Source organism: Vibrio gazogenes (assembly GCF_002196515.1).
GTDB lineage: Bacteria > Pseudomonadota > Gammaproteobacteria > Enterobacterales > Vibrionaceae > Vibrio > Vibrio gazogenes_A.
Genome location: NZ_CP018836.1, coordinates 865,073 through 1,095,758, shown reverse-complemented (window position 1 = coordinate 1,095,758; position 230,686 = coordinate 865,073). Strand labels below are relative to the sequence as shown.

Below are 230,686 nucleotides of genomic sequence, written 5' to 3'. Positions count from 1 at the left end.
GTTGGCCGATTACAGACCCCCTTTTTCGCATTAAGTGATGTCCTTGATGTCGGTTATGCCTATCCTTGGATTTCTGCACCGCAGCAAATCTATAAAAGTTGGCTGTTCCCGACATATCACGGGGTTGATTTGACATGGGGCCATGCTAGCGACAATGTCGACGCGTCTCTCGAAACTTATTTAGGGCGTTACTCCGGTACACACGACACCAATTTCGGAACAACTGAATACGATGTCAAAGTCTTTGGTGGCGTGATTGCACATCTTGATATCGATGACCTGACACTCCGGATTTCTCACCACCACGGGCAGGTGAACCTGAATAAAGCAGAGCTGAATCAGTTGCATGCAGCACTAGAAAACGGTGGTTATACAAAAACCGCTGAGGCTTTGGAGCAGAAGCACTGGATCGACCTTGAAGAGGTAGCGATAACCTATGAAACCATCGATTACTTTTTACGTGCTGAGTGGAGCATGATTAATCCTCGGCAAGGATATTTAATTAAAGATATTCACAGTTATTATCTTTCCGCCGGCTACAGCATTCACCCATTAACATTTTATGCCACCTTTGCGCAAAGCCGTGTCAAATATCAATCATATGCCAATGAAGTCCCCATATCTGACAGTGAACTCTATCAAGCCGTCAGTGCACTGAAATCCAGAACTCAGGATAATTTAACCACATGGACTTTTGGCACTCGCTGGGATGCCCACCCCCAAATCGCACTCAAAGCAGAAGTCACTTTGTTAGATGGCAAACCCGGCGAAACCGCTTTTTTTGATTCGATTCAGAATGACTTCAGCAGAAATGCCAATCTCTACAAAATCAGCCTAGAGTGGGTGTTCTGATGAGAAATACAGCGCAACGACATCGCTTTTATCACATATTTAGTCTTTGGCTGATGCTGAACTTAGTGATTTCATCTCCACTCGGTTATGCCAAATCACAGCCGAGCATTCTTGTCATCGCCAATGCTGCGTCACACCTACCCGCATTAACCCATCATGAAGTCAGACAAATATATTTGGGTGGGACACTCAGCCGCAAATATCAAGCAGTTACTTTAACAGTTGGCAACCCCGTTCGAATACTGTTCAATACCAATGTGATAGGTTTAACCGAAAGTCGGATTCAATCCTACTGGGCACAATTGCTATTTACGGGACGAAGTCACCCGCCAATCGAACTTTCGTCCGTGAAGGAATTGCTGAACTATGTCGCCAAAACGGATAACGCGATCGGCTATGTACCGACACATGTGGCACTTCCCAATAATGTGATTGTGGTTTATCAAAAATGACAATTGGCTAGCATACAACCAAAGGCAGGATTAACTTGATGTTAATAGGGATTCATAGAAAACTGGGTATCCGCGGAAAATTTCTATTCATCAGTACACTGTCGATTGCACTTTGTGCACTCTCGGTTTTTATGGTTTCTCTTAAAGAATACGAAACGATTTACATTCATTCTGTAAAAAACAACCTTCAGGCCTTAACCGCCAATGTTGCCGATGATCTGCTCTTCAGTTTTTCCGAGGAGCCGGAAAATTTTATTCTGAAAAATAAACTCCTCTCTTTCGAAAGATATGATCACATTCTCTATGCCGATGTTTATGACGCAAACTGGAATCTACTAGAACGCTACTCTAAAACCTCAGCCAAACCAATTCATATCATTGACAATCCACAGTATCAGTCTCTCATTGCCCAGAAAAAACCATTCCCAGTGACACACATTGATGATTTTCTGGTCAGTATGGACGCCATTGGCGGCTCGAATTTTCCGGTTGGCTATTTGGAAGTCGTTCACGATTTCAACCAGCCAATTGCCAATAGCCGACGCGATCTCCTCATCAAGGCCGTTCCTCTGGTATTGCTGATTCTCGTCATGTCTCTGGTCATTTCTTGGTATATGTTTCAGCGCATTGTCACACCTTTGATCCGTCTCTCCGCGTTCACCAGACAAGTCAAACACTCCAGGAATTACACGCTCCGACATGCTGCTGAAGGCGTCACTGAGGTGTGGCATCTTAGTCAAGATATCAATTCAATGCTGGAGACGATCAATCAAGAACATCAGTTGAATCAGGAGCAAAATAAAAAGTTGCGCCAACAACAAGTCTCCATGTTTCATCTCGCCAATTACGATCATCTCACCGATTTGCCCAACCGGCGCTATGTGATGGAAACACTGAAACAGTATCTACTCAGCGCGCAACAACACCACACCGATATGGCGATTTTTTTCCTCAACGTAGACCGTTTTAAAGATATTAACGATTTGATGGGACACACAGCCGGTGATGACTTGTTACGTCATCTGAGTCAGCTCATTGCGAGAAGTCTACGGTCAAATGACACGCTTGCCCGACTCGGTGGTGATGACTTTCTGGTGGTATTGCCTGATCTGCCGGACTCAAGTACCGCCGAGCAGGTTGCCCAAACAATTATCGACCAGCTGAAAACCCCGATGACCATCGGCCAGTGGGAAATCGAGACCAGTGTCAGTATTGGCATTGCCATGGCCAAAGCGTCCGATTTTGACATCGATACCTTGATTTCTAACGCTGATATTGCAATGTCTCACAGTAAAAACATTGGCAAAGGATCATATCGGCTGTTCAAGCCTCAAATGTTACATCAGAAACGGCGAATGTTGCAGATCATCAACCGCATATCAACGGCCATTGATCATCATGAATTCTTTTTGGTTTATCAGCCTAAAGTGTCTCGCCAAGGTGCAGTGATTGGATTTGAGGCGCTCATCCGTTGGAACAACCCCGATCTGGGTATGATTGCTCCTTCTGAGTTTATTCCTATTGCAGAAAATGGTGGCAAAATCAGCGAAATCACGAGCTGGATGCTCTGTCAGGCCATTCAGGATTTAGATGAAATTCAGTCAATCTGTACCCATCCCGTCGTCGTCTCTGTCAATATTTCATCGAAAGATTTAGTGACAACCCAGTTGGAAAGAGTCCTACATCAGGCTTTAGCAACCCATGATCAAGATATTACCCGACTTCAGTTTGAGATTACCGAATCCAGTTATCTGGAAAAATTTGATTTAGCGAACCAGTTCTTCTCTCGTATCAGGGCGCAAGGTAGTTCAATTGCGCTCGACGATTTCGGAACCGGCTATTCATCACTGAGCTATCTGAACCGCATTGATATCGATACCTTAAAAATCGACCGTCAGTTTGTCGTTAACTCATTTAACAGTGATAAAGATGCTTCGGTTCTCAATGCCATTCTGGCACTTGCCCAACAACTCGGATTACACAGCTGTTGTGAAGGTGTAGAAACAGAAAAACACGCCCGTTACCTGATAGAAAAAGGTTGCGATAGTCTGCAAGGGTACTACTTCTCAGCGCCTGTACCGCTAGAAAATTTAGCCCAGGCAGTCCATTCATCGATACAAAATTACTCTCGGTTATCCACCGCTTTGGGACCACACGATCACGACTGATCACCGACAGGCCATAACCATGCAGCCCCGCGGACGCCACTTGAATCGCCATGGACGGCTTGTCGTATCGGTGTCTGACACTCTCCGCCAAAAATAAATTCAGGCAGTATTTGCGGGACATTGTGATAGAGACGCTGAATATTGCTCACACCACCAGCAAAGACCACCACATCCGGGTCAAGAATGTTGATGTATGCCGCCAGTGATTTTGCCAACCGACGTTCATAATCACATAGAACCTGTTGGGCGAGCGCGTCTCCCTGTGCAGCCAGCTCATCGATCTGGCTGCCGGTCAAGGCCACACCACTGCGGCTCTGATAGTCATCACACAACCCAGTACCGGAAACATACTGTTCAATACATCCCTTTCGACCACAATAACAAGGTCGCTCAGCCACCAAACGACGCTCCGCTTCATCGGGCCAGGGAAGCGCATTGTGTCCCCATTCTCCCCCAATACCATTGCCGCCGATATGCGGTTTGCCATCGATGGTGATCCCGGAACCACACCCCGTCCCCAAAATTAACGCCAATACAATCCGCTCACCGGCTCCGGCCCCATCGACGGCTTCAGACACCGTCATACAGTTTGCATCATTCGCAATTCTGACTTCTCGCTGTAATCGCTTGCCAAGGTCATCCTGCAATGGCTGATCGTTTAACCACACTGAGTTCGCATTTTTCACCCGGCCGGTATAAGGGGAAATCGTCCCCGGAATCCCCATACCAACCGTACCGCTCATCCCAGTCTTCGCTTCTGCGGTATGAACCAAATCCACAATCGTTTGCAATGTCCGCGAGTATGACCCCCGTGGGGTTGATACCCGTTGCCGAAATAACGTTTCGCCATCATCGGCTAATGCGATCACTTCTGTTTTTGTACCGCCTAAATCAATGCCAATACGCATGATATTTCCTCTGCTCTTGAAAAGGTGACATCTCTTTTATCGTTCTTAAGTAAATCTTAAGGCTTGCTCATTACGATGATCCCAATGTTTCAACCACATGTCAGATTTTTTACGACCTGATTCATATGAGGATGTTATGAAAACAAGTCACCAAGGGCTCAAGCGGGTCTATTTCGCCACCATTTATTCGATGAAAGGCCTCCGCTCGGTCTGGCTCCATGAAGCCGCCTTTCGTCAGGAGGTGATGGTCTCTATCCCCCTGATCACGCTTACTTTCTGGCTCAACGTCACATCAGGTGACCAGATGATCATGATTGCATCGTTGTTCCTAATTTTAATCGCTGAACTGTTTAACTCTGCCGTTGAAGCTGTGGTTGACCGGATCAGCGATGAGTTTCACGAATTAAGCGGCAGAGCCAAAGACATCGGCTCTGCGGCTGTCTTTATCACCATTTTACTGACTGCCTTTATCTGGACGTGGATTTTAGTATGAAAATCAATCGCACCATAACGTTTTACCCGTTCTCATATACCATCATGACGCTGATCCTCTCAGCTTACTTTGCCACATTTCTCAATCTGCCGATTTACGCAGATTTGAAGACCATTTTCAGCAAACTTGAGACCGTTGATACCGGTTTTATCATCTCGATTCCGCTATTTTTCTTCTGCGCCTTAAATATTATCTTTGCGCTGTTTACTTGGCCGAAAATCACCAAAGTCTTCTTTTCTATTCTGATCATCACCTCAAGCATCGTCTGTTATGCGAGTTACAATTACGGTGTTATCTTTGACATCGATATGATCCGGAATATCGTCGAAACCAATACGGGTGAAGCAACCTCATATCTGAGTATGAACTCGATCTTGTGGGTCACGATTCTGGGGATCATTCCAACCATTTCACTATGGTTATCTCCGATCCGTCCAGAACGCAGCGTCCTGCGCTTAGTCGGTAAAAAGCTCCTGACAATCAGTGTATCGCTATTGGGGATCATCATGATTGCCATGTTCTACTATCAGGACTACGCCTCCGTCGGCAGAAACAACAGCTATTTGCGTAAGCTGATCATTCCGACCTATTACGTACACAGTCTCGACCGCTTTATCCGAGAAAACTATCTGACGGCTCCGATGGATTATAAACAGATCGGTCTGGACGCCTATCAACCCACGCCAACCGCCAGTAATGGTAAACCGACACTATTTGTTTTTGTGTTAGGGGAAACCGCCAGAAGTCAAAACTATCAGCTCAATGGTTATCCGAGAGAAACCAATCCATATACCAGCAAGTCGGATGTGATTGCTTTTCAACACGTCTCGTCATGCGGAACCGCAACTGCGGTGTCTGTCCCTTGTATGTTCTCGCGGCTGAACAAGTCTGACTACAATGAGAGAGTGGCACTCCATCAGGACAATGTACTGGATATTCTCAACCGGGCGGGTGTCGATGTTCTCTGGCGCGAAAATGACGGCGCAGACAAGCATGTACCAGCACGCCTTCGGGAAGAAAACCTGTCCCGGAGCAGCAGTCACCCACTCTGTAATGGCACCAGTTGTCTCGACATCAAACTGCTTGAAGATTTTCAGGAAAAAGTCGCCTCAATGAAAGGGAATCGGATCATTGTCCTGCACCTGATCGGCAGCCACGGCCCCACATATTATCAGCGCTATCCGAAAGAATTTGCCGCGTTCCAGCCAGACTGCCCGAGAGCGGATATTGAAAACTGTACTCAGGAACAGTTAATCAATACCTATGATAATACGATCCGCTATACCGATTACGTTGTCAGTCAAACCATTGACCAATTGAAATCACTGGAAGATCGCTACAATACTGCTTTGATTTATATGTCTGATCACGGTGAATCGTTAGGTGAAGACGGGGTTTATCTGCACGGCCTGCCTTACAGCATCGCACCGAAATATCAGACGCATGTACCGCTGCTGCTATGGATGTCACAGGGATTTAAACAAACCAAATCCGTCAATGAAACTTGTCTGAAAACGGAGGCGCAACAAGCCCGGATCTCTCACGATTATCTCTTCGATACATTGTTGGGCGCGCTGGATGTCACAACCCAAGCTTATCGTCCACAACAAGATGTGTTTGCCAAATGCCGTTCATCCAATCCGGCCATGGCGATAGCACAGCTATCGAAAAAATGATCCACTCACCCTGAGCAACATGTCTCTGCTGATACTCCGTGATCACAACCGAATCGCGGTACAGAGAGTCACCAATAAAAAAGAGCAGCGAATGCTGCTCTGGTTGGTTGTGTTACATATCAGATCAAATGTGTTATTGCAGATGGATCTGATGTTCGGCAATCAGCATACTTAATTGTTCATCGGCACGCTGCTGTGCATCCTGAAACGCTTCTTCTGCGGCAATATCAGTCGCCAGCTCGTAATAACATTTAAGTTTCGGCTCCGTACCGGAAGGGCGGACAATCACTCTGGCACCGCCATCCAATTGATACACCAACACATCACTCACCGGTAAATCAATCGATTCAGTCTGTCCGTCAGCCAAATGACGTTGCGATGTCTTATAATCTTCCGTCACCATCACTTGTCGTCCGGCAATCGTCTGCGGCGGATCGGCTCGCAATGCATCTCCGATTGGTGGCGTCTCTGGTGATAAAGCGATACTTTTCTGGGCCGTCACATACAGACCGTGCCGACGATAAATCGCTTCAAGCCGATCCCAGACCGTTTGTCCATCACGTTTGAGTGCCGTACACATCTGTACAAATGCCAGCAGTGTTGATAATCCGTCTTTATCCCACACTTGTGTACCGATGGTGTAACCCAGCGCTTCTTCATACGCAAATAAGAACGGCAGGTCTTCACGCTGTTGCTGCATGGCAACATTTGTCAGCCATTTAAATCCCGTCAGGGTTTTGAAATAAGTGGCACCATAATGATCAGCGATCTTCTCCAGTAAACTGGAAGAAACAATGGTATTACCGACCAGTGCTTGTTGCGTGTGTCCTTTCTCTAACAAATAATCGCCTAACAAGCTACCGACCTGATCTCCGGTCAACATCCGAAATTCACCTGAAGCCTGACGCGCTGCAACCGCAAAACGATCTGCATCCGGGTCATTGGCACAAGCCAGATCGGCCCCGACTTGCTCTGCCAATCCAATCACAAGATCCATTGCCCCCGGTTCTTCGGGATTCGGAAACTTCACCGTCGGGAAGCGACCATCGGGTTCACGCTGCTGGGCAACACTATGAACCTGTGTGAATCCGGCCTCCTGTAGCAATGCTTCAGCATAAGGCGCGCCAACACCATGCATCGCGGTATAGGCAATGGCAATGTCATTGCCACTGTTTTCCTGAGCACCCGATTGTAATAATGGATGCTGATGGACCGCCAGCCGATAGGCCTCATAGTAGTCATCACTCAACCATACGAGCCGCTGCTCTGCTTCAGCTTCGGTCAGACACATCGTGTTCAGTGGCTGCTGAGACGCCTGCTCAATTGCCTGTGCGATCCCTTGATCATGTGGGGGAATAATTTGTGCACCGTTTTCCCAGTACACTTTAAATCCATTATATTCCGGCGGGTTATGACTGGCGGTCACCACCACTCCGGCGGCCGTATTCAGTTGACGAATGCCATAAGCAACCACCGGTGTCGGAGCGACTTGATCAGTGAGGTATACTTTAATCCCCAATGCGGTGAGCACTGATGCAGTATCGTATGCAAAATCTCTCGAATCCAAACGACCGTCATGCCCAATGACGACGCCTCGTTCTTTGGCCTGATCGACCTGCTGAATCAGATAGTTGCCTAATCCGGTTGCCGTCTCCTGAATGACCAGGCGGTTCATCCGGTTGGGGCCACAGCCTACTTTGCCACGCAGACCGGCCGTCCCAAACGCTAAACGACCGTTAAACCGATCTTGCAGTTCTTCCTGATTCCCGGCATCAATCAATGCTTGTAATTCATCTTGTGTTGTCCGATCTGGGTCTCTTGCCAGCCAACGAGAAAATTGTTCATTCATGGGAGATACCTTTGCACTATTTCGTGATCTACATGTTTTCGTGATCCATAGTGTATGATAGATCACGGATTATTTGTGAGTACGCAATCGATAAATAATAGAAACCCTTCATCGCATTTCAGTCACAATGAGAGATTGGATACAATTTATACCTTTCTACGACACCCCTTCAAACGCAAGTGTACACTATTTTTTACAATAAACATTTAATGTAAAGATAGGTTTAATATTGCATTTATATAAAAAAAATGATTGCAACATAATATTGAACCCGATACCTTACGTAAGTTAAAACATCTGAGGGCGCCGCCCCCTTGATAGATGTGTCGTGATAAGAGAGGAAGAAGAACCGAATGTTTCAGACTGATGATGTAAAAATAAAACGAATTAAAGAATTACTCCCGCCGGTAGCCATTCTTGAGAAATTTCCGGCAACTGACGTTGCTTCTTCAACAACATTTAATGCGCGTAAAGCCATTCATAATATTCTGAATGACAAAGATGACCGTCTCCTTGTGATTATCGGGCCATGCTCTATCCATGATCCTGAGGCCGCAATTGAATATGGCAAGCAACTGAAAAAAATGCGTGATGAGTTAAGTGACAATCTGGAAATTGTCATGCGCGTCTACTTTGAAAAACCACGGACAACCGTTGGCTGGAAAGGTCTCATCAATGACCCGTACATGAATGATACCTATAAGATCAATGAAGGTCTGAAAATCGGACGTAAACTGTTGCTAGAGCTGACCAATCTGGGCATGCCGACTGCCAGTGAGTTTTTGGACATGATCACCCCACAATATATCGCTGATCTGATCAGCTGGGGCGCAATCGGGGCGAGAACCACAGAATCACAGGTTCACCGTGAGTTAGCCTCTGGTCTATCGTGCCCGGTCGGGTTTAAAAACGGCACCGATGGTAACATCAAAATTGCAGCGGATGCGATTCGCTCGGCACGTGCATCTCACCACTTCCTTTCTGTGACTAAATTTGGTCATTCCGCGATTGTTGAAACCGCCGGAAACCCAGATTGCCACATCATTTTACGTGGTGGTAAAGAGCCGAATTACAGTGCCAAACATATTCAGGACGTCAAAGATAAACTGACCGAAACCGATCTGCCGCAAAAGGTCATGGTTGACTTCAGCCATGCGAATAGCAGTAAGCAGTATCAGCGCCAAATGGTGGTGGCTGAAGACGTTTCAGCACAACTTGCCAATGGCGAAGATCAAATCTTCGGTGTGATGATTGAATCGCATCTGGTTGAAGGACGCCAAGATTTAGTCGATGGACAAGCCCTGACTTATGGTCAGTCGATTACTGATGCATGTATCGGCTGGCAGGATACGGAGCAAGTGCTACGTCAACTCTCAGCTGCGGTTGAAGCGCGTCGCAAAGCAAAAGCGGATCGCGCTTAAGGCAGTCAGCGTTTATCCCCTCCCGGCTTGATTCAAGCATAACGCTGTGAATAAAAATCCCGCTTGTAAGCGGGATTTTTATGATCATTGCGAACCATTGCATCGCGAATCGTCAATCTTAGCCAAAAAGACCTCAGTCAGACGAGACCGTTTGTTCGATCTGCCGTATCGTTCTCCGATAGATCAACCAAGCACACAGACCCGCCAAGATGTTACCGATCATCGAACCGAGATAGATCCCTTTCAGTTCCGCTATCTGCGCACCGATCCACAAACAAGGAAGGAAGAAGACAAATAGCCGCAACGCAGAGATCACCAACGCGGTGTATGATTTTGCCAATGCATTTTGGATCGATACCATCAACATACAAATTCCCAGCGGGCCAAGACTGATCGGAACAAAGATCAGATGCCACCGGAGTAATTGTTGGATCATCGTAACATCAGCCATCCACATCACAATCGAACTCGCCAGAAAAAAGACCAATACCGCAAATACCGTCTGAAAAATCAGCACGAACCTCACCGCGATACCGACCAGATGGCGAATCTCAGTAATTTTTCGCTCACCAAGCATTCTGGCAACCATTGGCGGCATTGCCATCGTAAGCGCCAATACAGCCACCAGCGAGAAAAACTCAAACCGTGACCCCACCGCCCACGCAGCAACGGGTTCGTTGCCGAATGACGCCAGAATGTGGGTTGCCATCATCGAAGAAACAGGCGGAAGTAGCTGACTCACGGTTGCTGGCCCCATCACCTGCAAAATCGACTTCACACTGGCCCGGATATCCAACCCTTCCCATTGAAACGACATCCAATGGCGGGACAAGACTTTCACCGCAACCACCGCAATACCAATCCCAAACGCACAGATTGTTGCCAACGCTGCACCATTGATCCCCAAATCGAACGAGAAAATAAAAATCGGATCCAGAATCAAGTTGACCAAACTGGTCACCATCATCATTGTCCCGGGGAGGATCGTATTACCATTGGCACGACAGATACTATACAAGAAGTACAACGTTGCACCGGTCCAGGCACTGATCAGCCAGACAATCCAATATTGGTCGATAATGGGAAATACTTCCGGTGTCGCGCCCAGTAATGCCAGAATCGGATGGCGGAGCAGATAGATCAGCACCGTCAACACTGCCACACTGATACTACCAATTGTCAGGATCAGGCCACCCAGCTGTTTTGCATCCTGCAACTTGCCGGCCCCGAGAACGCGGGCAATCACAGATGTGGTCGCGATACCCAGCCCGACCTGCAAACCAATGATGACCATTTGCATCGGCAATGTGAACCCTTGGGCAGCCAGTGGCAACACACCCAGTTGCGCGATAAAAATACTGTCAACCAACTGGAATCCCATCAGAGAAAGTACGCCAAAGACCATAGGCCAGGTCATTTTGAAAAGCTGGCGACCCAGCGATTGCGGAACATTTACAGTTTTCTGCATAAAAATAAAAACTCTTCTCTCGTCAGAAAAAATCAAACATCATCGACACATTGCACCCGACTATCAGCATGGGACATCAGCATAAAACAAAAATGGCATTCGGCCTGGCGAATTACGCTCATCTTTATACTGTCGGGCGAAAAGGAACGCTAGTCTACTGACTCTATGCTGATTATCAAAGCACTCTTTCCCGGTCACCATAATTTCATGATTCAGTTACATTTCATCATAAACTGCTGCTTATTTGTCCAATCAGATACTAATCAGCGCTAAGTCACTAAAAATGCAAACAATTACATCTACACTGAATAAAAAAAGGAAAGGCGTGAGGGAATCATGGCAATCGAACGACTACAAACACATCAGCTTTATCATGTTGCCAAGCTGGAAAATCTGTCCAGTAAGTCCACAAAAGATTTACCCCCTATAGATGAGATCGTCGGGCAAGAACGGGCACAAAAAGCAGTTGAATTCGCCATGTCGATCAAGGAGAAAGGATACAATATTTACGCCATCGGCAGAAACGGACTCGGTAAACGCACGATGGTGCTACGCTATCTGAATCGCCATCAACACGACCCGGATGCCCTGTTTGATTGGTGCTACGTAGCCAATTTTACCGAAAGTCGGACGCCAAAAGTTTTAAAACTGCCACTCGGGCTTGGCAATCAGTTGCGTCAGGATATCGAAAAGTTGCTCGAAAAACTGGTGGGTGCGATTCCACTGGCATTCGATAACGAGTTGTATATCGGCCGTGCGGAACAGCTCAAAAACCAGCTCGCCGCCAAGCAACAAACCGAGTTAGAGCAAATTACCAACGATGCGAAGGAAAAAGGCGTCAGCCTGATCATCACGCCACAAGGTGATTATCAGTTTATCGCCATGAATGGCGATGAGATGCATACCGAATCCACATTTGAGGCATTAACCAAAGAGGAACAGACTTATTTCGGAGAAACCATTGACGCACTGGAAGTCAAACTGCGAAATATGGTTCGCCAACTCTCTGAGTGGGAAGAAAGCTACAACGAAAAAATTAAAAAACTCAATGATGAAGTCACCGGCGAAGTGCTCAATCACTTTATCAAAAAACTTAAAAAGGATTATTCCGGTTACCCGGAAATCAAAACCCATCTTGAAGATCTGCGCAAAGATATTATCGACAATGTCGATATCTTTCTGGAAGAAAGTGGCGAACAGGGTGAGATCTCGGCAGCCGCGTTGGACAAAAAATTACCACGTCGCTACAAAGTCAATGTGTTGGTCAGCCACCCGAAAGACTGCTTTCCAATCGTGGTTGAAGAAAATCCGAATTATCACTCGCTGTTCGGCTATATCGAAAACGCCACCTACAAAGGGACTGTATTCACCGATTTTTCACTGATTCGCTCAGGGAGTTTACACCGTGCCAATGGCGGGGTTCTGCTTATGGATGCGATTAAGGTGTTGGAACGGCCCTACGTCTGGGATGGTCTGAAACGCGCGCTGCGTTCACGTCAGATCAGCATGACGTCGCTGGAGAGAGAAGTCACGTTAAGTGGTGCGATTTCACTGGATCCCGAACCCATTCCACTGAATGTAAAAATCATTCTGTTCGGGGATTACCGGACTTACCAACTACTGACGAATTATGATCCTGAGTTCGGTGAACTCTTCCGGGTCACCGCTGATTTTGAGGATGAGATGCCTCGCAACGCAGACTCAGAACTACAATATGCACGATTTATCTCCAGCTTCGTGCACGACAACAACCTACTCCATTGTGATCGCAAAGCGATGGGGCGCATCATTGAACACAGCTCCCGCATCGCCGGAGATCAAAATAAACTGTCACTACACTCAGCACATATCGCAAATCTACTCCGCGAATCAAACTATGTGGCCAAGCAAGCCAACTCGAATATGATTCGTCAGGGGCATGTTGATGCGGCACTGCACAATCAGGAACTACGGGTTAATCGTATCCAGCATAATGTGATGGAAGGATTTCTCAACGGCACCACGTTGATGCAGACGGAAGGACATGCGATCGGCCAGGTGAACGCGCTGTCGGTACTCAGCACCACCGATCATATGTTTGGCGTGCCGAATCGCATTACGGCAACCACCTGTTACGGTGATGGCGACATCATTGATATCGAACGGAGTGTTGATCTCGGTGGCAGTATTCACTCAAAAGGCGTGATGATCCTCACCGCATACCTCCATTCGGTTCTGGGTAAGAATGCTAAACTTCCGCTCACCACAACACTGACGTTTGAACAATCCTATGGCGGTGTTGATGGTGACAGTGCCAGTATGGCGGAGTTCTGCGCCATCCTTTCGGCTTTTTCAAAACAACCCAACCGGCAAGATATTGCGATTACCGGCTCAATGAATCAGTTTGGCGAATCGCAGCCGATTGGCGGAGTGAATGAGAAAATTGAAGGATTCTTCGATGTATGTGCGATCAAAGGCCGTCACCCGCAACAGGGGGTCATCATTCCCCGCTCCAATGTACATAACCTGATGTTACGCAATGATATTGTCAATGCCATTGAGAAGCAGGAGTTCCATATCTGGGCGATAGACCATGTCACCGAAGCGATCGAAATCTTCACTGGCAAACCCGCCGGCACTGCAACTGAAGACGGTAGTTATCCGATCAATTCGATCTTTGGGATTGCCCAAGCCAAACTCAACGCAATGCGTAAGTAAGCAGCATATGAGTCGGGGTAAATTGCGCTTTACCCCGCTCCCTTTCTCGTGCTGTCTCAACCAACCCGTAGCCCATCAAAAAATGCATGCTTTATCCCAAATAAATCAGTAGGATATCAATCTAGTTCCAAATAGACCGATCACAAATTCATACGGCAGAACTGCAAATAAAGTCGTCTATATCGCTCGTTATATGTTAGGAGTTATGGTCATGATCAGAGAAATCACAAAATCGGAGTTTGAGTCGTTTTGGCCAACATTTTCTTCGGTAATTCAGGCGCAGGAAACTTACGCATTCGATCCGAATATGACGTTAGCAGAAGCATTCGTGCTCTGGTGTGAAACCCCACTGCAAGCCTATGCTTACATTGAAAACGATGTTGTGCTGGGGACTTATTACATCAAGCCCAATGCATTAGGGCCGAGTCGTCACATTTGTAACTGCGGTTATATGGTCTCAAGTGCAGCCAGAGGTAAGGGGATCGCGCGTCAAATGTGTGAACATTCACAACAGAAAGCGCTTGAATTTGGCTTTAACGCCATGCAGTTCAACAGTGTCGTGTCAACCAATGAAATCGCGGTCAGGCTATGGCAGAAGCTCGGTTTTACGATCATAGGAACCATTCCGAAAGCCTATCAGCACGCTCAATTAGGATTTGTTGATAGCTACATCATGTACAAATGGCTGCGGACATAATCGATTGTTCAAGTGGGGTTAGTCATCGTTTGAAGTGATGACTCGCGTCGGTTTTCAATTCAATGTGACTCATTTTGGCCAAAAGGGCAAACCCCGTCATTTACGATATAATTTAGGCTTTATACATTGATCATTTTATAGCCCTGATATAGTGTTTAACGGTGTCGATAAATAAATGTAAAATGGAAAAGCATGAAAGCTGAGAAAAGAAAAGTCACTCAAAAGATGATCTATCGTTCTGTTGCGAGTTCGACTGCGATTGAAACTGGCGACTCCATAAAAACCATTGAGCGAAAGCTTAAATCTAATAAGAAAAAGCACGCACATTTAACACTCGCTAGCTAAAACTCCTTTGACTAACCTTGCTGTATATTGGTAATCGCCACTCAATCCTGCCTGTATAGAAGCGATATAGAAGTCTTTATTTTGATCCCATAAGCTGTAGTCAAGGAGTCCATATCCCGCTTCTTGACTCATATAATCGATAAGCAATCGGCTAATTCTACCATTACCTTCTCTGAAGGGGTGAATCAGGATAAATTCGACGTGACTTTCCGCAATAAATGCAATGAGTTCTTCTGTCGTCATTTTATCAACATATTGTATTTGCGATAGATATTTTGACTCAAAATCATCAATCATTGGGCTAATTTGGCGTGGTACCGTAAACTCGAAGTCATCCTTCCACATTCTAACATTTCTGATTTTTCCAGCCCAAGAGTACACATTACCAAGCCATTGTCGATGCCAATTCATGATAGTTTGGAAACTGAATTCATCATCAATCACTGTTTTTGAGAATAGTTTTTCGTATAGTTTAACGAGAAGATAGGTCTCAACCTCATTCATCTCCTCAGCATCTACAATTCCCAGCTTGTTTAAAAGAACTGAGTTTCCAGACCCCGGCTGATATTGCGTTTCTTCAATATCGACATCATATCTTGACATTGGTACTGCATCTTAGTTAAACCTTTTGTGTAGTGTAGGAGTGCATAAAAAATAATTCAATGCAACGGACTATTCACTCTTGGATACAAAATATTTTTGTGAGCAAGTCTACTATTTTTTACAATCATTATTCTCCATAACAAATTGAATTGATTAATGAAAGAAACGATAAAAATACAAACCTACTCACCAGAATGGGCCCGAGAGATTGCTGACTTGTTTTATCAGTCGGTACATGCCATTGACCCTTCGGTGTATACACCCGAACAAAAGGAAGCTTGGGCTCCAACACCGATTAACTATCAGTTGTGGGCTGAGCGGCTCAGTCACAAGCAGCCATTCGTGGCAATCATCGACAACCGAGTTGCCGGTTTTATCGAGCTTGATAGTGATGGCCATATTGATTGCACCTATACACATCCAGATTTTCAGGGAATCGGGGTTGCCACTTCACTTTATGAACACTTGCTTGCAAAAGCGACAGAAGCCGGTATCGAACGCTTATACGTTGAGGCATCGCTTATCGCTAAACCTTTCTTCGACCGTCGTGGCTTTGCTGTGGTCAAGAAGAATGAAGTACAACGCAACGGCGAGTCCCTCATCAATTTCTCAATGGAAAAATATCTTCACCCAAATCACCGGATACCCTCGTCAGACGTGAGTTGGCATGAGTAAGTCACATTTGAATGGCATGCTTATTTGACCACGTTTCTGACGATGTTTGCTGAGGCCAATGAAAGTGAGAGCGCATACACATCGTTGTTGTGCAATCACTGATATTTTAAAGTCATGTAAGTAAGACACACATACTAAAATGGTAATGAGAATATGAGTGAATTTGAGAAAATGGGCTTAGGTTTGGAATTTGACGCAACCAGTTCCGAGTTTGCTGAGTTGAGAAATGCAGCATTTGAGTTACTGAAAGAAATCAATTCACGTCAATTTGAAGCGGCCAAACCTTACGTTGTCCAATTATTCAAGCATGTGGGAAACAATACGGTCGTATGTCCGCCATTCCTCTGTGAATATGGAAAAAGCATTTCTATCGGTAACAATACCTACATCAACATGGGTGTCACCATGCTAGATAATGCACCGATCACTATCGGCAATGATGTTCTAATTGGCCCAAGTGTCCAATTTTATACACCGGCCCATTCATTGGATTATCGAAAACGCAAGAATTGGGAATTTCAGTGTTTACCAATCGTCGTCGAAGATGATGTCTGGATCGGGGGAAATGCCGTGATTTGCCAAGGTGTCACCATCGGTGCACGCTCGGTTGTCGCAGCAGGCGCAGTGGTGACCAAAGATGTGGCACCGGACACCTTAGTGGGTGGCATACCGGCTAAACTTATCAAAACGCTGGATAGCGAGTAGCAAACACATCACTCAACGCACGACGCTTTTTTTAGCTTAAAATAATGATTGGCTTCAACTTCGCTTGAGGTTTTATATAGACAAGCTATGGACAAGAGATGGGTTTAACCGTTGGGCAATATAACGAGGAAAAGGTATGACGGCTATAGATTTATATACAACATCTTACTGGGGTATTTTTACGATGCTTATCACATGGCTGATTCAAAGTCTTGTGGCATCTGTATCGAAAGGCTCTCAGCCAGGAGCTGTTCCCGGGAAAATTGACGAATCACTCAGTCACGACTCATTTGTGTTCAGATCCCACCGTACTTTTATGAACTCGCTGGAAAATCTCCCAATCATGTTGGGGACATCATTTTTAGCCATTCTCATGGGAACAAATGTATTTTGGACCGGGATTTTTATCTGGGTTTTTGCCGGAGCAAGAATTGTACATATGGTGCTCTATTATGCGATTGCTACAGAAACCAACCCGAGTCCGCGTTCCTATTTCTTCTTACTCGGTCTATTGTCCAATATCTGTTTACTGGTTTTGTGTGGGCTCACCCTTACCTCATGAGCTCAGGTGATCATCAAGCTCACACCTTAAAAACACGTGAGAGAACAAAATAAGCCAATAAACAAGCTCCCGTCATCATGAAATGAACCTTGAGCCACCATTTTGTTCAAGATGGTACTCAAGGTTCATTTGAAAGGTAAAAGGTGAAGGGGGATTCACCTTTACCGACATCAATTACTCAGAAACAAATGTCATCACTGACCAAGGGTCTGCGTAAGCCGTAAAGCGATTGTTACTCACTGCGTATTTGCCGCCATAACTGACGTTCTTAGACGCTGATGTCACATATTTTGTCATTGAACCAACAGTGCCGTTTTGCAGCGTAAATTTCAGTTCCTTATGAGAGTTGCTTCGGTTGACAACTGCAACAACCAGTTTGCCGGAGCGGTTTTTATAAGCCGTCACATAGACATTACTCTCTGGGACTTCAGTTGCTGCAATACGGACATCACCCGGACGAATGAATTTTGAGTATTGTGACATCACATAACCACGTTTACTGATGTTACCATTCTCACTTAACAAGCCATAACTACGGCGAACATACCACCAGATATAAGCGCTATAATTCGCAACCATACTTTGATGCAGCTCTAAACCAACATCCATGGCTTTATTCCAGTTATTTCCATCTTCATTATCGGTATAGTGCTCTGTCATCCAAAGTTTTTTACCTTTTTGCAATGCAAGCGGATAATTTTTGGGTTTCACACCATACAAGTGACCGCCGATAATATCGACATGGCTACTAGCTACAGAATTATTTAAAATTGGATCAGAAAGGGCAGGATTAAAACCTAATGATTCAGGCGCTAAGATTTTAAGCGAAGAGTCCAGACGCCATCCTTGATCATTCAAATAATTGACAAAATCTGCACCGGACCAGTCACAAGACTCATAATCTGGGTGCCAGTCTGGTTCATTTTGGATAGATAACGCATAAATTGGTGCATTTTTACCGGCCATATAATGGGTAAAATCCATTAAATGGTTGGTATATCCCCAATAATGTTCTTTCTTCAGTTTACCGCCATTATTGACGTTGTTATTGGTCTTCATATAAGCCGGTGGAGACCAAGGTGTTGCCAATAGTTTGGCACCATAAGAATGAGCAATTTGAGCGGTCGGTACTTGTCTGTACCATTGGTTTGAATCAGGATCGATTCGCATACGCATGATGGATAAACCCATTTGACCATCGCCATTCCCAAATGCAGCGGTCGCTTGTGCTGATGTTAAATCATTAATCCACCCGGGGGCATTCATGCCGCCAAATCCATCAATTTCTTGATATTCGGCATTAAAATTCACATATACAGAACCAGCAACGGCATTTAAGCTCATCGAACTAAGCAAAAAAGCCGCTGAAATCCCAATTATTTTTTTCATCTCCATATTTTTCCAACCTTGTTAGTTAGTGTTAAATATTGTATGACAGAGGTAACTGTCAATTGATTTACTCACGCATACATAGATGTCTGACTTCGCAAAACTAAATGAGAACAACTGAATAACAGAAACCACTTAAAAATTATACGCCAACATTTTTATATTAAGCGATTTTGTTAACTATGCCACGCCATGAAATATATGTAACCCACAAAAATTAGAATATATGACTAGTGCCAAGTAATTACATACTAATTAAATACATTTAATTCAATAAATAGCTTATTTAATGTGATATAAAACGTATCAGATTAAATGCTATAAAAACAAATAATCTCACTTGGCGTAGTGACGATATAAATTATATTTAACCTTAACCTTCCATAAGGAACGCATGTTGAATATTACCTATTGATATATAAATAAAAAAATATATCATAAAATTCAAAACTTAATTTCTATAAAATATACGCTATTTGTCCTTTGTGTACACACGAAACAGCACGCCAGATAGAATATACAACTCTGAACATGAATGATTCGATCATGACGATTCAACAAAAAACACAAGAGAGCCACCCCAGTTGCAGTGCTCTCTTTGATACTTTCCCTTCCCTATGATTTATTGTTCATTCACAGGGAGTAATGGGGGGATTTCTGGCAATAGCAGTGCGTTATCGATATCTGCCTGCGTCATTTTAAACGCATCAGGAAAATGCTCGCGGCTTATCCGTCGAAGCGGTTCTGTTGAACGCCAAGTATAGAGGCATTGTTGGCATTGATAGACCGTCCATACATCAGGAACTGGCGACAGAGCAAGTGTCATTATCTCTTTATGGGCACAGCGTGGACAAATCATTGTTTACCTTCCTTTGCTTCATCAATCATACGAGTTAATTTAGATACCCATTCTTTCGTCTCAGGCAGATCTTTGACAGGCATACCGTAGTTTCCTCGATTATCCGGAGCGACCGGTGTTGTCGCATCGATAATCAATTTATCCGTCATCCCTGCCGGTGATGAGCCGGGATCCAGTTCAAGGACCGACATGTTATTCAGTTGAACCAAGTCACCTGCCGGATTCACTTTCGATGACATCGCCCACATCACTTGTTTTAAATCGAAAGGATCCACATCTTCATCGACCATAATGACCATTTTGACGTAGCCAAGACCATGCGGTGTGGTCATGGCACGCATCCCGACCGCTCTGGCAAAACCTCCGAAACGTTTCTTCGTCGAGATAATCACCAGTAAACCATGTGTGTACATGGCATTGACCGCTTGGACTTCAGGAAACTCAGCTTTGAGTTGCTGATACAAGGGGACACAAGTTGCAGGCCCAATCAAATAATCAACCTCTGTCCACGGCATTCCGAGATATAAACATTCGAAAATGGGATTGGTCCGGTAAGAAACCTTATCAATTCTGACAACGGCCATTCTCCGACCACCGGAATAATGTCCGGTAAACTCACCGAATGGCCCTTCAATCTCACGGACACCACACTCAATAACCCCTTCGAGCACGACTTCAGATCCCCAAGGCACATCAAATCCGGTCAACGGTGCTTTTACAATCGGATACGGTGCTTCTCTGAGCGCCCCTGCCATATCGTATTCAGACTGATCATATTTAAGTGGTGTTGCCCCCATCAGTGTGATGATTGGATCATTACCGAGCACAATCGCCACTGGCAGATCCTCGCCCCTCTCCTCTGCTTTATGCAGATGAATCGCAATGTCATGCATCGGAATCGGCTGCAAACCCAACTTTCTTTTACCTTTGACTTCCAGCCGATAAACTCCGACATTCTGCTTGTCAAAGTTGTCTGGATCCGTCGGATCCCGAGAAACTGTACACGCCTTATCGAGATAGAATCCGCCATCCCCATCGTTGAGCCGGAAAAGCGGCAGAATATCAAACAGATTGATCGCTTCACCATCAACCGTATTTTCAGCCCAAGGCGGGTTGTCCCGATACACAGGCGCCACCGGGAAATTATCCCAACGGCGAATAAATTCATCGATCTGTTTTTTCACCGGTGTATTGGATGGTAACCCAATTGATATCGCGTGATTTGGCCACGATCCAACCGTATTCATCGCCACTCTGGCGTCGGTAAATCCCTCGATATTATCAAACCAAAGTGCCGGAGCACCGTCACCAATTCTTCCGGCTGCATTGGCCGCAGCGCCAATATCTGGTTCCGCCTTCACCTGCTCGGTAATTCTCAACAACTGGCCTTGCTCTTCTAACGCATTTAAATAACTTCTTAAATCATCAAAAATCATTCACGATTCCTCATCATGTCTATTGGTTGTTTGAGAAAGACCTTGCCAGCGTTTCGCAAACGGTGCATCCAGACCAAACTGGTCCAGCACTCTCGTGACAATATGCTGTTTAATATCTTCGACAGACTCAGGTCGGTTGTACCACGCAGGCATGGGGGGCACCATCGAGACGCCCATTCTGGCAAGCGCGAGCATATTCTCTAAGTGGATCGGATTGAGCGGCATTTCACGGGGCACAAGCACCAATCGACGTTGTTCTTTTAAGATCACATCAGCAGCCCGTCCAATTAAACCCTCAGCATATCCGGTTCGGATACCAGCCAAGGTCTTCATGCTACAAGGAATAATGATCATACCGTCTGTTCGGAATGATCCGGATGAAATCGCCGCCGCCTGATCCGCAGAATGGTACGTGGCGTCGGCCAGAAGACTAACGTCTCTGGCTGTCATCGACGTTTCGAGTTCAATCGTCGTTTTTGCCCAACGCGACATCACAAAATGTGTTTCTACATCCGGAATTTGCTGTAAAGCTTGCAACAGCGTGACAGCCAAAGGTGCCCCGGTAGCACCTGTCATTCCAACAATTAGCCTCATACACCCTCAGAATTTTAGTTTAACCACATTGTTCGTACACGAACAATGTGGTTAAACTAAATCTTATATACATAAAAAGCAATATTAAAATTTCAAATCAGTGATACCTCAGTTCCCTTGCAGCAACTTGGGTATATAATTAACAAAATACGTAATGAATGGATATTTTGCATGACCATATTTTGTGTCACATTGCGCCCCTCTTTCATTAAGACCAAGGATAACCTGAACAAATGACTCAACCATTAGATTCAGCTGTATTTCACTTAATGCGGAAACTATTTCAAGAACATACATCCTATTGGCAAGAAGCATTACCCCATGTGACAAAACCACAGTTTTCGGTTTTGCATGCGATTGCCCAATCTCCGGGAATTGAGCAGGTTGATCTGGTGGAGGCCGCCATTACCACCAAAGCAACACTGGCAGAACTATTGGGCAGAATGGAAAAACGGGGGCTGATTAACCGACAGCATGGTACGCAAGATAAAAGACGCCGCTTTGTCTATTTAACGACCGAAGGTGAACAGCTTTACCATGATTCCATGGCAGTCGTTCAATCACTTGATATGCAGTTTCTGGGTCGGATCTCAGCAGCGGATCATCAACAATTGTTGCGTATTCTGAATACATTATCCGTCAGCCGTTAAACACTCCCCCAAACGTCAAAAGCACCGACGATTTGTCAGTGCTTTTGTATGATCGCATTGTGAAAAAAGTATCAGCCGCGAGCAACCCACTGACGCTTGGTTTTGATACTGGAAATCAGCATATAGAAGCAAGTACTGAGTGAAATCACAAATAAATAGCCCAGCAGCCCCTGATTGCCTTGTATAAACCAGTTCGCCATGAGCGGTCCCAATACCGAACCCACACTGTAACTAAACAGCATCACCTGTGTTGCTGACACAATGTAGGTCGCGTCTAACTTGTCACATCCGAGATTGATCGCAATCGGATAGAGCGCAAACGTTGCAACACCGAGCAGGAATAACCCAAGTACCAACGTACCCATTCCAGAATAAAGAACCGGTAAAACCGATGCACCTGCACCAACCAGACAAAACATGGCCATCAAGAGTTTACGCCCCAGAAATTTTGACAACCAGGGAATGATCGGTTGCACGGCCATTGCACCGAGGATAACCAATGCGAGTAAGCTACCAAGATGGGTCGTCGGAATACCGCGATTCGCAAGCTCAACCGGCATCAAACCATAAATGGCCCCCAGCATCAGGCCAGACACCAGACACCCGATCAATGCGGCGTGGCTAAGCTTGGTCATCTGTTTCCAGGATAAACTTGTCGCTTGTTGTACGGGCGGCTGATCCATGTCGCCATAAATCAAAACCACAGAAGCCAGTATCAACAACACAATAATGACCGTAAATGGGATCACACCAGAGACCCCCAAACCAATGCCGAACTGACCAATTGCAGTGCCACCGTATAAGGCCACCATGTAAATGCCTAAACGCTTTGCACGTCGAGACGCATCACCATGTAACAGCCAGGATTCAACCACTACAAAGACACCGGCAACCGCAACCCCGGCCACAAAACGTGCGGCAAGCCAGATCGCGGTATAAGGCAGTAATGGCAATACCACAATAGAAAGTAGCAAAATCACCAAACACCAGATAAATGCCAGCCGATGCCCGCAACGGTTTACAAAAGGTTCCATCATCACCGCGCCTAGCAAGAGACCGGCATAAAAAACACTGGCAAGCCAGCTCGCAAGCGATGCATCAAGCTCATAATAAGTCAAAACAAGTGGAATCAGGCTCATAAGGTAACCGGACGCAATCGCATATAGCGCCAAAGCGATCACAGGCACCGCAATGCGCTGAGTAGCAATAGGGGAAGTCTCCAACTGAATAGCCTCGAAATCAGATAGAACAACAGGAATCGGAATTTTTCGCGGCGAATATCGCGCTAACTCATCAAAAGATAAAATGAAAAATCATAGTCTTAACGATTAATAATTTTTATCAAACGGGGAAACAGGCATTTTTCATTAATAAAACGGAGAGAGGCAGTTAAAAACACTAACTAAATAATTTTATACGGTGTTTACTAGCATAAAAGCCATCGCAATAAAAATTATCTTTTATAAAAATCGACCAATCAATTGTTTTTCAATCAGACTCGCAAACGATCAATCAGTTGATGGACCAAGGTATCCACCATGTCAGCAATCTGCGTGAGATGCGCTGACTTGGCCTGATCGATATGAATCCCACAACTGACCGAAACAACACAATTAAGTGCAGAAGCAATCATCTGGGCTGTACGGTGTGCAAGCAGATCTTCTTTGTGGCCTAACACACACAGCACCGACGTCGAGGCACTCACCTTTGATGCATCTTGCAAGCTTGCCCGCGGTTGCGCCAGTGCCACAGCACCAATATGTGCGGCATCACCACCGTGGATGGTCACCAGCAAATCCCGCCCCACGATAACCGCGACTAACTCAATCACGATCCCCGTAGATTCGAGCGCTAACTGTACAATGTGATCGGATGGATATGGCGTCATACTATGTCTTCCTATTTTGTTTTCCTACTTTCAGTGATTGGCTATCGTTGCCCAGAGCTTTTATCACCGACCGAGTCCCACAAGCGAATCATGTCTAATCAAGCGCAAATGATCAGTATTGTTCATACGACTGCATCGTAGTGACATGCGCACAATGTGTAAAGTCTCATCGTTTGTTAGCACGGGAGTTTGTATGGACTTTCGTATAAGTTCAAGGAAGGCAGACGCCAGAAGTGATGAAAAGTAAACCACAATTCTGCAGGAAGAGTGTTTGTTTTTGTTGTGAAGATGTTACCCTGACAATCCACATATACACCTGATCAATTCAGATTGTTTCAGTCAGCTCAATCAATGCACAATGGAGGCATAGTGACGAATACAACAAAGGCAAAACTGGACATCAATATCGGTGGCGAACATCTGGTCATTCAGCAACGTTATGAGGCATTGAGTGCCTTCAATGATCTACTCATTGCGATCTGGTTTCTGATCGGCAGTTTCTTCTTCTTAAACGATTCATTAGTTGAAAGCGGGACTTGGCTATTTATCGCCGGCAGTGCTCAGCTCTTGATCAAACCATTAATCAAACTAACCAGTCTGGTGCACCTTTATCGCATTCAGAATCGCTATAATAGTTAGCCACAACACTAAAATGCCATCGGCTCCCACGTATACACGCAGGAGCCGATGGCAGGATTAACAACCGGTCAGACGTTGTTATTTATCTTGATGTTGATGACTACCGGCATCAGGTGTATCGCCGACCACACCCTGACTCATTTCAGGCGCTTCTCCCATCATCTCTTGATCCGTTTTCGGTGCGTTTTGATCATGTGTGCCATGACCATCATTATCCATTGTCTGAACACCGTCCATTGTCGCTGGATCAACAGGTACTTGACCCGCATCCATCGTTGCAGAATCTGTTTGCTCACTGCCCATCGTGGTTTTTTCAGTGGCTGCGTTATCGTCGTTACATGCCGTCAGACCAAAAGCAATTGCAGTTGTCAGTAGCATCATGGCAATCGGGTTTGATAGTTTAGACATAACTTCTCTCCTGTTTTTTGAACGACTGAGCGTTCACACATTAAATTCAGTGAGGCCAGTGTAATAAATCACATGGAAAAGATTTCAAATTTCAGGTCAATAGTTCGTACTAATTGTGTAAGAAATCAAACATTTCCCTGACCTGAAAAATAAACTGTGCAACAAACAACAGATCAAGACATCGAAAAGCCGCTATATTGATCGTTCATGAATCCCATTATAAAAAGTCAAATAGGTAGCATCATGCAATGTCAGTCCTCAGAAATTTCTGCGCCGTACCAACAGCTCATAACTCGTTTATCCTCTCAGCTTGCGCCTGAATGTATTATCACGCAGTCGGAACAACGCTTAGCCTACGGCACTGATGCCAGTTTTTACCGTTTAATTCCACAAGTTGTACTCCGGCTGAAAGATGTCGATGAAGTCAAATTCACCCTGCGCATTTGCTATGAACTCAATATTCATCTGACATTTCGGGCGGCCGGTACCAGCCTGTCCGGACAGGCTGTTTCAGACTCAGTGCTGGTTACCCTGACCGATGACTGGCGCAACTATCAGATTTCAGAGCAGGGCCATAAGATCAAGTTACAACCCGGTGTGATTGGTGCAGATGCAAATCGCTATCTGGCCCCCTACCAACGAAAAATCGGGCCGGATCCGGCATCAATCAACGCATGTAAGATCGGGGGCATCGCAGCCAACAATGCCAGCGGTATGTGCTGCGGCACCGCACAGAACTCGTATCAGACCATTGCTGACATGCATATCATTTTTGCTGACGGGAGTGAGCTCAATACCGCGAACCCTGAGAGTATTCAAATCTTCAAACAGCAGAATCCAACATTGATCAGCGGGATTCAAACCCTCTGCGAACAAACACGGCAAAATCACCAGCTCACCGATTTGATTCGACACAAATACCGCCTGAAAAATACCACCGGTTATGCGCTCAACGCGCTGATTGACTATACCGACCCGATTGACGTGATTAAGCATTTGATGATCGGTTCCGAGGGAACGCTGGGATTCATTGCTGAAATCACCTATCACACCGTGGCAGAACATCCGTTTAAAGCTTCAGCACTATTGGTCTTTCCCGATATCGAGCAAGCCAGTCAGGCCGTCACAACACTCAAAACAACGCCTGTGGCTGCTGTGGAAATGATGGATGGCCGCTCACTTCGGGCAATCGCGGATAAACCGGGAATGCCGGATTTTATCGCCACGCTGGATCAACATGCGACCGCACTACTCATTGAGTCTCATAGCCACAATGAAGAGCAACTCACGACCCAATGTGAACAGATTATGCAACAGCTCGCGACTTATGCGATTCTGGAATCCGTGCCATTTACCTCGGATCAACAGACAGTCACAACGCTGTGGGGCATTCGGAAAGGACTTTTCCCGGCGGTTGGTGCGGTGCGGGAAACCGGCACCACAGTCATTATTGAAGATGTTGCCTTTCCGATTGAATATCTGGCCGATGGTGTCCGTGAGTTGCAATCGCTTTTTAATAAACATCATTATCATGAAGCGATTATTTTCGGTCATGCACTGGAAGGCAACTTACATTTTGTCTTTACACAGGGGTTTGACCAAGCGGAAGAAATTGCACGGTATAGCGCGTTTATGGATGATGTCGCGCAACTGGTCGCGGTGAAATACGGTGGCTCACTGAAAGCGGAACATGGTACCGGGAGAAACATGGCGCCGTATGTTGAGCTGGAGTGGGGAAAATCAGGTTACGCGCTGATGCAACAGATAAAGAAATTATTTGACCCCGCAGACAGGCTGAACCCCGGAGTAATTATCAATGCGGATCCGCAGGCACATGTCCAACATCTCAAACCCATGCCACCAGCCAACCCATTGGTTGATCGCTGCATTGAATGCGGTTTTTGCGAGGCTGTCTGCCCGTCGCGAACACTGACACTTTCCCCGCGGCAACGGATTGTTCTGTACCGGGAATTACAGCACCGCCGAACGCTTGAAGACAGCGCCGAGATTCAGGCGCTAGAACAAACCTTTGAATATCAGGGGATCGATACATGTGCCGCCACAGGCTTATGTGCGACGCGTTGTCCGGTTGGCATTAATACCGGTGATTTGGTGAAGCAGCTGAGAACCGAGAAATACAGCCGCTATGATTCAATTGCCCGGTGGACCACGAACCATTTCACCGCCACAACACAACTTGCCAGAACCGGACTAAAACTGAACGCATCGGCAACACGTCTGCTTGGTGCGAAACGAATGCAGCACTGGAATCAACGATTACGTCACCATGTACCAATACCGAAGTGGTTACCAGAAATCCCGACACCAAATCGTGATGCCATCGCCAAATACCGTGACACGCCAGCGAACAATAAAGTTGTCTATTTCCCGTCCTGTGCCAGTCGAGCGATGGGAACCACGCCACAAGGCGAGGATCAACGCTCTCTCACTGAAGTCACCCGTCGGTTGCTGAATAAAGCAGGATTTGAAATCATCATCCCCGACCATTTAAACGAACAGTGCTGCGGGATGCCCTATGACAGTAAAGGAATGACGCCACACGCCCAACACAAAGCTCATCAGTTAGAGCAGGCTTTACTCGATGCCTCTGAACAGGGTCGCTATCCGGTTTTGATGGACACCAGCCCGTGTGTGCAGCGGCTGAAAACTGAATTGAGTTCTACGATACCACTCTACGAACCGGCTGAGTTTGTCAGTCGCTACCTGTTGGAATTACTGACCATTACCCCAACCGAAGAAACAATTATGCTCCACATCACCTGTAGCGCCCGAAAAATGGGATTGGAAGATGTGATGTTAAAACTGGCTCAGGCCTGTGCCCGTGAGGTCATCGTCCCGGAACATATTCAGTGTTGTGGCTGGGCCGGCGACAAAGGCTTCACCACACCAGAATTGAATCAGGCCGCATTACAACCGTTGAAAAGTCAGATACCGCCGGATTGTAAACGCGGCTTCAGTCATAGCCTGACCTGTGAAATCGGCCTTTCACACCACAGTGGTATTCCTTATCAATCCATTCTTTATCTGGTGGATGAAGTGTCCAGTAAGATCAGCGCTTGATAAACAACAGCCCGATTTACATTGTAAATCGGGCTGTTGACCTTTCGTGGTTGAATTTTGTTCAATCTAAACGGGTATTGATCGCGGCGCGGGGCATGCCGCTTAGTATCCTAAGCAAATGACCCTAGGATTCTAATTTATAATAGACCGTCGCCAATGGCGGAATCCGCAACAACAGTGAGTGCGTCAGCCCCTGACTCTCCACCGGCTCAGTGGTCGCAACGCTGACCACTTCGTACCCACTACCGTAATATTCCTGATCATCTGAGTTCAAAATCAGACGGTAGCTCCCCTGCACCGACATTCCCAAACGGAAAGCATCATGAGGGACCGGGGTAAAATTACTGATGATAAGAATCCGTTCACCGGATTCACTGATGCGTTCATGGGCCAAAAAACTGATCTCTGCCGCATCCGCGAGACGCCACTCGAACCCTTCCGGCACAGAATCACTCTCATATAATGCTTTTTCCTGACGATATAGGGCATTCAAATCCTGAGTCAGTTTCAGTACCCCCTGGTGCCGTTCATATTCCAACAAGAACCATTGAAGCTGGCTTTCATGTTGCCACTCTCCGGTTTGTCCGAATTCTGCCCCCATGAAGTTGAGTTTCTTACCCGGCTGACCATACATGTAACCGAGGTAAGCTCTGAGATTGGCGGTCTGTTGCCATTCGTCTCCCGGCATTTTGTTATGCAGAGATCGCTTGCCATAAACCACTTCATCATGGGAAAGCGACAGAATATAGTTTTCGCTGAATGCATATAACAGTGGGAAGGTCACCACATTATGATGGTATTTTCGGTGTACCGGGTCATGCTGAATATACTCAAGACTATCGTGCATCCAGCCCATATTCCATTTGAAACCAAACCCTAGCCCACCAAGAAATGTCGGCATTGACACCCCGGGAAATGCGGTCGATTCTTCAGCAATGGTCATGGCATTGGGGAAATGTTTATACACTTCCTCATTCATCCATTTTAATGTCGCGATGGCATCATAATTCTCCCGCCCCCCATCAACATTCGGAATCCATTGATCATGGCTGCGCGAATAGTCGAGATAGAGCATGGAAGCCACCGCATCAACCCGAATACCGTCAATGTGGAATCGGTCAAACCAGTACAATGCATTGGAAACCAGAAAACGGCGCACATGTTCACGCCCCATATCGTAGATATAAGAGTTCCAGTCCTGATGCCAGCCACGACGTGGGTCCGGATCGTGATAGAGCGGCGTCCCGTCAAAATTGTTCAGCCCATGCCCGTCAGCCGGGAAGTGTGCCGGTACCCAATCAAGTACCACACCAATATTCGCTTGATGACACTGATCGACAAAATACTTGAAGTCATCCGGAGAACCATAACGACTGGTTGGTGCAAACAAGCCTATCGGCTGATAGCCCCATGATCCGTAAAAAGGATGCTCGGCTACCGGCATCAGCTCAACATGGGTATACCCCATATCAATCAAGTAAGGCACTAACAGATCTGCCAGTTCCCGATAGTTAAGAAATTGCCCATCAGGACCAAGTTTCCATGAACCGACATGCAATTCATAAAATGACAATGCTTCTTTGCGTTTTTCCGTGATTGGTCGGTTTTGCCAAGCTTCATCCTGCCAGACATAACGCGCATGATCATAAGTCACAGAAGACAATGACGGAAACTGTTCAGCGTAAAATCCCCATGGATCAGCTTTATGGGGTAATCCTTCACCATTCGGGCCTTTGAGCTCAAATTTGTATTGTGTACCTTCCGTCATTTCCGGGATAAAGATGCCCCAGATGCCATAATCAAGCCGCTGCATCGGATGACGCCGTCCATCCCACTGGTTAAAGTTACCGATCAGAGAGCAAGACGAAGCGTGAGGTGCATAGACTAAAAAGCGAATCCCCTCGATCTGCTTACCGCCTCGTTCCAGCGTGACGAACTGCGCACCAAGATGTCGATACATCTCAATTGGGGTATGTAAATCATCATATTCGGCATAGATTGCATGGTACTGGTACGGATCATCAAGGATCTGCTCTCCCCCTTTCCAGCGTACCAACAAACGATAGTGGGTCAAGCGTAACCCCGTTTCCGACTGAAGAATAAAACCACCACCACTCTCTTCCGGCGACATTTCAATCGGGTCTTGTTCATCGAGTAACACGAAAACTTGGAGCGCTCCGGGCATCCATACACGAAGAACCCCTTGCTCGGGAGAGATAAATGGCCCTAAAAAGGCAAATGGATCAGCAAATGAAGCCTGTGCCAGTTTCTGATAAGTCTGCTGCTTTTTTGTCAACTTCTGCTTCTGAACGGTTTTCAATATCCTTACTCCTAGCCTAACGAACCTGTCTGTTTACCCGTAAGCAGACCAATACCCTATCTTGACGTGGTCAAATCTCCGGGTTCTATCGATCTGTGTATCAAATCGCTCTGTTGATAAAATAACCTAGTTTGCAGTTTACAAAACAACCCGAGATGATTGAGTGACAGCAATTCAATTTATCGATGACGCCTGTTACAACCTACCGTTGTTGTGCTCTCATCGCCGAAATTCGTGCTGCCAGCTGTTGTATCGCAGGCTGTGAAAGTAATGTTTCTAACGGTTGACTGAGCTTACGTCGCCAATTGGGATATTCCTCAACCGTTCCCGGAATGTTGACGGGGTTATCCATTTGTAACCAATCTTCCAGCTGCACACTCATCAATGCCGATGCACCGGCAGCCATATGTAAATGCATGGCCTCACACAACGCATCACTCATCGGTACGGTCATCGCATCCCGTCCGACACTTTCAGGCAGCAGACCATGCCAAGCGATCGAATCCAAAATCGCTTGTTTATGATGTAAGCGGACATCCATTCTGAATTTGAATTGCGCCTCATCAGGATAAAGACCGATGTCGTGTCCCATTTTTAGATCAAGACAGTGCCAGAACCCTCGTAACGTCGGCATATCATGAGTACATAATGCAGACATCGACTGAGCGGTATAATGAGCCGGAGAAAAATATCCTCCGTCTTTCGCCGTTTGAAAAAAGAAAATTTTATAGGAATAAATCCCGGCATCCGCTAACAGAGCAATGATTTCTTGCGGGACGGTGCCTAAATCTTCACCAATGATACTGCACTGATGCCGGTGAGATTCGAGCGCTAAAATGGCGAGTAGTTCATGAACGCGATAATACAGATAAGCCCCTTCCGTCGCCTTTTCTGCCCGGGGAATCCACCAAAGTCGCAGCAATCCCAGAATATGGTCGATCCGCAAGGCACCACAAGATTTCATGTTGGCGCGCAGAAGCTGGATAAAGGGTTCATAAGCCTGATGTCTGAGCGTCAGTGGATTGAGTGGGGGCAGTCCCCAGTTCTGTCCTAGCGGTCCCAGTTCATCAGGCGGAGCACCAATACTGACGTCGAGCAATAAATCGCCCTGATCCGCCCAAACTTCAGCGCCGGACTCAGCAACGCCAACCGCAAGATCGCGATAGAGTCCAATCACCATCCCCTGCGCTTCGGCGGCACGTTGGACTGCCTGAATTTGTTCATCAGCGATCCATTGCATGTAGAGATACAAATTGATGCGCTCCTGATTTTCGCGCAAATAATCTTGTACCGCTGCACTATGAAAATGCCGATAATGCTCGGGGAAAACCTGCCATCCCCAAATATTGCTATCTTGCTCACACAGGTCAGCATGAATGGCATCAAAGGCTGCCTGCGATAGTAAGGACTCACCGCCTTGCTCAACAAAATCATGAAATGCCTGTCCGCGTTCAGTCTGTGAATCCAAATGCTGATGTTTGAAGGTTGCATAGAGCAGCGGCAGAATGGCCATTTTCAGCGCAGCCACATCGGTATACTGAACCCACTCACTGGCTCTGACCGCGCTCAGGCGTTGACAGAAATCGGGGCTCGATATCTGTTGCTGTGCCTCTGGACAGTCGCTCAATTCAGGAATCGCATTCACATCAATGTATAAAACATTCATCCACCGGCGAGAAGAAGGACTGTAGGGGCTGGCACTTTCAGGATAAGCCGGGAACAAAGCATGAATAGGGTTTAAGCCGACAAAATTTGCGCCCAGTTCCGCCATTTTGATAACAAGCCGTTTCAAGTCACCGAAATCACCGATCCCCCAGTTCTGCTGTGAACGCAGGGTATACAATTGCACACTGGGGCCCCACAATTTCTTTCCTTGCTGTAATGCGGGTTGTTTGAAACACGCAGGGGGAGCCACAATGATTCGCGCCTGATAAGGGCTCTGACGCCCTTTGCGTAACACAAATAAGGTGTGATACCCCATGGGAAGCACGGTCGATAAAGAAAAAACCAACGGCCCGCCTTCATCACGCGCATCGCTGACAATCTGCGACTGAAGGTAACCTTCGTAACGCTCTCCCTGCTCTGTTTCCAGCGTCCACTGAAAATCACTTTCTCTCGCACTACTGCCAAGATGCAACGGCACTTCGATAACCTGATCGGCCTGACCAAACAAAACCGGCTCCAGAATCGGTTGTTTATGAATCCTCTCCGCCGAATGAAGTAATGCTTCCTGTGACTGCGTTTCATAACCCAATGCATTGAGTAAATATTCAAGCGTCTGACGACTGACAACCGCTTCTTTGCCTAAATTACTGGTATAACGATCGGCAATCCCGGCTTGACGGGCGACCGCCAATAAGCAGTCTTGTTCAATTTCCATGGTTGCTCCCCTGATATGAAGTGATGACATTCTCAGCCACCGTTCGCGTCCGATGATCAGTCGTTCTCAACCACCATCGGCATCCCACGCTATCACCTTAGCGTGGGACCGATTTAAGCTTCCATATATGATCGACATAATCACGAATACTTCGATCTGAACTGAACTTCCCGACCAGGGCTGTATTCAGTATCGCTTTTTTCGCCCACCCTGCCGTGTCGCGATACTGCGCATCAATCTGACCATGTGCCTCGATATAGGAAGCAAAATCAGCAAGCACCAAGTAAGGATCACCGCCATCTAAAAGACTTTCATAGGTGGCCCTGAGTTTTCTCGGCTCTCCGGGAGTAAATTCTTCACCGTTCAGTAAATCAAGCGAGGCTTTGAGTAACGGATCCGCATTGTAATAATCAAATGGGTTGTACCCGCTGACTCTGAGACGATTGATATCCTCAACTTCTAATCCAAAAATATAGATATTCTCATCACCGACTTCTTCACGGATCTCAACGTTTGCCCCGTCCATTGTTCCGATCGTCAATGCGCCATTCAGCGCCATTTTCATATTGCCGGTCCCGGACGCCTCTTTACCTGCTGTTGATATTTGCTCAGACACATCCGCTGCCGGAATAATGATCTCAGCCATACTGACCCGATAATCAGGAATGAATACAATTTTCAATTTGTCATTCACTCGCTCATCACTGTTGATCTTCTCCGCGATCTTATTGATCGCATAGATAATTTCTTTGGCAAGGTAATAACCGGGAGCGGCTTTCGCAGCAAAAATGAACACTCGGGGCACCATGTCAAAATCGGGATGATTGAGCAATCGGTGGTACAGCGAAAGAATATGCAGCATATTCAAATGTTGCCGCTTATATTCATGAAGCCGTTTAATCTGTACATCAAAAATAGCGTCGGTATTGAGCTCAATGTCCATATTGGTTTTGACCCACTTGGCCAGACGCACTTTGTTGTCTTTTTTGACCGCCATAAATGCCTGCTGAAACTCGCTATCATCAGCCCATTGAGTGAGTTGTGCGAGCTCATCCAGCGCAACTGGCCAGTTATCCCCTATTTTTTCGGTGATGAGGTGGGATAGTCCCGGATTGCAATACTGCAACCAGCGCCGGGGAGTAATGCCATTGGTGACATTCTTCAGCCGATCCGGATACAGCTCATTAAATTCGGGAAACAGATCTTGTTTGACCAATGCAGAGTGTAGCGCAGCGACGCCATTGACCGCATAGGATCCAACAACAGAAAGGTTTGCCATTCTCACCATCCGGTGAAAGCCTTCCTGAATAATCGAAAGCTTTTGCTGCTTATCACCATCTCCGGGCCATTTTTCCCGAACTTCCTGTAAAAAGCGGTGATTAATTTCATAAATGATTTCCATATGGCGTGGTAATAAACGCTGAATCAACGATTCATCCCATGTTTCTAACGCCTCAGGCAGCAAGGTATGATTGGTATAGGCAAATGTCTGGCTACAGATGCGCCATGCATCTTCCCAGGACATGTTTTGTTCATCGACGAAAATCCGCATTAGTTCAGGGATAGCAATGGCTGGGTGGGTATCATTGAGCTGGATTGTTTCATACTGGGGCAACTCTGCCAGCTGATGTCCTGCCGCCTGATGACGGCGAAGAATATCCCGGACAGAAGCCGCACTGTGAAAATACTGCTGCATCAAACGCAGTGTCTTCCCTTTTTCATGGTTATCATTCGGATAGAGCACTTTGGTAATGTTGCCGGCATCAATCAAACCGTGTTGTGCCTCAAAGTAGTTACCATTGTTAAAGCTTTCCAGAGAAAATGGCGCAATCGCCCGGCATTCCCATAAACGCAGCGGGTACACGGTCTCACTTTTATATCCGACCACCGGAATATCCCATGGCATTCCCTTGACCGTCATACCCGGAACCCATTTACGTTTTTCTATCCCGTCGACCGTTTCAGTGGTGACATAACCGTAGAAACCGATTTCCTGTGCCAGTTCTGGCCGTGCAACTTCCCACGGATATCCTTCAATCCCACACCAGGCATCCGGAGCTTCTTTCTGATGGCATGCTTCAAACGACTGTTTGAACAAACCATATTCATAATGCAGTCCATAGCCAACGGTCGGAAATTCCTGTGCCGCCAGTGAATCCATAAAACAAGCCGCTAAACGCCCTAAACCACCATTCCCTAACGATGGATCCCGTTCTTCTTCAAGCAGGTCGGTTAGCTCAAGTCCCAGATCAGCGACAGCATCGCTAATGGCCTCATAAACGCCCATATTGAGTAAGTTATTACCGGTCAAACGGCCAACCAGAAATTCCAGAGAAAGATAATTGACACTTTTCGCATTCAGAATCCGTTCATCCTGCTCAGTTTCCAATAGGTCAAATGTAGTGAGTTCTGCTAACGCGCGAGACATGGCCAGATACCAAGAGCGCTTAGTCGCATTTTCGACGGTTGTCGCGTAAGTTGATGTCAGATGACGCTTAACGTTCTCCAGAAATAGCGTCTTATCAAACGACTTCTGCAATACTGCTTTCATCGTAACCCCTCCCAGACAGGTAACGAGCTGACTGAAATCCGTCTCCGCCAGTTCATACGCGAAGATATCTCAGATACGAAGAAACTGTTGCAGTCACTTCCGTTCAGTCATGAAAATCATATGGTATACAGCAGCCTTACCATGTTGAGGTGTGATGTATATCAACTTTTGTGTTGAATACGATTCACAATACCTTTAGATAGTAACCTTAGTCGTTAAATGAACCTCCTTGTGTCTTTTTCAGTGGATAAAGTCTACAGAAAGTGACAAATATCACATATTGATAACATAATATCTAATCAAAATGCCAGTGATATGATCTTTTTTCGCTCATTGATCACCCGAACCAGACAGAGTAATGATACTCCGATGCGCTCACATCGAAATGTAAGTAAATACTTACATTCAGTTAAGCTCCCTTCAGAAATGTATGCAGATAGAGAATTCACAGATTTGTGATTGAAGATGATAAAAATAAAGGCATCTAATGATGCCTTTATAATTCTTATATGAAGATGTGTACGAGTTAGAAACTCAGTGGAATCAGTTCAATACCGAGAACAGCACTGAAGCTCATCACCACAATCAACGAGTGCTTGAACACCATTTTTGACCATGCTTCAAAGTTATCCGGCGTCATGCGACGGAATGTCACTCGGGTCCACATAAAGCAAACCGCCGAGGCAACCACCAAGTATTCGTAACTTGTATTACCGACGAGGTATAACCCCAATGCAACCACATTGAAGGCCACCACATAAGCCATCATATGTTTGCGAGCTTTATCGATACCGGCAACCACTGGCAGTACTGGAATACCAGCCTGACGGTAGTCCTGAAGTCTGAACATCGCAATCGCATAAGAGTGCGGCATCTGCCATAGGCAGAATAAGCTAAACAGCAACACACCTTCGAGACTGATGTAGTTGGTGACTGCCAGATAACCAGCCAATGGTGGCACCGCGCCAGAAATACTCCCAACCAATGTGCCGTAGACAGACGTCCGTTTGTACCACATCGTATAAAAGAATACGTAAAAGACATAACCCAATAGAACCACAACAGCGGTCAGCGGGTTGGTCTGTTGGTACAGCAGCGCTGTTCCGGCAAGTAGCAAGGCAATGGCGTAGATAAATGCATGATCAACATTAATCTCACCACGGACCAACAATCTTTGGCTGGTACGTGCCATTTTGCTATCAATATCACGGTCAAAAATATTATTGATGACACACCCTGACGCGATGATCAAAGCCACACCGGCCAGCGTACAAAGCAGTAACATTGATGTTGCTGATTCAGACTTAGCTGCGAGAAAAAATCCCGCAGCCGTAGAAATCAGGTTGCCAACGATAATGCCCGGTTTGGTGATCGACAGATACCCTTTAATCATCAGTCTTTGCCTACATCATCATATTGATGTTCAGGTTCCACATAATCCAGATAGAACCAGCTATCAGAATCAGAACAACAATCGCGGAAAACACCAATGAAATGAAATTCCAGCGACCTTCACTCGTCTTCGTTTCCATATGTAGGAAATAGACAAAGTGAACAATCACCTGAACAATGGCGCAACCGAACAGAACGGCAAATGTCGTCCCGGTCGATAGGCTTTGTGTCGCAGCATAGTAAAAAGGAATAATCGTTAAGATCAGAGAGGCAACAAAGCCAATCACATATCCCTTCACTCCTGAGTCAGCGTGTTGGTTACTCATGATGTCACCCCAACTAAATAAACGAATGTAAATACACAAATCCAGACGATATCAAGGAAGTGCCAGAACAAACTCAGGCAGCCGAATCGAGTTTCGATCATGTCGGTCAGCCCTTTGGTATTCAATTGCCAGAAACATACGAACAACCAAATCAAACCAAAGGTCACGTGAAGACCGTGGGTTCCAACCAGCGTAAAGAACGCAGACAGGAACGCACTGCGATCAGGTCCGTAGCCTTCAACAATCAAATGATGGAATTCATAGATTTCCATCCCGATAAAGCCGACCCCAAACAGGAAGGTAATCACCATCCACAACTTCAGGGCACCGATCTGTTTGCGTTTCATCGCAATCATGCCAAAGCCAAACGTAATACTACTTAGCAGCAGCAACATGGTTTCGACAAAAACAAATGGTAACTCAAAGATTTCTTTACCGCTGGGACCACCAGCGGTTGCATTAGCCAGCACTGCATAAGTTGCAAACAACGATGCAAACAAAATACAGTCGCTCATCAGATAAATCCAGAAACCGAACAGCTTGTTACCACCGGTATCATGGTGGTGATCATGTGCGTGAGCTGCAACAGAATTAGCCTGCATAGTTCACCTCCATATCATCTTTTGACTGAGATGCCGCCTTTGCTTTCGCAACTTGAGCGCGGTGTTCATCTTCAATCGCTTTGATTTCATCCACCTGAACATAATAATCAACGTCGTCGTTAAAACTATGCCAGATGCTCGTGACAACAATACCGATAAAGCCAATCGCTGCCAGCCACCAGATATACCAGATCATTGCGAAACCAAAGACCAGAGAACATGCAGAAACATACATACCTGTCGGGGTGTTTTTCGGCATATGGATCGGTTCATATTCGACTTCTTTATCAAGCGAATGCTCTCCTTTCTGTTTCTGATACCAGAAAGCATCGACTTCATCCCCTTTCGGGAGCACCGCAAAGTTATAAAACGGTGGTGGAGAAGAAGTAGACCATTCCAGCGTCCGGCCATCCCACGGGTCACCTGTAACATCACGGTTTTGTTCACGATCTCTGATACTCACCACGATCTGAATCACCTGACACAATACACCGAGGGCAACAATCGCTGTCCCGACCGCTGCTGTCGCAAGCAATGGGAAGTAATCAGGGCTGATATCCTGACTCAAACGACGCGTCATCCCCATAAAGCCAAGAGCATACAATGGCAGGAAGGCCATCAAGAAGCCGATCAACCAACACCAGAACGCCCGGCGTCCCCATGCTTCATTTAAAGTGAAACCAGTTGCTTTCGGGAACCAGTAAGTGATTGCAGCAAAGCAACCAAAGACCACACCACCGATAATAACGTTATGGAAATGCGCAACCAAGAATACACTGTTGTGCAGCACGAAATCTGCACCGGGAACAGCCATCAGAACCCCTGTCATCCCACCAATACTGAATGTAATGAGGAATCCGATGGTCCACATCATTGGTGATGTAAACTGAATGCGACCTTTGTACATCGTGAACAACCAGTTAAATATCTTCACCCCTGTCGGGATCGATATGATCATGGTTGCGATACCAAAGAAGGCGTTGACATTCGCACCCGCGCCCATGGTAAAGAAGTGATGCAGCCAGACAATAAAGGCCAGAATCGTGATGGCAATTGTTGCCCACACCAGAGACGTATACCCGAATAGTTTTTTGCGCGAGAAGGTCGCGGTCACTTCAGAGAACACCCCAAAAATAGGCAGAACAAGGATATATACCTCAGGGTGACCCCATGCCCAAATCAGGTTGATATACATCATCATGTTCCCACCCATATCGTTGGTGAAGAAGTGGAAACCCATATAACGGTCTAACGTCAGTAGTGCGATCGAAACAGCAAGAATTGGGAATGAAATAATGATCAGAATGTTGGCACACAATGAAGCCCAAGTGAAAACTGGCATCTTCATCAGTGGCATTCCCGGTGTACGCATCCGCATGATGGTGACAAAGAAGTTCACCCCGGTCAGCGTTGTCCCGACACCCGATATCTGGAGTGCCCAAATCCAGTAGTCAACACCGACTCCCGGACTCGCACCGATACCTGACAGCGGTGGATAAGCCAACCAACCGGTACGGGCAAATTCACCCAAACCCAAAGACAGGTTAGTCAAAATCACACCCACAACAAACAACCAAAAACTCAGGTTATTCAGATACGGGAAAGCAACGTCACGCGCGCCAATCTGTAGCGGCACAACAATGTTCATCAAACCGATAACCAGTGGCATTGCCACAAAGAAAATCATGATGACACCGTGAGCAGTAAAGATCTGGTCATAGTGATGTGGCGGCAGATATCCGGCTTCACCAGCAGCAGAAAGTGCTTGCTGACTTCGCATCATCACCGCATCGGCAAAGCCACGTATGAGCATGACAAATGCGACCGCAATGTACATAAAGCCTAATTTTTTATGGTCTACTGAAGTAAACCATTCATTCCATAGATACTGCCATTTACCAAGACGCGTTACCCAAATCACGACGGCCAAACCGACAACCGCGATTACAGATAGGGTAATCATGATAATGGGCTCATGGTATGGAATGGAGTCCAGTGTTAATCTTCCAAACATAATCTCATCACCCTTCATGCTCAGCCATCGAATGATGACCCATTGGTTTATCCATATCCATATCCATATCCAGTCCATCTCCCATATGCATATTCATACTACCAGGGAACTGGGTTACCACATCGTTGAACAGGCCATCTGGAATATGAGAATAATAAGTGACAGGCACATCGATGCTTGGCTTCGCTAAGGCACGATAATCAGCGAAATCATGAATCTGCTGTTCAGAAGACTTCACTTTCTCAACCCATTGTTCAAAGCTGGCCATATCCGGTGTTGCCGTCGCAGTGAATTTCATATGTGAGAATCCGTCACCACTAAAGCTTGCAGCAATACCTTTGTAATCCCCAGCATGATTGGCAATTAAATGCAGACGAGTCACCATACCGGGCATCGCATAGAGTTGGCTGCCCAATCTCGGGATAAAGAAAGAGTTCATGATGTTGTCTGAAGTCAGCTTGAACTTCACCGGAACATCTTTTGGAAATGCAACATAATTCACCGTTGCAATTTTCTGTTCCGGATAAATGAACAGCCATTTCCAGTCAAGCGACACCACTTCAATTGTCATCGGCTTCACATCACTTGCTAAAGGCCTAGAAGGCTCAAGATGGTGTGTTGAACGCCAAGTGATTGTCGCCAAAATGACGATAATAATGATTGGGATCGTCCAAACAACAAACTCAATCTTTGTTGAATGGGACCATTCTGGTGTGTACTCTGCGTTCGAATTACTTGATCGATATTTATATGAGAAGTAGATCGTCATCAGTATCACAGGGATAACAACGATCAACATCAGGAGCAGAGCTGTAAGGATCAACTCTTTTACCTGAATACCCACCTCTCCTTTGGGATCAAGTAGCGCAAACTTACACCCTGAGAGCATCAGCACTGTGAGTAACAGTCCGAGTCTCGATATGATGCTTTTATATCGTGAGGCTTCCATTTACTTGTACTTTCTCTTTTTGGCAGAGACCCTGATAACCGACACTTCTTTATCAAGACTCCGCGGTTGTTTTTAATAAGAGTATTTGAATCTGCAACAAATTATCCTTACCTGATACAAATCCATTCAACTCTACGAAATTGTGACATTTCACATCCAGCTTATCGAGAAGACAAATATATTTGTTACAAGAAAGAACACTTTGCTACATCCGACACATCATAGTAACAATACGTCGAGGGGCACTATATTAAAGTGCAATCTTAAGTTACGCAAATCTGACGTTCAGAAAAAGTGGATCCGCCACATCTACGAAATCAAAGATATAATTTATTGTTATCTATATACTTTTTAGAACAGATTTCACTTTCTGCCAGACATTCCCAGCATCGGTTTTTTTTTTCGTTATAATTTATGACTCCTATCACGGAATGTACTGCAATTTCTTTTATAAACAGATGAATAATGAGTACATGAAAAATCATGATTTGTGATACCAATCGGATCCGAAAGACATAAAAAAACGCCCCGTGTTATACCAAGGGGCGTTTTGCAATCCATTTTGTCATGAAAAGAATGAGCGTCTACTCAATCTCCGCATTATGATAAACCTGTTGTACGTCATCACTGTCATCCAACAGATCAAGAAACTTCTGAAATTTCTCAGCATCTTCTCCGGCAATTTCAGTCCGGTTTTGTGGCACGAATGTAATCTCTTCCACATCCAACGTGACATCAGGGAAAGCTTCGGTCAACGCAGTCTTTGCTTTGAAGAATTCTGTATGGGGTGCAAATACGGTCATCACACCATCTTCCAGTTCAATATCAGTCACATCAACATCAGCCATGACTAATGCTTCTAAAACCGCTTCTTCATCATCTCCCTGAAACTGGAATACCGCTTGATGATCGAACATATGCGCCACAGTCCCAGGGCTGCCAATTTTTGCCCCCGTCTTCACAAAGCATTGCCGGACATCCTGATAAGTTCGGTTGCCGTTATCCGTTAGACAGTCGACAATCACACTCACACCACCGGGACCAAACCCTTCATAACGAGCTGGCTGGTAATCTTCACCTGATCCTCCCGAGGCTTTATCCAGCGCTTTGTCGATCACATGTCCGGGAACCTGATCTTTTTTCGCTTTAGTGATCAAGTGTCGCAAAGAAAGGTTGGTTTCCGGATCGGCCCCCCCATTTTTTGCACACACATAAATCTCTTTGCCGTATTTGGAATAAACTTTAATCTTTGCGCCTTGAGTCTTCGCCATGGAAGCTTTACGCACTTCAAAACTTCTTCCCATCGGGATATTCTCTCTCATTAATTGAACGCGACGGATTGTAGAAAAAACACAGAACCATTTCAATTTCTGCCAGTTCAGGGAGCGGCTTACATCACGCCCATGACCCTTTTATATTTATCCACTGATTGTTGAAAGCATGTCTGTTCATCGGTTGTTCGCAACGTTTCCTGATGCTGAATGAAGACTTCAGGCCCTGCCTTTCCCTGTTTCAGTTTCCAGACTAAAAAGGCAGCCTGCTTATCCAACTCGATCCGATTCTTCTCTTCAGCATTCAATTCTGCAAGATTAAAAGACATGAAATCACCCGCCATTTGTAAACAAGTTATGCAATATACCACAGGAATCAAGAAAATTAAGCGCTAACTGAGGGCTCACTCCGACCACTCGCATTCAAAAAAAAGGGCAGCGAAGCTGCCCTTTTTTATCCAATATAAAACTTAATGAAGTAAGCCAAGCTCTCTCGCTTCTTCAAGCGTTAAACCACTTTCACGAATTTCTCTCATCACTTCAATCCGGCGTCGGGCTTCGGCTGACTTGAGGGTTTTCGTGGGTTGTTGCAATTCAACTTCGTCCGTGAAGTCCCATTTATTTGCGATATTCGTCATTTCATCATGGTCAATTGAATTGATAGACATAAATCACCTCCGGACAAACCATGTTAGGGACATGTATTCTATAGCGAAGCTGAAAAACCTTGTTAAGCAAAATTATCTAAGAGTGTGATAGTGGCTATAGTTCTGTAAAAATATTGATAGATGTAAAAATAAAATTTTGCGTCTACCCGAACAGCACGGTACTTTTAAAAGATTGCGCTCGATCTTTTGTTTAACCATTCCCCCCGACTTTCCTCAATAATTTTCCTGATTCACATCATATACGGAACAATGATCAAGGATGTAATAGCATTCATGAAGTGATTCGTCATGTTCAATTGATTTGATGACCGGATGGATAATTGATGGGCTCATTTTCTACAGACAAAAAAAAGCGAGCATGGGGTGCTCGCAAAAATGCTAAGTATGAATATAACAACGTGAACCTAACCAATGACATCGGTAGGATATCGGTTGTCTTTCGAGGTAGAGAATAGCGGTCTCAATACTCGCTTCTGTCAGGACGATGTCAGAGCTATGCAAAGACAATCCGGGTTTGTAACCTTGGTTCCATTTTACCGTTCGCCTGCCTTTCAGTGCTCTAGATACCAATCGCCACTTCATCAAGCACTAAAAACACGGACTCGTCCAAATGCCCTTCACTAATCTGTTTACACACTTTGCGTCGAACCGCTAATCCAGAGATTAATCGTTCAATTGACAAATGCTTATTACGACTACGGGAGTTATACAGCTCAATCGTCTTGCTCAGCGTTTCGTAAGGAAGCACTGTTTCACCGACCCTGAGCCAATCGAGCTTATCAATCAGCTCCTGACACTCTTCTCGGATTAATGATGGGGAGTGTCCAGTCATTGCCGATAAAGCGCTTATACTGCGTTCCAGAGCCTCCTGAGAGGTATATTTTGATAAGGTTATCGTAATTTCATCAGCATTGATTTCAACCAAATGTTTCCGCAACTTGACGCGGCGGCCTAGATTCCCTCTGGGAGATGGCGTTTTACGTTGGATCGGTTCAAACTCCCCATCAATAATTGAGGCGAGTTCTTCCAGTTTTTGCTTAGAAACCATCTCATGGCGAAGTGGATTCGGTAACGTCGGAGCCATATTACGTTTACCGGCATTGGTAGTTCTCGCTCTGGAGAAACGCAACACCTCTTCAACATCACATTTAATGTCCACTTCATAATCCGAAAGCTTGCCTTTGGTATGAATGGCACGGATAGAAAGATGATACCCCCACAGATTAACGACAAATAAATCGTCATCCCCTTTTCCTTCAGATAAACGCCGCAACTCACGGATCAGATCCATCGAGAAACGTCGCCATTCAATATTACGGGCTAATTTCTGATTCAGTTCAGATAACAACATGGTTTCATGGTGCCGACGGGACATCCGACTTCGAAAATAAGAATAGAGTTGGAATACCAGTGTATGCTGTTTCAGAATCTCTGGTGGAAATAAGAAAAAGTAATCCCGCGTCAGTAGCTCTTCATAAAATGAAGGCTCCCAAACCAGAATGTAGAGATTAGGTTTGATCTTAATCTCACCATCAGCACCTTCAACTGGTGCTTCTTCAGAAGCGGTGATCGTTCGGGCCAGAAAGCGAAAACGATCACTTTTAAACCCTTCCGGCATATTTTCACTGAGCCAACGTCCGGTGAGTTCGTGGAGCTGAAAGTCCGTAAATTCAATGCGATCAATACTGTCTCGAATTGAGTCTCTCGCAGGCCCGCTATCCTTCTTCCCCCGAAGTGACAAAATATCCGTAATATACAGCGGTGTCTTATTCGGTATTTGTTTCGCGTTCAGATGATATTCTTCACGCTGATGATCATGGTATTGAACGGTTAATGTAAACAGGGCAAACAGCGTCATTAGATCATCAACAGTCATAATATTCTTGGATGATCTTGTTTCGATCACTGCGCGAGTCCCAGAAATTGAAACCATTGATTTCTGGTAATTCTTACGTGTTCTTGGCGGTGCTAATGCTTGGTCGATAATCCCAGCCCAATTGGTGGGTGAGACTACAAATTGATCGGCTTCATCTTTAATCGCTGGCGGTGTATTCAACCCGTATTCATTCAACAAACGTTGATTTACTTGTGTTTGTGCCAGCGCTTTTGAGCGTTTCTGTTTCTCTGACTGTTTCACCGATTCGGTAATCAGGCTGGTGGCTCCCAGCGATGAGATCAGTTGGCTCGGATTAATAAACTTATGCAGCATTGTTTTCCCTGCAAGGCCTTCCTCGAACCGGACAGGAATTTGCTCGAAGAGACCAATACTAACGGCTGCACGCAACCGTTGCTGGATTGCTGCTCTGGTCAACTGTCCATCTGCTGCTTCAATCAGCTCTGTCGTTGAAACTAAGCCATCTTTACTACTCATTCCTTTTAAGGAAACTAAATTCAGTAGTTCAATGATGCTTCTAGTCACCCCTTTAAAGTGCTGATACTGTTCTATCCAATTGATCGATGATTCTGATACTTGAAAGAGATGACCATCTTTATGATTTCTAGGAGCTTTGATTAATATTTTTTCGTGGGTGCTCATTTTCCTGTCCATATCACATTTGATGTAATATTGATATTTTTCCGAGCTTATAGAAAAATATTCTATAAATAAAGAAAAAAATTATGGCTCTTAAAAACTGATCTTTATGATTATTAATGATCTTAAATGTTTATATGATCATATGATCTGGGTAAGAAATTGAACGTAATTAATTGTAATAAAATGATATTTTTATTACGCCGCTGAAAGCATGATCATGGTACGTCAGGAACGATGATCAATTAGATATTGAAAGCATGATCATTAAGTGGCCGAAGCATGATCATTTGTGTTTCGGAATCATGATCATTATCTCCTTTGAAGCATGATCAAGCTGCACACACAACTTATCCACATGCCTGCTCTGCTGGTTATCATTCACCCTGTGACATTTTGCTTTAATTCTGAACAGCTCCGCAAGCATGATCAAGGGAGATTGTTTCTCACCTCCTTTTACCGACGATTTTGCTGACTTTTGGATAATCGAAAAACACACTTTTTGGGAAATAACTCGATATATATCACGTTCAGTCGTTACGTAAGCATGATCAAGGGTAATGATGCCCTACTTTCCCCGGACTCTGTCATTTCAATTTAACGACGCATCCTGATAAATACGGCACATCCCCCAGTTGAATTGACACCTTCCGTAGTTATGGCAAGGAAACTCATGCTTCCGAGATAAATTCTTCTTGATCATTGTTCCGAATATTTGATCATAAGATCATGAATGAATTCACGGAATTTACATTGTCTATATCCCTTGATCATGCTTCTATTTTTTCTTGGAGTCTTGGAAAAATGATCAAGGGGTGATGCCATGATCATTGTTCCAGTCGGTTGTTGGTTATTTGGTTTTCCTGGATGTGTGATGGATATGATGAAATGAGAATTTACGACTGATATTTTTCTTTATTCTGGCATTTGTGTGGTTTTTTTTGACAGAATAAAACCAATTGTTGACGCACTGACGTCCATTTTTAGGGGGTTAGGCTGATCAGGTGTTCGAATTTTAAGCGTTTTAGCGAAAATAAGTGTCGAGAATATTTGTGCTTTATATTGATGAGATTGATTTGAGAAATATCGTATGCAGTTGAAATCACAACTACCGTAAGTATCGCGCTACTTTCAATCGTTCCGGTATCGTGATTCATGTTCATTGATGTGTTTCACAACTCATTGCTTGGGTATCAGACAGAACCTTACCTCGATGAAAAATGCTGCTGATCATTCAATAAATAATTGGTTTGATGGCGAAGATTAAATTTACATTGTAAAATGTGACATTGTAACACTTTCGTGAAATGTTGTTTTTAAGGTAAAGCTGAATCAAATTTTTGATGCTAATTTTCATCTTTTTCATTAAATCGTCTCTTAGTAGACACTTAACTGTGATATTAATCTAAAATTGACCGTACACCTTTTTATTGTCAATAAATAAAATTGCTGTACAATAGCGTCATGTCACTCATTATGGATATTGGCAATGAAGAGAGAACAAACCATAGATAATCTCTACCAACTCGCTGAACAAACCAAACAAGTTCAGGCGGATCGGATTGAAATCGTCCTTGAAGAACGTAAAGACGATCACTTTCCCCCAATGTCTAAGGCATTGATGGAAACGCGTTCCGGCCTCACTCGGCGAAAGCTGGATGAAGCTATTGCAAAAATGGAAGCTGAAGGACATCAGTTTACTAAAAATAACGCCAATCATTATTCTATCTCTCTTGCTGAAGCGCATATGCTGATGGATGCGGCCGGTGTGTCTACCTTCCATCAACGTAAAAAGAATAATGAGAATAAGCCTTGGATTATTAATGTTCAGAATCAAAAAGGTGGTACGGGAAAATCGATGACTGCAGTTCATCTGTCTGCCTGTCTGGCTTTAAATCTGGATAAAAGATATCGCATTTGCTTAATCGATTTAGATCCTCAAGGTTCATTACGTCTATTCCTGAATCCTCAAATTAGTACAGAAGAAAATGAAAGTATTTTCTCTGCGGTGGATATCATGTTAGACAATGTGCCGGATGACACGACGGTGGATCGTTCTTTTTTGAATAAGAACGTATTGATGTCGACCCAGTACCCGAACTTGAAAACCATTTCTGCTTTCCCTGAAGATGCGATGTTTAACGCTGAAGCATGGCAGTATTTATCACAAAATCAGTCACTGGATATTGTCCGTCTTTTGAAAGAGAAGTTGATTGATAAAATTGCTGATGATTTTGATATTATTGTCATCGATACGGGACCGCATGTTGATCCTTTAGTTTGGAATGCAATGTATGCGTCTAACGCGCTTTTGATACCATGTGCAGCAAAGCGTCTGGACTGGGCGTCAACGGTTAACTTCTTCCAGCATTTACCAACCGTTTATGAAATGTTTCCGGAAGATTGGAAGGGACTCGAATTCGTTCGGTTGGTACCGACGATGTTCGAGGATGATAATAAGAAGCAAGTTTCTGTTTTGACGGAGATGAATTATCTGCTCGGAGAGCAGGTGATGATGGCAACGATACCACGGAGTCGGGCATTTGAAACCTGCGCTGATACTTATAGCACGGTGTTTGATTTAACTTCCGGTGATTTTGAAGGCGGGAAGAAAACACTGGCGACAGCGCAAGATGCTGTTCAAAAAAGTGCATTGGAGCTTGAGAGAGTGCTACATACACATTGGCCATCGTTGAATCAGGGGTAAGAGAATATGGCAATGAAAACATCAGAATTAAACGCAAAACTGTTTGGTAAGGCCGATAAGCGCCGGGCAACAACCCCACAAGAGGCGCAAAACGCTGCAAAAGAAAAGGCTCATGTCATCGAATTAGCTGTGGCTGGTAAAGATTTAGTCACCTTTGAATTACAGCGTATACCAGCAGATCGTATTGCGACCCAAACGACCGTTTTTGAACGAAATGCCCGTGAACAGTCGTTTCTGAATGAACATGCATTGTCTGATATTTTGAGTACGCTGCAAGACCGGGGTCAACAGTATCCAGCCGTTGGACGACGTTCAACAGACGGTGTGATTGAAGTGCTTGATGGTAGCCGACGTCGAATGGCATGTATTCTGGCAAACCAGGATTTCCTCGTTTATGTGGCGGATGGCATCAATGAAGAACATGCCAAATTCTTGTCTGACGTGGCGAACGCGCACAAGCCGTTATCTCTTTACGAAAAAGGTAAAGAGATGCAGGCGAAACTGGATAGTGGTGAGGCGGATGATCAAAAAGCTTTAGCGAAGATGTTCCAATGCAGTGAAGCGCTTGTGAGTGGTGCTTTGAAAGCTGCCGCTTTGCCGCTTGAGTTACTTCAGGCTTACCCGAATGTTGTTGAGCTTGGTCGCCCGACGATCGTAAAACTTCATAAACAATATAGTGTGTTAGATGAGGAACAGCGGGCGCAACTCTTAGATAAATGCCGTGCCGATGGAGAATTTGTCTGGCAAAAAAGTGAGGTTCAAGGTGTTGCCCGATTGACCAAAGAAGTGACGGAAACACTGGAACAGTGGATGGCTTCACTTGCACCGAAGCAGAAAGCAGCCTCTCATAAAATCGAGTTAGTCAAAGGACGCGCAAGTTATACTCGTAAAGGTAGCCAGTTAGTGCTGAATCTAAAGCGGGTTGATGACCAGCTCATGGATGAATTATTTGAATTTATCCAGAGTAAGATGAACTAACGTCTCAATTGATGTTTGAAATATGCTTGAAATAAATAAGCCCGGTGATTCACCGGGCTTTTTTGAATCTTGAATTCCGTATAGAAACACTTCCCTTTCCTCAGATGATTTGTATGATGTGATACCAATACTCCTGTTTTTATGGCTTTGCGATGATGTGTGCTTTTTCTGAGGTTCTTTCCCCATTACGGTCTTATTTGGTACAAACCTTCTACCGTGCCGGTATTGTGTTGAGAGGGACACCAGAATGGATTGAAGGCCGATTATTGCAGTTGAAAGGCCATTTTGATGGTCGGCATATACAGCTTGGCGGTTATCCCAGAGAAGGATATGAATGGTTTGATATCAAGTCTGGTCGTCGCTTACTGGGGCAGGAATGTGGGCTGTTATTGGTTGATTTATCGGTTGAATTCGATGCCGACAGTTTTAATGCCGCGCTTGGTACGCTGCAAGGTGGCGGGATTTTGGTGGTGGTTGATGTCCCTGAGTGGCGTGAGAATTTAAATCCGGCCCAACAATGGTTACGGCGTGCTCTGGCGCAACTGATATTGGTGGATGAGCGACAACCGTCTGTTAAAGTCGATTTTCCACCACAACCAGCGACGCGAGTTGATCGGTTTGAGCAACAGGAACAAGCGATTGCGTCAATTATTCATGTCGTCGAAGGGCATCGGAAACGTCCCTTCGTATTGACTGCGGATCGTGGTCGGGGGAAAAGCAGTGCGCTGGGCATCGCTGCATCCGTATTAATGAAGCGTCGTTCATCCATTCATATTCTTGTTACTGCACCTGCTTTTTCGTCGGTTGATCCGATTTTCAGCCATCTGCAGCGAATGCTGCCAGAAGGTCAACTACAAGGAAAAATATTCGTTTATCAGCAAGCCAAACTCCAGTTCATCGCACCGGATGAACTTATTTATGAACGTCCGGGCTGTGATCTCCTGTTGATTGATGAAGCCGCTGCGATACCGATATCGATGCTCACGTCTTTAACCCATCACTATCATCGTCTCGTGTTTTCGACCACGATTCATGGCTACGAAGGATGTGGCAGAGGATTCACGCTCAAATTTTTACCGTGGTTAAAACACAACAGACCCGGTTTAACTCATCAGACTTTATCAACACCGATCCGCTGGGCTGAAGGCGATCCACTAGAAAAGTGGCAGTATCAGACATTTTTGCTTGATGCTGAGTTACCTGCCATTGAGGATGTACAAGAAGGCCCGGTTCAGTATCGTCATCTGACACGTGACGAATTGCTGAATGAGCCGGCGATGTTTGCCAATCTCTTTTCTTTATTAACGCATGCCCATTATCAAACCACACCGAATGATTTAATGGGGATTCTTTCTGATTCGAATATCACCGTCTTTATTGCGCAGAGAGCACATCATCTGGTGGGATGCATTCTTGCAATCCAGGAAGGATCGTTATCGCCAGATGCAGTTGAAAGGATTCAACGTGGGCAACATCGTCCGAAAGGACATCTTGTGCCGATATCTCTGGTAAACCAACTCGGATTATCTGATGCAGCGGGTTTGTCTTGCTGCCGAGTGATGCGTATTGCCATCCATCCGGCTTTGCAAGGTCGAGGATATGGATCGGCACTACTTTCCGAATTGACTCGTCAATGCCCAGCTGACTATATCGCTACCAGCTTTGGTGCGACTTCAGCGCTCCTCCAGTTTTGGGGAAACAATGATTTTCATCCAGTGAAAATCGGTTCGCGTAGAGATCAGGCGAGTGGTAGTTATTCTATCGTGATGATTTTCCGTAATTCGTATTCGTGGTTTGAGTCTGCGAGAAAACAATTTTCATACTATTTTCCACATGCCTTAAAAACAGAACTGACGCGGTTAGAGCCTGATGTTGTTCGGCAGTTGCTAAAGATGAGCGTCAATTTACCGATAACAGATATACCCGTCACATTGATTCGACATTATGCTCAGGGCGGCTCTAATTATGAGAGTGTCGCGGTATGGATATCTCTCTATCTCTCATCTCTTCCATCTGAGTATATCGACATGATTGACGACCTATTGATTGAGAAAATATTACAGAATCAGGCGTGGTCAACGATCACTGCTCATTCTTCTGTTACAGGCAGGAAACAGATTGAGCAGAGAGTCCGAGACAATCTTTCATCGATTATCGCGAGTTTACAGTGTAAATCTGAGTCATAGTCAATCAGTTGAATTTACCTATTTACAGTGTAAATCTGCTAAGTTGGTGACCCAGCACTTAATTTTCAATGGCGCTTATTTAGTTGCTGTCATGAGATGAGTAAAATATAAGCGGATAGAATGGATTGCGATATACATGATAAGGGCACATAGATGTGGAAGAGAATTTTATCTATCACAGAAGATAAAAAATCAGTCATCGCGAATCTGAAACAGATAGACACGCTGAGTAAGAAATTATCCAAAAGCGGAATCATGGAAGCTTTAACAAGTTTAGGCGCTTCTGCGTTCTATTTGGATCAGGAAGTATTGGAACGGTTTATCAATGCTGCTAACGAAGGCAAAGGCGATGCTTATAAGGATACTGTTGTTGCGAAGCGTCTTCATGCACAAGTGAAGGTTGAGTTAGCAGAACAAGACATGCTTGCGAGTATGATTGTGACTGGCGCGTATGGGGGCCGAGGATTGCTCGGTAGTGATTTAGTTCATGCTCTCGCTCAGTCAAGAGTCACCAAAGGTATCAATAAAACAGCACTGAAAAAAGTTTTGATCGTGAGCAAAACGCTCTCCCCCGGAGAGGTGTTTGTCCAACCTATCGCACAAGGGAAAAACCCGGTCAATGGGGTTGATACAAAATTTATTCCCTTAGTTGATGATGTGAACAAACGTGTATTGGCGCCACAGCAGAAGGAAAACTCGTCAAAACTCGATATGAGAAATTTGGGAGAGACCATTACGGTAGGAGAAGGCGACGAAGTGATGCGCCGGATTCCCGCGACAAAAGGGACGCCCGGTTATACGGTTCAAGGGACGATGATTCCGGCAAAACCCGGGAATGATTCTCCCATGAAAGAAGGGAAAGGAACCACTTTTTCTGCGAAAGACCCTAATATTTTAGTCTCGACGATTTCCGGAATGCCGTTGATCAAGGAACGAAGTATCGATGTTGATAATGCATTATGTATGCAAAACATCAATGTGGGGACGGGGCATGTTAAATTTAAAGGGGCCCTAATTGTTGCAGGTAATATTGAATCTGGAATGATTGTTCGTGCCACGGGATCTATCACCGTTGGCGGATTTATTGAATCTGCAGATGTTCAGGCCCAAGGCGATATTCAAGTCGGGAAAGGGATCATTGGTCATACGACTGCCGATGATGAAAAACGCACTTGCACGGTAAAGTCTGGTACGACAATTAAGGCCAATTATGCGCAGTATTCTGAAATTCAGGCCCATGATGATATTCATCTGACCGTGCATAGCATTAGTAACAATATTCGTTGTGGACAGGATCTGTATGTCATCGATGAAAAAGAGAAACAAGGAACATTAAGCGGTGGCATGGCTAAAGTCGGCGGTAAAGTCATCTGTGTCAACCTTGGGGTTGAAGGGGATACCGCAACACGTGTTGAAGCGTTTGGTCGCTATGCAAGTTACAGAGAGCGTCTGGAGCAATATAAAGAACAATACAAACAGACACAGGCTCAAACGATGGACATTGTTCGTCGGGAATTAGAATTTAATAAGAAACCGAAAGAACAGCGAACAGAAGAAGGGCGTGCAGAGATTGAGCGTCTGAAACAAGAAACAAGTGAGCAGATGGTTAAGGAAAAAGAGATGCTCGCAGTCATGGAAGATGAATTTGAAGACATGCTGAGAGAGAATACGATTGAAGTCAAAAGTAAAGTGTTCAGCCATGTGATTATTCAATTCGGCGATGAGCGTATTGTGATCAAGCGAGCTCATGGCCCTAGTATTTTTAATTTCACCCAATACGAAATTAAATGTCGTTCTTTATTAGATGAAAATGATGTTGTCTCTGAAGTTTGATTTCATATCGCGGCAACATCATTTTACTGTCTGCTGATGGGGTGTTAAACGGCTCGGACGTTTCCCTGACGCAGATTGTTTAGCACTTCCTCTTTCGAGCCATCTGCAATCACATAACCTTTTTCCATCACGATAATACGATCGACAATGTCCAGCATTGATGTTTTATGCGTGATGAGAATCAGTGTTTCATTGGGAGTTAACTGCTTCAGTTGATGCTTCACATGCATTTCTGAGCGGTTATCCATAGCACTGGTTGGTTCATCCATTAATAGCACGGGAGGACGACCTAACAAGGCACGGGCAATTGCGACTGCCTGTTTTTGCCCCCCTGAAAGTAATTGCCCACCTTCCCCGACTTGCCGTTCCATTCCGGCCGCGTCTTGTTGAGTAAACATCGTCACACCCGCACGATTTGCTGCATCGAGCACGTCTCGATCATCAACTAATGGTCTTCCTAGTGTAATATTTTCTCGAATCGTCCCGAAAAATAGCAGACTATCTTGTGGCGTACAGCCAATATTTCTACGAATATCAATGTGATGTAATTGAGAAATATTGGTGTCATCAATACGAATGTGGCCTTCTGTGGGTTTATACAGCCCCATGATTAGGCGCTCTAATGTAGTTTTTCCTGAGCCCACTCTACCGATAATTGCGACTTTTTCTCCGGGATTGATGGTGATACTGACATCACGAATCGATGCGGTCGCAGAGCCTGGGTAGTGAAAAGTCACGTTGTCTAACTCGATTTTGCCCTTAAAAATGGGGCGATGAATATAGCGTTTCCCTTCCTCTTGTTCTTCAGGCATCGCCATAATGCCTTCGATTAAGGAGAAAGCGGATTTGGCCTGCGTATATCGAGTCGAGAGTAAAGAGAGCTGAATCATTGGCGCGATTGCTCTGCTGCTGAGCATCGTGGCAGCAATCATGCCCCCCATGGTCAAGTCTCCTTCAGAAATCAAATAAACACCAACAATGATCATCCCGATGTTACTCACCTGTTGGACAAAGCCTGCAGCATTCTGAATACCATTGGTTATTTTTCTGCTTTTAATGTTCCAATTTGCCATGTGTGCAACGGCTTCTTCCCAACGGTATTGGAATTGACTTTGTGCACCGAATAATTTGACGGTTTCTAAACCGGAAAGGCTTTCAATCAGATTGGCGTATTTCTGAGACGCGAGCCGGGAGCCTTCTTCAATTGCGACCTTGAGCTTGGACTGAATCAGGTAAGAGTAACATGCCAATATTACCACTCCGACAATCGGAACGATGACGAGCGGCCCAGACATTAGCCAGATGAGGAAAAGAAATAAGAAGGCAAATGGTAAATCAATCAGTGACGAAATCGTAGCAGACGTGAAAAACTCCCGAATCGACTCGAATTCTTGCAGGTGTCTGGCAAATGCTCCGACAGAAGGGGGACGATTTTCCATACGGATGCCCAGCACCTTGCTGTAGAGTTTTGAAGAAATCAGGATGTCTGATTTTTTCCCTGCGACATCAATGAAATAGCTTCTGAGCATTTTTAAGGTGATATCAAACAGAAAAATACAGATGATACCGCTGGAGAGCACCCAGAGAGTTTCAAATGCTAGATTCGGTACGACTTTGTCATACACTAGGCGGGAAAACATTGGCGCGGCAATCGCGAAAGCATTGATGAGCAGTGACGCGATCAGTACATCACGGTAAATTTTTTTCGATTGCCAAATGGTACTCCAAAACCAGTGGCCTTGATTGGTTTTTAAGACTTCCGGGGATCGCTCATCATAACTGAACTGCTTTTTGACCATAAAATAGCGGCCGATATAGCGTTCTTCCAGATCCTGAAGAGAATAGGAAACGGGCACCATACCGGATGACTCTGTGACAACTTCAGCTTCTTGTTGCTCTTCATGAATGCTGAGTAGTACACATGACTCGCCACCTTTCAGTAAGAGCACTACCGGGAATATCAGTCGGGGTATATCGCTCAATTTCGCGCGATTTTCTTTGGCAACCAACCCCGCCCTTTCTGCTGCCCGGGGGAACAAGAATGGGGTGAGTCTCCCGTCTGATAACGGTAATCCATTCACCAGCGCTTCCGGAGAGTTGGCTAAGCCATAATACCGACTGATATAAATCAGCGAATTGAGTAATGTATCTTGCATTCAAGCTGACCTTTTAATTTTTCTTCCATCACTTATCAACAATAAAGCCTTGGAATACATCAATAAAGTGTTCAGCCAGAAAGTCTAGCTGCTCTTGTGTTTCTATCCTTGACGCTACTGTTGTAATGTCTAGGTTATGCGCGGCTCTTGATATAGACGCAAGTGTATATGTCTGTTTCTCGTCTTTCAGATTATGCGTGAATAAATAGTCCAGTTTCACGTAATGTGGTCTGAATTCATTGAGGTAATCCAGCGTTTGGAAATTTCGACCATAGTGATCAACACCAAAGTCCGCACCTGCATCCCGAATGGCATGACAGAATAGTGCTGTATAGTTAGCATTTTCGATGAAACAGGCTTCCGGAATTTCAAAATGGAATCGTTTCGCGACCGATAGATTCTGTGTCAGTAACTGAGATATCCAGCGAATAAAACTCGGGTCTGAAATACTGTTGCCTGAGATATTGACCGCCATAATATCCTTACCGTTTTCGTCCTGAGCTAATTTGTCGAACATCTGCTGAATCACATACTCATCGAAAATATGGCTGACATTAAGCTGTTCCAGCGCAAACAGATATTGCGTTGCACTGTATCGTTGACCGTCTTTTTCAATTGAGGAGAACACCTCTTTATGTAGTTCCTTCCCATTTTGGTCACATGCAGCCTGAAAGCGGAAACGAATCAACCCCTCTTTCATTGCTTGATCAACCAGTGTTTTCCACTGCTGTTTACCCATCACTAAGCGACTTTCGTCACTGTTGATATAGCCATATGGCTTCGTCCGATCCGCTTTTGCGGATGCCAAAGCATTATCCAGCAATGATAGAATGCTGGAGGTTGTGGTTTTCGATTTATTCAGTACTAATCCGAGATAAGCTTCCGGAGAGACAAGCCCCGTCGGATCCGGTGTCATGTCAGAGACGCAGTTTATAATATCTTCTGCAATGGTCTGAATTTCATCATCCTCAGCATGAGGGAAGAGAAAGGCGAATTCATTACTTGATAAGCGCGCAAGGATCGTTCCCGGCGCATTCACAGACATTTTGAGACGTTCTGCCAGTGTTTTTACTTGCATGTCTCCGCTCTCATAACCCTGAACATCATAGCTTTCTTCGATGAAGGTTGCCTGAAGCATCGCAACAGCACCGTATCCGCCTTCACTTAACCAGTTTTCCAACTGATTCATAAAGTAAGAACGATTACCCAGTTTTGAGACAGGATCGAGATAAGCCCGATCGCGTAGTTGTTGCGCTTCTCTTGCCTGCGCCATGAAAGCCTTTTCAATCTGAGAAGACATCTGGTTGATCCCATCAACGACATGGACGAGGTCTTTGGTCATTGGTGGGGGTAATGGCTTGCCAAACTGGCTACGCGCAACCTGCTCCATTTTTATCACTATCGCATGAAGTGGTCGCAGAGATTGTTTGATAATCAGCGAAATTGCAATCAGTCCGAATAGGAAAACACAGCCGAAAACAATGCTCAGTCGGATAAGGGCATCCCATAGTTGCCGATATGCTTCGCCTGGATGGCTGACAATTTCTACCTTGGCGAGCTGCATCCAGCCACTGGTGACCACACGGCTTTCATTGATTGGTTTAAATAAGCCAAAGTGAGTAAACCATTTCGGGACACCGTTTGGTGTAATGGGATAAGTGCGTACAATTGCTGGCCGATTATCGAAAAAGGTTAATTTGACCAGCGAATATGTGCTGCCATCAAATAGTGCATTGATAACCGACTCGGCTGAAACCGTGTCTTTATCTTCCAAATACGGTGCCAGTGCCAGCCCTACAGTATTGATGGTGTTGCTGACTTCTGAACGTTGCTGTTGTTCAAGATTGCTGCGTGTCGTATTAAATTCAATAATAAATACAGAACTAATCAGCAAAATAAACAGCGCAATCATTCCCATAACGATTTGCTTGTAAAGAGTCATATTTCCCTACCCATCGTAGCTAACTATCGGTTTATTCAAAATGAGTTCCCGTTCCCGATCCCTTAAGTCATTCCACAGACTCAGACGAGATGAGTCTCCCGCTAACTGACTATTTTTCGATTTCATCAGCCATAGATTCCGAGCATTGAAACTGTAGATCGGCAATAAATCGGTTCTGCGCCCTGCTGGCTTGATTTGAGGTATCAGATTATCGAGGATGAGAGGCTCTGCATCTGGTGTTTTGTAATAGGCCAGAACCATGTGAAACTGATTCAGTTTAATGGCTTTAACATAGACTAATCTCAGTTTGCTGTCCGGTACGCCAATTTCTCTGAGAGAGAAATATTTGGCAATCGTAAAATCTTCACAATCACCGGCATTGGCTCCCAGAAATTCCAGCGGTGTTGCCCAGTAATCTTGCTTACCCCATAACTTTATATCGCTGACAAAGTAGAGCTGATTGAAAAAGGCATTCACTTTTTCCAGTTTTTCTTGTGTTGAGAGCGGTTTATATTCGGCCAGAGCATTTCGCCAAGCTGCGACTCGTTTACCAGCACGCTCACCGTAAACTCGGGTGACAGCGTTTACCCACTTCTGTTCCGTGGTATCAAGGGCCTGTAATGACGATACCATCAGTATGAATAGCATTGAGATGACTGTCAGCCAGCGTTTCATAATGCCTCTATTTTTCTGATCGGATTGTTCATGGGCAGATGTCGGCTCCATTATTCTTTCAGTGCGTTTTCCTGTGCACCAAGTATCGGCTGTAAAAGATACTCCATCACGGTTCTTTTCCCGGTGATGATATCTACTGATGCTGTCATTCCCGGGATAATGGGGAGGTCTCCATCATGATGCAATGTGGTGGAAAACGTCCTGACCCGAACAATGTAGAAACTGTTGCCCTCTTCATCCTGAGAGGTATCGGCACTGATATGCTCAAGTGTGCCTTCCAATCCGCCATATTTACTAAAGTTATAGGCACTAAATTTGACGATAGCATGTAAATTCGGACGGAGGAAAGCAATGTCTTGGGGGGCAATTTTTGCTTCAACGAGTAAGGTGTCTTCCGAGGGGACAATTTCAACGATATCCATCCCCGGTTGAATCACACCACCCACGGTATTGACATTGAGCGTTTTGACCGTGCCAGTGACTGGAGAAACAACCACTGTCCGGTTGACTCGGTCTTCCAGCCCGACGGCTGACTCGGTGAGCGCAGATAACTTATCCTGAGCCTGATTTAACTTGTCTTGCTGTTCGGAACGGAAGGTTTGGGCGGTATCGATACGGCTATACATCGCTTCTTTGAGTGCTGCTTTTGCCAGTGGAATTTTTAACTGACCAGATGTCATGTCCCGGCGGATATCATTCACTTGCCGCTGTAATTTTAAGATCTCGATTTCTGGCACCACACCTTCTTTTGCCAGCGGTTCAGTCATCTGTAGTTCTTTTTGAACATACTTATAACTTTGCTCCAAATTCGCGACTCTGGCTTGTAATTCAATCAAATCCTGATTTTTTTGTTTGATTTGCTGATCGACTACCGAAAGCTGGTTTCTCAAATTATCCAGTGACTGTGTGTACTGTGCTTTTTGTCGTTTGACTAATTCGGCCTTTTTTTCGACCAAGGATTGAGGGAATTTCAAATGATTGTAGGTTACGACAACACTTTTCTGCCAGTTGGTTTCGTCGAACTTTTCATTAATTTGCACACTTTTAATCGCTGTGGACAGTTGAACGACGTTTGCTGTTAAGTTGGCAACTTCCTGTTCCCGCTCTCGGTAATCGGATAAGAAGCGGGTTTTATCAAGGAGGATCAGTTGTTGGCCTTTTTCGACGTGCTGACCCTCTTTGACCAGAATTTTTTTGACGAGTCCGCCTTCTAAGTTTTGGATGACTTGAACTTGGGAAGAGGGGATGACTTTCCCACTTCCAACCGTGACTTTATCGATTTCAGCGAAAGATGCCCAAATGATTGCGATAACGAAAAAAGCAGCCATAACCCATAGCATAATCCGAGCACTATTTGGGGTATTCAGCAGAAGTGCCGCAGTTTTATCGTCAACATATTCCAGTTCTTCTGATGAAAGTTCACTGTAGCTGTCTTTACGCATCAAGACATCCTATTCGGTTCGGATTACTCTGTTGATTTTATTACTAGTCTGATGAAATGTTAACAATTGGCATCAGATAGATGCTGAAAATCGCTGAATTCCTCTGTTTTCACTAGAAACTGTACCATACCTTTACGGGATTGCTTGGTTTTTCTGAAATTTATTGCCCTTTTATCGGGGGATCGATGTGATACTTGTCTTATCGATATGAAAGGCGCACAATCACGAAAAAAACGCAGGAGCGCTCATGAAACTCTCAGATATTCGTCGGGAATATATTCAAGGTGGTTTGAGGAAAAAAGATTTGATGCCAAATCCTTTTCATCAATTCGATCATTGGTTACAACAGGCGATTGATGCCAATATTTCTGATCCGACAGCCATGACTGTTGCGACTGTTGCTCCCGATGGTCAACCTTTTCAACGGATTGTGTTGCTGAAAGATTCTGGTGAACATGGGTTTATTTTCTATACCAATTTGGGCAGTCGTAAAGCGCAGCATATTGAACATAATAACCGCGTTAGCCTTCATTTTCCGTGGCATATGTTAGAGCGTCAGGTGCATATCACCGGACGGGCTCAGAAACTCTCAGCGATGGAAAATTTTAAATATTTTTCCTCTCGTCCAAAAGATAGTCAACTGGCTGCCATTGCCAGTCATCAGAGCCAGCGGATCTCTGCCCGAGGCATATTGGAAGGGAAGTTTCTGGAGTTAAAGCAAAAGTTTGCAAATGGAGAGATTCCGGTCCCTAGCTTTTGGGGAGGGTATCGCGTGATTCCTGAAAGTTTCGAATTTTGGCAGGGTGGGGAACACCGTCTGCACGATCGGTTTCTTTACGCTCAACAAGACGCTGGTCAAGGTGACGGACAGTGGGATGTGAACCGATTGGCGCCTTAAACGATTGCGCTTGTTACCCCCTCATAAACAATCAGATGACAACAGATACAAAAAAGGGAAGCGATGGCTTCCCTTTTTGGTTTGATCAGTGAATTACTCTTTTATTTCTCTTACCACTCGAAAACCGATGTAATTCGCAGCGGTTGATGGCTCAGAGAAGAGTTGGCTATAGACCACGGCATTGAGTGGCGAGAAACTCCAGGCTCCGCCTTTAAGGATACCTTGAGGCGCGCTGGTCCATTCCCAGACGTTCCCGATAACGTCATACAGCCCGAGAGGGTTTGCTGGAAATGATTTGACCGGAGATGTGCTTTTGTTTGCCCAAAAAGAACCACTCCAGCCGGTGTTGGCTAAGCCAGTTGCAAAATCATCACCCCACCAATAGTCGGTTTGCGTGCCAGCCCGCGCTGCAATTTCCCATTCATCTTCCGTTGGGAGTCGGTATTCAAACCCTGTTTGTTTTGAGAGCCAGTTTGTAAATGCTTTCGCATCATTTTGGCTGACGCAAACAACCGGAGATTGTGAGGATTGTTTAAATCCTGGATTCCGCCAGTAATGACCAGACAGTGGGGTCATTTGGTTATTGATCATCGCTACACATGTTTTCATTAATTCTGCATCTGAACGGTAATTGGTCTGAGTGACAAATGCTTTGAACAGTCCAACGGTGATCGGGGTTGATGAAATTGCGAAAGCATGATCAAGGAATACTTGAGTCGATGCATGTTCCCCGATGAAAAACTTGCCTGGTGTGATCGTCACCAACTCTGGCCCCGAAAGGCTTGGTGATAACGCGTCTGCAAACGCATAGCCAGTTTTCAACTGATTATGCTCTTCTTTCAAAACAGCCCGAAGTTGGCTGTCTGACTTCAGATTCACTTCTGTTTGATATGAAATATAACCTGTTTTCTCGATCCGAACCTGATGAACACCTTCCGGTAGCGTTAATGTCAGTGGTGTATGGCCATAACGAACATCATCAATAATCACTTGATCATCATATAGATTGGAACGAAGTGTCAGATTAAACCAAGCCACTTCTTGCTGGATGGGTTGTTGGTCGTCAATGGTACAGTACTGGGCATCAATATCTAAAAGTTGGCAAGGTGCAGTATTGTCCGGCCGAGCTCCCAACCGCGCTTCAACAATGGTTTGATAACGGCTGGCATCAGAGAAGCCTGATTGGACGGTCTGATGCTGAAGGACATGAATATTCAGCGACGCCTTCGAAGCATGTTTCACGACTGTTGAAGACTCACTTACACTGTTTAGTAAAGATGTCTGGAACTGTTTGACCGCTTTTTGCAGAGCCAGCTTGATGGTTTGTTGTTCACATGCAGCAATGGTCATTGATGGATGACAGCGGTTGGTGAAGCTGACTTTTTCCACCCCTTCTTTTAACAGTTCGATTCTCAAACGTTTGGCTCGAGCCTTCAATTTATTCCGCTGGAGATCGGCAATGTTCTTTCTGAGAAGAGAAACTTTTGTTTCCTGATCTTTGAGTAACCCTTTCTGTTCTTCCAGTTGGTTATCCGTATCAAACAAACTTTTCTGATTTTGTTTGTATTTTGACCATGCATTCTGGTAGGTAGACTGATAAGCACTGATATCCAGTTTGGGATCCGAGATCATCTTTTGATAGGCGTTTTCCAAATCTTTTTTGGTTTGGTTCAGCTTGGCTGACAGTTCCTTATCTTGTTGACGAAGTCTGTTGAGCTCAGTTTGTTGGTTTGCGACAGTCTGTTGTTTTTCTTGCAAAACTTTCTGGGCTTTTTCCAGCTCAGTATTTTTACTGAAAAGTGCATCGTCAATTTGGTTGACTAAAGGTGCGGCTTTTTCTGGCAATGTCGCATCTTCAGCAAAAGCGCTGAATGATACGAAACCAAGCAGGAGGGTTGATAATAGAGCAGTTATTCCTTGTCGCATGCTTTTGTACTTCAATGTTGGATCGTCAAGTCGTCTGATCGATTGTAAACGAAAACGCCATTCGGCCATAAGTCATATATCAATAACTTACAGACAAAATGGCGTCGTAACCATATCTTTGTGAATCGTACCCAAAAAATAATTCACAAATTGGCATCTAGCTTTGCTTATTCGGACGAAGTTTGACCCATACCGTATCATTACTATTGACAGTAATGACCTGATTATATGTTTCATACCCGTCTTTGGACACGGTAAACTGATGGCGACCATGTGGTAGAACAATCTCAACTGGGGTACTACCATAGCTGACACCGTCAATGGTTACAGAATCCTGATACTGGTCAGAGCGGACGGTTATGTTTGCCCACTGCTTTTCCTTTTTCGGCTTATAATTTTTCTGTCCTTGCAGACAGTATCGCGTAGATACTCCCAACAATTTACATCCGGCAGTTGCACCAGGCCGGGCCTGAAGCTGTGCTTGAATCTTCGTGTAGTAATCGTTGTTACCCTGAAAACCGCTCGACAAAATCTGGCTATCCTGAATTGATACATTCAGATCGACATTTTTAAGATTTTGCTTAGCGATGACAGACTCTGTCAGATTATCGAGTAATTTATCCTGAAACGCAGAGACCGCTTTCTGTTTGGTTAGATAAACACCTTGATTCGCACATTCACCCAACGTCATCGTCGTAGAACACGTTGTTTTATAGTTCGCTTCAATTGTGTTGCTATCCATTAACTCAGCATTAATGCGTTTGACTCGAGCTTCAACCCGAGACTCTTTCAGGTTATCGAGCTCGCTTCTCAGACGGGCTTGCTTCTGTTTGAGCTGAGAAACACGCATTTCACTTTCAGTAATCGTCTGTTCATTATCCAGTCGAGATGCTTGGTTCTGCTTTAACTCGTTCCAGACCTCTTGATACTTTTTCTGAAAGGTTGCTAAATCGATGTCTGGATCTTCAAGAAGTTGGCTATATTGTTTGTCCAGATCGGATTTGGCTCGATTTCTTTTCGTTTCCAGCTTACCGCCTTCGCGTTTTAAACGGTCTTGATCATTTTTCAACTGCTGGAGTTTCGTGATCTCAGTATCGTACTTGGATGAAATAGATTTTATTTCATCTTGTTTTGTATCTATTTTTGCATCAATCGTCGCAACAGGATCAGTCTGTGCGACATTTGCTTCATCAGCATATACAAATGCTGGCCCCAAAAGAGGGATAAGCGCCAATACGAGCGCTGGGATGTGACGTACTATCATAGGTCCCTGCAACAATTTTTAACGTTTAGCCACAGTAACTCTGTGGAGAAGACAATGACTCGACAACTAGAGAAATAACGCAGTAGCTGTCTCATAATTCTTACTCTATTGGAAGCACAAATAATACAAAATTTAACTTAGGTCGCTGATTTTGTATATTTTAAACATGCTACTTCCATTTTGAGCCGAATGAGAAAATATGCAAGTATTTCACCTCAATCTCTGCTCTGGTTTCGCGTTTGAACAAACATTCTCCGTAATTTATGTGCACTTGATCATTGTTCCGGATTTTGCTCAAACGTTCAGCGTCATACTCTTTCGAGATTTATCGACATGCTTAATATACATGAACGGCAATTATTTTCACGGAATTAGTTACAGATTTGGATTCATCACGTCTGATAGTCATCTGTATGCTTATCTGCGTCTTTGTGTTTGAAAAAATAGCGGTTCTAAGGTAAAAATCTACTATTCATATCATTGACACTATATTGCGTATCGCAATCGTCGTACCGGGTTTTGAGGAGGATGTGGGATGTCTATGCAAAAAAAAGCTTCCCTACCGGTGTCCGATCAAACGCCGACGCCGAGACCTGCAGAAGTGATGACGTTGCCGTCGGGGATGGATTGCCATGCTCATTTCTATACACAGATTGTTGTGTGTCTCAATGGCATGACGGAGTTTGAAATCAGCGGATATGGTAACCGAGTTGGCCCGGGGCAGGGGTGTATTGTTCGCGCAGGAGCCAATCACGCTTTCGGTGGGATTGTTGAAAGTGCTGATATCATGGTTCTTAATTTGCCGTTTCCTACCACTGAAGCACCACTGATGGTGCATCAACTCAATGATCTGTCGAATTCAGGCTGTTATTTTTGTCTCGATGAACCGTTTAAAAATCTGATTCGCATTCTGGGGCAGGAGATCGCCATGGCTCCGGAGGATTATCGGTTGAGTCAGGCTTGTCATGATACGTTGGTCTCGATCTTACCCCGTCATATCACCGGTTATGTGCCGCATGTTAAAGAATCCCGCTTTGATATGGATATCATTGATCACTATATCGACCGCAATATAGGTCGACCGATCACGGTCGCCCAACTTGCCGGCAGTGTTTTTCTCGGAGAAAGTCAGTTCCACTCACACTTTAAAGCAACGACTGGCGTCACACCGTATCAGTATGTGTTGGATAAGCGAGTTCAAATGGCAAAACAGCTCATTCAACAGGGTGGATATACGCTGGGACAAATTGCGGATATTACTGGTTTCTCGGGGCAGAGTTCTTTCTCTCATGCATTTATTCGACTCGTTGGTCTTTCCCCGTCAGCTTACAAGAAACGTTATCAAAAATAAGATGTTGTTTCCAAATTAACCCTATCCTAGTGTCTCCTTTCTCATTTATTTCCCACCATGTTGTTGATATGCACTGATCCGTTTGTCTCTGTTTTTCACCGCTCCTAACGTGTTTATTTTTTGCGTTATTCGCTAAAAAAACATGTCGATAGGTTAACTTAATTGATGTGATTGTGTTTTTAATTTGTTAAATATCGGAGCTTTCCACAAAAAAAACGGAGTTTTTGACAAGTAATCCTCAGATGCCCAGAATACACTGCTAGCTATTGTTAAAAGCCCATTTGGGATGACGTTGAGGGAAAACGCATGTTTACTGCAAATGATGTGTTGAAGTCGGAGTTTGTTGAGCAGCCACTGAACAAGCTTTGGGCACTTATCTCGCCACTGTATATGGCTGATGAGTCACAATGGCTACAGGAGTTGTTACCGCTGGCAGCACCGACTGATCAAGAAAAACAAACAATCACAGATAAGACGACTCAGTTGATCAAGGCGATCAGAGCCGATAAAAAGTCTGTGCAAATGATAGATGCATTGCTTCTGGAATATAGTCTGGATACGCAAGAAGGCATTTTACTGATGTGCCTTGCTGAGGCACTGATGCGTATTCCAGATGCTGAAACAGCAGATGCCTTTATTAAAGATCGATTGAGTGTTGCTGACTGGCGTTCTCACTTGAAGAACTCTGACTCGGTTTTTGTCAATGCTTCGACATGGGGGTTGATGATTACTGGCAAAGTGCTTGAGTTATCAGATATTCAGAGCACCAGCCCGATGCAGGCATTAAACCGGTTGGTCAATCGCTTCTCTGAGCCTGTGATTCGTCAAGCGATGAATCAAGCCATGAAAATTATGGGTCGTCAGTTTGTGTTGGGTCAGTCGATCGATGAAGCGCAGAAAAATGGCCAGTCCATGCGTGATAAAGGATACACATATTCTTTCGATATGCTTGGTGAAGCTGCGCTGACCAGTGCTGATGCAAATAAATATTGTCAGGATTATCTGTCAGCCATTGAATCGGTGGGTAAAGCGTCTGAATCGGGAACGCTTCAGTCATCGCATTCTATCTCGATCAAACTGTCTGCATTACACCCTCGCTATGAAGTTGCAAATCAGGAGCGGGTCATGACCGAGCTGCTGGAGACGCTGGTCGTGCTTGTTAAACGGGCGAGAGAGTTTGACATTGGTATCTCGATCGATGCCGAAGAAGCCGATCGGCTGGAACTCTCTCTGGTACTGTTTGAGAAATTATATCGCCACGATGTTAACCGCGGCTGGGGTAAGCTGGGGATTGTGGTTCAAGCCTATTCAAAACGCGCGTTGCCTGTTCTCACTTGGCTAACGGGGTTAGCAAAAGATCAAGGAGATTTAATTCCGGTCCGGTTGGTTAAAGGGGCCTATTGGGATAGTGAAATCAAGTGGTCACAGCAAAAAGGTTACGCAGGGTATCCCGTCTTTACCCGCAAAGAAGCGTCAGATGTTTCTTATCTGGCCTGTGCTCGCTTTTTGTTATCGGAGCATGTCCGAGGCGCTTTGTTTCCCCAGTTTGCCAGCCATAACGCTCAGACAGTGACTGCCGTTGCTGTGATGGCAACACACCGAGATTATGAATTCCAGCGTTTACATGGCATGGGGGATGCACTGTTTCATCAGGTGATGGAAACGTATCGTCCAGCAATCAGAATTTATGCGCCGGTGGGCAATCACAAGGATTTATTGCCTTATCTGGTGCGGCGTTTGTTAGAAAATGGTGCCAATAGTTCTTTCGTTCACCGGCTGGTCGATGCACGCTGTCCGATTGATTTACTGAATCGTCATCCTGTGGAGGCACTACAGTCGTTTGAAACATTGCATAATGCTGCGATTCCGTTGCCACTGGATATCTACCCCGACCGTTGCAATTCCTACGGTGTCAATATTGATATTGAAAGTGAAGCCGCCCCTTTTGAGCATAAAGTCTCTGAGTTTTTACATCAGCACTGGCATGCGGCACCGATCATTCAAGGTGAAGATCAATACGAAAGCATGATCAAGGAAAATGTTGCGTTGACTACGGTCACCGCGCCTTATGACCATCGTATCGAGGTCGGAAACGTGATCATGGCAAATGCGCAGCAGATTACGACAGCGATTGAGATTGCACAGCAAGCGTTTCCGCAATGGCGAGATACTGAACTTGGTGTTAGGTCTGCATATTTGACACATTTTGCTGATCTGTTGGAATCACATTTGCCAGAGTTTGTTGCGTTGTGTCATCAAGAAGCGGGTAAAACGATCCATGACAGTATTGATGAAGTCCGGGAGGCGGTCGATTTCTGTCGTTATTATGCCACTCAAATCATGCAACTGACGCCAACAGCGCAGATCGGCTTCGATGGTGCTGAACGGTATACGCAATATTTGGGACGTGGTGTGTTTGTCTGTATCAGCCCATGGAATTTCCCATTAGCGATCTTTGTCGGACAAGTGGTTGCGGCTTTAGCTGCGGGGAATACGGTGATCGCCAAACCAGCGGAACAGACGTCCCTCATCGCATTTCGTGCAATTCAACTGCTGTTGGAGACTGGCATTCCTGCCAATGTGATCCATTTGTTGCCGTGCAATGGTAAAGAAAGCGGTCACTTACTTACCTCTAACCCCTCGATTGCCGGTGTTGCTTTTACCGGTTCAACAGGAACAGCACAACGAATCAACCAAACATTAGCAGCAAGACCATGTGATCCGGTTCCTTTAATCGCCGAAACGGGCGGGCAAAATGCCATGATTGTTGATAGTACGGCATTACCGGAGCAGGTCGTGAGAGATGTTCTGCGCTCAGCATTCGCATCCGCCGGACAACGTTGTTCAGCGTTACGTGTGTTATTCATTCAAGAGGATGTTGCAGATCGCGTGGTGACATTGATTGAAGGGGCAATGCAGGAGCTTTCCGTCGGTGATCCAACACTTCATCGTACTGACGTCGGGCCGGTGATCGATAAAGCAGCACAGCATCGGTTATTGGCACATATTGAACATATGAAACAGACGCAAACTCTCATTGCAGAACTGACATTGGATGATGAATGTGCGCATGGCATGTTTGTTCCTCCGGCGGCATTTGAAATTAGTGGGATTGAATGTCTGAAAGAAGAACATTTTGGTCCGGTATTACATATTGTTCGTTATCGGGCCAAAGATTTACCACATATTGTTGAACAGATAAATCAGACTGGCTTTGGTTTGACTTTAGGGATTCATAGCCGGAATGAAACAACGTATCGGTGGATTGAAGCACATGCCCGGGTCGGAAACAGTTATATCAACCGTGATCAGGTTGGTGCTGTAGTGGGCGTACAGCCGTTTGGCGGGCAAGGATTGTCAGGGACAGGGCCAAAAGCTGGCGGGCCTCATTATCTCTATCGGTTTACCCGCCCTTTTTATCGTGACATAGCGGTAAAACATAGTGACTCAGCGGTAAAACAAGGAGCGGATCATGGTGAATAAAACAACACATTTCTCTGATGCTGCTGTGGCATGGCAGCAATGGAATCTAACCGATTTTAGTTCGAAAAGTGAGCATTTACTTCGTCTTGCCCAGTCTTTGGAACTCGATGCTGCTGACTTAGCTCAGGTTATCACTTATCACCTCAACAGTGCGAGAACACGGATTGCCGAGGTTCAGCTTTTAGTTGGTCCGACAGGGGAAACAAACGAACTCTATAGTTCAGGGCGCGGGGTTGTCGTGATCCTTCACAAGCGAAGTGGTGCAAATGCTTCACGGGCTGTGCTTGCTCAGTTAGCTGCCGCTTTAATTGCTGGAAACAGCATCTTACTTTGTTCCGATGATACGACGTTGAATGCACGTTTAGCATCAGCTTTGGAAAACAGTTGTTTTCCTGTTCATCTGGTACAAATCGTGGCGGTTGAGGCATTTAATCAGATCATGACGTGCGACGTGCGTCAGGTCGGGATGATCTGTGAGCCGCAAGATGCCCGGCAGGTGAATCAAGAATTGTCCATGCGATCAGGGGTGATTATTAGTCCGGTTATCGAAACGGATTTAGATCAGCTCCCGATGACGCATGATGCCGCACTCGTGTTACGTTTTATTACGGAACGGACACGGACTATAAATATAACAGCGATAGGGGGAAATGCTTCTTTATTGGAAATGGGAAGCTCGAACCACTAAAACCTGCTTTTCCAGCGTCTATCGGTTCTCGGACTGATAGACGTTCGGTGAGGAACAGGGAAGGCGATCAATATATAAAGAGGAATGAATTATGGAAAATAGCTTTGCTATTACAACGACCTTTATCGTCTACCTCGTGATGATGTTAGCGATAGGGGTCTATGCATATTTACGAACGAAAAACTCAACTGACTACTTTCTCGGTGGACGCTCTTTAGGCCCTTGGCCTGCGGCCTTATCGGCCGGTGCATCCGATATGAGTGGTTGGTTGTTGCTGGGGTTGCCCGGCTACGCTTATGCTGCGGGGTTAGAATCCATATGGTTAGCCGGAGGCCTGCTACTTGGAAACTGGCTCAACTGGTTTATCGCAGCAAAACGTCTTCGAACTTACAGTATTACCACCGATGCAATCACAATTCCTGAGTTTTTGTCTCGCCGTTTTAATGATCAGTCGAAGTTGATTCAAACAATTTCTGCATTTTTCGTTTTGTTGTTTTTCCTTTTTTACACCAGTTCAGGTCTTGTCGCTGGTGGGAAACTGTTTGAAACAGTCTTTGGTCTCGATTATGCCACAGCGGTGATTATCGGTACGATTTGTGTGGTGTCATATACACTGTTTGGTGGATTCCTTGCTGTTGCATGGACTGACTTAGTTCAGGGGCTGTTGATGGCGGCAGCATTGCTGATTGTACCAATGGCGATGATGCAAGATGGTTTTTCTGTGTTGGGCGACAACTTAACAGCGATTAACCCAGAGTTACTGACCATTTGGCGTGGGATGAATGGGCAACCATTAGGTGCGATCGCGATTATTTCTTTAGCGGCTTGGGGCCTCGGATATTTTGGTCAGCCACATATTCTGGCTCGTTTTCAGGCCACGCGCTCCAATAAAGATCTCCGGACAGCGCGTCGTATTGCGATCGGCTGGTCTGCGTTAGCAATGTTTGGTGCTGTAATGGTTGGGTTAGTCGGTTTGGTTTATACCACGAATCACCCAACACTGACATTGGAAGATGGTGAGAAGATCTTCATGTTGTTGGTCAATGCAGCTTTCCACCCGGTCATTGCCGGTATTCTATTGGCGGCAATCCTGGCTGCAATTATGAGTACAGCGGATTCTCAGCTGTTAGTTTGTTCATCGGCATTAGCAGAAGATTTCTATAAACAGGTGATTAAAAAAGATGCAACGTCTGAACAGATTGTTCGGGTTGGTCGTCTCTCTGTGATGGCGGTTTCTATATTGGCTTTGGTTCTGGCGATGACACCGGATAGCTCGGTGCTGGGACTTGTTTCTTATGCATGGGCTGGATTTGGTGCGGCATTTGGGCCTGCACTTGTGATCAGTCTATTCTGGTCTCGCATGAACCGTAATGGTGCCCTAGCAGGAATTATTGTCGGTGGTGTGACAATTGTTGTTTGGAAACAATTGACCGGTGGTATTTTTGATATCTATGAAATTGTACCGGGAATGCTCTTCTCGACAGTTGCGATTGTCATTGTCACATTGCTGAGTCGTGAGCCGGAACAAACCGTTCAATCACAACATCAGACATTCTTGAAACAGCTGAAAGAGCTGGATTAAAGAGGAAAATGATATCAGGAACCCCTCTTTTGGAGGGGTTTTTTATCGCTGCGGAATCATGTATCTCATGGTTGAAAATCGTTGTCGATCTGAATGAGTAGAGGTGTTCAGGAATAATCAATAATTTTTTTGGTGATCCATGCCACAATTTTGATGTTGACCTTTGAGAAAATGTTTCTATATGGATAATTATGCTTATTATTAGCAATAAGTAATTTACTTGATGAGGTTTATCATGTCTGAAGCATATTGTCCCGTGTGTCGAAAAGTGACTCCACATAAATCAATTATGCGACGTTGTCAGACTGAACGTTGTGCACGATGGAAAGAAATCCAGCTATTCATTGCTTCACTGATGCGTGGTAACCATTATTATAAAATGGAAAGGCAACACTTTTGCCGCGTATGTAACCACCAGAATGTCAGACCGGTTCTCTCTCTCCCGAACCATGCCCAGAATGAGCCTCGAATTTCTTAGTCTATGGTAAATCGTTTAGGCTAAAACTTTCCTCTGACTCTTTACAGTGTAAATCAGGGCCATGATGTACATGGTTCACCGTTTGTTTTGACAAACGTTATGCTTTGATAAACCTTATTCCTTTACGAACTGTAGAAGACTCCCTCGTATCATGATTTGAAGAGCTTCTCATTTTAGATAATGGGACATTTAAATGATTGTCGTAGCACGACATCTTCCCGCTTGGCGTGCTACGTAGTAAAAGGGCTTTCAACATTGAGCATATTACATATCTCAACAATAGCGAGCGACAGACTTGATTTAATCACTTGTTGCTGGCGGTCCAACTGTAATTGATAAAGTTTTGCATCAATCTCTTCATCGATGAGCGTGGGTGTTAATTGAAAGATTCCCATTTTTTTGAAAGCGCTAATTTTGTGAATCGAATCCAATATATTTGGGTCCGTAAAATGATATTCAGCCCCGTCTTTATTCAATTGGTTTCTTAATCGAATGATTGTCTCAATATCATGATAAACCTCATCCGGTATCACACCTAACCCAAACAACAGTTTGATCCGGACACTTAAATCACCAAGTGGGCCTGAAGATTCCAGCAGTGGATTTATCACCGCTTTGACCGCGAGATAATCACTGCGGAAAATTCGTTGTACCAATGAGTCGATAGATTTTTCAAAGATGTTGACAGCCGCAATGAAAAAACCTCTGACCGATGGGGCTACATTCAACTGTTCAATAATGTCTGCTTCGTTAATTTTCTCTACCATAAAGAAAGCATCATAGTTAAAAAGGAGGAGGGGGCAGGAGCAGCCCCCAGCCTCGCTTATTATTTTTTAGAGGGTGTTATAGATAGCTTCAACTTGCTTAGCTTCTGTCCCGTGTTCATCCAGATTGGCATAGTGAGCTAATGTTGCCAGAACACCATGCTGACTCAGATATGCCTGTAATTCGACGGCCTGAGGATCTGAAGCGTTCGTGTATTTTAATGCAGCTGCAACGCCCTTCAATAGCGCTGTATTTGCAATACCATACGCCATTGTACCACGTAATGGTTTGATTAAACGGTCATTTTCTCCGAGCTTACGGATTGGTTGACGGCCAACCCGTTCAACGTCGTCGATTAAATACGGATTCGCAAATCGGGATAGAATTTTCTCGATATAAGCCGCATGGGCTTGACGATCAAACTGGTAGCGCTGGATTAAAACTTCGCCGCTTTCGGTCATCGCTTGTTTAACGTCAGCATAAATCGCTTCATCTTCAATAGCTTCTTTGACGGTTTGCAGTCCCTTGAGACAACCCAAATAAGCCGTAATACAGTGGCCAGTATTGAGCGTGAAAAGTTTCCGCTCGATATAAGCCATCAGGTTATCGGTTTTTTCCATGCCTGGAATATCAGGGATGTCGCCGACGAATTGCAATTTATCCACGATCCATTCGCTGAAACTTTCAACAGTGGCATCGAGAATATTGTCAGATGCTTCAGCTGGTGGGACGATGCGGTCAACCGCTGAATCAACAAAACCAATCAGTGTATCCGCTTTGTGATGATAGTCTGCCGCCAGATGCAAATAGACTTGCTCTTTTAAATGTGAAGATCCCCGAATCATATTTTCACAAGCAATGATATTCAGGGGAGTGGTGTTGCCGCTATCAATGCGTTGTTGAATACCCGTCGCGATAGTTTTAGCGATAATGTCCAGCACGTTTGGTCCAACCGCTGTCGTGATTAAGTCCACTTGGGTGATGTGCTGATAAATCTCGTCACTGGTTGAATTCACTGCTGTGACATTTTTGACCGTTTGCCACTGACATTCTGACCCGACCACTTTCACTTGATATTGCCCGTCTTGGCGCAGTTTCTGGACGACTTCCTGATTGACGTCGGCAAAAATGACGTGGATTCCCGCATCCGCGAGAAGTTTACCAATAAATCCCCGGCCAATGTTACCGGCACCAAAATGAATTGCCTTTTTCATAGACTTTTACCTACCAATTAAAAAACAAAGAAAGAAAAAGTAGAGGTCATTGACCTCTACTTGTGCACCTTATGCCGTGGTATTTCCCAACACGTCTAAAATGGCGTTCACGTCATCTGTTGATGTGAGTGTTGCGATTGCATCCGGATCATCGAGCGCATTGGTGATCGTTGAAATGACCCCCATATGTTCATCATTCTGTGCTGCGATACCGATGACCAGTTTGGCAATGCCATCTTCGTCATCTGTAAACCGAACACCATCGGGGTATTGGCAAATGACAATCCCGGTTTTCAGAACGTGATTCTTCGCTTCAATCGTACCGTGCGGTACCGCGATGGATTCACCCAGATACGTTGATACCATTTTTTCTCTTTCAAACATGGCATCGATATAGCTGGCGTCTGCATATCCGAGTGCGACGAGTTGTTCTCCGGCATAACGGATGGCTTCTTCTTTGTTACTTGCTTTGAGGTTTAAGTGAATGTTACGGGCTTCTATTTGGAATGCCGGTTGAGCCTCCGCGTCAGCGTTCTGGGGAACGACAGATTGACCGGCATCAGACTTTTTTATCTCACTGACGAGATTGTTATACATCTCATTATCCAGAAAGTTGGTTAAGGAAATGTGGTGTGCCGATGGCGCATGTTTGCGGGCTCGGTCGGTTAAATCTTTATGCGTAATAACGATATCAACATCTTGAGGAAGATTATTAATGGCCAGATTGGTGACTTGAATATCCAATCCCGCTGCTTGTACTTTTTTACGCAGCATACTGGCGCCCATCGCACTGGAACCCATGCCTGCATCACACGCGACAATGATCTTTTTCACATTACCTGTGAATGGCTGAGTGCTTGATGAGCCTTTCGATCCAGCTTTCATTTCTTGCATTTGCGATGTTGCTTTCTCTAGCGAATCTTCATCATCGGTTTCTTGATTTCTTTGTGTTTTCATCAACAGTGACGCAACCGTAAATGAGACAGCTGTCGCGGCGGCGATTGAACAAAGCACGCCAATTAGTGAGCTCTTCGGTGTCATCAGTAATACGGCAAAAATCGAACCGGGTGATGCTGGTGATACTAAACCGGCACCAAATACAGTTAAGACAAAGACCCCTGTCATCCCGCCAGCAATCGCTGCGAGAATCAAGCGAGGATTCATCAGAATGTATGGGAAATAAATCTCGTGGATCCCACCCAAGAAGTGAATGATGGTTGCGCCACCGGCGGTTTGTTTCGCTGTTCCTTTACCAAATACGATATAAGCCAGAAGAATCCCCAATCCAGGTCCTGGGTTCGCTTCAATCAGGAAGAAGATCGATTTACCCGTTTCACTGGCTTGTTGAATTCCCAGTGGAGAGAAAATACCGTGGTTGATGGCGTTGTTCAGAAATAGAATCTTAGCGGGTTCGACAAAAAGTGAAGTCAAAGGGAGTAGGTGTGCTTTCACTAAGACGTCTACCCCTGTTGCAAGGGCAGTAGAGAGGACTTTGACGAATGGGCCAATCAGGAAAAAAGCGATGATCGCGAAGATCATACCAATAATACCGGCCGAGAAGTTGTTGACCAACATTTCGAAGCCACTTTTGACTTTCCCATCGACTTTTTTGTCGAACGTTTTAATTGCCCATCCACCGATTGGACCCGCAATCATTGCGCCCATAAACATTGGGATATCAGCACCGACGATAACGCCCATGGTTGTAATCGCACCCACGACAGCGCCGCGTTCACCACCAACGAGTTTACCCCCGGTATAACCGATCAACAGTGGCAATAAGTAGGTAATCATTGGGCCGACAAGTGCAGCCAGTGTTTCATTGGGTGTCCATCCTGTTGGAATGAACAGTGCTGTAATAAATCCCCATGCGATAAATGCCCCAATGTTCGGCATAACCATGTTGGACAAGAACCGGCCAAAATTCTGTATCTTGACCTTTGCATCTGGTGATATCATATGGATTCCCCGTTCGATGTACTATTTGATGTTATTGTGTTGACGGCTCGGCAAAGCCGTTGAATTGAATCGTTCCAAATCAATCTAGCACACAATTTTTCAATTCAACTGAGAACGGGTTTTTTGTGACTTACGTCAATAAAGTATGGGGTTACAAATGTCTTTTTAGTGATTTAAATCTACTTTTTACGCTGTAATTTAGTTACAAATTTAATTTAAATAAAAAGTCAATTTGTTTTTGGTGCGTGATATCTATTTTTTGATAATTTATTTTTTATATTTATAGTGATATTTGTCACGATTTTGTTAGTTTTATTCTGCGGTTAAAAATTAAGTGTGAGATAAATCTCGTTTTGCTATTTATTTCAATAAGCGAAATAAATTGGTTGAAAAATGTGCGTGAGTTTTGTAAGAAATGTACATTTTTGACGCGGTGTGTTTTATCGTAGGAATCGTATCGCAGGATTAATCGGTTTGTTTATGAAAGGCTCAGATGGTGAGGTTTACTTTAAGGGACGCTGAGTAAAGCCAGCAGAGTCACAATAACACGACTTCACGGCAGACGAAGAAAAGCAAAAGAGATCGCCTCGCAGCCGCCGAGGGCTCGTAAAGACTGAATCACCAAGAGCAGAAGCTGTACTCTACTCTTGGTATGATCGATTGTGTCTGTATGACAGATTGTGCTGGCACTCAGCTTTCTGTCTCGATATCTGAATCATCAACAAATTCGTCGAGCGCATCCGGTTTGTTGCGACCATTCAAGGTATGGAAGCGTTTTCGGCCACGAGCAAGACGGACATATTTCAACCAGACTCGCTCCAGTTTTGTCGAGGCTTTTTCTGGATGGTTGAGCACAAGAAGAAAATGTCTTTCATCGGCATTTACCGGCTCAAGGACTCCAGACTCCAATTGGGACATTGTCTCACCAAACTGAATCAGCAGTTCTTCTTCAGCCAGTGTAAAATCACCCGATTTAGCAAATCCCCGTGGGAATTTTTTGTTGTCGTAAAAACGCTTTTTTCCGTAGCGGAATTCAATCTCAGACATATCAACCTCGCATCAATGCAGCGTTACACTTTTGTATTGAATTACGGCGAAAGTTAGGCGTAATCTAGAGAAAAGAAAAACAAAAATTTTTTATCGTCATCATTGCATTTCATTATGTATATGCATATATCCTAAATAATTTTAAGATGCAGATTCAGTGAGAATAAAGGGTTGCTATGGACGTCAAAGTCTTTCGTACTTTTCTGGAATTGGCTCGGGTGCGCCATTTTGGCCGGGCAGCAGAAAATTTATATTTAACGCAGGCAGCAGTCAGTGCTCGTATTAAGCAACTTGAAAGCTATTTTGATACTCAATTGTTTACCCGAGATCGCAATAATATCAAGTTGACTTCAGCCGGAGAGCGGCTGATTAGTTATGCAGAAGTCATGGTTGCAACTTTACAACAGGCGAAGTTCGAGCTGTCACTGGAAAGTGGTAAAGCGCTCCAGTTAACAATTGGCGGAACGCCAAACATTTGGGATGCTTATTTACAACACTGTCTGAGTAAAGTTACAGACACGTTTACCGGCTACGGGTTTATTGCGGAAGTGATGGGACGGGAGCAGTTGAGCCGAGGATTGCTTGAGCGGACTCTGGACATGGCATTTGTATTTGACCCGATTAAGGCCGAAGAACTACATTGCCAGAAAGTGACGGATCTGACACTGCTCTTTGTTTCAACGCAGCCACAGTCAGTCGATGAGGCTTTCAGGCATCATTATGTTTATGTGGATTGGGGCGCTCGGTTTGCTGCTGAACATGCAGAGCGGCATCCCGGTGTAACAACACCATTTTTACGGACGTCAACAGCCAGAATTGCCCTCGATTTCATTCTTGAAAAGCAAGGAAGTGCTTACTTACCTGCATCGTTGGTTGAACCTTTTCTACGGACTGGTCAGCTACACTGTATTGACGGGGGAGCTGAATGGAGAAGACCTGTTTATCTCAGTTATCGCAAAAACAGCTCATCGGTTGATGCGATCGGGCAGGTTGAACTATTGGTCAAAGATATCGACCCGCTGACGGCTTTCTCATTGCAGCAAGCGGGCGATATCGGCAGGGATTAGCATCACTGGGTTATGATTTGATCGTGCGCAGGATGGCTTGATCGAGACTCAGCTTTCCGGAGCCGGAGACAATGAGTGAGACAGACATTGCGAGGAGTGCAAGCGCATACTCATAACCATTATTAGACAGAAACAGACCGTTGTTGATGTGTACGGAAAAAATCGCGACCACCATCGTAAAAGCGGTGACACATGCCGCTGGTCTGGTCAGTAGCCCGAGTAACAGGAACATACCACCGAAGAATTCTCCGCTACCAGCTAGACCAGCCATGAGCATTCCGGGCTCAATACCGATAGAGGCCATCCATTTGCCTGTCCCTTCGAGACCATACCCACCAAACCAGCCAAAGAGTTTCTGAGCGCCGTGCGCCATCAGAATGATGCCGACCGGAACACGAAGCATCAGTGGCGCATATTGAGCATTAGAACTGAGTAATTTACGTAAAAAGTGCATATCATGATTTCCTTATATCAAAAAAATTGAATTTGTCTTGAAGCTTGTGTTGACTATTAAAAGATGAAATTCATTGTTGATAAATGTGTTATATTGAATAGACTTGTTTTAAAAATTTGAACAACAGAGCGAGATCAACGTTCATGATATGCAAGTCGGGATCATCAATGGTTATACTGTCTATAACCTATGTTCATATAAATCATGAATGATTTGTGAGGTGGTTAGTGCGTTTTTTGTTCAGAAATAGCGTACTCTGATGAAAGGGGAGGAATAGATATGTATCAATTCAAATATGCTGTGAAATCGTATCTGGTCGTTCTATTGTCTTCTCTGTCACTGTATGGATGTTTTCAGGAAGAACTAGAGCATTGGGTGAATCAGGAAACTTATGCGTTTCAGGGAACTTATGAAAATCAGCACAACTCTGATTTAATCGCTTTTCATGAAGCGAAAGCGTCAATCCAGAGTAAAGGGAAATCAATGGTTGTTCCTTTTGAGGTTGATGGCAACTTTATCTACATTCAGGTCAGACAAAGTTCCAAAGAGAAGAGAGAAGACATCGTTATGCGTATTCATGGTGATGGTGAAGTACTGACATGCAGTGCCTGTGCGAAATATCATCTGAGCAATATCTGGGTACGGGCTATCGCTGAAACACCAACGAAATAACATTCATCGTTGCGTGTTGTATGTCGTTTGCAGCCCGTTTTCCCCGTTAGCTTCATTCGTGTATTGCATCATCATCATTGAATTCTCATTTAGGAGAGCTTAAATGATGCCACCTGCTTAGAGAGTTTCTGAATGGATAAGGTGACTTCATTGATGGCATCATTCGCTTCAGATGCGTTTACCGTGACCTCTTTTGAGCTTTCACGCATTTGCTCCATGTTACTATTGACTTGATTGACGACCACGCTTTGTTCTTCGGTTGCGGCTGCAATTTGAACAGAAAAGTCAGTAATACTATTGACCCTTTCGATAATCAGATTCATATCTGCTCCCGCAGAATCGGTATAGCCTGATGTTTCAACGGCTTTTTCGGTACTGGATTTTATCGTATCCACTGCTTTTTTGACGCCGGCATTCAGTTCCGATAGTGTTGCTTGAATACTTTGCGTGGATTCCTGCGTTTTCTGGGCTAAAGCGCGGACTTCATCGGCAACCACTGCAAAGCCTCTTCCGGAATCACCAGCCCGAGCCGCTTCTATGGCGGCATTGAGTGCCAGTAAGTTGGTTTGTTCTGCGATCCCTCGAATCGTATCAACGACGGAGTTGATACTCTGACTGTCTTGCTCTAACTTACTGATGACACTCGCTGCCCCCTCCATCTCTTGAACGAGAGTGGTGATTTGGTGAATTGCGTTTTGAATTCCCTGATGGGAATTGGTGACATCTGCTCTGGCATGATTGGATTCATCAGATGAGCGTTGAGATTGTTGAGCGACTTCAGAGATTGCCGTGTTCAGCTCGGAGATAGAATGGGCAATATCATCGAGGGCCGTATTTTGCTTCGTAGCACTCGTTCCGGTTTTGGATGTCAGGCTTTTTAGCTGATTGGCATGGTTATGGATTCCCGAGACCTCATCTTCAATGGTCAGCAACATCTTGTGCAGATAGATGATGAATTCATTGGTTGCTTTCGCCAGTTGTGACAGCTCATTATTGCCCGTGTCCGGGAGCCTGAGTGTTAAGTCGCCACCGGATTGACTCAGCTCTTTCATCTTGGCGGTTAATGCTTGTAACCGAGTTGAAATTAAGCGTGGAATATAGAATAAGAACCCAAGACCGATCACCATCGAAAAGAGGCTGGCAATCGTCGTATATAATTCTTGCTGCGCCTCTAAATTGTGAATTTCCTGTGCGACGGCTTGACGACGAGACTCCAACTTCTCACCGAATTTGTCGTAGTATAAACGCAGTGTAGCGAACGCTTTTTCCTGATCTTGGGTGAGGATGACATAGGCGGGTTGGTATTGCTCATCATTCACTAAACGGATAATCTTCTCTGACAGGTTTTTCCACTGGTTAAAGGTGTTAATGTAAGTCTGATGCTCCTGAGGAATGAGTTTTATCCCGGCTTTTTCTCCGAGCTCTCTCGATGTTAGCATTCTGTCATAGGCTTGCTGTTGATTGTCATGATATGTATCGATTTGCACTTTGGTTTTTTTCTGTTGTGAGGACAGATACATATAGTCTCGCAATGCAACGGCTGACTGATAGAGATCTCGATCTGCATTTAATACCGTTGCCGTTGCCGGGGAGAGGTAATCTGTCAGCAGATGGGTGTTCTGAGTAATCTGATGGTTCACTTTTAACCCGAGTGCAGACACCGTTAGAATTGCTATCAATAAGAAAGCAATGGGTGTGAAAATCTGATACTTAATTTTCCAACCAGAAAAGTACCCCATACTATGTCCCTTTTATTTGTTGATATAATTATCTTTAAGTGCTTACTTCTATTGTATTTTTAAGCATAGTCATTGTGAGTCTGAGCATTTGCCTTTATTTATCGGCCGACATTCGAGGGCCGAAATTTTCTGACCTATATCACAATCAATCGGGGCAGTTATTGTTTGTCTGAATGAGGGTCGGTATAAACACAGGATAGATTAGATTTTGTTATTTCCTCTGTGCAGGAATAACCTGACGTATACGGAACGAAGATCAGACCGGTGTTTCCAGAGTGTCAGGTTTTTATAACTAAAAATTAGGATTGTTACCGCGTTCGCGGGCAAAACCTGAAAGACATCACTGACCGTATGGTGAGGCTGTTCTTTCGGGTTTTTTTTGGTTCTCAATTTTGTGGTGTTGAATTTCTAATCATGATTTGAGGTTGAGATAACCCTATCGATGGCGATTATCAGAGCACTTGTTGGGATTGGCCTGTTGTTTTGATCAATCGAAGGCAGCAGGAAATGCAGAACAACCTGAATAACAGTGCAACACCAGTGACTGAATCATAGGGTTAACATCAGGATTAAACAGGAGAAAATAAAAGATGAGTTTTAAATTTCCCGATTCGTTTTTATGGGGAGGCGCAACGGCTGCGAACCAGATTGAAGGTTCTTACTTAAGCGACGGTAAAGGTCTATCCACTTCAGATGTATGCCCTTATGGTGCATTTGGCGACATTGTGCCTCGTCAGGCCGGCGATTTTAATATTAAAGATCTGGCGATTGATTTTTATCATCGTTATCCCGAGGATATCGCACTCTTTGCCGAAATGGGATTTACCTGCTTGCGCTTATCGATTGCCTGGAGTCGTATTTTTCCTCATGGAGATGATGCGGAACCCAATGAAGCGGGTTTAGCGTATTACGACAAAATTTTTGCTGAGTTAGCAAAGCATGGTATTCAACCGCTGGTGACACTCTCTCACTACGAGATGCCTCTGAATCTGGCGGAAAAATATCATGGTTGGGCGAGCCGTGATGTGATTGGTTTTTTTGAAAAGTATGCGCGCGTGGTGTTTGAACGTTATGGTCATGCAGTTAAGCTTTGGCTGACATTTAACGAGATTAATGTGACGTTGCATGAACCATTCACGGGTTCAGGTTTGCCGAGAGACTGTGACGAGCAAACGCGTTACCAAGCGATCCATCATCAGTTAGTTGCCAGTGCTAAAGCGGTAAAAGCGTGCCATGAAATGATTCCAGATGCCAAAATCGGCAATATGATTCTGGGTGCGATACAGTACCCATTCACTTGTCACCCGAATGATGTGATGTATACCCTGACGCAAAACAGGGAATGGCTGATGTTCGGTGATGTTCAGGCAAGAGGATATTATCCGACTTATATGACGCGTAAGTTCAAGGAACTGGGCGTTGAAATCAACATCACAGATGATGACCGGGAAGCCCTGAAAGAAACCATCGACTTTGTGTCGTTTAGCTATTATATGAGCGGATGTGCCAGCGCTGACCCGGACGAGCAGTCTAAAACGCAGGGTAACATGCTGAATATGGTGGCAAACCCGTACCTGAAAGCCTCTGAATGGGGCTGGCAGATTGATCCGGTTGGATTGCGTTATCTGCTTAACTTCTTATATGACCGTTATCAGCTACCGCTATTTGTGGTTGAAAATGGCTTTGGTGCGAAAGACGTTGTCAATGAAGCAGGTGAAATTGTCGATGATTATCGGATTGATTATCTGAATGATCACCTTTTCCAAATCGGTGAAGCGATTCAGGATGGTGTTGAACTGATGGGTTACACCAGTTGGGGGCCGATAGATTTAGTCAGTGCCAGTACTGCACAGCTTGCCAAACGTTATGGCTATATTTATGTTGATCGTAATGATGATAATCAGGGAACACTTGATCGGATACGCAAGAAAAGCTTCTACTGGTATCAGGATATTATCCAGTCGCAGGGAGAAAAACTGGCGCCACCGAAAGCGTAAGGTCGTCAAATTGCTGTAGATATGGTTGGTTTTGGTTGCTGAATGTCAGGGCAGAAGTGAGCCTGTCGCGTTTGTCTTTGAACGGATGATTGCAACTCGGCAGCCACAAAATACAGGATTGAGTGTCATCAGACCTCAATCCTTTTTTGTGACTTTACAGTGTAAAACGGTGTATTGGGGGCTCGCCATATTTTTGAACGCGCTATGTTTTTAAAAACACCATGTTTGAACACACGATGTAGCGTCAAGGCAACCCTTGATGCGAGGTCAGTGCCCGTATTTGGTCGCTTCCATGGTATTCAAGAGACGATGGAGAATGTATGTCGCGATCAAAGTGGCAACAATAGCAAATAAGATACTGCTAATTCGATATAACGCATTGAATGTTAAGTCACTGGACGGTGTCAGGTACTGACCGAAGAGAATCCCTAATGTGGTTAATCCGCCAAACCCTACCCCGGAACCGCTTGCTTCTTTGGTGTGCAGATAGCTAAATAACATCGTACCGATCCACAGTAATGGGATGACTAGTATCAATTGGTTTGAGCGGTCATAGAGCAGGATTTGACAGCTCAGGCCAAAAAAAACACCCAAAATTGTTCCCATGGCTCTTTTTCTGGCATAGCCCAAAGCGCCATTCCAGTTCATCGGAAACAGGAGTAACAGGCTGGTGGACTGCGCTGACATTGAATCACTGAGGTTGAAGGTCTGGAACACGAGAAATGATAATGTCGCGACACCAGTTCCTAACAGTGTCTCATGGCGGAAACGGTGAGAGCGTTTGGGCTCTGCCGGTGGTGGCGGTGATTGTCTGGCAGCCACATCAGGAATGAGGTAGTGCATCAGGTATGCAATCCCAATCGCAAGGAAATTCGCTGCCATGTTACAACTGATCATGTCGTTAATATCGGTGGTTGAATAACTGGCGAAATGCAGCATGATACTCAGATTCAGCACACAGTTTGCACCGAACAGGAATAATGGCCCGCGGGCCATACAGGCAAATTTGGAGAGGAACAGTAACAACGCAATGATAGTCATAATGCCCGGATGCCCGCCGAATAGGCCTGCGAGCAGGCCGACTTCCAGTGTACAGATCACCGCTGATGCGATCATTTGTCGGGCGATGTGTCCGTTGAGTACCGGAATCATCCCCAGCAATAGCATCGGAACGACCGTAAAAAAGACCCCAAAATTCCAGCCAAAGTATTTACTAAAAGCAAAACCGAGGGTTGCCCCCGTCGCAATCCGTAAGCACTGCCGGAGATCGTTGTCATTGAGAGGATGAGTCCATAAGCGCATCTTGTTCTCCGGATCAGTAAATGTAGTGCAATAAACTCAGTGCATGAATTTGCATCCGCGCAAACCAAGCAAACACCGGTTGATTGGGGATCAGTTGTACCGTGGCTCTGGCACCGGATGGCAGATTTTCTGGCAGCGGCTGATTGAGCGTCAGATGGAGTCGGATCCGCTGGGCATCTCTGACCCACCGGTTTGAACTTGTCGGAGAGGCAAGAGAGCCGTTCGCATCAAATTGGCCACTACTAACCCCCGCATCGATGGTACTGACTTTAGCGGTATAAAGGCGGCCCGGATCGCGATCAAAAGTAATCAGTGCCGGGGTATTATGGCGAAAATTGCGCAGACTCTTTTCTCTGAAATCCGCAATGATATCCAGTTTTTTATCGACCAGAGCAATCAATGGTGTGCCTTTATTGGCGTAAGTTCCGACCATGAGTTGTAGGTTGGTGATAATGCCGGCATGTTCTGCTTTGATTTGGGTATAAGAGAGATTCAGTGCTGCTTGCTGAAGGCGATTCTGTGCCATCTTCACCGTGACATTCTCATGTGTCGTTGTCCCGCGACGTACTCGTAACTCTTTCAGCCGGGCTTGTGCGGCCATCAGGTTTGCTTTTGCCGCAGTCGCATTACTTAATGCATCATCGCGTTGTTGTTGGGAGACCCCATTACGGGTAAAGAGTTTATCTAAACGTTTGGCTTCCCGAACTTTTTGGTTAAACACAATTTGATTGGCTTCGGCATCTGCTTGTGCAGCTGCAATCGAAGCATCTAATTGTTGATTGTCCTGAATGGCTTTTTCCAAATCTATTTTGGCTTTCTCGACAGCAAGCTGATAGGGCGCAGGATCGATCTCAAACAGGAGATCGCCTTGCTGAACTTGTTGGTTGTTATGGACATACACTTGATTGATTTGTCCGCTGACTCTGGGAGCAATCTTCGTAATGACACGGGTTGCCATCGCCTGTGGCGTCAGTGGCATCACTGTATCTGCCAGTAAAAAATAGGCGAAAAGGACGATGAAAAGCGCACTGGCGTATTTCACCCAGCGTGCAAATTTTTGATCAGGGGTCATCTTGTGAAACTTCCTTCGTTATTATTCTGGTTGGTGCAGGTTGCCCTGAGCATTATGGGCAATTTTTTCTAATGTTTTACTCAGTTGGTTTAGTTCGGCTTCGTCAATATTGATGAGCATACAATGTCTGACGTGCAGTACTCTTTCTTCTATTTGCTTTAAAAGCGCTTTGCCACTATCCGTTAAATGAACAATTCGGGCACGTTTGTCGTATGGACAACAGTGGCGCTCGATAAGGTTTTGCTCTTCAAGCAGCTTTAAGGTTCTCATCAGTGAACCAAGTTCGATTTCAAGTGCGTCAGCCAGTATTTTTTGGCTGATTCTGTCGCCGAGACGCTGGAGCTTCCAAAGGGCAACCCAACGGCTTTGGGTTAATCCGAGTGGTGCAAGTTCCTGATTTGCAAAACTCTTCCACAAACGAGCAGCTCGGGCGAGTTGTTCGGCAAGCGATAAGTTCTTCAAAATAGTCAGATCGTCGACCATGGTGGTGTGTCTCAATTACTAAGCGTGCTCAGTAATATATAGTAGTTAGCAGGCTAAGTAAATATTTTTGACTTGAGTCACAAAAATTAATGCTAAATCTATTGATAGGCAACGCTGTGCAGTGTCGATTTGTTATCCACTTCACAGGGTGAGCGGGAAACGTTTGAGTTAGGAAACATATCTCACTAAATTAGTTTCATATTTGGATTGTTACTGTGGTTGTTCAATAATCTGCGCTTGATGGGGTTATGTGAGAATGATGCAGGCAAAACCTAGCTTTCCTGAAGTGTTACTTCGGGAGCTAGGTTTTTTTATGGATGTCCGGTTTTCATGGAAGCTTGGTTTTTATAGCGATCGCCTTTTACAAAGACTGGTTTCTATAAAGGCAGATTTCTATGAGGACATGTTGCCCGTGTTGTTGGTTGAGATGTCGGCCGCGGTTTTGATTCGAATTGAATCACAGCAATATTGTGACGTGTGATATGAACAGCACGTCGTCTGACTCGGTAAGTTTGTTGGTTGAATGTAGACACCGAGGATGAATTGATATCCAATCGATAAAACGGAGAATACTTCAAATGAAAAAGAACCGCATTTATATGCTGGCACTCGCACTTGTGGGGTTGAGCTGTAATGTGTCTGCACATGAGAATACGATAGTGGAAATCAAAGATGGCCTCATGCAGGGGGTTCACAATGGTTCGGTTATTTCCTACAAGGGTATCCCTTATGCGCAGCCTCCTGTTGGAGACTTGCGCTGGCGAGCGCCACAACCCGTCACGGCTTGGGATGGTGTTTTACAAGCGAAAAATTATGGCAGTGACTGTATGCAAGTCCCTTTCCCGGGCGATGCAGCACCACTCACTGGCACGCTGTCTGAAGATTGCCTCTTTTTGAATGTTTGGCAACCCGCAGAGCCAAGCCGGACATTGCGTCCGGTGATGGTATGGATTCACGGGGGCGGTTTTGTCAACGGTGGCTCTTCTGCTGCAAATTATGACGGGACGTCTTTTGCTCAAAACGGGATAGTGATGGTCAGTATCAACTATCGTTTGGGACGTTTTGGCTTTTTTGCCCATCCGGCTCTGACAGCGGCAAATCAAGATTCTGTACTGGGTAATTACGGTCTCATGGATCAGATTGCGGCATTAAAATGGGTGCAAGATAATATCGCTCATTTTGGCGGCGATCCAAATCAGGTCACGGTTGTTGGTGAATCTGCCGGAGGCTTGTCGATTCATGGACTTTTAACGTCGCCGTTGGCTGAGAACTTATTTGGGCGAGCAATTATTCAATCGGGAGCTGGTCGTCGTAATTTCAGCGACCGCTATCTGAGCCATGAGAATAAATTTGGTCAAGCCTCTGCTGAAACTGCTGGCTTGCTATTTGCACAGAAGTTTCATATCGAGGGGCAAGGACAAAGTGCATTAGACGCTTTGCGGTCGCTATCGGCTGAAGATGTTGTCGGTGATTTGAGCATGATGAGTATGGATAATGCGACATACACTGGCCCGATGATTGATGGCAAATTGATCACTGATCATCCTCAGAATATATACAACGCTGGGCGAGGGCTGTCTATGCCACTCCTGTTGGGGGCGACAACCTCAGAAATTCCCGTTTCATCTCCCTTTACCGAATGGCCTGAAACCGTAGATGAAGCATTATCTATTTTCGGTCCGATGGGGGCTAAAATTGCAAGGTATGCCTATGGTGTCACACCTGATACGTCTGTCACGAAACTGGTTTTGGATATTATCCGCGATGCAGGGATGGTTGAGCCTGCCCGCTTTGCGATGAAAGCAGCTGCCTCGCAAGGGCAATCCGTTTATGGTTATCGCTTTGGTTATATCGCTGACGTCTTGAAACCGACCTCGGAAGGCGCGGACCATGCCAGTGATATTGTTTACGCATTCAATACGTTGCGTGCTCAATATCATGATTCAGTGACTGATGCTGATCAGGCAATGGCTGAGCTGATGCATCAATACTGGGTTAACTTTATTCGCTTTGGCAATCCGAATGCGCCGGGGGTGCCGTATTGGTCTCATTACCGGGGTTGGGCGGACAATCTAATGATGTTCTCCAATGAGGGCGCAGACCAATCCGGTATGGTCTTTGATCCTTGGAAAGTTCGTCTGACGCTGATTGAGTCAATCCAGCCATCATTGTGATGCAGCGATAGCTGTCTTTTTGACTGTCATCCAGTCATGAAAAAAGCGCACCGGAAGGTGCGCTTTTTGTTCAACCCATGAGCATGTTTAACCCATCATTAAAGTTTAAAACGTCCGACAATGTTGATGAGGTTATGGTTAACATTGTTGATGCTTTCCATGCCTGACAGTGACTTCTGCCCATTCTGATTTAACTCATTGACGATATCATTCAGCGCAGACATATTGCGACTAATCTCATGAGTGACGCTGCTCTGTTCTTCTGCCGCAGTAGCGATTTGAGAACTTAAATCATTAATTTTGTAGATGAACTCGGTCATTTTTTCTAGGCTGACTGCTACATTGTCAGAGCCTGTTGAAGTCTCTAGGCAGCGTTCTTTGGTATGACCCATCGACTCGACAATGGTTTCGGTTCCCTTGAGCAGGTGCGACAATGCCTCTTCTATTTCTTCCGTACTTTTCTTCGTTCTGCTGGCCAGATTTCTGACTTCATCTGCAACCACAGCAAACCCGCGTCCCTGTTCTCCGGCCCGAGCTGCTTCTATCGCGGCATTGAGTGCCAGAAGATTCGTTTGTTCTGCAATACTGCCGATCACCGTCAGAATGGAATGGATACTCTGGGTCTCGTTATTCATATTTTGAATATGGGTTGAAGAGTTCTCAACATCATTCATTAATGCCGAGACGGTATGTTGAGCCTGAGTCATGATTTGTCTTGATTCAGTGCTGGTATCATTGGCCTGTTGAGTCAAATTGGCCGTATTGGCAGCATCTGATGCCATCGATTCGGCTGTTGCATTCATCTCTTCAATGGCGGTGACCACTTGTTCCGTTTCGACGACGTGGCTATTGAGGATCTCAGAGTTGTGTTCAGAGAGTTGTTTCATATCTCCGATATTGGTTTGCAGCTGACCGGATGCGTTTTGGATTTCCAGCATCATTTCCTGCAAGCTACCAATGAACTGATTAATTCCCCCGGCAATTTGTCCCAGATCGTCATTGGAGTGAACTTCCAAACGTTGGGTCAGATCGCCATCCCCACGCGAGAGACCGGCAATCATATTTTTAAGTGCAATAATGGGACGATATAAGATTTGAATGACAAAAAAGGCGATGATCAAACTCACGATAGTGGCAATGATGGTCGTCGTAATGGCGGTGTGTTTTGCCGAGATCAGCCCTTCATAAGCAATCGCTTTATTGAGACCAATCATGAAATACCAGCTTTTATTGGCAACTTTAATCCGATGGCTGAATAAAATTTTATCCTGCCCGTTCAGCTTATATTCTTGTACGGTCTGCTCTTGCTGAACAGCTTTGGCAACGACATCTTTAAACCAATCAAAATCAGCGGCTTTGTCTCCGGTTTTGATGGTATTAGAAGATGAAGCCAGCACGGTCGTGTCTTGATTTAAAATGACAGCGACGGCCCCTTCAATGTCATTTGAGTCTTTAACTAACTGACTCAGAAACGCAAGCTGCATATCAACACCGATCACCCCGTCTTTTATTTTCTGGACAAGACTAACCCAGTAAACACCAGGGTTCGAGCTATCAGGATAGGGTTCTGTCATGGACGGATTGACTGCATTCCGGCCATCTTTATAGTAGCCTACGGTGCGGATATCCCCATTGAACTTATGATTGGGCCAGGATTCACTGGCCAGACTCCAATACGCATCACCAGTCGCTTCAAACCCGATGAATGAGCTGCCGGTATTGAGTGTGGTCGCAAACATTTTGGTTTGATTGATATAGTCTTGAGGAGACTGGCCGGGGAGGGAGGTATCTTTATACATATCACCGATACCTTTTATGCTTTGTACTTTCTCGCTGATGAAATTGGCAACCAAATCGGCTTTATTCGCCGCGTAATCTTTCCCGGATGCCGTGATCAATTGAGAAATTGTCTCAGCTTGTTTGATATAAGATATATAGCTGGAAATTGATACAGAGGCACCAACGAGCAACATCACTGAAATCAGTAATACTTGTTTAAGTCCGTACTTTTTCATATCGAATCCTTCCGGATAGTTGTTCTAATAATTTTTTCGGCGTGGTTTATTCAAAGTTTAGTATTATTTCTGATAATTAAGTAATTTGTGTGACATAAACCTGAAGAATATTCTCCTCAGGTTTATGATTATGTGGGATGGACTTGATTAGGCTGATTTCTGATGTTGTTGGAGCAGGTAGATTGCGATGTCCTCAATGGTCAAAACCGGTAAATCATGTTGGTGGCTAAAACGGATAATCTCCGGTGTTTGTGCCATCGTGCCATCTTCATTGGTCACTTCACATAAAATACCCGCGGGTTGTAGCCCTGCCAGTTTCATCAGATCGACCGTTCCTTCGGTATGACCGCGGCGGACTAACACGCCACCATCCCGGGCCCGTAGGGGGAACACATGCCCGGGGCGGGCCAAATCATCGCCTTTTGTATCCGGGTGAACGGCTGTTTTGATCGTTGTCACCCGATCTGCGGCAGAAACGCCGGTGGTTACGCCGACTTTCGCTTCAATACTCACGGTAAAAGCGGTTTGGTTCTGACTGTTGTTTATCTGAACCATTGGCGGCAATTCCAGACGGTCTGCATCTTTTTCTGTTAAGCACAGACAAACAATCCCACTGCACTCACGGATCATGAGTGCCATTTGCGTTGGTGTCAGATGTTCTGCTGAATAGATAAGATCGCCTTCATTCTCCCGATCTTCGTCATCAAGCAGTAAGACGCCTTTTCCTTCTCTTAATGCTTGCAATGCGGTTTCGACGCGATGTATCGGGTCACCGAATTCGGCGAGTAAATTTAACTGATTCATGGTTACCTCTATGTATTTGTTTTACCAGAATCAGGGCAAATGTGAGGGATGATAAATCACAGGCACAACTTTCCCCCAGCCGGAAACCCGTTACAGGAAAGTGTTGTGACCATACTGAATTCTCTCTCATCCGGACTATAACCGTCGGCTCTGGCTTGGAACCAGATCTGCTTGACCCTGATATGAATGCATATCAGGCGCTCGTGGGCTCGTCAGACGCATGTCTGACCTACCACCGGTGGGGAATTCCGCCCCGCCCTGAGAATATTAAAAATACCGTACAGACAATGAATGCTCAGATTCAACCAATACGGCACGCATATCATAAACTTGACTAAGGGAAAAAAGAAGTTCCTTTTGACAATGAATACACGAGTGTGATTTCACGCTGTGTATGACGGATGACTGTCACACGGCTTGTCCCAGTAGGGCAGTTCACCATAGTAGCCACTGATAAAATCAATGAAGTGACGAATCTTACTGGCCAGAAACTGGCGATTTGGATAAACCGCATATAGTCCCATCATCTGGAGAGGAAACTGCTCGAGCACGACCAATTCACCCCGAGCCACAGCATTGTAAGTCAGGAATGTCGGTTGAATCGCAATTCCCTGATGCCGTATGGCAGCGTTGATCAGAATATCACCATTATTGCTGACCAGATGCGTATTCTGCTCACTGAATGGTGAGTGCTCTCCCCATGAGGCAGTAATTTCTCTGCCCTCTGAATAGCTATAGCGAAGATATTTGTGTTGACTCAGATCTTCTGCTGTCTTCGGTTCGCCATACTTGGCCAGATATTGTGGTGAAGCACAGGTGACCATGCGGATCGGTGCAATTTTACGCCCGATCAAAGACGAGTTTTTCAGGTTGCCGATGCGCAGAGCGATATCAACATTGGCTTCGAGTAAATTGACTTTTTGATCGGTCAGAAAAAGCTGAACGTTGACCGACGGATAGCGTGACTGAAATTCAGCAATCGGTTCAGACAGGTGGTGAATCCCGAAAGACATTGGTGCACTGATATTGAGTGTTCCCGTGACCTGATTTTGCAGGTCGGTCAGGGAGTTTTCCATTTCTTCAATATCCAGCAGCACCTGCTGACATCGTTGCAGGTAGATGTGACCGGCTTCCGTAAGATTTATTTTGCGAGTTGTGCGGGTCAGCAATCGGGTTTTCAGATCGGATTCTAGCTGAGAGACATACTTACTGACGAGCTGGGGGGATAGGTTCATCCGCTCAGCGGCTTTATGAAAACTGCCTTCAGTTACGACGGAAGTAAACGCCTTCATCATCAGAAGTTTATTCATAGCATGATATCGCGAATGGTAGTGAATGGCCTGTTTTTACCATAAATCGGTAGGTAAGTATATCTGGGGGAACAGGAACGCTGCTTGGTCAATTAACAACAATATGTTGTTAATCATTCAATAAATAAGGGTTTTATCATAAATAAGTTGATCGGTATATTGAAGGCATCTGATGAAGTAACGGGTTAAGAGAGGTTGTTATGAATAATGTGCTGATGCCGACACTGTTTGTGTCCCATGGTTCACCAATGATGATAGTGGAGCAATCCGAGACAACGGCGTTTTTTAAACGGATAGGTCAGACGATTCCGAAGCCTGAGGCGATTGTCATTTTCTCAGCACATTTCGATGTGGCGGGTCCGGTGATGATTACCAGTGGTCAAACTCTGGGGACGATTCATGATTTTTATGGTTTTCCTCAACCTCTTTATGCGGTTGAATATCCTGCTCACGGAGATCCTGATTTAGCACAAAAGGCCGGTGAACTATTACAGAAGCATGGTTTTTCCGTCGCGCTCGACCAGACCCAAGGATTGGATCATGGGGCATGGGTTCCGCTGCAATATATGTTTCCGCACCGGGATATTCCGGTGATCAGTGTCTCTATTAATAGTCAGGCAAGTGCGCAAACCCACTATGAATTAGGGCAAGCCTTGTCACCGCTGCGACGGGAAGGCGTGCTCTTTATTGGTTCCGGTGGGATCAGTCATAACCTGAGAGCGGTATTTTCTCAAACATCCGATCCGGAAAGTATCCATAAAATGCAAGCGTTCACGGATTGGATCGCAGAGAAAGTGGAACACCGGGATGTTGACGCGATTAATCACTATTTACAAGCCGCACCTCATGCGCTTTTCAATCATCCGACACCGGATCATTTTTTACCGCTTCCCTGTATTTTGGGAACCAGTGCCGCTTCTGAAAATGGCAAAGTGTTACACCGTTCAGTTGACATGGGATTACTGGCGTTGGATGCATACGGGTTTGGCCTGACGGCTTAAAAAATAAAAGATAAAAGGCAGAAAGTCGTATGTACTTTCTGCCTGCCCACCCCCGGATTCACTGCGACTGCTCTTCATGGGCATCGTGATTCAAACAAGTCTGCATCGAGAAATTTGTGGTGAAATGACCGATTGCAGCGCTCGACAAAACCATTTCCTGAGTTTGGCAATTTCATCTTCCAGCTGTTTGATACGTTTAATATCAGATGCTTCCATCCCTCCATATTTGATTTTTCATCGATGTAATGTCTACGCCACCTCACTTTTTATTCATCATTTCACTCGTATTCTCAGTAACATATATAAAAATCTTTACATTCAGATGTGATGTTATACAGAATGATGTAGGTAAGTTATACGACAGGATGCTGTCTAATCACTGTTATGTGGTTTTCTAAGCATCGGGACAAGGAAAGAATTCTATGAGTAATTATTTCGATTCGGTAGCAAGTGCATGGGATGACAATCCTATGAAAATTGAACGTGCAGGAGCGATGGCAGCGAAAGTTAAGGAAATTGATTTCGAATCTTATAATAGTGTTGTTGATTTTGGCAGTGGTACCGGTTTGCTTGGTGTCCAGCTTCGAAATACGTTTGCTACCGTACATTTGGCTGATTCATCAGAAAAAATGTTAGAGGTTGCTAAAACCAAAATTACTACAGCTAACTTAGACAATATTCATACCCACCACATCGAATGTTTATCGGAGTTAAATTCAAAGCATTCAGCCATTGTTACTTTAATGACGCTGCATCATATTCCCGATGTTCAAAGTTTTTTCTCGCGGGCATATCATGCGTTAGACCTCAGAGGGACTTTGGTCATTGCGGATCTTTATAAAGAAAATGGGTCGTTTCATAAAAACCATCCTGAATTTACTGGGCACAATGGGTTTGATGTTTCGGCATTAAAGGAAATTGCCGAGCATTCTGGCTTTCACGTTGAACGAGTGGAGCCATTCTATGAAATTTGGAAAGAAAACGAAGTGGGTGTTGAAGTCTCGTACCCATTGTTTTTTCTGGTCGCCAAAAAATCGGAATAAATCAAACCACATACACATTGCTTAAGCGGCATGCCCCGCGCCGCGATCAATACCCGTTCAGGTTGAACAAAATTCAACCATGAAAAATAAGCAATCACTGGCATATGGAGGAATTATGTCAACGGAACTGAAAGCTTCATCATTGAAAGTACAAGCTTTTTTGTCTCAGCATGGGCAGGATTTTGTTGTTCAGCAAATGCCGAGTTCAACTCGAACAGCGAAAGATGCAGCCGAGGCAATTGGCTGTACGGTTTCCCAAATCGCTAAATCGTTAATTTTTAAACATGGTGAAACGGGTGCGCCGGTTTTGGTTGTCGCATCAGGCACGAATATGGTTTGCACCGACAAGGTTAAAGAAGCAACAGGGATTGCATTGGAAAAAGCAGATGCATCATTTGTACGAGATAAAGTGGGTTACGCTATCGGTGGGGTTCCTCCAGTGGCTCATGATGAGAAGATTCAAACGCTCCTAGATAAAGACCTACACCAATATACAGAAATTTGGGCGGCTGCGGGTACGCCGAACTCTGTGTTTAAACTTAATCCACAATATCTAGGTGAGCTCACGCAAGGTCAGTGGATCGATTTAGCAAGATAAATATAACCGGTGAATCAAGCCGACCAATTTTCCGCTGTTGCTCCAAATTGGCGGCCTATTTGCGGGCACCGCTTAAATGATGGAGTACAACATGAAAACAATTGGAATGTTAGGTGGGATGAGTTGGGAATCAACCGCCAGCTATTATAAGGCAATCAATGAAGGTGTTAAGTCAGAACTTGGTGGTCTACATTCTGCAAAAATTTGCTTATATAGTGTTGATTTCGATGAAATTGAAAAGCTACAACATGAAGGCAAATGGAATGAAACGGCATTGATTTTATCGAATGCAGCAAAGTCAGTTGAAGCCGGTGGTGCTGATTTTTTAATGATTTGCACAAATACAATGCATAAAGTTGTTCCGGAAATTGAGGCTGAAATTTCTATCCCGATTCTTCATATTGCCGATGCAACGGCCGATAAATTGGTTGCTGACGGCGTTAAGAAAGTTGGGTTACTTGGTACTCGCTTCACAATGGAGCAGGATTTCTATAAAAGCCGCTTAGTTGATAAGTTTGGGATTGATGTGATTGTTCCTAATACTCACGATCAGACCGTTGTTCACGACATCATTTATGATCAATTGTGTCGGGGGATTATTTGCACTGAATCAAGAGAACAGTATTTGAATATTGTAAACAGTTTACATGATCAGGGTGCCGAGGCTGTGATACTTGGTTGTACTGAAATCGCGCTACTGATTCAACAAGCACATACACAAGTACCATTGTATGACACGACTGAAATTCATGCTGCAAGGGCTGTTCAACTCGCAATATCGAATGATATGGCAATATAAATCAAGGTGATGCGTTATACTCAGCGGTTTGGGTCGCGAGTTCAGTATGCTTTGCCGGTTCACTGTGACCCATTTTAGTTGCAGAAATTGCAGACGTTATAAAACAAGGAGAGTTGAATGAAAATAACGGTATTGGATGACTATCAGGACGTGGTCAAAACGCTGGATTGTTTCGAATTATTGTCAGCGCATGATGTCACGATCCTCAATGAAACACTCCCGGAGGCAGAGTTAGTCACCAAGCTTATCGATACTGAGGCCCTCGTGTTAATCCGAGAGCGCACCGTCATCACAGAATCACTATTGTCTCAGTTGCCACGGCTACGGGTTATCAGTCAAACCGGTAAAGTCAGCAATCATATTGATGTTCGCTTGTGTGAGAAACACGGCGTGAAAGTACTAGAAGGCCGCGGCTCTCCAATCGCGCCTTCAGAGTTGTGTTGGGCTTTGCTCATGGCAGCCAGTCGTCATATACCAACATATGTTTCTAACCTTCAAAATAACCAATGGCAGGACTCCGGCGCACTTGGCTTAGGTCGCACTTTAAAGGGGTTAAAACTCGGTATTTGGGGTTACGGGAAAATAGGACAACGCATTGCTCAATATGCAAAAGCGTTTGAAATGACAGTTGTCGTTTGGGGGAGTATTGAATCTAGAAATTTAGCGCTTGAGCATGGTTTTGAAGCTGCGGCATCAAAACAAGCGTTCTTCTCTACTTCAGATATAGTGTCATTGCACTTACGTTTAAATCACGCAACGAGAGCATGTGTTTCGGCCGAGGATCTTCGTCTCATGAAACCAGATTCTCTATTTCTCAATACCAGTCGTTCAGAACTTGTCGAAACCTCGGCACTGTATCATGAGCTTGTCTCCGTTCCGACCAAGCGAGCAGCCATCGATGTGTTTGATAATGAGCCTGCATCTTCAAGTAACGAACCCTTGCTTGCATTACCCAACGTAACGGCAACGCCTCATCTTGGATACGTTGAACAAAATAGTTATGAGCTGTACTTCAAAATAGCATTTGAGAATATTTTAGCTTTCGAGCTGGGTGCAGTATAAATCGTTGCATCGCTATGATGTGTCTCATACCTTAAATCGGGTGTTATGTTGCGATTCAAATTCATCGTATAAAAAGGAAGAGAAATGGTTGTACTCAGAGAGATGAGACAAGAAGAATATCCAGCATTCTGTCAGTATTTTATTGATGACTATAGTCAGGAAATTGCTGCGAATTACGGTCATTCAATAGCGTTGGCAATTGAGCTAGCGGAAAAAGATTTGCATCGTCATTTTCCAAATGGTCTGGAAGACACAGAACATTCACTGCTATGTATTGATGCGGAAGTTGAAGGGGAACAATGTTTAGTCGGTTACCTATGGCATTCCGTTAATCACAACGACAGTTCAACGTTTATCTACGATTTCTTTATCGCGCCAGAGCATAGAAGCCGAGGTTTCGGCCGGCAAGCCATATCTGCGTTAGAAAAACAGCTTCAATCAGCCGACATCAATCAAATAAAGTTAAGAGTCGCGTATCATAATGAACGCGCATTAAAGTTGTATAAAGAGGTTGGTTTTGCCGTCACGGGTTTCAATATGTCGAAGACAATATCGAAACAGGGACGAGTCAATAATCAGCATCACTCGTGAAGTGTTGGATGAATAATTGAGGGTGGCTCACCTGCTCACGGATTCACCTTCTCAGCGAATCAAACGGCAAAACGACTCCCACGATGGTGGGTTGCCTAAGGAGTATCATGGAAGCGTTGTCCGGTGGTCGATCATCGGCAATATATCGAGATGGTGATGTTGTTTACAGGCCGAACAATCCTTGGCATCCAACAATTCATCAATTATTACAGCATTTAGCGTGCGTTGTGTAAATAAGTCAATTTAGAGCACATTATATTGTGACCCTTAATTAAATTTTCGGCACCATAAATATTTCAATGTTATTTATTCGGAGGCTGAAATTATTGAAATTCGAATATTGGTGTGCAAAAACTATTACGTTGATTATTGATGATTAAGTTATTTATAAAAGTAAAAGACCCACGTTGGATCTCACTTTTATTTTGCTAGTATTTATGCCGCCATTCATCGAATTAAATTTTATGAATATCTAAATGGCTACCAGTGGCATTGATACCGATTTTTTCAATAAAAAGAGTGGTTTATTTTTCAAATTAAGTCGTGTTGTTTTTACAATTTTTTTATTGTGACACGTGTCTCAATCGTTATTGTGTACTTACTTATTCATGTGTCTTTAATTAGTGCTAGAGTTCAAAGATAATAAAAAACATAATCGATAAACAAATTATGAACATTGCGCTCTCAAAGTTAAATACTACATTTTAGACTGGCGTCAAAAGTCGGCTGTTATTTGACAAAATAGTCAAGGCAACCATTCTAAATTTCTTCAATTAAGTGACATAATTGACCGGTGATTATTGTTTTTCAATCTAGTAACGAATCGAGTGACCTTATTTTAATTAAGTCTCTTAATCGAGAAACATCACAACATCTAATCCGAGCTAATAGGATATTACTTTATAAAAGGAATACACAATGAATATAAAGTGTCTCTCTAAGAAAATGTATGCCAAGACATCGGCAGCCATTGTTCTTGGAGTACTTGCAAGCAGTGTTGCTGTACCTGAAACTGTGCTTGCAGCGAATCCTGTTGTATCACATGTTTATACGGCTGATCCTGCCGCCCGTGTTTTTAATGGGCGAGTCTATGTAGTGACCACGCACGATCAGGATACTCAAACCGATTATAGCCAATTGAAAGATTACTATTTGTTTTCTTCCGATGACATGGTGAACTGGCAAGATCACGGCATTATTTGGAATTCTAAAACGAATACGAACTGGGCCAATTTGGCTTACGCCCCTGATTTTATCGAGCGTAATGGCAAGTACTATTTATATTTTCCAGATGGTGGTGGTTCAATTGGTGTCGCCGTTGCTGATAAACCAGAAGGGCCTTATGTTGATCCGCTCGGTCATCCTCTGGTAGATGGCAGTACACCAAATGGCAGTGTGCAGTGGATCTTTGATCCCGGCGTCTTTATTGATGATGATGGTCAGGCCTATTTGTATTTTGGTGGCGGTGGTGAGGGTAATGCCCGTGTGATCAAATTAAATGATGACATGATTAGTACCAGTGGCAGTGCAATATCCCTCAATGTCCCCAACTTCTTTGAAGCACTTTACATGCATAAGCATAACGGCACTTATTACTTGTCGTATTCTTCCGATACCAGTTCGGGCATGAAAATTAATTACATGACCAGTAATAATCCGACCACAGGATTTACCTACCGAGGTACGATTTTACCCAATCCATGGGAAAATAACTTCAATAACAATCATGCTTCAATTATTGACTATAAAGGTAAAAGTTACATTTTTTATCATAATCGGGCTGTGGCTAACGCACGTGGCGCGAGTACTTTTCAGCGTTCAATCAATGTTGACCTTTTAGAGTACAACGCTGACGGTACCATAAAACAAGTGAACGCCGGACGCGCTGGCGCACCACAACTTAAAACGGTCAATGCATTTAATATCAATCAGGCTGAGATGTTTGATGAAGAAAATGGCATCGAAACTGAGAACGCCTCTGATGGTACCTTGAATATCATGATGGGTACGGGGGATTGGATAAAAGTATCTGGTGTTAATTTTGGCAACGGTGCTCAAGAGTTAAAACTACGAGCAGCAACAGAGAGTGGCTCAAGTTTAGACGTTATTTTGGATAGCCTCAATAATTCTCCAGTTGCCACAATTGATATTGATAAAACTGGTGGCTGGCAAAAGTGGCAAACCCAATCAACGGCATTAAACACCACGATAAGGGGTGTGCATGATGTCTATTTGCGCGCCAATGGATGGCATAACTTAAACTGGTATCAGTTTATCGGCAATGGTGGAAATGCTGGAAGTAGTTCACTGGCGGTCGAATTAGAGTCTTTATCAGGACAAAGTAGCTTTAGTCCACTGACTGTAAAATCAGATAGCGGTGCTTCTAATGGACAATACATTGAATGGCCAAACAACGGTAGTCATCAAGCATTAAGTAGCCCTTCTAATTCTGCCAGCGGACAGGTGGCAATAAAATTCAATCTTTCTCAAACCACGAATGTCGGTTTTGAAATGCTGGCGTCATTGGCTGCCGGTTATGATGATTCATTTTATTATCGTTTAGATTCCGGTAGTTGGATCACTCAAAACAACACCGCAACAAATGGCTGGGGTAAAATTACGCTGCAGACTTTCAATAACGTTGCTGCTGGCGATCATACCCTAAGGATTTTACGACGCGAAGATGGCGCTAAATTAGATAAAGTCACACTCAATGCTGCAAACGGTAATATTCGTCTAGTCGCGGATGATAACAGTGGCAATGGTGGCAATGATGGTGGTTATCAAGTACCGAGTGATAACTTTGCTGATAACGGTGGCGCAGAAGGTAGCTTAATGAATTGGTCTAAAACGGCCGGCTCTCTTAGTTTAAGCTACACACAAAGTCACAGTGGTTCATCAAGTGCATTCATTACTGGGCGCTCTGCAAACTGGCACGGTATGACCTTTAATGTCGGTTCATTAGTGAATGGTAATCAATATGACGTCGCTGTATGGGTTAAATTAGCTGCCGGCTCAGCTGATACACCCATTAAGTTAACTGCAAAACGTCGAGATGACGGTGATAACTCAACGTACAATGAGTATGAACAGGTTGCGACTGCTGTTGCATCGGCGAATCGCTGGACGTTATTACAAGGCTTTTATACCCAAAGCGGTACACCGTTTGAGCATTTCATTATTGAATCTGACAATGAAACCGTGAGCTTTTATGCGGATGATTTTTCAATTGGGGGTGAAGCTGGCAGTGGCAATCAAACGTGTGATCTGAAATCGAGATTCAGCTGGACATCAACCGGTCCGTTAATTTCTCCTCAAAGACGGAATTGGGCGTCAATTAAAGATCCAACGATTGTTCGCTATAACAATAAATATCACGTATTTGCGACGGTATTTGACACGGCTAGAAACACTTGGGGTGGGGTTTACTTCAACTTTAGTGACTGGAGTCAGGCTGGTTCTGCAAATCAAGTCGATATGAATACTACTCGGGCAGGCAATACCGTTGCACCTCAAGTATTCTTTTTCGAACCAGAAAAAAAATGGTACATGATTTACCAATGGGGTGCTAAATATTCGACTAACACTGATATTAGTAATCCAGCGGGTTGGACAACGCCTAAACCATTGTTACGGAATGGCTTGAATAATGGTATCGATTATTGGGTGATCTGTGACGATAACTATTGTCATTTATTCTTCTCTGGTGACGACGGTAAGTTGTATCGCTCAAAAGTCTCGATTGGTAACTTCCCGAACTTTTCCGGTTATGAAGTCGTGATGCAAGATAGCGTTGCGAGACTGTTTGAAGCCTCTAACGTTTACAAAGTGGAAGGAACGAATAAATATCTATTGTTAGTGGAAGCATATTCCCCTCGTTATTTCCGGTCTTGGACATCGACAAGTTTAGATGGTCCTTGGACACCGTTAGCTGATACCAAATCAAATCCTTTTGCAGGGGAGGCAAATGTTTCTTTCCCTGGCGGCAAATGGACGAATGATATTAGTCACGGTGAGATGATCCGTTCCGGATATGATCAAACCCTTAAGATTAGTGCCTGTAATATGCAGTATTTGTATCAAGGGCAAAATCCAAATTCAGGTGTATCGGACTACAATCGCCTACCTTATAGACTTGGTTTAATCAGCGCAAAGTAGTCATGTAGTAAGTTATCGCCACCAAATCATGGGTGGCGATATGAAAAAATAATGATGTGGCGGTGGATGGTTTGAACTGCCACATTCAATCTTACAACACAAAATTAAGATGATGATTATGAAATATATAAAGCATATATATAGCTTAATTGCGCTGACTGCTTTGATGTCGATGTCGGCTATGGCTGCACCTGATCCCAACTTTCATATTTACTTGATGGTCGGGCAATCAAATATGGAAGGTGCATCACCTGTTGAACCTCAAGACCGTATCACGAATCCCAGAGTCATGGTATTACAAGACGAGTCATGTGGGGGCATCGGATATTACGGTCAGTGGCGTGTCGCATCACCACCTCTCGTCCGTTGTTCCGGTGCTTTAGGGCCTGGCGATAATTTTGGCAAAATCATGGCGAACAATTCTGACAGCAAGGTCACGATTGGTTTAGTCGGTGCTGCACATGGCGGTCAAAAAATCGAATATTTTCTGAAAAATTGTCGTGATTTTAACGCATGTAAACCTACTTTTGGTTCGACACCGAACAACCTTTATGGTGGTTATCAATGGCTAATGGATCTGGCACGTAAAGCGCAGCAGAGAGGCGTCATCAAAGGTATTATTTTTCATCAAGGTGAAAGTAATACAGGTGATCCGGCTTGGCCTGGGCGTGTTAAGCAGTTAGTGACAGATATCCGTAACGATTTGGGGATTGGTAATGTGCCTTTCATTGCGGGTGAACTGCCTTATCCGGCATGTTGCTCTAGCCATAACCGTTTAATCGCGCAATTACCGTCACTGATTTCCAACGCGCATGTTGTCAGTGCCGCGGGTTTGAATATTCACGATCAATATCATTTTGATTCTGCGGGCGCACGTGAAATGGGTAAGCGCTATGCAACCAAAATGTTGCAGTTAGTGGATACTGGTGCTGATGATGGCACTGGAAGTAACACGATCGTTGTTCGGTTAAGTGGCGTTGTTGGCGATGAAAGCGTTAACCTGCAAGTCGGCGGGACCACAGTCAAAAACTGGACCGCGAAAAATTATATGGCCGACTATACTGTAAAGACGAATGCGACGGGTGAAATTCGTGTTGGCTTTACCAATGATGGCGGCAATCGCGATGTTCAGGTTGATTACATTGTCGTCAATGGTGCTGTTCGCCAAGCTGAAGATCAATACGATAACACTGGCGTATGGGGCAATGGTACTTGTGGTGGTGGCTCATTTTCAGAGTGGCTTCACTGCAATGGCTCTATAGGCTTTGGTACATTATAAGCTTCGGTGCATTATAAGTAGTAGTGGCGACACCCATATGATGAAAGTTCGGGTTGTCGCCATATCATGAGTCATCGTGTCATCACTGGAACTCTATTTTCAACCTTTCCTGCTACCCTCCGGCACCGAGTTTTGACGCACAATCTTGTTTTTCGATTTCAGAGGCTTCTGAGCTCTGTGCGCCAGTTACTCTTGCCAAGATGCAAGAGTAACCAGAAGATCTTTTTTTGTTTGACAGCGTCGCACGTTGTCCAGAATCTGCTTTTAATATTCCCTCCTCCTAGCCTTTGGCTCTGAAATTTGACGCACAATCTTGTTTTTCGGTTTCAGAGGCTTCTGAGCTCTGTGCGCCAGTTACTCTTGCCGAGATGCAAGAGTAACCAGAAAATCTTTTTTTGTTTGGCTTGGTCGTGCGCTTTCCAGAACCAGCTTTTACGGGCGTCCTGCCCGGAAAAGCTTAATCATTCTTCCATGAATGATTTTCTTGGTTGAGTGGTTGATTTGCGTGCGGTGAAACATTTTTAAACAGTCAATTTGGTCACTGAACTCAGGGTGAAAAATCATGGACGATTTTTCAGGATTGCTTGAGCAGGATGCGAATCAATCCGACCCTGATTACGCGCACTGAACCCAAAAAGATGCTTTTGGTTCCTTTTGACATCTATCAAAAGGAACTGGGGCGCGTTCGAAAATGCTAATGAAATCAATGAATATGATTGCGTCCCAAATACCTACATCACAAGTTTTATTTGCCTAGCCTCCGGCTCCCAAATTTGACGCACAATCTTGTTTTTCGATTTCAGAGGCATCGGTGCTCTGTGCGCCAGTTACTCTTGCCAAGATGCAAGAGTAACCAGAAGATCTTTTTTGTTTGACGGCGTAGCATGTTGTCCAGAACCAGCTTTTACGGGCGTCCTGCTCGGAAAAGCTTAATCATTCTTCCATGAATGGTTTTCTTGGTTGGTTGGTTGATTTGCGTGCGGTGAAACATTTTTAAACAGTCAATTTGGTCACTGAACTCAGGGTGAAAAATCATGGACGATTTTTCAGGATTGCTTGAGCAGGATGCGAATCAATCCGACCCTGATAACGCGCACTGAACCAAAAAAGATGCTTTTGGTTCCTTTTGACATCTATCAAAAGGAACTGGGGCGCATCCGAAAATGCTAATGAAATCAATGAATGTGATTGCGCACCAAACCACAATTTAATCATCTCAAGCGAGCCTCCCTGTTACTCCTATTCCAAAAATAACCTTTCTCTCAAATTTAAACATGACTCATAAACTCTTTTGAGTATAATTATTGATTCATATGAATATAAAATTATCAATAAGCATCCATCGATAAAACAATCACGGCTTAACCAACAACGTTAATGAACGATCAAATCACTCAAATCTACAACCTAATGAGGCATGAATTTGCTCAAGTTGAAGGGGATTTTTCATCCCTGCGCGAATCGGCTATCAAATCCGTGATGCCTGAAGGAATGCGCTTTGCTGATTTTCTCGAACAGCTTCGCAGCGGCCATCAGGTATTACTGACGGATGTACCATCGATTCCGTTACTCATTCGGGATAAAGATGAATGGGGCAATTCATACTGGCGGGTCAATCCCGAGGTTGAGCCTCAGCTCGACTTGTTGGCCTACAAGGCTTATACCGCCAGAGTGGCGCTGGTCAATCATGGTATTGGTTCATCTTACTCTGGCAGCGTCAACGCTTCTGTTTATACCGAGCCTTATGTCGAACGCGAACCAGTGAAACTCACTTTAGCCGCGCGTCTGCACAAGCAACGTCAGGAGCGGTTACGAGAGCTGGATACAATCCCACTGCCTTCATCCGCATGGCAAAACGCATTTAACCAGCCGCCAGCCAAACCCGCCCGTTTCGCCAAATCCGCTCTGGTGCCGAGAGGCTCATGTGACATCGGTACACAGCGAGAGTCACTTTCTTCGCTGGGGGATTATGCGGCTTATACAATTGCCGTCGGGCAAGGGGTAAGTGCAACATCTGGAGAAGCCTTTTTAACGCGCATTGGCGGTGCGGCATTGGCAGAACTGCCGGAACTGGCGATGAAAATCGTCGGGCGAGCCGGAATGCTGGCCGCATTTGTGCCGAACAAATTCGCAGACAGCACGCTCTACAGTGCAGTCGATATGCGCAATAAAGACAGGGTTGAAACCAATATTCGCTTAGGTTTCAATACAGCAGGGCGGATTTACGGCTATCACGTCAATGGCGCGATGATTCCCAAACGTGAGGTCAAACGGGTCGGTGAGCGCTTTGTCATTGCGTTAGAGCCAGATGTCACCATTGAGTGGGTGCCGATTAGCGGCGATTTCGGCGGCAAACCGATTCTGGTTAACCCCATCCCGGAGATGGAAAAGTTCGATATCTGGATCCATCCAGAAGCGGAGCAAGGTCAAGAGTTTGATAACACTTATATCACGCCAATTGCTGATGCGGATCTGCAAGACTATATTCTGACCTTTCCGGCTGAGACTGGGTTACCACCGTTGTATGTGGTTTACAAAGAAAGCGTTCGCAACGAGTCGGGCGTCGTGACCGGCAACGGTGAAGATATCACCGGTCTGTGGTTGGAAGCCGCCGGAAAAGAGTTAGGTGTACCGGTGCCGTCGCAAATTGCGGATCAGCTCAGAGGCCGTGAGTTCAGTAGTTTTGATGGGTTTAGGAAAGCGTTTTGGAAAGCTGTAAGTCAGGATGAAATTCTTTCATCACAGTTTAATGAAGGAAATCAAGAACTGATTCAAAACGGTTTTGCTCCGTTTCCTCGTTTTAAAGAGCAAGTCGGTGGTAGAGAGAAATACGAAATTCACCACGTTGAAGAAATTCAGTATGGTGGCTCGGTGTATGATGTTGATAATATGACAATTACGACACCAAAAAATCATATTCGAATCCATTCAAACAAGGGATAAATTATACAATGGGCATTGAAGAATATACGGAAACTGAATTTCTGAAATTGGTTCAGGATATCATTTCCGTAAAAGCAGGAAATGAAGAAACTCATACAAAAATGGTAAGGATGTTTTGTAAGTTAACAGAGCATCCAGATGGTTCAGACTTAATTTACTATCCAGATGATCCGGCAGATGCAACCCCCGAGCGCATTGTTGAGATTGTCAAACAATGGAGAGCCTCGCAAGGCTTACCATGCTTTAAGGATTGATTCGGTCTTTTATTTTCCACTGAGTCTATCGGGTCAATTGAGTGATGTTTCACGTTATTCAAATCAAGCACTGGGGCGCACAAGACGTCGCTGTCTCAGATTCCAGAGAAAGGCATTATGCGTTACACCTCGAAGCCAAAGCCTGAGACGATCATCGGGGAAAGAAATAAAAACGAACTGCGTCGCATTTTATCCGTCAACAATGCTAAACAGTGTCTTTTCTATTGAAGCCTTTACAAAGCGGGCTGGTGAGGCTTTATATTACAGCCCTACGCCAGACCGATTGCGTTACAATATCGCTTATGCTACACAAGTATTAAAGAGTATCTAATTCCGGTTTTATCATGAAAGCGCAGCATGCATTTGATAGGTTGGTCAGTCGAGACTTTAAAGAGGCATCATCTGAAGATGTTAAGTCAGTTGCGCTTGCTGTTTGGCATGAAAACTTTGTACCTGATGTCAGCCAATTAGACGCCAGATCTGCAAGGGCTGCTAATTATTTGCTCGACAGATTAATGAGATATAACTGCGTTACTCCAGAAGAGCAAAAGAAATTGCTTGATGTTGTGAATCTTTTGTCACGTCAATTTCGCATAGGAAAAACAACGGTCATGCCACATGACCGCAAAGTTGACAAATATGCGAGAAAGTGGGGATTGAAAAGTGATCTCAAGCTGATGCTCAGAGCCATGTTGCCATACCAGACTCGGCACTACAGGCATACATAGACAAAACAACCGCCATTCGGCGGTTTTTAGATTTCCTTCAATATTATAATTTGCGTCACACCTCGAAGCCAAAGCCTGAGACAATCATCGGGGAAAGAAATAAAAACGAACCGCGTCGCATTTTATCCGTCAGCAATGCTAATACTATGATAAACAGTGTTTTTTGCTGAACGCTTCTTTTATGCTATAGCCATGTTATCCACCAAAGCGAAGCACGTTTTATGAAAACCTCCCTCGATCACCTGCCCGAATATAAACAGCAAGAGCTTGCGACGATCTCGACCATTCTGCGCGATACGCTGGACGACTATCTTGAAGGTAAAACGGGGAGTAAAAGCGAGTTTCGCATCCTGAAAATTATTCTGTTCGGTAGTTACGCCAAAGGGAACTGGGTCAGAGATCCGGTTAATGGTTACATCAGCGATTACGATATTCTGGTGATCGTGAATAAATCTGCTTTGGTGGAAGATTATGTGGTCTGGCAGCGGGCGGAAGAGCAAATTGATCGCAAAGTGAAATCCGCACCGCTTGGTTTGATTGTTCATGATTTGCAGGAAGTGAATGAACGATTGCAGCAGGGACACTATTTTTTTAAGGATATCCGTGAAGAAGGAATCGAACTGTTTGCTGCAACACCAAAACCGCTGATCGAGCCGGGGGATTTAACCGAGTCTGAGAAACGGGAAATTGCTCGCAAGCATTATGCGCAGTGGTTTAAAAGCGCGAATGCCTTTATCACTGGTTATCATCACTACTTAAATCAAGAAGAGTTATCCATTGCTGCTTTTGAACTTCATCAATCGACAGAACGTTTTTTGGCCTGTGTATTACTCACATGTACCAACTACTTACCCAAGTCCCACAATATCGAAAAGCTGAGTAAATTGTGCGCGCAAATCGAGCCAGAGTTTAAGATGATTTTCCCCCTCGACAATAAATTCCACCGTCGCAGCTTCCGACGCCTGCAACGGGCCTATATCGAAGCCCGTTATTCAGAGCATTATGAAATCACCGTAGAAGAGCTGGCTTATCTCGAAGGGCGAGTGTTGCAGTTAAAAGCGCTGGTTGAACGGGTTTGTTTGGCGCGGATCGATTGATTTATTCTGCCTGAGGGCAGTCATTGCTATTTTATTCCAGCCTTTGGCATCGAATTTTGACGCACAATCTCGTTTTTCGGTTTCAGAGGCATTGGTGTCTTGTGCGCCAGTTACTCTTGCCGAGATGCAAGAGTAACCAGAAAATCTTTTTTGTTTGGCTGAGTCTCGTACTGTCCGGGCACGGATTTTACGGATGTCCCTATCCGGAAAATCCTGAAAACCTCGTCCTGAGGTTTTCTCCCTAATGATTCAGATTTCATTAATTTTCTTTGCAGAGAGATAGGAAGAGAATTTACTGAACTCAGGGTAAAATTCATGGATGAATTTTAAGCTTTTCGTGAGCAGGAGCGAATAAAAGCGCCCCTGATTATGTACGCTGAACTCAAATCTTAGGCATTTTGGGATACTTTTTCTGCCGTGAAAAAGTATCTGGGGCGCTTTCGGAGATGTTAATGAGATCAAGGAAAGTAATTGAGTCCCAAACACCTACATCACAAGTTTTATTTGCCTAGCCTCCGGCTCCCAAATTTGACGCACAATCTCGTTTTTCGGTTTCAGAGGCATTGGTGTTCTGTGCGCCAGTTACTCTTGCCGAGATGCAAGCGTAACCAGAAAATCTTTTTGTTTGACGGCGTCGCACGTTGTCCAGAACCAGCTTTTACGGGCGTCCTGCCCGGAAAAGCCTAACCATTCTTCCATGAATGGTTTTCTTGGTTGAGTGATTGATTTGAATTGGGTGAAACATTTTTTGAAGCTAAATGAGTCACTGAACTTTGGAACGTTATCGCGCACTAAACCACCGCATCACAATTTCCACTGATTGTTAAAACGCTGCAATTTTGTACAAACCTTATCCATATCAAAAAAATGTCATGTTTATGTCAATTTTTTCTGGCGATTTTCTGCAACTTATTCAATGCTATGTACTGTATTTTGATGCTTATTCGAGAACAAATGGCACTTATCCGAGATGTTCCGAATGGTGGTAGCACTGGTAAATCATTCGTGCGCAGATTAGACAGCACAATGCTATGGTTTCTGATGTAATGATATTTTTTACTGGCATTTTGTCTGTATTTTCATGCGATTAGGACAGGAATTTCATCGAGAGTCAGTAAGTTATACAGAAGTATTCCTGTAGAGTAGTTCTGTATAATAAACTGTTATGCAAAAATAAAGGAATCCAAAATTGTCGTATCAAACTGATGAAAGGCTCAAAAGCTATCTAGACACAAATCAGCTTCATAGAGAACAAATGTGTCGAGCCGTTCTTGCTACTGATAAAAGATTCTCAGATGTAAGGCCCCGTCACCCTAGAGGTGGCCAAGATGGGGGGCGTGACATTCAAGCAGTCTATAGAGATGAACAGACTGCATTTGGTGCAGTTGGTTTCGTTAATCAAGGCAATGACTCTGACGAGCAAAAGAAGACCATAAAGAAAAAGTTTTCAGATGACCTGGAAAGTGCAATTAGTGCAGATAAGAATCTAACCGCATTTATTTTCTTTACGAATATCAATCTTACAATTGGCGAAAAAGACTCCCTAATCGAAAAGGCTAAAAAAAAGGGAGTTATATTTTGCGATATATTAGATAGGGAAAGAATTAGAATTACACTAGATAGCCCAGATGGGTTTTCCATTCGATTTCAATATCTAAATATTACCCTCTCCGAGGAAGAACAGGCTAGCTTCTTTTCTCGTTGGGGGGATGACATTCAATCAGTTATCTCGTCGGGTTTTCAAAAGGTGGAAGGAACTCTTAACAGAGTTCTATTTTTGCAAGAGTCAAATGATCCAATTACCAGCTTAACAGTCTCTCTTGAACTGGACAAAAAGTATAGTGCAGATGAAATAGGTCACTTTCGAGCTTTTTGCTATCTAACGCTCAAAGAGCCAAAGCATAAAATTCTTTCAGTCTTGTTTGGCGCCTCTGACAAATCTAATAGAATGAGGGCTGATAAAGAGACAGACTTCACCGAGCAGTGCTCTGGAATTAAATACGGAATTGGGTCAGGGCAATGGGAGCAACATATCGACTTTGATGAAACCGAAGTTACTTCCGAAGAAACGGATGACGAGAAAGATGAAAAATGGTCAGCTGTTGGTTCAGGATCATCGATCGGGAGAGAAGAAGTTGAATTTCTACCGATAAGTTACAGTAAAAGCAGTTTTATAAGATTTTTCCCTGTTATTAGCTTGAGAGATCTTGATGATGCAATGTTTTTACCATTTCTAAATAAAACATTGGCAGAAAAAGTTAAGTCAATTCACATATATTCAAATGGTTATAAGCTACAGGAAATTAAATCGGATGATTTGTGCATTGACTCGACAAGCATTGAACCTAACTTTCCTGTTGAGTTCTCAAAAGACGAATTAGAGGATCAGTGGGTAAGAATTAGACCTCAAGGCGCCTCCACACACAATATGCGTTTTTTTGAGAACACACCGAAAAGGCTATTCACACCAGGTCAAGTAGAAAATAGCCTTGAAGACAGGACGCGGTAATGCATAACAAGGCGCTGTTGTCGGACAAGTTTTCCGCTGCGCTCCAAACTTGCCGCAAAGCGCAGCGTTAGTTTGAGTTAAGCAGCAACACTTCGAGTTTAAGAAATGATGAAATATGGAATTGGGTTGTTTGTAGCGCTATGTTTATTGGTGATCGGATATTGTATCGGCGTCACTGAACATAAAAATATATTCTCGGACGTGAAGTGGACTGATGTCGGTACGCTCCTTGTAACCTTCTTGGGTTTTGCTTTCGGTTTCTTCACTTATTTTCAATGGCAAAGCAGTAAGCGCAAAGAAGATGCCTACTTGGCTGCTAAAAAGTACATCGCTTCAATAGACGAAATCGAAGAGCACTTACATGAATTACTGTTCCAATACAGTCACATATGCCCAGCTCCCGGAGTAGCAGTCGAGAACAAAGACGTATCACTAAAGCGTATCGAGCATTTAAATAATGTTTGGAATTACTTGTATCAAGCTCGACGAAGGCTATATAAGTCACACCGCGAACTAGAATTTTGGAATGTAAGCCTCGCAGATGGATTTTCTGAAGACTATAAGGCCGTGAACAAGTTATTGGATAACATTAGCGTAGTAAGCTCCGCGCTCAATAATCAGCTATTTCACTTTATTGAAAGCGATATGAAAAATATGGAATCTGTCATTCAGCATAAAGAGCGGTTTGATGAATTATTCAATGGGATACATAAAGTCACTCAAAAGCGAGTGCAGTGTGGCTTTAAAGCAGTTTTTAGGTTTAGTCAGTAATCAAACTAACAAGGACAGACACTGCGACGTCTTTTTCGTTGCGTCTTCCGCCTTCACTACAAAGCCGCGCGTGCTGGCGGCGTTAGCACAAAGTCTCATAGGCATGATTACGTCATTGGTACTGGATAATCGGATTTAACAAATCACAAGGAAATTAAATGAAAATAATTTCGGTATTTAATAATAAGGGAGGGGTAGGAAAAACTACGCTGACTTATCACGTTGCTCAAGCTCTGGCTGAAATGGGAAAAAAAGTCCTCATCATCGATGCTGATCCGCAATGCAATCTGACGATATACTCCTTGAACCAAGAATACATTCATGATTTGTGGGCTACCGAAGACAAGTTTATTGATGAAGGGTATGAATCGTCCAAAAAGAAATGTAGTCAAGACGAATATGAAAAGGTTTTATCGAATCCAAGAAGCTTACATTTCTTGTTAAAGCCGACAGAAGAAGGTACCGGCGAACTTGATAGACTACCTCCACCAGCAAGCCTAACTAAGAACTTAGATATTATCCCAGGTAGATTGACTTTACACTTATATGAGGAAAAGGTTGCAAGCCGCTGGACCGACATCTATAGAGGCGAGCCTTTGGCCATAAGAACGATTACAAAAATTAGAACGTTAGCTGAAAAATACTCAAAACTTTATAATTACGATTATGTCGTGATTGATACATCACCTAGTTTAGGCTCGCTCAATAAAGTAATTATTTCAACCGTTGATGGTTTCTTTGTTCCTGCTTCGCCGGACTTGTTCAGTCTATATGGAATCAAGAATATTGGTAAGGCACTTTCATCATGGAAAGATGAATTCAATATTGTATATAAGCTTATCTCTGATGAAAAAAGACATGTATTTCCAGAAAACTTTGTAACATTTTTGGGATACACGATATACAACGCTAAAAGGTATGCTGGATATAAAAACAAATGGGATCTTGCTCATGCACATCTAAATTATGCGAATCAAATTCCCCAAACTATTGAAGAAAATATTCAAGAAGATATTAGATCTCATTTGACTTCTGAAATGTTAGCTGCACCTATAGGAGAGACATCGGTAATGCATACCCATAATACCTTTCCTTCAATGGCTCAGCATTATAACCAACCAATGTGGAAAGTTCCAGATTTACCAAACTTGGAAAAGGAACATATAAACACTTTAAGAGGTTCAGGAAATAAATATCGAGAAACCAAAGAAAGCTATTTTATTTTTTGCGATGACCTCTTGTCGCGTATTGATTTATTGGGGTGATTGATGAACAAGGATTTAGTTAACAGAATTGTGCAGCCTTACATAGATGAAAAGCACCTATTTAAACGATTTATGAATGGAGTAGTGGATACTTTTGAGCTAGAACCTGATTTGAATAAATACGGAAACCCAATTATTCATACTATAAAAAATCGACTTAAAGATGTTGATCACCTAAAAGATAAAATAGAAAGAAAATGGGATGATGAAGATCCGCTGACCCCTGACAATTTATTCGAACGAGTAACAGACTTGGCAGGTGTTAGGGTATTGCACCTATATCAAGATCAATTCTCGTATATACATACATTGATAATGAAGCAAGTTGATAACGGCGATTGGTTCTTACGTGAAAATCCCATCGCTTATTCGTGGGACCCTGAATCTAGCAGCTACTTCAAAAAATTAGGGCTTGTACCAAAAATTAAAGATTCTTATTACACTAGTATCCATTACGTTGTAATGCCTAAAGAAGCTTCAAATATTTGTTGTGAAATACAGGTTAGGACTTTATTTGAAGAAATATGGGGGGAAATTGATCATACTATAAATTACCCACATCCAACTGAAAAAATTTCCTGTAAAGAGCAGCTTCGAGTTCTGTCAAAATTGGTATCTACAGGTACAAGACTTGCCGATTCTATTTTTAGAGCCCATAACGAGTAGCTGTGTTAACAAGAAGCTATGCCGTCAAAATGGGAAAACATGGAAGTTCGATTTTTAGAGAAAAATTCTGATTATGAGTCAGCCCTAGAGGTAATGTTACAACTTCGCCCAAATTACAACGTAGATACTTTATCTAGTCAGATCGACAAACAGCAATTGAATGGTTACAAAGTCGTTTATGCTAGATCATCTTATGAGTGTCCAGCCCTATAAAAACTATGCTATGTTCAATCATGCTAGCTTCCATGATTTAGTTGTTGACACACTAATTATGGCTCTGGTTTTACACTAATCCACGGAATTGGAGGCTAGCCTCGTGGGGAGTCATTATGTCTATGTTCAAAGGAAAAGGAAGTATATGAATAAGTATGTGGCAATTTTGTCTAAGAAAAATAGACAGTTATTCAGCGATGAACTTTTACGTAAGCATGTAAGCTATCTTAAGGCCCAAGAGAAGTCAGGAGTTTTGGTGCTATGCGGTCCGTTTTCGGACAATGATTCAGCAATTCAAGTAATAATGTCAGATAGTTTAGAGGCAGCTAAGGAAACTGTTCAATCAGATCCATTTGTAAGTCAGGGCTATTATGGTGAGTTGGTGATAAAAGAATTAATAGAAGCAAACGCCATGAATAACTGGCTAGTAGCAGATCCGCAAACAGAAGCTAATCGTACTAGCTCACAAACGTAACAAAAGCAACCATCAGACAAACTGATCGCTTAGGCTTTAGTTTGCTGCTGTTGCTAGCATTAGCCATCAGAGGATACAAGACGCTCAAGCAGACGCATAAATGTTCGGCACATGCGTTTTTAAGTTTTGTTTTGTTGTTAGTTAAGTGAATGCGCGGCTTCGCTCAGCGTTAGGTAAATAGGAAGTTATGAGTCAAAGGATTATTGAAGTCATTGATTATCAGCCGCAGTGGGTTGTCGATTTTGCTAGAGAAAAAGATCTAATTAGTTCTGTTCTAACTGCCGCTAATATTCATGCAATACATCACATAGGCAGTACATCGGTTAAAGGATTATGTGCTAAACCAATTATCGATATCCTTTTGGAAGTAACAAGCCTTGATACATTAGATGATGAATCAGAAAATATGGCTTCTCTGGGATATTTGGTGAAGGGAGAGTTTGGTATCAAAGGTCGCCGTTATTTCCAAAAAGGCGGAATACAACGAACTCATCAAGTTCATGCATTTTTAGCAGATTCGCCAGAAGTTAAAAGACATCTCGCATTTCGAGATTATTTAAGAGCGTTCCCAAATATTGCGTTTAAGTACGGAGAAATAAAAAAGGCGGGTGCAGAAATTTGTAACAATGACATAGATGTTTATATTGATTACAAAAATAGCTTTATAAAAGAATATGAAGCAAAGGCAGTCCGGTGGAAATTTACATAACAAGAAGCTATGCCGTCAAAATGGAGAAAACATGGAAGTTCGATTTTTAGAGAAAAATTCTGATTATGAGTCAGCCCTAGAGGTAATGTTACAACTTCGCCCAAATTACAATGTAGATACTTTATCTCGTCAGATCGACAAACAGCAATTGAATGGTTACAAAGTCGTTTATGTTAAATCATCAGAAGGTGTACTGGCCGTAGCAGGATTTAGTGTCGGTGAGAAGCTAGCTTGGGGTAAGCACATTTACATTGAAGATTTGGTGACTAACTCTCAATTTCGTTCGTGTGGCGTTGGCAAATTCATAATTGATTGGTTTAAAACGTACGCCTTAAAAATTGGCTGTGAGCAAATTCATCTGGATTCTGGTGTTCAGCGTTTTCCCGCACATAAATTCTATTTACGCGAAGGTTTCAATATCGCGAGTCACCACTTTTCAATGGTTGGGGTTCAAGATGGGTAATAAACGAGTATGACGTCAATCGTTAATGTTTCACTATCTTCCCAACACTTAGCATTTTAATCCAATCCCAATAGATCCCTAAACCAAGAAAATCATTCACGGGAGAATGGGTTTCTTGGTTTGGTGCTTGATTTGAATTGAGAGAAACATTTTTTGAAGCTAAATGAGTCACTGAACTCAGGAACATATCGCGCATCAAATCACTGCATCACAATTTCCACTGATTGTTAAAACGCTGCAATTTTGTACAAATCTTATCCATATCAAAAAATGTCATGTTTATGTCAATTTTTTCTGGCGATTTTCTGCAACTTATTCAATGCTATGTACGGTGTTTCGATGCTTATTCGAGAACACATGGCACTTATCCGAGATGTTCCGAATGGTGGTAGCACTGGTGAATCATTCGTGCGCAGATTAGACAGCACAATGCTGTGATTTCTGTTGTAATGATATTTTTTACTGGCATTTTGTCTGTATTTTCATGCGATTAGGACAAAAATTTTATCGAGTGGCAGTAAGTTATACAGAAATATTCCTGTAGAGTGGTTCTGTATAATAAACTGTTAGAGCTAAGGTCAATTTAGAGTTAGGAGTAAACGTTGGATTTGAAGCCGAATTATTATGTAAGGACATTGATAGTTGTTTTGGGGCTATCAATCCTGGGGATGGCCTATACAAGCTTTTTCTTGGCCGAGCCTAAGCATCAAATTACAGCAGGAATAATTACGCTCATTTCAATTGTAGTTATTCTAGCGTTGTCTGAATCATTTAATAAACTTAGTTTAGGGAAAATTCTAAGTTTAAGTCGGGAAATCGAAAAGAAACAGGAAGAAAACTCAACAGTTAAAAATGAAAACAAAGAGCTTAGACAAGAACTTTTCAAAATAGTCTCCAATGTTCAACAGTCGCAGGTAAACAATACTTTTAATACGCCACCGGAAGCATGGCTTAAACTCTTAGGGGTGGTAAAAGCAGAAGCCGATGGAGAAGATGATTCTGAGCCGGAAGAAGAGCCAACGAAGTCTGATGCGCAGACTTCGATTGTCGAAAACCGTTCTCAGGAACAGGCTCGATCCCGGAGCCGCTTGCGTCGATATGCTGTAGATGCAGGATTAAAGAAGTTTGTATCAAAGTTACCTGTATCAGAATCACAATTTGTAGAGCGTGTTGAGTTCTCTTCCGCATTTCATGCAATAGATCCCATTATGGACCGGAGAATAGTTTTTGATGGTTACCTGAAGCAGGGGGAATCTGAGGTTTTTGTGGAAGCTCGACACAAGGATATGAATACATCCATGTTCTTCGACCGACTTTATATAATGCTTTCAAAAATCAACCTGTATAGAGAAGCTAAAAGTACTAAAGCAGAGCTTTTGCTTTTGCTTGTGGAAACGAAGTGGTATGAGAGCGATGATCGGCTAAACATGTACGACCGATTTATAGAATATTTTCAGCCGGCAATTAAAAACGGCCTTCTCAGGATTGAGCACATTGATGTAAGTGAAGAAGAGGTTTGCGACGAAGAGAGCGGACGTCAGAGAAGGCTGCTTTAACAAGGGGCTGCTGTCGGACAAATTTTCCGCTGTGCTCCAAATTTGTTGCAGAGCGCGGCGTTAGCTAGCAATCAACTTTCATGAGCAATTTGATGAAATTAGGTATATTACGTAAATATGTCAAAACTAAAAACTGGATATGTAGAAAAGTGAGTAATTTCATAACTAAATTTATAACGACGTCCTTTAAATGGTTTTTTTCTACACAGCCAGAGGAAAAAGACGAAGATGATCCCGCAAAAAAATTATTAAATAGCATGAGGATAACTGCAAAATGTAGATTTAATGCTTCAGTGAGGTTAATGAGGGCAAGCAAATATTCTTTCTTAACTACTACGATTTTATCGCTAGGTTTAATATTTATCCCTTTGTATCAAAACTCGGGGCTTCCCATTCCGTATAGCACTCAAGTGTTGAGTATGTTACAGATTTTTTTAGCGGTTGCAGTACTTGTTTATTCAGTTGTCAATGCAACCGCTAAGTATGATTTGCGGGCTCAATCTTTAGATAATTGCGGTATCAGTATTAAAAAGTTAATCCGCAAACTTCGGAATGAAATATCTGAATCCAAAGATAGTGGGGTGAGCCTTAACCTAGAAGAGTATCATGAAATATATCATGTCATTTCATCTGAGCCAGAAAACCATACTAGGGTTGATCACCTATTCGCAGTTTTGGATACACCCAGTGACTTTGATATCACCGGAGTAAAAAGATTATTTATATACATTAAATCATATTCAATGTATTTGGCCTCTTATGTAATACCAACAAGCATGATGTTTTTTGAAATTTTGTTTATTTTAGATATGCTAAAAATAACAACCTGTTTTAGTGATGTTTTTTCAATCCCGGCTGGCTAACAAGTTTCTTAAATGTAACTAAAACAGTGGGTTACGTTTCGCTACACATTATAACCCACAATTTTAGTCCGCTTAGTAAGGCGTTAGATTTCATTTGAGCCCATATAAATGGAGATTGTATATTGTTTAACTTAATTATTTCCTATGGCCCTGATACTTGGGATCTCACTCCTTATCAATGTGATCGTAGTAGAGCGATAGTTGAATATACGGCTGATGAAATCAGTGAGCGATACAAGTTCTTCGATCAGAATGCAATTGAAGAGTTAAAAAGTTTTCCCACTTTATTTGTTACCGAGAACGAGTCGGTGGAGTCTAGGATTGGTTACATTACTGGAATTAGGGTGAGAAATAATTCTGTTGTACTCAATTATGAGTTCGATCCGATTTTACCTAGCCTTCCTGTTGGTGCAATTGAAGCGATGCGCGTTGATATTGACCTAGGGCGCTTCGAATTGTCGCGTACACACTGGGCAGTTAAGGATGAGCCAATTTTTGAAATTCTCATGAGGTATGGTTATCTGAATCAAGCCCAAGTAAACGCTGCTATCCAGCGAAGAATGCCGCCTCCGCCTGTATTGAAACCAGATAGCCACGATGATAAAGGATTTAACACTTCACAAGTTTTCATAGTTCATGGACATGATGATATCGCAAAACTAGATGTTGCAAATTTCATTAGTAGTTTAGGTTTGCAACCAATAATTTTACATATGCAAGCTAGTTCTGGAATGACAATCATTGAAAAAATCGAGTATTACTCAAATGTTGGCTTCGGTATTGTACTTTATACTCCTTGTGATACAGGCGCTAAAGTGGGGGCATTAAGTCGTCGATACCGCGCGCGCCAAAATGTTGTTTTCGAACATGGATACCTTATTGGTAAGTTAGGCCGCCGACGTGTCTGTGCAGTTGTAAAGGGGGACATAGAAACACCAAATGATATCAGCGGTGTAGTTTATGTTGGTATGGATGCAAGTCTTGGGTGGCAAGAACAGCTGAAGCTAGAAATGCGAAATGTAGGCTACAACGTATAGAAATCTAACAAGTTGCTTAAGAGTGATTCACGACGCTTGGCATTTTTAGTTAAAATGGGCTTTAGTATTTACGGCACAATGGGTTAAGTTTGGTGGTCGCGTTGTTCACCACTTAACGCGGCTACGTTTGAGGTAATAATGATACAAGTAGAACTGCCTTTAGATGACAATATTGAATTGCTCCTCGAAGCTATTGGCTATGAAAGGCAAGAGCAACTAAATATGGAGTTAGCCGAGTTTCTTCAATATCGTGACAAAGGTTACTTCACTCGTACTAAATATCGCCTCTCAGCTAGTGCGGATATGAATGCGCATATTGAAGTTGCTATCTCCAATAATGACAATCTGGTCCTAGTTTTACAACCTAGAGCAGAATCAGTTAAACCTGCACTAGAGAGAATAATTAGGGCATTCAATGCAGCTAGAGATTGTAACGGTACTGTAGAACCGAAGCAGTTTTCTCAAGGTATATCTGAGGAAGCTGATAGGGGGGTTAGAGAGTATCTGAACAAAAACGTATAACAAGCAAATATCATAAAGCAAAATTTGTTGTTGCAAATAGGAAGTCCACATAAACGAGTATGACGTCAATCGTTAATGTTTCACTATCTTCCCAACACTTGGCATTTTAATCTAATCCCAATAGATCCCTAAACCAAGAAAATCATTCAAGGAAGAATGATTAAGCTTTTCCGGGCAGGACGCCCGTAAAAGCTGGTTCTGGACAGCGTGCGACTCAGCCAAACCAAAAGAATTTTCTGGTTCGTCTTTCATTCTTGAAAGATGAACTGGCGCACAGCGCACCGATGCCTCTGAAGCCGAAAAACGTCACTGTGCGTCATGTATGAGAGCCAAAGGTTTAGAATATAAAACCAGTGCCATCTCGCATCACCACAATACACAACCCAATGCATTCATTTCCCGGCAATTTAACGCCATTTTAGCGATAAATTTAACAATTACTTGAAATGGGAATTAAACTCATTTAGATTTTCATCTCTTTTAATGCACATCTCAATTGAATAAACGGATCAGACCATCTCATGATTCATGCCAAACACAATAATCAAACGCCGACATCTTCTCCTTTAGGTAAAAAAACACCTTTAGCGTTGATGATCGCGCTCAGCTTTTCTGCCGCAGCAGTGGCAAGTGACGACACCAAGACAACTTCTGCCGATGCAACCATGACTGTCCACGGACGGGCACTGTCTCTTTATCGTGCTGAAGAAACCTCTCTGGCGACGAAAACCCCGACCGCGATTGATGATACACCGCAGTCGATTCAGGTGTTGCCCCGCCAGTTGATCGAGGATCAGGCCGCACGGCAGATTACCGATTTGTACCGCTCAATGAGCGGTGTCAGCCAATACAATTATTCTTATGTGACGTTCCGGGGCTTCCGTCAGGACCACGTACTGTATGACGGTGTGCGCGGCGACCCGTTTGAAGGGTTGTCGATTCCACAGTTATTTAATATTGAGCGGGTTGAAGTGCTCAAAGGCCCTGCCGCAGCGGTGATGGGCAGTGGTGAACCGGGCGGCACCATCAACTATACAACTAAAAAGCCAACATACGCGACTAAGCGCCATGTCGCTGTAACCGGTGGCAATCAAGATTTTACCAGTGCTCAGATGGAGTTATCCGGCTCTGCCAATGCCGATCAGTCGCAGCGTTATCGTCTCGGTATTTATCAAGATCATGAAAATCCTTATCGTAAAAATACCGACACCCGTAACCGCATTATCGATTTAGGTTATGAGTGGGATGCCGGAGCCGATACCACGATTGGTCTGCAATATATCAATGTGACTCAGCATATCGGCGGGGGACGAATCCGCGGGATTCCGACCGATGACGACGGTAACTTTTTAGCCGCTGCATCATGGAATGCCAATGACGCCAGTGATTACCATGATCTGGAGGCGCAAGTCTATCAGGTGCGTGTGAATCATAATATCAATGACTGGCTCTCCGGTGATGTGACTTTGCGTTATTTTGAAAATGAAGATACGCAGAAGTATCACGAATCGAGAAGCTTGAAAGATACCAACAGCGACGGTATCAATGATACGGTTACCCGTGAATATCGCGATCAGTTGCGAACTAATAAAGCGGGCTCTGTGACCGCGAATCTGGTGGCGCAGCTGGAACAACATACGCTGCTGTTCGGGGCTGATTATTATCGGCTCGACAATGAATTCAATTACCACCGCGCGAAGCGTAAAGATGGTGTTTCTGACCGGAGTTTGACGCATCCGGATTACACACCGGATGATGTCTCCTCATATAACCTGTCGCTGGCAAAACATACCGACTCTCGTGAAGAGCGGTACGGGGCGTACCTTCAGGATCAATGGCAAATCACCGATGCATGGAATGTGCTGTCGGGGATTCGGCTTGACGGTTACCGCGATAAAGTGGTTGATTTGAAGAAAGAGACGCAAGAACAGTACACCGGAACAGGGTTCTCTTACCGGATCGGCTCTACCTATAAGATCAACGCGCAATTCCACCCTTATGCGGTGATTGCAACCGGTTTTGTCCCTCAGGCCGCGGCATCTCAGGCGTCCGATAATGGCGGGCCGTTCGATCCGGAAGAGAGTTTGATGTATGAGACTGGGGTGAGAACGTACCTGTTTGATAATCGGGTCAATATGAATGTGGCGCTCTACCACATTACCAAGGAACACGTCCTGCAAACCGATCCGAATGACAGTGATAAGCAGGTGGCGTATGGCAAGGTTCGTAGTCAGGGGATCGAAGTGGATATCTTGGCTGACTTAACGGAAAACTGGGTTGCGAACCTGTCTTACGCGTATAACGATACGTTGGTTAAACAGGGATATGGTAAGTTTTCTAACCGGACTGCCGGCAAACGTTTTGCCAACGCACCACATAACCAACTGGGTTTATGGACACGCTATCATTTCCCTGCGATTGATTCCTCCATTGGGTTCGGGGCGGATTATGTCAGTGAACAGCTCACCCAAGCTGCGCAAAAAGTGAAGCCGTTCACGGTGTACGATATGTCATGGCAGACCTTGTGGCATGACTGGAAGTTCCAGCTGAATGTGAAAAACTTGTTTGATAAATCCTATGCGGTCAGTGGTTTCACTGAGGCAACCGGCTCGTTTGTCGGTGAGCGGCGTCGTGTTTATTTACAAGCAGATTATTCATTCTGATATGCATTGGCCCGGTGTTTTTCCGGGCCTTTTTGTATCGTTTTTTTGTATCAGATTGCGCTATCAGATCTTTGTATCAACGGCTTGTCTCAGTCAGACCGAATGTGATTGAGAGACAAACCGTGCCTATTGCTGGTGTTATACCTGCGTTTTTCGTAATATGAACAATTCTCATTTAAATATGACTCAATACTTTGATTTTTGGATGTTTTACAACATGCTGAAGGGCTCTATGCGACGTATTGCTTTGCTACTCTTGTTATTGTGCGGGGTTTCGACATCGGTTCTGGCGGTGACGGTTCAGGATCAACGGGGCACATTTTCAATCGATTATATTCCGAAGCGAATTGTTGTCTTGGAGTTCTCTTTTGCGGATGCACTGGCGGCTGTCCATGTCAGCCCTGTCGGGATTGCCGATGATAAAGATGCTGAGCGTCTGTTACCGGCTGTCCGGGCACAGTTTTCCGACTGGGTTTCGGTGGGAACGCGTTCTCAACCGTCACTGGAGATGATTGCCGCGCTGCAACCGGATCTGATCATTGCTGATGCGGATCGTCATGCGGCTGTGTATGATGATTTGGTGAAAATTGCGCCGACACTGATGCTCCACTCGCGTCGGGAGACCTATGCCGATAATCTGGCTGCCGCTGCTGTCATTGGCACCGTTGTCGGCAAAGCACAGGCAATGCAGCAACGACTCGCTTTACATCAACAACGGATGGCTGAATATCGTCAGCAGTTGCACGCTTTACAGGGTAAAACGTTGTTGTTTGGTGTCGCGCGGGAAAATGCTTTTCATGCCCATGGCAATGATTCATATGCGGGCGGGGTGGCTCAGGCATTAGGATTTAAGTCGCCCCCGGCATTATATAATGATCGTGCCAGTCACCAGATTGGACTGGAACAGCTGTTAGCGATCAATCCGGACTATCTCGTCATCGGTGACTATACCCCGAACAGTATTATCCAGCGGTGGAGAAAGCGGCCTTTGTGGCAGATGTTAGGGGCTGCTCGGGCGCATCATGTGATTTCCGTGAGTGGTAACCTTTGGTCAAGATGTCGGGGAATTCTGGCGGCTGAATATATGGCAAAAGACTTACTTCAGTTGGTGTCGCCATCGTCATGAGTCGTCCCTCGCCAACCACTCGTCCCAGTGCGACGCACACCCGGATGATACGTATCATGCTGCTCTTGTGTCTGAGTGGATTGGTGGTGTTACTCGCATGGTGGGGGTTGTGGGCTTTTTCTGCCATTCCGATGTCGCTCAGTACACCTTATGATGCCTTTTTTTCGTCTCAACCCCCGGGGATTGCCGAAACGGTTATTGTTGAGATCCGTCTGCCCAGAGTGATTGAAGCGATCTTGGTGGGTGCCGGGCTGGCCGTTGCCGGGCTGTTAATGCAGACGCTGACCCGTAATCCGCTCGCATCACCCAGTTTATTTGGCGTCAATGCTGGTGCCGCTTTGGGCGTTGCACTGACATCAACCCTGTTTTTACAACAAGCTTATCTCAGCCAGCCGATTGCCGCGATTGTCGGCGGGGCACTGGCGTGGACCATTGTGGTGGTGCTCGGGGGCGCATGGCGCACCGGAGCCGAGCGTAAACAGCTGGTTTTGGCTGGTATTGCCGTCTCTGCGTTGTGTGCGGCGATGACCAAAGCGCTGGTGATCTTGGTTGAAGATCAGGCCACAGGGGTGATGACGTGGCTTGCCGGTTCTTTTGCCAGTGTGAGCTGGCAACAGGTCGTTTTGAGCTGGCCGCCGTTATTGCTCGCTTTGCTGATGGCATGGGCTTTGGCGCCCAAGTTGAATTTATTTGCTCTGGGTGATGAGCGGGTCCAAAGCCTCGGTGTTCGTTTGACATGGATTCGCGCATTCACCGGACTATTGGTTTTTATCATCGTCGGGGTGTGTGTCAGTGCCGTGGGTTCGATTGCATTTGTCGGCTTGATCGTGCCGCATATGGCGCGGAAATTATTTGGCTATGATCTGCGTTGGTTGGTGCCGGGCACCGCTTTGGTCGGGGCGATGCTGACGTTAAGTGCCGATATGTTTAGTCGCTGGGTGATTTTTCCCTCAGAAACACCGGCGGGTGCCGTGTTGGCACTGATGGGCGCGCCTTGTTTTATCTATCTGGTCAGGAAAGAACGATGAATCATGGATTGAAGATGCCGTTGATCCTGAGTGGGCTGATTGTCGTCAGTTTTTTAGCGAGTCTGAAATACGGGGCGGTTGATCTGAGCTGGACACAGTTATGGCACGGATTACACAATCAAGGCGCCTTTGCTTTTACGATTTATGATTACCGTTTTCCGCGCGCGATTGTGGCAATTCTGGTCGGGGCGATGCTGGCAACGGCCGGTGTCCTGATCCAAGGTGTGATTCGCAATCCGCTCGCATCGCCTGATATTCTGGGTGTCAGTCATGGTGCGGGGTTAGCGGCCGTCGTGATGATGACGCTGTTTCCGACAGTCTCGGTCTTATGGCTGCCGTGGGTTGCGCTGGTCGGAGGAATTGTTTCGGCCTTGATTCTGGCATTGCTGGTACGAGGCAATCTGGCACCGGTGAAACTGGCGATTACCGGTGTGGCACTTGCGGCTTTTTATGGCAGTGCGATTGATTTCATCATGCTGATTCATCCGCTGGATATTAATAACGCCTTACTTTGGCTGACCGGCAGTCTATGGGGACGCAGTTGGGAACAGATTCAGCTCTTGTTGCCGTGGTGTGTACTTCTGCCAGTGGTACTGGGGTTAAGTCATCCACTCAATATTTTGGTATTAGGCGAGCAGCGGGCGACCAGTCTGGGAGTAACCGTCAAGCTGACCCGATTGATTGCGCTGGCAATCGCGGTGGGGTGGACTTCGGCTGCGGTTGCGATTTGCGGGCCGATTAGCTTTTTGGGGTTGATCGCCCCGCATTTGGCGCGTCAACTGGTCGGTGGTAAGCATCAAATCTTGTTGCCGACAGGCATGTTGGTCGGGGCCTTGATCTTACTGGTTGCGGATTTCGTTTCCCGGGTGATTGATCCGCCGATTGAACTGCCGGCCGGGATCCTCACCGCTGCAATCGGGGCGCCTTACTTTTTGTATTTATTAGTCAAAATGAGATAAACATGGGACTGAAGACAGAGAATCTTGATGTCGGATACGGTGAAACACCGATTGTTCAGCAGGTGAACCTACAGATTTTATCAGGGAAAATCACCGCTTTGCTCGGGCCCAATGGTTGCGGGAAATCAACCCTGCTGAAAGCGTTAGTGCGTCTTCTCGCCCCGCAGTCAGGCATGGTTCAGTGGCAGGGCAAAGATATCCGGGATTACTCATCACAGGCGATGGCTCGGGTGCTATCGCTATTGCCTCAGTCTCAGGAAGTGCCAGAGGGGATTCTGGTCCGTGATGTGGTCGGTTATGGCCGGAGCCCTTATACCGGTTTTTGGGGACAGTTAACCCAGACCGATCAGGATCAAGTCGAACTGGCCATGCAATTGACGGGGGTGACGGCATTTGCCGAACGGAAAATCGCGGAGCTGTCCGGCGGTCAGTGTCAACGGGTCTGGCTTGCGATGACGCTGGCGCAGGATACCGACTATGTCTTTCTCGACGAGCCGACCACTTATCTTGATTTGAACCATCAGGTTGAGCTGATGAAACTGATGCGTCGCTTGAATCATGAAGGAAAAACATTAGTGACGGTCTTGCATGATATCAATCAGGCCTGTCGTTATTGTGATCATCTGATTGTGATGAATGGCGGGCGGGTTGTCGCTCAGGGGGCGCCAGAGGAAATACTGACCACACAATTGCTGGCAGATGTCTTTGCGCTGGATGCTGAAGTGCATCGCGATCCGATCGCCGGCACGCCGATGTGTGTGGTGAAGTAGTGCTGCTCGATTCCGTGCGGTAATACCCACTCATGTTGACCCGTCCTGATATGGGTTGACACATTTTAGTAAAACGCTCGATGTACTTCATCGGGCGTTTTGTATTTTAAAGCTGTGTGTGGCCTATATTGATTATAGATTTTTACCGACTCTGCAACCATCTTTCGTGCTTCTTCTAAATTCGCAGGCTTGTTAAGAAGATATTCATTTTTGAGTATTCCATTGACTCGTTCTGCCAACGCATTCTGGTAACAATCATACCCATCTGTCATTGAGCAACTGACGCCATTCTGTTGGTGAAGCGTTTGATACTCTGCCGAACAATACTGTAACCCTCTATCTGAGTGATGAATGAGTGGTTGGTGAGTTCTTCTACTTTTAAGCGCATGAATAAACGCTTGCTTAACGGATTGAGTTTTCATGTTGTCATCAACGTGATAACCAACGATTTTCCGAGAGTAAGCATCCGTGACTAAACTGAGATAAGTTTCTCCCTCACGAGTCGGTAGATAAGTAATATCTGCAACCCACAACTGCTCGGGACGCTCAGGCGCATAACCCGATTTTATGATGTTAGGGTGACAATGAAATCGATGATGGCTGTTCGTCGTGCGATGGTATGCTTGCCTTGTTGGAACAAGAAGTTGGTTCGCTTTAAGAAGAGCAAACAAGTGGTCTCGGCCGATGATTAAACACTTTTGTGACAAAATATATTTTAGTTTTCTGACACCTATTCTAGGTTGTACCAGACGCTCTTTCTTCACAGCAATGAGCACATGAGTCTCATGGGAGACTCGTTCTTTTTCTGCTTCGCAGCGCTTGTAGTATGCTTGGCGTGAAATCCCGATAAACAAGCAAGCTTTTGTCACGGTTAACTTTGAAAGCGTTTTTTCCTCAATAATTCGGCTTTGCGCTTTTTTGAAAGACGGACTCCGAAGTCTCTGTCCATGACTTTTACAACAGCCTCGAAAAAATCGGCTTTTAGCTGAGTTTCTTCTAATTGTTGTTCAAGCTCTTTAATGCGTTGTTCAGGTGTTTGTGGGGAAGATGACTGAGACATAGCGATACCTTTTCCCTTTAATTCAGAGGCGCCTAAAGACCAATCTAGTTGACCATGCTTACGAAGCCAAACTAAAACAGTCGAGCGACCTTGAATACCATACCGCTCTTGAGCCTGTTGATAAGTCATTTCACCTTTTTCAACTTGCTCAACAACCGCCAATTTAAAGGCAAGGGAATAATCTTGCTGTGTACGTTTACCTATTGATTTCATGACATTCTCCAATTTGTGGCTGGAAAAGTGTCAACCTTAGTTAGGACGGGTCATGTTAATAAAAAAGGCGTGTTAATAAAAAAGACGTGCGAATAAAAAACGAATCAATAAACTTGTGCCAATAAAAAAGCACTAAGCCAGATTGACTTAGTGCTTTGCATGATCAATTTTCTGATCGGTGTGGCTGATTACTCTTCGTTATGCATTTCAGCCCAGGTTTGTGCACATTTGACTGCGCGTTTCCAGCCTTTATAACGACGTTGCCGCTTTTCTTCATCATGATGTGGTGAGAAGGTGCGATCAATCTCGGCTTTGTCTTTGAGCTCGTCTAAGCTATCCCAGAAACCGACGGCAAGACCGGCAAGGTAGGCCGCGCCCAAGGCCGTCACTTCGGTGACTTTCGGACGAAGTACCTGCGTATCCAGCACATCAGACTGGAACTGCATCAGGAAGTTATTGGCAACCGCGCCACCATCCACTCTTAGCCCTGCCAGTTGAATACCGGAGTCCGCTTGCATGGCATCCAGCACGTCCCGAGTCTGATAGGCGACACTTTCAAGTGTTGCACGAATGATATGGTTTGAATTGACGCCCCGGGTCAGGCCGACAATGGTACCGCGTGCATAAGCATCCCAATATGGCGCGCCTAAACCGGTAAATGCCGGCACCACGTAAACCCCGTTTGCGGTATCTTCTTTGGTCGCAAAATATTCGGAATCTCTCGCATCGGAGATCAGTTTCAGTTCATCTCTGAGCCACTGAATTGCCGCGCCACCCATAAAGACAGCCCCTTCGAGTGCGTAAGCCGGTTCACCATTCGGGCCACAGGCCAGTGTGGTCAGCAGACCATTACTGGAGGTGACTTTTTCCTGTCCGGTGTTCATCAACAGGAAGCAGCCGGTACCATAGGTATTCTTTGCCTGTCCTGCCTGAACACACATTTGTCCGTACAGCGCGGCTTGCTGGTCTCCGGCAATCCCGGCGATTGGAATACGGGTTCCCCCTTTACCACCAATGTTGGTTTGACCGTAGACTTCTGAAGATTTTTTAACTTCCGGCATCATGGAAAGCGGAATGCCGAATTCTTGCAGAATTTTCTCATCCCATTGCAATGTATTGATGTTGAACAGCATCGTCCGTGAGGCGTTGGTGTAGTCCGTGACATGGACGCGACCTTGTGTCATTTTCCACACCAGCCAAGTATCCACGGTCCCGAACAACAATTTGCCGGCTTCGGCATCTTCACGGGCACCTTCGACATTATCCAGAATCCATTTGATTTTTGTTCCGGAGAAATAAGGGTCTAATAATAGCCCGGTGTTTTCCCGAATGTATGATTCTAGTCCGCGTGCTTTGAGGGTTTCACAGATCTCTGCGGTACGGCGACATTGCCAGACAATGGCATTGTAGACCGGTTTACCGGTTTCTTTATTCCAGACAATCGTTGTTTCACGTTGGTTGGTAATCCCGATTGCTGCCACTTCATCACTACGAATCCCAGCCTTACTAATGGCTTCGATTAATGTTGAACTCTGGGTTGCATAGATTTCCATCGGGTCATGCTCGACCCAACCGGCTTCGGGATAAATCTGAGTAAATTCACGCTGAGATACACTGACGATATTGGCATCATGGTCAAGTACGACGGCCCTTGAGCTTGTTGTCCCTTGATCAAGGGCGACTACGTATTTTTGCTCAGTCATGGTTCATTCCTTCATCTTTATTGTTTCGTGTTTTAGTTGCTGCTTAACTTATTTTTACTTTTATCAACTTGCGATTGGGCGCACTCAAACATGCGCCTCTGTATTGTCTTTGGCATTGGTATCATCACATTGGTTCGGGATGGTGCAACCGACGCCGACGGTCGGCAAATATGTCGCGATGAATTTAGGATAAGCCCAGGCACCGAAGCACGCACCGGCAATCGGTCCGACGATCGGCACAATAAAATAGGGGATATCCTTACCGCCAGTCAAGGCAAAGTCCCAACCAGCCAGATAAGCGAACAGTTTGGGGCCGAAATCCCGGGCGGGGTTCATGGCAAAGCCAGTCAATGGCCCTAATGAGCTCCCGATGACGGCAATGAGTATCCCAATCAACAGCGGGTTCATCGCGTTTCTGTGTGCGCCGTTATTTTCATCACCGAGCGCCAGAATCCCAAACATCAGTACCGCAGTGATGGTAAATTCAACGGCCACGGCACCAAAGAAGGATAATGATGCATTCGGGTAAGTTGAGAAAATACCGGCTGTTGCGAGTGCCGCCTGACTGCTGCGCAGCATGTCATGGGTGACTTCATAGTTGGCGAATAAGTTGCTATACAACGCGTAAATTAATGCCGCAGCGCAAAATGCACCGAGGATTTGTGATGCGATGTAAGGCAGTACTTTTGCTTTGTTAAAACCGTGGAATGCTGCCAGAGCAATCGTTACTGCAGGGTTGATATGTGCACCGGAGACACCTGCCGTGCAATAGATTGCAATCGACACGCCGAGCCCCCAAATGATACTGATTTCCCATTGCCCATATGACGCTCCGGTGAGAACCAGCGCAGCCACACAGCCAACACCAAAAAATATCAGTAACCCTGTTCCGATAAATTCAGCGATGCATTCCCCTAGTAGGGTATGTTGTTTTGTTCGAGCCATAGGTAAGAGTCCTTGTTTTACTCACGTATATGCACGGATGCACGGCTCATTCTGCATAGAATTCTTTGCGCGAAAACAAACAAACATAATTAATGAGTGTTCGAACACAGTTGTGTGTCTTTTATTTCTATTTTTGTTAATTAGAGCATAATTTTACAGGATGACACCCTGTTTAATGGAACAATACGAATGCTGAAATGTCAGTTTTGAGCCAAAAAATCGCCTGTATTTTCATTTGTATTGATAAAAGCATTGACAGTGGTTGTGCTATCCGTTGACGGATGACGACTGTACATCAGTCAATGCAGGGGAAGGGAGGGCGATTCACTCAAGAGTTTGCTTGCCTCTGCCACGTCGTCCCGCACCCATCATGATTGTGATAAACCACGTAATATGACGATCTCTCATTGAACTCTGGATTGATTAAAAATGTTCGTTCGCTCTTTTGTGAGCAATATATCGAACATTTTAGATAATAAATGACACACTATTTATAAGTGCATTGATATCAGAAGGTTCATATACATGGCGGTTGCCCGAAGGTTGGAAACAGATGTCGTTATTATCGGTGGTGGTGCAACAGGCACTGGCATCGTGCGTGACTGTGCGTTACGTGGTATCGACTGTATTTTACTCGAACGGGATGATATAGCTTCCGGGACGACGGGGCGAAATCACGGCTTATTACATTCGGGTGCGCGTTATGCGGTGACCGATCCTGAATCCGCAAAAGAATGTATTCAGGAAAATCAAATCCTCAGGCGGATCGCCAAACACTGTGTCGAACCGACCAACGGTTTGTTTGTCACCTTACCGGAAGACGATTTGGCTTATCAGGATACATTCATCAAGGCTTGTGGCGTTGCCGGCATTGAGACGACGCGTTTAAGTGCCAAAGAAGCGCTGGTTTTAGAGCCGCATGTTAACCCACAGTTGCTTGGTGCCGTCAAAGTGCCTGACGGCACATTAGATCCTTTTCGGTTGTGTAGTGCGAACATTCTGGACGCGAAAGAACATGGTGCGCGTGTATTGAATCGTACATGGGTACAAGGCTTGATTCGTCAGGGGGATACTGTGCTTGGTGTTCGGGCCTGGCGTTCAGATACCCGTGAACATCTTGAAATCTATGCCAAAGAGGTGATCAATGCCGCTGGTATCTGGGGGCAGAATATTTGTGAGTATGCGGATCTGAAAATTCGCATGTTTCCCGCCAAAGGGTCTTTGCTGATTCTGGATTACCGGATTAATAACCTCGTGATTAATCGCTGCCGCAAACCGGCCGATGCCGATATTCTGGTGCCCGGAGATACCATATCTTTAATCGGTACGACCTCTGAACATGTGGATTATGACCAGATCGACAATTTGCAAGTGACTGAACGTGAAGTTGATTTACTGCTCAAAGAAGGGGAAAAGCTCGCTCCGATTATGGCCAATACGCGGGTCCTCCGGGCATATGCCGGTGTCCGGCCGTTAGTTTCTGTTGATGATGATGGTAGCGGCCGTAATATCAGCCGGGGGATCGTTTTACTGGATCATGAAGCGCGGGATGGCCTGAAAGGGCTGACGACGATTACCGGTGGTAAGCTCATGACTTATCGTCTCATGGCGGAATGGGCAACCGATATAGTCGCGCAAAAACTGGGTCATTCCGCACCGTGTGAAACGCATATCAAACCGCTGCCCGGAGCCAACGGTATGCCGAAGCAGGCGAAAAAAACAGCCAGCCTCGCCAAACCCGTTTATGAATCGGCAATTTACCGTCATGGTGAACGCGCGGAACAATTTTTAGCAGATAATCCTGAAAGTCAGGCGGTGATCTGTGAATGTGAAATGGTGACAGCCGGTGAAATCGAATATGCGATTTCACAGTTGGATGTCAAAAACCTGATTGATCTCAGGCGTCGGACCCGTTTAGGAATGGGCCCCTGTCAGGGTGAATTGTGTAGTTATCGGGCTGCGGCACTGTTTTCAGAATACGCTGAGATGGATGGTTGTGAATCTGGTGCTTTGTTGACCGACTTTCTGGAAGAACGCTGGAAAGGCATTAAGCCGATCTTCTGGGGCAATGCATTACGGGAAGCAGAGTTCAGTTACTGGATCTATCAGGGATTGCTTGGCGTGGGAGAGCAACCGGTGATGGACACAGATTCGCAGCAGGAGGAACGCCAATGATGAATTATGATATCGCCGTGATCGGCGGCGGAATTGCCGGCTATTGTGCTGCGATCCGCAGTCAGCAGGCTGGTCGGAAAACCGTGCTAATCAGTCAGGGGCAGAGTGCGCTGCATTTTTCTTCAGGCTCTATTGATGTGTTGGGTCGCCTGCCAACGGGCGAGCCGGTCGTGGATCCTTTCGCGGCCATTTCTCAGTTACAAAACTTCCAATTACAAAGCGCTCAGTTAGACAACGCTCAGTTAGAAAATGGTGGACTGACGTCCGCTGTATCGCAGGAAGCGGCGTTACCGGAAGAGGCCGACTCACGGCAACAGACCATCCGTCAGACGGTGCAACATCCCTATGTGAAAGTTGGCCGGACAGGCGTCAAGCAGAGTTTGTTGTGGTTTAAAGAGATGTTGGCCGCAGAGGTTGCGCTTTCTCATCAGCCGGATCATGCCAACCATTGGCGTATTACACCGTTTGGGACGCTGAAAGCGACTTGGTTATCTCAGCCACATGTCTATCAGCATCGTACGAACGCCCGTTTTCGTGAAATTGTGATTATTGCGCTGGCAGGATACCGCGATTTTCAGCCACAGATCCTGAAGGATAATTTAGCCCGTATTGCTGATTTTTCCGGGTTGCCGATACGGATTGCGACGATTCATCTTCCCAGTGTTGAACATGATCAGCGTCATCCGTGTGAACGACGTTCGCTTGATATTGCTCATTTGCTGCAACAGGCGCCGATTTGGTCGGCATTTTGTGAACAACTGACGGAGATGACCCAGTCCGATGATTTGGTGATTTTGCCCGCGGTCGTTGGTCATGGCGATGGGATGGCAATCTTAGATCGCTTACAGCAGGAAACACAGCGTCATTTTCATGAGGTCCCGACCATGCCCCCGTCGTTGATGGGCATGCGCCTCGAAGCCGCGTTACACCGGATTTTTATTCAGGCGGGGGGCGTTCACCTCAAGGGGGATCAAGTGCTCGGCGGCCACTTTGAAGGACACCGTCTGACAGAAGTGTATACCCGGAATCTGACCGATATCCCGGTTCGGGCCGAGCATTATATCATGGCAACCGGCAGTTATTTCAGTCAGGGGTTACAGGCATCACGACAGGCGATCAAAGAGCCCGTTTTCGGTTTGGACGTCGCGCAAATCACGCCGAGAACACAATGGGGCGGGCATGATTTTGTCGCGCAGCATCAGCCGCATCCGTTTATGACTTTTGGGGTATCAACCAACGATCAGCTGCATCCGAGTTATTGCGGGGAAACGATTACTAACCTTTATTGTTGTGGGGCAATGCTGGCCGGCTATGACCCCGTGTTTGAAGGCAGTGGTGGCGGTGTCGCCATTGCAACTGCGTACCATGCCGTTGAGCAATGCATCACCGATAATGTATGTCCGGCAACTTGTCAGGAGGCTCTCTCATGAATCGTCGTTTTACTCAGCTTGCCCCTCAGAGTACCTCGTTTGAACAGTGTATCAAGTGCACGGTATGTACTGCTTATTGTCCGGTTTCGAAGGCAAACCCTGACTACCCGGGCCCGAAACAGTGCGGTCCGGATGGTGAGCGTTTACGTATCAAGAATCCGGCTTATTACGATGAGGCGTTGAAATATTGTACCAATTGCAAACGGTGTGAAACGGCGTGTCCTTCCGGGGTCAAAATTGGCGATATGATTGCGGTGGCTCGCGGTAAATATGGCAAGGAGCCGCTTAATCCGAAACGCATCCGGGATTATGTCCTCAGCCATACCGATCTGTTCGGTACACTGGCATCACCGTTGGCACCGCTTATCAACGCAACAACCGCTCTACCGATAGTCAAAAAAGCCATGCATCAGGTGATTGGGGTTCACCAGCATAAATCATTACCCAAGTATTCCCACGGCACATTCAGACGGTGGTTTAAACAAAACTGCACCCGTCAGCCGTTATATCAGCATCAGGTGACTTATTTTCACGGCTGTTATGTGAACTACAACCATCCGCAACTGGGCAAAGACTTCATCAAAGTTATGAATGCGATGAACATCGGAGTTCGCTTGTTGGAACGTGAAAAATGTTGTGGTGTGCCTTTGATGGCGAACGGATTTCATCACAAAGCACGTCAGAATGCTGAGGCAAATGTTCAATCAATGATATCGGCTGTGCAAGATTATCAAACCCCGATTCTTGCCACGTCGTCAACCTGCTCTTTTACATTGCAGCAGGAATACCCGCATGTACTCGGGGTCGATAATTCTCAGGTCGCCGACAAAATCGAATATGTGACGCGATTTTTACTGCGATCATTTATGAATGGGCAGCAACCGGCGATGAAACCATTGAATCTGCATGTGGTTTATCACACACCTTGCCATTTGGAACGCAGCGGACTGGCGATTTTTACCATTGAATTACTGAAAATGATTCCGGGAGTCACGGTGACGGTTCTCGATAGTGAATGTTGTGGCCTTTCCGGAACATATGGTTTTAAGACCGAGAACTATCCGGTATCGATGAAGATCGGGGCACACTTGTTTGAATCGATTGATCAATCGGGTGCGGATATGGTGATTACGGATTGTGAAACCTGTAAATGGCAGATCGAAGAGAACACCCGGCTTGAAGCGATTCACCCGATCAGTTTGCTGGCAATGGCGATTGCGTGACAAACGCCATCAATCTGGTATTCATTTACTTTTTAAATATAAAACAGGGGAGCAATGCTCCCCTGTTGTTGCGGTTGGGCTCGAAAGCCCTATGGACAGTATCAATTTGAATTAGTGTTGTACTGAAATAAAGCGATGAGTGACGATTTTTTCACCGTTTGGTTCATTGACACTAATCTTGAAGCTACGGGAATGGTTTTCATTGTTTTCTACAATGACAGTACCGTGCTCAGAAGTCATTAATGTTTGGTGCTGACTGCCACCATCAACTTCAACAGGAACCTGACTAACAGGTTGGCCGTTTTCAGTCACTTTGACAATCGCTTGATCCGGTAGTGTATAGATACTCATGTCATATTGTGATTCAGATGCAAATACATTGGCTGAAAGTAGCGTTGCAATTGCAGTAACGGCAGCTAGTGATAGTTGGTTTTTCATAATCTCACCCATATTCGTTGTTGGTTTATTTATTATTTCGTTATGTCGAGAGTGATTATGAGCCGAAATAACTGTGACTTCGATAACATAATTTCGTTCGTTACTTTCAAATTTTTTGAATCTAGTCACACTTGATATATGTGTGAGAGAAATCATTCTATTGACTTATATCTATTTATCATATAAGGGTTAATTTTGGGTTAAGAGCACGTCAGTGTCATCAATGCATGTTTGTGTGGCTGCGGGGCATCAGCGGGTGCATCGGCATCAGACATGAGCAACGATGGTGGCGGTATACGGATGAGTCATCACAAGTCATGGATTATGAGAGGGGGTGTGTTGATTCCCGCAGTTCCAGTGCGCCGAAATATTCGAAATGCTGCGGCGTACTGGTGATCTTATTGGCCATGTTAATCGCCAGATTGGTTGCATCAATGGTGAGTTGTTCGATAGGCAGAGAGACAGTAGACAGGCTCGGGATAGAATAAAATGCCGCTGGCTCATTATCGATACCCATCACGGAGATATTCTGAGGCACCGAAAGCCCTCGTTCATGTAATGCCCGGATCGCTCCGAGAGCCATGTCGTCATTACAGGAAAAGATGGCGCTGAATGTTTGCCCCTGATCCAACAACTGCATAACGGCGGTGTATCCCCAGATATGAGTGCTTTTCCCTTCGATGATCAAGGCTTCATTCACCGGAATATTGTGTTGAGCGAGGTGATCTCGATAAGCCTGTAAGCGAAGCTGGCCGGTTTGATTGTTCAACGGTGTGGTCAGACAGACAATGTTGCGATGGCCAAGTTGCAATAGGTGTTCTACCGCAAGCGAACCGAGTTGGTATTGATCAAAGCTGAAACTGACCAACTGCTGTGTGGATAGACTGCGGTTTAAGACAACCAGCGGTCGCTGTGTCTGTTCTTGATAGTGGATGAGCTGGGTTTCGCTGAGATAACGGCTGTAGATCATGATGGCATCACAGCGTTGCAGCGCGAGTGTATTCAGCGCTTCAATTTCTCCGGCTTCACTGTTATGACTTTCCATGACAAACAGCTTTTTTTGGGATTTTTGGAGTGTTTGTGCCGTCTGTTTCAAGATTGAACCGAAGTAATAGCTATCAAAGTGAGGCAGGATGAGTCCAATCGTGTTTGAGGTGTTAGTCGCCAAGGCTTGTGCCAGAACGTTTGGCTGAAATCCCAATGACTTCATCGCATCAAGTACGCGTATCCGGGTTTTCTCTTTGACTTGCGGGCTGCCGTTGATCACTCGGGAGACGGTCGCTTTTGATACACCGGCCGCTTTACAGACATCAATGATTGTCGCCATCTATTCCCTTATTTCCTCAATGGATCATTGCCATGCACAAAGTATGATTTTACCGGATTCCCTCGGACGGGGGAATGATATTTTTCCGGCTTCATGAGGCTGGCACCATTTATCTGCAAAAGGAGAAATGATGCCACACACTTGCATTACTGGGCTTGAGATTCAGTCAACCGTGTGATGGTCAGAACGTTCTGATCAATTTGGGCCAGTTCAGACTGAACTTCATTAATATCGTTGATGCTTTCTTCAATGCTGGAAGATGCTTCGTTGGATAGGGTTAACATCTTGCTCATTTCTTGATTCAGGCCGAGTGAAGAGTTATTGACATGTTCCATCAAAGCAACGGTTGTTTCAATGACATCTTTGATGGCATCGATTGAAGAATAAAGATTGTTCACCGTCTCTCCGGTAGAGCTGAGACTTTGTTGAGTACTCTGGGATAGGTTTCTCACTTCATCGGCAACAACGGCAAATCCTCGTCCCTGCTCTCCGGCCCGGGCGGCTTCAATTGCAGCATTGAGTGCCAGTAAGTTGGTTCTTTCTGCAATCCCATCAATGACATCCAGAATATCCTGAATCTTGCTTGAATTGGTTTTCAAAGTTTCAACATACTGCTGAAGTTCCTGACTATGCTCAGCTTGTTTTCTCACTTCACTGGAGAGTCCGGAAAACTGAGTCTGAACATCCTGGAGTACGTCTGACGTATCTCTGGCGTAGGAAGCGACGTTCTGTAAACTTTGGAGCATTCGTCCCAATAGCTCCTTATAGCGGAATAAATCCCGGATCGTGGTCTGTTGCAGTGACGCGACTTTCTTCAGGCTATGCAATTCATTCTGCAAGAAATAGGCTTTGAAGTGGCTGTAGTAAATGGGAAAGTTATTGGTGTATTCGTCGTGAAATGATTCCCCTTCGTGGACTTGATACAGATAAAGCGCGGTAAGCGTCTCATTTTGATGCAGCCCCAAAAATTCACCGAATGTACTGAATCCGGCAACTGCAGGAATATGGTCAAAATTATGCACGGCAGAGAGTGACGGCCCATTATGTAAGCGACGCAGGATACAGTCGTTTGCGAGCATCGCAATGGGCTCACGCGGTTTACCACGCTGAAATGCGGCATAATCACGCTGGATTGATTCTGAGAAGTCTTTTGCTTTCATCAGATATAATTTGTCACCGAATGAAAAGTCGCAGAAGAAATTGATGGTTTCGTCTTCATAGTTAATATTGGCAATTGAGCGGATATACGTTTCGTTGCCAATTTTTACCCCGAAACTATATTGTTCAAGCATGGATTCCAGTTTGGATGGGGGACAGGCAAAATGTCGGCATAACATCGATAGAGGGGACTGGAGCGCCATCGTCGATTCATCAAGGAATGTTTGCACAGTGCGCGTGGCGGCGTTTGTTTCTGCGATCGTAAAGTGGGTTGATGTCACTTCAAAGTTGTGTGTTTTTAAGATGCCATAGCGAATGGCGGGGGCCAGTTTGACAAACACCAAACAGACTTTGTTGGTCAGGATTTTTCCGTCTAAAGCGACATCGGCCTGACCGAAATCCAGTTTGCCACCGGCTGAGCTGCCAATAAAGTAGCAGGGAAAACAATCAGACTGGTAGAGGGCTTGTACAAAGAAATTTTCAGAAGAAGAGAGACCGTCAAAGAATGTCAGTGCCACGGTATCGAGGTAGCTGACGGGAAAATCAAGATTAACTTTTTTGATTTCATTCTGAATCCGTGCGATCCGGTCTTGGCGGCTAAACTTGATTTGACCACTTTTGATATCTTCGCAATAAAGAGGCACTTCGGCGATAGAGATGGCTTGAAATACCCGCTCACTGAAGCTTTGGATGACAATGTTATCCCAGCGTTCCGGCGTTGCATGATAGAGCCCTTTTTTATCTCGCCCGCCTAGCTCTCCTGCACTCATGACCGAGACGACATGTTTTGCAAAAGGCATCGCCTCTTTTAACTTTTTTGAAATCGCTTCGAAAGGAAGGTGTGGTGATATATAGGCGAGAACAAGCGTCGTGGCACTCGCATGGAAACTCATTTCTTCTAATTGATTGACACTAATCTCATGGCTTGAGATTGCTTTCACTTTGACTGGGGGTTCGTCATTCAGGGATTGTTTTTTTGAGGTATTTCGCCAAGATCGATTGAACATAAAGCCACTCCGCCTGTTAGAGTTCCGGAAAAATATGAATTATTTCATGTATATCCGTTCATTTTTTTGTTTGTTTTTATTATGGGTAAATCGTCGAAACATTATCAATATGATGCATAAAAAACAATACAAAAAGTATGGATAAATTCACGGTATAAAAACAAGCTCACCATCACTTATTTCAAAGGTCAGAGGACTGTTCAATCGGTTTACCCGTGTTGTTAGACGCTTATAAAGCGGTCTGCTGATCTGAACGTGTCTTGCTCTCTGTTGCGGGTCATTTGCTTAGGATAGCTAAGCGGCATGCCCCGCGCCGCGATCAATACCCGTTCAGGTTGAACAAAATTCAACCATGAAAGATCAACAGCCCCTAGTATGCGTTACCGTCATACTGATTTTACTGAAGAGCCGTCCAAAATATGTGAAAGTCAAAGAGGTGCTGATATCGATGTGAAACAAATAAATCTATATTCCTGAGTAACTTGCAAGTTTTAATTATTTTATGGGTGGATAAACTTGGCGAGTCGAATGCTCCGAAATATTTATTTTATACATGATGTTATTCATTTTTTATATCAATCGAACGGATATGACCAGTTCATAGATAGAGTGAATATAATTTGAGCATTTCAAATATATCACTGATTAAAAATCTGGAATACCACCTATGAGAATATGGACTTTGGATATTTTTATATGAGTGAAATAAATATTTTATTCATTCATTTTGTATTAAAAATGGAATCGGCATCATATTTTTATGATCTTATCATGGGTGGTATGACTTGTTTTATCTGCCTGACTCAAGAAAAAACGCGAGGTTTTTATAGAAAAACCGAATATTGTACACATTTAGTATCAGAGTGAAAACTTTTTTGTGAAAATATTGTGTGAATTGTTGGTGTTTATCATAAATGTAATCTGACTGACATCTGACCTTGGGCTGTTTTGTGATCTTCTGCGGTAAATGAAAATTTATTAAATAATAAAAATGTTTTTAGATATCCTGCACTAGATTATTTTGTCAATATAAGAGAAAATTATTTCACCAATTAGGCAATATATTGCTTGAGATAGGCAAGATATTGCCCGACTGAATAAAAAACAATCGGCAAGAATAAAAAAATAGATAAATTCTAAGTAGTTGCCGGCAAAATCTGGTGATTGTTCAACTGATTTTGTATTGATTCACACTTTTATCAGCTAACAACAGAGGCATAAAAATGGGAAACGGAATCGTCGTTGGTAATACTGGTTCTGATCATGATGGCTTTCCTCCTACACCTGTTACCGCAGGCTCAGGGACCGTTAAATATGATGGTATTCCTGCGGCTCGGCAAGGTGATCCTCTTGCGCCACATGATAAGCCGAAACATCCACCTCATGGACGCTCTATTGCAGCAGGTTCAGGAACGGTGATGGTTGATGGAAAGCCAGCTGCCCGTGCTGGTGACCCGATCAGTTGTGGTGGCGCTTTACAAGGTGGTAGCAGTGTTAATATCGGTTAAAAACAAGGCATTTTTATTCAGTGCTTTTGTGTTCGGTTCTTGCAGCAATGTTGTCATGGCAGACGAAGTTGTGAATCCTGAGGCAGCGGTGACAATCGATGAAAATCCATATGCCACCGGGCATGACAACTTGACTCGTGACCGGTTTGGTCATGAGCGCTTAGGTGATGAAAGCTCCAGTCATGAAAACATGGGCCATGAAAACATCGATCATGACGACTTGAATCGTGTTTCGATTCAGATGCCGGAATCAGATCAGCAAAAGTACGACTATGATATTAATTTTTTGACCCCAACTCAGGCTTATGAGAAAGGGCGTTTGTTGCGTGCGCAGTTTAAAAATGAAGAAGCTCGGCATTATTTGCAATATGCTGCCGATAAAGGTGACGCGGATGCTGCTTATTTATATGCGATAGAGTTGTCGGAATACAACCCGACCATCCGGACGCCTCGGCTTGTCAGAGAGTATGTTGAGCAGGCGGCGAATCAGGGTAATCTGCACGCGATGAATTACCTCTATCAACATGGCAGTTGGTTACGAACCACGATTCGACAGTCATGGCATAAACGTTACCATGATGGTTTGGTCAGACTCGCAGCGACACAACCTGCAAAGGCAGTGTATTACCTGTCGCTTTACTATGAAAAAACTGACCCGGATCAGTCTGAATACTATTTACAACGCGCGATGGATTACAGCTATCCACTGGCATGGATGGATAACTCCAGAAGATCACTTGATGATATTAATCGGTTATATACGGAAACAAGGTTTTCGACTGGGATCTATACCAATTACCGCAATGCAGCGGAACATCATTTTATCCCGGCCATGAAAGCATGTGTTGAACTATATGAAGGGCGCGGTGATTTTAAGAAAGCGTTTGAATGGCGCCAGCGGGCATTGGATGCTGGTGATCTGACATCTCTGGCGGTTGTCGCGAAAATATATGCAGGTGAAGCATCATCTTATCGGTTTGTCGATGAAGATTTAATTAAAGCCCGTGCTTATTCTGAGCTTTATTTGGATTATGCCGGCAGCGATCGGCTGACAAGCTTACATAAATCAATGGAACAATTTTTTGTTGATATTACTAATGAGATGACACCTCCGGATATTGAGCGTGCTCAAAAGATTACAGACACTTATAAAGAAAAGGTAACCTTTTATAATCACGACACTTATTGGGATTTATAAATAAGGCACGGTGTTTTATTTATTTCCTTAGATAAAATAAGGGGATTTAATAATTGGTTGAATTTAAGTGTAATATCATCGATTTGAAAACATTATTAAATAAGTGGATGTTTTTACTTATTTAATTGATGCGAATGTGATTCGTGTTCTCATGTCTGAGTCAGAATATTATTTCTGCTCTGACACCATTTTGCTGGTGAAATGAATATACGCAAGCAACGACTATTGGCATAGGTATTGGAGACTTGTTATGTCTAAAGAAGGTAGTGTCGCTCCGAAAGAGCGCATTAATATTAAATATGTTCCTGCGACAGGGGATCAACAGGCCGAAATTGAATTACCACTCAAAACATTAGTGGTTGGTGATTTTAAAGGTCACACGGAAGAAACACCGGTTGAGGATCGTCAATCTGTTTCAGTTGACAAGAACAACTTCGAGTCAGTGATGCGTGAGAGTAACCTCTCAATCAGCGCAACTGTAAAAAACAAATTGGGTGATGACCCTGATGCTGAGTTACCAGTCGAGCTGAGCTTTAAGTCGTTGCAAGATTTTGCCCCAGATTCAGTTGCGGCTCAGGTTCCGGAATTGAATAAGCTGATCGAACTTCGTGAAGCCTTGGTTGCTTTAAAAGGTCCTTTAGGAAATATCCCGGCATTCAGAGAGCGTTTACAAGCTTTGATCGCATCTGAAGAGTCTCGTGAAAAGCTCCTTGCTGAACTGGATATTGTCGGCGGGTCTGAAGAAAAAGAACCTCAAGAGTAACGATAGACGCAATACTTTTGGTGTTTTTTAACTTATTGTCATAGGAACTTGATTAATGTCTGCTACAGAAGAAACGGTACTAGAAAGTCCCCAGGCTGGTGAACTTAGCCTGTTAGATGAAATTATGGCTCAAACACGTCTTGCGCCGAATGAAGAAGGTTATGATATCGCGAAAAAAGGTGTTGCCGCGTTTATCGAAAACCTGATTGGTTCGAGCCAAGAATCAGAACCAGTCAATAAATCACTGGTTGACCAAATGCTGGTTGAGCTGGATAAAAAAATCAGTGCGCAAATGGATGAGATCCTTCACCATGAAAAATTCCAGCAAATGGAATCTGCATGGCGTGGACTGAAGCTTTTCGTCGACCGTACCGATTTCAGAGAAAACAACAAAATTGACATCATCCATGTCACCAAAGAAGAACTGTTGGAAGATTTTGAATTTGCACCAGAAATCTCTCAATCAGGTCTGTATAAGCAAGTTTATTCTTCTGGTTACGGTCAGTTTGGTGGTGAACCGACAGGCGCGATGATCGGCAACTATGCGTTCACGCCGTCTACACCAGATATGAAGCTGCTTCAGTACATGGGTGCGCTTGGCGCAATGGCTCATGCACCGTTTATTTCGAGTGTAGGTCCTGAATTCTTTGGTATCGACTCTTTTGAAGAACTTCCTAATATCAAAGATGTGAAATCGATCTTCGAAAGTCCGAAATATACCAAGTGGCGTTCGCTGCGTGAATCTGAAGATGCACGCTATCTGGGTCTGACTGCACCACGTTTCTTGTTGCGTGTACCTTACGATCCAATCGAGAATCCAATCAAAACCTTCAACTATCAAGAAAGTGTCCGTGAATCTCATGAACATTATCTGTGGGGTAACACAGCCTTTGCATTTGCAACGCGTTTGACAGACAGCTTTGCAAAATACAGATGGTGTCCGAACATCATTGGTCCTCAAAGTGGTGGTGCGGTTGAAGATCTACCGGTCCACGTTTTTGAAACAATGGGTGCTTTACAAGCGAAGATTCCAACGGAAGTGTTGATCACCGACCGTAAAGAATTTGAACTTGCAGAAGAAGGTTTCATCGCACTGACGATGCGTAAAGGCAGCGACAATGCGGCATTCTTCTCTGCCAACTCGATTCAGAAGCCAAAAGTCTTCCCGAATACGAAAGAAGGTAAAGAAGCAGAAACCAACTACAAGCTGGGTACTCAGCTCCCTTACATGATGATCATTAACCGTCTTGCGCACTACATCAAAGTATTGCAACGCGAACAGATCGGTTCATGGAAAGAGAGACAAGATCTTGAGCGTGAACTGAATGGTTGGATCAAACAGTATGTTGCTGATCAGGAAAACCCACCGGCAGACGTTCGTAGTCGTCGTCCACTTCGTGCTGCACGCATTGAAGTGTCTGATGTAGAAGGTAACCCAGGCTGGTATCAGGTATCGCTGGCAGTTCGCCCACACTTCAAGTACATGGGTGCGAACTTTGAATTGTCACTCGTTGGCCGTTTAGATCAGTAATATGTCTTATATTGCGCCTGAAGAGGTTGCATTTGGCGTCGGCTTCTTTGAACGCTTAGAAGCCGGCGAAAGACCCCGGTCTTTGACCCAGGGACCAGATGCAAACGATGTGCTTAATTCGATCAAGCGGAACGTTTCCAATGTTCTGAATACCCGGCTGGGGGAAGCGCAGAGCGCACCTGAGCTGGGGCTCGTTGATTTTAACGATGCGACACTGGAAACACTTGATTTGGCTGTCAGAATCCGCATGGCGATTAAGGACTGTTTAAGAAAATATGAGCCACGATTGAAAGACATTGTGGTGACGTCAGAAAGAGACGATTTGAACCCATTATCACTGAGATTTCGGATTACCGCAGAAGTGAACAGTAGTGCTGTTCATGATACGGTCAAACTGAGTCTGTTATTGGATCAAAACCGTCAATATCGAGTGTATTGATACATGGCACAAGATAAGTACTTTCGAGAAGAACTTTCATTTTTGAAAGAGCAGGGGAAGCGTTTCACTGAAATCCATCCCCAGCTTTCTCGTTTTCTTCACGGTCAGGTGACCGACCCGGATGTTGAACGTCTACTGGAAGGTTTTGCATTCCTGACAGCACGCCTGCGTGAAAAAGTTGAAGATGAGTTTCCTGAGCTGACGCATTCGATTATTAACATGCTATGGCCGAACTATCTGCGGCCCGTTCCGAGCATGAGTATTGTTGCGTTCCAACCGGAATCGAAAGTCAGTGAGAAGCAGATTGTCCGCGCAGGTATTCAACTCGATAGCTCAGAAAAAGTTTTAGGCACGGTATGTCACTTCAGAACATGTCGTGACGTTGCTGTTTACCCTTTAGTGCTCGAGGATATTACCTCTCACCATACTCGGGAATCGAGTACCGTCGATATCAATTTAGCGATGAAAGGCGAAATGTCAGTCGGAGAAGCACTGGTTGACAGTTTACGCTTTTATCTTGGCGGTGAGCTGTATAGCGCCCAGATGCTGTACCTGTGGCTTCATCACCATCTGGATAAAATGGTGATTGACGTCAATGGGACTGAATTCAGTATTCCACGGGATGCCCTTCAGTCAGTTGGTTTTGCCGGTGAAGACGCACTGCTGCCGTACCCGAAAAATGTGTATGAAGGATATCGGATTTTACAGGAGTACCTGTCATTTCCGGAGGCTTTCCATTTCTTTGATATTCAGGCACTGGATAAAGTGCTGCCAAAATCAGTGCGTGGCAAAATGACGCTTCGCATTCATTTTTCAAAAACACTGCCGACAGATGTTCGGATTAACCAGAGCAGTTTCCAACTTTACTGTGTGCCGATCATTAACCTGTTCGAACATGATGCAGATCCAATTGACTTGACCGGTAAGCAGTCTGAATACCGCGTCATTCCATCGAGTCGTTATCCGTCTCATTATGAAGTATTCAGTATCGATGGTGTCTATGGCTGGCAGGATAAAACGCAGGATAGTCAGCGGATTCGTGGTGAAAAACGCGTTTACCACCCATTTGAAAGTTTTCAGCATCAGGTGGAAAGAGCCAGACAGCGCGAAGTGCTCTATTACCGCTCACGCGTGAAAGATAGTCAACGTAATGATGGCTTCGACACCTTTATTTCGTTTATCCGCGGAGATGAAACGCTTTCGGTCGATGTCGATGAAGCGATTTCGATCCAACTGACCTGTACCAATCGATTATTACCAATTGAGCTTGGGGTCGGTGATATCTGTCAATCAACGGACACTTCACCCGACTACGTAACATTCAAAAATATTATTGCACCGACTCAGCCGTTGCGTCCGGTTTTGGATGGCAGCTTGTTGTGGGGATTAATTTCAAATTTATCATTGAATTACCTGTCGCTGCTTTCGAAAGATGCACTGAGCAGTGTACTCAGAATTTATGACTTCCGCGCTCTTGTTGACCGTCAGGCCGAGCGTGTGGCGAAAAAGCGTTTGGAAGGCATTATCAAAATAGAATCGAAGCCCATAGACAAATTATTAAGAGGGCTTCCTGTACGTGGTTTGCAATCCGAAATTCATATTGATCAGAGCTGTTTTGGTTCAGAAGGTGATCTTTATCTGTTTGGTCGGGTGTTGAGCCACTTTTTTGCTTTGTATGCCAACATCAATTCATTTCATGAACTGATTTTGGTCAACGTCAGTAATAACGAGAAATACTCATGGGGAACCCGGACAGGGATGCAGCCGCTGATATAGATTCAGCTCAAAAAAAGCAAGCGCTCATACCAATACCGGATAAGGTGAGGTCGTACAATTTCTTCCAACTGGTGGAATTGTTACAAAAACTTCAGCATTCAAATCCGGAAAATGAAGATTGGGAAAGAGTTTGTCGCCTGATATTCAGTGCGAATCCCAGCTTGGGGTTCTCGCCTGCTGACGTGACGGATTTGACCCAGTTTGATGACGAACATTTGATTTTACAAACCAACTTTTTTGGTTTGACCGGATCGCAGTCTCCGTTACCCGGCTTCATTCTTGAGCAGTTAGCCGTTGAAGACCCGGGCGGATTCAAACGTCCTTTTCTGGATTTTTTCAATAACCGCCTGATTAATTTAGTCTATCGAATCTGGCGTAAATATCGTTATTACGTGCGTTTTCAGGATGACGCGCAAGATCTGTTTTCACAACAATTATTCGCGCTCGTTGGATTGGCGGATCCTGACTTAAGGGGCGATACACCAATCAACTGGTGCAAAATGCTCGCTTACGCAGGGGTACTCGCAGGACGAAGCCGTTCTCCGCAGGTCGTTGCGGGGATTATTGCCCACTGCTTTGATTTAGAAGATGTCAGCATCCGGCAATGGGAAAAACGCAGAGTAATGATTGACCCGTCGCAGCAATTCTCCCTTGGTCAGCAAAATGGCAACTTGGGAATGAACACCGTCATCGGTGAATCGGTGATGGATTGCAACGGTAAATTTGTGATTTGTATTAAAGGGTTGTCACGCGAGCGATTTGCAGATTTTCTGCCGATCGGTAAGGAGTTTCAACCGCTGTGTAAGTTGGTGGAATTCGTCTTGCGAGAGCAGATGGCTTATGACTTGGAGCTCTCGATGGATGAGAAAGAAGTCCCCGTACTTCGATTGGACTCTCAGGATAGTGTGGCCTTGGGGTGGTATTCGTTTCTTGGCTCAGGTGAGCGCGAGAAAAATGTGTTAATTCAGGTGAGGCAATAGTGATGGTTCAAAGTAAACAGCCTTCCCTCAACATCATTGTCACCAATGTTCAGGTGTTGGAGTCCGGTTTGGTCTCGCGGACGTCTTGGACGCCTGCTGGTGGCACAATCGGAACGGCGACAGATAGTTTCTGGCACCTCTCGGATAAAAATGGTGCCATTTACCCGAATCATTGTGAAATTGTGGTCGTTGACGGCGCTTTTTGTGTTCGTGATAACTGCGGTGCAACCTATGTGAACGGTTCATCGATGCCGTTGGGCCGTAACAAGCTCGCCCGATTAGAAAACAAAGATGAAATTCAAGTGGGTCCTTACTCTCTCCGAGTTCATTTAGGCACCACGGGTGATGATGATATTGCTTCGAGCAATGTACTGGAGCAGCTATTTGATGATGATCGGCATAGTCTTTTAGCGGACGATGACGGTGAAGCCGAGACTTTACACCGTACCGATGAAGTCGATCACAACGTGACAGACCCATTAATGGCACTGGATGAACTCTCTCCCCAGAACAAAGATGACAGTTATGTGTTGATTGATGGTGATGAAGATGAAGCCCGGGCAGAAGATGAAAACCAAGAACAACCTTTGCTTGCTGCTGAAGAATATTACCAGCAGCCATTGCAGGAAACGCAGCAGGAAAACGGTGAATACGATATGACCGCGTCGATTAGTCTGAAGAAAATCTTCAGATTCGGGGCACTCAAGTTGGGCAGAAAGCCCAAAGCAGACGTACAGCAGGCAGCGCCTGCCAATACACGCAGTAACCACACTAATGCGACAGACAATCAATCTGTGCACAACCGATCTGTGAGTCATGGATCAGTCGATTATCAATCAGTGAACAACGAATCAGAGGGCTATGGGATGGATGAGAACGTACTCGATCTACTCGAAGAAGAAGTCGCAAAAAGCATGTCATCGACATCAGAACAGTCTGTTGAAACAAATCATCATGGAAAACATCTGCTGACCGGCCCAATGCTGGATGGTCTGGGTGTGGATCTGACCGATAGCCATGACATGGAAAAAATGCACTTTCTTTCCGAAGAGCTGGGCCTGTCACTTCAGGCATGTGTTAAAGGATTACTGGATCTGCACAAACAGGTCAATCATGGTCGTTTCGATATGATGAACCGCAATCTTCAGCCAATTGAAGATAACCCGCTGCGACTGGGTCTGTCTTATGAAGAGACCATGAAAACCATGTACGACTCGCAGAAAAGTCTGGTGCATTTGTCGGCACCGGCAGCCATTACTGAAAGTTTGAAAAGCATCCAAGATCATAACGATGCGGTTCAGTATGCAACGACAGAAGCGTTGAGTCAGATATTGGCAGCGTTCTCACCCCAGGTACTCTTGCGTCGCTTTAAGAATTATAAGCGTCCGAATGAGCAACGCAGCGACTCTGAGGACTCATGGGCTTGGAATATGTATAGCAGCTACTACCAAGAACTGACGTCTAACCGTCAAAAAGGATTTGAAAAGCTGTTTTGGGAAATATTCGAACAGGCTTACGACAAGAAAATCCGTGAGAAGCAACTGGAGTTCTGATTGTGAAAAAGTTTGCTTGTGTTTTATTCGCTTTGCTAATGCTTACTGCGTGCAGCAGTAGCAGTAGCACAGCAGCGGATGAATATAATCCGGCAGAAGCTCCGACAACAGTGACATTCAGTATGGTGACTGATGCTGGTGTAAACCCCAATATTTGGGGTGAGGCATCACCGATTGAAGTACAGGTCTTTGAACTAGAAGATGATTCCATGTTCATGTCAGCTGACTATGACACGATCAAAGCCAGTTATAAGAAAGCGCTCCGGAGTAACTTTGTCAGAGATTACGATTACATGATGATGCCCGGTCAGTTTAAGTTTGTGAATGCATTCAAAATTTCTCCGGATACACATTATATCGGTGTCATGGCTCATTTTGCTGAACCTGAACTGAGTGAATGGAAGAAAGCTGTCAAGGTCTTGAATAAAGGCCGAGAGTATCACCTGCTGATGCTGTTCAAAGACTACGATGTTAAATTAGAAAAAGTGGAATAATCGAGATGTTTGCACGTAACCGTGTTATCTGGAACGAAGGATTGTTTATCAAGCCTCAGCATTTCCAACAACAACAACGATATACAGAATACTATGTTGATGCACGGATGAATTCTGTCAGTGGCTATCTGTACGGCATCTCTGAGCTGGCATTAAATCCGGAATATCTGGCATTTGGCCGGATTGCAATTGAACGGTTATCAGGTGTGATGCCTGATGGTACTGTTTTTAACATTCCGCAGGAAGACTCACTTCCTGAACCGCTGGAAATTGAAGATGCTTCACTGGCTGGGCAATTGGTCTATCTGGCACTGCCATTGCGGACCGAATCACTGCTCGAAGTGAGTTGGCCGGAAGAACGCGGCACCGGGCGTTATGAAAGTCGCCGGATGGATGTGCGCGATGTCCAAAGTATGCAGGGTGATACCACCACGATCGATGTGTCTCCGGTGCGCATGCATCTGATGCTGGAAAAAGAAGATCGCAGTTCTTATGCATCATTTGCTATTGCCCGGATTCTCGAAAAACGCCCGGATGGGAGTTTGGTGTTGGATCCTGAATTTATCCCGTGTCACCTCAATTCATCTGTCAATGTGACGCTACATCGCGTGGTGACTGAAATCGCCGGACTGATGAATGAACGCGCGAAAAGCATCGCTGAGCGGATTAGTTCTCCCGGCCAAGGCGCTGTGGCTGACGTGTCTGACTTTATGTTATTACAGGCGCTGAACCGCTTGCAGCCGCTGATTGAGCATTTATCCAAACTCCGGACGCTTCATCCAGAACGGCTGTTTGAATGTTTAGCGTCGATTTGTGGTGAGCTGGCAACGTTTACCGATGAAAGTCGTTTACCGCCAACCATTCCGGTTTATAACCATGACATGCCAACGGACTGTTTCATGACACTGATTCGTCATATGAGACAGAGCTTGAGTGTCGTGCTTGAACCGCGTGCGGTTTCTATCCAGTTGGATAAACGCAAATATGGCCTCATGGTTGCGCCAATCCATGACACCAATCTCATGGAAGATGCTGACTTTATTATTGCTGTTAAGGCGAGAATGCCGCTGGATGAGCTGCGTCGTGTGTTCGTACAACAGACCAAAGTCGCTTCTGTTGAGAAGATCAGAGAGCTGATTTCTCTCCAACTGCCGGGTATCCCATTGACGCCGCTACCTGTTGCGCCGCGTCAGCTCCCTTACCATGCGGGCTATACCTACTATCAACTTGATAAATCCAGTTCAGCTTGGTCCATGATCAGACAAGCCAGCGGTTTCGCTTTCCACGTGGCCGCGGCATTTGAAGATCTTGACTTACAATTCTGGGCGATAAGGAGTTAATTGTGGTGCAGAATACGGGTGAACACATTGACAATTTACTGTTTGATAATGTGGAAAATATCAACCGGGACCAAGACTATTGGTTCCAATTACGGGGGGATAACCCCAACGTCCTGATTGATGCAGCGACCCCGTTATTTGGTCTGTCACTCCGGGTTCGGAGCATGACCAGTTGTCCGAATATCGAACAGATCTATCATCAAACGGTTGAAGAGATCAAAGCGATTGAAATCGAACTGACTGAACAAGGTTTTGATAATGCCGTATTGATGGCTTATCGATACATCTTGTGCACGTTTCTCGATGAAGCCGTTATGGGCACTGAATGGGGCTCTTCCAGTATCTGGGCATCCCATTCAATGCTTTCTCGTTTTCATAATGAAACTTGGGGTGGAGAAAAGGTCTACACCATTCTTGCTCGTCTTGAAGGTGAACCGCAACGCTACAAGCTTCTGTTGGAGTTTATCTATCACTGTCTGATCCTTGGCTTCGAAGGCAAGTATCGCGTGATGGAAAATGGTCACAATGAGCGCGAAAGAGTGATCAGTCACTTGTACGATATGCTGGCCGCGCTTGAAGAGAAAAAGATTCAACCACTCAATCAAGCTAATCAACATATCGTCGATGCCAAGTACCGTCTGAATCGTCAACTGCCGGTTTGGTCTGTTTTTCTTGGATTCTTCCTGCTGTGGAGCGGGATCTTTCTGGGTTACACATGGTTATTGCACGAGAAATCGGCTGACGTTGTGAACCAGTTAAGTCAACTTCTTAATTAATTTTTTAGGCTAGGTGATCGCTGTGATCCGAATTGAATTACCCACTCTTATTTCAAAGTTAAACCAACAAAGTAAGCTGGCGCTTGAGCAGGCGGCTTCTTTATGTATTGAACGTCAACATCCTGAAGTGACGTTAGAACACTATCTCGATGTTCTGCTGGACAACCCGCTGTCAGATATCCGTGTCATCCTCAAGCAGGCCAATATCGATTTTGAAAATGTCAGACAAGCTATTGCCAGCTCGTATACGCGTGAACATGCACTGGACACTTATCCTGCTTTTTCGCCATTACTGGTTGAGTTGTTGCAGGAAGCCTGGTTATTGTCCACCACCGAACTGGATCAACATGAATTACGCTCCGGTGCGATTTTTCTGGCGGCACTGACCCGGGTTGATCGCTATCTGCCCGTACGACTCATCGCCCTGTTAGAAAGTATTAACCGGGAAACGCTGAAGAAAAACTTCGCGGCTGTTGTTGCCGATTCCTCTGAAACGGCCGTTGATAAAACGACAGAAAAAAGTAATGCGAAATCGCCTCTGACAGAAGCAAGCACACCATTACAGAAATACTGTTCGAATGTCAGTGAGCAGGCCCGTCGGGGTGAACTGGATCCGGTCTTGTGCCGTGAAGATGAAATCAATCTGATGATTGATATCCTGTGTCGTCGCCGCAAGAACAACCCGATTGTCGTCGGTGATGCCGGGGTCGGTAAAAGTGCCATGATTGAAGGCCTTGCACTACGAATCGTTGCTGGCAATGTGCCTGACCAACTGAAAAATGTCGATATCATGGCGCTCGATTTAGGTCTGCTTCAGGCCGGTGCGTCAGTCAAAGGTGAGTTCGAGAAACGCCTTAAAGGTGTGATTGATGCGATTAAAACGTCACCAACACCAATTATTCTGTTTATCGATGAAGCGCATACCTTGATCGGTGCCGGTAATCAGGAAGGCGGCGCCGATGCGGCCAACTTGCTCAAACCAGCACTTGCCCGTGGTGAACTGAGTACCGTTGCTGCGACGACTTGGAAAGAGTACAAAAAATATTTTGAAAAAGATCCGGCGCTGACCCGTCGTTTCCAACTGGTGAAATTGGAAGAGCCAAGCATCGGTCAGGCGGTTGATATCCTGCGTGGTCTCAATAGTGTGTATGAAAAAGCCCACCATGTGTTGATCACCGATGAAGCATTGAAAGCGGCGGCTGAACTATCGGCTCGCTATATTTCAGGACGCCAACTGCCGGATAAAGCCATTGATGTTTTAGATACCGCTTGTGCCAGAATTGCGATCCACCTGACCACGCCACCGAAGCGCCTTGCTCAGTTGGAAACCAATTGCTATCAGCGTCAGCTAGAAATCGACATGCTCGAAAGAGCACAGTTCCTCGGCAGTGAAAATGATGTTAAACGTCTGGATGAGCTGCGCGCTCAGGAAGCGCAAGACGAAGCGGAAAAATTAACACTGCTTGAGAGCTGGGAAAGTCAAAAAACACTGGTTGAGTCCATTATTGAACTTCGCTCCCAGCTGATTGCGCTTTCGTTGCAACATGCTGAGGCCGAGGCACAACCGGCTGAAGCCACTTCATTTGAAGTCTTGGATGAGCTGGTTGAAGGACAGGAAGCATCCGCAGAGCAATCGCCACAAGAGGTGATGGAAGCGCTGAAGTGTGAACTGCAAGAGAAGTATGCCGCGCTTGAAGCGATTCCGCATCGTGAGCGTCTGATTTATCCGCAAGTCGATTCAGACCAGATCGCAGAAGTCATTGCAGACTGGACGGGCGTGCCTGTCGATCAGATGAATACCGACGAATTGCACAAAATTACCCATCTGACATCTATTTTAGGGGAAACCATCAAAGGTCAGGATACGGCTATCGAACGGGTTCACCGTCATTTATTGACAGCCCGTGCCGACTTACGTCGTCCCGGCCGTCCAAAAGGGGCTTTCCTGTTGGTGGGACCAAGTGGTGTCGGTAAAACCGAAACGGTGATTCAGTTAGCTGAACAACTTTACGGTGGACAACAATTCCTGACCACTATCAACATGTCTGAATACCAAGAGAAACATACCGTTTCACGTTTGATCGGTTCGCCTCCGGGTTATGTCGGTTACGGTGAAGGGGGAGTATTGACGGAAGCGATCCGCAAAATGCCTTATTCAGTGGTCCTGCTGGATGAAGTTGAAAAAGCGCATCCTGAAGTGCTGAATATTTTCTATCAGGCGTTTGATAAAGGTGAGCTTGCCGATGGTGAAGGTCGAGTCATCGACTGTAAGAACATCGTGTTCTTCCTGACATCGAATCTCGGTTATCAGACCATTGTTGATTATGCTGACGAACCGAAAATCATTGCAGACCGGTTATATCCTGAACTGGCTGACTTCTTTAAACCAGCACTGCTGGCCCGGATGGAAGTGATTCCTTACTTACCGCTCAAGAAAGAAGTCTTGGCTGAAATTGTTCAGGCGAAACTGACTCGTTTGGAAAAAATCTTCCAAGAGCGTTACGCCGCAGAAGTCGAGATTGCCGATTCATTGATTGAAGAAATCCTGACCCGGGCGACCCGTTCTGAAAATGGTGCGCGGATGCTGGAAGCTATTATCGAAGGACAATTGTTACCACCGGTCTCGCTGGCACTATTGAACAAGCTTGCGCAGCGTGAATCGATTAACCGGGTCTATCTGGCTGCGGTTGATGGTGAATTCATCGGTGAGGTTGAATAAGGATGAACCGCTGGTTAACTTACGCGACCGATCTTGTCGGTATCAGAAAAGCACAGCAATTAGCGACGCTTTTTATCGATACGGTTTCACGTGAGTTGGATCTTGACACTTGCTTATTGCTGGTCCCCAGTGCTGATGGGCGGACATTAGTCCCTCATCGGCCTGATCTGGATATGGTGTGGTCGGTGAGCGATTTTGACTGTCCGTTCGCCCATGTTCTCCAGTCCTCAAAACCGATGGCATTGTCATTAGAGAGTTTGGTTTTTTGGCAATCGAATCGTGCATTTGCCCAGTTGACTGAATCCGTCGGTATGTTTGACGTTGTCCGCATTGTTCCGTTACCCCTCCATCAGGATGTCGTGAAGACCCTGCTATTCCTGATTGGTGAGACGGAACATCTTCAACAGATATTTTCTGATGATGATTTTTGCCGTTATGTGGATGTATTCAGCCAACAGTGGACGCTGTTAACCGATATTGAACGTGAAGAGCAGAATCAACGCGATCTCCGCGAATCACTGTTCGATGTTGAGCGAGCCCGTGAACAGCAACGTCTGAGTGACTCTTTGTCCCAGACGCTGGTGGGTCAGAGTGCACCGATGATCAAACTCAGAGAGCAGATTGTCAGTGCAGCCAGTTCTCAGTTATCGGTGATGATTCAGGGCGATACGGGAACAGGGAAAGAGCTGGTCGCTCAGGCGGTGCATGACTTGTCTGAACGGGCCGAGCAACCCTTCATTGCGATTAACTGTGCCGCAATTCCGGAAAACTTACTTGAGAGTGAGTTGTTCGGGTATAGCAAAGGCGCTTTCTCAGGGGCCGAAGCCGATAAACAGGGACTGATCGCACAGGCCAATGGCGGCACGCTCTTTCTTGATGAAATCGGTGATATGCCTTTGGTCCTGCAAGCCAAGTTGTTGCGAGTGCTTGAAACACGAACATTTCGTCCGGTTGGTGGTAAAGAAGAACTGACTTCCGATTTTCGGCTGGTTTCAGCCACGCACGTCAATCTATTGAGTCAAGTTCGTCAAAAAGCATTTCGTCAAGATCTCTATTACCGACTGTTTCAATATCCGATTACCGTGCCATGTTTGACCGAGCGAATCGATGATATTGCGTTATTGAGTCAGCATTTTGTTCATCTATTTAATGACTCGCACGGCACCCAGATCCGTGGGTTGAATTACAAAGCGATTGATTGTCTGAAACAGCACAACTTCAACGGCAATGTGCGTGAACTCAAGCATTTAATCGAGTTTGGATGTGCACAGACACAAGACGGTCACGAAGTTCAGGTGAATAGTTTTATTCATCGGATTCTGCCTCGGGAAGAGGTCAATCTGTTTCAGGTTGAAGAGCCTGAGTCGTGTACTGTGATTAAAGATCTCAAACAGGCGATCCAGGATTTTGAATCAAAAATTATCAGAGAACGTCTGCGATTGTTTTCCGGTGACCGAGCCAAAGCGGCAGAAAGCTTAGGCATTCCCAAACGGACACTGGCTTACAAATGTCAGAAACTGGAGATTAAAGCGCCATGAAATTAAGAATTTCTCGCTCAGTCATGAGCTTGGCGACACTGATGTTATTTCCCGCGGTTGCAGCGATAGCCGCAACCGGCCCCCAAATGCCGAAGCCGGAGGTTTTAACCAAACCGGAGCAGTTAGTTGAACAGGCAAATCAGTGTCGGAGTGTCTCGGAGCGTCTGGAAAGATTACGTTGTTTTGATCGCGTGTTTGAAACCCCGCTGCATCTGACGCCAGTTAAAGCGCAGAAGATCGGTGCATCAGAGTCGTGGCTACATGCGATGGATTCATTGGCAAAACTCGGTGAGGGTCAAATGATGCACCTGACCGAACAAGGGGATGATGCGTGGTTGATTCTGTTGGCATCGAATCCCGCATCACGGTTCGCGAATGATCAAAAACCAGTGTTGATGATGAGCTGTATTCACCGTATCAGTCGGGTGGAATTGGCACTGCCAAGTGAGATTCCTGATGCCAGAGCCAAAGTGACGATTCAGCGTGAAACGCAATACTGGCGTAGCGATGATGCAGGACTGTTACTCTCCTCAGGACGCGGCATGCCGGCGATTAGCCTGATGCGGATTATGGCCAACAAAGACAATACGGTGTTGCGTTCTAATTCAAAGGTGATTGATGGTCTGACTTTCGATACCTCGGGTTTGAGCGACGCACTCAAGCCATTAAGAACACGTTGTGATTGGTAACTGAAATTATGGAACTATCTGAATATCGCCCGTGCATTACCACACCGATTGAGGGAGAGAACCCAGTCGGTGAACGGTTGATTGACGATTCATTATTTGATTTTGTCGAAGATCAGATGATGAAAGTCGGTTCTCTTTCTCATGCCAGTGTGCAATGGGATGAAGTTGAGCACAGTGTTTTAAAACTACTCAAAGAAAAATCGAAAGATATCAAGCTGTTGGTATATCTCTTACAGTGTTTGCACCATCAAGTGACACCCGCTCGGTTTAATTTGTCTCTGTTTATCTGGGCTGATTTTATCTCGTTATTCTGGGAAGAGAGTTATCCGGCGCCAGGGCCGCGAGGCGCATTACCACGGCGTAAATTTTTTGGGCAAATCATTCAGCGCTTTGGCATTGTCATCGAAAAACAGGATTTCAACCGCTTCTCCGGTGAGCTAATGAGCGATCTCGAAGCCGCATTGGATAGTCTTAATCAGGCGGTGGAAACCAAAGGGCTAGTGACGGAAGATTTTTCCGAACTCTTAAATACCGTTCGCTCAAAGATGCGCTTGGCTGAAGAGCGTCAGCGTGCTGAACAGAAAGCGCAGAAACCGAAAGCACAGCAACAGCAGGAAACCACAACAACCAGCAGCCCCTTATCGGTTGACAGTTCCAGTGATAAGGCGGCCAGACAGACATTGTTGAAAGTGTCTGAGTTTCTTGCTGAACAGGAGCAAGGCATCGGACTTGCGATTCGCTTGCGGCGTCATGCGGTGTGGTCTGGCATTCTTTCAGAGCCGGATCATAATTCAGACGGCGAAACGATGCTGCGTCCGATGCAGCAAGATCGCGTCAAAGACTACCAAGATCTGATGCGTAGCCCTGACTTATCCTTATGGCGCAAGATTGAACAGAGTCTGACGATGGCCCCTTATTGGTTTGAAGGGCAGATGATGAGTTATCAAATCGCTCAGGCTTTGGATAAAAAAGATTGGTGTCGGGCCATTCGGGAAGAGGCGGCTTATTTTCTTGAGCGTTTACCCAAGTTAAAAGAACTGAAGTTTAAAGGCGGGCAACCGTTTGTTTCAGAAGAAGTAAATACATGGCTGGGAGAGCAGGAGCAGGCGACCACGCAGGCTTCGGTGGTCGGAAGCTGGCAGGAAAAACGTAAGGAAGCATTTACTTTGGCAAAAGAAGCCGGAATTGCTGTCGCTCTCTCCATGATTAATGGCGGCCTTGAAAAGGCGGTCGAACCCCGGGATAAATTTTATTGGCGGATGATGTCTGCTGATTTGCTCAATGAGCATGGTTTTTCAGCCATGGCCGAAGAGCAATATCAGACATTGTATCGTCAGGCGGGTTCAGCAAGTGTTTCAGAGTGGGAACCCTCACTCATGCAACGATTAGAGAAATATTCAACGTCAGAGTAAGCGAAGGATATCGTCCATGTTGAAAAAGATTTTCGGGCTGCTAAAAAAATTAATGCCGAGTATGGTAGCACTGGTACCGGCATTACTGCTCATTAGCTTTATTTTAATTAATATTGCCATTTGGTGGGCTGGTCCATGGCTCACGATTTATGACACGAAACCATTAGCGAGTATTACGGCACGTATCTTTGCCAGTGTGCTCGTGTTCTTGCTGGCAGCCGCGGTATGGGGGTTCTGGCAGTGGCGGAAACTCCAAAATTACGAAGCTGAACAACAAAAAGAAGAAATTTTCCGTCAAGACCCGGTCAAACTGATGGAAGAACGGCAAGAAGTTGAACTGAATCAGGTAATTACCAACATGCGTAAGAGCCTGAAGAATAAGCGCGATTTTCTGTATTCTTCCCCCTGGTATCTGGTACTCGGTTTAGAAAATGCAGGTAAAACCAGCCTGATTAACCGTTCCGGACAAAACTTTACCTTGTCTTCGGTCATGCGGGCTTCCGGCCAACGCAGCGAAAACCCTTATTCATTCGACTGGTGGATCGGCGATAAAGCCGTCGTCATTGACCCTGACGGTGAGTTGCTGACGCAAGGTAATCGTGATGAAGACAATGACGGTGAAATGGAACGCCGCTTGTGGAAGCACTTTGTTGAATGGTTAGAGCGTACCCGCAGCCGTCGTCCGCTGAATGGGATTGTACTGGCGCTGGACGTTTCGCATTTGGCGACAGCTAAAGCATCCGAGCGCAAAGCTTATGCGAGTATCCTGCGTGCGCGCCTACGTGAGTTGATGGAAACCATGTCGATTCAGTTACCGGTCTACATTGCACTGACCAAACTGGACCTGCTCTATGGCTTTGAACCTTTTTTCAGACACTATTCCAAAGCAGAACGAGAAGAAGCATTAGGATTTACGTTCCAGCTCAATCCGAATGATGACCAAGATGCTTGGTTACAAGAGTTCGAAAATGACTATCTCCAATTCATGTCAACGATTAATGACATGTTGCCAAAAGCGGTTTCTGTTCCGATGGAAGCCGATGAACGCCATGGCGTTTATAGTTTCAGCCGACAAATTTCCGGGCTGAAAGACATTCTGACGCAGTTCTTCCGCGAAACACTGGGTAATGACCAATATTCGTTATCTGCCGTGGTTCGGGGGGCTTACTTTACCTCGGTCTATCAGCAAGGTGTCCCGACCAATGCGTTTGATGATGCCGCCTCGCGTCGTTATGGCTTAGATCACGCGATCAACCGGGCGCAGATTGCAAAAAATTCGACGGTCTATTTTGCGTCGCAGTTATTCAGCAACATTATTTATGCCGAATCAGGTCTGGCATCCGATAACCGTCGGGTTGCCAAGCGGAAACGGCGTCTGATGATGTTGTCGGGCGTGACTTGTACCATCGCATCGTTATTACTGTTTGGTGCATGGCAACGCTACTATGCGGTCAACGTCGAACATGCGGATGCGGTACTGACCAAGGTGAATCAGTTTAAGAATGAGTTGCCGAAAAATATCTATCAGGCATCGCAACGCGACATGCTCGACTCACTGAATAAAATTCGTCAGGCCACGCTGGAATTTGGTTTCTTCCGCAACAAATCGAAGTATTTTTCAGATATGGGGCTGTATCAGGGTCACACCATCGGGCCGATGGTTGAAAAGACCTACCTGAATCTGTTGGAAACCCGTTTTCTGCCGATCCTGCTGTCTGACGTGATCGTGAAAATGAATGAAGCGAAGACCGAAGTTGAAAAACTGGATGCGCTGCGGGTTTATCGCATGATGACCGACAAAGAAGGACGTTATAAAGACATCGTGCTGGATTACTTCGGTAAATACTGGCAGCAAGAGTTCCCGGCTCGCCGTGCCGTTCAGGAAGAACTGATGGGGCATTTAGACTATGCGATGGATCATACAGATCTGACGACAGCCCGGAAAAACGGTGATCCGAACGCGGATAAAATTATGGGTGCATACGATCAGACCATTGCCAAAGTTCAGACTGAACTGAATGCGATGCCGAACAAGCAACGTGTCTATCGTAACCTCAAACTGAATGCACCGACGGTGCTTGGACCTGCGCTGAACCTGCGTAATCTGGTCGGGCCGATCTTTGACCTTGTTTTTGATGAGCGGGTCATGAATGGTGATGGGTTATACATTCCGCAAATGCTGACCAAACGCGGTTTTGAAGACTACTTCATTCCGCAGGTTGAATCGGTTTCTAAACTGGCACTGATTGATGGCTGGGTTTTGGGACAGAACCGTTCTGCTGAGTTCAGTGAAGCTGATAAGCAAGATCTACGGGATAAAATCCGCGGACTTTATGTGGCGGACTATACCAAGACTTGGCGTGCAGCATTGGCAGAAGTGGATATCAAATACTTCAAAGACATCAACGATGCGGTTACGGTACTGGATAATATCACCAGTAGTGTCGAGCCAATTCAGCGTCTGCTGAGAACGCTGGAAGCCAACACCAAAATGATCGCCGGTATCCCGGATGATTCTGCGGCACAGAGCGAGCTGCTCAAATCACCGAAGTATCGTGTGGCGTCGATGATTGATACTCCGTTTGCCGATCTGAACGGTATGCTGGACGCGGTTGGTGACAAACCGGCTTATATCAACGAAGTGATGGGCTCGATTGATGAACTGAAGCTCTACCTGAAAGGGATTCAGGCATCACCTGATATGGGGATGGCTGCGCTTAACGCGACTAAGGCGAGAATGAAGCTGGTTAATGGCGACCCGATTTATACCCTCAGACGGGTTGCATCAGGATTACCAGCACCACTGGATCGCATCTTTACCAAGCTGGCGGATGAAAGCTGGTATGTGATCAAGCAAGAAGCAGTGAAATATTTGGAAGTGCGTTGGCATGATGACGTTTATCGCGTCTTCCGCGAAAAACTGGCGGATCGCTATCCGTTCAATCCAAACTCGAACAAAGATGCATCATTGACTGACTTTGAAGAATTCTTTGCTCCGAATGGTATCTTAGACAGCTTCTATCAGAACCAGCTGAAGATCTTCATTGATGAGAAAGTCGGCTTATCTGATTCAGACAGCGGGCAGAGTGTGGTGAAAGCGGAAGTATTGGAGCAGATTGAACGCGCACGGCAAATTCAGGATGCCTTCTTCAATCGTAAAGGTGTGTTGGATGTGAGCTTCTCGATTGAACCGATACGCTTGACGGGGAATAAACGTCGTAGTGTGCTGAATGTTGACGGACAGTTCTTGTCGTACAGTCATGGTTCAAGAGAAAACGTGGAGCTGATTTGGCCGAATACGCTACGTGATTCTGCAATTTCGAAAATTACGCTGATTCCGACCAAATCGAATCTGTCGCCACGGAGTATTATTATTCAGGGACCATGGGCATTCTTCCGCTTACTTGATGCGGGTGATGTGCTGGCTGCAAGTACCACCTCGGTAGACTACAAGTTTACGGTTGATGGCGGTGACATGGTGTACCGAATTAACTCTGAAGCCGATATGAATCCGTTTACCCAGCGTTTGTTTAAATCATTCAAACTCTCAGGTAACCTGTATTAATATTCAACACATTGTGGAGTGCCTGCGGGCACTCCCTGCATGAATTAGGGCAATTAAACGCCATGTCCCCACGATTATTTATTGAAAACACACCTTTCATACTTACAGCCGAACAAGAAGAATTACACAATCACACCCTGTATCAGGCGGTCAAGAAAGAGATTTATCGCGAGCGTTCTCCCTTTGCCGGTGGCACGGATTGGGAACTGGTCAAACAGAACAGTGAGCAATTGGCACAAGTCACCGGACTGGATTTGGCGATGTGTGTGTATTACAGCATTGCTTGTCTCAAGCTGGATGGATTACGAGGTTACACGAACGGGCTAGAGCTGATGTATGGCTGTTTGGTGAGCCTGAAAGAGGATATCAAAGAGAGCGATAAATATATTGAGCGGTTATTTCATTGGGCCAATGCACAAGCGTTGATTGAACTGCAAAATCTTCGCGCCAGTTATGAAATATTGCGTGAGCTTTATCGTTGTGAACAGCTTTGTGATCGCATCAGTTATTTGCTTCAGTCGGAAAGACCGGGTGTGAAAGCTGATTTTGAGTCGATCGGTTATATTATTTTTGAACAGATTGATCGGTTAGAAACCTGCTATCAGGTGGCTTTAAAACGCCGGGAGTTTACCGAAAACGGCCGCCCAGCGGCGGTTGTGCAGGTTACTAAACCGGGCACCAGCTGGTGGAAACTGGCGCTGATGTTTGTGTTAGGAGGCGGTCTGGCCGGTGGTGGTGTGTACTGGTGGCTATTGCAGACACTTGGTAATTGAATGACTTTTTAACGGTATCGATTAGCATTGTTTAAAGCCCCTATGAAAGGGGCTTTTTTCATTTTACAGTGTAAATAGTGGGGGATTTGTTGTTTTAGCAATTGGCTCCCAAATTTGACGCACAATTGCGTTTTTCGATTTCAGAGGCATTGGTGTCTTGTGCGCCAGTTCATCTTTCAGAGATGAAAGACGAACCAGAAAATCTTTTTTTGTTTGACGGCGTCGCACGTTGTCCAGAACCCGCTTTTACGGGCGTCCTGCCCGGAAAAGCCTAATCATTCATCCTTGAATGGTTTTCTTGGTTGGGTAGTTGATTTGGATTGAGTGAAACATAGCAAAAAGCCAATTTGGTCACAGGACTCAGGGGGAAAAATCAGGACGATTTTTCAGGATTGCTTGAGCAGGATGCGAATCAATCCGACCCGGCCAGCGTCCACGAACTAAACCGTTCTTTTGGGTACTTTTGGAACGCCAAAAGTACCTGGGGCGCGTGCATCAGATGCCGCAGAAATTAATAAACTCATTGCGCACCAAACAACAGCGCCACAATGTTCATCTCCCCAGCCTTCGGCTCCGAAATTTGACGCACAATTGTGTTCCTCAATTTTAGAAGCATCGGTGTTCTGTGCGCCAGTTACTCTTGCCAAGATGCAAGAGTAACCAGAAAATCTTTTTTGTTGGGCTTGGGTGCACGTTGTCCAGAACCCGCTTTTACGGGCGTCCTGCCCGGAAAAGCCTAACCATTCATCCATGAATGGTTTTCTTGGTTGGGTGGTTGATTTGGATTGAGTGAAACATAGCAAAAAGCCAATTTGGTCACAGGACTCAGGGGGAAAATCAGGACGATTTTTCAGGATTGCTTGAGCAGGAGCGAATCAATCCGGCCCGGCCAGCGTCCACGAACTAAACCGTTCTTTAGGGTACTTTTGGAACGCCAAAAGTACCTGGGGCGCGTGCATCAGATGCCGCAGAAATTAATAAACTCATTGCGCACCAAACAACAGCGCCACAATATTCATCTCCCCAGCCTTCGGCTCCGAAATTTGACGCACAATCAGGTTCCTCAATTTCAGAAACTGCGGTGTTCTGTGCGCCAGTTCATCTTTCAGAGATGAAAGACGAACCAGAAAATCTTTTTTGTTTGACGGCGTCGCACGTTGTCCAGAACCAGCTTTTACGGGCGTCCTGCCCGGAAAAGCCTAATCATTCATCGATGAATGATTTTCTTGGTTGGGTGGTTGATTTGGATTGAGTGAAACATAGCAAAAAGCCAATTTGGTCACAGGACTCAGGGGGAAAAATCAGGACGATTTTTCAGGATTGCCTGAGCAGGATGCGAATCAATCCGACCCTGATTATGTGCGCTGAACTCAAACTCAAGGCACTTTTGGGGACTTTTGCTGCTGGGCAAAAGTCTCTGGGGCGCTGTCGGAGATGCCATTGAAATCGGTGAAAGTAATCGCGCACCAAACCGCTGTACCTCAATTTTTATATTCCCCAGCAATTGGCTCCCAGATTTGACGCACAATTGCGTTCCTCAATTTCAGATGCATGGGCATTCTGTGCGCTAGTCACTCTTGCCAAGATGCAAGAGTAACCAGAAGATCTTTTTTGTTTGACGGCGTCGCACGTTGTCCAGAACCAGCTTTTACGGGCGTCCTGCCCGGAAAAGCCTAATCATTCATCCATGAATGATTTTCTTGGTTGGGTAGTTTGTTTGAATTGGGTGAAATATTTTTCAGGCCGATTTGTTCGATGAAGTTCGGGCATACTAAGCCACTACATCACACCGTACTGATTGTTAAAACAATGCAATTTATTGCAAACCCTACCTACATCAAAGAATGTCATATCTCAGCCAATTATTTCTGGATGTTTTCTGTAACTTATTCAATTCTATGTACGGTGTTTGAGTGCTTATTAGCAAACCAATGAAGCTTATCTGAGAAAGGGGTGACAGCAAGTTATATGGCAGGGTGCCGTTTAATAATTGTTATACCTACAGGAGGATTTATGCTTAGTAAAACTGAAAAGAAGGTAAGGAAAATACTTATCAAGGTGGCTAGAGGATCATTAGATACTTATCACTTTCGAAAAATTACTTACAAAGAACTTTGGTTGACACAATATCCCGAGGAAACATGGAGGCGAGGACATACACCGGAAGTCGTTGAATGGATTGTTAATATATCAAATGCTGATACAGATAACGGGTTACCGCCATTAAATGCCCTCGTTGTGCGTAAAGATACATCTGAACCGGGGAAAGACTGGAAGTCTTGGCATAGAAGTGTAGGGAGTCCGTTTGAGTCTCAAGCACATGCACAGGCAGCTTGTTGGGCATATTGGCCGAGTATGCATGTTGTCGAAACATTCTATAGGAAGCGCTAGCAAAGGTATAACAAGGTACTGAAGCAGATGTATTTGGTACTGCTTATTTTGGTGTTAGGTTTACGATAAAAACAGGAGTGTATATCCCAGCAGTTAGAAATATTGTAAGGGACTTTCGTGTAGAAGAAGCAAGGGCAGAAAGGAAGTGCCATGCGAATTCCTTGCACAAGATTCTCGCAGGAGAAAAGCATTTTGCATACGATGATTCAGGTAGGATTAACATATGTAAAAAGTGCGCGGATAGCGTACTTAAAGTTGCATCGGATCATATAGAAAAGGTTAGGATTGAATTGTCTAGATAATGTAATACATAGGGTTTTCAAATGAGAAAAATATGCGGTATTGAGTTAAAAGGGCATGAAGCAATACTCACAGTGTTAGAAAAGCAAAACGATGATAGTTTTGCAGTCAAAGCAATTGATAAAAAGAAAATTGCATTGAAAGATAGTGAAAACAGAGAATGTGTCAAAGAGTTTAAAAAAGAAATAAATGATTTTTTTGATACTAACGACGTAAGCAAAGTTTGTATTAAAAAACGCAGTAAAAAAGGAGATTTTGCCGGAGGCGCTGATACTTTTAAAATGGAAGCGATAATTCAAGATTCAGATGTCGAGGATGTAATATTAATCTCTCCTCAAGCGATTTCTTCGTATCAAAAAAAGAACGACGCAGATGTGCCTAGTGAGCTCAATAAGTATCAACACAACGCATATTTAACAGCTTTAACTGGTGCTAAAAAGTAAGGCAAGTATAGCGTCGATAGTTAATTTTTTTGCCATATTCGCATCCCAAACCCCAACTTGATCGATGATCTCAGGGTGAAAAATCATGGACGATTTTTCAGGATTGCTTGAGCAGGATGCGAATCAATCCGACCCTGATTACACGCGCTGAACTCAAACTCAAGGCACTTTTGGGGACTTTTGCTGCTGGGCAAAAGTCTCTGGGGCGCTGTCGGAGATGCTAATGAAACAGAGAAACGTAACTGCGTCCCAAACCACAGCACTACCATTTCACATACTAAAATACAATTTAATCACCTCAAGCGAGACTCCCTGTTGCCCCCATTCCAAAAATCACCTTTCCCCATCAGAAAACTAGATTTGAGTATGTTTTATTAAATCCATTTGAGTATAATTTCTAATTCATATGAAATTAATTTTATCAATAGTTATTCACCAATAAAAACAATCACGGCTCAGCCAACAACGTCAATGAACTATCAAACCACTCAAATCTACAACCTGATGCGTTATGAATTTGCTCAAGTTGAAGGGGATTTTGCCGCCTTACGTGAGTCAGATGTGAAATCCGTTATCCCTGCCGGAATGCGCTTTGCCGATTTTCTTGAACAGCTGCGTAGTGGTCATCAGGTATTGCTGACTGATGTGCCATCGATTCCTTTGTTGATTCGAGATCGGGATGAGTGGGGCAATCGATACTGGCGAGTCAATCCCGATATTGAGCCTCAGCTCGACTTGCTGGCTAACAAGGCTTATACCGCCAGAGTTGAACTGGTCAATCATGGTATTGGTTCGACTTATTCCGGCAATGTGAATGCTTCTGTGTATACCGAGCCTTATGTTGAACGTGAACCTGTGAAGCTGAGTTTACAACAGCGGTTGTTCCGCCAGCGTCAGGAGCGATTACAGGCGCTGGATAAAATCCCATTGCCTTCATCCGCATGGCAGGATGCTTTTAATAAGCCGCCTGTCAATCCTTCCCGTTTCGCCAAGTCTGCTCTGGTGCCGAGTGGTACGAGTGGCATCGGTACACGAAGAGAGCCGCTTTCTGCGCTGGGGGATTATGCGGCTTATACACTTGCTGTCGGGCAGGGGATTAGTGCTGCTTCTGAAGAAGCTTTTTTAACGCGTATTGGTGGTGCGGCATTGGCAGAGTTGCCGGGAATGGCGATGAAAATCGTCGGGCAAGCTGGCATTCTAGCGGTATTTGTGCCTAACAAATTAGCGGACAGTACGCTCTACAGTGCAGCCGATATTCGCAATAGAGATATGGTTGAAACCAATATACGCTTAGGGTTCAATGCGGCAGGGCAAATTTATGGCTATCACGTCAATGGGACGAATATCCCTAAGCGTGAGGTCAAACGGGTCGGTGAGCGGTTTGTCGTCGAGTTAGAGCCGGATATCACCATTGAATGGGTGCCGATCAGTGGCGATTTTGGCGGTAAACCAATCTTAGTTAATCCCATTCCGGAGATGGAAAAGTACGATATCTGGATCCATCCAGAAGCGGAGCAAGGCCAAGAATTTGATAATACCTATATTACCCCAATTGCTGATGCGGTTCTGCAAGACTATATTCTGACCTTTCCGGCAGAGACTGGATTACCACCGTTGTATGTGGTGTATAATTTGACACCTAAAACGCGATTACCACGAACGAATGGACGGTGGATTCAAGGTGTGCCCGGTAATGGGCTATGGCAGTCTGATTTAGATGTAGTTAACAGAGTAACCAACGGTGAGGCAATCCCCTTTAAAAATGGGAGACCGATTTTTGATAAATGGTCAAAAGGTCGTCTTATCTTTGAAAATGGCGTGTTAGACGGGACGAAAGACGATTTCACTAGAGTTTATGATGAAATAGCAAACGCTAAAAATCTTTCCAGTAGTCATGCAGCAAAAAACCTTTTGAGAGATAAAGGATTAACACCTCATCATCATACTTTAACTGAAATACAGCTTATTCCGACGGACTTACATAGTAATATTCCACATATTGGTTCAGCATCAGACATGAGGTCACATAACAAATGATCAACATAGAGAAAAAACTTCAAGAACTCAATGTGATACTAGCTATTGAAGAGGTAAATACCGCGCTTCCACCTATGCCATCTAGTGCGAGTCATATTGTTCGCCACTACAAGAGATCAGTTCTTTTTTCTGAAAATGTGATTTTTAAACCGCAGTACAAAACGAGTTTAGAAGGCAGGAATGGAGATCTGTCATTAGAGGTTCTGTGGGGAATAGAAGATAGTCCTTTTAACATCGAGAAAGCCAACCAAAGTTTGAAAAATTTAGAAGCAGAGAGTGACCTTTACTCAATTGGTGGTAGTTCTGGAAGTAATCATATTTGTGTATCTACGGATGACAATGCCATTTATTTGTTCACGAATGGTATTGATATGACAAGGTTTAAATTATTTGATCATGCTGATGATTTTTTTAATGCCCTGACAATTGAAAAAAACAGTGGTTCTGACAACTCTCAAGCGGTCTCTGTTCAATTGGATTTCTAGACCTAGTCAGCTTGCGGAGGCTGTTCATTCTTTGTGTCATGCCTCGAAGCTGGAAGTGGAGACAATCATAGAGGCAAAGAATAAAAAAGAACCGCGTCGCATTTTACCTTTGAGCCGTGCTAAAACCATGATAAACGGTGTTTTTTGCTGAGAGCTTCTTTTATGCTAGCGCTATTCATCCACAACGAGCCTCAATGCTGCGATTATGAAAACATCCCTTGACCATCTGCCCGAATATAAACAGCGTGAGCTGGCGAATATCTCAACCATTCTGCGCGATACATTGGAAGATTACCTCCAAGGCAAAACGGGCAGTAAAAGTGAGTTCCGCATTCTGAAAATCATCTTGTTTGGCAGCCATGCCAAAGGGCGTTGGGTCAAGGATCCTGTTAACGGCTATATCAGTGATTACGATATTCTGGTGATCGTCAATAAAGCGGCTTTGGTGGAGGATTATGTGGTCTGGCAGCGGGCCGAAGAGCAGATTGATCGCAAAGTGAAATCCGCACCGCTGGGGTTGATTGTCCACGATTTGAACGAAGTGAATGGGCGCTTGCAACAGGGTCACTATTTTTTTAAGGATATCCGCGAAGAGGGTATTGAACTGTTTGCCGCCACACCAAAACCACTGGCGGAGCCGGGTGATCTGAGTGAGGAAGAAAAACGGGAAATTGCCCGCAAGCATTATGAGCAGTGGTTCAGCAGTGCTTCCCATTCACTGAAGAAATTTTATTTTTCCTTAAAGGAGCTGACTTTGAGTGAAGCTTCTTTCGATCTTCATCAGGCAACAGAGCGTCTTTTGGCCTGTACATTGCTGACTTGTACTAACTACCTGCCGAAATCCCACAATATCGAGAAGCTCGGCAACTTGTGTGCACAGATAGCTCCGGCTTTTGCTGATATTTTCCCGATGGACAATAAATTCCACCGCCGCAGTTTTCGCCGCTTGCAACGGGCCTATATTGATGCGCGCTATTCCGCCCATTACGAAATCACCGAAGAAGAGTTGAATTATTTGGTGGCAGAGGTGCTGCGGCTACAGGGATTAACCGAACAGGTTTGTCAGGGGAGGATCGGGGCTGAGCGCCCCTGAGGGCTGTATCTTTACTTTGATTTTTCCAGACTTTGGCAACGGACTTTGACACACAATTCATATTAGTCAGAATGAATGATAGATTGTCCTTGTTGGATGATGTCTTTTGCTATTGGTGAAAGTTTTCCATATTTCATAACAGTATTATATCCATCATTGACTCTTTCCAAATAAAAGCTAAGCAATTTTTTTATTGTCTCAACATCAGACATACTGATGTGAGGTGATTTTAAAATATCTTTGAAAGCATAGATTAATCTCTGAATGACGAAAGTTGCATGATAAATTCCAGGTAAAGGACGAGGATCTTTTCTTAGAGGGGAACTATACCTTTCTTCATCCGAATTATAGAACAGTTCCTCTGTGAGATTTAAAGCGAATAATAAGCTATGGGCACCTTCACGGATATATTTATCCAAGAGGAAGATCCAGCTGTTATCATGATTTTCTTCAATCATGATTTATTTACCTACACAAATAATTTTTTATATTTTGTTTTATAATAAGGTTGATTTTCTGAGTTAGAACCTACGATATTTTTAATGCTAGTAGACATTATTACAATGAGCAATGATGGTATGTATATTATAATTGATGATGAAATAATGTCATTTGCAGTGAAAGTGTTTAAATATAATTTAGAGATCCAGAATCCAGTTGGAATTGTTATCATACATAGAAGTAAGAATGATGATTCCATTGAACCACGATAGCCATCAGGAATAGAAATAGCTCTACATGTATTAATAATAACATTAAATAAATTAAGGCCGACACCTAGAGTGAATCCTAATAAATATTGGATGTACAAATTATTTGTTAGGGAAAATGAAAATATACTAAAAGCTATAAGAATTTGACCTAAACATATCGTTGTATGCTTTCCAAGTGATTTTTCTAAATATGGAATGAACACAATCGGAGATAATAACATGCCGATACCAAGACATACTTCAATAATAGATATATCGACCATAGTGTTACCTTCACTAATTACTTTGCTCGGAAGGAGTAAAAAAATAAATGGAACTAAAAATAAGTTAGAACCTGAAGATATAATGGCGACAATTCGTTCTTCTTTAATTTTTATAGTTCTTTTTATACCTTCGGTTAATGCAAATATGAATCTTTCTTGAGTGTTTTTTACTATCTTTAAATTAGTTTTAATTGATAGATACAATGAACTCATAACAGATAGAAAAGAGAAAATTAATGCAGTGACTAGAATTGACTCTCCACCTAAAGTACCAGCTAGAAATCCGCCCAGCATTGGACCAAGAAATAAATTTATGATAAAAGTAGATGACTTTATTCTTATTCCAAAGGCAGTTTCATTCTGATTTGAAGAGATTTCAGGGATCAGAGATACACCTAGAGGAAGAATAAATGATGATGCGGCACTTAAAAATATAGAAACGACTAAAAATATAATGTCTGTATAATTATTATGGTTAGTATAAAAGTGGTAGTAAGCAAGTGTAAAAATTGAACAAATACATATAATAGAGCAAGAAATGGATAATACGGAAGTCTTCCTGTATTTTTCTAAGGCAATGCCACTAATAGGGAGAAATAGTACACTGGATAACCAGACAAAAAACATAATACTAGCTAAGTTTTCTTCTTGGTTGTAATGTTGAATGTAATACCAAGTACAGAATACTTGGAATAATCTATAGCTAACCTGTGAAAAAACATCGGAGATAATATATAGATAAATTTTATATGGAATTTTATTTATCATTTTCTACTGTTGACTCCAGAACTTTATCATAAAATATTCTCGCAGCATTTATGGCTCTCGCATTACCAGCGAATACACAGACTTGGATAAACGCTTCTTTAATCTCTTTTTCAGTTAAACCTAAGTTTAGGGCTGCTTTTAATTGAAATTCTAATTGGTTTTCACATCCTCCCATTGTTATTATTTATAAAATATAAAGAAGTGACTATCAGTCACTCTTTTATGGAACTTGTTACTCGTCAGAACCAATTTCTGAACATTTTATTTTTAAATTAGCTATTAATATTATTGCATTAACACGTTGTTAATTAAATTATCACCTGTATATTATTTTGTAAACAACAAATTGGTAATATGTTGCTAATATTGTTTTTATCAATATGATGGCTGGATGAAAATAGCGATAATTTCACATGCTGATTATTGTTTAAAATATTCATGTTATGAATTATTTAGAGTGATATTATTATTTTAGTTTTTGGTACTGAAATATGATGTAATTAATTTTTCGGCTTCAGGGATATATATCCTACTCGGAAATCCCTAACCGCTTTCCCAGCTTTCGCCCCCGAATTTTGACGCACAATTGCGTTCCTCAATTTCAGAAACTGCGGTGTTCTGTGCGCCAGTTCATCTTTCAGAGATGAAAGACGAACCAGAAAATCTTTTTTGTTTGATGGAGTCGTGCGTTGTCCAGAACCAGCTTTTACGGGCGTCCTGCCCGGAAAAGCCTAATCATTCATCCATGAATGATTTTCTTGGTTGGGTGGTTGATTTGAATTGGGTGAAATCTCTTTAAGGCGAAGCCAAATTGATCGATGAGCTCAGGGTAAAATTCATGGATGAATTTTAAGCTTTTCGTGAGCAGGAGCGAATAAAAGCGCCCCGGCCAGCGTCCACGAACTAAACCGTTCTTTTGGGTACTTTTGGAACGCCAAAAGTACCTGGGGCGCGTGCATCAGATGCCGCAGAAATTAATAAACTCATTGCGCACCAAACAACAGCGCCACAATATTCATCTCCCCAGCCTTCGGCCCCGAAATTTGACGCACAATTGCGTTTTTCGATTTCAGAGGCATTGGTGTCTTGTGCGCCAGTTCATCTTTCAGAGATGAAAGACGAACCAGAAAATCTTTTTTGTTTGGCTTGGTCGCACGTTGTCCAGAACCAGCTTTTACGGGCGTCCTGCCCGGAAAAGCCTAACCATTCTTCCATGAATGGTTTTCTTGGTTGGGTGGTTGATTTGAGTTGGGGGGAATATTTTTCAGGCCGATTTGTTAGATGAAGTTCGGGCATACTAAGTCACTACATCACACCGTACTGATTGTTAAAACACTGCAATTTATTGCAAACCCTACCTACATCAAAGAATGTCATATCTCAGCCAATTATTTCTGGATGTTTTCTGTAACCTATTCAATGCTATGTAGCGTGTTTAGGTGCTTATTCGGGATATATGATAAGAGGATATATGGCGGTAGCGTGGGTGAATCAATTGTGCGCAGGTTAGACGGTACAGAGCTGTAATTTCTGCTTGGTATGATGTTTTACTGATATTTTTCATACGTGTTTTCATAAGATTATGTGAAGTATTTTATTGGATGACAGCAGGTTATACAGAGGTATTCCTATAGAGTGGTTCTATATAATAAACTGTTAGTGCTTATCTGTAGACGATGAACGGGGTTTGTTATGGCAAGACCGAAGACTAAAGAAGAGTTAATTCATCAAGCTGATGAGAGTTTTACAAAGCTATTTCGGTATATCGATTCAATGCCTGAAAGTGTGTTAAATACTGAGTTTGATTTTTCCAGTGACAAGGGTAAAAAGGAATTACATTGGGCTCGCGACCGAAACCTGCGAGATGTATTGATACATCTGTACGAATGGCATCAGTTGTTACTGAAGTGGGTTAATTCAAACATGGCGGGACAGAAGGTAAGTTTTCTACCTGAACCATATAATTGGAAAACATACGGCCAAATGAACATTGAATTTTGGCAAAAGCACCAAGAAACAGAGTTGTCGGCAGCAAAGCAATTGGTTCAGGAAAGTCATAAAGCGTCACTCGAGTTAGCTAAAAGTTTTACTAATGAGGCACTTTTCACTAAACAGTATTTCGATTGGACGGGCACAACAACGCTAGGAAGTTACTGTGTATCTGCGATGCCAAGCCACTATGATTGGGCGTTAAAAAAGCTCCGGGCTCACGCAAAAATGCATTCGTAAAAAGTACGCACTAACAGACGAGTATGGTGTCAATAGTTAATTTTTCGCCATATTTGCATCCCAACCCCCAAATTGATCGATGCTCTCAGGGTGAAATTCATGGATGAATTTTAAGCTTTTCGTGAGCAGGAGCGAATAAAAGCGACCCGGCCAGCGTCCACGAACTAAAGCGTTCTTTTGGAACGCCAAAAGTACCTGGGGCGCGTGCATCAGATGCCGCAGAAACTAATAAACTCATTGCGCACCAAACAACAGCGCCACAATATTCATCTCCCCAGCCTTCGGCTCCGAAATTTGACGCACAATTGCGTTCCTCAATTTCAGAAGCATCGGTGTTCTGTGCGCCAGTTACTCTTGCCAAGATGCAAGAGTAACCAGAAAATCTTTTTTGTTGGGCTTGGTCGTGCGTTGTCCAGAACCAGCTTTTACGGGCGTCCTGCCCGGAAAAGCTTAATCATTCTTCCATGAATGATTTTCTTGGTTGAGTGGTTGATTTGAGTTGAGAGAAACATTTTTAAAGCTAACTTGAACGATGCTCTCAGGGTAAAATGCATGGATGAATTTTAAGCAATTCTCTAACAAAAGAGCTGAGCAGGATCTAAATCAATCCGCCCCTGATAACGCGCACTGAACCCAAAAAGATGCTTTTGGTTCCATTGACACTTATCAAAAGCATCTATCAAAAGGAACAGGGGCGCTGTCGAAAATATCATTGAAATCGACAAAAGTAACCGCGCCCCAAACCTCAATCCTCCGAAAACTTACTCATCCACCAACACAATCACAATTAACTCCCGTGGCCCGTGTGCGCCATAAGCTAACGTCTGCTGAATATCTGCTGTTTTGGACGGGCCGGCGATCAAGACGACATTGGTTGGCATCTGTTGATGCCACTGTTGCGCGATCATCAGTTCGGTAAAACTGTTAAACAGCGTCGATTGACGGATTACGGCCACATGACAAGGGGGGACCAGTGACAAGGTGCGTGGCTGGTGGATATCCGGCCAAAGCACCAGTGCACCGCTGTCGGCAATACCGGCACGCGTGTCGGTCAGGCCCACATCAATGGTGGTGAATAAATCATCTTTCCACTGCTCGATGGTCTGCTGATATTCGGTGATCTGAATGCGCTCCAGCCCTTGACGAAAATCATGATGCCACTGGCTACTGGTACCGATCGCCGCGTGTTGCCAACCGTGGTCTTGGCATAATTGATGAAGGGTGCTCATCAATTGTAGTCGTTCAATCGGTAATACCTGCGCATGGTTTGCTGTTAGTGCAGTCGTGAAGTGCGTTAATTTTTCATCTGTACTGAAGTGGTGATGAGCAAAATCGCGGGCAAGCTCAGCCGAACCATTCTCCAGAGGCTCGGGTTGGGCAGCCTTGAGGCGGCTGAAAATCTGCTGTCTGGCGTGGTTCATGACGATTCTCCTTGTTTTTGTGGCTGGCGAGCGCGTTCTTTCATCAATTGATGCAAGGTTTTGGCAGCCGGTTTCGGCGCGGTTCGGCACTGCGTCCACGGACCCAGCTTGGCCGGAATCAAATGCCTCATCTGTCCGGCAAGGCGCGTCCCGATCCGGTAAATGGTCGGGTGGGTGGCAGAATACGCAAAACTACGCATCGCGAGTTTTTCGGTGGGTTTATAAGCCGACTTCTGACCGCGCATGGCTTCGAGGCCGGGCTTTGGCGCATGTTTTGCTTCACGGCGCAGCCGCAATAACATGTCGGGAATCGGAATCCGAACCGGGCAGACTTCGCCGCAAGCGCCGCACAAACTTGATGCAGTGACCAGATCTTGGGTCGCTTCGAGCCCCATCAGATGCGGGGAAATAATTTTGCCAATCGGACCGGGATAGACAGTGCCATAGGCGTGACCGCCGATTCGGGTGTAAACCGGACAGTGATTCATACAGGCGCCACAGCGGATACATTGCAGCGTTTTGCGTAACTCTTCATCGCGATAGGCTTGGCTGCGCCCGTTGTCGAGCAGTACCAGATGGACTTCTTGCGGGCCGTCTTTCTCACCGGCCCGACGGGGGGAGGTGATCATATTGAAATAGGTACTGATCGTCTGACCGGTGGCGGAACGGGTTAACGCACTGAATAACGGGGGCACATCGGTGAGAAATTCCACCACTTTTTCGATGCCGGTGATGGCGATATGGACGTTCGGCACGGTGGTGGACATCCGGCCGTTGCCCTCATTTTCGACCAGACACAGCGTGCCGGTCTCTGCCACGGCAAAATTGACACCGGATAAACCGATATCCGCAGTGCGGAATTTTTCCCTGAGCTGGGCGCGTCCGGTCTCAATTAAACGATCGACATCGGTGGTGGGCTGAAAGTCCGGCAGGTTATCGCGGAACGTGTCGCTGACCTCCTGCTTATTTTTATGAATAGCCGGCATGATGATATGTGAAGGTTTGTCACCGTCGAGCTGAATAATGTACTCGCCCATGTCACTTTCCAGACAGGTCACTCCGTGCTTAGCCATTTCATGATTGAGTTCTATCTCTTCACTGACCATCGACTTACCCTTGACCATCAGGGACGCCCGGTGGTGTTCAGCAATTCCGGCAATCATGGTATTGGCCTGTGCGGCATTGTCAGCCCAATGCACCTGAATCCCGTTTTTCTGACAGTTGGCTTCCAGTTGTTCTAAGAGTTGCGGCAGTTTACTCAGGCAACGCTGACGGATCGCTTGTGCCAGATCCCGGGTCTGTTTTTCTTCTTGCGGGTCGGCGAATGCGGCTTTGCGTTTGCTTTGCAGATAGTCCATCGCTCCGCGAAAATTGGCGCGGAGCTGGGCATCATCAAGCGCTGCTTTGGCCTGGGCATGAAATTGTTGCGGAGAGTCATTCATGATGATTGCTCCTGTGTTGGCTTAGGTAACGTTCTTGCGCGTAAGAAACTGGCTAAATGACGCCCTTGCATGGTGGTCGTCTTGCCCTGCTGGTGCTGAAACTCCAGCGCACCGTTGATATTGAGTAAGCAACCCCAGTCGGCGCTCACCAGATGATCGGCCTGTGTCGCTTTGAGATGATGGGTTTTATCTTCCACCATGGCTTGAGAAATGTTCGGGTGGCGCACAGAGAACGTGCCGCCGAAGCCACAACATTCGCTTTCATAGTCTTGTATTTTCAGTTCGACGTGCTCAAGTTGATTGAGCAGTTGAGTGGCGGTGACATGCACATTCATTTCTCGTCGGGCGGCACACGAGGTATGCATTACCACTGATGTGTCCGGGCCGTGATCTTGCAGTTTGGCGCGACAGACATGGACCAGAAACTCGGTAAATTCAAACACCCGATCACAGAAGGCATTGACCATGGTTTCCTGCGCGCTGCCTGCGAAGAGGCGGCGATAATGGTGATGCATCATTCCGCCGCAAGAGCCGGATAACACAATCACGGGATAAGGTTCGGGAAACAGCGCGATTTGGCTCAGCGCGACGGATTTGGCTTCATCATCATAGCCCGATGTGTAGGCCGGTTGGCCGCAGCAGGTCTGTTTTTCAACGTAAATGACTTCGATATTTTGCTGCTTGAGCAGGGTGATGGCATCGAGCCCCGCATCGGGGTCGAATAGATCCACCAGACAAGTCGCGTAGAAATAGACTTTGTCTGGTTTCGCTGGGTAAATTCTCATAAGCCTCTCCAGTGAATGCATGAGTAGATAAGGCCATCACACTCAAAGAAACACGACGTTGGGGGAATGTCGGTTGGAAAGAAGAGTGATGGCCGATTCGTAATTCTAGTGGTGAATTCTCAGGGGTCAGACTGAGTTCATCAGGGCGTCTGTGGCATGAAATCCATAAATCACCAGTAATCCGATCAATCCGGTTGCCACCAGATAATATGCCGTGGGGATAATGGTTTTACGCAGGGTTGCACCTTCTCTGCCCAACAGGCCGACGGTGGCTGATGCTGCGACGACATTGTGAATGGCAATCATGTTACCGGCAGCGGCACCGACGGCTTGCAAGGCGATGACAATCACGCTTGAAACCGAAAGCGTGTGGGCCACTTCAAACTGAAATTGACTGAACATCATATTGGAAACGGTATTTGAACCGGCAATAAAGGCACCGAGTGCACCGACCGTTGCGCTTAACGCCGGAAACGCATTGCCAACCAGTCCGGCGGCGAAATCAGCGGTGGTCACCGGCATACTGGACAGATCAGCACCGTTGACACCGGAGTTGATAAAGATCCGGACCATCGGAATGGTAAAGACCAACACAAATCCTGCACCGATCAGGGTTTTACTTGATTCACCAAGGGCGCGGATCATCGGCGTCGGGTTTCTGGCCTGAATCAGAACGGCAATCAATGCCACAAACACCAGAATCCCTCCGGGTAAGTACAATGGCTGAAATGAGGTACTGACACCGACTTCTCCGAGAATGTTGGCAAATGAGAGGTTGAGACTCTGTAATAGTGCCTTGAAGTCAGGACTGACGCGGCTTGCGACGAGGATCACGGCAAGGAGCAGGTAAGGCGTCCACGCTAAGGTGAGGCTCATCGGGTTGGCGCGGATGGTGCTCAGATCCATCTTCAGCGAGCCGAGCCATTCGTTAGGCCATTCGTGCTCAGGGCGGAAATCCCAGACAGAACGGGGAACGAGGAATCCTTTTTTCGCCGCAGTGACGACGACTGCGAGCCCGACTAATCCACCGATCAGTGAAGGGAATTCCGGGCCGAGCAGTGCGCCGGTCAGCGCGTAAGGAATGGTGAAGGCCAGTCCGGCAAACAGAGCGAATGGCAGAATATCTAATCCTTCGGTCCAGCTTTTATTTTTGCCGAAAAAGCGCGTCAGCATCATGGCCATCAGAACCGGCATCAGGGTGCCGACGGTGGCATGGATGAGTGCAACGCTGGTGGTGATCTGTTGTAGATAGCTCTCCCAACTGGACCCGTGTTCCGCCAGTAGCTGGCTGATATGGTGATTATCGAGTCCTTTACTGACACCGACCAGAATCGGGGTGCCGACCGCACCGAAAGACACCGGGGTCGATTGAATCATCATCCCCATCAACACCGCTGCCAGTGCCGGGAAACCAATCGCAACCAGTAACGGTGCTGCAATGGCGGCGGGGGTGCCGAAGCCGGAAGCGCCTTCAATAAAAGATCCGAAGCACCAGGCAATAATGATGGCCTGAATACGTCGATCCGGCGAGATATCGGTAAAGCCATTGCGAATCACCGTAATAGCACCGCTGTGTTTGAGGGTGTTGAGCAGAAAAATAGCACCGAAGACGATCCAGAGGACAGAAACGGTGATCCCTAATCCCTGTAATACGGAGGCGAGCACTCGATTGGCGGACATATCCCAGCCGAATAAAGCAATCACCACCGTCAGACCGAATGCTATAGGCATCGCTTTTTTTGCCGGCCAGTTCAAACCGACGAGCAAGATTGCCGCGACAACAATCGGAGAAAATGCCAGTAAGGCTAATAATGTTTCACGCATTGGGTTACTTCCTTGTTTGTAGCATGAGCCATGTGAGATGGCGACGCTTCATGTATCACGATCACGGGTCACACGGGCAGAGCTACAATTTGTTTTTATTTATGGTGTTTTTGTTAAGTCGGTGTGAATTTAGCGCTTTATTTTTTGTGGATATATGGAAATAATGAAAATGATTGATTCCAAAATTGACATAATTAAATGAGAGCTGACGATCTGATTTTATTTTCTTCTGTGGTTGAACTGGGTAGTTTTAGTCTTGCTGCTGAGAAAAATAACCTTACTAATTCAGTGGTTAGTAAACGTATTGCGCGTCTGGAAAAAGAGCTCGGGGCGCAACTTTTGTACCGGACAACCCGCAAACTTACCCTGACGGAAGCGGGAAAAGCCTTGCTACAAGGTGCTAAAAATGTGAAGCAAGCCACTCAGGAAGCATTTGATGCGGTAGCCGGATATGGTGAAAACCTCAGTGGGCACATCCGTATGTCAGTACCGACGATTTCCGGTGAATTGCTATTGGCAGAGGCGATTGCCGAGTTTTGTCAGATGCATCCGGGGCTGACGGTAGATATGTCGCTGGATAATCGCTTTGTTGATCCGATTGGTGAAGGCTATGATCTGGTGATTCGGACCGGGTTACTGAATGATTCCAGTTTAATTGCCCGACACATTATTGATTCACAGTGGGTGGTGTGTGCAACGGCCAGTTATATTGCCCGGGCGGGTATGCCGTATCGGCCTGAAGATCTGGTCCATCACAATTGCCTGCAATATGTATATCAGTCTACCGGTGCCAGTGACTGGGAATTTAAAGGTCCGGATGGCAACTATTTGTTGAAAGTGTCGGGGAGTTTTTCCAGTGACAATGCGGTTGCACTGAGAAAGGCGGCGCTGAGCGGCTATGGGATTGCCTATCTGCCACGTTGTCTGGTGTACCCGGATTTACAGGATGGGACATTAATTGATTTATTCCCAATGCAAGTCGGTAAAAGGCTTGGGGTCTACGCGATTTATCCGTTTACCCGTCAGCCGCCGAATAAGATCCGGCTGTTGATCGAGCACATTCGTGCCAGTTATCTCAAAATTGGTTACTATTTTTATTAAATGCCACGCGCATTGATTAATTAACACTCTGGTTGATTGAATACCATTCTGAAATGTGTGTCTTCCGCACAGTGATTATTGATGATTCGACTTGCTATATGAATGATTCCTGCAAATATTATGAGAGTGGCGAATTTTTAATCTTGTAATCGCAATAGGAATCATATGACGTTTGGCAATGGATTGTTGAAGAATCGGTTTATTTTTTTACTCGCTTTTCTGAGCGGCTTTTGCATCATGTCGGTCGAGCTGATGGGGGGGCGAATTCTGGCGCCTTACTTTGGCAGCAGTATTTATGTGTGGGGCAGTATTATCACCATTTTTATGGTGGCATTGTCGGCCGGTTATCTGCTGGGCGGACAGTGGTCGATGCATTGCCCTTCTTTGCGTAAATTCAGCTTACTTTATCTGTGTGGTGCCGTGACTTTACTCCCGCTGGTGTTCTGGGGTGAAACCGTTATGGAACAGGTTTTCATCCGGATAGAGGACCCGCGTTATGGCTCATTAGTCGCGTCTATGCTGCTGTTTTTCCTGCCGACTTTGATTTTAGGGATGATCTCGCCTTATTCGATCCGTTTGCTCGTCAGTGACTCCGGGCGTAGCGGGCAGGTTGCCGGTAAGCTCTATTTTGTCTCGACTTTGGGCAGCGCATTGGGGACGCTCGCGACGTCGTTCTATCTGGTGTTGTGGTTTGAAGTGAATACGATTCTATTGAGTTTGATCGGGGTATTGTGTGCCGGAGGCGTGGTTGCATTCTATGTCCGGTTTCCCCGAGTGGTTGCAGAGGCTTAAAGTGATGTTGAAGAAGATGCTATCGGTACGTATCTGGCTGCCTGTGTTGTTATTCGTGACTGGCTTTTCTGCTCAGAGTGATGTGATTTATACCCAGAAGTCGCTTTATCGCGATATTGCGGTGGTTGAGAAAAATGGCTTGCGTTGTCTGGTTTTTGCGTTAGTGAAAGGCGACAGTGTGCAGACTTGTCAGTATCAAGACGAGCACGATCACCGGCTGGTGTATTCATACAGTCAGATGGTTATGGGCGGGTTACTCATGAATCCTCATCCGCAGCGGATACTGCTGATTGGGCTGGGAGGGGCTTCGATTCCGAATGTGTTAACCCAGCTCTACCCAGATGCTGAATTGGATGTGGTGGAGCTAGATCCGGGGGTCGTGAAAGTAGCGCGGGATTATTTTCACTTTAAAGAAACGCCGCACACCTCGGTAGCCGTTGCGGATGGGCGTGTGTTTGTCAAACGTGCCATTCTCCGCAAGAAAAAATATGACTTTATTATTCTCGATGCGTTTACCGGTGACTATATTCCGGAGCATTTAATGACTCGGGAATATTTACAAGAAGTGCAACGACTGATGACTGAGGATGGGGTGTTGGTAGCAAACACTTGGTCGTCCAGTCAGCTTTATGCGCATGAATCCGAGACTTATCGTCAGGTGTTTGGCCCGTTCTTTAATTTTAAAATGAAACAGGAACAAAACTACGGTAACCGGATTATCATTGTCGGTAATGGCAAACAGCCGCTGCCCTCCCCGCAAGTGATGCGAGAGCGTGCGAAGCCATTAGCAAAGTCGTTAGCCCCTTATGATGTCATGATCGAACGATTCCCGTCATTGATGTCCACCAAGGTGGACTGGGATCGTTCCGCCCGGCCTTTAACCGATCAGTATTCTCCGGCAAACTTGTTGTAATCTGTAACCACCAAATACGATTCAGGCAGTCTGTGCAGACTGCCTGTTTGTCGGTTCGCTTCACTTTGCCGATTAGATCAGCGCCAGTGATGACAATACAAACACACCAAGCGTGGTGGTTAACAGCGACAATAACGTGGTCAGTACAATGATGTTGGCGGCCAGAGTCGCATTACCGCCCATTGCGCGTGCCATCACATAGCTGGCAGCAGCGGACGGTGCGGAACTGCATAAATAGATAATCCCTAGCTCTGCACCTTGGAACCCCCAGAGCCACGCACCGAAGGTGATCAGAATCGGGCAGGCGAGTAGTTTGAACGCGGTCGCTGACCAGGCAGGTGCTTTATCATGATTGAGTTGACGGATATCCAGCGAGCCACCACCGCAAATCAGTGCCAATGGTAGCGTCATGTTGGCGAAATATTGTCCGGCTGTGCTGGCAACATCCGGCAGGGTCAGATTGAGTTGAGAGAAGCCGAGCCCCAATAATATCGAGATGATCAGCGGGTTCTTGGTCAGGGTTTTGCCCACCATCACCAGAACCTTCATCCCTGACTGGCTGCCTTTTGGGGTGAGCGTGATAACCGCCTGCACGTTAAAGAGCAGCGTGATCGCTGCCACATACAGTGCGGCCTGTGCCAAACCGTCAGATCCGTATGCATTGGCAATCAAAGCCAGCCCGATAATGCCGCTGTTGCCGCGAAAAGCGCCTTGAATAATCACCCCTTGATCGGCCTCGCGCTTGAAATAATATTTGACCACCAGTGTGATCAACAGGAAAAAAGCAAAGTTAGAGATGACGCCATAGAGAACCAATGAGCCACCGCTGGTCACATCATGCGGGGAATTGACAATACTCAGAAAGAGTAGCGTCGGGAGCGTGGCTTTAAATACAAGGCGCGATGCGATTTCAATAAAATGGTCATCGATAAGCTGGCTGCGACGAAAGTAAATCCCTAAAAAGAGCATCAGACAGATCGGGCCGGTAACCGACAGTGAAAATTGCAGTTGTTGTAGTAGTAAATCCATAACGTTCCTGATTGGTATGCAAAGCGATGATTGATTCATCTCTGCATCATGATCACTAAAGTACTAACCAATGAATCAAATTATTATCATTTTTACGGGGATAACTGCTTTTATTGACTCGCGTAACAGAACCAAGGTATGTCTTATGTCATTAATTGTTTATGTTGCTTATTGCGCAATTGATTCAATAATAAACTCACAACCGCTTGTCATGGATGGTCATCTCACTGATCTTTTCCGTCCGGATTGTTGAGGTTCAACATAGCCCAAATAAAAGGAAGTCTAATGAATAAAAACGATAATGTCCCTCTCCCCGTAAACACCCGAGAATGGTTTCTAAACCGTAATAGTATCATTATCTTGGCCGATATCGTGCTGTTTCTGTTGCTTTATTTTAACTTACCGTTTCAACCTGATGTGGTGTTGGGGATTAGCCTGCTGGCCTTCATCGCTGTGCTGTGGTTAACCGAAGCGCTCCATGTGACGGTGACTGCTGTTCTGGTGCCGGTGCTCTCGGTATTGTTCGGTGTTTTTGATACCACCACCGCGCTGAGCTACTTTTCCAACCCGATTATTTATCTGTTTCTGGGGGGCTTTGCGTTAGCCGCAGCCATGCACCAGCAAGGGTTGGATAAAGTGGTTGCCGATAAGGTGCTCTTGATGGCGAAAGGCAGAATGAGTGTTGCGGTTTTCATGCTGTTTATCGTCACTGCGGTCATCTCGATGTGGATTAGTAATACCGCGACAACTGCGATGATGTTGCCATTGGTGCTGGGTATCCTGAGTAAAGTCGATGCAGACAAAGGCCACAAGACTTATGTATTCGTCTTATTAGGGATTGCATATAGTGCCAGTATCGGCGGGATTGCGACTGTCGTCGGTAGCCCACCGAATGCGATAGCCGCCGCCCAAGTCGGGTTAACCTTTACCGACTGGATGAAATTTGGCTTACCAACGACAGTGGTGATGCTGCCGGTAATGATTGGGATTCTCTATCTGTTGCTTAAGCCTGATTTGTCCGGTCATTTTGAACTGAACCATGAACCGGTGAATTGGGATAAAGGCAAGGTTGTGACGCTCGGTATTTTTGCGCTGGTGGTGTTTTTCTGGATATTCAGTAAACCAATCAACGCCATGCTGGGCGGATTCAAATCATTTGATACCATCATCGCACTTAGTGCGATTATTCTGGTGAGTTTCGCCCGGGTGGTACACTGGAAAGAAATTGAAAAAACCGCAGACTGGGGGGTGTTATTGCTGTTCGGTGGCGGTATTTGCCTCAGTAATGTCCTCAAGCAGACCGGAACCAGTGTCTTCATTGCCCATGAATTGAGTAGCATGATTTCAACGCTCGGGATCCTCTGGATCGTGGTCATCATCGCGACATTTGTGGTCTTTCTGACGGAGTTTGCCAGTAATACCGCCAGTGCAGCGTTATTGATTCCGGTCTTTGCCAGTGTCGCTGAAGCGTTTGGTATTTCACCCGTATTGCTCTCGGTATTAATCGCGGTCGCTGCATCCTGTGCATTCATGCTACCGGTTGCCACACCACCCAACGCCATTGTGTTTGCCTCAGGTCATATCAAGCAGTCGGAGATGATGCGGGCCGGTATTTATTTGAATATTGCCTGTATTATTCTGCTCACCCTGATCGCGGTGTACTTCTGGTAGGGCAGCGTAAAAACGCTGGGTGATCCCCACAGAACCCTGATCATGTTAATGGGTGCAGGAGATAAAAGAGAAGGGAGCGAAATGGCTCCCTTTTCATTTATTTGACTGACGACGAATCAATGTCTGCAACTTAAGTCCTGATCACTCTCGGCACCTTTGAGCATGCGGGTTAATTCCTCGCAGCGAATGATCTGACCACCAGTGACGGTAAAGTGTGCCATCACGTCAAATGACACCGTCGTACCATCCACTTTTTCAGCACTCACCTGATGGTGAGTCAAAACCGTATCGCCTTCTGAAGCGGCAGCAATCAGAGTGAGAGCGATATGCTGCGCTTCTTGTTTGAGTAATGCCATATGGTGAAGAAAGTGGTTGAAATCCAGATGTTGGCCATTCACAACCTGATGATAATTCGGAGAAAAATATTTTCTAATGACGCTTTCTTCATGTGTTGGGCTCGTGATGACCTCTGCTAAAGCATGAACAACAAATTGACAAATGTGCATCGATATTGACCTCTGTGCTGGTTGGTCAAGACACTATACATGCATCGTTATTTGTATGATTATCGTTACTTTGCCATATTATACGGCTAACCGGTCATTGTGTGGGGATCAAAAGAGATGGATGTAAAAACGCTCAATCATGTGCAAATGCATGAGACACCTTGGCATGCGCACCAAGCCGGTCAGCTCTATTGGTTACAACGCGGTATTATTATCATTGAAACCAGCTTTGCCCAATGGCCGATAACGCCCGGTTCCGTGGGGTGGATCCCCGAAAATTGTGCCCACAAGGCAAAGATATTAGCCTCGGTGCAAGGGTATATGCTGTATTTGGATAATGCTGATGGGGTTGCATTTCCCCAATCTCCGGGAATTTACGGGGTGAACGCTTTTCTGAGTGCTCTGATGCAAAGGGCCACTTGCTTAAATGATAGTGATGATTATTCACCGAGTTATATTTCGCATTTGGTGGCATTACTCGGTCATGAAATCACGATGCTGAATATGCTGCCGATTGGCTTGCCATTACCGTCAGACCGGCGTGCCCGTCATATCGCTGATGAACTGCTTCATTGCCCTGCCACCGATTTAACGCAAACACAATTGGCAACTCGGGCGGGAATGAGTGTCCGTACGCTGAGCCGTATCTTTACGCAACAAACAGGGCTTACCTTTAGCCAATGGCGTCAACAGTCCAAGATTGTCATCTCGTTGAAGTGGCTGCTGGCGGGTTTACCGATCAGCGATGTTGCCGAGCGGAGCGGCTATCACAACGTCAGCGCCTATATTGAGGTGTTCCGTCAGCGTTTCGGTGAAACACCGGGGAAATTTCAGGCGAAGTTGGATTAGGCGGAAGAACTAATTTTTTAAGTGGAGCCTAAAAGATAATAAATATAATTCTGCCATTCTATCTAGTCAGCCTTTAGGTCTCAAAGTCAGTACGTTGGCGAAGATGTCCATGAGCTGAGGGAGAAAGATCATTCCCTTTAAATTGTCTTTTCAAATTTTTAGCCGCAACTAAGGTTGAACCTGAACCAAAAAATGGGTCAACTACCATTTCTCCTTCTCGACTACTCTGAGCTATGAGAACTTCAAGAAGGTCTACTGGTTTTTCAGTTGGATATCCTCTATATACCCGCTTATGGGTTAATATATCGGGTACTCCTAAATCATTGAGTTTTCTCTTACCCTTTTCAAAAAATAATATGTACTCATGTCGAGCGCGGTAATGATAGCCCATACCAATACTAACCTTGTCCCAGATGATCGGTTTCCAAAATTTGAATCCGACTTTTTCCGCAATCGGCTTAATGGCAAACATAGTTTCTTGGTCACAGAAAAGGTAAAAATGAGAGTGGTTTTTAAGCACACGATAGATCTCACTAAGTAACTCTTCAAACCTATCGTTAGGGAATATCTCAAACCATTGGTTGCTTGACGACTTACTAACCTTAAGTCGAGTTGTTGTACCAATTTTTCGGTGTTTTTCTAAAGATTCATAAGGGGGATCGGTTATTAATAGATCAACGCTCGCTGTATCGAGCGTTGACAACCATTTAACTGCATCATTTTGGAATAAATTCATCAGATTTCTATACAAGACTACTGCACGTTTTACCATTCATATAGGTTTCAGATTGCATACCCCTATCTAGTCGACGACAATCTATACAGTAGCTTTGGTATCCTTCAGGGTTTCGGGCGGTCACTCTAGCAGGTGTTTTACCAAAGGACGATGGATATGGATGGAAAACGTGCTCCACGCCATTTGCATCAGAACAATGAGGACAGGACTTAAAATTTTGGCCTGTATGGGGATCTTTCTTATGTATCATCCCTATGTTCAAACTTTTATTACAACAACTGCACGTCATGTAAATTTCCTCTTTAGTATCATTAAATTATTATGATACCAGATGCTTATAAAGAAAACAGTGAGGAAAGCAACAAAGATCGTTTTAGCTAGATTGTCTTGATAACTATCTAGTCCCTACAGATTAACATTCGCTTTGTTTCTTCAATAGATATTAAACCCCAATCTAACCTCTCGTTCATAACGATTAACCGAGTATCAGGTAATACGTTCATTACTTCATCTATAGCCAACTTAAGAGAGCTGAAATCGAGACTCATAGCTCTGAGATCTGTTCTCTCCTTGCCCACAACATCATACCAATGTCCTTTGTACATTCTATGTTCCCGTTAATTAACAAAAGCTATAAATAAAGTGCTAAATCATATTATCCAGATAAAACATATCCGTTTTTTAAAGACTATGCTCATCATCCAACCAACTGGATATGTCTGTTAACTCTGCAAGCGAGTTATCACTTAAGCATCGATGGTTAATATATTTTGGAAGCACTACATCTAGCCTTAATGCAATAAAATCTGGGTGCTCAGAAATTACTTTTACATATTGTTCAAGCCTACTTTCTGGAGTAGATTCTCTTTGTAACTGCTTCTTGATAATCTCACGAAATTTGCGTTTTTCTTCGGGAGGAATGTTGTCCATATCTTCATACTCAGGACATTGAAGCTCCTCATACAGTATGTCCGCGAGTTGCTTATGACTCCAACCTAACGCATCCAACATGGTTCGAATTTGTTTCTGTTTTTGAGCTGTCCCCATTTGTCCCTACCTTATTAGTTACTATGCGATGGTCTCAGCGGAGACAAGCATTCAATTAACGAAAAGGAAAATATTATGTCTAAAAACAAAGCACCAATGACCCCAGAAGCCGCTGCTCGTATTCAAGCGAATCAAGCAAAACAAAATGGTGGACAAATAGATAAGGATTCATTCGCTGCTCGCGCCCAACGTGCTGCTGCTAATAACCAAAAGCCAGATTCAAAAGCGCAAAACATGACCAAAGAAAATCCTAACTATCCAAGTAAAACTGGCAATCCGTCAGGTAAAGGTCGTGGTAACACACCCAAACGCTAGTCATAATGAGAGGCAGCAATCGCTGCCTCTCATTATGTATCTATGAGCAATCTTTGGCGTTTAACCTAAAGTTACTCAAGAATAGCTTTTGATCCGATTTATAATCGGAGTACAAAACGGATTTTTCTGTTTCGGCAAGCGCACATAAACATCGTTCTCGCTTACTTTCATACCATCTTACTGACACCATATTTTTTGACGAGTTAATACAGGTATCGACAATGGCATATTCCACTTCTAATGGATAACGTTCTTTATCTAAAGCTGTGTTTACCTTGTATCCACCAACAGCACCAAGGAGCAAAGCGGTACTCGCTGACACAAGTTTGCGCTTGCTAAATTTGAAGCCTTTAAAATTCTTTTCACACTTTTTACAAGTAATGTTTTCGGCAAACTCGATGTTATTGTCAGTGTGACAATGAGGACATTCAATTTTCATGGAACCTAGGTAGCCTACTGTTCAGTCTTTTGATATGCGTTTTATTATTATTTATTACGTGATGAATGACCACCCTTTTGCATATGCGCTAATTCACGTTTTTATTTCTGAGGGTGTTTGTCGCTCTCGGTTGTATTGTTATTTTTTGACCCATTCCCCAACTCGCCACCATCAACCATATTTTGTCCTGACTCGCAGATTTAAATCGTTACTCCGGTTAACACCGGACAAAGGCATAGACATTTGTCCGGCACCTCGCCACACTAGGGGCATTATCGGCTAACTGGTTAAAATCATTCAATATGAGGACTGCTCTCGACCACCTTCCTGAACGAAAACAGCACGAGCTGGGGCTGATTTCGACCATTCTGCGCGATACGTTGGATGATTTCATCGCCAACAAGCAGGGGAGTAAGTCTGAGTTCAAGATCCTGAAAATCATTCTGTTCGGTAGCCATGCCAAAGGCGGTTGGGTGAGTGATATTCCGAATGGTTATGTCAGCGACTATGACATCTTGGTGATTGTGAATCAGCCCGCACTGGTGGAAGAAGATTTAATCTGGCGTCGGGCAGAAGAACAGATCGACCGTAAAGTGAAAAGTGCGCCGTTAGGTTTGATTGTTCACACTTGGCAGGAAGTCAATGAACAACTGCGGCAAGGTCACTACTTTTTTAAGGATATCCGTCAGGAAGGGATAGAAATCTTTGCCGCGATACCAAGAGCGCTGGCCGAGCCGGGTAATTTGAGTGAAACAGAAATGCATCAAATTGCGCAAAAGCATTATGATTATTGGTTTGAAAGTGCACAGCAGTTTTTCCATTTCTTTAGTCAGGCCTTATCTGATAAGAAATGGCTCAGTAACGCAGCTTTCCAGCTCCACCAATCTGTCGAACGCTTGTTTGCCTGTACCTTACTGGTGCTGACCAACTATCTGCCGAAAACGCATAATATTGAAAAGCTGAAAAAATACTGTGCCGGTCAGGATCTCGCGTTTGCCGACATTTTCCCGATGGACGATAAATTCCACCGCCGCAGTTTCCGCCGTCTGCAACGCGCCTATATCGATGCGCGTTATTCAATGCATTATGAAATCACCTTAGAAGAGCTGACCTATTTACAAAGTGAAGTGGAGAAACTACAAGCACTGGTGGAACGGCTGTGTCAGGCGCGGCTGGGGAATGATGCCAATTGAGATGGTGCTTGAGTTGAACATTGTCGATCACCACTCAATTAGAACTTTTCACACTGCTGAATGTTTTTTACATAATCCCTGAGTAAGTTCTTTTTGTAACCCGATTTTTTCGGGCATTCAATCAATCCTTGTGGCGTTATAATTTTTTGATATATCTGAAAATTAAGGAAAGCGGATAAACAGCCAGCTAACAGGGGGATTGCACAAAGCATTTTAATATTAATCTCCCGTTTATAAATGAGTCGGAAACATGTATTGAGTGGCGCTAACATGAGTAGTCCTGCACTTCCCCCGAATATAAAAGCCATGAAAGTAAATGGATCTGCTGACACTATCTCTGATTCACTGGTAAAAAATGGCTGTAAATAAAAATGGAAAAAAATGCCGCTTCCTAGCACGAAGAAGAAAATAGACATTACTATCAATAGAATCCATTTAGTCACTCAGAGTTCTCCAATACTTTATTGACAAGTTTCTTCTCAAAATCAGTCCACTTGTCGGCAACCCAAACAGTCGCACTAGAAATAACAAGTAACGTTAGTCGACCAACGACTGTTGCTGCAAACGCAGGGAAAGTCATCCCAAGGCCAAGAGCCAGTCCTGCAACAGCGATTGCATGAACAAATAATTTTGCTTCATCCACACCAAGCTTTCTCAATGTATATTCATCGTTCACGATAACCTGAAGAACATTGATGGCTGAGCCGACAAGAATTTCCATAGGGGCACTGACTTTGACGTATCGTACCATGCCTTTTGTTGAATCCAATGCGCCAAGACCGAGTTTAACCACTCTTTCATGGTTGGCTTTAAATACACCGCCGTGCAGCAAAGTCTGTTGCCATTTGTCATAGTTTTTTAGGATCAAATACTCGACACCATTAATTTCTTTGATAAAGGCCACGGCACCTAAACCACCTAATGCCTTGGCGGTTTCTCGGGCGTTGTATAATCCCGTGGCCGTCTCTTTGATTGTTTTTGCTGCATCCAGACTGTCAAAAAAGGTTTGCCATTCATCGGGAGCAAGTACCGCGAATTGAATCGTCTCCTGCTCGTAGACAATTTCTACTGTTTGCGATAATCCATAATCCGGCCAGTACATATTCTTTGGATTGATTTTGATTGTACGCGTGTAGCAGCCTCCCTGAACTACGTTTGAAGCCAAACTGGGATCGGATTGACCGGATGAATGCTGTGCAGTGTTGTGAGATGGCGATTGATGGGTGCGACTCTCAATTTTTGCCAACGGTTTTACAGATATGCTGGATGCATCCCCGCCAGGGCGATTGCCGATATTGACCGTACCACCGCTGACATTCACCACTCCGCCACAATTGACCGAGCATCCAGACATCGCGGCTGGCTTCCCATCAATCATCACCGTCGATGAGCCGGAAGCAATTGTTCTTGCATGGGGTGGATGTTTCGGTTTGTCGTGAGGTGCCAACGGATCGCCAACACGCGCTGCTGGGATACCATCAAATTTCACTGTGGGTGAGCCTGATGTGATAGGTGTTGGCGGAAACCCATCGTGATCGCTGCCCATATCACCAACTTTTGCACCTTTTGCCATTTCGATTCTCCCGTCATTTCATCCTTTATTTCACCATCGCAGCTTTCACCGTCCACGGAAATGAAGCTGGGCCTGTTGTCGAACCGGGCATTGATACATCTCCAAAATTCCCCTTCTTTTCCACAGGCATCGTGTTACAATTTTCCGCATTCATATGAATTTAAATAAACATCTCAAATGAAAATTTTATCTGCAATTGTTCATCAATCACAGTCTTAAAGGTGGGTGATTTGCGGTTATGCGATATGTTGCTTGAAAATAGATATGGTTATTAACGGAATGTTCATTGAGGCACTGACTTTGACGTATCGCATCATGCTTTTTGTTGCGTCCAATGCACACGGCCGAGTTTGACAACCCTTTCGTGATCGGCTTTAAATACTGCGAGACAGGGCTGGATGAGTGTGATGATGGATGAAATTTTGTGACGAAGCGTTAGGGCCGCCAATTATTGCCTATGCACACAATTATGTGCACGGGGATGTTGAAGCGCCTCATCAGCATCAGTGTGCCCAGTTTTTACATGCACTCAATGGTGTGATTCGCGTGGATACGCAAACGGGATCATGGGTGGTGACCGCCAATAAGGGATTGTGGATCCCGGCGGGTGTTTCCCATAGCCTCAGAATTACCGGTGAGGTTCGTGTTCGCACGCTGTTTGTCGATCCGATGGCAAGAGCGGATCTGCCGAATACTTGTGTGTTATCAACGGTCTCCCCGTTGTTGACCTGTTTAATTGTGGAGGCGGTTTCTCTGCCCGATATTCGTATGGCAGGAACAAGAGAAGAGCGCATCTTTGAATTGATTCTGGACGAGTTACGCCGGTTGGATCCGATTGATTTTTATCTTCCTCATCCGAGTTCTGAAGCGTTGGTGATGCTTTGCCGTAACATATCCGAGCGTTTCTCTCATCCGTGGACCGCTTCAGATGCGGCTAAATCGCTCGGCCAAAGCGAGCGGACGGTATCACGCCGATTTCAGCAAGAACTGGGGTTAACTTTTACCGAGTGGTTACGTCAGAAGCGATTACTCCATGCGCTGGAACTGTTAGCCAGCGGCTGTAGTGTGCTAGATACGGCATTAGCAATTGGTTATGACAGTCCGAGTGCATTTAGCGCGATGTTTAAAAGCCGCACCGGGCTGTCTCCGAGTGAATATTGTCCGCCGGTAATGCCATTGGCTCGCTAATGCATCATCGATAGTTTTATCGATGGACATCGTGAGCTGGCAAAAGTTGCGCATAGGCATTTAGTAATGCCTGTAACGACGCTTTGGTGGCATCCTCTTCAATCGCGACCCCAAAAATACTGACATTAGACATCGCGGACTGAAGCTGAACATAACTGGCCGCTTTACTGTGGGTTTGCGTGCCCAGTGTGTGCTCGTGGTAATCCACCACATTGGCTTGGCAATCAAACAGCTGCATTAATCCGGTTAACAAGGCCGACATCAGCCCGATACCACTACCGACACAGACGATTACTTGGTCGCGGTAACGAATCTGCGCCTCAATCTTTTGTCCGTCCGCTGTCGGTTGGCTGTGATAGTGCTGCAAGCTCATCAAAGGCTGACTGACTAACCCATATGAGGTTCTGAACAGTTGCCATAGCTGTGCAATATTCATTTCACTGCCGGTCCTGTCAGTATGATTTTTCACTCTCTTGCTTAAATCAACCTGAAGCATCTTCGGTAGCACCAAGCCGTGATTTTCTTGCAATAGCCATGCGGCACCACTCTTACCTGACTGACTATTGACTCGAATGACTTCTTCATAATTGCACCCCAGATCCATCGGGTCGATAGGTAAGTAAGGGATATTCCAGTGGCCGTGTGGCTGTGCATGATAGCGGGCGAATCCTTTTTTGATCGCATCCTGGTGTGATCCGGAAAACGCAGTAAACACCAGCCTGCCCGCATACGGGTGACGCGGGTGCACCGGCAGTTCATTACACTCTTCAACCAGTTCAACCGTCTTTTGCATATCGGCAAAGCGTAATTGCGGGTCGATCCCCTGTGAATAGAGGTTTAAGGCCAGCGTGACCAAATCAACATTTCCGGTGCGTTCGCCATTGCCGAACAAACAGCCTTCAACCCGCGTCGCACCGGCAAGCATCGCCAGTTCAGCGCTGGCAACACCCGTGCCCCGATCATTATGCGGATGCACACTGATGGTGACATGCGCCAATGAATGCAAGTTATGGATGAAGTGTTCGATTTGATCGGCAAACACATTCGGGGTGTTACGCTCAACAGTCGTTGGCAGGTTAATAATCAGAGGGCGAGCCTCACAAGGCTGCCATACTTCGGCGACGGCCTGACAGATTTCAAGGGCAAATTCCGGCTCGGTAAAGTTAAAGGTTTCCGGTGAATACTCCAGTGTCCATTGTGTTTCAGGATGCTGTTCACATAATGCTTTGATCTGCTGCACGCCTTTGACCGCAAGCGCTAATGTCGCTTGTCTGTCTTGATTGAACACGATTTCTCTGAAAGCCGGTGCGGTGGCATTGTATAAGTGAACAATGGCTTTGGTAGCGCCGAGCAGTGACTCAATGGTTCTTTCAATTAAGTCCGGTCTGGATTGGGTAATCACCTGAATGGTGACATCATCAGGAATCAATGCGTTTTCGATCAGTTGGCGGACAAAGTCAAAATCTGTTTGTGATGCAGACGGAAATGCTACTTCAATCTCCTTAAATCCACATGTCACCAGATGATGGAAAAACTTCAATTTTTTATCGATGTTCATTGGGTTGGCTAACGATTGGTTGCCGTCTCTTAAATCGGTCGAGCACCAGCGGGGGGCTTGTTCTAACTGTTTTGACGGCCAAGTTCTTTGCGGAAAACGAATGACCGGTGCGGGTACATATTTGTCTGATGGTGTGGCTAGCATGTTGAATCTGTCCATAGGTTAGGAAAGGGAACATTCATGCTAGAAGGGTTTGTGAATCATATCTGAACAGAAGTTGACAGGAATCGTCGGGTTTTGGACATTGTTTGGCTGAATCATTGATTTTCTCTGCCGAGAAAAGAAGAGAATTCTATCCTGAACAGATCGTTCAAGTTCACTGATAAAAGAACGAGCGCCAGATTCGATAGCACAGTGCTGTAATGTCTACCCCCATCTCATATTTTATGCATCATTTTGTTTTTATTTTCAGCAAGATAGACAACAATGTTCTAATATCATAAGTTGTGTTATACAGCACAATGCTGGGATGTTATACGGCGGGATGCTGTCTAATCACTGTTAGCTGGCAGGAGCGACAAGCGGCAATCGTTAAATGAAATGGTAGTACTGTTTAGATTAACTTGGAGAGAAAGTATGTATTCTATTAAAGATTTTGAACCTCAGCGTTTATCCAAGTTGATCGATAAAAATCAACTCTCTTATGATTTATTTCTGGCCCAGTCAGGTGTTATTACACTAGAAAACAATGAGCAATTCATCCGGATTGAAAGTACCCACCCTATCCCAATTTTTAATGGGGTTTTGGAAACCACAATTAACCCAAATGACCCAGATACACTTATTCGTGACATGCTGGACAGTTTAGAGTCGAGAAAGGATGGCTTCTGTTGGAAAGTGTGGTCCTCAAGTTGTCCAAAAAACTTAGGGGAAATACTTGTATCTCAGGGGCTAAAGGTTTCTTCTGAAAATCCGGGGATGGCAGCCGATCTTGCGTGTCATGAATTTCCTCCACAATCATTAGAAAAATTAACTGTAAAACAAGTGAGTACTGAGGAAGGTTTAGAAGATTGGGTCATTACTTTGTTTGAAGGTTTTCAATTAAGCCATGAACTTAGGCCAATCTATAAAAAAATTCTAATGGATGCAGGTTTTAAAAATCCTGTGAAAAGTTATTTAGGTTTATATGATGGTCAGCCTGTTGCTACTGCTAGTTGTTTTTATAGCGACGGGGTCGTTGGTGTTTATTGGGTCTCAACAATACCGAGCTTTAGGGGAAAAGGTATTGGTCGAAATATGATGAATGTTATCTTAAAAGATGCTTTTAATGACGGGTATAAGGTTGCGATTCTCCAGTCCTCGAATAAAGGGTTCGGGATGTACAAGAAGATAGGATTTTCCCAATACTGTACAAATATCCGTTATGAATGGAAAAGATAGCAACACATTACTTTGAGTTTAAATGCAACAATGCCAATGCATTCAATGCTAATTCGGCATAGCCAGCTAACAAGGCAATCAAGGTGATGCGTTACACTCGTCAGTTTTGGTTTAAAGTTCGGTGCGCTTGGCTGGTTCAACGGGGCACACCTTATTGCGGGCGTTATTTTCGCTCATTATCCGAAGCCAGGCCATGTTCTCGGCTTGACGGTCGGTATGGTGCTGGGTGTTTTTTACGTAAGTAAGCATACAAAAAGCGCAAGCAAGGACGTTGAATGCGGCAGCGCTTAGCTTGGCGTTATGCGTACTCATTGACAAGGAATCATTCAATTGAAAGGAAACTGTTTATGTGGAGAGGTCTCGTTTGAGTTGTCAGGCGAATTACCACCCATTTATCAATGTCATTGTTCGTTGTGTCGCAAAGTGTCGGGTTCTTCATCAAACTCAGCTTTGATAGTTAAGGTATCCAATTTTAATTGGTGTAGCGGCGAGCATCAAATCAGGTCGTTCTCTACTCACTCGGGTTTTAAATCTGATTTTTGTTGTCAGTGTGGTAGTCCGGTACCCAATATCAGCTCGAATGGTGATTCATACTGGGTGCCTGCTGGTTTGCTGTCCGAGCCGGTGGATACAAAAGTTGTCGCTCATGTCTATGTTGGATCTCATGCAAACTGGGATGTGGGGTTCATAAACGATGGTCTTCCGCAATTTGAAACGATGCCAAGTGAAAGGGATTGGTTAGCGTTACGTCGGTGACGTGATCATCACAAATCAAAGCAATTGATACAGTTAAGCTTCGCGGTTGCCTTTTCGTGTTTTTCAACCGCTTGGTCCCAGCGCAATGCGCAATTGATTGGGGTATCATACTACCGGTCAAAATCTTTAATAAGGAATACGATGAAACAGAACATTGTTCATATTGCTTTGGTTGTAAAAGACTATGATGAAGCAATTGATTTTTACGTAAACAAACTCAAATTTGAACTGATTGAAGATACTTATCAACCTGCACAAGACAAACGCTGGGTGGTTGTCGCGCCACCAAACTCTCATGGTGTCACATTGTTACTTGCCAAAGCCTCGAAGCCAGAACAGCATGATTTCATTGGTAATCAAGCCGGTGGTCGAGTATTCCTGTTTCTAAATACTGATGATTTCTGGCGTGACTTTGAGCGCATGAAATCGATTGGTATTCACTTCGTCCGAGAGCCAACTGAACAAGACTATGGCACGGTAGCCGTGTTTGAAGATTTGTATGGAAACTTGTGGGACCTTCTTCAATTAAACCCAGACCACCCAATGGCGAAAAGGTAGCATGACAAGCGTATACGCAAGGAGAGTCACGTGGTAAAAATTCGTGAAATGGAAATCGCGGACTATGACGAAGTGATAGTCCTTTGGTGGGCGAAGCTCGGTCGTGAGTGAGTTGACCAAGCAGTCCGTTCGCTAGCTAAAATTGGTGTCCCAAAAACTCACTTATTTGTGTATAACGACAATGTGAATGCCCAACAATTTTATGAAAGGCTAGGCTGGTTTGCTCGGGACGAAGTTCGAATGTACTCATTCAACAGTTCGGGCAATCGCAACGTCTAGCACACGGAGTATGATAAACGACGATGCTGTCAAGGATGACTTTGTATCCAATTTCAGAGGCTTCGGTGCTCTGTGCACCAGTTCATCTTTCAGGTCTCGTCTGCTAAGAACTTCTGAGCCAGCGCCAGTGCTTCGTCTTTGGTCGCAACCATGACCATGGGATAACCCCAGAACTTCTCATATACTGAGGCGAACGCTTTCGTTGCCATTCGCTTGGCGATATTCGGCTCGATGTAGATCGCTGCTTTCACGAAGGCTTTCAATTCGCTCTTATGATTTTTCATCCAACGCGATGTTTGTTTCATTTCATCCGGCGCATGTTCGTGATCGCCTTTATCAAGCCCCTCGTCGTTGAGCAACACAAAGACGGTCTTGCGGGCGAGCAATGCCTCGAACTCGGCAAAAGGCGAGGCGTCGGGATCGGTGCCCGGCGCGTTGAATCGCGTCCAGACCAGAGGAAACTGCGCGGTATCAATCTGCATACCAATACTCCTTCAGAACATCATAAAAACTGCTGGTGGTCAGCTCCGAGCGAGCAGAACGGGCAGCATCGTTGATCCTAAGATACCTGTAGGATAGCTGGACGTCATTGCATTATTTCGCCATAATATTTTTCAATTCGGCCAAAATATTTCACCTTCTCATCGTCGAACGAGGTTCAGAACTGACAATGTCTAACATTACAATCACCGACCTGAGCACTGCCCGAGACGTTGATAACGTTCCCCGGCCTGTGGTTGCTCTGAGTGCCACATCGGTCACAAAGGACTGGGAACAGGCCCGTCATCAGCATCACAAGGCGCAACTGATTTACTCCGTTCGCGGTATTCTCAACTGTGAAGTCGAAGACGGTGTCTGGATTGTGCCGCCGCAGTGCGCGGTATGGATACCGGGAAACTTACCCCACTCATCCCGGGGAGCAGGTGAAACGGAATGTTATTGCCTGTTCGTCGAGCCTGATGCCGCGCCGGATCTGCCAAAAACCTGCTGCACGATTTCAGTATCACCGCTGCTACGTGAATTGCTGCTCAAGGTGGCTGGCTTTCCCAAATTGTATGAACTCGGGAGTCGGGAAGATCGGCTGATCGCCACTTTACTGGATGAGCTGGCGGCAGCGCCGGTAGAAAACCTTCATCTGCCGATGCCGCACGATCCGCGATTGCGTCATCTCGCGGAGATGCTGTTGGCCGATCCCACAGACAAAACATTGAAGGGAGATTGGGCTACCCGCATCGGCATGAGCGAACGCAATATGAGTCGGCTGTTGCTGAATGAAATCGGCATGAGTTTCGGACGCTGGCGTCGGCAATTGCATGTGATCCTTGCACTCCAGCGCCTGACCAAAGGCGAAAGCGTGCAGACCGTGGCGTTGGAATTGGGTTACGAAAATGCCAGTGGTTTCGTGACCATGTTCCGCAAGGCAGTCGGCAAGCCCCCAGCGCGATACATCTCGGAACGAATGACCGACGGAAAGACGACGGCTGTGCCAGCTATCATGCTTTCCGAACATGGTTTAAGCTGATTTGGTTGTGTATCAGAATCGTTCCATTCCTTCGCTGCAGTCGCTGTGACCGTCATTTCTATACAGCGCTCTGCGTGAAAGGGATTCCACATTGCAAAATCAAGTCAATTCATTTTGCAATCCAGCCAATAAAGAGTGAGGCAAATGCATTTGGCCTAAATGAATAACAATCCGGCCTAATTTCGCCATTACACCCATGCAATTTTATTATTAAATAAAATACCTAATTGCAAATGAGTATCATTTAATGGTTTATATCAAAACTACAGGGAAGTTGCGTGGGTCAATTGATGGGCGCACAGAGCTGACGGTCTATCCTCTGCCCGATGGGCCATACAAAGGGGCCATCAAAAGTACCCCCCGCACCGTGCTTGGTTCTGCTATTGCGGCGGTTGTTCTCATCAGCGCACAGAGCGCATTCGCTGCCGAATCAGAGCCGCTTCAAAACAAAGATGGGGAGAAAACAGCTCAGGAAACGGCGACCTTGCCAGCCATGACGGTTATGGGCGAAGGGACTGACGCTTATACAATCGATCAAACCGCAGCGGCGACACGTCTGCCGTTGTCACTGCAGGAAACACCACAGGCGGTCACGGTGATCTCGCGTCAGCGCATCGATGATCAGCAACTGAATTCGGTACAGGGTGTGCTGGATAACACCACAGGCATCGCGTCGTACCAGTCCGACAGCGAGCGAACGAGTTTCTATTCGCGTGGCTTTTTGATCAATAACGTTCAGTACGACGGTATTCCCACCGTGGTCGGTAACGTCGTTAATGGTAGTGGCATCGGTTCTCTCGATACCGCGTTCTATGAGCGGGTCGAAGTCGTGCGCGGTGGCTCCGGCTTGCTGACAGGCACCGGCAATCCTTCGGCGGCCATTAACCTTGTGCGCAAACGGCCAACCCGTGACTTCTCGGCAGCCGCCTCAATCGGTGCGGGGAGCTGGGATACTCACCGGGGGATGGCTGACATCTCGACGCCGTTGACCGAAGACGGTCGCATTCGTGCCCGTATCGTGGGAACGTATCAAGACGGACATTCGTACCTCGACGGCTACAAGCCGAAGCGGAAAGGGTTCTACGGCATCATTGAGGCGGATCTGACCGAGAATACGACATTGAGTCTGGGTTATGACTATCAGGACATCACGCCGAAGGGAGCGACCTGGGGTGGTTTGCCGCTATGGTTCAGTGACGGTACACAGGCGGAGTATTCACGCGGCAAGAACTACGCGCAGGACTGGAGTCACTGGGACAACACGCTCAAGACCGCGTTTGCCGAGATCGAGCACTTCTTCGACAATGGCTGGAATATCAAAGCCACAGCGAACCAGTACCGCACGGAATACGATGCTGAATTGCTTGGTTTGGTCGGGCGTCCTGATCGGGAGACCGGCTTAGGCTTTTATCCCTCCGGGGCCTATCCGGTCGCGCTGGCGTCCGGAGGTCGCAGCCGTCAAAATACCTTTGATGTGATGGCAAGCGGTCCTTTCGAACTGCTGGGCCGCCAACACGATTTAGTAGTCGGGGCGACGAGTTCGCGCCGCACATCGAGCCAAAAGGATATTGCACCGTTCTATGCCGGTCTTGTACCGGTCAATGTCTATAACTTGGGGCCTGCCTATCCCCGCCCTGACTTCGATGCCAAGACTTCGGTACCAACCCATACCCGAGTCAAGCAGAGCGGCATCTATAGCGCAGTCCGGTTTTCGCTGGCCGAGCCGCTAAAACTCATTATCGGTGGCCGCTTCAGCAACTACGAAATCGATGACAACGTCAATGGCACCTCATTGCATTATAAAAAGAGCGGTGAATTCACGCCGTATGCCGGTTTGGTCTATGACATCAACAACACGTATTCGACTTACGTCAGCTATACAGACATATTCAATCCGCAAACCGACTATCGGGACAGTCGCGGCAACGTGCTCACACCGTCAAAAGGAAAAACCAAGGAAATCGGCCTCAAAGGGGCTTACATGGACGGGCGTCTGAATGCGTCGGTGGATTTGTTTGAGACCAAACTGGACAACGCGGCACAAATGATTGCAGGGACTTATACACCGAGCGGATCCCAAGCTTATCAGGGCGCTGATGGCACGAAATCGCGCGGCATCGAGCTGGACTTGCAGGGCGAGCTGGCACCGGGTTGGAACATCTACGCCGGTATCGCTCACTTCACGGCGGAAGATGGTGATGGCGTGCGTCTGAATTCGAAGCTACCGCGCACCACGGCCCAGCTTTTCAATACTTACCAGTTGTCCGGAGACTGGCACCAGTTGACGCTCGGCGGCGGTATTCAGTGGCAAAGCCGTTTCTACCAAGCAGCCAATACTGGGACGAGTACATCGGGCGGGGAACAGGGTTCCTATGCTTTGGTATCCCTGATGGGACGGTACGACATCACGAAGGCGATCAATCTGGCCGTCAACCTGAACAACGTGTTCGACAAGAAGTACGCACTACAGAAGGGTGACTTCGACACGGTGAGCTATGGTGCACCGCGCAATGTCATGTTCACGCTGAACTACAAGATGTGAGTGTCCTCCTATAACACATTTGTTCTTTTGCATACCTAACCTGATAAGAGAGAAAATTATGTCATCCCAATCGAATCTCTACCAGCGTCGCCCTGCGACTATCCATCAACAGAACCGGGTTGCCCTGTTCTGGCTGACGAGCGGCGTCGGCGCTGTACTTTTTGTCACCTTCCAGCTGTTCTTTTACGTCAACGGTTTTGTGAGAGCACAGGGCGCAACACCGACGATAACGTTTGAGCCCGATGTTCTGTGGGTGTTTCCGACATTTTATGGGTGTTGGATCATCACGGTGCTGCTCGCACTGATCGGCACCCGGAAGTCTCAGTGGGTTGCGCTGATCCTCGGGACTCTGATGGTTGCCCTCAATACCCTCGGCGGGATTTCCGACGGGATGCGTGATGGCTGGTACGTTGCCTTCTCCGCGGTTTTCTTTATCACTGTGCCGGGCGTGTTCGCCATTGTGGCAACCTGGTGTCACCTCAAGAGTAAAGGAGTAGATGATGTCGATGAATAGCGCAAACTTTCCCTTCGTCTGGATGCGTTTTTCGCATGAGCCGGGGCATGATCACGAAAAAGACTTCGCAGCATTCGAAGCCAATCTGAAGCGCGGTGAACCTTTTGTGCTATTGACCGATACGCCACCTGCTGAAGACCATGAGCATTCACCGGAAGAGAAGCGACGGACTGCATTCTGGATGAAAGAACACAAGGCTGAGTTGCGCACGCTGGTTCAGGCCATGATTATGGTCGAACCCAGTCCAGCCAAACGCCTCGGCATCAAGGCGTTTGCCGTGCTTTTCGCCAAGTTCTGGGGCTACCCGCTGATTCCGGCTTCATCGCACGAGGAAGCGATGGAGATTGCTAAAGGACTGTTGTCTGGGCAATCTCCATCATCCCCTACGTCTTAGCTCGTCACGAACCACATCCGAACATTCCTCTTTTACCAACCCTATTCCGCGACCTGTCAGCAGGTCGCGGAGCCGCTCTCAATCCGGTCATCCTTTAAGAATTGGCATTGATATCCTGAAATCTGGTTTGTGATTATTTCATGAAAAATCATGAGATGTTAATTTGATTTAAATATGAAATTAATTGCTCTATGGAGATATTTAAAATGTTGATCACGGATAAATAATCAATAATTTTTAATAAAAATAGTGTGCCAAATTTGAGAATGATATTGCTATTGATTTTTTTGTAACCTAATATCCGTTGCCAATAAAAAAACAATAAATCCCCTTGTCGGGATTATATTTAATGCTAGGTTGTTCCCTGAATGCGAAGACGTTATTTGCAGCGCTTAGTGCTGTCTAAATATTTATTTCTTGCTGGCTGTAGTTATTTTATTTCTTTTTATGCTTATAGCCATAATGGTATGGCTCCGGTTTCTCCTGCGACTCAGGCGAGTATTGAGCAGGAGCAGCGGCAGCGTCTGCAAGAGATAGAACAAGCGAAACAGTCTGTTCAACAGCTAAGTGAATTGCCGACTCTGCCGCCTGCGGAGACCACGCAAACTCAGCAGTGTTTTTCTATACAACAGATTGTTTTTTCTGGTAACACGCTATTTTCTCATCAGCAAATTCTGGCTTGGATTGATTTCAAACCAGGCTGTCTGGGGCTACCTCAAATTAATGAATACCTGCGGACGATCACCAACCAATATATCAGTGCCGGGTATGTCACCTCGCGGGCTTATTTAGTGCCTCAGGATTTAACCAGCGGTGAATTAAAAATTGTGATTCTGGAAGGTAAACTGGAAGCACTGAAATTTAATGGTCGGACGGAAGGATTTCTGAATAATGCTTTCCCGGGATTAATTGATCATATATTTAACCTGCGTGAGATCGAGCAAGGCCTCGATCAAATCAATCGGTTATCCCGTTATAATGCCCAAATTAAAATCAGACCGGGCAGTAAACAGGGATACAGTATTGTTGATATTCGGAGTGAAACACAATTTTGGGGAAATACATCGTTCGGTGTGGAAAACGCCGGTCAGAAATCTACCGGAGAAACTCAGTTTCGTTATGCCCTGAATGCCGAAAATATCATTGATGCCCTTGACCAGTGGTCATTATCCGGCAGCCGGAGTCTCGATCCGCCGACCGGCCATGCCTCGGAAAGTCTCAGCCTGAGTCTGGACGTCCCCTACGGGCGCTGGAATACCAATTATCGTACCACCTACAGCCATTATGAAAGCGGGTTTGTCAGCAATGACTTTGTGTTTGGCACCTCAGGAAAAACCAACAGCCACGATGTGACCCTCAAGCGACTGATTACGCGCGATGCACAGAGTAAATCGTTTGTCACGATGGGCCTGAGCCACCGCCGGGAAAAAAACTATCTGATGGACAGCCTGATTGCCTCCAGCTCACGCAACCTGTCATCTGCTTATGTGGGCCTCGATTACAGCACCCGGCTTGGTTCAGGATTTCTGACCGTTTCACCGCGACTGACCATGGGCTCTGACCTGTTTGGCGGTGAGCGCAATCAACCGGGCTTCCCCAAGGCTCAGTTTCGTAAAGGGACACTCACCGCCAGTTATACCCAGCCGTTTCAGTCCGGCCCGGTGTTCACCAGTACCCTGTTTGCCCAGTGGAGCAATGACACACTTTATAGCAGCCAGCGGCTGAGCATCGGGGGAGAGTATTCGGTGCGTGGGTTTAAAGATGTCTCGATCAGCGGTGATGAAGGATATTACTGGCGCAATGATCTCAGTTATCCGCTCGGCACACTCCCGTATATCGGTCAGGTCAGTGCGCAGTGGGCGGTCGATACCGGTTCAATTGTCCGGGATAAAAATGATGCGCTGGAGCGCGGCTCACTGATGGGTAGCAGTCTCGGGATTCAGACCCGTAGCCGCCGGGTCAGTAGCAGTCTTGCTATCGGCATGCCACTGGATGCTCCCGGCGCGCTGGATGCTGATCACTATATCGTTAATTACCGTTTGAATATCGCAATTTAAACCGCTCAGGTTAGGTACAAGGGATAAAAAACATGATAAAACCCGTCACTTTCTGGCAGCGCTCGCTGGTCTACTTGATCTGCTGGACATTCAATATTCAGCCGTTGTTGGCCAATGTGATTGTGGACAACAGTCAGCACAATACCTCGGTGAATCATACCGGCAATGGGGTTGAAGTGGTGAATATTGCCACGCCCAATGCCAACGGTTTATCACACAACCAGTACCAGCAGTTTAATGTGGATCCGTCGGGTTTAATTCTTAACAACTCAACCCAACAAGTGGCGCAGTCACAGTTGGGGGGGTATCTGCAAAATAACCCCAATCTGCATGGTCAGGCCGCAACGGTGATCCTCAACGAAGTCACGGGGGCGAGCCGTAGTCAGTTACAGGGCTATACCGAAGTGTTCGGTCAGGGTGCCAATGTCATTTTAACCAACCCGTATGGGATTACCTGTAATGGCTGTGGCTTTATCAACACGCCCCGGGTGACCTTATCGACCGGGAACCCGTTGATCGACAATGGTAATGTCACCGGGTTTGATGTGTCTCAGGGCAGTGTCAGTATTGAAGGGCTCGGGCTTGATGCCACCCATCAAAGCTATTTTGACATTATCAGCCGCACCGCGCAGCTCAATGCTGAAATCCATGCCAATGACCTCAGCATCGTGACGGGGAAAAACCGGGTCAGTTATCAGAGTAATCAAGTCACGGCCACTACGCCTGAAGATGATAAAGACACCGCGCCTGAGTTAGCTATCGATTCTTCCAATCTGGGGGGCATGTATGCCGGACGGATTGCACTGGTCGCCACCGATGCCGGAGTCGGGGTGAATGTCGGCAACCTGTCGGCAAGTCAGGGCGAGATCCAGATTAGTACAGACGGACAGATTACGCTTGGCAAATCCAGTGCCCACACCAACCTGACAGTCAGCAGTCAGTCTGATGTGACCTTGAAAGGGAGTCAGTATGCCGGGCAGACGGCTTCGCTATCAGGACAGAGTATTCATGCCGATAGTGATACGCTTGCTGCCGGTCAAAACGTATCGCTGACTGCCACCGATACGGTGACACTCAATCAGAGTCTGGTTGAAGCTGGTGTGGATGCTGACGGCAAGCAACAAGCGGGCGGGGTTATCGATGTGCAGGCGAATGACCTGACTCTGAACGCCGGTAACCTGATTGCCAATCAGCAACTGACAACAGCGGTGCGCCATGCCACCGTAGATCAAGACAGCCTGATGTATAGTCAGGATATGACGCTGAATCAGCTTCGCAAACTCGATAACCGCGGTACGGTTGCTGCCACGCATCAACTGAGCGTGAAGGGAACAGACGCGAGTCTGGTTGGTGATGGTCATATGACGGCCTCTGCTATCACGCTGGAGAGTGATCGTCTGACATTGGATACGCATCTCACCGCCCAGACACTGGCGGTGCAGGCCGATCAGGCGCTGACCACCGGTGAGCACAGTGAGGTGGGTGCAGCAGAGCAACTGACAGTGACGGCGGGCACGCTTAACCAGCAAGGCCAGTTGACGACGCGCGGTGACATGAACATCGATGCGACGGATGCGACCTTAAAAGGTCACGTTGCAGCACAAAATCTACACGTGAAGGCTCAACGGCTGACACAGGAAAGTGGCACGTTACAGGCAGGACAGGCACTGGATATCGCTGGTGGGTCAGTCACCTTGTCAGGGGACAGTGCTGCAAAAACGAGTGTCGGGATTCATGCTGATCAATTGACCCTGAACGGCACACTCCAGTCCGGCGGTGATACCCGTCTGACGGTTGACGGCAAGATGCAGACCGGTGATGACAGTCAACTGGTTACGCAAGGTCCATTACAAGTAACGGTCGATGGATTGACACAACACGGTCAGATGCAGTCTGGTCAGGATGTTACGTTAACCGGACAGACGCTGGACATTGAGGGGCATGTATCGGCTGTCGGCAATAGCCATTTGACGGCACAAAATCAGCTCACCAACCGTGGCACGGTGACCTCCGGTCAGCAGCTCGTTATTGATGGCGGAGCGGTGACCAACAGCGGTGAGCTGTCGGCGCAGCAGGACACAAACGTGACTGTGGCCGGTCAACTGGATAATCAGGCCAACGGTCTGATCTCCGGACAGGTGACCACCGTACAGGCAGGTTCGGTAAATAATGCCGGACAGTTACAGGCGCTGACCGATTTGGGGCTGACCACAGATGCACTGAATAATAGCGGGACACTCGTGGCACGCCATGATGCAACGCTGAATGTTACTAATCATTTAACCAATCACGGCATGGTTTCGGCAGCACATGATGTCCGTTTACTCACGGACAACTTGACCAATAGCGGCCACCTTGTTGCCAGTGATAATCTGCTGATTGCGAAAGATCTCAATCAAACCCGCACTACCACGTTCAACAATACCGACGGTAGCCTCAATGCTGAGTCAGGCAATCTCACCATTGCCACCCAAGGGGATCTCCAAGTCAGCGCCGGTCAACATCTTTTTGCCGGTAAAAATCTCACGGTCACTGCGGCAACACTAAACAATGGCGGGGAAATTACTGCTCAAGACAATACCCGTCTGATACTCGACGGTGTCACAACCGCACATGCCGGACTGACCAACCAAGCGGATGCACTGATTTCCGGTCAGACCACCAGCATTGACACCCAATCGGTGAACAACCACGGGCAACTTCAGGCGCTGGGGAGTTTAGGGTTGACCGTCTCATCGCTGGAAAACAGCGGGACGTTAACCGCGCTGAACACCACGTTGAGCGTCCACGATCAACTGTCCAATACAGGAATGATATCGGCAGTTCGTGATACCAGCCTGCTGGCAAGTCAGGTGGATAATCAGGGCACCGTCTATGCCGGTGAGCATCTGTTGGTCGCTGCCGATCAACAGCAAAACCGTAGTGACAGCCTGAACAATGCGGGTCGGTTTGAAACCCGCAATGGCGATATTGATATCACCGCAGACACCGTCATCCAACAAAACAGTGGTCATATCATTGCGGGGCATGATCTCCGGCTGGACGGCAATCAACTGGATAATGGCGGAGAGCTGGCTGCGACCCATCAAACCAACCTCACGCTGGATCAACATGTGTTGAACCGGGACACAGGTTTGATTTCTGGTCAGGCAACAACCCTCAATGCTCACACTGTGGACAATCAGGGACAGTTGCAGTCTTTAAGTGATTTGGGGTTAACGGCTGAATCGTTCGAGAACAGTGGTGTCTTGGCTGCATTCGATCATGTCACGCTGCATATCACGCACGATCTGACCAGTCGTGGTTCGGTGCTCGCCGGCAACCACATTGTATTGAATGCGGGGCGTATTGATAACCAAGGGCGAGTTTCGGCAGGCGATCAGGCGATTGTGACAGCGAAGCAATCGGCAACCGGATCCGATGCCGGTTTAACCGTGACAGCCGATACGTTGACCAACAGCGGTCAATTGCTGGCACAAGGCAACAATCAACTGACGCTCAACACGGATTTGACCAATCAGACCGGTGGTTTGATTTCCGGTCAGGCCACGGTGGTGAAAGCCCAGTCGGTGACCAATACCGGTCAGCTTCAGTCTTTAAGTAACCTCGGTTTAACGACAGATGCACTGACCAACAGCGGCACACTGGCCGCGCTCAGTGACATCACCCTGAATGTGGCAAACCGGCTCAGCAACAGCGGTGCGATATCAGCCAGTCACAATGCCAGTTTGTTGACTGACAATCTGACCAACAAGGGGCGTGTATTTGCTGACAATAATCTGCTGATTGCTAAAGATAGCGATCAAACCCGTAATACCACCTTCGACAATACCGATGGCAGCCTGACGGCGAAAGCAGGGCATCTCACCATTGCGACGTATGATGATGTGAGTGTCAGTACCGGGCAACATTGGGTTGCCGGACAGAATTTAACCTTACAAGCCAACAGTCTGACCAATGACGGAGAAGTGTCTGCGCAAGGCAATACGGCACTGACGCTGGATAATGCTTTGACCAACCACGGTTTAGTCTCCGGTCAGAGCTTGACTGTGACAACTCAGTCCGTGACCAATACTGGTCAGCTTCAGTCTTTGAGTGACCTTGGTTTAACGGTCAATGCACTGGATAACAGCGGCACACTGGCAGCCCTCAGCAACATAACATTGAATGTGGCAAATCAGCTCAGCAACGGCGGCGTAATATCAGCCAACCACGATGCCAGCCTGTTGACCGATAACCTGAGCAATCATGGCCGCGTGTTTGCTGGCAATAATCTGCTGATTGCCAAAGATACCAATCAAACCCGCAATCGCACCTTTGACAATACCGACGGCAGCCTGACGGCGAAAGCCGGGCATCTCACCGTTGCGACGCATAGTAATGTCATGGTCAGTGCCGGACAGCATTGGGTGGCCGGACAGGATGTGACCGTACATGCCAACAGTCTGACCAATAACGGAGAAGTCTCTGCCCAAGGGAATACGGCGCTGACACTAAATGATGCCCTGACTAACCACGGTTTAGTTTCCGGTCAGAGTACCACCGTGACGACTCAGTCTGTGACCAATAGCGGGCAGCTTCAGTCCTTGAGTGATCTCGGTTTAACCGCAGATGCACTGGATAACAGCGGCACACTGGCCGCGCTCAATGACATCACCCTGAATGTGGCAAACCGGCTCAGCAACAGCGGTGCGATATCAGCTAACCACAATGCCAGTTTGTTGACTGATAATCTGACGAACAAGGGGCGTGTATTTGCTGGCAATAACCTGTTGATTGCCAAAGATAGTAACCAAACTCGTAACACGACATTTGATAATACCGACGGCAGCCTCAATGCCAAAGCAGGGCATCTCACCGTTGCGACACATGCGAATGTGCTGGTCAGTGCCGGGCAGCATTGGATCGCAGGACAGGACTTGACCCTACAAGCCAACAGCCTGACGAATCACGGAGAAGTGTCTGCACAAGGCAATACGGCGCTGACACTGGATAATACCCTGACTAACCACGGTTTAATCTCCGGTCAGAGCACCACTGTGACGACGCAGTCCGTTACCAATAACGGCCAACTTCAGGCCCTCACGGATTTGGGACTGAACGCAGATACGTTGGCAAACACAGGAGCACTGGTTGCCGGACGCAATGCCGTTTTCAATATCATTCACACGTTGACCAGTCAGGGCAATATTTCGGCCGGCAATAATGCCAGCTTGCTGGCCGATCAGGTGAATAACCAGAATAAAATTTATGCCGGAAACAGTGTGCTGATCGCCAAAGACAGTGCGCAAGCCCGAAGCAGCTCACTGATCAACAGTGGCCAAATTGATGCCAAACACGGCAGTATTTCGATTGCGACGCAGGGTGATTTCACCGTTGGTGCCGGTCAGCATATTTCTGCCGGAAAAGACCTGACTCTTGTGGCAGCCGCGCTGACCAATGACGGCGAACTATCTTCACAAGGCACAACTAATATCGGCGTTGACGGAACACTCACCAATTATACCGCCGGGATTATTTCCGGTCAGAACACCGTGCTGCGTGCCGGAACAACCACCAATCAGGGGCAGTTGCAAGGACTCAATGATTTGCATCTGACCACCGGAACTTTGACCAACACCGGTTCATTGGTTGCCCTGAATGATATGACGGTTCATGCAACGGGTCATATCGATAACCACAGTTTGCTCTATGCCGGGCGAAACGGAAACTTGTTCTCTGATACCTTGACCAACTACAGCGATATTGTGGTGGGTAACGATCTGCTGATTGCCAGAGATAGCAATAAAACCCGCAGCCGTAACCTGACCAATAGTTCAGGAAGTATCGAATCATTGGGCGGGAATATCGGTATTTACGCAGATAGTGTGCTGAATAAGCGGACTGTGTTGAATATTGTTAACCAGACTCAGGATTTGAGAGGGGCGATTCCTGGAGGTGGGGCACAAACAATTTATATTAGAAAGGGAAGTAAGTATGCTCCAATTGTTAACGTTTCCTCATCTCACAATGATCACATAAGTTACACCTTTTATAGAATAGTCGGTGGTACGAATTGGACATTCGAAGCATATCGAGATCAACAAGTATTACAAAATGCAAGTAATGCTTCTCGTATTTTGTCGGGATCAGATATTCTAATTGATACAGACGATTTTCAAAATAATACCAGCCAAGTGTCTGGTAAAAATATATTTATTACTGCCAATACACTAACAAATAAAGGCTATGAGTTTCAAAGTTATGTCACTTACTTTGACTATAAAATACGTAACCTTCATATTAGAGATGTTTATCCTTATGATTTGCAGCAAATTCGTCGAGTTGATTCAGGTATTATTGGTACCTTACAGTCTTCAATTATTGCTCGTGACAACCTAACGCTAAAAGTCCAAAACCGCACCAATAACTCGGTGATGGGGATTAACGCTGCTGGCACGCAACCAACCCAGTCAGCCCGTACTACCCGTGCTACACAAGGGCCGTCAGGGGTACAAGCCGACGTACAGACTACGCAACATATCCCGAACTCAGGTCAGGGGGTGGCGTCAACGCAAGCTATATCAGATTCCGCACAGTCACTTCAAACCGCACAAGGTGCAGGAACGGCTCAGAGTGTTCCGGTGACTCAGGGGGCATCAGATACATCCGGCACGGTACGAGCACAATCCACACCGAACATGGCATCGATGACCCGTCCTGTGCCTCAAGGCGGTAAATCAGCGACAACAGTGACGCTCAGTAATAGCAGTGCTGTCACCGCACCGACATTGAACTTACCCAATCAGAACAGTATTCCATTTCCCGACTATCGGCTGCCGACCAGCCCGCATGGTTTATTTGTCTTTTCTGACGGGCCACAGAGTGATTATCTGATCGCAACCAACCCTGCGGTCACCAATCTGAATAATTTCCTCGGCTCGGACTATTTCAAAGACCAGTTAAATTACGATCCGGAGCAGAAAGAGAAGTTTCTCGGCGATGCCTATTACGACACCAGAACGATCACGCAGGAAATTTTTGAGCAGACCGGCAAACGCTATCTGAGTGATGATATCGGCAGCGATCTGGCGCAGATGAAGCAGTTGATTGACTCGGCAGCACAGCAAAAAAATAGCTTAAACCTGCAAAATGGCGTCGCGTTAACCGATGAGCAAATTGCCCGTTTGAGCCACGATATTATCTGGTATGAGCCGATTGAAGTGAATGGTCAGACGGTGATGGCACCGAAACTGTACCTCTCTTCAGCCTCGCAAAACAATATTTCGAACGGTGCATTACTGGCCGGACGTAACATTGATATCGGCACGGGGGACTTCGCCAACAGTGGGTCAGTCAGTGCCCGTGAAGATTTGCAGATTGCCAGCCGCGGAGGCATCAGCAATACCCGCGGTACACTCAGCGCCAATGATGATCTGGCGTTGATCGCCACCGGCGATATTGTCAACCGGAGTGGGGTGATTTCAGGAGACAATGTTGCATTGCTTAGTACCGGCGGCAGCATTATCAATGAAACTTTGTCAGATCAGCTCAATATTGACGATCAGGGAAATAAGGTTTCATCCAATGTCGGCAATATTCGCTTTACTAGCACGATACTTGATCAGCCTGCTTCAATTCAGTCTTCCGGGGATCTGAATCTTCAGGCAGGTGGTTCTTATATCGGGATTGGCAGTCGGCTCTCTAGTGGCGGTGATTTAAATCTTAGTGTTGCCAATGACATTCTGCTAACCAGTCAGGAAGACAAAACATACAGCGAATATCGGGATGGTAAGGCCACGATTAAAAAATCTGAAATTGGTTACCTCGATAATGCGCTTTCGGCCGGCAATAACCTGAACATTCTGACAGGCGGTGATATGCGTGCCGCTGGTGGGAGTTTGTCTGCCGGTAACAATGTGTCTCTGGGAATTGGTGGCGATCTACTCCTGAGTGCTAATGAAACCTATTTTCTGGATAGTTACGATGCTTCCCGAAAGAAAGATATTATCAGCAGAACCCGTCAACAGGGGGTTCAGATTCAGGCTGGAAATGATCTGCAATTGACAACTGATGGGGATGCCACGCTGGTTGCTGCCGGACTATCGACTCAGAATAACCTGACCGTGAGCAGTGGCGGTACGTTGATGGCTGTCGCTGGTGATGAAACGGATTATGAGCGGCATTACCGAAAACGCAAAGGCTTCTGGGGAAGTTCGGTTTCCGATACTGAAATTCAGAACACTCGGGCGAAAGGAACGTCTTTCTCTGCTGGTGGCTCTGTGAATATTACCAGTCAGGATAATCAGTTACATCAGGCATCGGTACTCAATGCCGGTCAGGATATTACGCTGCGTTCGACCCATGGGGTACTGGCTTTGAAATCTGCTGAAGAAAGCAGTTTCTACCGCCACGATGAGACCAAAAGCGGATTTATGGTTAAGGTCAGTGGTGAAGGTAAAACATCGACCACGCAGAAGCTGACCAGTATGAGTAGCGGTGGCAAGATTACACTTGCCGGTGCACTGGGCATGTCAGTGGATTATGTCTCCACCGGAAATAATCTGGCTCGGACGTTGGATCAGCTCCCGGCGAATGGGGAATATGCTTGGGTTGCTCAACTCAAAGATAACCCGAATGTTGATTGGCACGCAGTGAATGAAGCCTTTGATCAATGGTCATACAGTGATTCTCATTTGAGTGGCCCGGCAGCAGCGATGATTGCCATTGCCGTTGCCGTTGTAACGGCGGGCTCGGGAGCCGCTGCTGCCGCAGGGAATATGGCTGCGGGGGCTGCCGGGAGTACAGCAGCGGCAGCGGGTGTTTCAGCCGCAACTGCTGCATCTGTTGCATCGGTTGCAGGCGCGATGGGCAGTGCTGCGTTTACCTCACTGGTGACTCAGGCCAGTATTGCGCTGGTTAGTAACCAAGGAAATCTGAGCAGTACCTTCCATGATTTAGGCAGCTCAGAGAATATGAAGTCACTGGCGACTGCGGTGGTTTCTGCGGGTGTGATGCGCGGGATGGATATCACACAGTATGCCAATAGTGGCAGTGTTATGGATCAGGTGACACAGCAGGTCTCACGGACAGCGGTTCAGTCTGGCGTCAGTAGCGCGATTCAGGGAGGGAGTTTCTCCGACAATTTTGCCAACGGTTTAAAACAGGCAGCAGTCAGTTATGCCGGCGCGGAAGTTGCAGATAGTGTCGGTGATTTAGGTGTCGGAGATGTGATTGATGGTGTCACGCTGGAAGACGGCAGCTTTACCAAATCGCTATTACATGGTCTGACTCAGGGCGGTATTACAGCATTATCCGGCGGTGATTTTGCCGCCGGAGCGGCGGGTGGTTTTGCATCAGAGATGACTTCAGATGCCATTGGTCATACGAGCCTGAATACGGAAGCACAAATCAAGTTGTCTGGACTGGTTGGTGGTATTGCCGGTTTGATTGTGACGGGCGACGAAAGCGGGATCACCGCTGGGCAAAGCGCCGGAGAAGGAGTGTATGCGAATAATTATCTGAATCACAATGAAGCGATCCGACTAGATAAAGAGCTGAACAGTTGTCAAGATCCGTCCAGTTGTCAGAAAGTTATTGATAAATATAGGGCTTTAAGTGATAAGAACTCGCAAGAGCTTCAAGCCGCATGTGCAAGACACCCGATAACATGTACGGCACATTATCAAAAGCTGGTTAGTAATGGTTTAGACGCTACGGAAATTCCTGATTGGGTGCCATTAAACGATTCCATGTCGAATGAGCAAGCCATTGAATTTGTAAGAGCAGTTAATCGTGAAGATCAGGAATATATAAATACACATACTTCGCTCGCGGATAAAGTTCTGCCAGTTGTTTCAAATCCAGAAGTCCAATTCGAGCTTTTAACCGGAGCTGTTATAGTCAAAGACTTGGCGTTAGCGGTATCGAAGGGCGCAAAAAATCTTTTTGGGAATGCCGGAAAGGTTGTAACATCAGAGGCGAGTGCTGCTGGTGAAGGGACTGTGCTGGCGGATGGTGTGTTATCAACCAATGATAATGAAATAATTCTTTATCGAACCCAGCCGAAGAAAGAGTCAAAAATTATCACTGGAGGGGCTTTTGCTCGAGAACGGGAACATGGGGCTTCGGTTTCTGAAGCTCATGATGTAAGACAATCTTTGTTGAATGCGATTGAAAATCCTAAAACAAATACGCAGTTAATTCGTGCGTTAGAGAATGCTCAGGCGTCAGGAAATAAAAGCCCTTATATATCAATGAGTAAAGATAAGAAATTTGTTGAGCGTAGAGCACAACAAATAACAGACGTTTTTGGACAAGAAATGGAAGTCATTACAGTTAAAGGCCCTAAAGATACTGGTGTTGATTTTAATGAGCTGTTTGACAATTTAGGTGGAAGAATAAGTCCATCTCGAGCAAAGAAAGATGTTGAGCAGCAAGAGGTTGGGATCCCAGATTTATTTATACCAGCATCAGGGAAAAGTAAATCAGGGTTTGAAATTATTAATAGATCTGATTTTAAAACGGAGTAATAGAACAATGTTACCAACCAGAACATTATATTTTTGTGGAAGTGCAATAGGAGAGCTTGTGAATGGACATGCAGATACTTTTTGGGTCTCTGGTCTATGGAAACCTTGTCAAGGAGACGCTCTTGATGAGTTTAAGAAGTCTTTATTGCAAGGTAAATATCCTGTAGTACATATAGGTAAACCTGATTCTGTTCTTTATGGTGAGGTTATGGAAGAACCAATGACACGGATAGAAATTAAGTTAACCTCGTAAAAAATAGGGCAAGAGCCTGTCCCATATTTTATATTTTGTGTAACTTTCTGATTTAAATATACTAATAGAAATAAGCAGGATACACACATTCAAGGGATGGATTTACTTATGGCGTGTGTCCTTATTTTGTTTTTCACAGGCCAGACTGGAACCAAGACGGTTGGTACGCATATACCTCTAGAGAAAGTTTATTATTAGGTGGGATAATGTCACAGATAGATATTATAGAAGGGCTAGTTAGTGTTCTTTTAGATTTTACAGCGGAACTCTCTGAACGAGATGATGCTGCGATGGATCTAGGCGAGTTTGATGACGAAAGGGCACTTAGTGCCCTCTATCAAGTCGCGAATAACCATACAGAAGATGAAACATTAGCTGCCAGCTGCGGAGAATCAATCGCTCAGATATGGTTACGACGAGCCACTTGTGATGAACAAATACTAGAAACTTTACATCCATCGGCAAGTAGCGAAGTCTTAGCTCTAGTTAGATCAAAAAATAGGGATATTTTACCTAGTAGCAAATAATTACTTGTTACAAAGGGTGCAAAAGGGATTGAGACAAGAGGTTACAGATCTCAACTTGGAGCAAAACATATATTAAATAAGCAGGACACACACATTCAAGGGATGGATTTACTTATGGCGTGTGTCCTTATTTTGTTCTGATTTTATTTAATGATGAAGGTTGGAAGTTATTTGATACCTTGAAAAATGAAATGCCGATGGTGGAGTTCTATTATTTCGATAATGAACTTTCTAAGCTTTTAAAAGAAAAGCCATGACAGGTGTAGTGGTCAACGAGAATTGGCCACGGTTTTAGAATTTTCCCAATACAGTGGTTTAGACTCATTGGGTGTCAACCCATTATTATATTGATCTGGCCTTAGTTAAGACTATTCATCACTCAAAAATAGCGAGGACACTCGCCCGAAGTTAGATCATAAAACTGTACCATTTTTGCTACAACAGGAGTTGGGTAATGTATGAGAAAAAATTTGTGGTTTGTTAAGGTGTGTGTCCTTGTAAGAATTTGTATATAGAACAACGACAGAATGGCATGCTAATTCCTATCGTGAGAATGGGGGAATTTCTGAAAGCTATATGTCGACAGATTATTTTGGTACTAATGCAAGTGATATTATGGATAAATCGCAAATATTTCCACATTGGTATACACATACAGATGGTAGGCCAGAGGTATTACTTAAAATTCCAAAGTCAGCTATCAGCTCTGCACGAGTACCAAAACCGTTAGGTGATTCTTTTCCTATAGGGTTGAACCATTTGCTGAATTTTATCCAGCCGCAGGAGCCGGAGGGGCAAGGCAGTTTATGGGATCTACTACGACGTGGGATGATAGTTGGATTATTCCACTTAAGAGATAAGGCTGAGGATTAATAAGTGAATATAAATAATTCTTTAATAGAAAAACTGAAATTAGTTAGAAACTCGTCCATTACTATGGACGAATTTCATAATTGGTTTAAATCAAATGCCTATCTACTTGAAAATCTTTTTTCAAGAGGAGTCTTCTTGAAATTAGAGAAAGGCGATAGTGATACTTTGATGAAGGTTTTAATAGAATTATCAACAGCTTGTGCAGTATGTGTGCAAATATATAGAACAGGGTTATTTTCAGATAGAAACGAATTCAATACTTGCAATAGTATTGTTGGGTTAGCTATTGCAAGTAACAAGCTGAAAAGAGTAGATAAGCCTGTTTGTGTCAACTCAAAAGCTCACCCATTTGCAGTAAGTGCGTATTATCGTTGTCAAAATTGTGAGAGTATCTGGGAATTAGCTGCACCTGAAAGAGAGTTCGTTGGATTCTGGAATAGAGTTGGTTAGTTTGCTGGAGACTATTTATCATTCTGTGTCATGCCCATTCTCACAAATCCAGATGGGACGGTTCATTCGTCCCCTTCACGCAACCCTTTCCAAACAAACCCGTTCCACCAACCCTTTCAGCTTTTGCACCTCACCCTCCAGATATGCCAATTCTTCCACGGTAATCTCGTAATGCTCCGAATAGCGGGCTTCGATATAGGCGCGTTGCAGGCGGCGGAAGCAGCGGCGGTGGAATTTGTTGTCGAGCGGGAAAATCGTCGCAAATTCAGCATCGATTTGGGCGCATAGTTTGCCCAGTTTTTCGATATTGTGGGATTTAGGTAAATAATTGGTGCAGGTGAGTAGCGTGCAGGCGAAAAAACGTTCCGTCGATTGATGTAGGAGAAAAGCTGATTGCTTCAACCATTGCCTCTTCATTCCATCTTGAAAGAATACAAAGAGCTGTTCTGCACTTTCAAACCACTGTTCATAATGCTTACGGGCAATTTCCTGCTTTTCTGCTTCGGTTAAATCCCCCGGTTCGGCCAATGGTTTGGGTGTGGCGGCAAACAGTTCAATCCCTTCTTCGCGGATATCTTTGAAGAAATAATGCCCTTGCTGTGGCCCTGCGGATGATGGGCAAAAATGAAGAAGCTCAGCAGGTGGGAGCGAAGCATGTTGGTGAGATGCTGACCAATATCGTGTTAGGTCTGGGCGGAGAAGCGGCCGCGACCAAAGCCGTTGAAGCGATTGGCAAGGTTACGAAGACCGTCAAGGGTGCGCTTCCGGTTGTTGATAATACGTCATTACCGAAATATACCGGAGGCAATGGGTCAGCGGTTGTTGAGGGTGAATTTGCCGGGCAGTCAAGTGCGCAGGGGGTGATTGGGAAGACTGCTGGGGATGCTCCATTCAAGTCTATTGATGAAGGGCTAAATTTTACAATGGCTCCTGCGAAGCATATGGAGGATGCAGGACGGCATGTGCCCGTTGAAATTTTAAAAGATGCAATCAAATCAACTAATGGAGTACCAGACCCACGAGGTTCAGGTGCAACGATGCATAAAAATGATAAAAAGTATAATCTAGAGGTGCTATATGATGAAGCTACAAATACGGTTTATCATTTTGAGTATGCAAGAAAAGCAATGGGAGACTTACCTAAAATAACAAAGTAGTGAGGTGATATTAGTGAATCCTAAGGAAAAGATACTCTACTTGTTAAGAGAATACGAAGCTGGGAATTATGAGACTGAAGATTTTTGCAATGAGTATACACAAATATTCAATATTGAACTCGACTACGATAGTTTAAGCGAAGCAGAGTATGAATCATTAGAAGAATTGTCCAATTTTACAGCTAGGTTCTCACCATTTGAAGAAGATTTGAAAATCATCAATGTTTACTACGATGAAAAGCAGGTAAGAGAGAAGACTCGTGAATTAATTAAAAAACTGAATATCAGCTTTAAAAAATGAGACTGTTCATTATTCTGTGTCACGCCCATTTTTATACATCCAGATATGGGGTGAGTCGGCTTTTACGGGCGTCCTGCCCGGAAAAGCCTAACCATTCTCCCGGAATGGTTTTCTTCTTTCAGCGATTCATTTGAGTACATTTGAAGTATTCATGGTACACACAGATTAAAAGAAATAATCAGGACACGCGCCTCAAGGAATGGATTTACTTATGGCGTGTGTCCTCGTAATTTTTGGTTGAGGGTGAGTTTGCTGGGCAGTCAAGTGCGCAGGGGATGATTGAGAAGACAAATCAACCCGTAAATCTTCAACGGGGAGTGAAAGGTGATTGGAATAAGATTTCTTTTCCCAAACCAAATGAATAGGTAATAAATGGATAGTATTTTACGGTATCTAGCTGAAGCATATTTTCATCAAGACTGGCGCTATGACCACACTACCTCTAAGTCTTTGATGGAGAGTTTTGTAAAATGTGAAACAGAAGACACAGTTCACGAGCTGTACAGTTGCCTTTTAGCACTGCGTGAGACTGATGACTTACCCCAGAGTTTTATTAACGACATTGGCGGAAGCTTTAGACCAGAATCTGAAGGTATGTCGTCATATCAATGGATTGATATGTCTCTAAGTTTGCTTTTGTCTGATAATGATGAGAGCACCAATCAATAAATGGCGAACAGATTATTAGAAATTCCGAGCAAATGATTTTTAATTTGATAGGTTGTCTGAATATGAATGATTTAAATGAGGCTTTTCAGCTAATCAATGATTTTGGTGGTGATTTCGAGGGTGAAAAAGATATTGCTCTGATTGAGAAAGCTGAGTCTGCCTTAAACTTAAAATTCCCACCATCATATCGAGTGTTCTTAAAAACATTGGGTTGCGGGGACATTGAAGGTTTAGAGTTTTATGGACTAATTGATGATAACTTTGAAAGCTCTTCAGTACCAAATGCTATTTGGTTGACGCTGCATGAACGTAAGGCATCTGGTTTGCCGGATCATCTAGTACTTATCTATGGTTTAGATGACGGTACACTTTATGCGGTGGATACTAAAACAACAGGGTTAGATGGAGAAAATCCTATTGTTAGGTATGGAGCTGATGGAGTAGCTGAAAAAGTCGCTGATAGCTTTGGCTCCTTTTTACTATCAGAACTTAAGACTGTTTTATAGTACAGTTTTGTTTAAGAAAGCCCGCACTAGCTGGCTTTTTAATGTGCGGCTTGCTGGATCACCGTATCTAACATCTCCATCACAAACTGCTGCTTAGCTCTTGGCTGTAGCCTTAACTGTTCGATCTGTTGTTGCAACTTCGACGCAGGTCCGAGTTTATGACCCTTAGCTGCTTCTTTGCTGTGCAGTAGCTCATCAACTGAGCTGGGAAATAGGCAGGGCACACACATTCAAGGGATGGATTTACTTATGGCGTGTGTCCTTATTTTGGCGATGAGTTTGGTAAAGGAGGGAACTCAACAGCTGCATGCAGATGGTAAAGTGCTGAAGTATAATAGTTCTGAGATCTTACCAGAGGAGTAATAAAATGACTGGTAGATGTGATATTCCTGTTAGTGATGCATTAGATCAACTAGAGGAGCTCATAAGTAGGGTTGTATTACACGACGATGAAAAAATTGAGCTATTAAAGATACTAGGAGATTCTAAGGCTAGAAAAACTATACCAATGCGAGAAATTCATCGTCGTATTATGGCTTACAGAAAAGCATATGGTATTTACACTCCGTTTTCAGAAAGTGAACGCAATCTTCTTAAAAGTTTACTAATTTTCTGGGGATAATGTAGAGATTGAGAGAGACTGTTCACTATCCTATGTCACGCCCATTTCCACAAACCCAGATAGAGGCAAGCGCCCCCATGCTGGAACCACCCGTTCCAGCCCTTTCACCCAATCCGCCCCAAACAAACCCGTTCCACCAATTCTTTCAGCTTTTGCACCTCACCCTCCAGATATGCCAATTCTTCTTCGGTGATCTCATAATGCTCCGAGTAGCGGGCTTCGATATAGGCGCGTTGCAGGCGGCGGAAACTACGGCGGTGGAATTTGTTGTCGAGCGGGAAAATCGTTGCAAATTCAGCATCGATTTGGGCGCATAGTTTCCCCAGTTTTTCGATGTTGTGGGATTTGGGTAAATAATTGGTGCAGGTGAGTAGGGTACAGGCAAACAATTTTTCCGTGACTTGGTGAAGCTGAAATGCCGCAGTCTTCAGATGATGATTCGCAGTCATGAGTTCAAAACACATAAAGAATTCGTTGGTACTCGTAAACCACTGTTCATAATGCTTACGAGCGATCTCCCGTTGCTCTGCTTCGGTTAAATCCCCCGGCTCTGCCAGCGGTTTTGGCGTGGCGGCAAACAGTTCAATCCCTTCTTCACGGATATCCTTAAAAAAGTAGTGCCCTTGCTGTAGCCGTTCGTTCACTTCCTGCAAATCATGGACAATCAATCCCAGCGGTGCGGAAGTGACTTTACGGTCGATCTGCTCTTTGGCGCGTTGCCAGACCACATCTTCTTCAACCAGTGCGGCTTTATTCACAATCACCAGAATATCGTAATCGCTGATATAGCCATTGACCGGATCGTTGACCCAACTGCCTTTGGCATGGCTGCCGAACAGGATGATTTTTAGGATGCGAAACTCGCTTTTACTCGCTGTTTTGCCCTGAAGATAGTCGTCCAGCGTATCGCGCAGAATGGTTGAAATGTTCTGAAGCTCGTGCTGTTTGGATTCGGGCAAATGGTCGAGAGATGTTTTCATAAAGCGATATTCGGTCTGTGTGGATTGAATGGTTCATAGGATAAAAGAAGCGAGCGGCAAAAAACACTGTTTGTCATGGTTTTAGATGGGTTGCCTAGGGAAATGCGACGGGGTTCGGTTTTATTGATTTGTCTGGTGATTCTTGTCGCCTTTGACTTCGAGGCATGACGCACAATTCCGTTTTTCGATTTCAGAGGCATCGGTGTGCTGTGCGCCTGTTCATCTTTCAGAGATGAAAGACGAACCAGAAAATCTTTTTTTGTTGGGCTTGGTCGTGCGTTGTCCAGAACCAGCTTTTACAGGCGTCCTGCCCGGAAAAGCCTAACCATTCATCCGTGAATGGTTTTCTTGGTTTGGTGGCTGATTTGAATTGAGAGAAACATTTTTAAAGCCAAATTGATCGATGTTCTCAGGGGGAAAAATCATGGAATATTTTTCAGGATTGCCTGAGCAGGATGCGAATCAATCCGACCCTGATTACACGCGCTGAACTCAAACCCAAGGCACTTTTGGGGACTTTTGCTGCTGGGCAAAAGTCTCTGGGGCGCTGTCGAAAATGCCATTGAAGTTGATGAATGTTATTGCGTCCCAAACCACAGCATCATTAATACGGCCTCCGGTCAGGAGCTGGGACGCCAGAAGGATGTTCAGAGTGGAATCAGCGATTCGGCAGACCGGACGGCGATGAACGAAGCGATGGGTGAGCAGTATGCCCGGCGTCTGGGACAGTTGTACAGCAGTGACAACTATTCGAGCTATTCAGAGACGTTTGCCAGCAGCCTACAAAACAGTTCGATAGTGGCGCAGGGCACCGCATCGGCCAATCAGGTAGGTGATGCGAATGTGGTGTATCGTCAGTTACACCCGAAAGAGGTGGCTGCGATTCACTCGCTGTCAGACCAACTGGCGCAGAAGACCGGGATGTCGAGTGACAAGGCTGAAAAACTTTTAGCACAAGTTGCCGCAGGCCGGGTGGATGAGAAATGGTCTGAAGTCTACCAACTGGATGATGCCAGTATTGGCGATGATGTTGCGGCGGCAAACGAGCTATTGGATGGGTTTGCTGAAGCGCAGGGTAAAGAGCTGCTCAAAGATGATGATGTGGTGGCGAACTGGTTCAGCGAAGACCCTGAATCGGATGTGTACAAGGACACCAGTCTGTTCAGTGAAAACCTGACCAGTGGTGTTGAGGTCAACAATCCGGGCGGTTATCCGCAGAGTGAGGCTGCCGGACCGGTGGCACGCAATCCAGAATATCTGAACTTCTACAAGCAGAACCTTGAAGTTGCGGTGGCAGATACCTATCAGGGCAAGCTGACGGCAGAGCAGTTATCCGCGATGAAAGCGGGCGCGACCCAAAGCCTCGATGACATGGTTGATGCCGTGAAACAGTTACCGGAAGTTGCAGCGTTTGCGGCTTCACACCCGGTATTATTTGGCAAAGCGATGGCGAAAGCATATACGCAGATGCTGACGGATAACCAGCGGGATACGGGAGAGATGCTGGCCCTGCGGATGATGGGCAAAAATGAAGAAGCTCAGCAGGTGGGAGCGAAGCATGTTGGTGAGATGCTGACCAATATCGCGTTAGGTCTGGGCGGAGAAGCGGCCGCGACCAAAGCCGTTGAAGCGATAGGGAAAGTGACGAAGGCGGTGAAGGTTGTATCTACAGAAGGAAAGGTGGTTGCTCCAGTAGTAAAAAATGAGTCATCCTTGCTGAATGAAAGTTCTTCTCTGAGTAGAAGCTCAGTTCCGAATAACTTACCTGTTTTAACTGCAATCAATAACAGTGTTCGACTTGTTGATCAAGATACATTACCCCGAGGAATCCAAAGAACATTCTTAGATGGAAATTATGTAACGGTTGAAACTACAACACCTGTTGTTTTGTTTAGGAAGTTTGGGGGAACAGGTAATCAGGCTAAGGCAAATGGTGGATTTGCTTCTACTACACCAAATGCTTCTAGATCTGAAACAGCGGTATTCAAAAGATGGAGTAATCAACGTTTTGAAGCGCAACTAGATATTCCAGAAGGAACTACTTTAAATATTGGTAAAGTAGCACCACAAACTTCTAAATCAGGGAATCGTATTTATCACAAAGGTGGAGCAGATCAAATCTTGTTACCGCAAGAATACCCAATAAGTTGGATATCAGCAATTAAGGATGGGAAAACAGGTATTACATATACTTTGGATGAATTTCGGAATCTTTTCCCCGACCAATTTAAATAAGGTGAATAGCATGGTACTGAGTATGGATAAAGAGAAGCTATGTAGTGAATTGTTTGAAATTATGAATGAAATTAGTGAACTGTTGAAAGATTATGGAGAAAACCCTATAGAATACCGTGGATTGGGAAAAGTTAAGAATATAGCGAAAAATCGTGATCCAGAGGGATTAAAAAATATATCTGGCTATCTAGATGGTGATTTTAGAATGATTTATGACAACAGGGTTTCTAGTGAAAAGCTGGAAAAGAAAATGCAGCAAGCATATTTAATCTCAGATAAATTGTCTATATGATTTATGAGGGCGTTCATTATTCTGTGTCACGCCCATTTTTATAGATCCAGATATAGTGTAACTATCCATTAAACTAGAGGCGTATCATTTTAGAGCTCTTCGGCTTACACTGACTCAGTCTGGGATAATTCAATGATGAAAAATTTACGTTACGTTGAGGTAGGGAAAACCTTTGACCCTAAGGAGCATAAGCGTTCTGTCTCTGATGATGAAGTTATTGGTAATTATTGGAGAGTTTGGCATGATGGAGGTAAATATTTTTATGAGTATGACACAGGGCATTTCGCTACCAAATTTGATGTGGTTCAGATTTCGGAAGATGATTTTTTGCTGATTAAATCTGAAAAATTAGATGTAGAGAGCCTACATCGGAAATACACATAGATATTATGGAGACTGTTCATTATTCTGTGCCACGTCCATATTTATAAATCCAGATATATGGGTGAACCATCCTTCAAAGTGGATGCAAAGCTGAGACCACGTCAGGTTTCAGCTCTGCATCCTTTCCAAACAAACCCGTTCCACCAATCCTTGCAGCTTTTGCACCTCACCCTCCAGATATGATAATTCTTCCACGGTAATCTCATAATGCTCCGAATAACGAGCTTCGATATAGGCGCGTTGCAGGCGGCGGAAGCAGCGGCGGTGGAATTTGTTGTCGAGCGGGAAAATCGTCGCAAATTCAGCATCGATTTGGGCGCATAGTTTGCCCAGTTTTTCGATATTGTGGGATTTAGGTAAATAATTGGTGCAGGTGAGTAGGGTACAGGCAAACAATTTTTCAGTGACTTGGTGAAGCTGAAATGCCGCAGTCTTCAGATGATGATTTGCAGTCATGAGTTCAAAACACATAAAGAATTCGTTGGCACTCGTAAACCACTGCTCATAATGCTTACGGGCAATTTCCTGCTTTTCTGCTTCGGTTAAATCCCCCGGCTCGGCCAATGGTTTGGGTGTGGCGGCAAACAGTTCAATCCCTTCTTCGCGGATATCTTTGAAGAAATAATGCCCTTGCTGTAGCCGTTCGTTCACTTCTTGCAAATCATGGACAATCAATCCCAGCGGTGCGGAAGTGACTTTACGGTCAATCTGCTCTTTGGCGCGTTGCCAGACTACATCTTCCTCAACCAGTGCGGCTTTGTTCACAATCACCAGAATATCGTAATCGCTGATATAGCCATTGACCGGATCGTTGACCCAACTGCCTTTGGCATGGCTGCCGAACAGGATGATTTTTAAGATCCGAAACTCGCTTTTACTCGCTGTTTTGCCCTGAAGATAGTCGTCCAGCGTATCGCGCAGAATGGTCGATATGGTGGCAAGCTCGTGCTGTTTGGATTCGGGCAAATGGTCGAGGGCTGTTTTCATAAAGCGATATTCGGTCTGTGTGGATTGAATGGTTCATAGGATAAAAGAAGCGAGCGGCAAAAAACACTGTTTGTCATGGTTTTAGATGGGTTGCCTAGGGAAATGCGACGGGGTTCGGTTTTATTGATTTGTCTGGTGATTCTTGTCGCCTTTGGCTTCGAGGCATGACGCACAATTCCGTTTTTCGGTTTCAGTGGCATCGGTGTGCTGTGCGCCTGTTCATCTTTCAGAGATGAAAGACGAACCAGAAAATCTTTTTTGTTGGGCTTGGTCGTGCGTTGTCCAGAACCAGCTTTTACGGGCGTCCTGCCCGGAAAAGCCTAACCATTCTCCCGGAATGGTTTTCTTGGTTTGGTGGCTGATTTGAATTGAGAGAAACATTTTTAAAGCCAAATTGATCGATGCTCTCAGGGTGAAAAATCATGGAATATTTTTCAGGATTGCCTGAGCAGGATGCGAATCAATCCGACCCTGATTACACGCGCTGAACTCAAACTCAAGGCACTTTTGGGGACTTTTGCTGCTGGGCAAAAGTCTCTGGGGCGCTGTCGAAAATGCCATTGAAATTGATGAATGTTATTGCGTCCCAAACCACAGCATCATTAATACGGCCATTGGTCAGGAGCTGGGACGGCAGAAGGGTTTACAAACGGGGACGGCAGGGTCTGAGACGGAGCGGACTTCGATAAACGAAGCGATGGGTGAGCAGTATGCCCGGCGTCTGGGACAACTGGACACCAGTGGCAGTTATTCGGACTACTCTGCGGATTTTGCCGACAGTCTGCAATAGCCATGCAGCCGCACAAGGGACTCAGTTTGCCAATCGGGTCGGTGATGCGCCGGTCGTGTACCGTCAGTTACATCCGCAGGAGATGAAAGCGATTCACTCGCTGTCAGACCAACTGGCGCAGAAGACCGGGATGTCGAGTGACAAGGCTGAAAAACTTTTAGCACAAGTTGCCGCAGGCCGGGTGGATGAGAAATGGTCTGAAGTCTACCAACTGGATGATGCCAGTATTGGCGATGATGTTGCGGCGGCAAACGAGCTATTGGATGGGTTTGCTGAAGCGCAGGGTAAAGAGCTGCTCAAAGATGATGATGTGGTGGCGAACTGGTTCAGCGAAGACCCTGAATCGGATGTGTACAAGGACACCAGTCTGTTCAGTGAAAACCTGACCAGTGGTGTTGAGGTCAACAATCCGGGCGGTTATCCGCAGAGTGAGGCTGCCGGACCGGTGGCACGCAATCCAGAATATCTGAACTTCTACAAGCAGAACCTTGAAGTTGCGGTGGCAGATACCTATCAGGGCAAGCTGACGGCAGAGCAGTTATCCGCGATGAAAGCGGGCGCGACCCAAAGCCTCGATGACATGGTTGATGCCGTGAAACAGTTACCGGAAGTTGCAGCGTTTGCGGCTTCACACCCGGTATTATTTGGCAAAGCGATGGCGAAAGCATATACGCAGATGCTGACGGATAACCAGCGGGATACGGGAGAGATGCTGGCCCTGCGGATGATGGGCAAAAATGAAGAAGCTCAGCAGGTGGGAGCGAAGCATGTTGGTGAGATGCTGACCAATATCGCGTTAGGTCTGGGCGGAGAAGCGGCCGCGACCAAAGCCGTTGAAGCGATTGGCAAGGTTACGAAGACCGTCAAGGGTGCGCTTCCGGTGATTGATAATACGTCATTACCGAAATATACCGGGGGCAATGGGTCAGCGGTTGTTGAGGGTGAGTTTGCCGGGCAGTCAAGTGCGCATGGGGTGATTGGTGAGACTGCTGGTTCTTCTTCGGCTGTAATTGGTGAAGAGACGGTGTTGGTTCCAGATATGTTAGAGACACAAAGTAACAGTGGTGCTACTCTGACAAGTTCTGATACAGGGAATATTACTGGAACAGTTTGGGATTCTATAAAACGTGTTGATGCATATGGTAATTATTCGGAAACTCAGCTTCCACAGGCATATATTATGAATGTTGAAGGGAAAGACTTATTTGTTACACCAAATGCAACGAAACATCTTTATGAAGAGCTGACTCGTAAGGTTCCATCTCCAAATATCGATGTCGGAGGGAGTGTTCCTACATGGCAGAATCCTAAAGGGATCATTGATGGGGTTAAAGATACATATCTACCGGATGAAATTCGTGCACAAGCATTATTAAGTAGTTTGCATCACGGTATTAAGAATATTATTCAGAATAATAAAGTTCAATTTAATAAAATTTATGTAAGTAATGATGGTTGGGAAGTTATTTTTTCACCTCCTAGGAAAGCTGGCGAGCTTCCTGCTATTAAGCATGCACGGAAATTGGATTAACAGTTGGAGGATTCATGAAATTTCTAAATAATAAGTTATATATATCAAAAGAAGTGACTCTAGATGTGGATGATTATGTTCCTCTTTTTTTGAATTTTTGTGATGAAGCAAATGAGCAGGTGTTCTTTCGTTATGTAACAGATATTTGTCTATTAGAAATCGGATTTAATACTGTAAATGGGTGTTTGTGTTCAATTAAAATTGTACAGTCTTCAGAAATCGTACACTGCAGTATGTTGGGACAGTTATTCTTGACAAACAGTGTTGATGGATTGATTGGTTGTGATTTGTCTTTGTGGAAGAATAAAAAAATATTAGATTGTGATTATTCTTTTAGCTTGTTTATTGATGGTTGTTCTTTGATTGTAAAATTAAGTGAATTCCCAGCAGATAAAATTATTAGAAATAAAACTATTTATTTTGGTTGTTCTAATGATGATTTGTGTTGGATTGTTGTTTCAAAATTAAGTTTATCAGATCTGAATAAGGTTAATGAAGTTGTTTCTAAACAACAAAATCATGGTTTTTTATAAACTCCAATTATTTAACAAGGATAAAATAAACGGGACACACACGTTTAGATAGTGAAAGGTATGTCCTGTTTGTTTTTATTCAACTCTAAGTTTTTTGCACCAAGTTATGTAGTCAAGTTTGATACTGAACAGCTTTTAGATGATCTTCGAATCCCGGATGGAAAATGGAATACTAATAGAGAATAAGCAGGACACGCACCTTAGGAATGGATTCATTCAGAGGTTGAAGTCGCTCTGTTTTTTCTAAGTTGGCTCTCAAGGTGAATGATTTTTTTGCTCGATTTTATGCAGGGTTATTGAATGATTAGGAGAAGTTTTGCTTGCTGATAAAGATGAACCATCGGCTTGAATGGATGACTAATGTCAGCAACTGAATTGATATTGAATGGTATTGTTCAGGAAATATGAATCCCGAGGATTCTCTGCTTTTTGAGCTGTTGTTTCGTGAGATTCATACTCTCACCAAGATTGGCGTAGTGATTGAAAGACACCGCGAGTGAGTTTAACTTTGTTGGTCATTAATGGTCAGACTGATTTCATGATGATGAGAGATTGATTAGGGCGGGTGTCCTTATTTATCGGTAATTGGCAAGCCTCGTACGGGCAGAGCTAATAAGCTCCCTGATGGTTAGCATGGTTTCAACGACATCATTGATAATTATGCTGGCGATGCAGCCAAGTTTGATATTCCAACTAAAGGGCCGGGTGGTAAAGTTGTTCGAACATCTGAATTAAGACAGATCCAAGGTAGCAATAACGGAGTCGATGGTGTTTTCGAGTGGATTGTTGATCAAGGTAATGTCACTCATCGACGGTTCATACCAGGCGGCACAGTCACTGGTCTACCTAACCAAATTCCGAAGAAATAGGGAGTATCATCATGTCACCGATTAAGGTATTGATAAGTTTAGGGTTATTGTGTTGGGCTACTATTCTTCTCGGTCTGAAAAAAGGTTGGGTAAGTCGGAAGGATGTTATTGATTATGCCGTAGCTCTTCTCGTCAATGGCAATGAAAATGAGGACGTTGCGATAATCGCTGGCGGAGAATCCTTGGAAGATGATGAGCTGTTTAACCTGATTTTGAATCAGATTAAACAGACTGATGACACCGCCTCCGCTCTTGATAAATGGAGATTAGCTCATCTTCTTAATATTGCAGAGTCCGATTATGATGAACAGACCAAGCTTGATCGGCTACAAGAGGTCTACGCTAATTTTGATTACCCCGAAGATATGGCTTCGTGCAGTATCTATTCACAGGATGAAATTGACCCGCTTGTAGCTATGATGCAAGTCATAGAAGAGTTGAAGAGTAGGCTTACGTAGCGTTGATTAAATGTTACAAAGGGCGCAGACAAATGGAGCAGAGTCCCGAAAAGCATTCAAGATCAAATGGCATTGAAAGCAGCTCAGGAAGGTGAAGGTAATGTCATTATCAAAAACTTGAATGATCCAAAGTTTGAGGGAATGGAGAAGATGGAACTGAAGGTTAAGTCTGCGAATGGTAATGTGTACTAATTCAGACCTGATCTGACAATTACCCACTTTTAATCAAAGTTGGTAATTATCGGTAGTGTTTAGAAATCTGTGTTATTTCAGTATGATATACAAAACAGGAATGACACATGAACAAAGACTTCGATCTAGAACAAGCTATTAAAGTCCTTCAGTCAGGCCAAGACCTGACAGGTAAAGATGGCTTCTTAACTCCGCTCATTAAACAAATCACAGAAGCTGCTTTGAAAGCAGAACTCGAACAGCACCTTGAAGGTGATGAGCAACCTAACCGTAAGAACGGCTCAAGCAAGAAAACGATTAAGTCTTCTGTCGGCACGTTTGAACTGGATACCCCACGCGACCGCTCTGGAACATTTGAACCCCAGTTAGTTAAGAAGAACCAGACTAAATTGACCGATGAGATCGACCGTAAGATTTTATCTATGTTCTCGCTCGGTATGAGCTACCGTGATATCCGTGGTCACGTAGAAGATATGTATGGTATTGAGGTCTCTGAGGCCACCATTACGGGGATTACAGACCGTTTGATTCCAGAGCTGAAGGAGTGGCAGCAACGTCCGCTCGATGCACTTTATCCCTTTGTCTGGCTTGATGCGATCCACTATAAAATCAAAGAAGACGGACGCTATGTTAGCAAAGCGATATACACAATATTGGGCTTAGATGTTGAGGGGAAAAAGGAGCTACTCGGTCTTTATCTGTCAGAGTCGGAAGGCGCTAATTACTGGCTCTCCGTGCTAACAGATCTGTATAACCGCGGCGTTGAAGATATCTTGATTGCCTGCGTGGATGGGCTAACAGGCTTCCCAGAAGCGATAGCAACCATCTATCCTGATACAGAAGTTCAGCAATGCATCATTCACCAAATCCGTAACTCTATGAAATATGTTGCCTCTAAGCATCAGAAGGCATTTATGGCCGACTTGAAGCCAGTCTATCGGGCTGTCAGCAAAGAAGCGGTCGAGATGGAGTTGGATCGTTTGGAAGCCAAATGGGGACAGCAATACCCAATAGTGATTCGTTCCTGGCGGAACAAATGGGCAAATTTATCGGTTTACTTCAAATATCCAGAATACGTCCGAAAGGCTATTTACACGACAAATGCTATTGAAGCCGTACATCGCCAATTCCGCAAACTGACCAAAACCAAGGGTGGCGGCGTTTTTCGATATTGTGGGACTTGGGTAAATAATTGGTGCAGGTGAGTAGGGTACAGGCGAATAAATGTTCACTTGCTTGATGGAGTAAAAACGCAGCTTTTTTCAACCAATGGTTTTGCATCGTTACTTGGTGTAAAGCAATAAACTGAACTGCACTTTCAAACCACTGTTCATAATGCTTACGGGCAATTTTCTGCTTTTCTGCTTCGGTTAAGTCCCCCGGCTCGGCCAATGGTTTTGGTGTGGCGGCAAACAGCTCAATCCCTTCTTCGCGGATATCCTTAAAAAAGTAGTGCCCTTGCTGTAGCCGTTCGTTCACTTCCTGCAAATCATGGACAATCAATCCCAGTGGTGCGGAAGTGAATTTACGGTCGATCTGCTCTTTGGCGCGTTGCCAGACCACATCTTCTTCAACCAGTGCGGCTTTGTTCACAATCACCAAAATATCGTAATCGCTGATATAGCCATTGACCGGATCGTTGACCCAACTGCCTTTGGCATGGCTGCCGAACAGGATGATTTTTAAGATGCGAAACTCGCTTTTACTCGCTGTTTTGCCCTGAAGATAGTCGTCCAGCGTATCACGCAGAATGGTCGATATGGTGGCAAGCTCCTGCTGTTTGGATTCGGGCAAATGGTCGAGGGCTGTTTTCATAAAGCGATATTCGGTCTGTGTGGATTGAATGGTTCATAGGATAAAAGAAGCGAGCAGCAAAAAACACTGTTTGTCATGGTTTTAGATGGGTTGCCTAGGGAAATGCGACGGGGTTCGGTTTTATTGATTTGTCTGGTGATTCTTGTCGCCTTTGACTTCGAGGCATGACGCACAATTCCGTTTTTCGATTTCAGAGGCATCGGTGTGCTGTGCGCCTGTTCATCTTTCAGAGATGAAAGACGAACCAGAAGATCTGTTTTGTTTGGCGGCGTCTCACGTTGTCCAGAACCAGCTTTTACGGGCGTCCTGCCCGGAAAAGCCTAACCATTCTCCCGGAATGGTTTTCTTCTTTCAGTGATTCATTTGAGTACTCATGGGACACACAGATTAAAAGCAAATAATCAGGACACGCACCTCAAGGAATGGATTTACTTATGATGAGTGTCCTCGTAATTTGTACAAACTTGAAACACAATGGCGTAATATTCTTGGTAAAGGAGGCTCTGTGAAAGTGAAGGTAGAGCCGATATATTCAGGTAAGCGTAAGAGACCTGATACTTTTAAAGTTAGGTATTCGGCTAACAGTGGTAAGACAATTACCCGTATACTGCAAAATACTCCTACAGGTGAATAATGACAGACGACCAAAAAATATATGCAGAAATAGGTAAATCTCTTTGGAATATAATGCCAGATATGGCTTATGAGATTTATTTTTATGGTGATATATTCCCTAAATCAAAAGGTTGCACAATAAATTTCAAGCTAAAACAAGATGGTTCAATCTCTGGATTTAAGTTTGGAGAGACCCCGAAAGATGTTACGCGACTCATTCTTAGCAAGGCTGAACTATTACAAAAAACTGAACCGTATAAAAAAGAGCCTTGGACACATTTTAAAGCGACATTGACAGAAGCTGGTAAATTTAAGATGGACTTTGCGTATATACCAGAAGATGATTCCTGGCCAGGCTTGTTTATGAAACGGGTCAGTGAATTGAGTTTGGAAGAAGCAGAAGAAAAGTATATACCAGAGGAAGAGTGGAAGAAATGCGTCGATAAATACGGTTCCTGAAGAGATTGTGCATTATTCTGGTATCACGCCCATGTTTATAAATCCAGATATGGGATAAGTCGGCCACTCAAAGTGGATGCAGAGCTGAGACCACGTCAGGTTTCAGCTCTGCCCCCGCCCCAAACAAACCTGTTCCACCAATCCCTTCAGCTTTTGCACCTCACCCTCCAAATAAGTCAGTTCTTCCACGGTGATCTCATAATGCTCCGAATAGCGGGCTTCGATATAGGCGCGTTGCAGGCGACGGAAGCAGCGGCGGTGGAATTTGTTGTCGAGCGGGAAAATGGTTGCAAATTCAGCATCGACTTGGACGCATAGTTTGCCCAGTTTTTCGATATTGTGGGATTTAGGTAAATAATTGGTGCAGGTGAGTAGGGTACAGGCGAATAAATGTTCACTTGCTTGATGGAGTAAAAACGCAGCTTTTTTCAACCAATGGTTTTGCATCGTCACTTGGTGTAAAGCAATAAACTGAACTGCACTTTCAAACCACTGTTCATAATGCTTACGGGCAATTTCCTGCTTTTCTGCTTCGGTTAAATCCCCCGGCTCGGCTAGCGGTTTTGGGGTGGCGGCAAACAGTTCAATCCCTTCCTCGCGGATATCTTTGAAGAAATAATGCCCTTGCTGTGGCCCTGTGGATGATGGGCAAAAATGAAGAAGCTCAGCAGGTGGGAGCGAAGCATGTTGGTGAGATGCTGACCAATATCGTGTTAGGTCTGGGCGGAGAAGCGGCCGCGACCAAAGCCGTTGAAGCGATAGGCAAGGTCACAAAGACAGTCAAGGGTGCGCTTCCGGTGATTGATAACACGTCATTACCGAAATATACCGGAGGCAATGGGTCAGCGGTTGTTGAAGGTGAGTTTGGTACAACCACTTTTAATTATGCTGATAGCCATATTGAATTTTCATCGAATATTAAGAATCATATTTCAAGTGTAGATGGCTTTCGTCAAACGAAAGGTGTTATAGGAGGGCACAATCAAAACGTTTTTGATCAAATTGTTCAAGAAAAAGGATTAAAGATAGTTGATGAAGTTGTTGATCCGGAAATTCTGGGTATCAAAAAATAACTTACCAAATTCCTTCTAAAGATAGGGCTGGTAACATTACTGGTTATAAAGATAAATATTATGAGAAAACTATCTATGATCCAAAATATTTTTCTGATGAGAGGATATATGCTCTTGGGCGGCAGGCATCAAATCAACTTACACCGGATGAGTTAGTGAGTGGTTCGGCATATTTCAATAAAGTTGTTGATGGTATAAAATTTAGAGTTTATGTTCGTGATGGTAAAGTGGTCAACTTCCATCCACAGATAAATGGAGAATAATTTATGGACGTTCATCTTTTTAATGAACCAAATAATGGTGATCAAGATAGCATATTGATGTGGTATTTTAACTCGATTAATGGTAATCAATTTCCATCAGTGATTAAGAAGCTTTTGAATAAAATTGGGTATGGAAATGAATATTTTTCGTGTGATTTTGAAACATTAGA

General features: G+C 45.2%; 189 protein-coding genes, 7 pseudogenes and 1 riboswitch (2 of these 197 cut by a window edge). Of the genes and pseudogenes, 125 read left to right on the top strand and 71 right to left on the bottom strand.

Translation table 11 applies throughout. The annotated features are described in order from the left end of the window. The 3 genes in view from BSQ33_RS20470 to BSQ33_RS20460 are tightly spaced (at most 38 nt apart) and all read left to right on the top strand, a layout consistent with a single transcriptional unit that may run on beyond the window. On the top strand, positions 1-852 hold the 3' portion of the coding sequence (locus BSQ33_RS20470; protein ID WP_088135173.1) for a hypothetical protein. 186 nt of this gene lie to the left of the window's left edge; 852 of the gene's 1,038 nt are visible here — the last part of the coding sequence; its start codon lies beyond the left edge, outside the window; it ends in the stop codon at positions 850-852. Then, positions 852-1,304 (top strand): hypothetical protein, encoded by a 453-nt coding sequence (locus BSQ33_RS20465; protein ID WP_157721465.1) that lies wholly within the window; start codon positions 852-854, stop codon positions 1,302-1,304. Before BSQ33_RS20470 ends, BSQ33_RS20465 begins: the two co-directional genes overlap by 1 nt. A gap of 38 nt (positions 1,305-1,342) precedes the next feature. Beyond that, positions 1,343-3,472, top strand: coding sequence for an EAL domain-containing protein (locus BSQ33_RS20460; protein ID WP_088135171.1), 2,130 nt, complete (start codon positions 1,343-1,345; stop codon positions 3,470-3,472). Here the strand turns inward: BSQ33_RS20460 and mak are convergent. Then, complete coding sequence (gene mak / locus BSQ33_RS20455) at positions 3,463-4,380, bottom strand: fructokinase (protein WP_088135170.1); 918 nt, start codon at positions 4,378-4,380, stop codon at positions 3,463-3,465. The genes BSQ33_RS20460 and mak overlap by 10 nt on opposite strands. Before the next feature lie 136 nt (positions 4,381-4,516). On the opposite strand from mak, the gene BSQ33_RS20450 reads away from it, so the two are divergent. Further along, complete coding sequence (locus BSQ33_RS20450) at positions 4,517-4,873, top strand: diacylglycerol kinase (protein WP_088135169.1); 357 nt, start codon at positions 4,517-4,519, stop codon at positions 4,871-4,873. Beyond that, a complete protein-coding gene (locus BSQ33_RS20445; protein ID WP_088135168.1) occupies positions 4,870-6,549 on the top strand; it encodes a phosphoethanolamine transferase in 1,680 nt (559 codons plus the stop codon). Before BSQ33_RS20450 ends, BSQ33_RS20445 begins: the two co-directional genes overlap by 4 nt. A 133-nt stretch (positions 6,550-6,682) precedes the next feature. Here BSQ33_RS20445 and BSQ33_RS20440 read toward each other — a convergent pair whose 3' ends face one another. Then, positions 6,683-8,398, bottom strand: a complete 1,716-nt coding sequence (locus BSQ33_RS20440; RefSeq protein WP_088135167.1) for a phospho-sugar mutase — start codon at positions 8,396-8,398, stop codon at positions 6,683-6,685. Positions 8,399-8,751: 353 nt separating this feature from the next. Here BSQ33_RS20440 and aroG point away from each other — a divergent pair, with 353 nt between their 5' ends. After that, on the top strand, positions 8,752-9,819 hold the full coding sequence (aroG, locus tag BSQ33_RS20435; protein ID WP_088135166.1) for a 3-deoxy-7-phosphoheptulonate synthase AroG: 1,068 nt from the start codon (positions 8,752-8,754) through the stop codon (positions 9,817-9,819). A gap of 133 nt (positions 9,820-9,952) precedes the next feature. Here the strand turns inward: aroG and BSQ33_RS20430 are convergent, their stop codons facing one another. Then, entirely contained in the window at positions 9,953-11,287 is a 1,335-nt protein-coding gene (locus tag BSQ33_RS20430) for an MATE family efflux transporter (RefSeq protein ID WP_088135165.1), read from the bottom strand. A 336-nt stretch (positions 11,288-11,623) separates the two neighbouring features. Between BSQ33_RS20430 and BSQ33_RS20425 the strand changes: the two genes are divergently transcribed. Beyond that, positions 11,624-13,984 (top strand): Lon protease family protein, encoded by a 2,361-nt coding sequence (locus tag BSQ33_RS20425; protein ID WP_088135164.1) that lies wholly within the window; start codon positions 11,624-11,626, stop codon positions 13,982-13,984. 211 nt (positions 13,985-14,195) lie between these two features. Continuing rightward, a complete protein-coding gene (locus BSQ33_RS20420) occupies positions 14,196-14,681 on the top strand; it encodes a GNAT family N-acetyltransferase (RefSeq protein WP_088135163.1) in 486 nt (161 codons plus the stop codon). A 327-nt stretch (positions 14,682-15,008) separates the two neighbouring features. Here the strand turns inward: BSQ33_RS20420 and BSQ33_RS20415 are convergent, their stop codons facing one another. Further along, positions 15,009-15,629 (bottom strand): Fic/DOC family protein, encoded by a 621-nt coding sequence (locus BSQ33_RS20415; RefSeq protein ID WP_088135162.1) that lies wholly within the window; start codon positions 15,627-15,629, stop codon positions 15,009-15,011. A 156-nt stretch (positions 15,630-15,785) separates the two neighbouring features. Here BSQ33_RS20415 and BSQ33_RS20410 point away from each other — a divergent pair, with 156 nt between their 5' ends. The 3 genes from BSQ33_RS20410 to BSQ33_RS20400 all read left to right on the top strand — a co-directional run bounded on the left by BSQ33_RS20410 (position 15,786) and on the right by BSQ33_RS20400 (position 17,571). After that, positions 15,786-16,304, top strand: a complete 519-nt coding sequence (locus tag BSQ33_RS20410; RefSeq protein ID WP_232472004.1) for a GNAT family N-acetyltransferase — start codon at positions 15,786-15,788, stop codon at positions 16,302-16,304. A 153-nt stretch (positions 16,305-16,457) separates the two neighbouring features. Next, a complete protein-coding gene (locus BSQ33_RS20405; RefSeq protein ID WP_088135161.1) occupies positions 16,458-17,009 on the top strand; it encodes a sugar O-acetyltransferase in 552 nt (183 codons plus the stop codon). Between the two features lie 136 nt (positions 17,010-17,145). Then, entirely contained in the window at positions 17,146-17,571 is a 426-nt protein-coding gene (locus tag BSQ33_RS20400) for an MAPEG family protein (RefSeq protein WP_088135160.1), read from the top strand. Between the two features lie 174 nt (positions 17,572-17,745). Here BSQ33_RS20400 and BSQ33_RS20395 read toward each other — a convergent pair whose 3' ends face one another. The 4 genes from BSQ33_RS20395 to BSQ33_RS20380 all read right to left on the bottom strand — a co-directional run bounded on the left by BSQ33_RS20395 (position 17,746) and on the right by BSQ33_RS20380 (position 21,849). Continuing rightward, the gene (locus BSQ33_RS20395) at positions 17,746-18,960 is read right to left on the bottom strand and encodes a glycoside hydrolase family 30 beta sandwich domain-containing protein (RefSeq protein ID WP_198298205.1); all 1,215 of its coding nucleotides are present in this window, start codon (positions 18,958-18,960) and stop codon (positions 17,746-17,748) included. 622 nt (positions 18,961-19,582) lie between these two features. Then, positions 19,583-19,819 carry a non-oxidative hydroxyarylic acid decarboxylases subunit D gene (locus tag BSQ33_RS20390; protein WP_088135159.1) on the bottom strand — a complete coding sequence of 79 codons (237 nt, stop codon included), beginning with the start codon at positions 19,817-19,819 and terminating at the stop codon, positions 19,583-19,585. Beyond that, positions 19,816-21,255, bottom strand: a complete 1,440-nt coding sequence (locus BSQ33_RS20385; RefSeq protein ID WP_088135158.1) for a non-oxidative hydroxyarylic acid decarboxylases subunit C — start codon at positions 21,253-21,255, stop codon at positions 19,816-19,818. Before BSQ33_RS20385 ends, BSQ33_RS20390 begins: the two co-directional genes overlap by 4 nt. Beyond that, positions 21,256-21,849, bottom strand: a complete 594-nt coding sequence (locus BSQ33_RS20380) for a non-oxidative hydroxyarylic acid decarboxylases subunit B (protein ID WP_088135157.1) — start codon at positions 21,847-21,849, stop codon at positions 21,256-21,258. It lies immediately after the preceding gene. Between the two features lie 233 nt (positions 21,850-22,082). Between BSQ33_RS20380 and BSQ33_RS20375 the strand changes: the two genes are divergently transcribed. Further along, complete coding sequence (locus BSQ33_RS20375) at positions 22,083-22,499, top strand: MarR family winged helix-turn-helix transcriptional regulator (protein WP_088135156.1); 417 nt, start codon at positions 22,083-22,085, stop codon at positions 22,497-22,499. Positions 22,500-22,570: 71 nt separating this feature from the next. On the opposite strand, the gene BSQ33_RS20370 is transcribed toward BSQ33_RS20375, so the two are convergent. Further along, positions 22,571-23,728, bottom strand: a complete 1,158-nt coding sequence (locus tag BSQ33_RS20370) for an MFS transporter (protein WP_420070646.1) — start codon at positions 23,726-23,728, stop codon at positions 22,571-22,573. A 263-nt stretch (positions 23,729-23,991) separates the two neighbouring features. Then, the gene (locus BSQ33_RS20365) at positions 23,992-24,387 is read right to left on the bottom strand and encodes a hypothetical protein (RefSeq protein WP_088135154.1); all 396 of its coding nucleotides are present in this window, start codon (positions 24,385-24,387) and stop codon (positions 23,992-23,994) included. 369 nt (positions 24,388-24,756) lie between these two features. Here BSQ33_RS20365 and BSQ33_RS20360 point away from each other — a divergent pair, with 369 nt between their 5' ends. Continuing rightward, a complete protein-coding gene (locus BSQ33_RS20360) occupies positions 24,757-25,026 on the top strand; it encodes a YrhK family protein (RefSeq protein ID WP_232472003.1) in 270 nt (89 codons plus the stop codon). Positions 25,027-25,104: 78 nt separating this feature from the next. Here the strand turns inward: BSQ33_RS20360 and BSQ33_RS20355 are convergent, their stop codons facing one another. After that, a complete protein-coding gene (locus BSQ33_RS20355) occupies positions 25,105-25,434 on the bottom strand; it encodes a hypothetical protein (RefSeq protein WP_088135152.1) in 330 nt (109 codons plus the stop codon). A gap of 243 nt (positions 25,435-25,677) precedes the next feature. On the opposite strand from BSQ33_RS20355, the gene BSQ33_RS20350 reads away from it, so the two are divergent. Further along, positions 25,678-28,515, top strand: coding sequence for an FAD-binding and (Fe-S)-binding domain-containing protein (locus BSQ33_RS20350; RefSeq protein ID WP_088135151.1), 2,838 nt, complete (start codon positions 25,678-25,680; stop codon positions 28,513-28,515). Between the two features lie 124 nt (positions 28,516-28,639). Here BSQ33_RS20350 and glgB read toward each other — a convergent pair whose 3' ends face one another. The 12 genes from glgB to BSQ33_RS20290 form a co-directional block, all read right to left on the bottom strand. After that, positions 28,640-30,835, bottom strand: a complete 2,196-nt coding sequence (glgB, locus tag BSQ33_RS20345; RefSeq protein ID WP_088135150.1) for a 1,4-alpha-glucan branching protein GlgB — start codon at positions 30,833-30,835, stop codon at positions 28,640-28,642. 202 nt (positions 30,836-31,037) lie between these two features. Then, entirely contained in the window at positions 31,038-33,209 is a 2,172-nt protein-coding gene (malQ, locus tag BSQ33_RS20340; protein WP_420070645.1) for a 4-alpha-glucanotransferase, read from the bottom strand. Positions 33,210-33,312: 103 nt separating this feature from the next. Further along, on the bottom strand, positions 33,313-35,766 hold the full coding sequence (locus tag BSQ33_RS20335) for a glycogen/starch/alpha-glucan phosphorylase (RefSeq protein WP_088135148.1): 2,454 nt from the start codon (positions 35,764-35,766) through the stop codon (positions 33,313-33,315). 526 nt (positions 35,767-36,292) lie between these two features. Then, positions 36,293-37,159 carry a heme o synthase gene (gene cyoE / locus BSQ33_RS20330; protein ID WP_088135147.1) on the bottom strand — a complete coding sequence of 289 codons (867 nt, stop codon included), beginning with the start codon at positions 37,157-37,159 and terminating at the stop codon, positions 36,293-36,295. Positions 37,160-37,169: 10 nt separating this feature from the next. After that, entirely contained in the window at positions 37,170-37,484 is a 315-nt protein-coding gene (cyoD, locus tag BSQ33_RS20325; protein WP_038184500.1) for a cytochrome o ubiquinol oxidase subunit IV, read from the bottom strand. Then, entirely contained in the window at positions 37,481-38,086 is a 606-nt protein-coding gene (gene cyoC / locus BSQ33_RS20320) for a cytochrome o ubiquinol oxidase subunit III (RefSeq protein WP_088135146.1), read from the bottom strand. The genes cyoD and cyoC overlap by 4 nt, the downstream gene beginning before the upstream one ends. Next, positions 38,076-40,100 (bottom strand): cytochrome o ubiquinol oxidase subunit I, encoded by a 2,025-nt coding sequence (cyoB, locus tag BSQ33_RS20315; RefSeq protein WP_088135319.1) that lies wholly within the window; start codon positions 40,098-40,100, stop codon positions 38,076-38,078. The genes cyoC and cyoB overlap by 11 nt, the downstream gene beginning before the upstream one ends. A 7-nt stretch (positions 40,101-40,107) precedes the next feature. Continuing rightward, on the bottom strand, positions 40,108-41,049 hold the full coding sequence (gene cyoA, locus BSQ33_RS20310; RefSeq protein WP_088135145.1) for a ubiquinol oxidase subunit II: 942 nt from the start codon (positions 41,047-41,049) through the stop codon (positions 40,108-40,110). A gap of 584 nt (positions 41,050-41,633) precedes the next feature. Beyond that, positions 41,634-42,353, bottom strand: coding sequence for a YebC/PmpR family DNA-binding transcriptional regulator (locus tag BSQ33_RS20305; RefSeq protein ID WP_088135144.1), 720 nt, complete (start codon positions 42,351-42,353; stop codon positions 41,634-41,636). Between the two features lie 86 nt (positions 42,354-42,439). Next, on the bottom strand, positions 42,440-42,649 hold the full coding sequence (locus tag BSQ33_RS20300; protein ID WP_088135318.1) for a DUF3283 family protein: 210 nt from the start codon (positions 42,647-42,649) through the stop codon (positions 42,440-42,442). A 141-nt stretch (positions 42,650-42,790) separates the two neighbouring features. Then, complete coding sequence (locus BSQ33_RS20295; protein WP_072954178.1) at positions 42,791-42,988, bottom strand: PA3496 family putative envelope integrity protein; 198 nt, start codon at positions 42,986-42,988, stop codon at positions 42,791-42,793. A 559-nt stretch (positions 42,989-43,547) separates the two neighbouring features. Then, the gene (locus tag BSQ33_RS20290) at positions 43,548-45,524 is read right to left on the bottom strand and encodes a replication initiator protein RctB domain-containing protein (RefSeq protein ID WP_088135143.1); all 1,977 of its coding nucleotides are present in this window, start codon (positions 45,522-45,524) and stop codon (positions 43,548-43,550) included. 1,486 nt (positions 45,525-47,010) lie between these two features. Here BSQ33_RS20290 and BSQ33_RS20285 point away from each other — a divergent pair. From BSQ33_RS20285 to BSQ33_RS20270, 4 genes are all read left to right on the top strand, one after another. Continuing rightward, positions 47,011-48,228 carry an AAA family ATPase gene (locus BSQ33_RS20285; RefSeq protein WP_088135142.1) on the top strand — a complete coding sequence of 406 codons (1,218 nt, stop codon included), beginning with the start codon at positions 47,011-47,013 and terminating at the stop codon, positions 48,226-48,228. A 6-nt stretch (positions 48,229-48,234) separates the two neighbouring features. Then, positions 48,235-49,206: a ParB/RepB/Spo0J family partition protein gene (locus BSQ33_RS20280; RefSeq protein WP_088135141.1), complete on the top strand. Its 972-nt coding sequence runs from the start codon at positions 48,235-48,237 to the stop codon at positions 49,204-49,206. A gap of 152 nt (positions 49,207-49,358) precedes the next feature. Then, on the top strand, positions 49,359-51,392 hold the full coding sequence (locus BSQ33_RS20275) for a tRNA(Met) cytidine acetyltransferase TmcA (protein WP_088135140.1): 2,034 nt from the start codon (positions 49,359-49,361) through the stop codon (positions 51,390-51,392). 153 nt (positions 51,393-51,545) lie between these two features. Continuing rightward, positions 51,546-53,225: a FapA family protein gene (locus tag BSQ33_RS20270; RefSeq protein ID WP_088135139.1), complete on the top strand. Its 1,680-nt coding sequence runs from the start codon at positions 51,546-51,548 to the stop codon at positions 53,223-53,225. 44 nt (positions 53,226-53,269) lie between these two features. Here the strand turns inward: BSQ33_RS20270 and BSQ33_RS20265 are convergent, their stop codons facing one another. Genes BSQ33_RS20265 through BSQ33_RS20250 form a run of 4 tightly spaced genes read right to left on the bottom strand, consistent with a single transcriptional unit; the run spans position 53,270 to position 59,440 of the window. Further along, positions 53,270-55,381 carry a type I secretion system permease/ATPase gene (locus BSQ33_RS20265; RefSeq protein WP_088135138.1) on the bottom strand — a complete coding sequence of 704 codons (2,112 nt, stop codon included), beginning with the start codon at positions 55,379-55,381 and terminating at the stop codon, positions 53,270-53,272. Positions 55,382-55,409: 28 nt separating this feature from the next. Next, positions 55,410-57,323, bottom strand: a complete 1,914-nt coding sequence (locus tag BSQ33_RS20260; protein ID WP_088135137.1) for an EAL domain-containing protein — start codon at positions 57,321-57,323, stop codon at positions 55,410-55,412. Positions 57,324-57,329: 6 nt separating this feature from the next. Continuing rightward, entirely contained in the window at positions 57,330-57,998 is a 669-nt protein-coding gene (locus tag BSQ33_RS20255; protein WP_088135317.1) for a transglutaminase-like cysteine peptidase, read from the bottom strand. Between the two features lie 50 nt (positions 57,999-58,048). Further along, on the bottom strand, positions 58,049-59,440 hold the full coding sequence (locus BSQ33_RS20250; protein ID WP_088135136.1) for an HlyD family type I secretion periplasmic adaptor subunit: 1,392 nt from the start codon (positions 59,438-59,440) through the stop codon (positions 58,049-58,051). 247 nt (positions 59,441-59,687) lie between these two features. Between BSQ33_RS20250 and pdxH the strand changes: the two genes are divergently transcribed. Beyond that, positions 59,688-60,338, top strand: coding sequence for a pyridoxamine 5'-phosphate oxidase (gene pdxH / locus BSQ33_RS20245; RefSeq protein ID WP_088135135.1), 651 nt, complete (start codon positions 59,688-59,690; stop codon positions 60,336-60,338). A 93-nt stretch (positions 60,339-60,431) separates the two neighbouring features. Here the strand turns inward: pdxH and BSQ33_RS20240 are convergent, their stop codons facing one another. Continuing rightward, positions 60,432-62,264 (bottom strand): SUMF1/EgtB/PvdO family nonheme iron enzyme, encoded by a 1,833-nt coding sequence (locus BSQ33_RS20240; protein WP_088135316.1) that lies wholly within the window; start codon positions 62,262-62,264, stop codon positions 60,432-60,434. A 157-nt stretch (positions 62,265-62,421) separates the two neighbouring features. After that, complete coding sequence (locus BSQ33_RS20235) at positions 62,422-63,528, bottom strand: PEGA domain-containing protein (RefSeq protein WP_088135134.1); 1,107 nt, start codon at positions 63,526-63,528, stop codon at positions 62,422-62,424. Between the two features lie 535 nt (positions 63,529-64,063). Between BSQ33_RS20235 and BSQ33_RS20230 the strand changes: the two genes are divergently transcribed. The 4 genes from BSQ33_RS20230 to putP all read left to right on the top strand — a co-directional run bounded on the left by BSQ33_RS20230 (position 64,064) and on the right by putP (position 70,632). After that, positions 64,064-64,879, top strand: coding sequence for a helix-turn-helix domain-containing protein (locus tag BSQ33_RS20230; protein ID WP_088135133.1), 816 nt, complete (start codon positions 64,064-64,066; stop codon positions 64,877-64,879). Between the two features lie 306 nt (positions 64,880-65,185). Further along, complete coding sequence (putA, locus tag BSQ33_RS20225) at positions 65,186-68,362, top strand: bifunctional proline dehydrogenase/L-glutamate gamma-semialdehyde dehydrogenase PutA (protein ID WP_088135132.1); 3,177 nt, start codon at positions 65,186-65,188, stop codon at positions 68,360-68,362. Next, a complete protein-coding gene (locus BSQ33_RS20220; protein ID WP_088135131.1) occupies positions 68,352-69,050 on the top strand; it encodes a 1-pyrroline-5-carboxylate dehydrogenase in 699 nt (232 codons plus the stop codon). The genes putA and BSQ33_RS20220 overlap by 11 nt, the downstream gene beginning before the upstream one ends. Positions 69,051-69,141: 91 nt before the next feature. After that, positions 69,142-70,632, top strand: a complete 1,491-nt coding sequence (gene putP, locus BSQ33_RS20215) for a sodium/proline symporter PutP (RefSeq protein WP_088135130.1) — start codon at positions 69,142-69,144, stop codon at positions 70,630-70,632. A 708-nt stretch (positions 70,633-71,340) separates the two neighbouring features. On the opposite strand, the gene BSQ33_RS20205 is transcribed toward putP, so the two are convergent. From BSQ33_RS20205 to BSQ33_RS20190, 4 genes are all read right to left on the bottom strand, one after another. Next, the gene (locus BSQ33_RS20205; protein ID WP_088135128.1) at positions 71,341-71,877 is read right to left on the bottom strand and encodes an MltR family transcriptional regulator; all 537 of its coding nucleotides are present in this window, start codon (positions 71,875-71,877) and stop codon (positions 71,341-71,343) included. 66 nt (positions 71,878-71,943) lie between these two features. Then, positions 71,944-73,089 carry a mannitol-1-phosphate 5-dehydrogenase gene (locus BSQ33_RS20200; RefSeq protein ID WP_088135127.1) on the bottom strand — a complete coding sequence of 382 codons (1,146 nt, stop codon included), beginning with the start codon at positions 73,087-73,089 and terminating at the stop codon, positions 71,944-71,946. Between the two features lie 69 nt (positions 73,090-73,158). Further along, positions 73,159-75,048, bottom strand: coding sequence for a PTS mannitol transporter subunit IICBA (locus tag BSQ33_RS20195; protein ID WP_088135126.1), 1,890 nt, complete (start codon positions 75,046-75,048; stop codon positions 73,159-73,161). Positions 75,049-75,738: 690 nt separating this feature from the next. Further along, positions 75,739-76,095: a DUF413 domain-containing protein gene (locus BSQ33_RS20190; protein ID WP_088135125.1), complete on the bottom strand. Its 357-nt coding sequence runs from the start codon at positions 76,093-76,095 to the stop codon at positions 75,739-75,741. Positions 76,096-76,271: 176 nt separating this feature from the next. Here BSQ33_RS20190 and BSQ33_RS20185 point away from each other — a divergent pair, with 176 nt between their 5' ends. Further along, on the top strand, positions 76,272-77,162 hold the full coding sequence (locus tag BSQ33_RS20185) for a LysR family transcriptional regulator (RefSeq protein ID WP_088135124.1): 891 nt from the start codon (positions 76,272-76,274) through the stop codon (positions 77,160-77,162). 10 nt (positions 77,163-77,172) lie between these two features. Here BSQ33_RS20185 and BSQ33_RS20180 read toward each other — a convergent pair whose 3' ends face one another. After that, the gene (locus BSQ33_RS20180) at positions 77,173-77,616 is read right to left on the bottom strand and encodes a DoxX family protein (RefSeq protein WP_088135123.1); all 444 of its coding nucleotides are present in this window, start codon (positions 77,614-77,616) and stop codon (positions 77,173-77,175) included. Between the two features lie 279 nt (positions 77,617-77,895). Here BSQ33_RS20180 and BSQ33_RS20175 point away from each other — a divergent pair, with 279 nt between their 5' ends. Next, positions 77,896-78,288 carry a hypothetical protein gene (locus BSQ33_RS20175; protein WP_088135122.1) on the top strand — a complete coding sequence of 131 codons (393 nt, stop codon included), beginning with the start codon at positions 77,896-77,898 and terminating at the stop codon, positions 78,286-78,288. A gap of 89 nt (positions 78,289-78,377) precedes the next feature. On the opposite strand, the gene BSQ33_RS20170 is transcribed toward BSQ33_RS20175, so the two are convergent. Further along, complete coding sequence (locus BSQ33_RS20170) at positions 78,378-80,027, bottom strand: methyl-accepting chemotaxis protein (protein ID WP_088135121.1); 1,650 nt, start codon at positions 80,025-80,027, stop codon at positions 78,378-78,380. Between the two features lie 590 nt (positions 80,028-80,617). On the opposite strand from BSQ33_RS20170, the gene BSQ33_RS20165 reads away from it, so the two are divergent. Further along, positions 80,618-82,024, top strand: coding sequence for a glycoside hydrolase family 1 protein (locus BSQ33_RS20165; RefSeq protein WP_088135120.1), 1,407 nt, complete (start codon positions 80,618-80,620; stop codon positions 82,022-82,024). A 267-nt stretch (positions 82,025-82,291) separates the two neighbouring features. Here the strand turns inward: BSQ33_RS20165 and BSQ33_RS20160 are convergent, their stop codons facing one another. Genes BSQ33_RS20160 through BSQ33_RS20150 form a run of 3 tightly spaced genes read right to left on the bottom strand, consistent with a single transcriptional unit; the run spans position 82,292 to position 84,881 of the window. Then, positions 82,292-83,326: a DUF2955 domain-containing protein gene (locus BSQ33_RS20160; RefSeq protein WP_088135119.1), complete on the bottom strand. Its 1,035-nt coding sequence runs from the start codon at positions 83,324-83,326 to the stop codon at positions 82,292-82,294. 13 nt (positions 83,327-83,339) lie between these two features. Continuing rightward, positions 83,340-84,398 (bottom strand): HlyD family secretion protein, encoded by a 1,059-nt coding sequence (locus BSQ33_RS20155; RefSeq protein ID WP_088135118.1) that lies wholly within the window; start codon positions 84,396-84,398, stop codon positions 83,340-83,342. 21 nt (positions 84,399-84,419) lie between these two features. After that, a complete protein-coding gene (locus BSQ33_RS20150) occupies positions 84,420-84,881 on the bottom strand; it encodes a MarR family transcriptional regulator (RefSeq protein WP_088135117.1) in 462 nt (153 codons plus the stop codon). 256 nt (positions 84,882-85,137) lie between these two features. On the opposite strand from BSQ33_RS20150, the gene BSQ33_RS20145 reads away from it, so the two are divergent. Together BSQ33_RS20145 and BSQ33_RS20140 are read left to right on the top strand one after the other, a co-directional pair. Next, positions 85,138-85,362 (top strand): hypothetical protein, encoded by a 225-nt coding sequence (locus BSQ33_RS20145; protein ID WP_157721464.1) that lies wholly within the window; start codon positions 85,138-85,140, stop codon positions 85,360-85,362. A 97-nt stretch (positions 85,363-85,459) separates the two neighbouring features. Beyond that, positions 85,460-87,055, top strand: a complete 1,596-nt coding sequence (locus BSQ33_RS20140; protein WP_088135115.1) for a carboxylesterase/lipase family protein — start codon at positions 85,460-85,462, stop codon at positions 87,053-87,055. Positions 87,056-87,153: 98 nt separating this feature from the next. Here BSQ33_RS20140 and BSQ33_RS20135 read toward each other — a convergent pair whose 3' ends face one another. The 3 genes from BSQ33_RS20135 to BSQ33_RS20125 all read right to left on the bottom strand — a co-directional run bounded on the left by BSQ33_RS20135 (position 87,154) and on the right by BSQ33_RS20125 (position 91,184). Then, the gene (locus tag BSQ33_RS20135) at positions 87,154-89,070 is read right to left on the bottom strand and encodes a methyl-accepting chemotaxis protein (RefSeq protein ID WP_088135114.1); all 1,917 of its coding nucleotides are present in this window, start codon (positions 89,068-89,070) and stop codon (positions 87,154-87,156) included. 147 nt (positions 89,071-89,217) lie between these two features. Continuing rightward, positions 89,218-89,874 (bottom strand): 3,4-dihydroxy-2-butanone-4-phosphate synthase, encoded by a 657-nt coding sequence (gene ribB, locus BSQ33_RS20130; protein WP_088135113.1) that lies wholly within the window; start codon positions 89,872-89,874, stop codon positions 89,218-89,220. Between the two features lie 114 nt (positions 89,875-89,988). Next, positions 89,989-90,144: riboswitch (FMN riboswitch) on the bottom strand. A gap of 113 nt (positions 90,145-90,257) precedes the next feature. Then, positions 90,258-91,184 carry a LysR family transcriptional regulator gene (locus tag BSQ33_RS20125; RefSeq protein WP_088135112.1) on the bottom strand — a complete coding sequence of 309 codons (927 nt, stop codon included), beginning with the start codon at positions 91,182-91,184 and terminating at the stop codon, positions 90,258-90,260. Between the two features lie 200 nt (positions 91,185-91,384). On the opposite strand from BSQ33_RS20125, the gene BSQ33_RS20120 reads away from it, so the two are divergent. The 30 genes and pseudogenes from BSQ33_RS20120 (at position 91,385) to fecE (ending at position 124,332) form a co-directional block, all read left to right on the top strand. Further along, complete coding sequence (locus tag BSQ33_RS20120) at positions 91,385-92,185, top strand: DODA-type extradiol aromatic ring-opening family dioxygenase (RefSeq protein WP_088135111.1); 801 nt, start codon at positions 91,385-91,387, stop codon at positions 92,183-92,185. A gap of 422 nt (positions 92,186-92,607) precedes the next feature. Then, positions 92,608-93,228 (top strand): class I SAM-dependent DNA methyltransferase, encoded by a 621-nt coding sequence (locus BSQ33_RS20115; protein WP_088135110.1) that lies wholly within the window; start codon positions 92,608-92,610, stop codon positions 93,226-93,228. A 115-nt stretch (positions 93,229-93,343) separates the two neighbouring features. Further along, a complete protein-coding gene (locus BSQ33_RS20110) occupies positions 93,344-93,826 on the top strand; it encodes a YbaK/EbsC family protein (protein ID WP_088135109.1) in 483 nt (160 codons plus the stop codon). A gap of 91 nt (positions 93,827-93,917) precedes the next feature. Beyond that, the gene (locus BSQ33_RS20105) at positions 93,918-94,625 is read left to right on the top strand and encodes an aspartate/glutamate racemase family protein (RefSeq protein WP_088135108.1); all 708 of its coding nucleotides are present in this window, start codon (positions 93,918-93,920) and stop codon (positions 94,623-94,625) included. A 117-nt stretch (positions 94,626-94,742) separates the two neighbouring features. Further along, a complete protein-coding gene (locus BSQ33_RS20100) occupies positions 94,743-95,687 on the top strand; it encodes a D-2-hydroxyacid dehydrogenase family protein (RefSeq protein ID WP_088135107.1) in 945 nt (314 codons plus the stop codon). A gap of 84 nt (positions 95,688-95,771) precedes the next feature. After that, positions 95,772-96,278, top strand: a complete 507-nt coding sequence (locus BSQ33_RS20095) for a GNAT family N-acetyltransferase (protein ID WP_088135106.1) — start codon at positions 95,772-95,774, stop codon at positions 96,276-96,278. Positions 96,279-96,385: 107 nt separating this feature from the next. Beyond that, positions 96,386-96,496: pseudogene (locus BSQ33_RS22090) on the top strand (phosphotransferase); the annotation flags it as partial. Between the two features lie 700 nt (positions 96,497-97,196). Then, on the top strand, positions 97,197-100,436 hold the full coding sequence (locus BSQ33_RS20090; protein ID WP_088135105.1) for a non-reducing end alpha-L-arabinofuranosidase family hydrolase: 3,240 nt from the start codon (positions 97,197-97,199) through the stop codon (positions 100,434-100,436). A gap of 118 nt (positions 100,437-100,554) precedes the next feature. Continuing rightward, on the top strand, positions 100,555-101,715 hold the full coding sequence (locus BSQ33_RS20085; RefSeq protein ID WP_198298204.1) for a sialate O-acetylesterase: 1,161 nt from the start codon (positions 100,555-100,557) through the stop codon (positions 101,713-101,715). 1,377 nt (positions 101,716-103,092) lie between these two features. After that, a complete protein-coding gene (locus tag BSQ33_RS20075) occupies positions 103,093-104,658 on the top strand; it encodes an S-type pyocin domain-containing protein (RefSeq protein WP_088135102.1) in 1,566 nt (521 codons plus the stop codon). Positions 104,659-104,666: 8 nt separating this feature from the next. Continuing rightward, positions 104,667-104,912, top strand: a complete 246-nt coding sequence (locus tag BSQ33_RS20070; protein ID WP_088135101.1) for a bacteriocin immunity protein — start codon at positions 104,667-104,669, stop codon at positions 104,910-104,912. Positions 104,913-105,256: 344 nt separating this feature from the next. Further along, positions 105,257-105,640 carry a hypothetical protein gene (locus tag BSQ33_RS20065; protein WP_088135100.1) on the top strand — a complete coding sequence of 128 codons (384 nt, stop codon included), beginning with the start codon at positions 105,257-105,259 and terminating at the stop codon, positions 105,638-105,640. A gap of 221 nt (positions 105,641-105,861) precedes the next feature. After that, the gene (locus tag BSQ33_RS20060; protein ID WP_088135099.1) at positions 105,862-106,737 is read left to right on the top strand and encodes a HEPN domain-containing protein; all 876 of its coding nucleotides are present in this window, start codon (positions 105,862-105,864) and stop codon (positions 106,735-106,737) included. A 1,189-nt stretch (positions 106,738-107,926) separates the two neighbouring features. Continuing rightward, entirely contained in the window at positions 107,927-109,246 is a 1,320-nt protein-coding gene (locus BSQ33_RS20055) for a hypothetical protein (RefSeq protein WP_088135098.1), read from the top strand. A 105-nt stretch (positions 109,247-109,351) separates the two neighbouring features. Further along, positions 109,352-110,017, top strand: a complete 666-nt coding sequence (locus BSQ33_RS20050; protein WP_088135097.1) for a hypothetical protein — start codon at positions 109,352-109,354, stop codon at positions 110,015-110,017. Positions 110,018-110,175: 158 nt separating this feature from the next. Then, complete coding sequence (locus BSQ33_RS20045; protein WP_088135096.1) at positions 110,176-111,282, top strand: ParA family protein; 1,107 nt, start codon at positions 110,176-110,178, stop codon at positions 111,280-111,282. A 3-nt stretch (positions 111,283-111,285) separates the two neighbouring features. Continuing rightward, the gene (locus BSQ33_RS20040) at positions 111,286-111,948 is read left to right on the top strand and encodes a RelA/SpoT domain-containing protein (RefSeq protein ID WP_198298203.1); all 663 of its coding nucleotides are present in this window, start codon (positions 111,286-111,288) and stop codon (positions 111,946-111,948) included. A gap of 39 nt (positions 111,949-111,987) precedes the next feature. After that, a pseudogene (locus tag BSQ33_RS22190) lies at positions 111,988-112,137 on the top strand (GNAT family N-acetyltransferase); the annotation flags it as partial. A gap of 169 nt (positions 112,138-112,306) precedes the next feature. Further along, entirely contained in the window at positions 112,307-112,636 is a 330-nt protein-coding gene (locus BSQ33_RS20030) for a YciI family protein (RefSeq protein ID WP_088135094.1), read from the top strand. A gap of 187 nt (positions 112,637-112,823) precedes the next feature. Next, the gene (locus BSQ33_RS20025; RefSeq protein ID WP_088135093.1) at positions 112,824-113,345 is read left to right on the top strand and encodes a GrpB family protein; all 522 of its coding nucleotides are present in this window, start codon (positions 112,824-112,826) and stop codon (positions 113,343-113,345) included. A 31-nt stretch (positions 113,346-113,376) separates the two neighbouring features. Continuing rightward, positions 113,377-113,808: a GNAT family N-acetyltransferase gene (locus tag BSQ33_RS20020; RefSeq protein ID WP_088135092.1), complete on the top strand. Its 432-nt coding sequence runs from the start codon at positions 113,377-113,379 to the stop codon at positions 113,806-113,808. 602 nt (positions 113,809-114,410) lie between these two features. Then, the gene (locus BSQ33_RS20015) at positions 114,411-115,364 is read left to right on the top strand and encodes a hypothetical protein (RefSeq protein ID WP_088135091.1); all 954 of its coding nucleotides are present in this window, start codon (positions 114,411-114,413) and stop codon (positions 115,362-115,364) included. 92 nt (positions 115,365-115,456) lie between these two features. After that, on the top strand, positions 115,457-116,227 hold the full coding sequence (locus tag BSQ33_RS20010) for an SLATT domain-containing protein (RefSeq protein WP_157721463.1): 771 nt from the start codon (positions 115,457-115,459) through the stop codon (positions 116,225-116,227). A gap of 122 nt (positions 116,228-116,349) precedes the next feature. Beyond that, positions 116,350-117,264, top strand: coding sequence for a TIR domain-containing protein (locus BSQ33_RS20005; RefSeq protein WP_088135090.1), 915 nt, complete (start codon positions 116,350-116,352; stop codon positions 117,262-117,264). Positions 117,265-117,402: 138 nt separating this feature from the next. Further along, the gene (locus tag BSQ33_RS20000; RefSeq protein ID WP_088135089.1) at positions 117,403-117,786 is read left to right on the top strand and encodes a hypothetical protein; all 384 of its coding nucleotides are present in this window, start codon (positions 117,403-117,405) and stop codon (positions 117,784-117,786) included. A 521-nt stretch (positions 117,787-118,307) separates the two neighbouring features. Continuing rightward, complete coding sequence (locus BSQ33_RS19995; protein ID WP_088135088.1) at positions 118,308-120,449, top strand: TonB-dependent siderophore receptor; 2,142 nt, start codon at positions 118,308-118,310, stop codon at positions 120,447-120,449. Positions 120,450-120,681: 232 nt separating this feature from the next. Then, positions 120,682-121,575 carry a Fe(3+) dicitrate ABC transporter substrate-binding protein gene (locus BSQ33_RS19990; protein WP_088135314.1) on the top strand — a complete coding sequence of 298 codons (894 nt, stop codon included), beginning with the start codon at positions 120,682-120,684 and terminating at the stop codon, positions 121,573-121,575. Continuing rightward, positions 121,572-122,603 carry an iron chelate uptake ABC transporter family permease subunit gene (locus BSQ33_RS19985; protein ID WP_232472002.1) on the top strand — a complete coding sequence of 344 codons (1,032 nt, stop codon included), beginning with the start codon at positions 121,572-121,574 and terminating at the stop codon, positions 122,601-122,603. The genes BSQ33_RS19990 and BSQ33_RS19985 overlap by 4 nt, the downstream gene beginning before the upstream one ends. Beyond that, positions 122,600-123,562, top strand: coding sequence for a Fe(3+) dicitrate ABC transporter permease subunit FecD (fecD, locus tag BSQ33_RS19980; protein ID WP_088135087.1), 963 nt, complete (start codon positions 122,600-122,602; stop codon positions 123,560-123,562). Before BSQ33_RS19985 ends, fecD begins: the two co-directional genes overlap by 4 nt. 2 nt (positions 123,563-123,564) lie before the next feature. After that, positions 123,565-124,332, top strand: coding sequence for a Fe(3+) dicitrate ABC transporter ATP-binding protein FecE (fecE, locus tag BSQ33_RS19975; RefSeq protein WP_088135086.1), 768 nt, complete (start codon positions 123,565-123,567; stop codon positions 124,330-124,332). A 65-nt stretch (positions 124,333-124,397) separates the two neighbouring features. On the opposite strand, the gene BSQ33_RS19970 is transcribed toward fecE, so the two are convergent. The 3 genes from BSQ33_RS19970 to BSQ33_RS19960 all read right to left on the bottom strand — a co-directional run bounded on the left by BSQ33_RS19970 (position 124,398) and on the right by BSQ33_RS19960 (position 128,253). Beyond that, positions 124,398-125,605, bottom strand: a protein-coding gene (locus BSQ33_RS19970) for an IS3 family transposase (protein ID WP_198298138.1) whose coding sequence is annotated in 2 segments (ribosomal slippage) — positions 124,398-125,254 and positions 125,254-125,605 — 1,209 coding nt in all. Because the reading frame shifts where the segments join, the coding sequence is not laid out codon by codon here. 188 nt (positions 125,606-125,793) lie between these two features. Beyond that, positions 125,794-127,308 carry a glycerol kinase GlpK gene (glpK, locus tag BSQ33_RS19965; protein ID WP_088135085.1) on the bottom strand — a complete coding sequence of 505 codons (1,515 nt, stop codon included), beginning with the start codon at positions 127,306-127,308 and terminating at the stop codon, positions 125,794-125,796. An 84-nt stretch (positions 127,309-127,392) separates the two neighbouring features. Next, on the bottom strand, positions 127,393-128,253 hold the full coding sequence (locus BSQ33_RS19960; protein WP_088135084.1) for an MIP/aquaporin family protein: 861 nt from the start codon (positions 128,251-128,253) through the stop codon (positions 127,393-127,395). A 525-nt stretch (positions 128,254-128,778) separates the two neighbouring features. Between BSQ33_RS19960 and glpA the strand changes: the two genes are divergently transcribed. The 4 genes and pseudogenes from glpA (at position 128,779) to glpC (ending at position 133,081) form a co-directional block, all read left to right on the top strand. Next, positions 128,779-130,428: an anaerobic glycerol-3-phosphate dehydrogenase subunit A gene (gene glpA / locus BSQ33_RS19955; RefSeq protein ID WP_088135083.1), complete on the top strand. Its 1,650-nt coding sequence runs from the start codon at positions 128,779-128,781 to the stop codon at positions 130,426-130,428. After that, positions 130,425-130,487: pseudogene (locus tag BSQ33_RS22185) on the top strand (hypothetical protein); the annotation flags it as partial. The gene glpA and the pseudogene BSQ33_RS22185, both read left to right, overlap by 4 nt. A gap of 9 nt (positions 130,488-130,496) precedes the next feature. Further along, positions 130,497-131,858: pseudogene (gene glpB / locus BSQ33_RS19950) on the top strand (glycerol-3-phosphate dehydrogenase subunit GlpB); the annotation flags it as partial. Continuing rightward, the gene (glpC, locus tag BSQ33_RS19945) at positions 131,855-133,081 is read left to right on the top strand and encodes an anaerobic glycerol-3-phosphate dehydrogenase subunit GlpC (protein ID WP_088135082.1); all 1,227 of its coding nucleotides are present in this window, start codon (positions 131,855-131,857) and stop codon (positions 133,079-133,081) included. The pseudogene glpB and the gene glpC, both read left to right, overlap by 4 nt. A gap of 111 nt (positions 133,082-133,192) precedes the next feature. On the opposite strand, the gene BSQ33_RS19940 is transcribed toward glpC, so the two are convergent. The 3 genes from BSQ33_RS19940 to BSQ33_RS19930 all read right to left on the bottom strand — a co-directional run bounded on the left by BSQ33_RS19940 (position 133,193) and on the right by BSQ33_RS19930 (position 137,011). Then, on the bottom strand, positions 133,193-133,519 hold the full coding sequence (locus BSQ33_RS19940) for a hypothetical protein (protein ID WP_157721461.1): 327 nt from the start codon (positions 133,517-133,519) through the stop codon (positions 133,193-133,195). Between the two features lie 322 nt (positions 133,520-133,841). Then, positions 133,842-134,846 carry a LacI family DNA-binding transcriptional regulator gene (locus BSQ33_RS19935; protein ID WP_088135080.1) on the bottom strand — a complete coding sequence of 335 codons (1,005 nt, stop codon included), beginning with the start codon at positions 134,844-134,846 and terminating at the stop codon, positions 133,842-133,844. 146 nt (positions 134,847-134,992) lie between these two features. Continuing rightward, positions 134,993-137,011, bottom strand: a complete 2,019-nt coding sequence (locus tag BSQ33_RS19930) for a methyl-accepting chemotaxis protein (RefSeq protein ID WP_088135079.1) — start codon at positions 137,009-137,011, stop codon at positions 134,993-134,995. A gap of 1,223 nt (positions 137,012-138,234) precedes the next feature. Between BSQ33_RS19930 and BSQ33_RS19920 the strand changes: the two genes are divergently transcribed. The 17 genes from BSQ33_RS19920 (at position 138,235) to BSQ33_RS19840 (ending at position 160,065) form a co-directional block, all read left to right on the top strand. Beyond that, positions 138,235-138,519 (top strand): type VI secretion system PAAR protein, encoded by a 285-nt coding sequence (locus BSQ33_RS19920; protein WP_038184374.1) that lies wholly within the window; start codon positions 138,235-138,237, stop codon positions 138,517-138,519. Positions 138,520-138,574: 55 nt separating this feature from the next. Further along, positions 138,575-139,717 carry a sel1 repeat family protein gene (locus BSQ33_RS19915; RefSeq protein WP_157721460.1) on the top strand — a complete coding sequence of 381 codons (1,143 nt, stop codon included), beginning with the start codon at positions 138,575-138,577 and terminating at the stop codon, positions 139,715-139,717. A gap of 250 nt (positions 139,718-139,967) precedes the next feature. Continuing rightward, a complete protein-coding gene (gene tssB, locus BSQ33_RS19910) occupies positions 139,968-140,480 on the top strand; it encodes a type VI secretion system contractile sheath small subunit (protein ID WP_072963197.1) in 513 nt (170 codons plus the stop codon). Between the two features lie 55 nt (positions 140,481-140,535). Then, positions 140,536-142,011, top strand: coding sequence for a type VI secretion system contractile sheath large subunit (gene tssC, locus BSQ33_RS19905; protein WP_088135076.1), 1,476 nt, complete (start codon positions 140,536-140,538; stop codon positions 142,009-142,011). A gap of 1 nt (position 142,012) precedes the next feature. Then, positions 142,013-142,450: a type VI secretion system baseplate subunit TssE gene (gene tssE, locus BSQ33_RS19900; RefSeq protein WP_088135075.1), complete on the top strand. Its 438-nt coding sequence runs from the start codon at positions 142,013-142,015 to the stop codon at positions 142,448-142,450. Positions 142,451-142,453: 3 nt separating this feature from the next. Then, positions 142,454-144,226: a type VI secretion system baseplate subunit TssF gene (gene tssF, locus BSQ33_RS19895; protein ID WP_088135074.1), complete on the top strand. Its 1,773-nt coding sequence runs from the start codon at positions 142,454-142,456 to the stop codon at positions 144,224-144,226. Next, on the top strand, positions 144,190-145,206 hold the full coding sequence (tssG, locus tag BSQ33_RS19890) for a type VI secretion system baseplate subunit TssG (RefSeq protein WP_088135073.1): 1,017 nt from the start codon (positions 144,190-144,192) through the stop codon (positions 145,204-145,206). The genes tssF and tssG overlap by 37 nt, the downstream gene beginning before the upstream one ends. 2 nt (positions 145,207-145,208) lie before the next feature. Further along, positions 145,209-146,759, top strand: coding sequence for a type VI secretion system-associated FHA domain protein TagH (tagH, locus tag BSQ33_RS19885; protein WP_088135072.1), 1,551 nt, complete (start codon positions 145,209-145,211; stop codon positions 146,757-146,759). 38 nt (positions 146,760-146,797) lie between these two features. After that, positions 146,798-147,253: a type VI secretion system lipoprotein TssJ gene (gene tssJ / locus BSQ33_RS19880; RefSeq protein WP_232472032.1), complete on the top strand. Its 456-nt coding sequence runs from the start codon at positions 146,798-146,800 to the stop codon at positions 147,251-147,253. Positions 147,254-147,258: 5 nt separating this feature from the next. Continuing rightward, positions 147,259-148,593: a type VI secretion system baseplate subunit TssK gene (gene tssK, locus BSQ33_RS19875; RefSeq protein WP_072963215.1), complete on the top strand. Its 1,335-nt coding sequence runs from the start codon at positions 147,259-147,261 to the stop codon at positions 148,591-148,593. A gap of 2 nt (positions 148,594-148,595) precedes the next feature. Next, entirely contained in the window at positions 148,596-149,369 is a 774-nt protein-coding gene (icmH, locus tag BSQ33_RS19870) for a type IVB secretion system protein IcmH/DotU (protein ID WP_232472001.1), read from the top strand. A 22-nt stretch (positions 149,370-149,391) separates the two neighbouring features. Next, positions 149,392-152,088 carry a type VI secretion system ATPase TssH gene (tssH, locus tag BSQ33_RS19865; protein WP_088135069.1) on the top strand — a complete coding sequence of 899 codons (2,697 nt, stop codon included), beginning with the start codon at positions 149,392-149,394 and terminating at the stop codon, positions 152,086-152,088. Positions 152,089-152,090: 2 nt separating this feature from the next. Next, entirely contained in the window at positions 152,091-153,626 is a 1,536-nt protein-coding gene (locus BSQ33_RS19860; RefSeq protein WP_088135068.1) for a sigma-54 interaction domain-containing protein, read from the top strand. Next, entirely contained in the window at positions 153,623-154,315 is a 693-nt protein-coding gene (vasI, locus tag BSQ33_RS19855; RefSeq protein ID WP_232472000.1) for a type VI secretion system-associated protein VasI, read from the top strand. The genes BSQ33_RS19860 and vasI overlap by 4 nt, the downstream gene beginning before the upstream one ends. An 8-nt stretch (positions 154,316-154,323) precedes the next feature. Beyond that, on the top strand, positions 154,324-155,727 hold the full coding sequence (tssA, locus tag BSQ33_RS19850; RefSeq protein WP_088135067.1) for a type VI secretion system protein TssA: 1,404 nt from the start codon (positions 154,324-154,326) through the stop codon (positions 155,725-155,727). 61 nt (positions 155,728-155,788) lie between these two features. Beyond that, positions 155,789-159,292: a type VI secretion system membrane subunit TssM gene (gene tssM / locus BSQ33_RS19845; protein WP_198298240.1), complete on the top strand. Its 3,504-nt coding sequence runs from the start codon at positions 155,789-155,791 to the stop codon at positions 159,290-159,292. 62 nt (positions 159,293-159,354) lie between these two features. Continuing rightward, positions 159,355-160,065: a type VI secretion system ImpA family N-terminal domain-containing protein gene (locus BSQ33_RS19840; protein ID WP_088135065.1), complete on the top strand. Its 711-nt coding sequence runs from the start codon at positions 159,355-159,357 to the stop codon at positions 160,063-160,065. Between the two features lie 440 nt (positions 160,066-160,505). Here BSQ33_RS19840 and BSQ33_RS19835 read toward each other — a convergent pair whose 3' ends face one another. Beyond that, the gene (locus BSQ33_RS19835) at positions 160,506-160,817 is read right to left on the bottom strand and encodes a hypothetical protein (RefSeq protein ID WP_088135064.1); all 312 of its coding nucleotides are present in this window, start codon (positions 160,815-160,817) and stop codon (positions 160,506-160,508) included. A 1,261-nt stretch (positions 160,818-162,078) separates the two neighbouring features. Here BSQ33_RS19835 and BSQ33_RS19830 point away from each other — a divergent pair. The 5 genes from BSQ33_RS19830 (at position 162,079) to BSQ33_RS19810 (ending at position 166,814) form a co-directional block, all read left to right on the top strand. After that, the gene (locus tag BSQ33_RS19830; protein ID WP_088135063.1) at positions 162,079-162,456 is read left to right on the top strand and encodes a hypothetical protein; all 378 of its coding nucleotides are present in this window, start codon (positions 162,079-162,081) and stop codon (positions 162,454-162,456) included. A 323-nt stretch (positions 162,457-162,779) separates the two neighbouring features. After that, positions 162,780-163,199, top strand: coding sequence for a DUF3010 family protein (locus BSQ33_RS19825; RefSeq protein ID WP_088135062.1), 420 nt, complete (start codon positions 162,780-162,782; stop codon positions 163,197-163,199). Between the two features lie 471 nt (positions 163,200-163,670). After that, the gene (locus BSQ33_RS19820; RefSeq protein WP_088135061.1) at positions 163,671-165,236 is read left to right on the top strand and encodes an S-type pyocin domain-containing protein; all 1,566 of its coding nucleotides are present in this window, start codon (positions 163,671-163,673) and stop codon (positions 165,234-165,236) included. Beyond that, positions 165,233-165,721: a hypothetical protein gene (locus BSQ33_RS19815; RefSeq protein WP_072955125.1), complete on the top strand. Its 489-nt coding sequence runs from the start codon at positions 165,233-165,235 to the stop codon at positions 165,719-165,721. The genes BSQ33_RS19820 and BSQ33_RS19815 overlap by 4 nt, the downstream gene beginning before the upstream one ends. A 205-nt stretch (positions 165,722-165,926) precedes the next feature. Further along, on the top strand, positions 165,927-166,814 hold the full coding sequence (locus BSQ33_RS19810) for a HEPN domain-containing protein (protein WP_088135060.1): 888 nt from the start codon (positions 165,927-165,929) through the stop codon (positions 166,812-166,814). A gap of 62 nt (positions 166,815-166,876) precedes the next feature. Here the strand turns inward: BSQ33_RS19810 and BSQ33_RS19805 are convergent, their stop codons facing one another. The 3 genes from BSQ33_RS19805 to BSQ33_RS19795 are packed head-to-tail and all read right to left on the bottom strand — an operon-like array spanning position 166,877 to position 168,733. Continuing rightward, positions 166,877-167,272 (bottom strand): aKG-HExxH-type peptide beta-hydroxylase, encoded by a 396-nt coding sequence (locus tag BSQ33_RS19805; protein WP_088135059.1) that lies wholly within the window; start codon positions 167,270-167,272, stop codon positions 166,877-166,879. A gap of 11 nt (positions 167,273-167,283) precedes the next feature. Beyond that, on the bottom strand, positions 167,284-168,558 hold the full coding sequence (locus BSQ33_RS19800; RefSeq protein WP_088135058.1) for an MFS transporter: 1,275 nt from the start codon (positions 168,556-168,558) through the stop codon (positions 167,284-167,286). Further along, positions 168,548-168,733 carry a carboxymuconolactone decarboxylase family protein gene (locus tag BSQ33_RS19795; protein WP_088135057.1) on the bottom strand — a complete coding sequence of 62 codons (186 nt, stop codon included), beginning with the start codon at positions 168,731-168,733 and terminating at the stop codon, positions 168,548-168,550. Before BSQ33_RS19795 ends, BSQ33_RS19800 begins: the two co-directional genes overlap by 11 nt. 741 nt (positions 168,734-169,474) lie before the next feature. Here BSQ33_RS19795 and BSQ33_RS21720 point away from each other — a divergent pair. Both BSQ33_RS21720 and BSQ33_RS19790 read left to right on the top strand, forming a co-directional pair. Continuing rightward, a complete protein-coding gene (locus BSQ33_RS21720) occupies positions 169,475-169,843 on the top strand; it encodes a hypothetical protein (RefSeq protein WP_157721459.1) in 369 nt (122 codons plus the stop codon). Between the two features lie 407 nt (positions 169,844-170,250). Further along, the gene (locus tag BSQ33_RS19790) at positions 170,251-170,787 is read left to right on the top strand and encodes a ClbS/DfsB family four-helix bundle protein (protein ID WP_072955553.1); all 537 of its coding nucleotides are present in this window, start codon (positions 170,251-170,253) and stop codon (positions 170,785-170,787) included. Between the two features lie 97 nt (positions 170,788-170,884). Here the strand turns inward: BSQ33_RS19790 and BSQ33_RS21715 are convergent, their stop codons facing one another. The 5 genes from BSQ33_RS21715 to BSQ33_RS19770 all read right to left on the bottom strand — a co-directional run bounded on the left by BSQ33_RS21715 (position 170,885) and on the right by BSQ33_RS19770 (position 176,259). Next, a complete protein-coding gene (locus BSQ33_RS21715) occupies positions 170,885-171,148 on the bottom strand; it encodes a hypothetical protein (protein WP_157721458.1) in 264 nt (87 codons plus the stop codon). A 400-nt stretch (positions 171,149-171,548) separates the two neighbouring features. After that, the gene (locus BSQ33_RS19785; RefSeq protein ID WP_088135056.1) at positions 171,549-172,208 is read right to left on the bottom strand and encodes a LutC/YkgG family protein; all 660 of its coding nucleotides are present in this window, start codon (positions 172,206-172,208) and stop codon (positions 171,549-171,551) included. Then, positions 172,205-173,650, bottom strand: a complete 1,446-nt coding sequence (locus BSQ33_RS19780) for a LutB/LldF family L-lactate oxidation iron-sulfur protein (RefSeq protein ID WP_088135055.1) — start codon at positions 173,648-173,650, stop codon at positions 172,205-172,207. The genes BSQ33_RS19785 and BSQ33_RS19780 overlap by 4 nt, the downstream gene beginning before the upstream one ends. Continuing rightward, the gene (locus BSQ33_RS19775; RefSeq protein ID WP_088135054.1) at positions 173,647-174,435 is read right to left on the bottom strand and encodes a (Fe-S)-binding protein; all 789 of its coding nucleotides are present in this window, start codon (positions 174,433-174,435) and stop codon (positions 173,647-173,649) included. The genes BSQ33_RS19780 and BSQ33_RS19775 overlap by 4 nt, the downstream gene beginning before the upstream one ends. Before the next feature lie 126 nt (positions 174,436-174,561). Then, positions 174,562-176,259, bottom strand: coding sequence for an L-lactate permease (locus BSQ33_RS19770; RefSeq protein WP_088135053.1), 1,698 nt, complete (start codon positions 176,257-176,259; stop codon positions 174,562-174,564). Positions 176,260-176,457: 198 nt separating this feature from the next. Between BSQ33_RS19770 and BSQ33_RS19765 the strand changes: the two genes are divergently transcribed. From BSQ33_RS19765 to BSQ33_RS19755, 3 genes are all read left to right on the top strand, one after another. Further along, positions 176,458-177,360 carry a LysR family transcriptional regulator gene (locus tag BSQ33_RS19765; protein ID WP_088135052.1) on the top strand — a complete coding sequence of 301 codons (903 nt, stop codon included), beginning with the start codon at positions 176,458-176,460 and terminating at the stop codon, positions 177,358-177,360. 165 nt (positions 177,361-177,525) lie between these two features. Further along, positions 177,526-178,152, top strand: coding sequence for a fused MFS/spermidine synthase (locus BSQ33_RS19760; RefSeq protein ID WP_088135051.1), 627 nt, complete (start codon positions 177,526-177,528; stop codon positions 178,150-178,152). A gap of 4 nt (positions 178,153-178,156) precedes the next feature. Next, positions 178,157-179,065, top strand: coding sequence for a spermidine synthase (locus tag BSQ33_RS19755; RefSeq protein WP_232471999.1), 909 nt, complete (start codon positions 178,157-178,159; stop codon positions 179,063-179,065). Positions 179,066-179,137: 72 nt separating this feature from the next. Here BSQ33_RS19755 and BSQ33_RS19750 read toward each other — a convergent pair whose 3' ends face one another. Further along, positions 179,138-180,094 (bottom strand): AEC family transporter, encoded by a 957-nt coding sequence (locus tag BSQ33_RS19750; protein WP_088135049.1) that lies wholly within the window; start codon positions 180,092-180,094, stop codon positions 179,138-179,140. A 285-nt stretch (positions 180,095-180,379) separates the two neighbouring features. On the opposite strand from BSQ33_RS19750, the gene BSQ33_RS19745 reads away from it, so the two are divergent. Beyond that, the gene (locus tag BSQ33_RS19745) at positions 180,380-181,765 is read left to right on the top strand and encodes an SLC13 family permease (RefSeq protein ID WP_088135048.1); all 1,386 of its coding nucleotides are present in this window, start codon (positions 180,380-180,382) and stop codon (positions 181,763-181,765) included. Between the two features lie 116 nt (positions 181,766-181,881). Here the strand turns inward: BSQ33_RS19745 and BSQ33_RS19740 are convergent, their stop codons facing one another. Then, positions 181,882-182,271, bottom strand: a complete 390-nt coding sequence (locus BSQ33_RS19740; RefSeq protein WP_088135047.1) for a nuclear transport factor 2 family protein — start codon at positions 182,269-182,271, stop codon at positions 181,882-181,884. Between the two features lie 117 nt (positions 182,272-182,388). On the opposite strand from BSQ33_RS19740, the gene BSQ33_RS19735 reads away from it, so the two are divergent. Further along, positions 182,389-183,120: an AraC family transcriptional regulator gene (locus tag BSQ33_RS19735; protein WP_088135046.1), complete on the top strand. Its 732-nt coding sequence runs from the start codon at positions 182,389-182,391 to the stop codon at positions 183,118-183,120. Positions 183,121-183,193: 73 nt separating this feature from the next. Here BSQ33_RS19735 and BSQ33_RS19730 read toward each other — a convergent pair whose 3' ends face one another. Then, on the bottom strand, positions 183,194-183,856 hold the full coding sequence (locus BSQ33_RS19730; protein WP_198298202.1) for a DNA-methyltransferase: 663 nt from the start codon (positions 183,854-183,856) through the stop codon (positions 183,194-183,196). Positions 183,857-184,537: 681 nt separating this feature from the next. Further along, the gene (locus tag BSQ33_RS19715; protein WP_088135043.1) at positions 184,538-184,903 is read right to left on the bottom strand and encodes an elongation factor Ts; all 366 of its coding nucleotides are present in this window, start codon (positions 184,901-184,903) and stop codon (positions 184,538-184,540) included. 75 nt (positions 184,904-184,978) lie between these two features. Here BSQ33_RS19715 and BSQ33_RS21710 point away from each other — a divergent pair, with 75 nt between their 5' ends. Then, positions 184,979-185,218 carry a hypothetical protein gene (locus BSQ33_RS21710; RefSeq protein ID WP_157721457.1) on the top strand — a complete coding sequence of 80 codons (240 nt, stop codon included), beginning with the start codon at positions 184,979-184,981 and terminating at the stop codon, positions 185,216-185,218. 40 nt (positions 185,219-185,258) lie between these two features. On the opposite strand, the gene BSQ33_RS19705 is transcribed toward BSQ33_RS21710, so the two are convergent. Then, positions 185,259-185,657, bottom strand: a complete 399-nt coding sequence (locus BSQ33_RS19705) for a hypothetical protein (RefSeq protein ID WP_088135042.1) — start codon at positions 185,655-185,657, stop codon at positions 185,259-185,261. Between the two features lie 302 nt (positions 185,658-185,959). On the opposite strand from BSQ33_RS19705, the gene BSQ33_RS19700 reads away from it, so the two are divergent. After that, positions 185,960-186,850 (top strand): HEPN domain-containing protein, encoded by an 891-nt coding sequence (locus BSQ33_RS19700; RefSeq protein ID WP_088135041.1) that lies wholly within the window; start codon positions 185,960-185,962, stop codon positions 186,848-186,850. Positions 186,851-186,888: 38 nt separating this feature from the next. Here BSQ33_RS19700 and BSQ33_RS19695 read toward each other — a convergent pair whose 3' ends face one another. Together BSQ33_RS19695 and BSQ33_RS19685 are read right to left on the bottom strand one after the other, a co-directional pair. Continuing rightward, positions 186,889-187,293, bottom strand: coding sequence for a hypothetical protein (locus BSQ33_RS19695; protein WP_088135040.1), 405 nt, complete (start codon positions 187,291-187,293; stop codon positions 186,889-186,891). Between the two features lie 845 nt (positions 187,294-188,138). Next, a pseudogene (locus BSQ33_RS19685) lies at positions 188,139-188,423 on the bottom strand (type VI secretion system PAAR protein); the annotation flags it as partial. 414 nt (positions 188,424-188,837) lie between these two features. On the opposite strand from BSQ33_RS19685, the gene BSQ33_RS19680 reads away from it, so the two are divergent. Further along, on the top strand, positions 188,838-189,611 hold the full coding sequence (locus BSQ33_RS19680; RefSeq protein WP_088135039.1) for an AraC family transcriptional regulator: 774 nt from the start codon (positions 188,838-188,840) through the stop codon (positions 189,609-189,611). A gap of 16 nt (positions 189,612-189,627) precedes the next feature. Here the strand turns inward: BSQ33_RS19680 and leuA are convergent, their stop codons facing one another. Then, positions 189,628-191,313 (bottom strand): 2-isopropylmalate synthase, encoded by a 1,686-nt coding sequence (leuA, locus tag BSQ33_RS19675; protein WP_088135038.1) that lies wholly within the window; start codon positions 191,311-191,313, stop codon positions 189,628-189,630. A 432-nt stretch (positions 191,314-191,745) separates the two neighbouring features. On the opposite strand from leuA, the gene BSQ33_RS19670 reads away from it, so the two are divergent. The 4 genes and pseudogenes from BSQ33_RS19670 to BSQ33_RS22085 all read left to right on the top strand — a co-directional run. Continuing rightward, complete coding sequence (locus tag BSQ33_RS19670) at positions 191,746-192,549, top strand: GNAT family N-acetyltransferase (RefSeq protein WP_157721456.1); 804 nt, start codon at positions 191,746-191,748, stop codon at positions 192,547-192,549. A 423-nt stretch (positions 192,550-192,972) separates the two neighbouring features. After that, positions 192,973-193,305: a GFA family protein gene (locus BSQ33_RS19660; RefSeq protein ID WP_232471998.1), complete on the top strand. Its 333-nt coding sequence runs from the start codon at positions 192,973-192,975 to the stop codon at positions 193,303-193,305. A gap of 141 nt (positions 193,306-193,446) precedes the next feature. Next, positions 193,447-193,863, top strand: coding sequence for a VOC family protein (locus BSQ33_RS19655; RefSeq protein ID WP_074374373.1), 417 nt, complete (start codon positions 193,447-193,449; stop codon positions 193,861-193,863). A 111-nt stretch (positions 193,864-193,974) separates the two neighbouring features. Then, positions 193,975-194,142, top strand: a pseudogene (locus BSQ33_RS22085) (GNAT family N-acetyltransferase); the annotation flags it as partial. Between the two features lie 89 nt (positions 194,143-194,231). Here BSQ33_RS22085 and BSQ33_RS19645 read toward each other — a convergent pair. Then, a complete protein-coding gene (locus tag BSQ33_RS19645) occupies positions 194,232-194,624 on the bottom strand; it encodes a hypothetical protein (RefSeq protein WP_088135034.1) in 393 nt (130 codons plus the stop codon). A 188-nt stretch (positions 194,625-194,812) separates the two neighbouring features. On the opposite strand from BSQ33_RS19645, the gene BSQ33_RS19640 reads away from it, so the two are divergent. The 9 genes from BSQ33_RS19640 (at position 194,813) to BSQ33_RS19595 (ending at position 213,785) form a co-directional block, all read left to right on the top strand. After that, positions 194,813-195,664, top strand: a complete 852-nt coding sequence (locus BSQ33_RS19640; protein ID WP_088135033.1) for an AraC family transcriptional regulator — start codon at positions 194,813-194,815, stop codon at positions 195,662-195,664. Between the two features lie 247 nt (positions 195,665-195,911). Further along, positions 195,912-198,206, top strand: coding sequence for a TonB-dependent siderophore receptor (locus tag BSQ33_RS19635; protein ID WP_088135032.1), 2,295 nt, complete (start codon positions 195,912-195,914; stop codon positions 198,204-198,206). Positions 198,207-198,264: 58 nt separating this feature from the next. Beyond that, positions 198,265-198,720: a hypothetical protein gene (locus BSQ33_RS19630; protein ID WP_088135031.1), complete on the top strand. Its 456-nt coding sequence runs from the start codon at positions 198,265-198,267 to the stop codon at positions 198,718-198,720. Then, positions 198,713-199,114 (top strand): hypothetical protein, encoded by a 402-nt coding sequence (locus BSQ33_RS19625; protein ID WP_198298201.1) that lies wholly within the window; start codon positions 198,713-198,715, stop codon positions 199,112-199,114. Before BSQ33_RS19630 ends, BSQ33_RS19625 begins: the two co-directional genes overlap by 8 nt. Before the next feature lie 368 nt (positions 199,115-199,482). After that, entirely contained in the window at positions 199,483-201,171 is a 1,689-nt protein-coding gene (locus BSQ33_RS19620) for a ShlB/FhaC/HecB family hemolysin secretion/activation protein (RefSeq protein ID WP_088135029.1), read from the top strand. Between the two features lie 32 nt (positions 201,172-201,203). Next, entirely contained in the window at positions 201,204-211,682 is a 10,479-nt protein-coding gene (locus tag BSQ33_RS19615; RefSeq protein ID WP_088135028.1) for a filamentous hemagglutinin N-terminal domain-containing protein, read from the top strand. A gap of 7 nt (positions 211,683-211,689) precedes the next feature. Continuing rightward, positions 211,690-211,935, top strand: a complete 246-nt coding sequence (locus BSQ33_RS19610; protein WP_088135027.1) for a hypothetical protein — start codon at positions 211,690-211,692, stop codon at positions 211,933-211,935. Between the two features lie 206 nt (positions 211,936-212,141). Next, complete coding sequence (locus BSQ33_RS19605; RefSeq protein WP_088135026.1) at positions 212,142-212,462, top strand: hypothetical protein; 321 nt, start codon at positions 212,142-212,144, stop codon at positions 212,460-212,462. A gap of 876 nt (positions 212,463-213,338) precedes the next feature. After that, positions 213,339-213,785, top strand: coding sequence for a hypothetical protein (locus BSQ33_RS19595; RefSeq protein WP_088135024.1), 447 nt, complete (start codon positions 213,339-213,341; stop codon positions 213,783-213,785). Positions 213,786-213,860: 75 nt separating this feature from the next. On the opposite strand, the gene BSQ33_RS19590 is transcribed toward BSQ33_RS19595, so the two are convergent. Next, a complete protein-coding gene (locus BSQ33_RS19590; RefSeq protein ID WP_157721455.1) occupies positions 213,861-214,313 on the bottom strand; it encodes a HEPN domain-containing protein in 453 nt (150 codons plus the stop codon). 83 nt (positions 214,314-214,396) lie between these two features. On the opposite strand from BSQ33_RS19590, the gene BSQ33_RS19585 reads away from it, so the two are divergent. From BSQ33_RS19585 to BSQ33_RS19570, 4 genes are all read left to right on the top strand, one after another. Continuing rightward, a complete protein-coding gene (locus tag BSQ33_RS19585; protein WP_088135022.1) occupies positions 214,397-214,942 on the top strand; it encodes a hypothetical protein in 546 nt (181 codons plus the stop codon). Positions 214,943-214,955: 13 nt separating this feature from the next. After that, positions 214,956-215,243, top strand: a complete 288-nt coding sequence (locus BSQ33_RS19580) for a hypothetical protein (RefSeq protein ID WP_088135021.1) — start codon at positions 214,956-214,958, stop codon at positions 215,241-215,243. A 372-nt stretch (positions 215,244-215,615) separates the two neighbouring features. Next, the gene (locus tag BSQ33_RS19575) at positions 215,616-215,912 is read left to right on the top strand and encodes a contact-dependent growth inhibition system immunity protein (protein WP_088135020.1); all 297 of its coding nucleotides are present in this window, start codon (positions 215,616-215,618) and stop codon (positions 215,910-215,912) included. A 62-nt stretch (positions 215,913-215,974) separates the two neighbouring features. Beyond that, complete coding sequence (locus BSQ33_RS19570) at positions 215,975-216,418, top strand: SMI1/KNR4 family protein (RefSeq protein ID WP_157721454.1); 444 nt, start codon at positions 215,975-215,977, stop codon at positions 216,416-216,418. Positions 216,419-216,456: 38 nt separating this feature from the next. On the opposite strand, the gene BSQ33_RS19565 is transcribed toward BSQ33_RS19570, so the two are convergent. Then, positions 216,457-216,642 (bottom strand): hypothetical protein, encoded by a 186-nt coding sequence (locus tag BSQ33_RS19565; RefSeq protein WP_232471997.1) that lies wholly within the window; start codon positions 216,640-216,642, stop codon positions 216,457-216,459. A 143-nt stretch (positions 216,643-216,785) separates the two neighbouring features. Between BSQ33_RS19565 and BSQ33_RS19560 the strand changes: the two genes are divergently transcribed. Beyond that, the gene (locus BSQ33_RS19560) at positions 216,786-217,040 is read left to right on the top strand and encodes a hypothetical protein (RefSeq protein WP_021021114.1); all 255 of its coding nucleotides are present in this window, start codon (positions 216,786-216,788) and stop codon (positions 217,038-217,040) included. Between the two features lie 104 nt (positions 217,041-217,144). On the opposite strand, the gene BSQ33_RS19555 is transcribed toward BSQ33_RS19560, so the two are convergent. Further along, positions 217,145-218,020: a HEPN domain-containing protein gene (locus BSQ33_RS19555; RefSeq protein WP_088135018.1), complete on the bottom strand. Its 876-nt coding sequence runs from the start codon at positions 218,018-218,020 to the stop codon at positions 217,145-217,147. 519 nt (positions 218,021-218,539) lie between these two features. Between BSQ33_RS19555 and BSQ33_RS19550 the strand changes: the two genes are divergently transcribed. The 3 genes from BSQ33_RS19550 (at position 218,540) to BSQ33_RS19540 (ending at position 220,931) form a co-directional block, all read left to right on the top strand. Further along, entirely contained in the window at positions 218,540-220,255 is a 1,716-nt protein-coding gene (locus BSQ33_RS19550; protein ID WP_088135017.1) for a hypothetical protein, read from the top strand. A 22-nt stretch (positions 220,256-220,277) separates the two neighbouring features. Beyond that, entirely contained in the window at positions 220,278-220,547 is a 270-nt protein-coding gene (locus BSQ33_RS19545; protein WP_157721453.1) for a hypothetical protein, read from the top strand. Positions 220,548-220,679: 132 nt separating this feature from the next. Beyond that, positions 220,680-220,931: a hypothetical protein gene (locus tag BSQ33_RS19540; RefSeq protein WP_088135015.1), complete on the top strand. Its 252-nt coding sequence runs from the start codon at positions 220,680-220,682 to the stop codon at positions 220,929-220,931. 108 nt (positions 220,932-221,039) lie between these two features. Here the strand turns inward: BSQ33_RS19540 and BSQ33_RS19535 are convergent, their stop codons facing one another. Then, positions 221,040-221,918: a HEPN domain-containing protein gene (locus BSQ33_RS19535; RefSeq protein ID WP_088135014.1), complete on the bottom strand. Its 879-nt coding sequence runs from the start codon at positions 221,916-221,918 to the stop codon at positions 221,040-221,042. A 517-nt stretch (positions 221,919-222,435) separates the two neighbouring features. On the opposite strand from BSQ33_RS19535, the gene BSQ33_RS19530 reads away from it, so the two are divergent. The 6 genes and pseudogenes from BSQ33_RS19530 to BSQ33_RS19510 form a co-directional block, all read left to right on the top strand. Beyond that, on the top strand, positions 222,436-222,708 hold the full coding sequence (locus BSQ33_RS19530; RefSeq protein ID WP_088135013.1) for a hypothetical protein: 273 nt from the start codon (positions 222,436-222,438) through the stop codon (positions 222,706-222,708). Then, a complete protein-coding gene (locus tag BSQ33_RS19525; protein WP_198298200.1) occupies positions 222,629-224,239 on the top strand; it encodes a hypothetical protein in 1,611 nt (536 codons plus the stop codon). The genes BSQ33_RS19530 and BSQ33_RS19525 overlap by 80 nt, the downstream gene beginning before the upstream one ends. A gap of 14 nt (positions 224,240-224,253) precedes the next feature. After that, the gene (locus BSQ33_RS19520) at positions 224,254-224,772 is read left to right on the top strand and encodes a hypothetical protein (protein WP_088135011.1); all 519 of its coding nucleotides are present in this window, start codon (positions 224,254-224,256) and stop codon (positions 224,770-224,772) included. Between the two features lie 880 nt (positions 224,773-225,652). Continuing rightward, complete coding sequence (locus BSQ33_RS19515) at positions 225,653-226,099, top strand: DUF2247 family protein (protein ID WP_088135010.1); 447 nt, start codon at positions 225,653-225,655, stop codon at positions 226,097-226,099. A 66-nt stretch (positions 226,100-226,165) separates the two neighbouring features. Beyond that, positions 226,166-226,291 carry a hypothetical protein gene (locus tag BSQ33_RS22150; protein ID WP_269768126.1) on the top strand — a complete coding sequence of 42 codons (126 nt, stop codon included), beginning with the start codon at positions 226,166-226,168 and terminating at the stop codon, positions 226,289-226,291. Between the two features lie 107 nt (positions 226,292-226,398). Then, positions 226,399-227,445 (top strand): annotated as a pseudogene (locus BSQ33_RS19510) (IS256 family transposase); the annotation flags it as partial. On the opposite strand, the gene BSQ33_RS19505 reads toward BSQ33_RS19510, so the two are convergent. Continuing rightward, positions 227,396-228,106 (bottom strand): nucleotidyltransferase domain-containing protein, encoded by a 711-nt coding sequence (locus BSQ33_RS19505; RefSeq protein WP_088135008.1) that lies wholly within the window; start codon positions 228,104-228,106, stop codon positions 227,396-227,398. The pseudogene BSQ33_RS19510 and the gene BSQ33_RS19505 overlap by 50 nt on opposite strands. A gap of 505 nt (positions 228,107-228,611) precedes the next feature. Here BSQ33_RS19505 and BSQ33_RS22300 point away from each other — a divergent pair. Together BSQ33_RS22300 and BSQ33_RS19495 are read left to right on the top strand one after the other, a co-directional pair. Continuing rightward, positions 228,612-228,740: a hypothetical protein gene (locus BSQ33_RS22300; RefSeq protein ID WP_420070640.1), complete on the top strand. Its 129-nt coding sequence runs from the start codon at positions 228,612-228,614 to the stop codon at positions 228,738-228,740. After that, positions 228,740-229,180: an immunity protein YezG family protein gene (locus BSQ33_RS19495; protein WP_088135007.1), complete on the top strand. Its 441-nt coding sequence runs from the start codon at positions 228,740-228,742 to the stop codon at positions 229,178-229,180. Before BSQ33_RS22300 ends, BSQ33_RS19495 begins: the two co-directional genes overlap by 1 nt. A gap of 102 nt (positions 229,181-229,282) precedes the next feature. Here BSQ33_RS19495 and BSQ33_RS19490 read toward each other — a convergent pair whose 3' ends face one another. Next, complete coding sequence (locus BSQ33_RS19490) at positions 229,283-229,627, bottom strand: HEPN domain-containing protein (protein ID WP_232471996.1); 345 nt, start codon at positions 229,625-229,627, stop codon at positions 229,283-229,285. A 194-nt stretch (positions 229,628-229,821) separates the two neighbouring features. Here BSQ33_RS19490 and BSQ33_RS19485 point away from each other — a divergent pair, with 194 nt between their 5' ends. Together BSQ33_RS19485 and cdiI are read left to right on the top strand one after the other, a co-directional pair. After that, positions 229,822-230,253, top strand: coding sequence for a hypothetical protein (locus BSQ33_RS19485; RefSeq protein ID WP_088135005.1), 432 nt, complete (start codon positions 229,822-229,824; stop codon positions 230,251-230,253). 266 nt (positions 230,254-230,519) lie between these two features. Then, a protein-coding gene (gene cdiI / locus BSQ33_RS19475; protein ID WP_088135003.1) for a ribonuclease toxin immunity protein CdiI crosses the window boundary here: on the top strand, positions 230,520-230,686 show its beginning. The gene runs 211 nt beyond the window's last position; the window shows 167 of its 378 coding nt (coding positions 1-167); its start codon is at positions 230,520-230,522; its stop codon lies beyond the right edge, outside the window.

Bases quoted from the DNA above. Each gene is read 5' to 3' on its own strand.
- BSQ33_RS20465 (WP_157721465.1), top strand. From the start codon at position 852: ATGAGAAATACAGCGCAACGACATCGCTTTTATCACATATTTAGTCTT.
- BSQ33_RS20460 (WP_088135171.1), top strand. From the start codon at position 1,343: ATGTTAATAGGGATTCATAGAAAACTGGGTATCCGCGGAAAATTTCTA.
- mak (WP_088135170.1), bottom strand. From the start codon at position 4,380: ATGCGTATTGGCATTGATTTAGGCGGTACAAAAACAGAAGTGATCGCA.
- BSQ33_RS20450 (WP_088135169.1), top strand. From the start codon at position 4,517: ATGAAAACAAGTCACCAAGGGCTCAAGCGGGTCTATTTCGCCACCATT.
- BSQ33_RS20445 (WP_088135168.1), top strand. From the start codon at position 4,870: ATGAAAATCAATCGCACCATAACGTTTTACCCGTTCTCATATACCATC.
- BSQ33_RS20440 (WP_088135167.1), bottom strand. From the start codon at position 8,398: ATGAATGAACAATTTTCTCGTTGGCTGGCAAGAGACCCAGATCGGACA.
- aroG (WP_088135166.1), top strand. From the start codon at position 8,752: ATGTTTCAGACTGATGATGTAAAAATAAAACGAATTAAAGAATTACTC.
- BSQ33_RS20430 (WP_088135165.1), bottom strand. From the start codon at position 11,287: ATGCAGAAAACTGTAAATGTTCCGCAATCGCTGGGTCGCCAGCTTTTC.
- BSQ33_RS20425 (WP_088135164.1), top strand. From the start codon at position 11,624: ATGGCAATCGAACGACTACAAACACATCAGCTTTATCATGTTGCCAAG.
- BSQ33_RS20420 (WP_088135163.1), top strand. From the start codon at position 14,196: ATGATCAGAGAAATCACAAAATCGGAGTTTGAGTCGTTTTGGCCAACA.
- BSQ33_RS20415 (WP_088135162.1), bottom strand. From the start codon at position 15,629: ATGTCAAGATATGATGTCGATATTGAAGAAACGCAATATCAGCCGGGG.
- BSQ33_RS20410 (WP_232472004.1), top strand. From the start codon at position 15,786: ATGAAAGAAACGATAAAAATACAAACCTACTCACCAGAATGGGCCCGA.
- BSQ33_RS20405 (WP_088135161.1), top strand. From the start codon at position 16,458: ATGAGTGAATTTGAGAAAATGGGCTTAGGTTTGGAATTTGACGCAACC.
- BSQ33_RS20400 (WP_088135160.1), top strand. From the start codon at position 17,146: ATGACGGCTATAGATTTATATACAACATCTTACTGGGGTATTTTTACG.
- BSQ33_RS20395 (WP_198298205.1), bottom strand. From the start codon at position 18,960: ATGAAAAAAATAATTGGGATTTCAGCGGCTTTTTTGCTTAGTTCGATG.
- BSQ33_RS20390 (WP_088135159.1), bottom strand. From the start codon at position 19,819: ATGATTTGTCCACGCTGTGCCCATAAAGAGATAATGACACTTGCTCTG.
- BSQ33_RS20385 (WP_088135158.1), bottom strand. From the start codon at position 21,255: ATGATTTTTGATGATTTAAGAAGTTATTTAAATGCGTTAGAAGAGCAA.
- BSQ33_RS20380 (WP_088135157.1), bottom strand. From the start codon at position 21,849: ATGAGGCTAATTGTTGGAATGACAGGTGCTACCGGGGCACCTTTGGCT.
- BSQ33_RS20375 (WP_088135156.1), top strand. From the start codon at position 22,083: ATGACTCAACCATTAGATTCAGCTGTATTTCACTTAATGCGGAAACTA.
- BSQ33_RS20365 (WP_088135154.1), bottom strand. From the start codon at position 24,387: ATGACGCCATATCCATCCGATCACATTGTACAGTTAGCGCTCGAATCT.
- BSQ33_RS20355 (WP_088135152.1), bottom strand. From the start codon at position 25,434: ATGTCTAAACTATCAAACCCGATTGCCATGATGCTACTGACAACTGCA.
- BSQ33_RS20350 (WP_088135151.1), top strand. From the start codon at position 25,678: ATGCAATGTCAGTCCTCAGAAATTTCTGCGCCGTACCAACAGCTCATA.
- BSQ33_RS20335 (WP_088135148.1), bottom strand. From the start codon at position 35,766: ATGAAAGCAGTATTGCAGAAGTCGTTTGATAAGACGCTATTTCTGGAG.
- cyoE (WP_088135147.1), bottom strand. From the start codon at position 37,159: ATGATTAAAGGGTATCTGTCGATCACCAAACCGGGCATTATCGTTGGC.
- cyoD (WP_038184500.1), bottom strand. From the start codon at position 37,484: ATGAGTAACCAACACGCTGACTCAGGAGTGAAGGGATATGTGATTGGC.
- cyoC (WP_088135146.1), bottom strand. From the start codon at position 38,086: ATGCAGGCTAATTCTGTTGCAGCTCACGCACATGATCACCACCATGAT.
- cyoB (WP_088135319.1), bottom strand. From the start codon at position 40,100: ATGTTTGGAAGATTAACACTGGACTCCATTCCATACCATGAGCCCATT.
- cyoA (WP_088135145.1), bottom strand. From the start codon at position 41,049: ATGGAAGCCTCACGATATAAAAGCATCATATCGAGACTCGGACTGTTA.
- BSQ33_RS20305 (WP_088135144.1), bottom strand. From the start codon at position 42,353: ATGGGAAGAAGTTTTGAAGTGCGTAAAGCTTCCATGGCGAAGACTCAA.
- BSQ33_RS20300 (WP_088135318.1), bottom strand. From the start codon at position 42,649: ATGTCTTTTAATCTTGCAGAATTGAATGCTGAAGAGAAGAATCGGATC.
- BSQ33_RS20295 (WP_072954178.1), bottom strand. From the start codon at position 42,988: ATGTCTATCAATTCAATTGACCATGATGAAATGACGAATATCGCAAAT.
- BSQ33_RS20290 (WP_088135143.1), bottom strand. From the start codon at position 45,524: ATGAGCACCCACGAAAAAATATTAATCAAAGCTCCTAGAAATCATAAA.
- BSQ33_RS20285 (WP_088135142.1), top strand. From the start codon at position 47,011: ATGAAGAGAGAACAAACCATAGATAATCTCTACCAACTCGCTGAACAA.
- BSQ33_RS20280 (WP_088135141.1), top strand. From the start codon at position 48,235: ATGGCAATGAAAACATCAGAATTAAACGCAAAACTGTTTGGTAAGGCC.
- BSQ33_RS20275 (WP_088135140.1), top strand. From the start codon at position 49,359: ATGATGTGTGCTTTTTCTGAGGTTCTTTCCCCATTACGGTCTTATTTG.
- BSQ33_RS20270 (WP_088135139.1), top strand. From the start codon at position 51,546: ATGTGGAAGAGAATTTTATCTATCACAGAAGATAAAAAATCAGTCATC.
- BSQ33_RS20265 (WP_088135138.1), bottom strand. From the start codon at position 55,381: ATGCAAGATACATTACTCAATTCGCTGATTTATATCAGTCGGTATTAT.
- BSQ33_RS20260 (WP_088135137.1), bottom strand. From the start codon at position 57,323: ATGACTCTTTACAAGCAAATCGTTATGGGAATGATTGCGCTGTTTATT.
- BSQ33_RS20255 (WP_088135317.1), bottom strand. From the start codon at position 57,998: ATGAAACGCTGGCTGACAGTCATCTCAATGCTATTCATACTGATGGTA.
- BSQ33_RS20250 (WP_088135136.1), bottom strand. From the start codon at position 59,440: ATGCGTAAAGACAGCTACAGTGAACTTTCATCAGAAGAACTGGAATAT.
- pdxH (WP_088135135.1), top strand. From the start codon at position 59,688: ATGAAACTCTCAGATATTCGTCGGGAATATATTCAAGGTGGTTTGAGG.
- BSQ33_RS20240 (WP_088135316.1), bottom strand. From the start codon at position 62,264: ATGCGACAAGGAATAACTGCTCTATTATCAACCCTCCTGCTTGGTTTC.
- BSQ33_RS20235 (WP_088135134.1), bottom strand. From the start codon at position 63,528: ATGATAGTACGTCACATCCCAGCGCTCGTATTGGCGCTTATCCCTCTT.
- BSQ33_RS20230 (WP_088135133.1), top strand. From the start codon at position 64,064: ATGTCTATGCAAAAAAAAGCTTCCCTACCGGTGTCCGATCAAACGCCG.
- putA (WP_088135132.1), top strand. From the start codon at position 65,186: ATGTTTACTGCAAATGATGTGTTGAAGTCGGAGTTTGTTGAGCAGCCA.
- BSQ33_RS20220 (WP_088135131.1), top strand. From the start codon at position 68,352: ATGGTGAATAAAACAACACATTTCTCTGATGCTGCTGTGGCATGGCAG.
- putP (WP_088135130.1), top strand. From the start codon at position 69,142: ATGGAAAATAGCTTTGCTATTACAACGACCTTTATCGTCTACCTCGTG.
- BSQ33_RS20205 (WP_088135128.1), bottom strand. From the start codon at position 71,877: ATGGTAGAGAAAATTAACGAAGCAGACATTATTGAACAGTTGAATGTA.
- BSQ33_RS20200 (WP_088135127.1), bottom strand. From the start codon at position 73,089: ATGAAAAAGGCAATTCATTTTGGTGCCGGTAACATTGGCCGGGGATTT.
- BSQ33_RS20195 (WP_088135126.1), bottom strand. From the start codon at position 75,048: ATGATATCACCAGATGCAAAGGTCAAGATACAGAATTTTGGCCGGTTC.
- BSQ33_RS20190 (WP_088135125.1), bottom strand. From the start codon at position 76,095: ATGTCTGAGATTGAATTCCGCTACGGAAAAAAGCGTTTTTACGACAAC.
- BSQ33_RS20185 (WP_088135124.1), top strand. From the start codon at position 76,272: ATGGACGTCAAAGTCTTTCGTACTTTTCTGGAATTGGCTCGGGTGCGC.
- BSQ33_RS20180 (WP_088135123.1), bottom strand. From the start codon at position 77,616: ATGCACTTTTTACGTAAATTACTCAGTTCTAATGCTCAATATGCGCCA.
- BSQ33_RS20175 (WP_088135122.1), top strand. From the start codon at position 77,896: ATGTATCAATTCAAATATGCTGTGAAATCGTATCTGGTCGTTCTATTG.
- BSQ33_RS20170 (WP_088135121.1), bottom strand. From the start codon at position 80,027: ATGGGGTACTTTTCTGGTTGGAAAATTAAGTATCAGATTTTCACACCC.
- BSQ33_RS20165 (WP_088135120.1), top strand. From the start codon at position 80,618: ATGAGTTTTAAATTTCCCGATTCGTTTTTATGGGGAGGCGCAACGGCT.
- BSQ33_RS20160 (WP_088135119.1), bottom strand. From the start codon at position 83,326: ATGCGCTTATGGACTCATCCTCTCAATGACAACGATCTCCGGCAGTGC.
- BSQ33_RS20155 (WP_088135118.1), bottom strand. From the start codon at position 84,398: ATGACCCCTGATCAAAAATTTGCACGCTGGGTGAAATACGCCAGTGCG.
- BSQ33_RS20150 (WP_088135117.1), bottom strand. From the start codon at position 84,881: ATGGTCGACGATCTGACTATTTTGAAGAACTTATCGCTTGCCGAACAA.
- BSQ33_RS20145 (WP_157721464.1), top strand. From the start codon at position 85,138: ATGATGCAGGCAAAACCTAGCTTTCCTGAAGTGTTACTTCGGGAGCTA.
- BSQ33_RS20140 (WP_088135115.1), top strand. From the start codon at position 85,460: ATGAAAAAGAACCGCATTTATATGCTGGCACTCGCACTTGTGGGGTTG.
- BSQ33_RS20135 (WP_088135114.1), bottom strand. From the start codon at position 89,070: ATGAAAAAGTACGGACTTAAACAAGTATTACTGATTTCAGTGATGTTG.
- ribB (WP_088135113.1), bottom strand. From the start codon at position 89,874: ATGAATCAGTTAAATTTACTCGCCGAATTCGGTGACCCGATACATCGC.
- BSQ33_RS20125 (WP_088135112.1), bottom strand. From the start codon at position 91,184: ATGAATAAACTTCTGATGATGAAGGCGTTTACTTCCGTCGTAACTGAA.
- BSQ33_RS20120 (WP_088135111.1), top strand. From the start codon at position 91,385: ATGAATAATGTGCTGATGCCGACACTGTTTGTGTCCCATGGTTCACCA.
- BSQ33_RS20115 (WP_088135110.1), top strand. From the start codon at position 92,608: ATGAGTAATTATTTCGATTCGGTAGCAAGTGCATGGGATGACAATCCT.
- BSQ33_RS20110 (WP_088135109.1), top strand. From the start codon at position 93,344: ATGTCAACGGAACTGAAAGCTTCATCATTGAAAGTACAAGCTTTTTTG.
- BSQ33_RS20105 (WP_088135108.1), top strand. From the start codon at position 93,918: ATGAAAACAATTGGAATGTTAGGTGGGATGAGTTGGGAATCAACCGCC.
- BSQ33_RS20100 (WP_088135107.1), top strand. From the start codon at position 94,743: ATGAAAATAACGGTATTGGATGACTATCAGGACGTGGTCAAAACGCTG.
- BSQ33_RS20095 (WP_088135106.1), top strand. From the start codon at position 95,772: ATGGTTGTACTCAGAGAGATGAGACAAGAAGAATATCCAGCATTCTGT.
- BSQ33_RS20090 (WP_088135105.1), top strand. From the start codon at position 97,197: ATGAATATAAAGTGTCTCTCTAAGAAAATGTATGCCAAGACATCGGCA.
- BSQ33_RS20085 (WP_198298204.1), top strand. From the start codon at position 100,555: ATGAAATATATAAAGCATATATATAGCTTAATTGCGCTGACTGCTTTG.
- BSQ33_RS20075 (WP_088135102.1), top strand. From the start codon at position 103,093: ATGAACGATCAAATCACTCAAATCTACAACCTAATGAGGCATGAATTT.
- BSQ33_RS20070 (WP_088135101.1), top strand. From the start codon at position 104,667: ATGGGCATTGAAGAATATACGGAAACTGAATTTCTGAAATTGGTTCAG.
- BSQ33_RS20065 (WP_088135100.1), top strand. From the start codon at position 105,257: ATGAAAGCGCAGCATGCATTTGATAGGTTGGTCAGTCGAGACTTTAAA.
- BSQ33_RS20060 (WP_088135099.1), top strand. From the start codon at position 105,862: ATGAAAACCTCCCTCGATCACCTGCCCGAATATAAACAGCAAGAGCTT.
- BSQ33_RS20050 (WP_088135097.1), top strand. From the start codon at position 109,352: ATGATGAAATATGGAATTGGGTTGTTTGTAGCGCTATGTTTATTGGTG.
- BSQ33_RS20045 (WP_088135096.1), top strand. From the start codon at position 110,176: ATGAAAATAATTTCGGTATTTAATAATAAGGGAGGGGTAGGAAAAACT.
- BSQ33_RS20040 (WP_198298203.1), top strand. From the start codon at position 111,286: ATGAACAAGGATTTAGTTAACAGAATTGTGCAGCCTTACATAGATGAA.
- BSQ33_RS20030 (WP_088135094.1), top strand. From the start codon at position 112,307: ATGAATAAGTATGTGGCAATTTTGTCTAAGAAAAATAGACAGTTATTC.
- BSQ33_RS20025 (WP_088135093.1), top strand. From the start codon at position 112,824: ATGAGTCAAAGGATTATTGAAGTCATTGATTATCAGCCGCAGTGGGTT.
- BSQ33_RS20020 (WP_088135092.1), top strand. From the start codon at position 113,377: ATGGAAGTTCGATTTTTAGAGAAAAATTCTGATTATGAGTCAGCCCTA.
- BSQ33_RS20010 (WP_157721463.1), top strand. From the start codon at position 115,457: ATGAAATTAGGTATATTACGTAAATATGTCAAAACTAAAAACTGGATA.
- BSQ33_RS20000 (WP_088135089.1), top strand. From the start codon at position 117,403: ATGATACAAGTAGAACTGCCTTTAGATGACAATATTGAATTGCTCCTC.
- BSQ33_RS19995 (WP_088135088.1), top strand. From the start codon at position 118,308: ATGATTCATGCCAAACACAATAATCAAACGCCGACATCTTCTCCTTTA.
- BSQ33_RS19990 (WP_088135314.1), top strand. From the start codon at position 120,682: ATGCGACGTATTGCTTTGCTACTCTTGTTATTGTGCGGGGTTTCGACA.
- BSQ33_RS19985 (WP_232472002.1), top strand. From the start codon at position 121,572: ATGAGTCGTCCCTCGCCAACCACTCGTCCCAGTGCGACGCACACCCGG.
- fecD (WP_088135087.1), top strand. From the start codon at position 122,600: ATGAATCATGGATTGAAGATGCCGTTGATCCTGAGTGGGCTGATTGTC.
- fecE (WP_088135086.1), top strand. From the start codon at position 123,565: ATGGGACTGAAGACAGAGAATCTTGATGTCGGATACGGTGAAACACCG.
- glpK (WP_088135085.1), bottom strand. From the start codon at position 127,308: ATGACTGAGCAAAAATACGTAGTCGCCCTTGATCAAGGGACAACAAGC.
- BSQ33_RS19960 (WP_088135084.1), bottom strand. From the start codon at position 128,253: ATGGCTCGAACAAAACAACATACCCTACTAGGGGAATGCATCGCTGAA.
- glpA (WP_088135083.1), top strand. From the start codon at position 128,779: ATGGCGGTTGCCCGAAGGTTGGAAACAGATGTCGTTATTATCGGTGGT.
- glpC (WP_088135082.1), top strand. From the start codon at position 131,855: ATGAATCGTCGTTTTACTCAGCTTGCCCCTCAGAGTACCTCGTTTGAA.
- BSQ33_RS19940 (WP_157721461.1), bottom strand. From the start codon at position 133,519: ATGAAAAACCAACTATCACTAGCTGCCGTTACTGCAATTGCAACGCTA.
- BSQ33_RS19935 (WP_088135080.1), bottom strand. From the start codon at position 134,846: ATGGCGACAATCATTGATGTCTGTAAAGCGGCCGGTGTATCAAAAGCG.
- BSQ33_RS19930 (WP_088135079.1), bottom strand. From the start codon at position 137,011: ATGTTCAATCGATCTTGGCGAAATACCTCAAAAAAACAATCCCTGAAT.
- BSQ33_RS19920 (WP_038184374.1), top strand. From the start codon at position 138,235: ATGGGAAACGGAATCGTCGTTGGTAATACTGGTTCTGATCATGATGGC.
- BSQ33_RS19915 (WP_157721460.1), top strand. From the start codon at position 138,575: ATGGCAGACGAAGTTGTGAATCCTGAGGCAGCGGTGACAATCGATGAA.
- tssB (WP_072963197.1), top strand. From the start codon at position 139,968: ATGTCTAAAGAAGGTAGTGTCGCTCCGAAAGAGCGCATTAATATTAAA.
- tssC (WP_088135076.1), top strand. From the start codon at position 140,536: ATGTCTGCTACAGAAGAAACGGTACTAGAAAGTCCCCAGGCTGGTGAA.
- tssE (WP_088135075.1), top strand. From the start codon at position 142,013: ATGTCTTATATTGCGCCTGAAGAGGTTGCATTTGGCGTCGGCTTCTTT.
- tssF (WP_088135074.1), top strand. From the start codon at position 142,454: ATGGCACAAGATAAGTACTTTCGAGAAGAACTTTCATTTTTGAAAGAG.
- tssG (WP_088135073.1), top strand. From the start codon at position 144,190: ATGGGGAACCCGGACAGGGATGCAGCCGCTGATATAGATTCAGCTCAA.
- tagH (WP_088135072.1), top strand. From the start codon at position 145,209: ATGGTTCAAAGTAAACAGCCTTCCCTCAACATCATTGTCACCAATGTT.
- tssJ (WP_232472032.1), top strand. From the start codon at position 146,798: ATGCTTACTGCGTGCAGCAGTAGCAGTAGCACAGCAGCGGATGAATAT.
- tssK (WP_072963215.1), top strand. From the start codon at position 147,259: ATGTTTGCACGTAACCGTGTTATCTGGAACGAAGGATTGTTTATCAAG.
- BSQ33_RS19860 (WP_088135068.1), top strand. From the start codon at position 152,091: ATGAACCGCTGGTTAACTTACGCGACCGATCTTGTCGGTATCAGAAAA.
- vasI (WP_232472000.1), top strand. From the start codon at position 153,623: ATGAAATTAAGAATTTCTCGCTCAGTCATGAGCTTGGCGACACTGATG.
- tssA (WP_088135067.1), top strand. From the start codon at position 154,324: ATGGAACTATCTGAATATCGCCCGTGCATTACCACACCGATTGAGGGA.
- tssM (WP_198298240.1), top strand. From the start codon at position 155,789: ATGGTAGCACTGGTACCGGCATTACTGCTCATTAGCTTTATTTTAATT.
- BSQ33_RS19840 (WP_088135065.1), top strand. From the start codon at position 159,355: ATGTCCCCACGATTATTTATTGAAAACACACCTTTCATACTTACAGCC.
- BSQ33_RS19835 (WP_088135064.1), bottom strand. From the start codon at position 160,817: ATGGATGAATGGTTAGGCTTTTCCGGGCAGGACGCCCGTAAAAGCGGG.
- BSQ33_RS19830 (WP_088135063.1), top strand. From the start codon at position 162,079: ATGCTTAGTAAAACTGAAAAGAAGGTAAGGAAAATACTTATCAAGGTG.
- BSQ33_RS19825 (WP_088135062.1), top strand. From the start codon at position 162,780: ATGAGAAAAATATGCGGTATTGAGTTAAAAGGGCATGAAGCAATACTC.
- BSQ33_RS19820 (WP_088135061.1), top strand. From the start codon at position 163,671: ATGAACTATCAAACCACTCAAATCTACAACCTGATGCGTTATGAATTT.
- BSQ33_RS19815 (WP_072955125.1), top strand. From the start codon at position 165,233: ATGATCAACATAGAGAAAAAACTTCAAGAACTCAATGTGATACTAGCT.
- BSQ33_RS19810 (WP_088135060.1), top strand. From the start codon at position 165,927: ATGAAAACATCCCTTGACCATCTGCCCGAATATAAACAGCGTGAGCTG.
- BSQ33_RS19805 (WP_088135059.1), bottom strand. From the start codon at position 167,272: ATGATTGAAGAAAATCATGATAACAGCTGGATCTTCCTCTTGGATAAA.
- BSQ33_RS19800 (WP_088135058.1), bottom strand. From the start codon at position 168,558: ATGATAAATAAAATTCCATATAAAATTTATCTATATATTATCTCCGAT.
- BSQ33_RS19795 (WP_088135057.1), bottom strand. From the start codon at position 168,733: ATGGGAGGATGTGAAAACCAATTAGAATTTCAATTAAAAGCAGCCCTA.
- BSQ33_RS19790 (WP_072955553.1), top strand. From the start codon at position 170,251: ATGGCAAGACCGAAGACTAAAGAAGAGTTAATTCATCAAGCTGATGAG.
- BSQ33_RS19785 (WP_088135056.1), bottom strand. From the start codon at position 172,208: ATGAACCACGCCAGACAGCAGATTTTCAGCCGCCTCAAGGCTGCCCAA.
- BSQ33_RS19780 (WP_088135055.1), bottom strand. From the start codon at position 173,650: ATGAATGACTCTCCGCAACAATTTCATGCCCAGGCCAAAGCAGCGCTT.
- BSQ33_RS19775 (WP_088135054.1), bottom strand. From the start codon at position 174,435: ATGAGAATTTACCCAGCGAAACCAGACAAAGTCTATTTCTACGCGACT.
- BSQ33_RS19770 (WP_088135053.1), bottom strand. From the start codon at position 176,259: ATGCGTGAAACATTATTAGCCTTACTGGCATTTTCTCCGATTGTTGTC.
- BSQ33_RS19765 (WP_088135052.1), top strand. From the start codon at position 176,458: ATGAGAGCTGACGATCTGATTTTATTTTCTTCTGTGGTTGAACTGGGT.
- BSQ33_RS19760 (WP_088135051.1), top strand. From the start codon at position 177,526: ATGACGTTTGGCAATGGATTGTTGAAGAATCGGTTTATTTTTTTACTC.
- BSQ33_RS19755 (WP_232471999.1), top strand. From the start codon at position 178,157: ATGTTGAAGAAGATGCTATCGGTACGTATCTGGCTGCCTGTGTTGTTA.
- BSQ33_RS19750 (WP_088135049.1), bottom strand. From the start codon at position 180,094: ATGGATTTACTACTACAACAACTGCAATTTTCACTGTCGGTTACCGGC.
- BSQ33_RS19745 (WP_088135048.1), top strand. From the start codon at position 180,380: ATGAATAAAAACGATAATGTCCCTCTCCCCGTAAACACCCGAGAATGG.
- BSQ33_RS19740 (WP_088135047.1), bottom strand. From the start codon at position 182,271: ATGCACATTTGTCAATTTGTTGTTCATGCTTTAGCAGAGGTCATCACG.
- BSQ33_RS19735 (WP_088135046.1), top strand. From the start codon at position 182,389: ATGGATGTAAAAACGCTCAATCATGTGCAAATGCATGAGACACCTTGG.
- BSQ33_RS19730 (WP_198298202.1), bottom strand. From the start codon at position 183,856: ATGAATTTATTCCAAAATGATGCAGTTAAATGGTTGTCAACGCTCGAT.
- BSQ33_RS19715 (WP_088135043.1), bottom strand. From the start codon at position 184,903: ATGGGGACAGCTCAAAAACAGAAACAAATTCGAACCATGTTGGATGCG.
- BSQ33_RS21710 (WP_157721457.1), top strand. From the start codon at position 184,979: ATGTCTAAAAACAAAGCACCAATGACCCCAGAAGCCGCTGCTCGTATT.
- BSQ33_RS19705 (WP_088135042.1), bottom strand. From the start codon at position 185,657: ATGAAAATTGAATGTCCTCATTGTCACACTGACAATAACATCGAGTTT.
- BSQ33_RS19700 (WP_088135041.1), top strand. From the start codon at position 185,960: ATGAGGACTGCTCTCGACCACCTTCCTGAACGAAAACAGCACGAGCTG.
- BSQ33_RS19680 (WP_088135039.1), top strand. From the start codon at position 188,838: ATGAAATTTTGTGACGAAGCGTTAGGGCCGCCAATTATTGCCTATGCA.
- leuA (WP_088135038.1), bottom strand. From the start codon at position 191,313: ATGCTAGCCACACCATCAGACAAATATGTACCCGCACCGGTCATTCGT.
- BSQ33_RS19670 (WP_157721456.1), top strand. From the start codon at position 191,746: ATGTATTCTATTAAAGATTTTGAACCTCAGCGTTTATCCAAGTTGATC.
- BSQ33_RS19655 (WP_074374373.1), top strand. From the start codon at position 193,447: ATGAAACAGAACATTGTTCATATTGCTTTGGTTGTAAAAGACTATGAT.
- BSQ33_RS19645 (WP_088135034.1), bottom strand. From the start codon at position 194,624: ATGCAGATTGATACCGCGCAGTTTCCTCTGGTCTGGACGCGATTCAAC.
- BSQ33_RS19640 (WP_088135033.1), top strand. From the start codon at position 194,813: ATGTCTAACATTACAATCACCGACCTGAGCACTGCCCGAGACGTTGAT.
- BSQ33_RS19635 (WP_088135032.1), top strand. From the start codon at position 195,912: ATGGTTTATATCAAAACTACAGGGAAGTTGCGTGGGTCAATTGATGGG.
- BSQ33_RS19630 (WP_088135031.1), top strand. From the start codon at position 198,265: ATGTCATCCCAATCGAATCTCTACCAGCGTCGCCCTGCGACTATCCAT.
- BSQ33_RS19625 (WP_198298201.1), top strand. From the start codon at position 198,713: ATGAATAGCGCAAACTTTCCCTTCGTCTGGATGCGTTTTTCGCATGAG.
- BSQ33_RS19620 (WP_088135029.1), top strand. From the start codon at position 199,483: ATGCGAAGACGTTATTTGCAGCGCTTAGTGCTGTCTAAATATTTATTT.
- BSQ33_RS19615 (WP_088135028.1), top strand. From the start codon at position 201,204: ATGATAAAACCCGTCACTTTCTGGCAGCGCTCGCTGGTCTACTTGATC.
- BSQ33_RS19610 (WP_088135027.1), top strand. From the start codon at position 211,690: ATGTTACCAACCAGAACATTATATTTTTGTGGAAGTGCAATAGGAGAG.
- BSQ33_RS19605 (WP_088135026.1), top strand. From the start codon at position 212,142: ATGTCACAGATAGATATTATAGAAGGGCTAGTTAGTGTTCTTTTAGAT.
- BSQ33_RS19585 (WP_088135022.1), top strand. From the start codon at position 214,397: ATGATGGGCAAAAATGAAGAAGCTCAGCAGGTGGGAGCGAAGCATGTT.
- BSQ33_RS19575 (WP_088135020.1), top strand. From the start codon at position 215,616: ATGGATAGTATTTTACGGTATCTAGCTGAAGCATATTTTCATCAAGAC.
- BSQ33_RS19570 (WP_157721454.1), top strand. From the start codon at position 215,975: ATGAATGATTTAAATGAGGCTTTTCAGCTAATCAATGATTTTGGTGGT.
- BSQ33_RS19560 (WP_021021114.1), top strand. From the start codon at position 216,786: ATGACTGGTAGATGTGATATTCCTGTTAGTGATGCATTAGATCAACTA.
- BSQ33_RS19555 (WP_088135018.1), bottom strand. From the start codon at position 218,020: ATGAAAACATCTCTCGACCATTTGCCCGAATCCAAACAGCACGAGCTT.
- BSQ33_RS19545 (WP_157721453.1), top strand. From the start codon at position 220,278: ATGGATAAAGAGAAGCTATGTAGTGAATTGTTTGAAATTATGAATGAA.
- BSQ33_RS19540 (WP_088135015.1), top strand. From the start codon at position 220,680: ATGATGAAAAATTTACGTTACGTTGAGGTAGGGAAAACCTTTGACCCT.
- BSQ33_RS19535 (WP_088135014.1), bottom strand. From the start codon at position 221,918: ATGAAAACAGCCCTCGACCATTTGCCCGAATCCAAACAGCACGAGCTT.
- BSQ33_RS19525 (WP_198298200.1), top strand. From the start codon at position 222,629: ATGCCCGGCGTCTGGGACAACTGGACACCAGTGGCAGTTATTCGGACT.
- BSQ33_RS19520 (WP_088135011.1), top strand. From the start codon at position 224,254: ATGAAATTTCTAAATAATAAGTTATATATATCAAAAGAAGTGACTCTA.
- BSQ33_RS19515 (WP_088135010.1), top strand. From the start codon at position 225,653: ATGTCACCGATTAAGGTATTGATAAGTTTAGGGTTATTGTGTTGGGCT.
- BSQ33_RS22150 (WP_269768126.1), top strand. From the start codon at position 226,166: ATGGCATTGAAAGCAGCTCAGGAAGGTGAAGGTAATGTCATTATCAAA.
- BSQ33_RS19505 (WP_088135008.1), bottom strand. From the start codon at position 228,106: ATGAAAACAGCCCTCGACCATTTGCCCGAATCCAAACAGCAGGAGCTT.
- BSQ33_RS19495 (WP_088135007.1), top strand. From the start codon at position 228,740: ATGACAGACGACCAAAAAATATATGCAGAAATAGGTAAATCTCTTTGG.
- BSQ33_RS19490 (WP_232471996.1), bottom strand. From the start codon at position 229,627: ATGCAAAACCATTGGTTGAAAAAAGCTGCGTTTTTACTCCATCAAGCA.
- BSQ33_RS19485 (WP_088135005.1), top strand. From the start codon at position 229,822: ATGATGGGCAAAAATGAAGAAGCTCAGCAGGTGGGAGCGAAGCATGTT.